This window comes from Calothrix sp. NIES-2100, from assembly GCF_963875285.1.
GTDB lineage: Bacteria > Cyanobacteriota > Cyanobacteriia > Cyanobacteriales > Nostocaceae > Aulosira.
The window spans coordinates 5,915,217-6,145,902 of the sequence record NZ_CAWNLA010000001.1 but is presented as its reverse complement, the minus strand read 5'-3'; the positions used below and the strand labels follow the sequence as shown (position 1 = coordinate 6,145,902).

General features: G+C 41.2%; 183 protein-coding genes, 3 tRNA genes, 1 other RNA gene and 4 pseudogenes (2 of these 191 only partly in view). 76 read left to right on the top strand and 115 right to left on the bottom strand.

Features of this window, described 5'->3' with window-relative positions; translation table 11 throughout:
• From AACU32_RS24950 to AACU32_RS24915, 8 genes are all read right to left on the bottom strand, one after another.
• Window positions 1-764, bottom strand: the 5' portion of a protein-coding gene (locus AACU32_RS24950) for a glycosyltransferase family 2 protein (RefSeq protein ID WP_096603882.1). It extends 199 nt beyond the left edge of the window; only the first 764 of its 963 coding nucleotides appear in the window; its start codon is at window positions 762-764; its stop codon lies beyond the left edge, outside the window.
• Window positions 765-799: 35 nt separating this feature from the next.
• On the bottom strand, window positions 800-1,699 hold the full coding sequence (locus AACU32_RS24945; protein ID WP_096603881.1) for a glycosyltransferase: 900 nt from the start codon (window positions 1,697-1,699) through the stop codon (window positions 800-802).
• A gap of 78 nt (window positions 1,700-1,777) precedes the next feature.
• Window positions 1,778-2,851, bottom strand: coding sequence for a glycosyltransferase family 4 protein (locus tag AACU32_RS24940; RefSeq protein ID WP_339378252.1), 1,074 nt, complete (start codon window positions 2,849-2,851; stop codon window positions 1,778-1,780).
• A 457-nt stretch (window positions 2,852-3,308) separates the two neighbouring features.
• The gene (locus AACU32_RS24935) at window positions 3,309-4,544 is read right to left on the bottom strand and encodes a polysaccharide pyruvyl transferase family protein (RefSeq protein ID WP_096603878.1); all 1,236 of its coding nucleotides are present in this window, start codon (window positions 4,542-4,544) and stop codon (window positions 3,309-3,311) included.
• Between the two features lie 45 nt (window positions 4,545-4,589).
• Window positions 4,590-6,062 carry a Coenzyme F420 hydrogenase/dehydrogenase, beta subunit C-terminal domain gene (locus tag AACU32_RS24930; RefSeq protein WP_096603877.1) on the bottom strand — a complete coding sequence of 491 codons (1,473 nt, stop codon included), beginning with the start codon at window positions 6,060-6,062 and terminating at the stop codon, window positions 4,590-4,592.
• 67 nt (window positions 6,063-6,129) lie between these two features.
• On the bottom strand, window positions 6,130-7,662 hold the full coding sequence (locus tag AACU32_RS24925; RefSeq protein WP_096603876.1) for a lipopolysaccharide biosynthesis protein: 1,533 nt from the start codon (window positions 7,660-7,662) through the stop codon (window positions 6,130-6,132).
• A 203-nt stretch (window positions 7,663-7,865) separates the two neighbouring features.
• Window positions 7,866-8,147 carry a hypothetical protein gene (locus AACU32_RS24920; RefSeq protein WP_096603875.1) on the bottom strand — a complete coding sequence of 94 codons (282 nt, stop codon included), beginning with the start codon at window positions 8,145-8,147 and terminating at the stop codon, window positions 7,866-7,868.
• Window positions 8,148-8,292: 145 nt separating this feature from the next.
• On the bottom strand, window positions 8,293-9,231 hold the full coding sequence (locus AACU32_RS24915; protein WP_096603874.1) for an NAD-dependent epimerase/dehydratase family protein: 939 nt from the start codon (window positions 9,229-9,231) through the stop codon (window positions 8,293-8,295).
• Window positions 9,232-9,408: 177 nt separating this feature from the next.
• On the opposite strand from AACU32_RS24915, the gene AACU32_RS24910 reads away from it, so the two are divergent.
• Window positions 9,409-9,570 (top strand): hypothetical protein, encoded by a 162-nt coding sequence (locus tag AACU32_RS24910; protein WP_339378251.1) that lies wholly within the window; start codon window positions 9,409-9,411, stop codon window positions 9,568-9,570.
• Window positions 9,571-9,762: 192 nt separating this feature from the next.
• Here the strand turns inward: AACU32_RS24910 and AACU32_RS24905 are convergent, their stop codons facing one another.
• The 6 genes from AACU32_RS24905 to murA form a co-directional block, all read right to left on the bottom strand.
• The gene (locus tag AACU32_RS24905; protein ID WP_096603873.1) at window positions 9,763-10,563 is read right to left on the bottom strand and encodes a WecB/TagA/CpsF family glycosyltransferase; all 801 of its coding nucleotides are present in this window, start codon (window positions 10,561-10,563) and stop codon (window positions 9,763-9,765) included.
• An 869-nt stretch (window positions 10,564-11,432) separates the two neighbouring features.
• Window positions 11,433-11,705, bottom strand: coding sequence for a hypothetical protein (locus tag AACU32_RS24900; protein ID WP_096608164.1), 273 nt, complete (start codon window positions 11,703-11,705; stop codon window positions 11,433-11,435).
• A 676-nt stretch (window positions 11,706-12,381) separates the two neighbouring features.
• A tRNA-Leu gene (locus AACU32_RS24895) sits at window positions 12,382-12,465 on the bottom strand.
• A 103-nt stretch (window positions 12,466-12,568) separates the two neighbouring features.
• Window positions 12,569-13,663, bottom strand: coding sequence for an alpha-hydroxy acid oxidase (locus AACU32_RS24890; RefSeq protein WP_339378250.1), 1,095 nt, complete (start codon window positions 13,661-13,663; stop codon window positions 12,569-12,571).
• A 273-nt stretch (window positions 13,664-13,936) separates the two neighbouring features.
• Window positions 13,937-14,809: a M48 family metallopeptidase gene (locus tag AACU32_RS24885; RefSeq protein WP_096603871.1), complete on the bottom strand. Its 873-nt coding sequence runs from the start codon at window positions 14,807-14,809 to the stop codon at window positions 13,937-13,939.
• Window positions 14,810-14,920: 111 nt separating this feature from the next.
• On the bottom strand, window positions 14,921-16,300 hold the full coding sequence (murA, locus tag AACU32_RS24880; RefSeq protein WP_096603870.1) for a UDP-N-acetylglucosamine 1-carboxyvinyltransferase: 1,380 nt from the start codon (window positions 16,298-16,300) through the stop codon (window positions 14,921-14,923).
• 308 nt (window positions 16,301-16,608) lie between these two features.
• On the opposite strand from murA, the gene AACU32_RS24875 reads away from it, so the two are divergent.
• Window positions 16,609-16,690, top strand: a tRNA-Leu gene (locus AACU32_RS24875).
• Window positions 16,691-16,767: 77 nt separating this feature from the next.
• On the top strand, window positions 16,768-17,550 hold the full coding sequence (locus tag AACU32_RS24870; RefSeq protein ID WP_096603869.1) for a TrmH family RNA methyltransferase: 783 nt from the start codon (window positions 16,768-16,770) through the stop codon (window positions 17,548-17,550).
• 3 nt (window positions 17,551-17,553) lie between these two features.
• Here AACU32_RS24870 and AACU32_RS24865 read toward each other — a convergent pair whose 3' ends face one another.
• From AACU32_RS24865 to AACU32_RS24855, 3 genes are all read right to left on the bottom strand, one after another.
• On the bottom strand, window positions 17,554-17,799 hold the full coding sequence (locus tag AACU32_RS24865; RefSeq protein WP_096603868.1) for a hypothetical protein: 246 nt from the start codon (window positions 17,797-17,799) through the stop codon (window positions 17,554-17,556).
• Window positions 17,800-18,128: 329 nt separating this feature from the next.
• Window positions 18,129-18,716 (bottom strand): acyl-CoA thioesterase, encoded by a 588-nt coding sequence (locus AACU32_RS24860; protein WP_339378249.1) that lies wholly within the window; start codon window positions 18,714-18,716, stop codon window positions 18,129-18,131.
• Window positions 18,667-18,924: a hypothetical protein gene (locus tag AACU32_RS24855; RefSeq protein ID WP_096603866.1), complete on the bottom strand. Its 258-nt coding sequence runs from the start codon at window positions 18,922-18,924 to the stop codon at window positions 18,667-18,669. Before AACU32_RS24855 ends, AACU32_RS24860 begins: the two co-directional genes overlap by 50 nt.
• A 607-nt stretch (window positions 18,925-19,531) precedes the next feature.
• Here AACU32_RS24855 and AACU32_RS24850 point away from each other — a divergent pair.
• Window positions 19,532-19,846, top strand: a complete 315-nt coding sequence (locus AACU32_RS24850; protein WP_096603865.1) for an S-layer protein — start codon at window positions 19,532-19,534, stop codon at window positions 19,844-19,846.
• Between the two features lie 98 nt (window positions 19,847-19,944).
• Here the strand turns inward: AACU32_RS24850 and AACU32_RS24845 are convergent, their stop codons facing one another.
• Window positions 19,945-21,297, bottom strand: a complete 1,353-nt coding sequence (locus AACU32_RS24845; protein ID WP_096603864.1) for a tetratricopeptide repeat protein — start codon at window positions 21,295-21,297, stop codon at window positions 19,945-19,947.
• Between the two features lie 2,529 nt (window positions 21,298-23,826).
• Here AACU32_RS24845 and AACU32_RS24840 point away from each other — a divergent pair.
• The 8 genes from AACU32_RS24840 (at window position 23,827) to AACU32_RS24805 (ending at window position 32,697) form a co-directional block, all read left to right on the top strand.
• Complete coding sequence (locus AACU32_RS24840) at window positions 23,827-24,051, top strand: hypothetical protein (protein WP_339378248.1); 225 nt, start codon at window positions 23,827-23,829, stop codon at window positions 24,049-24,051.
• A gap of 166 nt (window positions 24,052-24,217) precedes the next feature.
• Window positions 24,218-24,529 carry a hypothetical protein gene (locus AACU32_RS24835; protein WP_096603862.1) on the top strand — a complete coding sequence of 104 codons (312 nt, stop codon included), beginning with the start codon at window positions 24,218-24,220 and terminating at the stop codon, window positions 24,527-24,529.
• Window positions 24,530-24,646: 117 nt separating this feature from the next.
• Window positions 24,647-24,907, top strand: coding sequence for a hypothetical protein (locus tag AACU32_RS24830; protein WP_096603861.1), 261 nt, complete (start codon window positions 24,647-24,649; stop codon window positions 24,905-24,907).
• Window positions 24,908-25,097: 190 nt separating this feature from the next.
• Window positions 25,098-27,248, top strand: coding sequence for a peptidase domain-containing ABC transporter (locus AACU32_RS24825; RefSeq protein ID WP_096603860.1), 2,151 nt, complete (start codon window positions 25,098-25,100; stop codon window positions 27,246-27,248).
• Between the two features lie 18 nt (window positions 27,249-27,266).
• Complete coding sequence (locus tag AACU32_RS24820; RefSeq protein WP_096603859.1) at window positions 27,267-28,679, top strand: HlyD family secretion protein; 1,413 nt, start codon at window positions 27,267-27,269, stop codon at window positions 28,677-28,679.
• Between the two features lie 425 nt (window positions 28,680-29,104).
• Window positions 29,105-29,764, top strand: a complete 660-nt coding sequence (locus AACU32_RS24815) for a hypothetical protein (protein ID WP_096603857.1) — start codon at window positions 29,105-29,107, stop codon at window positions 29,762-29,764.
• Between the two features lie 293 nt (window positions 29,765-30,057).
• Entirely contained in the window at window positions 30,058-30,732 is a 675-nt protein-coding gene (locus AACU32_RS24810; protein WP_096603856.1) for a response regulator transcription factor, read from the top strand.
• Between the two features lie 90 nt (window positions 30,733-30,822).
• Window positions 30,823-32,697 (top strand): CHASE2 domain-containing protein, encoded by a 1,875-nt coding sequence (locus AACU32_RS24805; protein ID WP_096603855.1) that lies wholly within the window; start codon window positions 30,823-30,825, stop codon window positions 32,695-32,697.
• Window positions 32,698-34,005: 1,308 nt separating this feature from the next.
• Here the strand turns inward: AACU32_RS24805 and AACU32_RS24800 are convergent.
• On the bottom strand, window positions 34,006-35,070 hold the full coding sequence (locus tag AACU32_RS24800) for a potassium channel family protein (RefSeq protein WP_339378247.1): 1,065 nt from the start codon (window positions 35,068-35,070) through the stop codon (window positions 34,006-34,008).
• Between the two features lie 295 nt (window positions 35,071-35,365).
• Between AACU32_RS24800 and AACU32_RS24795 the strand changes: the two genes are divergently transcribed.
• The 3 genes from AACU32_RS24795 (at window position 35,366) to AACU32_RS24785 (ending at window position 38,792) form a co-directional block, all read left to right on the top strand.
• Complete coding sequence (locus AACU32_RS24795; protein ID WP_096603853.1) at window positions 35,366-36,649, top strand: aspartate aminotransferase family protein; 1,284 nt, start codon at window positions 35,366-35,368, stop codon at window positions 36,647-36,649.
• A gap of 218 nt (window positions 36,650-36,867) precedes the next feature.
• Entirely contained in the window at window positions 36,868-37,575 is a 708-nt protein-coding gene (locus AACU32_RS24790; RefSeq protein ID WP_096603852.1) for an ROK family protein, read from the top strand.
• Window positions 37,576-37,778: 203 nt separating this feature from the next.
• Window positions 37,779-38,792 (top strand): SDR family oxidoreductase, encoded by a 1,014-nt coding sequence (locus AACU32_RS24785; RefSeq protein WP_096603851.1) that lies wholly within the window; start codon window positions 37,779-37,781, stop codon window positions 38,790-38,792.
• A gap of 415 nt (window positions 38,793-39,207) precedes the next feature.
• Here AACU32_RS24785 and AACU32_RS24780 read toward each other — a convergent pair whose 3' ends face one another.
• On the bottom strand, window positions 39,208-40,266 hold the full coding sequence (locus AACU32_RS24780; protein WP_096603850.1) for a restriction endonuclease subunit S: 1,059 nt from the start codon (window positions 40,264-40,266) through the stop codon (window positions 39,208-39,210).
• Window positions 40,267-40,622: 356 nt separating this feature from the next.
• Here AACU32_RS24780 and AACU32_RS24775 point away from each other — a divergent pair, with 356 nt between their 5' ends.
• Window positions 40,623-41,930, top strand: coding sequence for an NF041680 family putative transposase (locus tag AACU32_RS24775; RefSeq protein WP_096597113.1), 1,308 nt, complete (start codon window positions 40,623-40,625; stop codon window positions 41,928-41,930).
• A gap of 418 nt (window positions 41,931-42,348) precedes the next feature.
• Here the strand turns inward: AACU32_RS24775 and AACU32_RS24770 are convergent.
• Together AACU32_RS24770 and AACU32_RS24765 are read right to left on the bottom strand one after the other, a co-directional pair.
• Window positions 42,349-42,422 (bottom strand) — tRNA-Val (locus tag AACU32_RS24770).
• A gap of 54 nt (window positions 42,423-42,476) precedes the next feature.
• On the bottom strand, window positions 42,477-43,970 hold the full coding sequence (locus AACU32_RS24765) for a hypothetical protein (RefSeq protein WP_096603849.1): 1,494 nt from the start codon (window positions 43,968-43,970) through the stop codon (window positions 42,477-42,479).
• Between the two features lie 220 nt (window positions 43,971-44,190).
• Between AACU32_RS24765 and AACU32_RS24760 the strand changes: the two genes are divergently transcribed.
• The gene (locus AACU32_RS24760) at window positions 44,191-44,967 is read left to right on the top strand and encodes an SDR family NAD(P)-dependent oxidoreductase (RefSeq protein ID WP_096603848.1); all 777 of its coding nucleotides are present in this window, start codon (window positions 44,191-44,193) and stop codon (window positions 44,965-44,967) included.
• A gap of 414 nt (window positions 44,968-45,381) precedes the next feature.
• On the opposite strand, the gene AACU32_RS24755 is transcribed toward AACU32_RS24760, so the two are convergent.
• The 7 genes from AACU32_RS24755 to AACU32_RS24725 all read right to left on the bottom strand — a co-directional run bounded on the left by AACU32_RS24755 (window position 45,382) and on the right by AACU32_RS24725 (window position 52,999).
• Window positions 45,382-46,161: a photosystem II S4 domain protein gene (locus AACU32_RS24755; RefSeq protein ID WP_096603847.1), complete on the bottom strand. Its 780-nt coding sequence runs from the start codon at window positions 46,159-46,161 to the stop codon at window positions 45,382-45,384.
• Between the two features lie 245 nt (window positions 46,162-46,406).
• Window positions 46,407-46,904, bottom strand: coding sequence for a hypothetical protein (locus AACU32_RS24750; protein ID WP_096603846.1), 498 nt, complete (start codon window positions 46,902-46,904; stop codon window positions 46,407-46,409).
• A 238-nt stretch (window positions 46,905-47,142) separates the two neighbouring features.
• Entirely contained in the window at window positions 47,143-47,520 is a 378-nt protein-coding gene (locus AACU32_RS24745) for a hypothetical protein (RefSeq protein WP_096603845.1), read from the bottom strand.
• A gap of 222 nt (window positions 47,521-47,742) precedes the next feature.
• Window positions 47,743-50,073: a TolC family protein gene (locus AACU32_RS24740; RefSeq protein WP_096603844.1), complete on the bottom strand. Its 2,331-nt coding sequence runs from the start codon at window positions 50,071-50,073 to the stop codon at window positions 47,743-47,745.
• Between the two features lie 103 nt (window positions 50,074-50,176).
• Window positions 50,177-51,739, bottom strand: coding sequence for a circadian clock protein KaiC (gene kaiC / locus AACU32_RS24735; RefSeq protein ID WP_096603843.1), 1,563 nt, complete (start codon window positions 51,737-51,739; stop codon window positions 50,177-50,179).
• Between the two features lie 256 nt (window positions 51,740-51,995).
• Complete coding sequence (gene kaiB, locus AACU32_RS24730; protein ID WP_096608162.1) at window positions 51,996-52,310, bottom strand: circadian clock protein KaiB; 315 nt, start codon at window positions 52,308-52,310, stop codon at window positions 51,996-51,998.
• A 104-nt stretch (window positions 52,311-52,414) separates the two neighbouring features.
• Window positions 52,415-52,999: a KaiA family protein gene (locus AACU32_RS24725; RefSeq protein WP_339378246.1), complete on the bottom strand. Its 585-nt coding sequence runs from the start codon at window positions 52,997-52,999 to the stop codon at window positions 52,415-52,417.
• 854 nt (window positions 53,000-53,853) lie between these two features.
• On the opposite strand from AACU32_RS24725, the gene AACU32_RS24720 reads away from it, so the two are divergent.
• The gene (locus tag AACU32_RS24720; RefSeq protein WP_096603842.1) at window positions 53,854-57,237 is read left to right on the top strand and encodes an ATP-binding protein; all 3,384 of its coding nucleotides are present in this window, start codon (window positions 53,854-53,856) and stop codon (window positions 57,235-57,237) included.
• 64 nt (window positions 57,238-57,301) lie between these two features.
• On the opposite strand, the gene AACU32_RS24715 is transcribed toward AACU32_RS24720, so the two are convergent.
• Both AACU32_RS24715 and AACU32_RS24710 read right to left on the bottom strand, forming a co-directional pair.
• A complete protein-coding gene (locus AACU32_RS24715; RefSeq protein ID WP_339378245.1) occupies window positions 57,302-57,463 on the bottom strand; it encodes a hypothetical protein in 162 nt (53 codons plus the stop codon).
• 42 nt (window positions 57,464-57,505) lie between these two features.
• Window positions 57,506-57,646 (bottom strand): ribbon-helix-helix protein, CopG family, encoded by a 141-nt coding sequence (locus tag AACU32_RS24710; RefSeq protein ID WP_096608160.1) that lies wholly within the window; start codon window positions 57,644-57,646, stop codon window positions 57,506-57,508.
• A gap of 51 nt (window positions 57,647-57,697) precedes the next feature.
• Here AACU32_RS24710 and AACU32_RS24705 point away from each other — a divergent pair, with 51 nt between their 5' ends.
• Window positions 57,698-58,885 carry an RNA-guided endonuclease InsQ/TnpB family protein gene (locus tag AACU32_RS24705; RefSeq protein ID WP_096603841.1) on the top strand — a complete coding sequence of 396 codons (1,188 nt, stop codon included), beginning with the start codon at window positions 57,698-57,700 and terminating at the stop codon, window positions 58,883-58,885.
• On the opposite strand, the gene AACU32_RS24700 is transcribed toward AACU32_RS24705, so the two are convergent.
• Together AACU32_RS24700 and AACU32_RS24695 are read right to left on the bottom strand one after the other, a co-directional pair.
• Complete coding sequence (locus AACU32_RS24700; RefSeq protein ID WP_096603840.1) at window positions 58,863-60,731, bottom strand: ArnT family glycosyltransferase; 1,869 nt, start codon at window positions 60,729-60,731, stop codon at window positions 58,863-58,865. The genes AACU32_RS24705 and AACU32_RS24700 overlap by 23 nt on opposite strands.
• 378 nt (window positions 60,732-61,109) lie before the next feature.
• Window positions 61,110-61,739: a hypothetical protein gene (locus tag AACU32_RS24695; protein WP_096603839.1), complete on the bottom strand. Its 630-nt coding sequence runs from the start codon at window positions 61,737-61,739 to the stop codon at window positions 61,110-61,112.
• Between the two features lie 614 nt (window positions 61,740-62,353).
• On the opposite strand from AACU32_RS24695, the gene AACU32_RS24690 reads away from it, so the two are divergent.
• A complete protein-coding gene (locus AACU32_RS24690) occupies window positions 62,354-62,686 on the top strand; it encodes a DUF565 domain-containing protein (RefSeq protein WP_096603838.1) in 333 nt (110 codons plus the stop codon).
• 59 nt (window positions 62,687-62,745) lie between these two features.
• On the top strand, window positions 62,746-63,795 hold the full coding sequence (locus tag AACU32_RS24685; protein WP_096603837.1) for a glycerate kinase: 1,050 nt from the start codon (window positions 62,746-62,748) through the stop codon (window positions 63,793-63,795).
• 103 nt (window positions 63,796-63,898) lie between these two features.
• Here the strand turns inward: AACU32_RS24685 and AACU32_RS24680 are convergent, their stop codons facing one another.
• Window positions 63,899-65,356, bottom strand: a complete 1,458-nt coding sequence (locus AACU32_RS24680) for a protein adenylyltransferase SelO (RefSeq protein ID WP_096603836.1) — start codon at window positions 65,354-65,356, stop codon at window positions 63,899-63,901.
• Window positions 65,357-65,732: 376 nt separating this feature from the next.
• On the bottom strand, window positions 65,733-66,311 hold the full coding sequence (gene rimJ, locus AACU32_RS24675; protein WP_096603835.1) for a ribosomal protein S5-alanine N-acetyltransferase: 579 nt from the start codon (window positions 66,309-66,311) through the stop codon (window positions 65,733-65,735).
• Window positions 66,312-66,512: 201 nt separating this feature from the next.
• Here rimJ and AACU32_RS24670 point away from each other — a divergent pair, with 201 nt between their 5' ends.
• The gene (locus AACU32_RS24670) at window positions 66,513-66,722 is read left to right on the top strand and encodes a hypothetical protein (RefSeq protein ID WP_339378244.1); all 210 of its coding nucleotides are present in this window, start codon (window positions 66,513-66,515) and stop codon (window positions 66,720-66,722) included.
• 13 nt (window positions 66,723-66,735) lie between these two features.
• Entirely contained in the window at window positions 66,736-67,749 is a 1,014-nt protein-coding gene (gene bioB, locus AACU32_RS24665; protein ID WP_096603833.1) for a biotin synthase BioB, read from the top strand.
• Between the two features lie 249 nt (window positions 67,750-67,998).
• On the opposite strand, the gene petL is transcribed toward bioB, so the two are convergent.
• Window positions 67,999-68,094, bottom strand: coding sequence for a cytochrome b6-f complex subunit PetL (petL, locus tag AACU32_RS24660; protein ID WP_096603832.1), 96 nt, complete (start codon window positions 68,092-68,094; stop codon window positions 67,999-68,001).
• 167 nt (window positions 68,095-68,261) lie between these two features.
• Between petL and aroB the strand changes: the two genes are divergently transcribed.
• Together aroB and AACU32_RS24650 are read left to right on the top strand one after the other, a co-directional pair.
• Complete coding sequence (aroB, locus tag AACU32_RS24655) at window positions 68,262-69,353, top strand: 3-dehydroquinate synthase (protein WP_096603831.1); 1,092 nt, start codon at window positions 68,262-68,264, stop codon at window positions 69,351-69,353.
• Window positions 69,354-69,377: 24 nt separating this feature from the next.
• The gene (locus AACU32_RS24650; RefSeq protein WP_096603830.1) at window positions 69,378-69,950 is read left to right on the top strand and encodes a Uma2 family endonuclease; all 573 of its coding nucleotides are present in this window, start codon (window positions 69,378-69,380) and stop codon (window positions 69,948-69,950) included.
• A gap of 289 nt (window positions 69,951-70,239) precedes the next feature.
• Here the strand turns inward: AACU32_RS24650 and AACU32_RS24645 are convergent, their stop codons facing one another.
• A complete protein-coding gene (locus AACU32_RS24645) occupies window positions 70,240-70,749 on the bottom strand; it encodes an NUDIX hydrolase (RefSeq protein ID WP_096603829.1) in 510 nt (169 codons plus the stop codon).
• 32 nt (window positions 70,750-70,781) lie between these two features.
• Here AACU32_RS24645 and AACU32_RS24640 point away from each other — a divergent pair, with 32 nt between their 5' ends.
• Window positions 70,782-71,036, top strand: coding sequence for a hypothetical protein (locus tag AACU32_RS24640; RefSeq protein ID WP_339378243.1), 255 nt, complete (start codon window positions 70,782-70,784; stop codon window positions 71,034-71,036).
• A gap of 25 nt (window positions 71,037-71,061) precedes the next feature.
• Here the strand turns inward: AACU32_RS24640 and AACU32_RS24635 are convergent, their stop codons facing one another.
• The 5 genes from AACU32_RS24635 to AACU32_RS24615 all read right to left on the bottom strand — a co-directional run bounded on the left by AACU32_RS24635 (window position 71,062) and on the right by AACU32_RS24615 (window position 76,262).
• Entirely contained in the window at window positions 71,062-72,264 is a 1,203-nt protein-coding gene (locus AACU32_RS24635) for an FtsW/RodA/SpoVE family cell cycle protein (protein ID WP_096603827.1), read from the bottom strand.
• 281 nt (window positions 72,265-72,545) lie between these two features.
• The gene (locus AACU32_RS24630; RefSeq protein WP_096603826.1) at window positions 72,546-73,562 is read right to left on the bottom strand and encodes a glycosyltransferase; all 1,017 of its coding nucleotides are present in this window, start codon (window positions 73,560-73,562) and stop codon (window positions 72,546-72,548) included.
• 506 nt (window positions 73,563-74,068) lie between these two features.
• Window positions 74,069-74,677, bottom strand: a complete 609-nt coding sequence (locus tag AACU32_RS24625; RefSeq protein ID WP_096603825.1) for an FHA domain-containing protein — start codon at window positions 74,675-74,677, stop codon at window positions 74,069-74,071.
• Window positions 74,678-74,680: 3 nt separating this feature from the next.
• Window positions 74,681-75,352 carry a hypothetical protein gene (locus AACU32_RS24620; RefSeq protein ID WP_096603824.1) on the bottom strand — a complete coding sequence of 224 codons (672 nt, stop codon included), beginning with the start codon at window positions 75,350-75,352 and terminating at the stop codon, window positions 74,681-74,683.
• 7 nt (window positions 75,353-75,359) lie between these two features.
• Entirely contained in the window at window positions 75,360-76,262 is a 903-nt protein-coding gene (locus AACU32_RS24615; RefSeq protein WP_096603823.1) for a hypothetical protein, read from the bottom strand.
• Window positions 76,263-76,518: 256 nt separating this feature from the next.
• Here AACU32_RS24615 and AACU32_RS24610 point away from each other — a divergent pair, with 256 nt between their 5' ends.
• Complete coding sequence (locus AACU32_RS24610; RefSeq protein ID WP_096603822.1) at window positions 76,519-77,709, top strand: glycosyltransferase family 4 protein; 1,191 nt, start codon at window positions 76,519-76,521, stop codon at window positions 77,707-77,709.
• Here AACU32_RS24610 and AACU32_RS24605 read toward each other — a convergent pair.
• Window positions 77,670-78,860 (bottom strand): glycosyltransferase, encoded by a 1,191-nt coding sequence (locus tag AACU32_RS24605; RefSeq protein ID WP_096608159.1) that lies wholly within the window; start codon window positions 78,858-78,860, stop codon window positions 77,670-77,672. The two genes, AACU32_RS24610 and AACU32_RS24605, sit on opposite strands and share 40 nt — an antisense overlap.
• A gap of 191 nt (window positions 78,861-79,051) precedes the next feature.
• Between AACU32_RS24605 and AACU32_RS24600 the strand changes: the two genes are divergently transcribed.
• Window positions 79,052-79,261 (top strand): hypothetical protein, encoded by a 210-nt coding sequence (locus tag AACU32_RS24600; protein WP_096603821.1) that lies wholly within the window; start codon window positions 79,052-79,054, stop codon window positions 79,259-79,261.
• 82 nt (window positions 79,262-79,343) lie between these two features.
• On the top strand, window positions 79,344-79,640 hold the full coding sequence (locus tag AACU32_RS24595) for a PIN domain-containing protein (protein WP_339378242.1): 297 nt from the start codon (window positions 79,344-79,346) through the stop codon (window positions 79,638-79,640).
• Between the two features lie 42 nt (window positions 79,641-79,682).
• Here AACU32_RS24595 and AACU32_RS24590 read toward each other — a convergent pair whose 3' ends face one another.
• The 3 genes from AACU32_RS24590 to AACU32_RS24580 form a co-directional block, all read right to left on the bottom strand.
• Window positions 79,683-79,805 (bottom strand): hypothetical protein, encoded by a 123-nt coding sequence (locus AACU32_RS24590; RefSeq protein ID WP_339378241.1) that lies wholly within the window; start codon window positions 79,803-79,805, stop codon window positions 79,683-79,685.
• Between the two features lie 17 nt (window positions 79,806-79,822).
• Window positions 79,823-79,987: a hypothetical protein gene (locus AACU32_RS24585; RefSeq protein ID WP_339378240.1), complete on the bottom strand. Its 165-nt coding sequence runs from the start codon at window positions 79,985-79,987 to the stop codon at window positions 79,823-79,825.
• A 76-nt stretch (window positions 79,988-80,063) separates the two neighbouring features.
• The gene (locus AACU32_RS24580; protein WP_096603820.1) at window positions 80,064-82,394 is read right to left on the bottom strand and encodes a WD40 repeat domain-containing protein; all 2,331 of its coding nucleotides are present in this window, start codon (window positions 82,392-82,394) and stop codon (window positions 80,064-80,066) included.
• Between AACU32_RS24580 and AACU32_RS24575 the strand changes: the two genes are divergently transcribed.
• The 3 genes from AACU32_RS24575 to AACU32_RS24565 all read left to right on the top strand — a co-directional run bounded on the left by AACU32_RS24575 (window position 82,306) and on the right by AACU32_RS24565 (window position 83,660).
• On the top strand, window positions 82,306-82,740 hold the full coding sequence (locus tag AACU32_RS24575) for an AAA-like domain-containing protein (protein ID WP_339378705.1): 435 nt from the start codon (window positions 82,306-82,308) through the stop codon (window positions 82,738-82,740). The two genes, AACU32_RS24580 and AACU32_RS24575, sit on opposite strands and share 89 nt — an antisense overlap.
• Window positions 82,730-83,296: a hypothetical protein gene (locus AACU32_RS24570; protein ID WP_096603819.1), complete on the top strand. Its 567-nt coding sequence runs from the start codon at window positions 82,730-82,732 to the stop codon at window positions 83,294-83,296. Before AACU32_RS24575 ends, AACU32_RS24570 begins: the two co-directional genes overlap by 11 nt.
• A 187-nt stretch (window positions 83,297-83,483) precedes the next feature.
• Complete coding sequence (locus AACU32_RS24565) at window positions 83,484-83,660, top strand: hypothetical protein (protein WP_339378239.1); 177 nt, start codon at window positions 83,484-83,486, stop codon at window positions 83,658-83,660.
• Window positions 83,661-83,903: 243 nt separating this feature from the next.
• Here AACU32_RS24565 and AACU32_RS24560 read toward each other — a convergent pair whose 3' ends face one another.
• From AACU32_RS24560 to AACU32_RS24545, 5 genes and pseudogenes are all read right to left on the bottom strand, one after another.
• Entirely contained in the window at window positions 83,904-84,110 is a 207-nt protein-coding gene (locus AACU32_RS24560) for a phycobilisome linker polypeptide (protein ID WP_045870451.1), read from the bottom strand.
• Between the two features lie 240 nt (window positions 84,111-84,350).
• Window positions 84,351-84,839: an allophycocyanin subunit beta gene (apcB, locus tag AACU32_RS24555; protein WP_096603818.1), complete on the bottom strand. Its 489-nt coding sequence runs from the start codon at window positions 84,837-84,839 to the stop codon at window positions 84,351-84,353.
• Window positions 84,840-84,905: 66 nt separating this feature from the next.
• Window positions 84,906-85,391: an allophycocyanin subunit alpha gene (gene apcA, locus AACU32_RS24550; RefSeq protein WP_096603817.1), complete on the bottom strand. Its 486-nt coding sequence runs from the start codon at window positions 85,389-85,391 to the stop codon at window positions 84,906-84,908.
• Window positions 85,392-85,872: 481 nt separating this feature from the next.
• Window positions 85,873-86,370, bottom strand: a pseudogene (locus tag AACU32_RS40795) (phycobilisome rod-core linker polypeptide); the annotation flags it as partial.
• A 45-nt stretch (window positions 86,371-86,415) separates the two neighbouring features.
• Window positions 86,416-89,115: pseudogene (locus AACU32_RS24545) on the bottom strand (phycobilisome rod-core linker polypeptide); the annotation flags it as partial.
• A gap of 527 nt (window positions 89,116-89,642) precedes the next feature.
• Here AACU32_RS24545 and AACU32_RS24540 point away from each other — a divergent pair.
• The 3 genes from AACU32_RS24540 to AACU32_RS24530 all read left to right on the top strand — a co-directional run bounded on the left by AACU32_RS24540 (window position 89,643) and on the right by AACU32_RS24530 (window position 91,355).
• Complete coding sequence (locus AACU32_RS24540) at window positions 89,643-90,173, top strand: hypothetical protein (protein WP_096603813.1); 531 nt, start codon at window positions 89,643-89,645, stop codon at window positions 90,171-90,173.
• Window positions 90,174-90,429: 256 nt separating this feature from the next.
• Complete coding sequence (locus AACU32_RS24535) at window positions 90,430-90,912, top strand: type II toxin-antitoxin system HicB family antitoxin (protein ID WP_096603812.1); 483 nt, start codon at window positions 90,430-90,432, stop codon at window positions 90,910-90,912.
• A gap of 59 nt (window positions 90,913-90,971) precedes the next feature.
• On the top strand, window positions 90,972-91,355 hold the full coding sequence (locus tag AACU32_RS24530; RefSeq protein ID WP_339378238.1) for a type II toxin-antitoxin system VapC family toxin: 384 nt from the start codon (window positions 90,972-90,974) through the stop codon (window positions 91,353-91,355).
• Window positions 91,356-91,407: 52 nt separating this feature from the next.
• Here the strand turns inward: AACU32_RS24530 and AACU32_RS24525 are convergent, their stop codons facing one another.
• From AACU32_RS24525 to AACU32_RS24515, 3 genes are read right to left on the bottom strand one after another with little or no spacing between them, the layout of a single operon-like run.
• The gene (locus AACU32_RS24525) at window positions 91,408-93,234 is read right to left on the bottom strand and encodes a protein kinase domain-containing protein (protein WP_096603810.1); all 1,827 of its coding nucleotides are present in this window, start codon (window positions 93,232-93,234) and stop codon (window positions 91,408-91,410) included.
• A 6-nt stretch (window positions 93,235-93,240) separates the two neighbouring features.
• Window positions 93,241-94,029 carry a PP2C family serine/threonine-protein phosphatase gene (locus tag AACU32_RS24520; RefSeq protein WP_096603809.1) on the bottom strand — a complete coding sequence of 263 codons (789 nt, stop codon included), beginning with the start codon at window positions 94,027-94,029 and terminating at the stop codon, window positions 93,241-93,243.
• A gap of 16 nt (window positions 94,030-94,045) precedes the next feature.
• Window positions 94,046-94,702: a vWA domain-containing protein gene (locus AACU32_RS24515; RefSeq protein WP_096603808.1), complete on the bottom strand. Its 657-nt coding sequence runs from the start codon at window positions 94,700-94,702 to the stop codon at window positions 94,046-94,048.
• A gap of 170 nt (window positions 94,703-94,872) precedes the next feature.
• Here AACU32_RS24515 and AACU32_RS24510 point away from each other — a divergent pair.
• The 10 genes and pseudogenes from AACU32_RS24510 to AACU32_RS24465 all read left to right on the top strand — a co-directional run.
• Window positions 94,873-95,159 (top strand): annotated as a pseudogene (locus AACU32_RS24510) (SAM-dependent methyltransferase); the annotation flags it as partial.
• A 184-nt stretch (window positions 95,160-95,343) separates the two neighbouring features.
• Window positions 95,344-95,994, top strand: a complete 651-nt coding sequence (locus AACU32_RS24505; RefSeq protein ID WP_096603807.1) for a PEP-CTERM sorting domain-containing protein — start codon at window positions 95,344-95,346, stop codon at window positions 95,992-95,994.
• 596 nt (window positions 95,995-96,590) lie between these two features.
• Window positions 96,591-97,028, top strand: coding sequence for an ATP synthase subunit I (locus tag AACU32_RS24500; protein ID WP_096603806.1), 438 nt, complete (start codon window positions 96,591-96,593; stop codon window positions 97,026-97,028).
• Window positions 97,029-97,088: 60 nt separating this feature from the next.
• Window positions 97,089-97,853 (top strand): F0F1 ATP synthase subunit A, encoded by a 765-nt coding sequence (gene atpB / locus AACU32_RS24495; protein ID WP_339378237.1) that lies wholly within the window; start codon window positions 97,089-97,091, stop codon window positions 97,851-97,853.
• A gap of 151 nt (window positions 97,854-98,004) precedes the next feature.
• The gene (gene atpE, locus AACU32_RS24490) at window positions 98,005-98,250 is read left to right on the top strand and encodes an ATP synthase F0 subunit C (protein ID WP_015112744.1); all 246 of its coding nucleotides are present in this window, start codon (window positions 98,005-98,007) and stop codon (window positions 98,248-98,250) included.
• A gap of 178 nt (window positions 98,251-98,428) precedes the next feature.
• On the top strand, window positions 98,429-98,860 hold the full coding sequence (locus tag AACU32_RS24485) for a F0F1 ATP synthase subunit B' (protein ID WP_096603805.1): 432 nt from the start codon (window positions 98,429-98,431) through the stop codon (window positions 98,858-98,860).
• Between the two features lie 190 nt (window positions 98,861-99,050).
• Complete coding sequence (locus AACU32_RS24480; RefSeq protein ID WP_096603804.1) at window positions 99,051-99,608, top strand: F0F1 ATP synthase subunit B; 558 nt, start codon at window positions 99,051-99,053, stop codon at window positions 99,606-99,608.
• On the top strand, window positions 99,608-100,156 hold the full coding sequence (gene atpH / locus AACU32_RS24475) for an ATP synthase F1 subunit delta (protein WP_096603803.1): 549 nt from the start codon (window positions 99,608-99,610) through the stop codon (window positions 100,154-100,156). The genes AACU32_RS24480 and atpH overlap by 1 nt, the downstream gene beginning before the upstream one ends.
• A gap of 73 nt (window positions 100,157-100,229) precedes the next feature.
• Window positions 100,230-101,750 carry a F0F1 ATP synthase subunit alpha gene (atpA, locus tag AACU32_RS24470; protein ID WP_096603802.1) on the top strand — a complete coding sequence of 507 codons (1,521 nt, stop codon included), beginning with the start codon at window positions 100,230-100,232 and terminating at the stop codon, window positions 101,748-101,750.
• A gap of 89 nt (window positions 101,751-101,839) precedes the next feature.
• Complete coding sequence (locus AACU32_RS24465) at window positions 101,840-102,787, top strand: F0F1 ATP synthase subunit gamma (protein WP_096603801.1); 948 nt, start codon at window positions 101,840-101,842, stop codon at window positions 102,785-102,787.
• 110 nt (window positions 102,788-102,897) lie between these two features.
• Here AACU32_RS24465 and AACU32_RS24460 read toward each other — a convergent pair whose 3' ends face one another.
• Entirely contained in the window at window positions 102,898-103,164 is a 267-nt protein-coding gene (locus tag AACU32_RS24460; protein WP_096603800.1) for a Txe/YoeB family addiction module toxin, read from the bottom strand.
• Window positions 103,157-103,411 (bottom strand): type II toxin-antitoxin system Phd/YefM family antitoxin, encoded by a 255-nt coding sequence (locus tag AACU32_RS24455; protein WP_096603799.1) that lies wholly within the window; start codon window positions 103,409-103,411, stop codon window positions 103,157-103,159. The genes AACU32_RS24460 and AACU32_RS24455 overlap by 8 nt, the downstream gene beginning before the upstream one ends.
• 170 nt (window positions 103,412-103,581) lie before the next feature.
• Here AACU32_RS24455 and ssrA point away from each other — a divergent pair.
• Window positions 103,582-103,970: a transfer-messenger RNA gene (gene ssrA / locus AACU32_RS24450) on the top strand.
• Between the two features lie 54 nt (window positions 103,971-104,024).
• Window positions 104,025-105,023, top strand: coding sequence for a hypothetical protein (locus AACU32_RS24445; protein ID WP_096603798.1), 999 nt, complete (start codon window positions 104,025-104,027; stop codon window positions 105,021-105,023).
• Window positions 105,024-105,434: 411 nt separating this feature from the next.
• Here the strand turns inward: AACU32_RS24445 and AACU32_RS24440 are convergent.
• Window positions 105,435-106,118, bottom strand: a pseudogene (locus AACU32_RS24440) (Uma2 family endonuclease).
• An 83-nt stretch (window positions 106,119-106,201) separates the two neighbouring features.
• Between AACU32_RS24440 and argS the strand changes: the two are divergent.
• The 3 genes from argS (at window position 106,202) to holB (ending at window position 110,023) form a co-directional block, all read left to right on the top strand.
• Window positions 106,202-107,968, top strand: a complete 1,767-nt coding sequence (gene argS, locus AACU32_RS24435) for an arginine--tRNA ligase (RefSeq protein WP_096603797.1) — start codon at window positions 106,202-106,204, stop codon at window positions 107,966-107,968.
• A 349-nt stretch (window positions 107,969-108,317) separates the two neighbouring features.
• Window positions 108,318-108,950, top strand: coding sequence for a dTMP kinase (gene tmk / locus AACU32_RS24430; RefSeq protein WP_096603796.1), 633 nt, complete (start codon window positions 108,318-108,320; stop codon window positions 108,948-108,950).
• A 110-nt stretch (window positions 108,951-109,060) separates the two neighbouring features.
• Entirely contained in the window at window positions 109,061-110,023 is a 963-nt protein-coding gene (gene holB, locus AACU32_RS24425) for a DNA polymerase III subunit delta' (RefSeq protein WP_096603795.1), read from the top strand.
• A 62-nt stretch (window positions 110,024-110,085) separates the two neighbouring features.
• Here holB and AACU32_RS24420 read toward each other — a convergent pair whose 3' ends face one another.
• Window positions 110,086-110,973, bottom strand: coding sequence for a WecB/TagA/CpsF family glycosyltransferase (locus AACU32_RS24420; protein ID WP_096603794.1), 888 nt, complete (start codon window positions 110,971-110,973; stop codon window positions 110,086-110,088).
• 629 nt (window positions 110,974-111,602) lie between these two features.
• Here AACU32_RS24420 and AACU32_RS24415 point away from each other — a divergent pair.
• Window positions 111,603-111,902: a hypothetical protein gene (locus AACU32_RS24415; protein WP_339378236.1), complete on the top strand. Its 300-nt coding sequence runs from the start codon at window positions 111,603-111,605 to the stop codon at window positions 111,900-111,902.
• Here AACU32_RS24415 and AACU32_RS24410 read toward each other — a convergent pair.
• Complete coding sequence (locus AACU32_RS24410; protein WP_096603793.1) at window positions 111,899-112,576, bottom strand: response regulator; 678 nt, start codon at window positions 112,574-112,576, stop codon at window positions 111,899-111,901. The genes AACU32_RS24415 and AACU32_RS24410 overlap by 4 nt on opposite strands.
• On the bottom strand, window positions 112,569-113,963 hold the full coding sequence (locus tag AACU32_RS24405) for a sensor histidine kinase (protein ID WP_339378234.1): 1,395 nt from the start codon (window positions 113,961-113,963) through the stop codon (window positions 112,569-112,571). The genes AACU32_RS24410 and AACU32_RS24405 overlap by 8 nt, the downstream gene beginning before the upstream one ends.
• Window positions 113,964-114,618: 655 nt before the next feature.
• Between AACU32_RS24405 and AACU32_RS24400 the strand changes: the two genes are divergently transcribed.
• Window positions 114,619-114,759, top strand: a complete 141-nt coding sequence (locus AACU32_RS24400; protein ID WP_339378233.1) for a hypothetical protein — start codon at window positions 114,619-114,621, stop codon at window positions 114,757-114,759.
• A gap of 899 nt (window positions 114,760-115,658) precedes the next feature.
• Here the strand turns inward: AACU32_RS24400 and AACU32_RS24395 are convergent.
• The 9 genes from AACU32_RS24395 to AACU32_RS24355 all read right to left on the bottom strand — a co-directional run bounded on the left by AACU32_RS24395 (window position 115,659) and on the right by AACU32_RS24355 (window position 128,910).
• Window positions 115,659-117,776, bottom strand: a complete 2,118-nt coding sequence (locus AACU32_RS24395; RefSeq protein WP_096603791.1) for a hypothetical protein — start codon at window positions 117,774-117,776, stop codon at window positions 115,659-115,661.
• 109 nt (window positions 117,777-117,885) lie between these two features.
• Window positions 117,886-118,920 (bottom strand): glycosyltransferase, encoded by a 1,035-nt coding sequence (locus tag AACU32_RS24390; protein WP_096603790.1) that lies wholly within the window; start codon window positions 118,918-118,920, stop codon window positions 117,886-117,888.
• A gap of 211 nt (window positions 118,921-119,131) precedes the next feature.
• Entirely contained in the window at window positions 119,132-120,151 is a 1,020-nt protein-coding gene (locus AACU32_RS24385) for a glycosyltransferase family 2 protein (protein WP_096603789.1), read from the bottom strand.
• Complete coding sequence (locus AACU32_RS24380; protein ID WP_096603788.1) at window positions 120,148-121,440, bottom strand: oligosaccharide flippase family protein; 1,293 nt, start codon at window positions 121,438-121,440, stop codon at window positions 120,148-120,150. Before AACU32_RS24380 ends, AACU32_RS24385 begins: the two co-directional genes overlap by 4 nt.
• A 2-nt stretch (window positions 121,441-121,442) precedes the next feature.
• Window positions 121,443-123,269, bottom strand: coding sequence for a hypothetical protein (locus AACU32_RS24375; RefSeq protein ID WP_096603787.1), 1,827 nt, complete (start codon window positions 123,267-123,269; stop codon window positions 121,443-121,445).
• 24 nt (window positions 123,270-123,293) lie between these two features.
• A complete protein-coding gene (locus AACU32_RS24370; RefSeq protein ID WP_096603786.1) occupies window positions 123,294-124,325 on the bottom strand; it encodes a glycosyltransferase family 4 protein in 1,032 nt (343 codons plus the stop codon).
• Window positions 124,322-125,584 (bottom strand): O-antigen ligase family protein, encoded by a 1,263-nt coding sequence (locus AACU32_RS24365; RefSeq protein ID WP_096603785.1) that lies wholly within the window; start codon window positions 125,582-125,584, stop codon window positions 124,322-124,324. The genes AACU32_RS24370 and AACU32_RS24365 overlap by 4 nt, the downstream gene beginning before the upstream one ends.
• Window positions 125,585-125,667: 83 nt before the next feature.
• Entirely contained in the window at window positions 125,668-127,080 is a 1,413-nt protein-coding gene (locus tag AACU32_RS24360; protein ID WP_096603784.1) for a GumC family protein, read from the bottom strand.
• A 309-nt stretch (window positions 127,081-127,389) separates the two neighbouring features.
• Window positions 127,390-128,910, bottom strand: a complete 1,521-nt coding sequence (locus AACU32_RS24355) for a phenylacetate--CoA ligase family protein (RefSeq protein ID WP_096603783.1) — start codon at window positions 128,908-128,910, stop codon at window positions 127,390-127,392.
• Window positions 128,911-129,104: 194 nt separating this feature from the next.
• Here AACU32_RS24355 and AACU32_RS24350 point away from each other — a divergent pair, with 194 nt between their 5' ends.
• Window positions 129,105-129,536, top strand: coding sequence for a hypothetical protein (locus AACU32_RS24350; protein ID WP_096603782.1), 432 nt, complete (start codon window positions 129,105-129,107; stop codon window positions 129,534-129,536).
• Between the two features lie 317 nt (window positions 129,537-129,853).
• Window positions 129,854-130,816, top strand: coding sequence for a protochlorophyllide reductase (locus tag AACU32_RS24345; RefSeq protein WP_096603781.1), 963 nt, complete (start codon window positions 129,854-129,856; stop codon window positions 130,814-130,816).
• Window positions 130,817-130,826: 10 nt separating this feature from the next.
• On the opposite strand, the gene AACU32_RS24340 is transcribed toward AACU32_RS24345, so the two are convergent.
• Window positions 130,827-130,964 (bottom strand): hypothetical protein, encoded by a 138-nt coding sequence (locus AACU32_RS24340; RefSeq protein WP_339378232.1) that lies wholly within the window; start codon window positions 130,962-130,964, stop codon window positions 130,827-130,829.
• Between AACU32_RS24340 and AACU32_RS24335 the strand changes: the two genes are divergently transcribed.
• Window positions 130,953-133,004, top strand: coding sequence for a potassium channel family protein (locus AACU32_RS24335; protein WP_096603780.1), 2,052 nt, complete (start codon window positions 130,953-130,955; stop codon window positions 133,002-133,004). The genes AACU32_RS24340 and AACU32_RS24335 overlap by 12 nt on opposite strands.
• Here the strand turns inward: AACU32_RS24335 and rppB are convergent.
• A complete protein-coding gene (rppB, locus tag AACU32_RS24330) occupies window positions 132,981-134,396 on the bottom strand; it encodes a two-component system sensor histidine kinase RppB (RefSeq protein ID WP_096603779.1) in 1,416 nt (471 codons plus the stop codon). The genes AACU32_RS24335 and rppB overlap by 24 nt on opposite strands.
• Window positions 134,397-134,598: 202 nt before the next feature.
• Between rppB and AACU32_RS24325 the strand changes: the two genes are divergently transcribed.
• Window positions 134,599-135,138, top strand: coding sequence for a cold shock domain-containing protein (locus AACU32_RS24325; RefSeq protein WP_096603778.1), 540 nt, complete (start codon window positions 134,599-134,601; stop codon window positions 135,136-135,138).
• Window positions 135,139-135,173: 35 nt separating this feature from the next.
• On the opposite strand, the gene rppA is transcribed toward AACU32_RS24325, so the two are convergent.
• Window positions 135,174-135,884: a two-component system response regulator RppA gene (gene rppA / locus AACU32_RS24320; RefSeq protein ID WP_096603777.1), complete on the bottom strand. Its 711-nt coding sequence runs from the start codon at window positions 135,882-135,884 to the stop codon at window positions 135,174-135,176.
• Window positions 135,885-136,059: 175 nt separating this feature from the next.
• Here rppA and AACU32_RS24315 point away from each other — a divergent pair, with 175 nt between their 5' ends.
• On the top strand, window positions 136,060-136,551 hold the full coding sequence (locus AACU32_RS24315; protein WP_339378230.1) for a hypothetical protein: 492 nt from the start codon (window positions 136,060-136,062) through the stop codon (window positions 136,549-136,551).
• Complete coding sequence (locus tag AACU32_RS24310) at window positions 136,518-137,402, top strand: GNAT family N-acetyltransferase (protein ID WP_339378229.1); 885 nt, start codon at window positions 136,518-136,520, stop codon at window positions 137,400-137,402. The genes AACU32_RS24315 and AACU32_RS24310 overlap by 34 nt, the downstream gene beginning before the upstream one ends.
• 205 nt (window positions 137,403-137,607) lie before the next feature.
• Here AACU32_RS24310 and AACU32_RS24305 read toward each other — a convergent pair whose 3' ends face one another.
• The 3 genes from AACU32_RS24305 to AACU32_RS24295 form a co-directional block, all read right to left on the bottom strand.
• On the bottom strand, window positions 137,608-138,093 hold the full coding sequence (locus AACU32_RS24305; protein ID WP_096603775.1) for a hypothetical protein: 486 nt from the start codon (window positions 138,091-138,093) through the stop codon (window positions 137,608-137,610).
• A 21-nt stretch (window positions 138,094-138,114) separates the two neighbouring features.
• On the bottom strand, window positions 138,115-141,189 hold the full coding sequence (locus AACU32_RS24300; RefSeq protein WP_096603774.1) for an efflux RND transporter permease subunit: 3,075 nt from the start codon (window positions 141,187-141,189) through the stop codon (window positions 138,115-138,117).
• Between the two features lie 162 nt (window positions 141,190-141,351).
• Window positions 141,352-143,007, bottom strand: coding sequence for an efflux RND transporter periplasmic adaptor subunit (locus AACU32_RS24295; protein WP_096608156.1), 1,656 nt, complete (start codon window positions 143,005-143,007; stop codon window positions 141,352-141,354).
• 347 nt (window positions 143,008-143,354) lie between these two features.
• On the opposite strand from AACU32_RS24295, the gene AACU32_RS24290 reads away from it, so the two are divergent.
• The gene (locus AACU32_RS24290; protein WP_096603773.1) at window positions 143,355-145,064 is read left to right on the top strand and encodes a patatin-like phospholipase family protein; all 1,710 of its coding nucleotides are present in this window, start codon (window positions 143,355-143,357) and stop codon (window positions 145,062-145,064) included.
• Between the two features lie 225 nt (window positions 145,065-145,289).
• Here the strand turns inward: AACU32_RS24290 and AACU32_RS24285 are convergent, their stop codons facing one another.
• Both AACU32_RS24285 and AACU32_RS24280 read right to left on the bottom strand, forming a co-directional pair.
• The gene (locus tag AACU32_RS24285; protein WP_096608155.1) at window positions 145,290-146,009 is read right to left on the bottom strand and encodes a DUF305 domain-containing protein; all 720 of its coding nucleotides are present in this window, start codon (window positions 146,007-146,009) and stop codon (window positions 145,290-145,292) included.
• A gap of 271 nt (window positions 146,010-146,280) precedes the next feature.
• Window positions 146,281-146,688 carry a hypothetical protein gene (locus AACU32_RS24280; protein ID WP_096603772.1) on the bottom strand — a complete coding sequence of 136 codons (408 nt, stop codon included), beginning with the start codon at window positions 146,686-146,688 and terminating at the stop codon, window positions 146,281-146,283.
• A gap of 423 nt (window positions 146,689-147,111) precedes the next feature.
• Between AACU32_RS24280 and AACU32_RS24275 the strand changes: the two genes are divergently transcribed.
• Window positions 147,112-148,164 carry an Mrp/NBP35 family ATP-binding protein gene (locus tag AACU32_RS24275; RefSeq protein ID WP_096603771.1) on the top strand — a complete coding sequence of 351 codons (1,053 nt, stop codon included), beginning with the start codon at window positions 147,112-147,114 and terminating at the stop codon, window positions 148,162-148,164.
• Window positions 148,165-148,421: 257 nt separating this feature from the next.
• The gene (locus AACU32_RS24270; RefSeq protein ID WP_339378228.1) at window positions 148,422-149,783 is read left to right on the top strand and encodes an MFS transporter; all 1,362 of its coding nucleotides are present in this window, start codon (window positions 148,422-148,424) and stop codon (window positions 149,781-149,783) included.
• 59 nt (window positions 149,784-149,842) lie between these two features.
• On the opposite strand, the gene AACU32_RS24265 is transcribed toward AACU32_RS24270, so the two are convergent.
• The 5 genes from AACU32_RS24265 to kdpA form a co-directional block, all read right to left on the bottom strand.
• Window positions 149,843-150,310, bottom strand: a complete 468-nt coding sequence (locus AACU32_RS24265) for a phosphate-starvation-inducible PsiE family protein (protein ID WP_096608154.1) — start codon at window positions 150,308-150,310, stop codon at window positions 149,843-149,845.
• A gap of 440 nt (window positions 150,311-150,750) precedes the next feature.
• Window positions 150,751-151,353 (bottom strand): K(+)-transporting ATPase subunit C, encoded by a 603-nt coding sequence (gene kdpC / locus AACU32_RS24260; RefSeq protein ID WP_096603769.1) that lies wholly within the window; start codon window positions 151,351-151,353, stop codon window positions 150,751-150,753.
• A 52-nt stretch (window positions 151,354-151,405) separates the two neighbouring features.
• On the bottom strand, window positions 151,406-151,660 hold the full coding sequence (locus tag AACU32_RS24255; protein WP_339378227.1) for a potassium-transporting ATPase subunit F: 255 nt from the start codon (window positions 151,658-151,660) through the stop codon (window positions 151,406-151,408).
• 52 nt (window positions 151,661-151,712) lie between these two features.
• Window positions 151,713-153,818 (bottom strand): potassium-transporting ATPase subunit KdpB, encoded by a 2,106-nt coding sequence (kdpB, locus tag AACU32_RS24250; protein ID WP_096603767.1) that lies wholly within the window; start codon window positions 153,816-153,818, stop codon window positions 151,713-151,715.
• Window positions 153,819-153,973: 155 nt separating this feature from the next.
• Window positions 153,974-155,674 carry a potassium-transporting ATPase subunit KdpA gene (gene kdpA / locus AACU32_RS24245; RefSeq protein WP_096603766.1) on the bottom strand — a complete coding sequence of 567 codons (1,701 nt, stop codon included), beginning with the start codon at window positions 155,672-155,674 and terminating at the stop codon, window positions 153,974-153,976.
• A gap of 1,110 nt (window positions 155,675-156,784) precedes the next feature.
• On the opposite strand from kdpA, the gene AACU32_RS24240 reads away from it, so the two are divergent.
• The gene (locus AACU32_RS24240; RefSeq protein ID WP_096603765.1) at window positions 156,785-161,203 is read left to right on the top strand and encodes a DUF4347 domain-containing protein; all 4,419 of its coding nucleotides are present in this window, start codon (window positions 156,785-156,787) and stop codon (window positions 161,201-161,203) included.
• A gap of 177 nt (window positions 161,204-161,380) precedes the next feature.
• On the opposite strand, the gene priA is transcribed toward AACU32_RS24240, so the two are convergent.
• A complete protein-coding gene (gene priA / locus AACU32_RS24235) occupies window positions 161,381-163,972 on the bottom strand; it encodes a primosomal protein N' (protein ID WP_096603764.1) in 2,592 nt (863 codons plus the stop codon).
• 1,061 nt (window positions 163,973-165,033) lie between these two features.
• Here priA and AACU32_RS24230 point away from each other — a divergent pair.
• Window positions 165,034-166,167: an RpoD/SigA family RNA polymerase sigma factor gene (locus AACU32_RS24230; RefSeq protein WP_096603763.1), complete on the top strand. Its 1,134-nt coding sequence runs from the start codon at window positions 165,034-165,036 to the stop codon at window positions 166,165-166,167.
• A 293-nt stretch (window positions 166,168-166,460) separates the two neighbouring features.
• Here the strand turns inward: AACU32_RS24230 and AACU32_RS24225 are convergent, their stop codons facing one another.
• A complete protein-coding gene (locus AACU32_RS24225; protein ID WP_096603762.1) occupies window positions 166,461-166,967 on the bottom strand; it encodes an SET domain-containing protein in 507 nt (168 codons plus the stop codon).
• Window positions 166,968-167,161: 194 nt separating this feature from the next.
• Window positions 167,162-168,082: an EamA family transporter gene (locus AACU32_RS24220; protein WP_096608153.1), complete on the bottom strand. Its 921-nt coding sequence runs from the start codon at window positions 168,080-168,082 to the stop codon at window positions 167,162-167,164.
• Between the two features lie 613 nt (window positions 168,083-168,695).
• Between AACU32_RS24220 and AACU32_RS24215 the strand changes: the two genes are divergently transcribed.
• The 3 genes from AACU32_RS24215 (at window position 168,696) to AACU32_RS24205 (ending at window position 171,233) form a co-directional block, all read left to right on the top strand.
• Window positions 168,696-169,187: a GNAT family N-acetyltransferase gene (locus AACU32_RS24215; RefSeq protein ID WP_096603761.1), complete on the top strand. Its 492-nt coding sequence runs from the start codon at window positions 168,696-168,698 to the stop codon at window positions 169,185-169,187.
• A 489-nt stretch (window positions 169,188-169,676) separates the two neighbouring features.
• Window positions 169,677-170,012: a cytochrome c6 PetJ gene (gene petJ, locus AACU32_RS24210; protein ID WP_096603760.1), complete on the top strand. Its 336-nt coding sequence runs from the start codon at window positions 169,677-169,679 to the stop codon at window positions 170,010-170,012.
• Between the two features lie 303 nt (window positions 170,013-170,315).
• Window positions 170,316-171,233 (top strand): tetratricopeptide repeat protein, encoded by a 918-nt coding sequence (locus AACU32_RS24205; RefSeq protein WP_096603759.1) that lies wholly within the window; start codon window positions 170,316-170,318, stop codon window positions 171,231-171,233.
• A 66-nt stretch (window positions 171,234-171,299) separates the two neighbouring features.
• Here the strand turns inward: AACU32_RS24205 and AACU32_RS24200 are convergent, their stop codons facing one another.
• Window positions 171,300-171,980 (bottom strand): cytochrome P460 family protein, encoded by a 681-nt coding sequence (locus tag AACU32_RS24200; RefSeq protein WP_339378226.1) that lies wholly within the window; start codon window positions 171,978-171,980, stop codon window positions 171,300-171,302.
• Between the two features lie 408 nt (window positions 171,981-172,388).
• Here AACU32_RS24200 and AACU32_RS24195 point away from each other — a divergent pair, with 408 nt between their 5' ends.
• From AACU32_RS24195 to AACU32_RS24170, 6 genes are all read left to right on the top strand, one after another.
• A complete protein-coding gene (locus AACU32_RS24195) occupies window positions 172,389-172,814 on the top strand; it encodes a QcrA and Rieske domain-containing protein (protein WP_096603757.1) in 426 nt (141 codons plus the stop codon).
• A gap of 31 nt (window positions 172,815-172,845) precedes the next feature.
• The gene (locus AACU32_RS24190) at window positions 172,846-173,997 is read left to right on the top strand and encodes an anhydro-N-acetylmuramic acid kinase (RefSeq protein ID WP_096603756.1); all 1,152 of its coding nucleotides are present in this window, start codon (window positions 172,846-172,848) and stop codon (window positions 173,995-173,997) included.
• A 170-nt stretch (window positions 173,998-174,167) separates the two neighbouring features.
• On the top strand, window positions 174,168-174,614 hold the full coding sequence (locus AACU32_RS24185; protein WP_096603755.1) for a hypothetical protein: 447 nt from the start codon (window positions 174,168-174,170) through the stop codon (window positions 174,612-174,614).
• Between the two features lie 265 nt (window positions 174,615-174,879).
• Window positions 174,880-179,325: a non-ribosomal peptide synthetase gene (locus AACU32_RS24180; protein WP_096603754.1), complete on the top strand. Its 4,446-nt coding sequence runs from the start codon at window positions 174,880-174,882 to the stop codon at window positions 179,323-179,325.
• Window positions 179,326-179,614: 289 nt separating this feature from the next.
• On the top strand, window positions 179,615-180,574 hold the full coding sequence (locus tag AACU32_RS24175) for a hypothetical protein (RefSeq protein WP_096603753.1): 960 nt from the start codon (window positions 179,615-179,617) through the stop codon (window positions 180,572-180,574).
• A gap of 13 nt (window positions 180,575-180,587) precedes the next feature.
• Window positions 180,588-181,010 carry a hypothetical protein gene (locus tag AACU32_RS24170; RefSeq protein ID WP_096603752.1) on the top strand — a complete coding sequence of 141 codons (423 nt, stop codon included), beginning with the start codon at window positions 180,588-180,590 and terminating at the stop codon, window positions 181,008-181,010.
• 230 nt (window positions 181,011-181,240) lie between these two features.
• On the opposite strand, the gene AACU32_RS24165 is transcribed toward AACU32_RS24170, so the two are convergent.
• The 4 genes from AACU32_RS24165 to AACU32_RS24155 form a co-directional block, all read right to left on the bottom strand.
• The gene (locus AACU32_RS24165) at window positions 181,241-181,459 is read right to left on the bottom strand and encodes a hypothetical protein (RefSeq protein ID WP_339378225.1); all 219 of its coding nucleotides are present in this window, start codon (window positions 181,457-181,459) and stop codon (window positions 181,241-181,243) included.
• Window positions 181,404-181,577 (bottom strand): hypothetical protein, encoded by a 174-nt coding sequence (locus AACU32_RS40790; protein ID WP_445223234.1) that lies wholly within the window; start codon window positions 181,575-181,577, stop codon window positions 181,404-181,406. The genes AACU32_RS24165 and AACU32_RS40790 overlap by 56 nt, the downstream gene beginning before the upstream one ends.
• 249 nt (window positions 181,578-181,826) lie before the next feature.
• Window positions 181,827-183,248, bottom strand: coding sequence for a tetratricopeptide repeat protein (locus AACU32_RS24160; protein WP_096603750.1), 1,422 nt, complete (start codon window positions 183,246-183,248; stop codon window positions 181,827-181,829).
• A 473-nt stretch (window positions 183,249-183,721) separates the two neighbouring features.
• On the bottom strand, window positions 183,722-185,011 hold the full coding sequence (locus AACU32_RS24155) for a Glu/Leu/Phe/Val family dehydrogenase (protein ID WP_096603749.1): 1,290 nt from the start codon (window positions 185,009-185,011) through the stop codon (window positions 183,722-183,724).
• 473 nt (window positions 185,012-185,484) lie between these two features.
• Here AACU32_RS24155 and AACU32_RS24150 point away from each other — a divergent pair, with 473 nt between their 5' ends.
• Entirely contained in the window at window positions 185,485-186,849 is a 1,365-nt protein-coding gene (locus AACU32_RS24150) for a cytochrome P450 (RefSeq protein WP_096603748.1), read from the top strand.
• Window positions 186,850-186,856: 7 nt separating this feature from the next.
• On the opposite strand, the gene AACU32_RS24145 is transcribed toward AACU32_RS24150, so the two are convergent.
• The 3 genes from AACU32_RS24145 to AACU32_RS24135 all read right to left on the bottom strand — a co-directional run bounded on the left by AACU32_RS24145 (window position 186,857) and on the right by AACU32_RS24135 (window position 190,620).
• Window positions 186,857-188,347 (bottom strand): carotenoid oxygenase family protein, encoded by a 1,491-nt coding sequence (locus AACU32_RS24145; RefSeq protein ID WP_096603747.1) that lies wholly within the window; start codon window positions 188,345-188,347, stop codon window positions 186,857-186,859.
• Window positions 188,348-188,494: 147 nt separating this feature from the next.
• A complete protein-coding gene (locus tag AACU32_RS24140) occupies window positions 188,495-189,919 on the bottom strand; it encodes a folate/biopterin family MFS transporter (protein WP_096603746.1) in 1,425 nt (474 codons plus the stop codon).
• A 158-nt stretch (window positions 189,920-190,077) separates the two neighbouring features.
• Window positions 190,078-190,620, bottom strand: a complete 543-nt coding sequence (locus AACU32_RS24135; protein ID WP_096603745.1) for a PadR family transcriptional regulator — start codon at window positions 190,618-190,620, stop codon at window positions 190,078-190,080.
• A gap of 133 nt (window positions 190,621-190,753) precedes the next feature.
• Between AACU32_RS24135 and AACU32_RS24130 the strand changes: the two genes are divergently transcribed.
• Entirely contained in the window at window positions 190,754-191,146 is a 393-nt protein-coding gene (locus AACU32_RS24130) for a monooxygenase family protein (RefSeq protein WP_096603744.1), read from the top strand.
• A gap of 74 nt (window positions 191,147-191,220) precedes the next feature.
• Here the strand turns inward: AACU32_RS24130 and AACU32_RS24125 are convergent, their stop codons facing one another.
• The 6 genes from AACU32_RS24125 to AACU32_RS24100 all read right to left on the bottom strand — a co-directional run bounded on the left by AACU32_RS24125 (window position 191,221) and on the right by AACU32_RS24100 (window position 198,331).
• Window positions 191,221-191,676, bottom strand: coding sequence for an ATP-binding protein (locus AACU32_RS24125; RefSeq protein WP_096603743.1), 456 nt, complete (start codon window positions 191,674-191,676; stop codon window positions 191,221-191,223).
• A gap of 68 nt (window positions 191,677-191,744) precedes the next feature.
• Window positions 191,745-193,229, bottom strand: coding sequence for a PP2C family protein-serine/threonine phosphatase (locus tag AACU32_RS24120; protein WP_096603742.1), 1,485 nt, complete (start codon window positions 193,227-193,229; stop codon window positions 191,745-191,747).
• A gap of 200 nt (window positions 193,230-193,429) precedes the next feature.
• Complete coding sequence (locus tag AACU32_RS24115) at window positions 193,430-193,753, bottom strand: anti-sigma factor antagonist (protein WP_096603741.1); 324 nt, start codon at window positions 193,751-193,753, stop codon at window positions 193,430-193,432.
• Between the two features lie 77 nt (window positions 193,754-193,830).
• A complete protein-coding gene (glgX, locus tag AACU32_RS24110) occupies window positions 193,831-195,945 on the bottom strand; it encodes a glycogen debranching protein GlgX (RefSeq protein WP_096603740.1) in 2,115 nt (704 codons plus the stop codon).
• 131 nt (window positions 195,946-196,076) lie between these two features.
• Window positions 196,077-196,484, bottom strand: a complete 408-nt coding sequence (locus AACU32_RS24105) for an STAS domain-containing protein (RefSeq protein WP_096603739.1) — start codon at window positions 196,482-196,484, stop codon at window positions 196,077-196,079.
• A gap of 20 nt (window positions 196,485-196,504) precedes the next feature.
• The gene (locus AACU32_RS24100; protein ID WP_096603738.1) at window positions 196,505-198,331 is read right to left on the bottom strand and encodes an AGE family epimerase/isomerase; all 1,827 of its coding nucleotides are present in this window, start codon (window positions 198,329-198,331) and stop codon (window positions 196,505-196,507) included.
• A 542-nt stretch (window positions 198,332-198,873) separates the two neighbouring features.
• Here AACU32_RS24100 and AACU32_RS24095 point away from each other — a divergent pair.
• Window positions 198,874-200,061 (top strand): low temperature requirement protein A, encoded by a 1,188-nt coding sequence (locus AACU32_RS24095; protein ID WP_096603737.1) that lies wholly within the window; start codon window positions 198,874-198,876, stop codon window positions 200,059-200,061.
• A gap of 235 nt (window positions 200,062-200,296) precedes the next feature.
• On the opposite strand, the gene AACU32_RS24090 is transcribed toward AACU32_RS24095, so the two are convergent.
• From AACU32_RS24090 to AACU32_RS24070, 5 genes are all read right to left on the bottom strand, one after another.
• Complete coding sequence (locus AACU32_RS24090; protein WP_096603736.1) at window positions 200,297-200,929, bottom strand: DJ-1/PfpI family protein; 633 nt, start codon at window positions 200,927-200,929, stop codon at window positions 200,297-200,299.
• 84 nt (window positions 200,930-201,013) lie between these two features.
• A complete protein-coding gene (locus tag AACU32_RS24085; protein ID WP_096603735.1) occupies window positions 201,014-201,412 on the bottom strand; it encodes a nuclear transport factor 2 family protein in 399 nt (132 codons plus the stop codon).
• Window positions 201,413-201,758: 346 nt separating this feature from the next.
• A complete protein-coding gene (locus AACU32_RS24080; RefSeq protein ID WP_096603734.1) occupies window positions 201,759-202,187 on the bottom strand; it encodes a nuclear transport factor 2 family protein in 429 nt (142 codons plus the stop codon).
• A gap of 129 nt (window positions 202,188-202,316) precedes the next feature.
• Window positions 202,317-205,943 carry a nuclear transport factor 2 family protein gene (locus AACU32_RS24075; RefSeq protein ID WP_339378224.1) on the bottom strand — a complete coding sequence of 1,209 codons (3,627 nt, stop codon included), beginning with the start codon at window positions 205,941-205,943 and terminating at the stop codon, window positions 202,317-202,319.
• Between the two features lies 1 nt (window position 205,944).
• Window positions 205,945-207,501, bottom strand: coding sequence for an EthD domain-containing protein (locus AACU32_RS24070; RefSeq protein ID WP_096603733.1), 1,557 nt, complete (start codon window positions 207,499-207,501; stop codon window positions 205,945-205,947).
• Between AACU32_RS24070 and AACU32_RS24065 the strand changes: the two genes are divergently transcribed.
• On the top strand, window positions 207,500-207,667 hold the full coding sequence (locus tag AACU32_RS24065) for a hypothetical protein (protein WP_339378223.1): 168 nt from the start codon (window positions 207,500-207,502) through the stop codon (window positions 207,665-207,667). The two genes, AACU32_RS24070 and AACU32_RS24065, sit on opposite strands and share 2 nt — an antisense overlap.
• A 463-nt stretch (window positions 207,668-208,130) precedes the next feature.
• Here AACU32_RS24065 and AACU32_RS24060 read toward each other — a convergent pair whose 3' ends face one another.
• The 11 genes from AACU32_RS24060 to AACU32_RS24020 all read right to left on the bottom strand — a co-directional run.
• Window positions 208,131-208,469 carry a carboxymuconolactone decarboxylase family protein gene (locus AACU32_RS24060; protein WP_096603731.1) on the bottom strand — a complete coding sequence of 113 codons (339 nt, stop codon included), beginning with the start codon at window positions 208,467-208,469 and terminating at the stop codon, window positions 208,131-208,133.
• Between the two features lie 858 nt (window positions 208,470-209,327).
• Window positions 209,328-211,184: an iron uptake porin gene (locus tag AACU32_RS24055; RefSeq protein WP_339378222.1), complete on the bottom strand. Its 1,857-nt coding sequence runs from the start codon at window positions 211,182-211,184 to the stop codon at window positions 209,328-209,330.
• Between the two features lie 503 nt (window positions 211,185-211,687).
• Window positions 211,688-214,627: a nuclear transport factor 2 family protein gene (locus AACU32_RS24050; protein WP_096603730.1), complete on the bottom strand. Its 2,940-nt coding sequence runs from the start codon at window positions 214,625-214,627 to the stop codon at window positions 211,688-211,690.
• A 316-nt stretch (window positions 214,628-214,943) separates the two neighbouring features.
• On the bottom strand, window positions 214,944-218,798 hold the full coding sequence (locus tag AACU32_RS24045; RefSeq protein WP_096603729.1) for a multicopper oxidase domain-containing protein: 3,855 nt from the start codon (window positions 218,796-218,798) through the stop codon (window positions 214,944-214,946).
• 421 nt (window positions 218,799-219,219) lie between these two features.
• Window positions 219,220-220,860, bottom strand: coding sequence for a DUF4114 domain-containing protein (locus tag AACU32_RS24040; protein ID WP_096603728.1), 1,641 nt, complete (start codon window positions 220,858-220,860; stop codon window positions 219,220-219,222).
• 773 nt (window positions 220,861-221,633) lie between these two features.
• A complete protein-coding gene (locus tag AACU32_RS24035; RefSeq protein WP_096603727.1) occupies window positions 221,634-225,203 on the bottom strand; it encodes a CHAT domain-containing protein in 3,570 nt (1,189 codons plus the stop codon).
• Between the two features lie 367 nt (window positions 225,204-225,570).
• Window positions 225,571-225,747: a CHAT domain-containing protein gene (locus AACU32_RS40785; protein ID WP_445223190.1), complete on the bottom strand. Its 177-nt coding sequence runs from the start codon at window positions 225,745-225,747 to the stop codon at window positions 225,571-225,573.
• Window positions 225,748-225,861: 114 nt separating this feature from the next.
• Window positions 225,862-226,002, bottom strand: a complete 141-nt coding sequence (locus tag AACU32_RS40780) for a CHAT domain-containing protein (RefSeq protein ID WP_445223233.1) — start codon at window positions 226,000-226,002, stop codon at window positions 225,862-225,864.
• A 169-nt stretch (window positions 226,003-226,171) separates the two neighbouring features.
• On the bottom strand, window positions 226,172-228,424 hold the full coding sequence (locus tag AACU32_RS24030; protein ID WP_096603725.1) for a CHASE2 domain-containing protein: 2,253 nt from the start codon (window positions 228,422-228,424) through the stop codon (window positions 226,172-226,174).
• 423 nt (window positions 228,425-228,847) lie between these two features.
• Entirely contained in the window at window positions 228,848-229,642 is a 795-nt protein-coding gene (locus AACU32_RS24025; protein ID WP_096603724.1) for a DUF928 domain-containing protein, read from the bottom strand.
• Window positions 229,643-229,932: 290 nt separating this feature from the next.
• Window positions 229,933-230,686 carry the 3' portion of a beta-ketoacyl-ACP synthase gene (locus tag AACU32_RS24020; RefSeq protein WP_096608150.1) on the bottom strand. 464 nt of this gene lie beyond the right edge of the window, so the window shows 754 of its 1,218 coding nt (coding positions 465-1,218); its start codon lies off the right edge, out of view; it ends in the stop codon at window positions 229,933-229,935.

Sequence of the window (230,686 nt, the reverse complement as noted above, 5' to 3'; positions counted from 1 at the left end):
TGTTTTACCCAAATAGCTGTATATATATATTTTCTAGCTCTTTGATATTGCTTGTCTTTTCTTAAAGTTGCTGCATTACTGCCGTGTATTTTCTGAAGGGTTAATTTATCATCCAACATAAAACCTTTGCTTAGTGCTACTGCCATAAATTTGACATAGTGATCGCTACTTGAAACTATCTTTGGAGACGGCATAGGGAGAATTTTTTCCAAAACGGTTCGTTTGAAGCATAAACCCGAACAAGGGGGTATATGGGGAGGAATTTTACCTAAATTAATCAATGTGCGGAAATCACATTCACGAGTTACGTAATTTGGTGTATTTGTCCCCAATAAATTGTTATTTTTTTCGTCAATTAGTTGAATATTATGAAAACACCAACCGATTTCTGCTGAAGATTTGAATATATTGACTACTTTTTCTACTTTATCTTTTAAAAAGATATCATCTGAATCTAAAAAACAAATAATTTCACCTCTGCTTTTTGCAAAGCCTGCATTATAGTTTGAATGCTGTCCCCCATTATCTTTAAAGATAGTAATTATTCGCTCACCATACTGATCAATTATTTCTCTTGATTTGTCTGTAGAACCGTCATCAACGACAATCACCTCAATATTTTGATATGTCTGATTTAATGCACTATCTATTGCTTGGGCGACAAAGCGGTCGTAATTATAGTTACCTATAATTATGCTAACTAAAGGATTATCGTTAAGCATTGGTACTTCCTGAAAATTGGCAATTTCTTTAGTGATAACCATGATTATTTTTAATAATGTAAGTTAATTAATTTTTCCTATCCTCTGTCTGAACTCCCACCCAGATAAAGCCGAACTTTTTCTAATGCTGCTATATATCTGACCAAATACAATACTGAAATACACTGAATTTTCTGATATATGCTGTGACATTTTTCATGTTTCCAAGCCAGATATACAGTTCTAAAAGGCGGTTTAAAACTATCTAATATATCTGCTGCTATTTCCATTCTTGATGGTTTTTGAATCATCAGGCGATCAACTTTACCACCAGTTAAGCGAGTCACACGTTTGCGAAGTTGAGAAAAAGAATGTCTAGCAGGGTGAGCAACATAAGCATCATTAGCATATATTTGCTTGTATCCAGCCGCAAAAACACGCTCACCCCATTCGCGATCGCCACCTGATTTGAGTTGATGATTGAAACTGCCAATACTATCAATTACATGCTTGAATGTAAAAAGATTTGCAGTTACACCATAGTGTCTATCTTCTACATTGAGATCTTGATTAAAAGGTAGTGCGAAAGTTTCGTAAAGCTCTACTGGGGTTGGTTGTTCTGGATTTTGGAAAAAAAAGTCTATTCGTCCAGCCACTAATCCACAATTAGGTGTACTGAGCAGACTTTTTACTCCATTTTCAATCCAATCTGAGGCGGGTATACAATCTGAATCTGTAAAAGCTAAAATTTCCCCTTTAGCTAGTGAAATACCTTTGTTGCGGGCTGCGTAGGAACCTGTTTTTACTTCTTCAGTAAAGACAGCTTGATTAAATTTTTCTACAATACTTTTAGTATCTTCATCAGAAGCATTATCAACAACAATAACTTCATACATATTATGTGGATAAGTTTGGTTTTCTAAAGCTTGCAGGCAAAGCTTTAATCGCTCAGAATCATTAAATACTGGAATAATTATCGAAACAAAAGATAGTGTCATAAAGCTCTACCGTTAATCATGCTCTATTTCAAAAATATTTACTTAGTGCATACAGACTAAAAGATTAGTTGATATTACTTAATAATTTAGATAATGTTCATAAACATTAAGTGTTAACTTGGCAACATAATTCCAATTCCATTGACTCGCTAACTTATAATTACAATTGCCCATGTTAGATAAAACACTTCGTTGATGAACTACAGAATTCAAAGCTTTTAACAAACCTTCCTCACTATCTGGATCGTATAAAAAGCCTCCTTGATCATTTAAAACTTCACCGATATAGCCTTTATCTGGGGCAATGCAGGCTTTGCCAAATGACATAGCTAAAATCAAAGCACCTGATGTCAGAAATTCACGATAGGGTAATGCAACTAGATCACAAGCATTCATATATACCTGAACCTCCTCATTCTTGACAAATCCAGATATAAATTTAATATTTTTGTTATCTTCTGCTTCTTTGCTAAGTTGAGCCGCCATAACTTCATCGCAGGGTTTACCAGCAATTAACAGACATACGTCATCGTACTTTAGTTTCTGAAATGCTTCTATGAGTTTCAATACACCTTTGTAAGGATGAATTAATCCAAAAAATAATAATATTAAACTTGAATTGGGAATATTTAACTGCTTTCTTGCTTCTACCTGGCTGATACTATTTTCGTAAATATCAATGTAATTACCATGCGGTATAATAAAAATTTTATGATCTTTCCGTAAATAGAATGTTTTCATAACCTCATGTTTAGCTGATTCACTATGAACTATAAGTCCATGTGCGATTCTAGACACTAAAATAGAACCAAGTTTGTCTAGTATTAAGTGCTGATTTCTGTGATTTTTAAGATTATGAACAGTCCAAATAACTTTAACGTTTGTTAACCTTAAAATTAGTAACTGAATAGTAAATAAAATTAGTTTCAATAAAGACTTAAAAAAGCTAACTTTTCGTAAAAAGAAATGGTCTAGCCAATGTATGTGCAAGATATTGGCTTTTTTTTGTTTAATTGTGGATAATAAATTTAAAGTACTACAACTAGTAGGTTCTATGTTAACACCCAAGGAAATCAATTTTTCCGTCAATTGTGTTTGATAGGGATTCTCCTGAGTGTACCAAGGTGCAAATACTACTGTTAAGCTAGTCATTTTGTTCTGGGATGTTGCGAAATTCATCATTCTAATAAACTATTTCTATATTTTTCAATTCGATGCATTATTTATAATTGTAGAAACATTTTTTAGAAGCTGCTGGCAAAGGTAGGAAAGAAATTTTCTGTGTATATATAGTTTGTAAAAAAATCACAATTTCTACCAAAATTGGAAAACCACGAAAATCAAAATTACTGCCCATGCCTAGATAACTAGATGTAGCCGATAGAAAAGAAACCCTATCCGAAAAAGCTTCTAATATTTTAATTTTCCTGCTCTTACCTGACAACATTGGATACCATAAATGTCTCCTAATAATATAAATTATCCAGATAAGCAACATAATCTAGAAACATTTAATTTGTGATTTGTTGAAAAGTACCTTGATAAGCACTGACCAAAATATATATTTCATAAATATACGTTGCTAAACTGGATTGTTGTCTAAGTTTTCTTACATTTGATTTAAGATCATAGAAATCATTTCAAAGTTACTTTCTGAGTCTTTCTTAACTCTTGGCAATACCTCTTTGAGTTGATCGGCTATTTCTTGTCGGCAGTTCCAGGCATTACAGATAGCAGTATAGGTTTTATCAGGGTCAAGAAACTTATCAATCGGGATGAGCAAACCTCTATGAAGAGACTCAGTTCCCAATAGGTTGGTCATAATTCCTTCTGCCTTGATAGAATACCCAACTGCAACAGTGCAGATACCACTGGAGAGTCCGGCAATAGCAGCGTGCATACGCTCAGCAATCACCATGTCACAGGCACCAATCAGCCCTTTGAACTCCGCAGCAGAGTGATCTGCTCCAGCCAAATGAACGCGCGGATCGAAATCAAAGCTTCTGAGGAGGTGTGTTGCGGCAATCCGATCATCGTTACTTGCATAAGTCTCCTGCACATGGGGAATAATCAGAACTTGGGCATTGAGTTCATCAAGAATTGTTTTGATTACTTGTTGCCAAGCCTTTATATGTGTTTCGTAATCGCAACCAGAATACTTACTTATCCCCTGACTCACTGCGACAGCAATAACTGGGCGGTCTTTTTTAATGCAGTAAGAACTCAGCATATTAGCCACCTGCTGAGGCGGAGGTGGAGCCAGCAAGAAAGCAGGGTCGGCAGTAAGCTTGACCAAATCTGTCGAAAGGCCTAGTTTTTGAATTAAGTATTTGTATGAAATCTCCTCCCGAACCGTAATCAGCTTTGAGCGGCGGGCAACGTTTACAAAAGCCTGGGCTTCTTCATCGGTTTTGAATGGCCCGATGGATTGAGCCAAAAACACTACGGGTAAATTCGCTTCTAATGCTAATTGCAGTGGTTGGAGATGTCTGTGGAGAGAGCCATAATCAGAGCTAAAAACATCGCCGCCAGAAGCAATCACAACTGATGCTTCACGCATTGCTTTCATAGAAGGTGTTTCTTGAGGTTCAATAGTCTTAGAAAATGGGAGCTTGGCACGCCATCGTTGAAGACGACTACGCAAAGAAGAATTAAAAAAAGGCGTACGTTCAATTAATTTGGTGTCATACTGATGCAGTCGAATTTCATCATAATCAGGCGTTCTTGTCAAAATACTAATTGGGAGATGAGGAGAACGCTGACGCAACTGCTCCACTGTGGGTACAACTAATGCTTCTACTCCGCGATTGCGTAAACCTGTAATCCCTGTAATCAATACGTTCACTGTTCAACTCCTATTAAAACTAAATAAATTTTCACGACTAATACTTCATATACGCGATGCAAGTAACTCCCACCCCATATCTTGAAATCGACGCTTAAGATATTTCTTAATACGCGATAACCCTTTTTTCCATAAAGGTGGTTGGTAAAGAGAATCATAAGTTTTAACAAGCGGCTCCATCATTTTTTTGAAAACATCAAAACTGTTCATTTGTATAGATTTATAGAATGCAATATGACTCTCATTTGCCATCAGCATTCTCAGTGTATAAATCTTTTTGAGTCTCTCGTTAAGATGCTTAGCCCCTGCTTTAACTCGCTTATTTGGTCGCCACTGCTTTGCTTTATCTTTCAAATATAAACGGTAGGCTAGACCCTCACGCCGATGACGTAAACCACTATCCTGGGATTTAGCTACAGCATCTGCATTAATATAATCTAAATGTAGCCGTCCAGCGTTTATCCCATTCTCAATTAGATGTTTGATAACTGGATTACGTACAACAACAACATTAGTTCCCTGGCTATCTTTGACATAATCAGGAAGCCAAGCATCTCCAACTGTCACATCGGCAGTTTCCGCAACTACATCATCGCAATAATCACATGCTTCATATTTAAAGAAGCCATGTCCCCAAAGATAACCAAAGAATTCAAAATTTGATTTAGTTATGCTAACTTCCTGATGATTCTGAGATCCTTTAACCTCAACACCATATTTATTAGCATCCTGTCCAGGTATTTTTTTGCGAAAGTCAATAGATTGAAGTTTTCCCGGTGCAATTCCACATTGCCAAGCAAACATTTCCGCAAAGCGAGTGCTTTTCAGATGTCCGCATACAAGACCAATACAGAAATGAATGCGATCGCTAATTACTTGATCTTTTTTTGCCAGCAAGCGAACTGCTTTAATAAAGCATGGAACTCCCACTATTGCATATCTTCCTGGTCGGTTCCGTACAATGCTCAGTACTTCTGACATTTCAACTGGATAGTAACGTGACTTTGCACCTGCACGGATTTGCTCAACCGATTCGGAAATTCTAAAACTAAACAACTTAGAATCCGTTTCTGAGGGTTTTTGCTCATGCACATGAATGACGGCATCAATCAATCCATGATTGAATAGTTCAGTGACAATCCATGTACCCATTCCCCCAGAACTACCGTATTTACGAAAATTCTTTTCTGTAACATATCCAGCATAAGTTGCTAGATGATAACCAATTCGACTATGATGCTGACATTTTTGACCAAAAAGCTCTTTCCCTATCTCATCTTCATTAGGAGCAGTATCAGAAAAAGGACATACATCTAGTATGGCTAAATTTTCATTTTTCTGTTCAGTTGATTGTTCCAGTGATGCACAAAAACGACCGTATTGATCTAATTTTACGGTGATGGGTGAATCGGAAAGTGATGCACATGCACCGCAGCCAATACAATACCCACCATCAACTACAGTCTGAAATAGTTTAGAGATATCATTGGGTTGTTCTTCATTGAATGTTGTATTCATACTGAAAATTTTGTAAGTTAGTACTCGGACAAATTCTTAACTTCCACCAAACCCAATCATTAGAGCTTTATTTTTGTATATCTTTCCTTTTTCGTTTAAGGATAAGAGGAATTAAGTCCTTAAAATCTTGAAGTGCCTTCCTTCCTGCTGGAAAAGCCGCAAGTATTAATAAAGTTATTCCTAGGTTGATGACAAATGCGATCGCAAGACCAATTGCAGGATGGGGAAAATCAATATACCGACGAACGGCAATCATAACTACAAAGGCGCATAATGAAGCAAAGGTAGAAGGAGCCATTGTGCGGTAAATGTCTTTGGTGCTCACTGAACCAGCACGTCCCACAAACCAAAACAGTAATGGGGTACGAATCAGAAGTCCGGATATAGAATAAGATGCAGCTACTCCCTTTGCGCCCCAAGGTAACCCAGCAATAATCGAAATTATTGATAAAGTACTACCAATTGCCCCCCATTGCACCATATGATTAGTACGATTTTGGGTAATAAAAATCCATCCCGCAGTATTTGCTACAGGTTGAGTAAAAGCTGCAATCCCTAAAATAGAAAATATACGACCGACTTCCGCCCATTGATCGCCTAAAAGTACCCATACTAACCAGTCAGATGTGGCAATCATGAACGCAACGAGTGGTGTTGTGAGCATACTTATTTTTTCCAGAACTCGCAGATATGTCTGTCGATACCGTTCTGGAGAATCTGTCAATCTGCTCAAGGTGGGTACAGCTACAGCCGCAATGGGTGAGTTAATTTGATTGAGTGGCAATAGTAATAACTGGTAGGCTTTGGCATATACACCTAATTGCTGAGCACCCCAAACTCTCCCAATTAGTACGTTATCTAGATTGCGGGAAAAGTAGTTCATGATACTGAAACTTGTGAGGTTACGGCCAAAGGCTAGCATGGAGCGAGTATCTGATTTTCGACTAGGAAAACCTGGACGCCAACTACAAACCATCCAAAGTCCCACAGTACCAACCAATCCTGTAACCAAAGGCATAATTACCAAGGCCCAGTAACTCAATCCATACCAAGCAGCAACAATCGCCGCAGCCAGACCAATCCCCATTGAGAGAAGATCGTTAATAACTAGGGCTTTAAAATCCATCTGGCGATTGAGCAACGCAGAGTGTTGAACGCCCAAACTGCCAATGATAAACCCAGTTGCTAGGGCTATACTAATCCAAATTAAACGGGGTTCATGATAAAATCCAGCAATTACTGGTGCGATCGCCATAGTGACGATCGCGGTTAATACACCTAATCCTACGTTAATCCAAAATAGATTACTAACTTGTTGGTGATTAATCTCCTCCTTTTGGACTGTAGCCATTGACAATCCCAAATCCTTAAACAGGACTACAAACCCAGTCACCGCAGTCACCATACCAATTAAGCCATAATCTTGCGGTGTTAGTAGTCGAGCTAACACTGTATTAGATACCAAATTCAAGCTGAACTTGAAGATTTGGGCCATCATGGTAAACGCACCACCCCTAACAGACCGACCTTTGAGATCGGCTTTGAGATGATCGGTACGGAAGTACTTTATATTCTTTTCACTGGGAGAAAGATTTTTCATGTATCTCGACTAAATTAAAAATTATCCCAAGTTGCCAAAGTCAGTTTTGTTTGGAATTAAGGTCTCGACTATATTGATTTCCAGGTAAACAATATGAGCCAACACAATTGTTTGTACTTGCTTGCTGCCGTCGTATATAAGCTTACAAGCTGAACTCAGGATTTTCCTAAATGTGTGTACCAACTTCATAGTTACTTCATAAGTTATGAAGGGGTTTTTACACAATTATGACATTTTCTGTAAATATATTTAAAGTCATGATAAGTTTTGAAAAAGGGGTCAGCGGCGCGATCGCCAGCAATTTCTCTCTTCACAGCTTCAAGATCATCCTTAATAGAGTAGTCATCAGCTATCTCTAGCCTTGAATATGAGGCTAAAACACTAGCCAGTGTTTCACACAGATAGTTTGCACACTCGTAGCTCTTAATCATGACTGACCACAAAGGTTGTAATGTTCCCGCTACATCTGGTATAATTAAATGCATTTATTGATGTTTTTCACTCATCTCAAAACCTCCAAGACGTTGAATGCTGAGAGGAAAACGGACAAGGCGTTGCTTTTTAGTCTGGTTTAGCCTCCGCTTTCCAGCGCCCGAATAAAATTCGAGAGTCAATGACGACGGCTATGTTCTATGAATATTCCATCAGTAATGATTCAACTAAAAGACGGATACCAGATGCAACTGACCATTGAGGTTTAAAATCTAACAGCGAGATTAATTTTGTGATATCGGCCTGAGAATCTTGAATATCTCCAGGTCTAGAAGCCTTCAAGTGAATTTTTGAGTTTGACTGATGACAGCAGTTTTGCAAAATATCCACAAGCTCAAGCAACGAAGTTCTTTGACCGGTACCAACATTGCAACTGAGACATAAACCTTGGGGAAGAGCAATAGTTAGAGCTTTGGTAAAAGCGACGGCTACATCTTTGACGTAGATGAAATCTCTTGTTTGCGATCCATCCCCATAAATTGTGATGGGAAGACCATTTTGGATTGCTGTACTAAAGATAGAAATCACACCAGAGTAAGATGAATTGGGATCTTGGCGAGGCCCAAATACATTGAACAGTCTTAGTGCAATAAAAGATATCCCGAGATTTTCCGCAAATAAATTAGCATATTGTTCGCTAACTAATTTCTGCAATCCATAAGGAGAAATTGGGGCTGTTGGTTGTTCTTCTTTGATCGGTAACTGGGTTTTATTTCCATATACAGCTGCTGAGCTAGCAAATACTAGTCGAGGTATGTTTAAGGTTTGACACAGTAACAGCACTGCAATCATTGCTGTCACATTGTTGTGATGAGACTCTAGCGGTTGGTTCCACGATTGGGTAACAGATGGGGTTGCTGCTAAATGGGCAATTCCATCGATTGGCTGCGGAAAATCTTCTGGTTGGCAGTCTAGTATGTTTTTGAGCAATAATTTCAGATGAGGATGCTCAGGCAGGTTTTTTAAACTACCTGTACTCAGGTTGTCAACTATAGTAACATTGTGACCTGCTGTTAACAGTTGTTCGGTGAGATGAGAGCCTATAAAACCCGCGCCTCCAGTAACAAGAAAATGCATAACTAAACTTTAATTTGTAAGTAGAGGCTGAATCTTCACAGAAGATAAATGCTCTATATCTAATCTATTTACCTTTAACCAAGTATGCATAGATATAGGCAGTCTCTGTCTTATTATAGACTTCACCAGTGTTTTATTCTCCTCTTAACAGACTGCGTAATATCCTCACAAAAGACCATGCCAACTACAGTTTGTATTGCCAAAATTGCTAGATTTTTTTCTAGCTTTTATGGTAACCAGATGTCATCTGCATGTAGAAGGGCATTGCTCAACGATAGAAAACCCACCCTAACAACAATCCTCATATTCCAATTAGACTTGTTAGCAAAAATCATTTAATGTCTACGCTATGCCCCAAGTACAATCTGTTTGTGTATTTCCAAAAGCCTTGCCACTACACTACTGCTTAACAGTCCCATCTACTTGAATGATGAGTATTGATTACTCATTGATTTAGCTACTTTGAAACTTTTAGGATCTGTGCTTGCAAAATAAAAATACTACCTTGGATAGTTGCGCAAACATGATTCTTCATTCTCCAGATCCGTCAACGAAGGCTTCTGCAACACCACGGCTTGATGACAGTATTTGTTTAGTCGCCAGCCACATAAACGGTGGAATCGTTGTCATATAGCGTCCCCACAGTCGCCGTGGTTCTTGAATCCAGCGATAAAGCCATTCAAATCCTAATTCTCTAACTATACGAGGCGCTCGTTTGTGAATTCCGGCGTAAACTGGGAAAACTCCACCGAGTCCAATCATGACAGCTTGAATTTTTCCTTTATGCTGGGCCATCCATTTTTCTTGTTTGGGACATCCTAGAGATACAAATACTAAACCAGCACCACTAGCATTAATTTTCTTGCTCAAAGCTGCGTCTTCAGTTTCGGTTAGGGGGCGAAAAGGTAAGGGTTCCATCGCCGCTATTTTGAGTTTGGGAAATTCCCTCTCTAGTCTTTTTCGCATTCTCGAGAGAATTTCTGTTTGCGAACCGAGGAAGTAAACACTTAAGTTTTGTTTTTGAGCTAGCTTACATAATGCTTGTAAGATATCCATCCCCGCTACGCGATCTTGGGAACGCGCACCCATCAACCGCATCATCCACACTAGAGGCATACCGTCAGGAGTAACGACATCTGCATTTTTTACTACACTAGCAAACTCTGGATTCCAATGAGCTTCCATGAGCATGTGTACATTGGCTACGCATACTGTTTTACTCTCGCGGACAATCCCCCAATTTATGATCGTTTGCATCTGCTCTTCAAATCGTAAGGCAGTAATGGGAAAATCCAGAACTTCTTGTGTCGGTAACATCGCTATCTCTCGCATAAATTCCTCCTAGTGTCAAAGACAAAAATTATCAACATCAACTAGTACATTTCCAACTGTGAATCAATTAGGTGGTACTATTGCTGATTTTCTTCCTTAGCTTATGGCATGGTCTGGCTCATACACATGGAGATGCAATAGCTCTATCAGTAAATTCTGGTAACCCTGGTATTTTGTAAATATATACCACCGTATATAAGCTTACACGCTGTCATAAGGATTTTCCTAAATAAAAAAATAAACTTCATACTTACTTCATAATTAATTTACCGTATATTCATGGGAAGATTACATTTTTTGTAAAGTTGCTTTACTCGCTATATTTTTAAATAGTTATTTGGTTATCGAATGACCTTTGGAGCAGACCATCAAGTGTTTTTTGATGAATATATAAAGATGGTCAAGCAAAATTATTTATAACAAAAAAACGAAAAATGGTTAAATAATGGTTAATAAGTATGCTGCTGGCTAAATATTTAATGAATAGTATTCAGTCTGATTACTTACTGATGATTTCTCCAGATTGAGCCACTTCTGGTTGGCTAAAATGTAATCAGGATAAAATTAAGTTATCTAACATTAAAATACAGATATATATCTACATGTAACCATCTGTAGTAATAAAAAAATATATATAATAAATGACTATGTTCGCCATTTGAATTTTTGCTGAATCAAACGTCTCAAAGGCTTATCTAACAAGCTTTTTTGCTGATTGGGCGGAAGACTAAAAACTAATTTACTACTGTTTTTTAACTAAAAAGTTAGCTTTAATAAGCCCTAATATTAATTGACATCTATCTTAATGATGATTTGAAGAATACCTCATTACAATTTATATGTTTTCCCGATTAGTTAATAATATTTTTTTATATAAAAAAACTTTGATTTTTACTAGTATAATTAGTAATTTTTGCCAATAAAAAAATTTGTTTTTGTGTTTTCAAAAACATAAAAAAGGAGAAGATAAACTTATCTTCTCCCTGGCGATTATTTTTAATATCGTCTGCTTTTTTCTCTTCCTTGAGCCTTTGGCGCAACATCTGTCTTTGTTTTTTAAGTTGCCTTTTTCTGGCTGAACCACCTTTACCTTTATCATTTCTTCCTTCTCGTCGGGGAGATTCCCATCTCTTTAATCTCATAATCTTTCCTTTAATCATTAATGACTATTATATATTATAGATATCTTGATTAACAAATTTGAATGGATCATCTAGGGTATGGTATGAACACTTTAAGCATAAATACATAGGCAGGTAATAGTAAATTATACTTTTATCCATACGTATGAATTATGTACTCGGTATATATTGCTACTATTTTTCATTTCCAGCCATATTAACTTGAGTTCGACGAGTGCTGTATTGATTTGCCTTCAGCCCCTCTATTAATAAGTCAGGGATTTTGTGAAAGTTATTCAAAATTAGCCGACCTAATTTATTTGACGCTCAACGAGTATTGATTTTTTAATGTGACGAAATTTCCCATGACGCTTAGATTGAAATATGCTAACGGCGGGATTTTAGGCTAATGGGGGGTATTAACCCCTATATGTGAGATGCATATTTGTAGTAATCGGAGTCAGGTTGAGGTTCATCGAACTGAGGTAATACGAATATTGAGGTTTGCAGTTTTAGAATTGGATAGAGTTTGGTAATGTATGCAAGTAATAGACGCGTTTTCTAATTAATAGTTTCCGTTTCTTTAAAAAAAATATTTATCAACAGTTGAGTAGTTGATATCTTTAGCTTCTATGTCTGATCTAGTCACATAGCAAGCAGATAATTTAAGAATATTGTTAACTTATTTGTTTTACAGTGGGCAGGAGGAGAATCGAACTCCTATGACCGCAAGGTCGCCACATTTTGAGTGTGGTGCGTCTACCAGTTTCGCCACCCGCCCTTGGATGGAACTTTCCTATTATAGTCTATTGATGTGGTTGTGACAAGTACTAATAATTATTGAGAGATGAGGGAAACCAGCGCTAGGGATTGGAAGAAAGACCCTAACCCTGGGGAGGGGTAATTAAAGAAGGATCAATATCCTGTAGCGTTTGACAGCCACTTAAGGCCATAGCTAGGCTTAACTCATGTTCTAGCAGGGAGAGGATATGAGATACACCACCAATTCCTGCTACAGCTAGTCCCCATAAGATTGGGCGACCGATGAGTACAGCTTTTGCGCCTAATGCTAAGCCTTTGAGAATATCTGTACCCCGGCGAATACCTCCATCTAACAGCACTTCAGCTCTACTATCTACAGCAGCGACAATCTCTGCTAAAGCGTCTAAAGATGCGATCGCCCCATCTAATTGTCTGCCACCATGATTAGATACCACAATTGCTTTAACTCCACACTCCACTGCACGCACAGCATCATCCCCACGCAATATACCTTTTATTACTAAAGGTAGAGGACAAATTGATTGCAACCATGCTAAATCTTTCCATGTTAAGGCTGGGTTGAGTTGCTGGGCAAAGTAAGTAAATAAGCCAGATTCCCCTGGGGCATGGGGAATATCTAAGTCGGAGACAGTTGCAAGATTGGCTGCGTGTAAACCTAGAGGTAAGGAAAATTCGTTTCGGCGATCGCGTTCTCTTTGTCCCAGTACCGGCGCATCTACCGTTAGACATAATGCTTTGTAACCTGCGGTATAAGCTCTTTCGACTAAGGCGCGAGTTAAACTCTTATCTTTATGAATATAAAGCTGGAACCATTGCAGAGCATTGGGAAAATTTTGCCGCACAGCTGCGACTTCTTCAATAGTTTTAGTGGCTAAGGTACTCAAAATCATCCCGACACCTGCTGAAGCCGCAGCTGTGGCTGTGGCGATTTCGCCATCTGGATGAGCCAGACATTGAAAAGCCATTGGTGCTATTAGTAAAGGTAGTTCTAGCGGTTGTCCTAATATAGATGTAGTTAAGTTGCGATCGCTCACATCTACTAACATTCGCGGTCGAAGTTTAATCCGCTCAAATGCAGCGCGGTTATCTCGTAATGTGATTTCATCCCACGCACCGCTACTGTAGTAATCCAGCGCCATCTGCGACAGGTGTTGTTTTGCTAGCTGTTCGTATTCAAAGAGGTTTATCGGTTGCAAGTGATTGTCGCCTAAGTGTGAAATATTTTTAGGATCTCACGCAAAGGCGCATTCGGCAAAGCCGTTCCCGTTCGCGCAGCGTCTCCGTCAGGAGAAGGGTAGACGCAAAGAAGAGTGAAAAGCTGTATTTTCTTCTATTGACTGTTGACTTAGGCATCTGCGGGTTAATAGTGTCCCAACCAGACGGGTTTCGACTCCGCTCAACCCTCAGTGGTCGAGAGTTGAGCGGAGTCGAAACTAGATTTACTGGTACTTTATTTTCATGCAAGTCCCTTACCAGTTACGCCATCCACCTTTAGATGTAACTTCTTTAGACTCAAGCCCGTGATTATGCAATAAATTTTGATATTCTTTACTACTTGCCCAACGGTCAATTTCTCTGGCACGGAGTACTGGTACGGGATGAGTTAATTGGGCGGTGCGGGCGACTTTTACCATTTCACCTAGTTCTGTCTTACTAATATCATCGTAGGCGCGAGCTTGAGCCACAAAGGCATCAAGGTTGAGTTGGGGTGCTAAGTTGGGGGAACCACCTGCTAGTTTCATTAAAACTGACATGACTACTTTGGGATTTTGGGTAGCTAGCAAGGCGGCGCGATCGCAGGTAAACTCAGCACAGCGTACCCATTCTAAAAGCTGTGTCTGGATTACTTGGGCGATCGCCGCTCCCACGTTCGGCAGGATTGCTGCTGCTAATATTAATAAATTTACAGGAGTTAGGTAAACGCTGTGGTCACATTTGAGGTGTCCTAACTCATGGGCAATTACTGCCTGAATTTCCTCTGGTGTGAGCATATCAATTAAAGAGGTATGCAGTACCACAAAAGGCTGCTGACCCCGCATAGCAAAGGTGTAGGCGTTAGGGGCTGGGTGTTGCCTAATGTACAATTGGGGAGGCTCTATATCTAATACTTTGCAAGCTTCTAATAACAGTTGGTGTAAATCTGGTAGTTGTTTTTCACCCACGAGAACGCTAGAGGCAATATTTTCCACATAGAAAATCTGCTCTGCCATTGGCCCGAGCCAATTCCGCACCATCATATCCAAACCTGGTATCTGCTTGAGAGCTTTAGTAGCTTCCAAGTCTAATGGATGACGAAAGGAGTCAGCTTTTAAACCAATCAGCGGCGTTTTTAATAATGACATGGTGTAACGAGCTTGAAAATAATCGCAATATGGAACGCTGCTAATTAGATCAACAGCCTCCCTAAAGCTAGTATAACGATTAAGTAAGGGTGGGCATTGCCCACCTACCTACTATGTCGTTATGGATGCGGGAGAGTTGCTAGGGCTGGGGGTCAGTTCTCCATCTGTGGATGGTTCATTGACGCGGACGATTTTCGCGCCCAATTGCTGCAACTTCAGATCCAGTTGATCGTAGCCGCGATCGAGGTGGTGCAATCCCTGAATTGTCGTTGTGCCTTCTGCTGCCAAACCAGCTAAGACTAGGGCTGCGGATGCCCGCAGATCTGTGCCTAATACTGGTGCGCCTGATAACATCGGCACTCCCCGGACAAAGGCTGTGTTGCCTTTGACGCGAATATCTGCCCCTAAGCGATTTAACTCAGAAGCATGACGTAAGCGATTTTCAAACACAGATTCGTTAATCAAGCTGTCGCCTTCTGCCAAAGTCAGCAAAGCCATAAATGGCGCTTGCATATCTGTGGGAAAGCCGGGATGGGGTAGGGTTTCGATATCGGTAGCTTTGAGGCTGGCGGCTGGTAGGATACGTAAGATATCAGACGCTTCCTCAATGATGGTCACGCCAATGTCACGTAATTTGGCAATTACTGGAATTAAATGATCTGCACACACTCGAGAAAGAGTCAGTTCTGAGCGTGTAATTGCGCCAGCGACTAAAAAGGTTCCAGCTTCAATGCGATCGGGTATGATGCTGTATTCTACTGAATGCAACTTGGGAACCCCAACGATTGTAATCGTACTAGAACCAGCACCTTGAATTTTGGCTCCCATCGCGTTACAGAAATTTGCCAGATCGACTACTTCCGGTTCGCGTGCGGCATTTTCGATGATCGTTTCGCCATCAGCTAGGGTAGCAGCCATCATCAATGTTTCTGTTGCTCCCACACTGGGAGTGTCCAGATAAATTCTGGCTCCTTTTAATCTGCCATTGCTTCCAGGAACATAGGCATTACAAATGCCATGCTCTATCTGGACTTCGGCTCCCATCGCTTGCAGTCCTCGGACATGCAAATCAACCGGTCTAGCACCAATTGCACAACCTCCTGGTAATGGCATCTGAGCTACTCCCAGACGTGCCAAAATTGGGCCAATGGCAAAAAAACTTGCCCGCAGTTGGGTAACTAATTCGTAGGGAGCTTTAGATGTGCTAATTTCTCTGGCATTGATGTCTAAAGTATCACCATTTCTGCTTAAGTTAACACCCAAAGCTGATAAAACCTGACCCATTCGTTCCACATCCGCTAATAAGGGGACATTACGAATGCGACAGTCGCCTGAACATAGCAAGGTTCCAGCCATGATTACCAATGCTGAATTTTTAGCCCCGCTAATTTTTACATGACCTCGCAAAGGATGCCCTCCCCAAATTTGCAAGACTGAGGAGTCTGCTTCAAGAGAGGATTTGGCATCTGGTAAGCTGCTAGAAGGAATAATAAGCCTACCTCCAGAATAAATACGTCAATTTTAAAGGGTTGAAGTTGGTTTTGATTCTACAGTAAAGATTTGATTTGTCTACATTTTGTACCTGGATCTGGGATAAATAAAAGGTGGTTTTCGGTTGATGCTAAAGGCTGAAAGATAATAGGGGTAAGCTTTATAGGAATTTAAAAATTCTTCAGACAACAAAAACTTAAAATTCTTTCCTTGGCAAAACTCTATACTCGGTAAAAACTGGACACATGACTTGACAAATATTGATAAATGAGCAATAATTGGAAATTGTCAATAATAAATAAGTGCCAGCGGAACTGGCGGAATTGGCAGACGCGCTAGATTCAGGTTCTAGTGCCGCAAGGCTTCCGGGTTCAAGTCCCGGGTTCCGCATCAAAAAAGCGAAAAGATGAAAGATAAAGGATGAAAGAAAAAACTTTATCCTTCATCCTTCATACTTCATCTTTCCCATGTTGACAAGTTTACAAAATTCCTTAGTCAAGCAAATTCGCAAATTGCACTCCGCGAAGGAGCGACACAAGCAGCAATTATTTTTATTAGAAGGGACACATCTGTTAGAGGAAGCTTGTGCGGTCAATTATCCCTTAGTGGCGGTGTGTTGTACACCAGAATGGCAAACAGCCCATCCTGTACTTTGGGAAGAAGCTTGTAGTCGATGCGATCGCGCGGAAATTGTGAGTGCAGAAATTTTAGAGGCGATCGCAACTACAGTACAACCAGATGGTGTAGTCGCCACAGCTTTAAAGAGCGATCGCGCCTCTCAATTACCTCTGACTGGTATTTTACTAGCAGTGGAAACTTTGCAAGATCCCGGCAATCTCGGTACGATTATTCGCACAGCAGCAGCTGCGGGAGCCTCAGGTCTGTGGCTGAGTGGGGATAGTGTAGATTTAGATAACCCCAAAGTTTTACGTGCTTCTGCTGGACAGTGGTTTCGTCTAGCAATGGCCGTGACAGAGAATTTAAAAGCGACAATTCAAACAAGTCAGCAAGGGGGTATGCAAGTCATCGCCACCTTACCCAGCGCGACTTTAACTTACTGGGAAGTAGACTGGCGCAAACCCAGCTTAATTTTATTGGGAAATGAAGGTGCTGGTTTATCAGCAGAAATCGCCGCAATGGCAGATCAGCAAGTAAAAATTCCTCTAAGTCCCGGCGTAGAGTCTTTGAATGTGGCGATCGCCGCAGCTTTAATGTTATACGAAGCCCAACGGCAAAAAATTCAGCAATAAAGATTATTTTTGGCGTTGGGCTAAGTATTGCTCAATATCTGCCACTGCATCTTCAAAGGCTGCTATATCAATAGATGCTAAATCGTCCTCTTCTTGAGCTAGTTGAGCATCACTGACACTTCCATCATCGAATCCTGGCTTGGCTTGATCCTCAGGACGTTTTTCTTGTAAGATATTTTCTAATTCGTCCAAGGCTGCTTGAAACTCTTGAGCGGCGGTTTGGCGTTCTTCTTGCTGATGTTGCTCCATAATCTTAACCTGGAAATCTGAATTTACTAGCATCATCTTGAGTGTGGTTACTACAGCTTAATCTTTAGCATATTTCACATTATTGTCTAGACTATCAGGAATAATTTTCCTCACCTGTATCAAATTTACATATTTATGCGTCGGTTGTCATTGGGCATTGGGCACTTGTACTGAGCGAAGTCGTTCGCGGAGCGTCTCGTTCGCGCAGCGTCTCCCCTTGGGAGAAGAGAAGTATTGGGCATTTGTCTTCATTATCTCCCGACACTCCCGACACTCCCTTGTCCCCCTTGCCCCCTCATCTCCCTATTCTCCATTTCCAGATCATTAAATTAGCTCTGATATTGAAGACTGAAATCCTCACTAAGAGTTTGCTGAAATTTCTCTAACATTAGCTTGGGAATTGGTCGTGGACGCATTGTTTTCGCATCCACCCACACCCACAGCGCTTCGGCTGTGACTAACAAATCCTCTTGGTCTTGTTTACGGATTTCGTATTTTCGGAAAGCGCGAGTACCCCGTATTTCCCTCAACCAGGTGGTGACTTCTAAAGTATCACCTGCAACTGCTGGACGCAGATAATCAATTTCCACCCGCCGCATGACAAATACACCGCCTGATTTTTGGTAGACATCTAAGTTTAGGCCCAAGTGTTCTGAATGTTCAATAGCTGCTTGTTCTAAATAGTTTTGGTAGACGGCGTTGTTCACATGTCCGAGAGCATCCATCTCGTAGTGTCGAACCCTGAGTAGAGTTTTGAATATTTGCATGGTTGAGACAAATTTGAGATTTTCGTTACAGCGTCTTGGGAAGAAGCTAAACCATTTTAAACCCAAGTTGAAACCAAAGTAGGCGATCGCTTGTTTGCTTTCAACCTGATTGGTCTTTCTGCGGTTGACTGGGTGTACACCACTGAGCAATTAATTCAATTTTTGCCTGCTGCATCAATTTCTGAACTTGCGACTGATTGCAACCATAGGTAGATGTTAACAATTGCTCAGCTTGTTTTTTGGCTTCATCAGCAGAAACACCAAAAGTCATGATTTCTTCTTCTTGGTGACCTGTAAGACTCTCAATTGGAATCATGCAAACATAGTGTGGTTGATTAGATCTGATTTGTTGCACCATTTTTTCTCTCCTTACCTCATAAATCAGTATTAGCCCATGTTTAATATAGTTATCATCTAGTTTCAGAGCAATATTCCTGAAAATTCTCCATATTGCAGAGCTTGCTATAGGTAAGTCAGTCCTGCGTTAAGAATTTTTTCAAATACGCGATCATTCGTCTTATTAATAGTTATCTATGAGAAAATATATTGAGTTAAAAAATATCTTTTGGAAATTTAGGCAGCGATCGCCCGAAGGGAAAGTATTGCTTAATTTAAATATTGATTAGCTATTCAAGCCTAGTGAGTATATTCAAGCAAATACTCTCCAAAATCAAATTTTCGTGAATTAGTACAGACTAAATTAATCGAGTCTGCTACATCAGATATAAAAATTGGAGGTTATCAAATGGCTTTTCGCAATAATACATTCACCAATATATGGCAAAAAATTCAACAGGATTCAGTTAGTTGGGGATCTATCACATTATGGATCGGCGGGTTGCTTGTCGTGATCATCACACTAACAATGTTTGCTAACATTTTAGATTAGCTATCAGACTAGAATTTGATTTTTGAAATAAATCTAGTTAGGGCTATACCTAAGATATGTATACTGTGGTGGATTAATGAAAAACAAAATTCTGGCATTAGTGTTATTACTAACCAATATTGGTTTAGTTAATCCAGCAAAGGCTCAAGAGTCTATTAATAGTGAACCTGCTAAATCCAATCAAGTGATTAATGCTTGCATTCAGAATCAAGCAGAGACTTTAGCAAACCCCTTTACCGATGTGCCATCAGATCATTGGGCTTTTAAAGCAGTGATGACTATGCACTATTGCGGAGCGTTTCGTCAAGCTACACCACCTGCTTTATTTCAGCAACTAAAACCAACTGAAAATCCACCACAACCGCCAGAAAAACAGCAGTTTCAACAATAGATAATATTTCATTGTTTGTAATGAGGAATAAAGTTCTCATTACAAATTTATTCACCCTAATCTGGTTGGATTAGTGGAGCCTGAGTCAGGGCTATAGCTTAAAATTTCGCACCTAATTTGTGTAGATATTGCCACATTTGTTGTGCTTGTATTTCGTCTCCTAAAGATTTATAAATTTTGTATGCTTGATAGCAATAGTAAATTGCTTCTTGATAACGGTTTAATTTTTTCAGAGTCGCGCTGAGAGTAAGTGATATTTGCGCTTCTTCACAATTGTTTTTTCTTTCTTGAGCTAGCATGAGGGCATGTTGTAAAAATTCCCTTGATTCAGAGAATTGACCTTCACCGTAATATATAACCCCAATATTAAATAGCAATTGTTGTTGACTGTGTTTAACTCCAATATCCTGGACAATTTCTAAAGACTGTTTATAGTATGCTAAAGCATGATCATTTCTCCCTAATTGTTGGTATGTAGCGCCTATTCTAGCAAGTGCAGATGCTTCACCTAATTGATTTCCTGTTCGGCGGCTAATACCTAAAGATTCTATATTGTATTCAATTGCTTGCTCAAGCAAATTTGTTTGGCTACACACATCACTTAAGCCTTGCAAAATTGCACTGCGGACTCTTTGCTCACCAATCTTAGAGGAAATCTCTAGGGCTGTTGTTAAAAAATCCATTGCTTTTTCATACTCACCAATCCCTCTATGTGCTTGGCCGAGAATGTGAAGACTAATCATCACCAGGTTTTGATTTTCAATTTCTCTGGCGAGCAAGAGTGATTGATTACAAGAAATAATTGCTTTTTGCCACTGCTGTAACTGAAGATAAATACCTCCAAGATTAACGAGTGAGTCTCCTGTAAATTTAATATCTTCCATTTGTTGAGCAATTAGGAGAGCCTTTTGTTCATACTCAAGTGCTTTTTGATAATTTCCTAGACACTGGTAAACATTTGCCAACGATCCTAAAGCACTTTTTTCACAGCTAAGCTCATTTAATTCGCAACTAATTACCAACTGATTTTGGAAGTATTCAATTGCTTTTTGATACTGTCCGAGATTTTGATAATTAGTTCCTAATCCCCATATAGCTGCTATTTGTAATACTCTATTACCTGTGTTGTAAGTAATATTTAGCAGTTGGTTAAAATATTTAATTGAATCATGATATTGACTGAGTTGAATATAACAATTGCCTAGGTTGTATAAAGCAACTTCCTGCCAATCTGCCGCATTTATTTGCTGAGATAAAGCAAGTAACAGCTTATGGTATTGTAAAGCTTGCGAAAACTCAAATAATTTTTCGTATGTAGCTGCTAGCTGGCTCAAGCAAGTAAGTTCTTCTTGCTGATTTTGGCTTTGTCGGCTAATCGACAATTTCTCCAAATAATAAGTAAGTTTTCGCTGGAGAATGTTTGTGAGATTTTGTTCATTTTCCTCTATCATGTTAAGTATTACAGTATATTAACTACTTTAAACATGACTGTATTGTGATGCAGCCAAGATGATTTACAGTAATACCTAGCATTTTCTAGGTATATTGTCATGTGTTAATTCAGTAAAGATTTTGTTTTGCTAGGTACAAGCAAACTATTCTAGCTGGAAAATAGGGGATTGCGGATTGGGCTGAGGCTTCCTTCGGCTACGCTCAGAGCAAGTCGCTCAGCCTAACAAGCATGGATCATAGGGGAAATGACACGCTTGTTAAGTCAAAAGTCTGGTGTTGCTCTTTGTGACTAGGAAGCAGGCAGTACAATCGATGCTTAGAAGACATCAGACAGCAATATATAGTACATCTGAAAGTGGTAGCAAGTTATTAAAGATTCAATGAAGTTAGTATTAGTGCTGGGAAGTGAAAAGTCATAAGAATTTTATTATTGGCTTTGGCAGTATTTTCTATGCTATGTACTTGACGTGCCCGTTGTACTAATTAAATCATAGTAGAATCTAGGGAAGATTGTTGTGCCCTAATGATAATCTGTTCATCATCCTGCGGGTGACGCTGCTTCACTAAGTTGCAATCTGCTGTATATTAGACATCTACATAAATTAATGTTGCGGATGAAACTTCAGCAAGCTTGGGTAGATGATGTAAAAGTTACTTTTCAGGGGCAACAATTAGAGTGCGATCGCTTCTTCAAACTTCGCGTGCAAGTTGTTAATAGTCAATAAGCTAATGGGCGCTAAAAAAGCATAACTACTAATAAGGGCTGTTAACTGTTAACTGTTGACTGTCAACGGTCAACTGTCAACAGCCCTCACGATGGATTGTGCAACTTAAAAGCAGAATAGCTTAGTCCAGAGTCCAGAGTAATTAACCTTGACCCTTGACAGCCTCAACTATAAATTAAAATACACTTGCGTAATTTCTGATTTTTTATATCAGATATAACTTCTTTAAATTGCACTTCAATCAATAGATTTGTGTGAATTTTAACTATTTGGCACTTTGGCAACTAGCCACAAGATTCACTTGATATATTGCAGAGATTACCAAGATGTTTACATTAATATACTGAAGACGGGCGCTCACCCGTCTTTTTTGCTTTTTTACTATTTGGCATTTTGGCAACTTGTGAAAATTTAGCCATGCTATTTTCATAAAGCTTGCCAGGAGGAAACCGGGTTAAAAGATAAAATAATGAGCAAATAACGGTTATTTTTATTTGTCGCCTTAATCATCCTGACAACCTATTTAATTAACTGTGTAATTTTTTCAGAGTCCAAGGTGTATTACCTCTTTCAAGCTATCTCGGCGGGATCATACCCGTCTTTTATTTTGCTTTAAATTTGTTTGAAATTAGTTTTTTCTCCAGCTGGACAATCATCGGATAATTTCTCTTATCTAGCCCCTAGCCCCGTTCGCCTGAGCGTAAAGCCTGAGCGTAGCCAAAGCCTATTCCTAGTCTCTATTTAAATTTTGATTTATACCAATTTAATGTGAAGTTGCACATATCTTGATCCCCCTAAATCCCCCTTCCCAAGGGGGACTTTGATAGATGTTTTCTGGTTCCCCCCTTAATAAGGGGGGCTAGGGGGGATCGAATTCTATGCAGCCTCATAAAAAATTGGTATTAGGTATTATCAGCTGTTCCAGGATTTGAACACATCCTAGAGGAAGATGCCTAACTAAAAAATAAAGAGTAAATTGTATCGGGATGTTGTTATGCACTGGATTTATAAGAGGTCTGGTAACCAGCCAAACCTTTTTTTTATTTGCACATTAAGAATACTGCTCAATGAAGAGAACCCGAAGGGTAACAAGTCGCGTGGCGGTCTCAACAGTTCAGATGTATCCATGCAGATCTAAAACCTGGGGTTTGTTGTTGAACAACTGCGCAATCGATCAAAAGCGATCGCGTCCATATCTCCTTATTATATTACTGATGTTCGAGGATAGGGTTTCATCACCGGGCTAGAATTGCTAGCTGATGTTGTCAAAGTTGCGATCGCAATCCTAAGTGAATGGAGTTAATATCAGGTCTTTATAAGGCTCGCACGTTAAGTTAACACAGGTGAACACTGCTAAACCCCGACTGCACGGATCTATTTACCAGCGAAGCAATGATTAATCAAAGCCGGAAATGACCTCTTTGCGTCACACCATACCATGATTCATTTGTACAGTGCCTAAGTCATATTTTATATATTTTTTTGAGAAAATCAGTACATAGAGCATTTTAGACTGCATAAATTATGTCTAATTTTTTAAAGTTAGCAAAAAATTTAGACAATTTTTTGCTAAGATTTAGTAAAGTTAATGTACCATTTATATGTAGTTTTCAGTAATGTCACTTACGTAATACAGAAACGATATTTTCTAAAATTGGTAATTAAGTTTGCAGTAAATGTAAATGACTACCTGAGGTGATTGGATATATCTTGTTAATCAAGCGAGGAGTTGAGCAGCTAATAACAAGCAATCAACTACTAGCGACAAGTAATTTCAACAATTCTCATTCAGGAGTCAATATCATGCAAGTTAACGAAAATAACCAATTATTCACCGAAGTATCTGCTGAAGAATCTGCGATTGTTAGCGGTGGAGATTCTATAGTATCTCAATTCAGCCCATCTCAAACCATCTGGGCACTTGGTGCAGCTGCATATACACAATTGACAACTGGCAATGCAGTTCTTGCTGCTTCAGTACTGAACACTCAATGGAACAGAGCTTTTAGCAGCCTCATCACATTCTAATAGTCGAGTGTAACTCTACCTAATCTTGAAGTTAGTAGTTAGGTAGCTTCTCATGGGGCATTGCCTAAACAATTTTGGAATATTACCGAAGTTTTTAGTTTTCACCTGAAAAGCTTCCACTACACCTAGATACTGGAACATTGAATCTGTTCCAGTATTTAGCTCCATGATTCGTCCTTTTAACCCGATTGTGAAAATATCCATAACTGAGCATAAGAAAAAAATGTCATCCATTGAGGAAAACTTTCTGTTTACAGAGGTAACACCTAATGAGTGTGCTCTTATTTCTGGTGGAACAAGCCAGGAAACACAATTTAACCTGAGCAATGGTAATTCTGCTTTGATTGGGGTAAACCTATCGCAATTTATATTTGCTCTTGGAGCTTATCAGTTTACACTTTTGCTGACTGGTAACAGAGAACTTGCCAATTCAGTGCTGATAAATCAATGGAATAGGGCGTTTTTTAGCTACTTCTAATTTATTCAAATATTAAACTAATAATCAGGGTTAATTCATCGGTTACAATCAAGATTTTATCTGAGAAAAAGATATTTTTTTCAGATTTTTGTAATTATTAATTTAGTAAATAGCTGAATGCACAATGCCACAGAAAAAATACTTTTATTTACCGAATTGACTCCCGAAGAAGCTGTAACTGTTATCGGCGGTAAACGCACTAATTTTAACATGGACAACTATATATTAATGCTAGGATATGGTGTTGTCTTCCGCAGCTATGGACTAATATCAAACGAAATTCAGTTTGCCTGGGACTGGACGTTTGGTTTTGGAGAAAGTTCTCGCAAAAGAAGACAGAAATTCTGTTGGGCTATATACAATCTGTCCAGAGAATAATCTTTACCTAGTCTTATGTATTTTTCGGAAGTCAGGTTTGCATAATTATGCAATTACTGTTTCCTTTTCAGGTAATAAAGTTGGCAGACATCATTAATGCTTAAGCTATCGATTTGTTTTATATTTAACGCTGAATAGTTTAGAAATTGACATCAAAAATCTGGGAAATCAAGACTCGCATCTTAACCTTATGAAATACCCTCACGTTGCACAACATAGTGAAGAAGATTGCGGTGCTGCTTGTCTCGCATCAATTGCTAAACATTACGGGCGTAATTTCACCCTCAATCACATCCGGGAAGCTGTCGGTACTGGACAATTTGGTACAACTTTACTAGGGCTGAAGCGGGGTGCAGAAACCCTAGGTTTTAATGCTCGTCCAGTCAAAACTTCGCCTGAACTGTTAGATCGAATGAATGAAGCGCCTCTACCAGCAATCATTCACTGGAAAGGACATCACTGGGTTGTTTTATATGGTAAAAAAGGCAAAAAATGTATAGTTTCCGATCCTGCTGTAGGTGTGCGTTATCTGTCTAAAACAGATTTAGCAGAGGGTTGGACGGATTGGTTAATGCTGCTACTGGAGCCAGATCCAGTGCGGTTTAGTTCTCTTGAGAGCGATCGCATCGGTGGTTTTTGGCGTTTTTTTGAGCGTGTCTGGATTTTTCGCAGCATTCTGGCGCAAGCGTTACCCCTTAACCTGCTTTTGGGATTGCTATCTTTAGCTTCGCCGTTTCTGTTACAAATTCTGACGGATGATGTACTGATTCGCGGTGATACCAAGCTGCTGACTACTATGGCGATCGCTGTGGTAGTGATGAATGTTATTTCCAGTAGCCTTTCTTGGGTACAGTCTAACTTAATCGCTCACTTTGCCCAACGCCTACAATTAGGATTAGTTCTAGAATTTGCTAAGCAAATTTTACAGTTACCTCTTGCTTATTATGAAGCCCGGCGTAGTGGCGAAATTGTCAGCAGGTTGCGAGATATCGACCAAATTAATCAGTTAGTTTCTCAAGTTGTTGTTACTCTTCCTAGTAAATTTTTTATTGCCATCATTTCTTTGGGTTTGATGGTATTTTATAGCTGGAAACTAACTGTAGTAGCTATATTCATATCTGTAGTTATGACCCTATCTACAGTGGTGTTTCAGCCTAGTTTACAACAAAAAACTCGCAATGTTTTAGTAACAGAAGCAGAAGCTCAAGGAGTTTTAGTAGAAGTATTTAAAGGCGCTTTAACTCTGAAAACTACTACCGCCTCAACACATTTTTGGGATGAGTTCCAAAGTAGATTTGGCAAAATTTCTACATTGAGTTTAGGGACAATTCAAATTGGGATTATCAATAATACATTCTCTACTTTAGTATCTGGTATTGGTAGTGTTGCTTTGCTATGGTTTGGGGGTAATTTAGTGATCAATCCCGATGAAAACTTGAGTATCGGGCAATTGTTAGCATTTAACTCGATGAATGGTAATTTTATAGGTTTAATTAGTACTGTCATCACTTTTGTAGACGAATTTACACGCGCCAAAACTGCTACGCAACGGCTCACTGAAGTGATAGATGCTACTCCAGAAAATCAGGGTGACGGGAAAAAGCCTTTCGCAAACATTCCTGAAGGTGTTGATATTGTTTGTAGTAAAGTCAATTTTCATTACGCTGGTCGGGTTGACTTATTAGAAGACTTTTCTTTAACAATTCCTGGTGGTAAAGTCATCGCTATCATTGGTAAATCTGGTTGTGGTAAAAGTACTTTAGCTAAACTTATCGCTGGGTTATATCCACTACAATCTGGGAATATTCGGATTGGACTTTATAATCTAGAAGACTTGTCTCTTGATTGTCTGCGTCAACAGGTAGTTTTAGTTCCTCAAGATGCTCATTTTTGGAGTCGTTCGATTATTGAAAACTTTCGCTTAGGCGCACCTTTTGTGACATTTGAGCAGATTGTCAGAGCTTGTCAAATTGCTGATGCTGATGAGTTTATCAGTAAATTACCTGACAAATATCAAACTATTTTGGGTGAATTTGGCGCAAATATTTCCGGCGGACAACGTCAACGATTAGCAATAGCACGGGCTATTGTTACAGATCCACCAGTGCTAATTTTAGATGAATCTACAGGGGGACTTGATCCTGTAAGTGAAGCGCAAGTTTTAGAGCGATTGTTTCAGCATCGTCAAGGTAAAACTACAATTTTAATTACTCACCGTCCCCGGGTAGTTAATCGTGCTGATTGGGTTGTTTTATTAGACCAAGGAAAGTTGAAAATTCAAGGTAATTTAGCAGATTTGCGTTCTCAAACTGGCGAACATTTAGACTTTTTAAATCCTTAATTATTGCTGGAATTAAATATGCTCTACACCCATAACCAAAAAATTCTCCCATCAGTTCAAAGTGACGAGTTTCTTCCTCCCGTTAGTGTTTGGACATCCTTAACTGGAATATTTTTGGTTGGGAGTGTTGGTGCTGGGCTGACTCTCTCGTCATGGATTAAATATAATGTCACCGTCAAAGCTCCTGCTAGTGTACGTCCTACAGGAGAAATTCGCTTAGCACAACCGAAAATAGAAGGAACTATTAAACGGATTTTAGTTGCAGAAAATCAGGTTGTAAAGCAGGGAGACGTAATTGCTTATCTTGATGATGAACAAATACAGATTAAAAAGAGTCAACTGCAAGAAAATATTCAACAAAATAAGTTACAAATAATTCAAATTGATGCTCAAATCAGAAGTTTAGATAGCCAAATTGAAGCTGAAGGTAGGGTAAGTCAAGGAACAGTAGCTTCCGCTCAATCAGATTTATTACGTAATCAAAGAGAATATCAAGAACGCCAAATTACTACTCTCAGTGAATTGCAAGCAGCAGAAGCAAACCTACAAAAATCCTATGCGGATTTACAAAAAGCCCAAGCTGATTTAGACTTTGCCAAGTTAGATCGCGATCGCTATCAACAATTGTCAGATATCGGCGCTGTCGGGCGGCGTGAATTTGAGCAGAAAAAACTACTAGTCGATCAGACAACAGCCAATCTTGAGGCGGTAAAAAAAGCTGTAGATATTGCCAAAACTAAAGTTCAATCAGCTAAAGTCGCGGTTAATCCCACTAATGCAACTGTAGAAATAGCCCAAAAACGTATTGCGCAAGAAACTGCTAGAGGCGAAGCCAACATCGCTACTTTGAACAAGGAAAAACAAGCGCTAATTCAACGGCGAGTAGAAATTCAAACCCAACTTATCCAATCACAAACAGACCTCGAGCAGGTTGTCAATCAACTGCAAGATACTGTAATTAGAGCAACTAGCGATGGAATTATTCTCAAGCTTAATTTACGTAATCCCGGTCAAGTTGTGCGTGCTAGTGATGCGATCGCAGAAATTGCTCCTAATAATACTCCTGTAGTTATTAAGGCGATGATTTCCCCTCAGGATATTAAAAATGTGGCAGTTGGTCAAGAAGTACAATTGCGAATTGATGCTTGCCCTTATCCTGATTATGGCACTCTCAAAGGTGTTGTCAAGGCTATTTCTCCTGATGTCATTACATCTCAAAATAATAGTAACGGCTCAGTCACATCTAGTTCTCAAAATCCGGCTATGAGTTACTTTGAAGCGACTATTCAACCAGAAAGCTTTGTATTTGGACATAATAATCATCAGTGTCATATCCAATCAGGTATGGATGCGAAAGCTGATATTATTTCTAAGCAAGAAACCGCCTTACAATTTATGCTGAGAAAGGCTAGATTAATCACTGATTTATAAGTAGCATTTAACGCATTTTTTAAGTGTAACAGTGTAAATAATTAAAGGTTTGTAGTATTCGATCCGCGTCTTGCAGAGAGGAGTCCGAAAATAAGGACTGAATTCCTTACTACGAGATGAATTACCAGATTTTTACATTGCAAAACACATAGTTCGATGCAATTAGCGACTTAGTTAGCAGAATGTTTTTTAGATAAAAAATATATAATTTATGTTTTATTCCCATTTGTTATTTAATCAGCAATTTTTTACAATTAGCATAACGTATGCTGGCAAGTATTTGATTCACTTTAAACAATTTGTAGCAGATAAATATGCTGTTGGCTGCTTAATTTTTTTATCTGGACATAGTAAAATAATTAACATCAAACCTGACTGTGAGACTGCTATTGTGTACGCAAATTATAATTTTCATAGGCATTTTCATGACCATCCTCTGGTTTTTGATGTCTGAATTGAGAATTCGCCAAGCATTACAATGGTGGGCTAATAAGCAATCGCTCAAACGATTCTTAGAAGCTGAAAAAATTCGGGATGATTTATTACAGGAATCTTTTACTATCCGGCGCACTTTAGATATGTTAACAGTGGATAATTTAGATTTATCCGTTAACAAAATTAAAGAATGTGTGGGAAAAATTGATAATTTTCATCAATCTTTAGTGGAATTAAGCGATCGCCTATTTCCCTGGCACCTTGAGTATAGCTTACCGTTAGCCATTGAGTGCTTATTAGAGTCAAGACTGCTCGCCAATTCTCATTTATCTTTGCATATCGATATGCCAGTTATCTGGGAACGTCAGCCAGTGGAACGCAATTTGATGATTTTAAGTATTTTAGATGATTTACTCACAATAGCTTTGCCGGCAGTTTTGACACCCATCTCAATTTCAATTTGCTTAAAACAACGCAGAAATATATGTTATTTAATGGTAAAAATTAATTATCCTGATGTCTCGACAATGGATTTGTGTACTAATCTCCGAGAATTAAAATATTTGTGTGATAGTTTTTACTTTTTAACTTCAGGTAAATGTGTTTATCGTAGTAAACAACTCGGAGTAGCTTGGTATTTTTACTGGTAAATACTGGTAAATAATATATCAACATATTTCCTGATATTTCCCAGAGCATTGCTATTTGATTTGTAAACTTATTCGTAGAGATTCTGAACAAGCAACAGATACTCAGAAACAAGGCGGGTACAGGCATAAGTCATTTTTGAAAAATCACAACTTATTCCTATAAATAACCTGGATGATGAAGATAGGTAAGATATCCTGTCTGTATAACTAATACAGTTATAATATAAGCAGTTTTGTCTACGGTGATAAAAAAACATTTAATACTTACGCAGCCCCAAAGCAGGGTGTTCATTATGAAACAACTTTTAGTAGAGAAGCAATTGCTAAGTATTCTAGTAATTGATGACCATGAATCAGTTCTAGGTGGAACAGTCGATGTGCTGCAAAAAAAATATCCTGGTGCTGAATTCTTCACTGCGATCAATGCTAAGAATGCACTCGATCAGATGATGTCCCAGCCGGATCTTGTGGTGATGGATCTTTCGATTCCAGAACAATCTGGAGTGATAGCACGTCCTGATACAGGTCTACAACTACTGCGGAATCTGATGAAATGTTATCCTAATCTTAACATTGTTGTTCAAAGTGCCCATGTCAGAACTTTGGTGCGGATGAGACCAGAAATTGATGTGCATAAAGGAGGCTTTACAGTTGCAGATAAAAGCCTATCTACCCAGGAAATGTTAACTAGAGTTGATTGGGCTTTACAGGGTTTAACTCATACCAAAGACATCAAAGGTATTCATTCTGGATTAGAGGTAAAACCCGAGTGGCTAACAGTGCTGACTTTAGCATTTGAAGAAGGATTACAAGATAAGACAATTGCTGAAAAAATGTCTATATCTGAACGGATGGTGCGTCATTACTGGAGTAAACTACAAGACGCTTTAGATATTTACCCGGAAGATGGGAAAAATATCCGCATTCAAACGGAAATGAAGGCTAGGTACGAAGGACTAATTGATTAATTTTCACTTGTTATTAATCATTAAACTTGGTTATTTATTGATTAATTACCAGTGATTTTAATAGAAAACTAAAGACTAGCAAACCCGCTTATGCTACCTAGACTTTGGAAAAAAATTGCCGCAGAAATTGCTATTTGGCGTGTCGGTTTCCTACCAGGAATGGTAATGCTTTGTGTGGTGATGATTGCACGTCTGGCTGGTTCAATGCAATCTTTAGAATGGTTAGTTTTTGATAGTTTTCTGCGTCTGCGGTGGGCTGAACCACAAGATGAACGAATTCTGATTGTGGGAATTCAGGAAGATGATATTCGTCGTGTCGGTTATCCCATACCAGATGGTGAAATGGCGCTACTGCTGAATACTTTACAAACTTACAATCCTAGAGTTATTGGTCTTGATATTGTTAGAGATATACCAGTTAAACCTGGTCATTTTCAACTAGTAAACATATTTAAGAATAGCAAAAATTTAATTGGCATAGACAAAGTATTACCAGATACAATTGATCCACCACCAGACTTACCCCATGAACAAGTTGGTTTTGTCGATCAAATCCCCGATGCTGATGGGAAATTGAGACGCAGTTTACTAGGAACAGCGACACCTCAAGGATACGAATTTGCTTTGTCTGTCAAGTTGGCAGAAATTTATTTAGCCGATCAAGGGATTAAATTAGAACGCGATCGCCATACTATCAAATTTGGTAATACTCAACTACCGCGCGTCTTCAGGAACTCTGGGGGATATGTGCGAACAGATACAGGCGGGTTGCAAGTGTTACTGAATTTTCGCAGTGGTTCAGAACGATTTAGAATGATTAGTCTCAGCGATATTAAAGCCGGGAAATTTCAGCCTGAGTGGATACGCGATCGCATCGTGATTATTGGGATGACTGCTCCTAGTACTAAAGACTTTACCACTACTTCCGCTATTCCATCAGCCCAATTTGCACCCCCAGGCCAAGTTTATGGAGTAGAAATTCATGCTCATGCTGTTAGTCAAATTATTAGTGCAGTTCTAAATTCTCGTCCACTTTTAAATACTTGGGGTGAGCAATGGGAATATATCTGGATTATCGCTTGGGGTTTTTTAGGAATTGCTAACGCGAGGCTGACTAAATCTCCTTTGATAAATTTGCTAGCTATTAATATTACTAACTTGCTTCTCATAATAGTTAGTTATTTATTCATAATTTGGGGTTGGTGGATTCCCATCACACCAGCAATAATCGTTTACAATTTAAATTCTCTAGGACTCATAGCTTTATATCAATATGAACAAGCTTTGCGTGCGGGAATTAATGCTCGCCAAGCCGTGATTGAACGTACCTTTGAGACAATTCACAATGGACCTCTACAAACTCTGGCTAAAGTTTTAAAACTGGTGAGAGATCGGGAATTAGCCACAGACGAATTGCTACCAGAAATTCACAGAGAACTGGAAAAATTGAATCACGATATCCGGGGAATTCATGAATTTTTGCAACGAGAACCGATAAATCAAGATAATAGTTTATATCTAGGTCAAGGATTAGTAATTAACTTACAAGACCCTATACATGAAATTCTCTATCAAGTTTACAGCTATACCTTAGAGCGAGACCTTCCCTGTTTTAGAAACCTGAAAGTCAAAATCCGTACATTTGACCCTATAGATGATCGGTACTTGAGTATTGAACAAAAACGAGGCCTATGTCGGTTTCTAGAAGAAGCCTTATGTAATGTTGGCAAACATGCAATTGGAGTCACCCGTCTGCAAGTTACCTGCTCTTCATTGAAAGGTTGGTACACTCTGAGTATTGTAGATGATGGATTGCCAATCGATTCATATAAAGAAGGCAGAGGAACACAACAATTGAAAAATTTAGCTCGAGAATTCAAAGGTCAATTTCGACGGGTGTCCGTGGCTCCAAGGGGAACTCTTTGTGAGCTATCTTGTCCGATCGCCAAATTTTGGTTACATTAATTAATCAAAAATTTATACCTGATGATAGATGTCAGGCAAAAATTAAGCGGCGTATATATATACATGTTATGATTTAAACATAAATCGATTTTATGGGGTTTAGCGCTTTATTTAGCTAGATAGATTCAGCTACTGACCCACACTTATCTATAATGTGGAGTCAAACAATTTTATATTTTTGATGACCGGATTTTAAATTGAATCCATTCATTCATGTTGGATTGGTTATTTGCGATTTTAAATTGTGAAGAATATCATCCGAAATCTAAAATTCGGTAATTTTAGGTGCTTGAATTTGTTCCACAAATAAATTTAGTTGTTCTCAGATATTTTGAGATTTTAAATATCTAAAATTTGCTAAATAAGCTTCGGTTAAGAAAAGTTCTGTGTTGAGGTGGGATGGGGTAGCACCATCTTTCTTCTTGATACTTTAAGGCTACTATTTTCATGCAGTTTAAAATCTGTGTGTTTTTCTACATGCCCTGATTACAAATACAGGGGGGTTTCAACTAACCGTTGGAATTGATAATTGTCGGGTGCAATACCACACGTAAGTAAATACAGTTCAGATCTCCTACATTCACCGATCAATAGTGCTGATACCAATTTTTTATGAAGCTGCATAGAATTCGATCCCCCCTAGCCCCCCTTAATAAGGGGGGAACTGGAAAAACAGCTATTAAAGTCCCCCTTGGAAAGGGGGATTTAGGGGGAGCGAGATATGTGCAACTTCCCATTGAATTGGTATGAGGGGATATTGCAGTTATGAATATTGTTAACTGAATTGTATTCATACATAATTTGTCAATATTTTGCCCGTCTGATAAAAGAGGCAGGAGAATTATGTTTTACATAAAGTGCGTTTTGCACACATTTTTTAATATGCAGCTTTTGACAACTTTTTTTTTGAGCCTAATATTAGGCTTAACTCTGGCTACACTATCTGCATACCAATCACCGCCAGATCAACAACCCCCTAGTGGTTATTCAGACTCATCAGGTGTGAGATAAGTAGGCTGACAGAATTAATTACACAATGTCATTGCGAATGGAGCGTCAGCGGAATGAAGCAATCACAGGGGTTGGGATTGCTTCACTTCGTTCGCAATGACTGTAAACATTTTTGTCCGGCTACTTAAGGCATTTGGGGATGGGGGAGTGTGGGGAGTGTGGGGAGTGTGGGGACAAGGAGAACAAGGAGAGAAGTCTGAGCGCCGGCGTCCGGCGATCAGAACTTCTCCCAAGGGGAGACGCTGCGCGAACGGAGGGACAAGGGAGATAAATGACAACTGACAACTGACCAATAGATTAGCTTTTTTTCGGTTTACGCAATTTTTGGGAAACGATGGGGCCGAGAACTTGGTTAAGGCTACGCAATTGTTCCGCTGTACCCATGCAGATTAGGGTATCTCCTGGCATTAATACAGTGTCACCAGTTGGGCCGCCAATTAAGTTACCATCGGTGCGACGAATTGCTAGAACTAACGCCCCTGTTTGCGATCGCAATTTGGCTTTTTGTAGGCTTTGTCCCACAAAAGGACAAAAAGCTGCTTCTAGAAGAAATTCTTCCATGTACAATTGGCGGTCTGAACCGGAAAGGATACCATCAACAAAATCCAAGATTTGCGGTCTAAGGGCTGCTGCTGCCATGCGCTTACCACCGGTAATATAAGGAGAAATGACAGCATCTGCGCCACCGCGTTGTAATTTTTGTAAAGCTTCTTCTGTACTGGCTCTGGCGATCGCTCTAATTCCTGGATTCAGTGTTTTTGCTGATAAAACTGTATATAAATTTTCTGCGTCAGATGGCAGTGCCGCGACAATACAAATCGCCCGCTCTATACCTACTCTCAAAAGCGATTCATCTAGTGTGGCATCACCTTGGTATACTATATAACCTTCAACTTGCGCTCTTTGCACAGATTCCAGCTCGGAATCAATCACGACGAAAGATACACCTTCTGCCCGAAATTCTTTAGCTATTTGGCGTCCCGTCCGACTAAATCCACAAATAATGTAATGTCCTGATAAGGATTCCATTAAACGCCTCTGTTGCCTGAGTCGAATTCCTTCTTGAAAGTAGCCTTCAATTACTGCTTGTGTAAATCTATTGACAATGTAACCGATATTGATTACACCCATCAAAATTAAGGCAATGGTAAATAATCTGCCGCGACTGCCGAGGGGATGTGTCTCGCCATATCCCACAGTAGCCAAGGTAATTACCGTCATGTAAGCGGCATCTTCCCATGACCAACCCTCCACCAGACAGTACCATAAAGTCCCAAGCAAGAAAACAAAGCCGAGAGCGATCGCCCCTGCCATCAACTCCTTTTGGATACGTTGATATTTTTGCTCAGGCATTAAATACACAATTGTTTCACCTCTGCGACTGGGAATAAAAATAATATTTGCAGGTTAATTGTCAAAAAACCTGGGAATTACCCACTTTACAAATTTATTATCTTGTGCATTCACAAAAAAAACATCGTCTAAAAAGTGTCGAAAAATCAAGGTTAAATGGCTGAAATCTATACTTCATATTTGGGTGTTCTTGTCAATATTTCAGTCCGAAAATGTTAGTTGCAGAAAATAGTCGAAATTTTTGAGAAATTTCTACGACACTAGTAGATAACTATACGATCAAATATTTTCTAAAGGAGCGGTAGTGAGCAGACAAACTTTAGTTGAAGCAGCCACCAACCCCCCGCAGTCAGATTCTTTAGCATCTAGCCCCTTTGATGCCAACAGCTTCGATGAAGCGGTGATGTCTACCTATGCCCGGTTTCCCCTAGCCTTAGAACGGGGCGCAGGATGCCGGGTTTGGGATACAGATGGGCGGGAATATCTGGACTTTGTGGCGGGAATTGCCACTTGTACCTTGGGACATGCCCACCCAGCGATGGTAGAAGCAGTCACACGCCAAATCCAAAAGCTGCATCATGTCTCTAATTTGTACTACATTCGCGAACAGGGTGAATTGGCAAAATGGCTGATTCAACATTCCTGTGCCGATCGCGTCTTTTTCTGTAACTCGGGTGCGGAAGCTAACGAAGCAGCAATTAAACTAGCGCGGAAATACGCCCATACTGTCTTAGAAATTGAACGACCAATTATTTTAACTGCCAATGCTAGTTTTCACGGGCGGACTTTAGCAACAATTACCGCTACTGGGCAACCAAAGTATCAAAAATACTTTGATCCCTTGGTTCCGGGGTTTCATTATGTGCCTTACAACGATATTGGGGCAGTAGAAGCGGCGATTAGCGAACTAGATGAAGGCGATTATCGGGTAGCAGCAATATTATTAGAACCTTTACAAGGAGAAGGCGGGGTGCGTCCAGGCGATCGCGCCTACTTCCAAAAACTGCGGCAAATTTGTGATGAAACTGGCGTTTTGCTGATTTTCGACGAAGTGCAAGTGGGGATGGGACGTAGCGGTAAGTTATGGGGTTACGAAAATCTCGGCGTTGAACCGGATATTTTCACCAGTGCTAAAGGACTGGGTGGTGGTATCCCTATCGGTGCCATGATGAGTAAGAAATTCTGTGATGTCTTCCAACCCGGAGAACACGCCAGCACCTTTGGTGGTAATCCCTTTGCTTGTGGAGTAGCCCTGAGTGTTTGTCAGACATTAGAAACAGAAAATATCTTGCAGAATGTCCAACAGCGAGGTGAACAACTGCGCGAGGGACTAAGAGCGATCGCGTCCAAACATCCTCATCTCATCGCCGATGTGCGGGGATGGGGTTTAATCAACGGACTCGAATTGCAAGCCGATATCCAGCTAACCGCCGCTGATATCGTTAAAGTTGCGATCGCCGAAGGTGTATTACTTGTACCCGCAGGGCCAAAAGTCCTCCGGTTTGTACCACCACTAATTGTCACAGAAGCAGAAGTTAATACAGCCTTGCAAGCCGTCGAAAAAGCATTAGCGACTCTCGCAGTTTAGGGCATTGGGCATTGGGCATGGGGCATTGGGCATGGGGCATTGAGAATTATTTATTTCTCCGCGTCACCGCGTCTCCCAGTCTTATTGTCCCTCCTACCTTGCCCCTCTACCCCCCTACCCCTCATGGCATTTGTGAAAACTATCCAAACATCTCTACCCGAAGGAGAGACAGCGGAGCATAATAACCAAGTAGCACAAATTAGCCAGGAGAAAAAGCAATGGTAGAAGATAATGGCTCAATTCGCACTCTATCAGTTGATATTGGTGGTAGCGGGGTCAAAGCTTTGGTATTAGATATTACAGGTCAACCTGTAACGGAAAGGGCACGGTTAGAGACACCCCAACCGGCGAAACCAGAAACGGTGATTAATGCGATCGCAGTTTTAGCAGCCGGTCAAGGTGAATTTCATCGTGTTTCCGTTGGTTTTCCTGGTGTCGTGCGGTATGGAGTGACGGAAACGGCGGTAAATTTAGATCGGGATTGGATTGGTTTTGATTTACAAACAGCCTTATCAAAACAGTTAAACAAACCTGTACGAGTAATAAATGATGCAGATATGCAAGGGCTGGGAGCGATCGCCGGCAAAGGTTTGGAATTAGTGATCACCTTGGGTACAGGATTTGGTTCGGCTTTATTTATCGATGGTAAACTAGTCCCGAATATGGAAATGGGTCATCATCAGTTTCGCAAAGGTGAGACTTACGAAGAACAGCTAGGGCGGGCGGCTTTAGAAAAAATTGGTGATAAAAAATGGAATCGGCGCTTATCCAAGGCGATCGCATCTTTACAACATCTATTCAATTATGATTGCCTTTACATCGGCGGCGGTGAAGCTGTCCGCGTAAATCTTCAGCTACCCTTAAATGTGAAACTCATTCCTAATATTACTGGTTTATTAGGCGGCATCGCTTTGTGGCGAAATTAGTCATTAGTCATTAGTCATTAGTCATTTGTCATTGGTCATTTGTCTACCTTGTCCCCCTTGTCCCCCTTGTCCCCTCATACCCCCTGCCCTCCTGCCCCCTGCCCCCTTCCCCCCTTCCCCCAATCCGGCGTAAGTCTAGCGAGAGATGTACTAAGCACAAATCGCGCCTATTCATGGAAGGGAAGCATTAAGAATAATTAACCATGCAATTAAAACCAATTGGTCAGCAGGTGGTAGCTATCGTTGGGGCTTCCAGTGGAATTGGGCGTGATACAGCCGTGAAGTTTGCCGAACGAGGTGCTAAGGTGGTAGTTGCTGCTCGTAGCGAATCGGGACTGATGTCTTTGGTGGATGAGATTCGTAATTTGGGCGGTGAAGCGATTTATGTGATTGCAGACGTGAGTGATTTTCAGCAAGTAAAGGCGATCGCCGATCAAACTGTAGCAGAATATGGACGCATCGATACTTGGGTTCATGCTGCGGCTACAGGTATGATTGCTCCTTTTGAGAAAATTACACCAGAAGAGTTTGCCAGAGTTGTTGATGTTACCTTGATGGGACAGGTATATGGGGCAATGGCAGCTCTACCTTATCTCAAACAAGTGGGACGGGGCGCATTAATTCATATTTCTTCAATGGAAGGTAGGCGGAGTATACCTTTACAAAGCCCCTATTCTGCTGCTAAACACGGTTTAGAAGGGTTCCTCGATGCTTTACGTGTGGAATTAGAATACGAAAAATGGCCTATCAGTGTGACATCTATCTTACCTGCGACAATCAACACACCTTTCTACAATAAAGTTGGCTCTAAATTGGGGGTGAAACCTACAGGAGTACCGCCATATTATCAACCGAGTTTGGTTAGTGATGCCATTCTCTACGCGGCTGAACATCCCACCCGTGATTTTGTGGTTGGGGATGTGGGCAAAATCTTAGATTTACTGCAACGGGTTTCTCCATCCTTAGCTGATTCTCTGTTATTAGCGATCGCTTTTCAAGGACAGCGTACTAATGAACCAAAATCAGCAGATGCGCCCAACAATGTTTTTGCGCCAATTGAAGGCTATGACAAAGTTGAGGGAGATTTTAGAAATTTGTCTATACCCAGTTTCTTAGAAAATTTGGATAAAAATCCGCCATTGAAATGGGGCGCTTTAGCTGTTGCAGCATTGGGTATTGCTACAGCTTTAGGTATCTGGGGTAAAAATGAAATTTAAAATAATACCAATTTGAAAAAAGAATGCGACAGATGGTAGGGGCACGGCAGTGCCGTGCCCTCTAGAATAAATTGATGTGTCGCAAACATTATTTGAATTGGTATTATTTTTGATTAGTGCTATATAGCATTAATTTTGCGCAGTTTGTAGTCAGGATTTTACCCACATTTCTCACAAGCAGTAGGGGCGGGTTCACAGATTACGATCTCCTAAACCCCCACCTAGGAAATCTTAGCTTGATCATTTTTTATTAAAAAAGCGATCGCATTTTGATGGGTAGAAAATAGTCGGGATATTACGCTAAAGGACTTCCAAATAAAAAAATATTCCAATTATTAACTTACCAAACCCGCAACTCGTAGGGGCGGGGTCACCCCGCCCCTACAATTTGGCATAATTTATTTTTTGGAGTTCCCTAACTTGCTAACACCTGCTTTGCTGCGACTTCCATCAGCTTCCCGCTGCTGTCTCGCCCTTGTTTCAATTTGGTTTCTAGGATATCGCACAGGGACATCAGGCGATCGCACTTCTCTACAATCCGTTTTTGTTCAGCAAGTGGTGGTAAAGGAACTACTAAGGAAAGAAGATGATTAGTGTGCATAGATGGTATGTGCGCCCTCCCAGAAGCTTTTAGTAATTCACCTTTAACGAAATCACTACCAATTAATTTTTCAATGTAATCTCTATTCATGGGAGGGATTTCAGTTACTTTACAAATAGCTACATTAAATGCTCCTTCTACATTCCGTGAAAGCTTACCAATATGTCGGTAAGCAGCCATAGCAATTTCACCTTTATATACATACTTAAGCTGCTTGGCAATTGGGACATATACAGCCTCTTTATCAGTTTTGAAGTCCGTAATTTGAATAAAACGAACATATCCTTCTCTTGGCTCTCGTATGAACTCATGCTTTGGGGGATTATGTCCTCGATAACAATCAATAACTTCACCAAATCTACACCATATCCATCCACTAGGTAATTTAATCAGTTCGTTGTATTTATCGATTTGTGATAGGAGTTTAGACTGATGTATTTTACCTTCATTATCTAGTTTTGCTCTCTCATCTCTAATTTTTTGTAGCAAAATAGAAGCTGGTTCATCATTTGGATCTTGACGCACAAGTTTACCCTGCACTGCCAATTGCAAAATCGCCTGACGCAGTTTAGGAATAGTTTCAGGAATGCTGTATAGTAAGTCAAAATTATTGCAAATGCGCTGCCAGTGTTGGCGGAAGTCGTCGGGATTTTGGGATGAGAGGAGTTGAGCGATCGCACTCTCATTCATCCTCAAAATGCTCTCTTGCCTTTGCTGCTGGCGTTTTTCGATTTCGTCGCAGGTTGAGAGGAGGCGATCGCACTTTTCTACAATGCGTTTTTGTTCTTCTAGAGGTGCTAGTGGAAAAACCATATTATTGACAACCCCTGCATTAATATTTGGTGCTTTTCTCAAACTAGCAGCAAAATTCATCCACAAAGGTCTAATTAATTTGATATATAAGTGTAAATATTTAGCTGGAGTTTAGACTAAAAGCGATATGAGAGAACGCAAACCAAATGGAATTAGAGGTTAAAAATATTATCTTGTCAGTCTCAAAGCATCGGCGACCTTGAACAATTTTTGTGTAGTATGCTTGCCGAGAAAATAATACAATAATGATAATCATGAAAATGGTGGGAGAGAAACGAGCGACGCTCGTTTCTCTCCCACCCCCCTTATTCGATTATCATTATCAGATAATGAGCAACAAAAAGGGGTGTCTGATTGAATACAGTCCCCCTTTTGGTAGAAGGTGAGAAAAGAACTACCATTACTCACCTGCCAACATGAAAAATGCCAGACTTGAAGAGTTTCGTCAAGTAGCTTACAAATATTTAGGTAGAGCCAAAGATGCGACCTTTGAATTAACAGATGCGATATTGCTAACCCGCAATGTTTATTCCTTAGCAGATTTATCCTTATCACCAGTATTTAGACGCAAGTGGCCAAGCATCTATGAAGCCTTACAAGATAGCAGACCACAGAGACAGAAATTGATGCAGCTATATATCAAACATATCCCAGCAGAGGAACGACCATTGTTAGCAGGAGATCATACAAACTGGTCACGCCCAGATGCAGTAACGTTACAAGAGAGGACTTATGAGCATAGTGGCGCATCCATAGCAGGAAATAAACCGATTACCATTGGTCAAGGATATAGCACAATTGCCTGGATACCTGAAAAATCAGGTAGTTGGGCACTACCTTTGAGACATGAACGGATCACAAGTGGGGAAAGTCCAATCTCAAAAGCGATTTGGCAACTAAAACAGGTGTGTAAATATTTACCTGTTAGACCGATTTCAGTTTGGGATAGTGAATATGGGTGTGCGCCTTTTGTCTTAAAAACTGCCAGTATTCCCGCAGATATTTTGGTACGATTGCGCTCAAATCTTTGTTTATGGGGTCAGCCTGAAGCTTATTCGGGTAAGGGACGTCCCAAGAAACACGGGTCTAAATTCAAACTTAATGAACCCACAACATGGAGTGATGCAGAATCTGTTTTAGAATTGGATGATCCGAAACTACAACGGGTAAGGATTAGCCTTTGGAAGAATTTACATTTCCGTAAGGCGGCGGCGCGTCCGATGTTACTCATCAGGGTTGAACGTCTCGACACACAAGGCAATGAACGAGTGTCCAAACCTTTGTGGTTAGCTTGGGTTGGAGAAGAAATGCCACCACTAGAGGAAGTTTGGTGTCTTTACTTGCGTCGCTTTACCATTGACCATTGGTATCGCTTTTTAAAGCAACGTCTACATTGGACAGTGCCACAGTTGAGCACTCCCAAGCAAAGTGAAAGATGGAGTGACCTCATGCCTGTGATGACTTGGGAATTGTGGTTAGCCCGTGATATCGTGACTGACAATCCTCTACCTTGGCAGAAGTCTCAGGGGAATTTGACCCCTGGAAGAGTTGCTCAAGCTATGGGTGGAGTTTTCGCCACCATTGGTACTCCAGCCCTTCCACCCAAACCTCGCGGAAAGTCCCCTGGTTGGGAACCCGGAAAAAAGCGTCACCGTAAAAACCGATGCCCGATTGTTAAAAAAACCGTAACACGACCACGTAAAGAGCCATCAGTTGCGGTTTAATACTAAAGATTATTCATAATTTCGCTAAGTCTGTGATTAACTCAGCCCTGCTGGGTCGTTTTGCATAGCTTAGTCTAAACTCCAGTTAACAGCAGGCGCAGTATAATTCTAGACTTAATTTTTATCTGCTGTTAAGTATGAAACTAGTATTTTGCTATTAAGCAACCACCCAAGCTAATATATTCATAATCATTGGCTTTGAAAAATACAGCTAGTAAGTAGGTCAACATTGAAAAACGTAAAATAGAGTCTATGCGATTACTTCTCTACGAGACGCTACGCGAACGCTACACTCCGTTCCGCTCGTAATGACATTTTAAGTTTAATTATGTTGAGTTACTTATCTGGCAACGACAGCAATTAGTCACAACGACACTAAGCTGTCACCGCGATAACAAATAATCTCTCACTGTACAAATGGACGTAACTGGATTCGAACCAGTGACCTCTACGATGTCAACGTAGCGCTCTAACCAACTGAGCTATACGTCCTTAACCCACGATTAGCAATATTAGCATACCTATTTACGATAAGCAAGCATTTTACTATCGCAGTCTTTTCTGCGCAGATATTAGCAGTTTTTGCGCTTCGGCGTAGGCAGTAGTCCCGGCTTTGATAGTTTTGAGCCGATTAATAACGCCTTGGATTTTACCTTTTAGCTGCTGAGGATCGGCCGGAGGAGAAGCAATCAAACTTTGGATTTGCTCATTCGCCGCTTCCAGAGAAGCTTGTGCTTCACTTTCGGCTTTCCGTCGAGTTTCGATAATGCCTAAATTAGTTTGATACTCAGCTAGTAATTTTTGTGCGGCGACATAGCCCGGTTCTTCAACGCGAATGTTTTCTAGCTGATCGATTGACTTGCGCCATAATTTTTCAATTTGCTCCCATTTCACTACAGGATGGGGTGGATTTTGTGATGCTTTGGCGGCGGCTATAGCAAATTGCTTTGCTGCTTCTATATATGTATCGCTACGCGGATCGACCACTGTTTTCAGTTTTACTTGATAACCCGCTAGTAATCTTTGTGCTTCTAAATAGCGAGGATTTTCTGTGGGGATTTGGTTGAGGCGCTTAATCGCCTGTTCCCAGAGTTCTGATGCGGCTTTGGGTTGTGTAGCTTGAATTTTTTCGGCTTCTAAATCAAATTCTTGTGCAGCTGCAATAAATGTACCGATACGTGCATTATCAAAATCTCGTTGATAAGCTTTGAGTTTAGCTTGTGCAGTTTCGCCAGCAAATGTGGAGTCGGGGATTTGTTCTAATTGATCTATAGCTGCTTGCCAAGATGCGATCGCTAATTCTTTATCCTTAATACTGATAGCTTGTTCATACTGCTGGCGTGCTACATTTAGCAGCTGTTCTCCTTTAACCAGGGGTGTCAAAGCATTCTTATCTTGGAAAGCTACAGCCTCTATCCGCGCCACTCGCTGACGCGCTGTTTCAAACTCATCTACAGTAAACTTCCAAGTGCAACCAAAAAAATTACAATAAGCCTGTGGATAGTAGCCTAAAAACCAAACTGGCAAATTATCCAGATTTTTTTGCGCCTCTTTAGCTTTCTGGGAACCTTGCTCAATATCAGCAGGACTGGTAGCTTGATTAATTAACTGATCTGCTTGCTCGAGATTTTTAATTGCCTCACGATAGTGATGATCCATATTGATATAGCTAGGCAACAATAAGATAGGAACAGTTTTAGCAACAGGCCAGCGAATCATCGGATAAGGCAAATTTATTACCCATAGCATCCCTGCTGAACCGCCTAAAAGTATAGTTGCCCATTTTATTTTGCTAAAAATACCAGGCGGCTTATTAGCTTTTGCAGCTTGTTTCAGTACCTTCTCGCTAAATTGTGGATATATATCGATAACGCTATCCCGCAATTCATCTAACTTAGCCGGAGAACCTTTTTCTAAGCATAGTTGTTCTAATCGCTTAATCACTATCTCCTGTTCAATTTTGCTTACCTGATCCTTACCACTACATTTTTGAACTTCCCCAAGCAAAATTTGCAAGGCTCTTTTATTTAACCGATACATAGACCTAAGATGTAACTTATAATCCTAGTATTCCCACATGGCGCTCAAAAATTACTAGTCCATAGTCCATAGTCAAAGGACTAATAGATATAAACTCTTAACTAATGACCAATGACTAATGACCATTGACCAATTTGGCATATAACTCTAGATGGTTAAAAATATTAATTACCATTGTTAATATCTATAAGCCAATCTAATTTTTATTAAAATACCCAGAATGTCAACTGCTTTAATTACAGGTGCCTCTAGTGGTATTGGTAAAGCCTTTGCCCAACAACTAGCAGCACGCAATACAAATCTTGTTTTAGTTGCGCGTTCACAAGAAAAACTGTATCAACTAACAAAAGAACTACAAGAAAATTTCCATATTGACATAGAAATTATAGTTAAAGACCTGACAGAACCTCATGCGGCTCAAACTGTTTTTGATACTATCCAAGCCAAGGGATTAACTATTGATTTATTAATTAATAATGCAGGGTTTGGTGATTATGGAGATTTTGCTAGTTCTGATGGAGACAAGCAAGTCAAGATAGTGCAATTAAATATTTTGGCTTTAGTAGATTTAACTCACAAATTTTTACCTTTAATGCGGCAACGTCAATCGGGAAGCATTATAAATGTGTCTTCAATTACCGCATTTCAACCGATGCCATATCTTTCTGTTTATGCTGCCAGCAAAGCTTTTATTGTCAGCTTTAGTCAGGCATTATGGGCAGAAAATCGTGCCTATGGTATTCGTGTTCTCGTTACCTGTCCAGGCCCCATAGAAACTAACTTTTTTACTCAAGCTAATTTTCCTCCAAGTTTGGCAGGAAGCACAGAGCAAATGTTTACTAGTGAAGAAGTGGTACAACAATCGCTGAAAGCTTTGGATAATTGGCAGCCAGCCGTTGTCATTGGCGATGTGAAAACTCAAATTAGAACTATATTAGCCAGAATAGTTCCACGAAAAATTTTGTTGAATATGTTAGCCAGAAGTTTTAAATCGTAATTCGTAATTCGTCATTTGTCATTTGTCATTTGTCATTTGTCAGTATACAAAATTGCAATCTAAATTGTAATACTGAAACCCGGTAGGGGCAGAGTCTCCCCCATACGTGTCAACTTAACATGAAACCCTTGCCAAAGCTTGATTTTGAATTAAATCGCTTAACATCAAGATCCGCGTTACCCCACCCCAGTTTTGTCTAAAGCCAAAACGTCCCCTCAGAGTTTACGGGGAGGGGATTAAGGGGTGGGGTGAAAGACTTGTGGGATAAGCGTTTTAACTTAAGTTGACACCAATGAGTCTCCCCGCCCCCACTTCTCTGGAAATTACATCACCGAACGCGGATTAGTATCAGGATTTGCGTCAAATCCATAAAAAATAATTACGAATGACAAATGACCAATGACCAATGACTATTTACACATACCTAGTTAATTGCACCCGATAACGGTCTTTTTTAGTAACAGCAACTTCTCCAACTTCTAAACGTCCCTTACCGCGAATGGCGATTAAATCACCTGTTTTCACTTGAGAACTAGCTTGAGAAACTTCCTTCCAGTTAACGCGGACATCACCGGAGTCGATTAAATCAACCATTTTGCTGCGGGACATCCCAAAACCAGCGGAGGCGATCGCATCTAACCGTAAGGAAGCCTCAACAGTAGTCATTTCTTTTTTCTTCGGTTCGCGAACCTTTAACTCACTCGCATCAATTCGCTGGGTTTTCACCGGAACCGATCGCACTTGTTTGAGGCTCATCTCTAAAAATTCTGTCAACTCTGGTGCGACAATTACCTGTGCGCCTCGTTCACCCAGCACAATAATATCCCCGGTTTTTTCCCGAACAATTCCTGTCCCCAACATTGCACCTAAAAAGTCGCGGTGCGTCGCAGTATCAAACAAGAAATTACCAGCAATTTCTAATGCAACCAAAGCAACTTGGGATTGATCTAAAGGAATTTCAGCGCGGGCGATCGCTAGTCTTTGGCGTTCGGCTTGCGGATATCCACCCCAAGCCAGCAATTGCACCTCTGTTAATCGACTAAATACCCGTTGAATTTCTGCTAATTCTGGGGGCGACAGAAAATCTGTCAAAACCACTTCCCAGGTTTTGATTGCTTGTTCAGCCTGATCGATTACACGAGCTACACTATCTCGATTTTCAACGCTTTTTAAAAGTTCTTCTCTGGGCAACATTCTCAAAAATTACGAGTTTTGAGTATTAAGTCAATAATTACTCATGACCACTGTTTGATTCTAGCGCCATCTGAAGTATGTAGAGCCGTAGCGGCTGATCCGCGTTTAGATCTTTGGGGACTTACAAAAAATAAATTACCCATATTCCGTAGTGCGAGCCGAAAAGCTCGATGAATGAACATTAGCGAGCGTCTCGCTCGCACTACAAATTTTGCTGGTATTTAAAAAATTGGATGTCCCTTGATTTAACTATCTGCGTAACCTTGAATATTTTCTGGCTCAAACTGACGTAAAATTCGAGTTGCTTGTCGAGTCAGAGTTTCAGAACCCTGAACTACTATGAGATATTTACCTGCATCCAAGCGGTTGCGATAGGGTAAAGCATCACCACCGCCCGCAATCAAACCAACACCGCCACCAACAACTACACTACCCATAAAGCCACTGACAGCACCCAGTATTCCGCCGACAATGTGATTACCAACTTCTCCAGCCCAAGCAAAGGTATCCAAACCAGTGATCGCGCTGAAAGTGAAACCAGCAAAAAAGCCAAATGGTATCAACCAGAATGCCATGAGCCGGACTTGCTTTTTGGCTTGCTCTTTGGGGTCAATCAAGCCAAACTCATCTGCTGTTTTATATCCCTTACCAAGGATAGTACTTTTGATGGATTCTTTTTCTAAAGCTAAGTAAGCAGATTCAACTTGGATGCGGTCTGGTAATACAGCAACGAGGTAATTCATTGATTTAAGAAAAGTGCTCTTGAAAAAGTTTGCCTTTATTAACAGCGTACCAGTGCTGGGGATCTGGGGAGCAGAGGGGACAAGGGAGATGTGGTTCGACTGTGCGGTAGTTGAGTTTCGACTTCGCTCAACTACCGCGTAGTCGAAACTCACCAACCGGGAGATCGGAGAGACGCGGGGAAATGACAAATGACCATTGACAAATGACCATTGACAAATGACAAATGACTACTACCGATCACTTGAGCGCATCCAACGGCTCGCAAAAATTGTTCACGCCTTGTTTGAGAACATAGAGCAAAACTGGTACTGCCAAAATTTTCGGAAATGTCGGCATTGTATAAAGGTATTCCATCATCCTTTGAACTGAGCTATTGAGTAATTCATCCCGAAATTCTTGTTCACAAATCACAGCACGCCATTTTCTCGCCAAAGCATCTAACCACTCGGAATTTGCTCTTTCGGGTTCCTGTCCCGCCTTAATCGCGAGGGTCATGGCCGCATCTTCTAAATCTCCCTCACAATCCTCAATTAAGTCCAGTACTTCCATTGCTGTAGAATTATCTGTGAGTAGAGAGCGAAACTGTGCAATTTCTTGTGATGTCACTATAGTCATAAATTTTTTTATCAGCTGAGTAATTAAATACTCAGCTATGTTATTCCAATTTTGATTGATTATTCATCATCAGCCTTGCCAGAGAGAGCCTGGACAAGGGAGACGAGGGAGCAGCGGACACAGGGACAAGGAGGACTAATGACCAATGACCAATGACCAATGACCAATGACCAATGACCAATGACCAATGACCAATGACCCTTGACAATTGACCCTTGACTCTTAACGAAATGCTCTTAAGGTAACAGAGCGTTGTAACTGAGCCAAGGCGCGGTTGTAATCCAAAATCGCCCTGACGCGATTACCTTCAGCTCTTGTCAAATCATTTTCAGAGTTAATGACATCGGTTTGAGTACCTACACCTGCTTGGAAACGCAAACGCGCTAAACGTAACGCTTCTCTAGCTTGTTCTAAAGCTGTATTGGCGGTTTGAACATTTTCTAAATTAGCTTGCTGGTTAGAAAAGGCCTGTTCTACCTGAAATCGGATTTGGTTGCGTTGTTCGGCAAAGTTAGTTTCGGCGATCGCAATATTCGCTCTTGCTTGAGCTGCTCTTGCTCTAGCTGCTCCCCCATCAAACAAGTTCAGAGTTGCCCTCACTCCTACCGAATAACCATCGGCAACGCTGAGGTTATCATTAAACTGATCAAACAATTGGTAGCTCGCAACCAAACTCACCTGTGGGCCCAGAGCCGCCAGTGCTTGCCGTCTTTGTTGTTCGCCGATGTTCCGTTGTGCCAACAGTTGTTCTAAATCCGGACGGTTTTGGAAAGCTAGGATAATACTTTGTTCCAATGTTTTGTCCCAAAGACCAGCTAATTTCACAGGGTCTGCCGCACTAATATTCACCGATTGTGCCAAACTCAACCGAGTTGCTAACTGACGACGGGCGATTTGCTGCTGGGAAACAGCATTAGTTAAATCTTGTTGTGAGTTTGCTAAATTAACCTGAGAGCGCAGCACATCAAATCTGGTACCTACCCCAGCACGTTCTAAAGCTTCTGCATCCCGCAAACTAGCCTGAGCATTCGTTACAGCTGACTGGGCAATACGTACTTGTTCATCAGCTTGTTGCAGATTGTAGTAGTCGGTAGAGACATTCAACCGGATTTCCTCAGACTGATTCTCTACAGCCAATTGATTAAAACGTACCTGTTCTTCAGCTTGTCTAATGCTCGCCGACCTGCTACCAGAAGTATAGATATCATAGCTGATTTGTGCTTGAGTATTAAAATTCGTAGTTGCAGGAGCAGAGGGAATTGGTTGACGGAATGCAGGAGGTATGGCTTCTTGTTGCTGCTCTTGTAATTTCACCTGATAGGTATCTGAAACAGTGCGCTGACGAGTGATATCACTACTAATCCCAACAGTGGGAAATAGAGCAGCCTGTGCTTCACGTAGAGCGGCTTGACTACGCTCTAGTTCCAATTGAGACACCTGTAACTGCCGATTGTTACGCCTTGCTAACTCCAAAGCTTGCGCTAAAGTAATTGGCTGATTACTTTGAAGGGTTACTTCTTCTGGTTTGGTCGGATATTGCAAGGGATTAGGGTTGGGAATCACGTTCTCAGGAACCTGCACAGTACCAGGTGCTGGCGTTGTGTTTGCTGGTGCAGTCAACGTTGGTACAGTACCAGTTGGTGCTGGAGTTGTGGTTGCTGGTGTTGTTAACGTTGGTACAGTACCAGGTGCCGGCGTTGTGGTTGCTGGTGTCGTCAACGTTGGCACAGTACCAGGTGCTGGCGTTACTGTTGCTGGTGTCGTCAATGTTGGCACAGTAGCAGGTGCTGGCGTTACTGTTGCTGGTGTCGTCTGAGTATTACTCTGAGCTATCAGATCCCTAGCAGTCATTGTTTGTGAGCAACCAGCCCCAGAGTTCAGCTGTAAATACGCCTGGGAAACAGTTTTGTCTGTTAAGTTTTGCTGTGAGCAATTGGGAATTAAAAGCTGGTTCGCCGTTCCTGGATTCCTAGTTGCAACTAGTGAAACTGTTTGCAATTGAGTCTGTGGATTTTTCTTTGGGTTTGTTGGCTGCTGTGCAGAAGACACAAGCAAATTGTTGTTCTGGACAGCAGAGAGTTTTGAGTTAGAAGTAGGAATGACTATATTCTCTAATTGCTGCCCAGAAGTAGCTGAGTTATTCTGTTTTTGGTTATAGTCAGCAAAACTGCTAAAATCTGGCTTTTGGGCAGCATGAGTAGTAGATGACAAACTATAAAATCTACTTTGATTTACCCTAAGTATTTGTGCTTTTATCGAATTATCATTTCCGCTCCCAATGATTGGGATACTATGATGACTTAAAGGTTTTGCATTCGGCAAAGTCCCATTAGTAAAAGGTACTAGGCTGGGAATCTTCCGCTTTGCAGTGTACATCTGTGTATTAATGGCATCCGCAAGTAAGGTTTGACCATAATTAGCAGTCACAACACTACCAGAAGTTGCCATCTGTACTTTACTTACTTTGACAGTACCAGCCCAAGCCGGTTGGGTTGTTAGTACTGCTACTGTCACACCGGGCAAAAAACTATGAAATAATTGCTGTCCTTTCACCGCGTCCCCTCACACAAAATCAATCTAGCGGCAGAAAACTTTTCTTCACCACAGAATATAGTACGACAATAAATTAAGAAGAGAATATAGTACGATACCAAATTTAGGAATCGGAACTCTGTTTATCTTCAAAACGTTTGACTATCCGAGAAAGTTCCGCCTTTTCATCGATACTCACGCGCGTAGGCGAACCACTAATAATTCTTTCATAATGCCGGAAAGAATCTTGAATTTCTGGGCCGTCGGCGGTAATGTTATACTCGCGGATACCCTTATCATGCCAAGAACCCCGCATTTTGAAGACATTAATTGCCCGCGACATTTCTCCCCGAATTTCTACATACTGCAACATCAGTATTGTGTCAGTAATCGTAGAAATATGAGAGTCAGTAATAGAATGCGACCCCATAAATTGGTCAGTTGTGTTGGTAAAAAACCCTGTAATTTCTTCTTGCTTGGCGTAACCTGTAACGCCAATTACAAATTGCCGGAATGCGTTATTACTTACGCCTCTGGCTAACGCTGAAAGTGAGTCAATTGCAATCCTAGCTGGCTTAAACAGAGCAATTTCTGACTTAATAATTTGCAGGTGGTCTTCTAAACCAGTCGATTCGGGGTAGGTACAGATGATTTTGAGCAACCCTTGATGTTCTAATTCTTCAAAATTAATTCCCCATGAAGAAGCATTTCGCGACAGTTGGGCGCGAGATTCTTCATAGGCAAACAATATTGCCTGTTCCCCATTCAAGCAGCCGTCTTGGATAAATTTGCTGACTAATAAAGTTTTACCAGTACCTGTGGCTCCTGTCGCTAAAATGATCGAATCTTTAAAGAAACCACCACCACACATTTCATCAAGGGTTTTGACTCCAGACGAGACTCTGACATTAGAAGACCTTTGAGTCAAGCGCATTGCTCCTAATGGGAAAATATTGACTCCTTCATTGGTAATTGTAAAAGGATACTCACCTTTCATATGTGTCGTACCGCGCAGCTTGAGAATTTCAATGGTGCGGCGGCGGCGTTCTCCTTCTAAAACGTTGCGAACTATTACCACATTATCGGAAACAAATTCTTCCACGCCAAAAGAGGCCACAGGCCCATATTCTTCGCTACGTTCGGTAGTAATTACAGTGGTTACACTCAGCAGTTTGAGTCTTGCTACCAGGCGAAAAATCTCTCGCCGCACTACTCCCATTGCTTCATACTGCTGAAATACCGCTGTAATCGAGTCAATAGAAACTCTTCTAGCCTTGTATTTGCGAATGGCGTATTGCAACCGTTCAATCAAGGCCGAAAGGTCAAAGTTACCTACGATATCTTGACCCTCAGGATCGGGTGAAGCATCGAGAATAAACAGTTTGCCTTCGTCAATTAGACGTTGCAGATTCCACCCAAAAATATGGGCATTCTTAATGATATCGCTTGGTGATTCTTCAAAGGTAACAAATACCCCTGCCTCATCAAAGTAGGTGATCCCGTTATAGAGAAACTGTAGTGATAATAAAGTTTTGCCTGTTCCTGATGTACCGCTAACTAAGGTAGTTCTACCAATTGGTAAACCGCCATGACTAATATCGTCAAAGCCCTCGATCATTGTGCGGATTTTATCTACACCCCCAATTAACGGTGTTTTGCTTTGCTCTGCTTGGTCTTTTTCAATCATTGCTTGCTAAAAAAGGGGTATTTAACTCAGGTTTTATATTACTAATGTTTGGAGTAGGTCATGCAATTTTACGCTTAAATCTTTAATTAAAGGAGTATGAAGTGTCAAGCATAAAGAATGAAGTCAAAACTTTGGTATCTGCTTCGCCTCTCTTAGACAAAAAAATCTGAAAAAATCTGATTTTTCCAAATTTACAGCTGTTTTTTGGAAAAAACATGTGACTTCATCCTTTATACTTCATACTGAGCGCCTTTTTTTACTCTTCCCAGCTTTCTTCGTTCATTTCTTCATAAAGCAAATCCAATCCAATCAACACTCTTTCTCTGTCTGACAGGTCACCAATAATTTTGCGCACTGGCGGAGGCAAAATTTTCGATAATGTCGGTGTAGCTAATATTTTATCCTCTTCTGCTAGTTGGGGGCTTTTCAGAACATCAATTACTTTCAAAGCATAAACACCTTGAAACTCTTGGTCTAAGATGTCTTTTAGCGTTTTTAATGCCCGTACTGAGTTAGGTGTGTTCCCAGCTACATAAAGCTTGAGAACATAAGTTTTTCTTGCTTTAGTCATAAAGGTACAGGCTAGACTTGAGAAGAGAAATATAGGATAGGTTTGCGCATTGGTAACAATTAATGGCAAATGCTTTTGCCAAGTTGAACTTCGATACATTTACTTTATTTATATATCGAACACCTATAAGTTTCACACAGGTGAGCCAGAATATCTATTAATGTTAGACGGTAATCGAGTAGTGCTTCGTCACTTCTTCCTTCTAATCTCAGATGTTTGGCAAATTCGTCAATTATCTCCATGTGAATTTCAATGATTTGTGGCACAGGAATATTAGCACAAAACACTTCATTGATAAATTTATCAATTTTAGCTTTTAAGGTTTTTTCTGTAGTAAAGTAGTTTATTAGTATTTCTCGGTAATCAGATTTAATTTGGCGCAATAAATCTTCCCTGTCGTCTCCATCCATCTGCTGAAAAAGATCCTGGTGTTTTTGCTGATCAGATGCCAATAAATAGCAATCTTTTCTAGGAGAGATTTCTTTGAAGTTGGTTATCAACCAATTCATTAGATAATTGATATTATTAGCATCAATTGCAGCCAAGAGTAGAAGAGAAAAGTGCTTAATCTTGGCTTTCTTAATCCAGATACTCATCCACCTAGTCAAGCTTTCTGGAATGGCTAAGTTAGATTGATTATATAAATTTTTTTTAAAATTTGCTGGGAAAATAAAGATTGGTAATAACATTTGTGGTTTATAAATCTTCAAAAAACGCTGTGACCAAGTTTAGCGGGCAGATTCAACTGGGGATACAGTTCCCGGCTCAGTTGAGTTTTTAGGCAACAGAATGAATCCACATGTTGAGCATAGTTTGTGTCAGCCCAAGCGCTAAACACTCAAAACTTAATGCAGCTAGTAAGCCATCGGAGGAATGTAAGTTTTTGAGGCGTTGGTCATGGAGGGCGCTGTACTTAGTTGATATGCATATCTACCTCAATATGGGTTTGATTATTTCGCTCCTTGATAAGATACTTAAACGAACTTAAAAGATCGTCGCATTCTAAATCATTATAATTCCTCAAGGTTCTAAAGCGAATTTTTAGAGCCATAATTGTTTTTAGCTATTGCTATCGAGGAGGATTTTCAATACCAGGATGGTAGCCAAGAGTTCATTGCATTCAGCTATGCTCTATGTGAGTCAGCCGCTGTCGAGGCGGTTCACCTCTGTTTTAGACTGCCGAACCCTATGGGGATAAGGTAGCTAGGCGATCGCGCAGAGAAACGTGGGATGGAAATCAGATAATGGTATTTCTTGCCACACTTGCCGCTAGAAATACATTTTTTTTCTTTTGGTAAGCTCTAAATCCACCCTATTACCACAAGATGCCACCCAAAGGTAAAAATTTTGATAAAATTTACCTTCTACCCTTGATCTGTGCCCAGAGCATAGCTGCCTTGCTTGTGAATAGCGTTGAAATTGTAACGAGAATTCTTTATATAAAGTCTTCTTAAAGGATATTGCTTCAGGCATGAGCGCCATCGGCACTAACGGTGATGCTCTCTCTGGAGGCTTTCACAGGAAGAATGACCCCCGAAGCCTTATGTCAATGCTACAGTACCCGCTTTATGACTTTATAGCAAACGTACCTATCTGCGTAGAAACAAGTACTCTGGCAATGGTGCTGGAGATTTTTGAGCAAGAGCAGTGCGATCGCCTGGTGGTGGTAAATCAACAGCAATGTCCAGTGGGATTGCTGCACTCCGCCCGGTTAACACAAATATTGCTGGCTGCAGTGGGTGGCGATCGCTTGCATTTACAGCAGCCATTGTCAATTTTTAATTCAGCGCTCATTGAGCCAATCCAAACCATACCAGCTGCTGAACGTGTGGAACAATTTGGCTTGTTTTTGCGTTATCAACCAACTCAAATCAACCATAATAATTTAGATTGGGCGCTCATTGATCCTGAAGGCAAATTTTTGGGTTTGCTAGATAGTTCTAGGTTGTTGAGATTATTAGCTAGAGAGAAAGTGGCAATTTCTGAATTGTCTGTGGGCAGTTTTGCCGAATATGCAGAGGCAAGCCACCGAACAGATGTGATGATAGCAACGAACGAAAAAGCACAGACACCATTACAGCGCTCAGCATTATTCTCTCAGCCACTTATACAATTATTGGAACGACTGCCCTGGCCTTTGATGTTACAAACTAGTAGTGGCGAGGTAGTAGCACAAAATCCCGCTTGGTGGCAGCAGCTGGGAGCATTGAAAGATCCAGAAGCAGTCAGGCAACAAGTGGAGAGAATATTTGCTGCCAGTCTGGCCAAACAGCCAGAATATGCTGCACATAAAGGTTACAAAATTCAAAACCAGGTAACGGAAAATGGATATAACGCCCCAGAGCCACCTACACCCCTGAAATTTTATCCCCCAGACAATTCGCGATCGCCACAGTCAAAAGGTTTGTCCGGCCGCTTGGAAGCAAACAACTTACAGGATCAGCATACCACAACAACTACATCTAGCCAATGTTTTTGGGATAGCCTTTTAGGTACTTGTACTTGTATTGTGGAAGTGCAAAATGGTCAAGAGCGAGTCTGGCAGTTTGCCAAAATTCCCCTGGATAGTACAGAGTTAAGAGTCTTGGGTGTTGAGTCGGACTTGTCTATTGGGAATCAAGACTCGGGAATTGGCAATAACGATCTGTGGCTAGTGTTAGCGACTGATGTGACTGAGCAACAACAGCTTTGTAAAGAACTGGCAGCGAAGAATGCTGATCTGATTCAATTAAATCGGTTAAAAGATGAGTTTTTAGCTTGTATTAGTCACGAACTTAAAACCCCTTTGACTGCGGTGTTAGGGTTATCCCGGTTGCTGGTAGATCGGCAGTTGGGAGAATTAAACGAGCGTCAAGCCCGTTATGCTGGGCTGATTCATCAAAGCGGTCGGCACTTGATGAGTGTAGTCAACGATATCTTGGATTTAACCAGGATGGAGACAGGGCAGATGGATTTGACTCTCGCCCCAGTAAATATTAGTGCAGTGTGCGATCGCGCTTTATCAGAAGCCAAAGCTTTGCACACACAAACGACTAAAAGCAAATCACCCAGCCCATCTCAAGTAGAACGCGCCAGCAATCATCGATTTACGATCGTCATTGAACCGGGCTTAGAGCAGATGGTAGCCGATGAATTACGTCTGCGGCAAATGCTGATACACCTGTTTTCCAATGCCTTTAAGTTTACGGAAGTCTCTGGAGAAATTGGTTTGCGGGTGAGTCACTGGGAAGGCTGGATTGCTTTTACAGTCTGGGATACAGGTATTGGTATTCCTGAACATCAACAACACTTAATCTTCCAAAAATTTCAACAACTGGAAAATCCCTTGACTCGGCAATTTGAAGGAACTGGTTTGGGGCTAGTGTTAACTAGGGCTTTAGCAAGACTACACGGTGGGGATGTCAGCTTCTTGTCTCGCGAAGGTAAAGGTAGTCAATTTACACTGCTTTTACCACCTAGTCCACCCAAAACAGGTTTTACTGATTCCGAGGAAGGAATTACAGACGATGGCGAGACAGTAAACACCAGTACCAGGAGTATTTCCCCATCAGCACGTCAGCTTGTCAACAGAGGAACACAGCATCATACCACATCCTCCCAAAGGTTGATTTTAATAGTTGAGGCAGTAGCTAGATATATTGAAGACTTAACTGAGCAACTCAAAGCTTTAGGTTATCGAGTAGTAATTGCGCGTTCCGGAACAGAAGCAGTAGAAAAAGCTCGTCGCTTGCAGCCAAAAGCTGTATTCTTAAATCCGCTCCTACCTCTATTGTCAGGTTGGGATGTGCTGACTTTACTGAAATCCGATGCTGTAACTCGCCATATTCCCTTAATTGTGACAGCGACGGGAGCCGAAAAGGAGCAGGCATTTGCCAATCGAGCTGATGGTTTCTTGAGCTTACCAGTACAGTCTCAGGCATTAGCACCACTATTAGAAAGTTTATGTGCTACACCAAAAATTCCCCAATCACAATTAGACAGTAATGAAATTTCTGTCACCAATACCCCTCTGCGAATTTTGAGATTAGTAAATCCTGAGTTGGAATCAGTTAATCCCCAAACTTCATTGCGAGAACACCGAGTTATCGAAGTCGATGATCTAGATCAGGCAGATCTTTTAGCTCGAGTTTGGCAATTCGATGTAGTTTTGCTAGATGTGGAAAGCCCGGTAGCACAAAATTACCTACATCAACTCAGTCAACACCCGCGATTGGCGGCGCTACCGCTAGTGACTTGCGATGTCGTAACTACCCTAGCAGCTTCCCAAATACCAGGGCTATCTGTATTTCCTTGCTTACAACCATTGGGCAAAGACAACAGCAGTACCAGCAAAACAAATGCTTTATTGTCAGTGCTGCAAATTGCCGCTGGTATATCTTGTCCACCAAATATTTTAGTGGTGGATGTAACCAAGCTCAGAGATTTGCCACAGGGAAGACGCAAGCAAATCAAGGGCGATCGCCCAGATAAAAACTCCTCAATGAGTAAAGAAACTGCTGAACGCGGATCTGAGTGGTTCCAAGCTTTAATTCAGTACTTGCAAACAGCAGGTTTGAAAGCCGCGATGAGTAATTGTTGGACAGAAGTACTACAACAAATTCGCCACCAAAGCGTTGACTTGTTACTAATTTGCTTAGGAGAATCTTCTATTCCTAAAGAATTGCTCAAAGCATTAAAAGCATTGGCAGATTTACCGTTCAATTTGCCGCCAATTTTAATACTCGATCAACGATTAGATCGTTCTGGTGCGATCGCCCGGACTCAAATTCCCCAGTCGGTAATTGAAAAACCGAAAAAAAATGGCTTAGAAACCATAGAAACTATAGTAAATGAAATTTCCGCCCACATTTTACCGCGCTCGATTTCAATGGAAGACTTATTAAACGAAGTTAATCAAGCTTTGACTGTCAATCGTCAACATCGATGAGAACAAGGGGACAGTGAGTGGTTCGGCTTGGCGGTAGTTGAATCTCGACACTTCTGTGAGCTTCTCAGTGCATCGCTTGGCGGTAGTTGAATCTCACCAACCGGGACTGGAGAGTGGAGTTCCAACCCTCATTAATGAAGTTCCAAGCCTCATTCACGGAGTTCAAAGACTCATAGCCCACCACCAGCCCCATACCCAATAACAACTGACAACTGACAACTGACAACTGACTATTGACCGAAAATAATGGGATACAAGCCCCGTCCTTCTAGGACGGCTTTTTATTAATTTTTAGTTTCCTCACCAATTCTCTAAGTACATCGGATTTCGTTCTTTTGGTTGTTTGGCAGTATTCCTCAAGATGCGCCAACTCTTCTTCTGTTAGCCGGAAAAACACACTTTTATTCATCGCTTTGTATGTCATTACGATATACAATAATAACAGATTTCCGTAAAATCAATGAAAGCAAGATATCAGTATCGCTTCTACCCAACAGACCAACAGCAACAGCTTTTAGCTCAGTTGTTTGGTTGTGTCCGTGTGGTGTGGAATGATGCGTTGGCTATCTGCAAACAGTCCGAGAAGCTACCAAGTAACAGCGACTTGCAAAAGTTAGTGATTACTCAAGCTAAAAAGACATTGGAGCGTTCATGGTTGTCTGATGTTTCCAATATCCCGTTACAGCAATCTGTTGCTGATTTAGGAGTTGCCTATAAAAACTTTTTTGACTCCCTCAAGGGTAAGCGCAAAGGTAAAAAAGTCAGTAGCCCTAAATTTAAAAAGAAAACAGGGAGACAATCAGCAAGATTTAGGATTGGTGGATTCTCAATCAAAGGAGATGAAGTATATCTAGCCAAAATTGGTAATGTTAAGCCTCTAAAGTCAAGGCAGTTACCATCTGCACCAAGTAGCGTAACTGTTATTAAAGATACTGCTCACCGCTATTTTCTCAGTTTTGTTGTAGAGGTTGAGTCTATTCGTATTGATGCAAAAAACCAAAGCATTGGTATTGATTTAGGAATTAAAACCTTTGCGGTTATGAGCAATGGTGAGAAAGCAATCAGTCCTGATTACTTAAAGAAAGACCGCAAGATTCGGAAACTACAACGCAAGCTAGCAAGGCAACAAAAAGGCTCTAAACGCCGTGAAGTTACGAGAATTAGGGTTGCTAAACGACACAATCAAATTGCAGATACCCGCAAAGATTTTCTGCATAAGTTATCAACCAAAGTAGTCATTGAGAACCAAGCTATTGTTTTGGAAGATTTGAATATGTCGGGAATGGTTAAAAATCGCAAGCTAGCAAGAGTGATTAGCTTGCAAGGCTGGCGAGAATTCCGGGTATTTTGTGAAGCTAAATCTGAAAAGCTTAGTCGAGATTTCAGAGTAATTAACAGATGGGAACCCACTAGTCAAACTTGTTCTTGTTGTGGGTATCGATGGGGCAAGATTGATTTGTCTGTTCGCTCAGTGTTGTGTTTGAACTGCAATACTGAACACGACAGAGATGAGAATGCGTCCCGAAATATAGAAATGGTCGGCATGGGGCATCGGCACGACCTTAAACGGGCGGGGAGCGACTGTCAGACTACTCCGGTAGCAAGTTGCTGTGAACCGTCAAGAATCACCGACGTAGAACGTCGGTGAGTATGTCAATATTCGACGATATATCTAATTTTTGATTTTTGATTTTCTTCACAGGAACTCGCGTGAGATAATAAGCTCCCTTGCTGCTGAGGTGCTGATACTCATCGGGTTGTAAGTCCATTGCTACAAATCTGTCTTGTTCAGCTAGCAGTAGAACAGAAGCAGCTTTGACTGATTTGGTAGTCTGCTGGTGAATATAATCTACAACTTCTGGGGAAGATGATAAGTACTTGACGTGCTGATGGCTGTAAAACACTACACTAGGTTTTTTAAAGCCCAGCATGACTACTTCTTCATTTGGTTGTTTGATTTTACTGACAAGTACAGACAATTCCCGTAAAGGTAGCTGACGCTGCTGATCCATGACTAACAAAGCAGGCATCAAAACTACAATAAAAAAGGCGATAAATCCCAGTAAATTGGCATTAATAATCCATTGCCAACGGCGAGTGAGAATAAAAGCGGCAATAAAAATCGCTGTCAGCAGCCAAATTAAACCACCCAGCACTGGTAAACCTAACTCTTGAATGGAGTTATATAAATTGGGTGCAGCGGGATCGTAGCCGACTAATTTAGTTACTTGCCACAGTCCTACTGCGATCGCTGATAAAAATACTACATTGACCCAGGCACTCCAGACAAATGATGCAGGGGCTGGGGAACGCTTCTGTTGTGTATCTGGGATGAAGTCACTCCATAATAGGGCTACCATAATGGCTGCGGCTGGCATTAATGGCAATACATAGCTGGGAAGTTTGGTGACAGCTATTGTAAAAAAGCCAAAAACGCCAAGAAACCAGATACAAGCAAATAAACCCAATTGCTGAGAACGTTCTTGAGAGAGCCAGTGCGATCGCTGCCAAAATTTCAGTCTGAGCATGGCAGCTGGCAGATAGACTGAGTATGGAGCAAAGCCTAACAGGACTACGAGAAAGTAAAAATACCAAGGTGCTGAGTGACCGTTAACTACTTCTGTAAAACGTTCTATGTTGTGATAACCAAAAAAAGCATTAATATAAGTCCAGCCATTGCGCCAAATTACTAGCGCATACCAGGGAACTGATAATAATAAAATAATTAACATCCCTAGCAGAACATGCATTTCCCGCCATACTTCTCTTAGCTTTCCTTGATAGAGGACAAATGCACCAATAATGATCCCCGGTAGGACAATGCCTACAGGCCCTTTGGTTAAAATTGCTCCAGCTATGAGTACATAACAGGCTAAGTACCATTTATTTGGTAATTTGGAATTGGCTAAGGGCTGGGAATTCCCGGCGTATCCCAGAAAAAAGCACAGCAAGGCTGATGCTATGCACCCAGTCAGCAGCATATCCGAGACACCAATTCGTCCCCAAGCGATCATTTCTGGGGTTAGCGCCATGATAGTTGCTGCTACACCAGCTGTTAAGTAACGGCGCACAGGACGTGAAACTTGTTCTAATTCATCCTGCCTAGCTAATGACCAATGTACTGTGTAAAAGGCTAAACCAATCACGCCCATCGCTGCTAAGACTGACGGAATGCGCGCTCCCCACTCATTTACACCCATAATCGCATAGGCGATCGCTTGACACCAGTAAATTAAAGCAGGCTTATCAAAGCGAGTCTCACCATCAAAAAAGGGGGTGATCCAATCCCCGGTAATCAACATTTGTCGGGAAGCTTCCGCAAACAGTGGTTCTGTTTCATCCACCAAGCCAATGTTGCCTAAATTCCAACCATAAGCTATCCAACCAATTACAATCAACCACAGAACTGATACAGTCACAGCAAGGGCTGGACGCTGTAGTATATTCTTAAACCACTGGTCAACAGTTTGGGGAAAGCTCACTTTCATCTTCATTACTTATCTGTCAATGGTTAATAGCCTACAGTCTTTAGTCGTTGGCTAGTCATATTTTGTTCTTTAATTATCAGAAATATTGCGAAAACCCCAAAGTTAATCCTGGACTGACTCTGAGCCTCTGGCTATCACATTACAAGATTAATTTTGATGGGCTGCGAGATTGCCGGTATCTAACCCCTCGCAACCCCAAAGAAATTATCTGCTCAACGACTATAATCTTCACTATTCGTAAGTAAGTCGGTGGAAATAAACCCAACTATGTTAAGAAACGTAAATATGTTTGAAATCCTTACCAATGACAAATGACCAAGGACAAATGACAGCCTGAGCCAGTTATCTTTAATTTCGCCGACCTACTTAATTACGAATTAGTCATTATTCTTGAGTCAGTATCAGTTGCCATTCTTGCTTTTGGGAATCCCATTTAGGTAGAGATGTTTCCCCAACTACATAAGGGCCCCAGTAGCGACGAGAACCATCTTGGGCAAAAGCTACTACAATATCTCCCTTCTCTAGTTTTAAGTTACCGTTCGGTAAAGATAGCAGCATTCCCTTTTCACTCCCTTCTTGGGGAGCGAAATCCCAATGTGCGGGAATCTCATGCTGGGTTTTGTTCGCCGAATTACCCCCCGACTGTCGCGCTAGTAGGGCTAGTCGCACAGGCTGATTGGTTTGATTACTCATGCGCAAAGTTCCTTGAGCTTTGGCATTTGCAATTGAGTCTTGACTATATGCTAAGCGAGGAGTATCCTTACTTGTGCTATATTCTACTTGTGTACTTGCGGTAGTTACTGGATTGGAAACATTTGTAGAGCTAAATGTTTTATCAGCAACAGATGAAGTTTGATTAGTTATACCCTGAGTCCTTTCATTGGGCTGTGATGAAGCTGAATCTGGATCTGTAGTCTCAAAAGAAACACTCATGCCCAAGCACCCCACCAGTAACCCTAACAGTCCTAAAGAACAGGTTAGAACAGCAGCGTTACGATACACTGACGTTTTCATTTTGATAGTTATTAGAAATAAGTATTTGTCTAGGCTTGACCAAATGGTAGCCTATTCTTGGAAGTGGCAAGTACAGGAACTGCCTACTGTAGAGTCTCCTGAAACCAAGTCATGCTATGTATCATAAATAGCATTTTCAGGAAACATACTAGCAACAAGAATTACCTTAATTCTCGCTCACAAAATCAGGTAGAAACCTGATGAATCAAGGCACTATTTTCCCACAAATGTGAAATACAACTAACAATATGATACATAAGTAGCAAATTTATTCGTAGAAGCACAAAGAGCTATTTTGATTTTAGAAGTAGCGATCGCAACAAAGAATATGGCGGCAAACCCTCAGATTTATCTGGGGGATGAACTTCATTTTTCTTAATATTTCCCACTTCATCTTCTAAGATAACTCTTCTGGTTGAGGGGTGATACCTCACAAACAAAAATTTTTTGCAAAGCTGCCTTTTCTGGGAGATGAGGCAATGTATAAAATGTGATCAACACTGAAAAACCGATAGATATTTAAACTATTACTCAAACAAGCTTATGCTAAAACCGATATCCTCAAAAAGAGGAATATTTCATGATTTCTTGACTTTTCGATTGTAGTCCCAATCATGCAAAACACCAGGCTGAATAACTTGCTTGAAACCATTGCTAGCCGCTTGAGTCAATGGTTTCTCAACCCTTGGCGGCGGTTGTCGCTACTGATAATGAGTTTTTTGTTTGGTACTTTTCTGGGAACAGCAATTTCCACTACAGCTGGACAGAAAGCGGAATTGGACATTGTTGTCGCCGCATTTTTAGTATTTTTCACAGAAATTACTAGCAGAATATTCTACAGCCGTAGTTTTTTATCCAAGCGATCGCTCCTTTTAGAATCGCTAAATATTCTCAAAGTTGGTTTCACCTACAGTCTGTTTATTGAAGCCTTGAAGCTGGGTTCGTAGGTTGTCATTTGTCATGAGTCATTTGTCATTTGTCATTTGTCATTGGTAGGGGGAAGAGAATGGATTTATGGCTGGGTGAAATTTTAATCGCGGGTAAAGCTTCGGAAACTTGGCGACAAAAAGCTAAAGCAGCAGCTTTAGCAGATAATTTGCGGGCGCAAGCTTTTGGGATCACAGCCGAAAACGTGAATGAAGTTATCCAAATGCGATCGCAATTACTCGAGTCTATCCTGCCAGCTTTTAGGGAATTTTGCCAAACAACCCTGCAAGCACAACCCCAACAGATGTTAACTGTTCTCTGGGATTTGTGGCTACCTTTAGCAATCAAGATAGCATCACTACGGCAAAAATTGGCATATCCCTTAATTCAGGGAATTTTAGGAGTACAGGGAACGGGTAAAACCACCATGTCTAAAGCGCTGACTTTGATTCTTCAACAGCTAGGATACCGTACCCTAAATTTATCATTGGATGACCTATACAAAACCTATAGCGATCGCCTACTTTTAACACAACAAGACCCCCGCTTAATTTGGCGAGGTCCACCAGGAACCCACGATATTGATTTAGGCTTAAATTTACTCGACCAGATTCACCAGTCCCAAAGTCCGGTAATTGTTCCTCGGTTTGATAAATCAGCTTACAACGGTGCAGGCGATCGCACTACCCCAGAAATTGTCACAGATGTAGATATTTTGCTATTTGAAGGTTGGTTTGTGGGAGTAAGACCAATTGCTCCCCAAGCTTTTGATAACGCACCACCACCCATTCTCACCGAAGAAGACCGCTCATTTGCCCGTGATATGAATCATCAGTTACAGAACTATCTACCCCTGTGGCAGCGCTTGGATAGTTTAATAGTTTTATATCCCACCGATTACCGCAGTTCTTTAACATGGCGCAAACAAGCAGAACAGCAGATGATCGCAGCAGGTAAACCAGGAATGTCTGATGCAAAAATAGAGCAATTTGTCAAATACTTTTGGCGATCGCTACACCCAGAGTTATTTATTAAACCATTGATCGCGTCTCCCCAATTAGTTGATTTGGTAATTGAGATTAATTGCGATCGCAGTTTGGGAAAAACTTACACCAATTCCCGCAGTTAAATCAATAGCATCAAGAAACTGGAAGGGAGATGAGGGAGACGCGGCGATAAGGTTACACGGAGAATCACAACTGACAACTGACAACCGACAACTGACAAATTACCTAATTCCCCGATTGAATTTTATCAATTAATTCATAAAATGGCTGCCAATTATCTGACTGCGCAATTGGTTCCCAAACTGATTCAATCACAGGTCTTAATAAAGCTGTTTTCGGATTGTAACGATGCAGATTTTGGGCAATTGTATCCATTTGTTCAGGGGCAAAATTATTTAAAGTTTTATGGTACAAAATACACCAATTATCAAAAATTGCTGATGCTCCTGTAGCTGGAACAATCTCGCAATCATGCAAAACAAACGCCGGATCATCTCGCCAATTAGCTGCAAAGGTACGCGCCATTTCTGAGAAAAATTGGTGATAACCAACTTGGCTATCTTGTAAAAATTCAAGTGTTAGGGGAAAAAGCTCATCAAGTTCCGGCGCTAGTAACTGATCAAAGCCTAACTTCTTTAACATCAAAGAGCGGTATTCAGCGCGATAATATTCATCAAAACTAGCTAATCCATACTCCATGTCACTTTTATCTATGATTGCTTTTAAAGGTTCCTGGAGCATGTCTAAATTTAATTTACAAATTCCTGCCTGATGGCTGTAACAATAGCGTCTATAATAATCAAAATACGCAGCAGTAAAATAGGGATCGTAAGTCGGAATAAACGCATAAGGGCCGTAGTCAAAACTCTCGCCAGTAATTGACATATTGTCAGTATTTAACACTGCATGACAAAAGCCTGCTGCCATCCACTGAGCTACAAGTTCTGCTATTCTTTGCACTAATTCTGCATAAAACAGCGCATATTTATCTGATTCTGTAATTAAATGCTGATAATATTGCTCAATTACATGGTCTAATAACTTTTGACTTAAATCAGGACGGCGTAAATAGTGTAAGCGCTCAAAAGTACCAAAGCGAATATGAGAATTGCTCATTCTCACCATTACAGATGAGCGAGTTGGTGAAGGTTCATCACCCCGCCATAGAGATAAACCTGTTTCAATCATAGTCAAACAACGGGAGGTGCGTACACCCAGGTATTGCAAAGCTTCCGCAGCCAGAACTTCTCGAACTCCACCTTTGAGTGTCAGCATCCCATCACCACCACGGGAGTAGGGAGTTTTACCAGAACCTTTTGTGCCAAAATCGTACAATTCGCCATCAATACCGCGCACTTGTCCGTAAAGAAAACCTCTTCCGTCACCCAAACCAGAATTATATTCCCCAAATTGGTAGCCATGATAACGTAAGGCTAACAAAGGTTTACGCTCTTGAAATTTACCAAAGGCGTTAATGAAATCTTCATCGGTGACTGCTTGAGGATTTAATCCTAAACGCGGTAGCAGTGAGTCGTTGCGCCAGCGCAGGATATGTTGCGGAAATTCTGCTGCTGCTACTTCGTCGTAGTAGTCATCGCCTAAAGATTCTAAGGCTGGTTCGTATTGGAGAGTAAGAAAAGGATTGCGAGAATTTGTTTGGTTGGGAGTTTCAGCCAGAGTCATTACAAGTAAAGCTTGATTTATTCTTCTCTTAATACTACCTCTGGCATTAATCGTTCATGCAAAAGTTTTGATGAGTTCGTAGTCAGCACTTCACCCGCATTTCTTACAAGCAGTAGGGGCGGGTTCACAGATATAATCCAATCATTCTCGACTATCTTGCTTAACCCACCCCTACCAACTGACCGATACTGAAAGAAAAAAGTGGGGAATTAGATATTGCTATCCTATTCCCCCTTCACCTGGTGTTGCTGAAGCAACTTGGTATGAACACTAATTACTATGACAGTCAATTGTGGCGTTGCTGTGTATTCTGTATGGATTTACCATGAAATTTTCTGTTTGCTATAACCAGTAGCGAAACACTCTCCAACACGATTTAGCTAAGAGTTGGTTGTTGCCAGTTAGGATTAGTGAGACTAGTCAGAATATGATCTTGCCATTGCCCATTAATTAATAAATAGTCCCTAGCATATCCTTCAACAACAAAGCCAAGCCTTTTAAGCACATTACCACTACGTTGATTGTGCGGCATGTAATTTGCCATGATCCGGTGCATATTTAATTCTGTAAACACATAATCAGTAGCTGCTTTCAGCGCTTCTGTCATATAGCCTTTACCTTGTTCAGCTTCTGCCAGACTATAACCCACATAGCAGAAATGAGCAGCACCACGCACAAAATTACTGAAATTGATAGTGCCAATAATTTTAGTCAGGCTTGTTTTCGGATAAATAAATAATTTTAAGGAATGATTATTGATAAATTCTAGTAAATTACCTTCAACCTGATATTGCCAATATTGTTCTGTAAAGAAATCCTCAGCCCACAGTGGGTAAAATGGAGTCAAATAATTTTTATTTTCACTAAAATATTTGAGAATTTGGGGAATATCCTCTTGGATACCGATTCTTAATAAAAGGCGATCGCTCGTTATCAATGGCAGTTCTGATTTCATAAAATAGATGATTAACTCAATTTTTTACCAAAAAATTTGGGATATTTTAAGCTTTCTGCTGCCTATTACATGTAAAGGGTCAGATAAATGTAATGTAGTTGACAGAAATTTAATGAGCATCGCTCACAATTGATAAATTTAGCAGCAGTCAGCCAAGCTGTACGATCCGACTTGAGGAATTTCTACCCAAAGGTTAGCACTGTGGTTGTTTGGGAGATAACTTTGTTTACAGGTAATCTACTGGAAAACCAAAATCTTGATAAGCTGAGTTTTAATATCTATAAGCAAATGGATGGAAAAGCGATCGCCAATCAAGCACAATCAGCAGCGTTACAGAAGTGCGATCGCTTTGCCAAATGCGGTATCTTGGGATATTCAACAAAAAGACAGCTCTTGGTAAATCCAGTCTGAAGAAGGATAAGTGATGTCAGTGGGAAGAATACGCTACGATTGGCAAGAAGCAGAAATTCAGGCGATATACAATACGCCAGTGCTAGAGCTGATTTATCAAGCTGCTAGCGTGCATCGCCAATTTCATAACTCAAAACAAATTCAAGTTTGTAAGCTAATTTCCATTAAAACTGGGGGTTGTCCAGAAGATTGTAACTATTGCGCCCAATCTTCTCGCTACAAAACAGAAGTCAAACCCGAAGCGCTTTTAGAAAAAGACACAGTAGTTAGCATAGCTCAAAAAGCCAAACAGACAGGTGTCAGCCGCATTTGCATGGGTGCTGCTTGGCGGGAAGTGCGGGACAATTCCCAATTTGAGACAGTGCTAGATATGGTGAAAGATGTCACCGCAATGGGTTTAGAAGTCTGCTGTACTTTGGGGATGCTAACCGCAGATCAAGCAAAACGACTCGAATCAGCGGGACTTTACGCTTATAACCATAACTTAGATACATCACGGGAGCATTACAGCACTATTATTACCACCCGGACGTATGACGATCGCCTAAATACTATCGAAAATGTGCGTCAAACCAATGTTACCGTATGTTCTGGCGGGATTCTCGGCTTAGGTGAAACCCCTGAAGATAGAGTATCCATGTTACATACTCTCGCCAATCTCAGCCCCCATCCCGAATCTGTACCGATTAACATTCTCTCCCAAGTTCCAGGTACACCCCTAGAAAATCAGCCAGATGTCCCCATTTGGGATGTAGTGCGAACGATCGCTACAGCCAGAATTATTATGCCAGCCTCCGATGTCCGTCTTAGCGCTGGTAGGGCGAGACTTTCTCAAGTTGAACAAGCCTTATGCTTTATGGCGGGAGCAAATTCTATCTTCTCCAGCGACGACAACAAAATGCTAACTGTGACAACACCCTGTCCAGATTACGATGCTGACAAAGAAATGTTGAACTTACTTGGCTTAGAAATGCGTCCCCCAACCAAACGAGAAGCGAAAGTAACAACACCTGCCATTGTCGGATAATTAAAAACAAATTATGCCAAATTGTAGGGGCGGGGTTACCCCGCCCCTACGAGTTGTGCGCTTGGTAAGTTAACGATTGGGATGTTTTTTATTTGCAAGTCCCTAACAGAACCAAGCAGATACAGCAGATTGCCAGTTGCTGAAGTATAGATTATATCGTTGATTGTAGGGGCACTGGCACTGCCATGCCCCGAAGCGCATACCTCATTTACCTGAAATCTGCTGTAAATTACGAATTAGTAATTACGATTACAGAATTTTAGCAGCACGCAGACCGAACAATAGACCGCTAGCAATGCCAATAAACAAAGCCAAGAAACCGATATAAGCTACAACTGCAAACATTTACCTTTCTCCACAATACTTCATTAAATCTATTGAATCATTACTTCACGGTCAATGGTCATTTGTCATTTGTCATTTGTCATTTGTCAGAAGGAACAGTCAACCGTCCCCTCATCCCCCAGATTGCGATAGAATACAGCCCACGGGCGTGTTTTTAGGGCTGGGCAATGACTTCTATAATTAACGTGAATTTACCACAGCAATGTTATGAGATTGCGATCGCACCTGGAAGCTTAGAACAACTGGGTGAGAAAATGAGCAGTTTGCAACTAGGTAAAAAGGTACTGCTGGTTTCTAATCCGACGATTTTTAAACATTATGGCGAAAAAGCGATCGCATCTTTGCAAGCCGCAGGATTTGCAGTGGCTAGTTGTATATTGCCACCAGGCGAACGCTACAAAAACCTTAACTCTATCCAAAAAATTTACGATGCAGCCTTAGAAAACCGCTTAGAACGTTCCGCCACCATTGTGGCTTTGGGTGGTGGTGTTATTGGTGATATGGCTGGTTTTGCGGCTGCAACTTGGCTACGGGGTATTCATGTTGTGCAAGTTCCCACCACATTGTTAGCAATGGTAGATTCAGCGATTGGTGGGAAAACAGGTGTCAACCATCCCCAAGGTAAAAACTTGATTGGCGCATTTCATCAGCCACGACTGGTATTAATTGATCCACAAGTCTTAAAAACCCTTCCCATGCGGGAATTTCGCGCCGGAATGGCAGAGGTAATTAAATACGGCGTAATTTGGGATGCAGAATTATTTGCTCAAATGGAAGCGAGTAAACACCTCAATCAACTCCGCTACATCAAACCGGAATTGATAGAAAGCATATTAATTAAATCTTGTCAAGCTAAGGCTGATGTTGTCAGTAAAGATGAGAAAGAAGCTGGATTACGGGCGATTCTGAATTATGGGCACACCATCGGTCATGCGATAGAAAGCTTAACAGGTTACCGTGTAGTTAATCATGGTGAAGCTGTGGGAATTGGGATGGTAGCCGCCGGACAAATTGCGCTAGAACTGGGAATGTGGCAACAGGAAGATACAGAACGGCAAAACGCTTTAATTACAAAAGCCGGTTTACCGACTCAGTTACCATCAGGGCTAGATATTGAAGCCATTATTGACGCACTGCAATTAGATAAAAAAGTCAAAGCAGGTAAAGTCAGATTTGTTTTACCAACACAGATGGGTGTAGTGACAGTCACCGATGAAGTTCCCGCAGATATCATTCGCCAAGTTTTGCAAAAAATGTAAATAATCTCAAATCTCCAATCCAAAATGGTCAAACTTGAAGCTAACAATCAACTGACCTTACAAGAGTTCTTAAATCTTCCTCCAGGTGAGGGAGATATCACCTACGAACTTGTTGATGGCCAAGCCATTCCGAAAATGTCACCAAAGTTTTTTCACTCCAAGCTTACCCACGCCTTTCTGAATTTAATTGAACAATGCTGTGAGGAAAGAGGAATAGTTTGTCCAGAATGGGCTGTAGCATTAACCCGTCGAGGAAAAGATTGGGTTCCAACACCAGATATTTTGTATATCTCTAATGAACGATTACCCGCAGATTGGAACGAAGATGAAGCTTGTCCTGTTCCTCCAGATTTGGTAATTGAGATTATTTCACCTGGGCAAACTTTCGGACAAATGATATCTAAAGCCAAAGATTATTTAGATGCTCAAGTATTGCGGGTGTGGGTTGTAGATAGTAAAGCTAGAAGCATCACGGTTTTTTATCCAGATGCACCACCAAAGACTTTTATGGGAGATGAATTAATCACAGATTCCTTATTTGAGGGATGGGAATTTACCGTTGAGCAATTGTTTCAAAAAGCGAAAATTCCCGTATAAAAATGGTTGCGGTAGGGTTGGGTTAAGCTAGATATTCGTCAATGATTGAATCATATCTGTGAAGGCATCCCTACGACCTCTGGACAAACAGAAAGCTTAAGGTGAAAACTCGTTAAGTGTTTTGCAGGGGTGAAGGGAAGAAGTTAGAACAACTAGAAAGTTTAATGGATGCAGCGATCGCATGAGTTCTTTAGATGAATTTCAAGAGCAGCCTTTCGTAAATCAACCAAAGCGATCGCCTATATCAATCCTATCATCAAAAGTGCGTAGGCGTAGCCCGTCGTAGACATCACACCTGCTTAGATTCAAACAGCAATCTTTGAGCATCTAAAACAATACGCCGCATATCCTCTCGATTACCAGCTTGATACTGTAAGATAAACTCGTTAACATCAATAATACTTCTGCCTAAACTTTCGTGGATGTAGTCACTGGTAACAATCTCCTCAACAAATCCAGTCATCACTACCAAGTAGGTTAATTGCTGTGGTTCGCTACCGTAATAGTCAGACTGGATCACTTTTACAAGTTTCAATTCACCCAAACTAACGCCAACTTCCTCCATGACTTCGCGTCTGGCGGTTGCTTCACAGGTAAATTCTCCTATCTGCACATGACCCCCCGGAAGGTCGATACCACGGTCAAGGAGAGCGCAGACAATTAAGCCATCCTGGGTGAAAGGTACAACCAAAACACTGGTGATTTTCTCAAATGCAGGTAAAAAGGTATTGCCCAAATCGACAAAGTTGACCTTCTCTCCTGCTTGAATGATAGTATGCAGGCGATCGCTTTCACTCATTTTGTGAAATATCAAGTATGGAAGACGAAGCTTTGAGCTTGGAACATGAAGCTTCAAGCTTGGAACATGAAACTTCGAGCTTGGAAGACGAAACTTCAAGCTTGGAACATGAAACTTCGACCTTGGAAGACGAAACTTCGAGCTTGGAAGACGAAACTTCAAGCTTGGAAGACGAAGCTTCGAGCTTGGAACATGAAACTTCGAGCTTGGAACATGAAACTTCGAGCTTGGAAGACGAAACTTCGAGCTTGGAAGACGAAACTTCAAGCTTGGAAGACGAAGCTTGAAATATGAGATGGTTAAGATTGAAAATTAAACTTTAGTTTTCTTGAAAATTCGGCGCTGACGCTGAAGTTCCCGCCCAGTTGTGCGCAATGGGACTACTTCTGCTTCACTACTCTCTCGTGCTACGCGAATCAGTAACGCAGATCCTACTAAACTAGCAATCATCGAATTACCACCGTAACTAAACATGGGTAAAGGTAAGCCAGTAGTGGGTAAAGCACCTGTAGCAACGCCGATATGAAGTAATGATTGTCCCACCATCACAATAGTTACACCAATCGCTACCAATCGAGATACTGGATTTTTAGTTTTTAGCGCCACCATTAATCCCATAGAGGCAAATAAAGCTAACAATAACAGCAAAACCATACTGCCAACAAAGCCAAATTCTTCAGCGAACACGGCAAAAATAAAATCGGTATCCTGAATTGGTAGATAAAACAGCTTTTGTTGGGAAAGTCCAAACCCCGAACCCCAAGTTTGACCAGAACCGACTGCTAGCAAGCTTTGCACTAGTTGGTAGCCATCGCCTGTCGCATCAGCCCAAGGATTGAGGAACGACATCACCCGCTTGCGCTGGTACTCTTTGATGCTGATACTCAATAAAGCCAACAAAACGCCACCAACTGCTGTTCCTCCCAGGTACTTGAAAGGTATTCCGGCTGATAAAGCTATTAGCCAGATAGTTGTACCGCAGAGTGCTGTTGTACTCAAGTTAGGCTGAGCAATAATTCCCAAAAGTACAAGACCAAAAATTCCCAACCAAGTGAAGCGAATCCGCCAACTGAGTTTTTCCCACTGACCAAATACTCGCGCACTTTGTAGTACCAAAAAGGGTTTAATTAGTTCTGACGGTTGAATGGGAATTGGCCCTAGCGCTATCCAGCGTGCTGCATCAAAAGCCTTTTTTCCCATTCCTGGTACAAGGGTCATGAAAATTAAGACTAAAAAAAATATCAAAAACCAATGAGCTATCCCCACAATTTTCTTTAAAGGGAGATGCACAATAATATTGAATAAAATTAACGAAACAAAAACCCAAATAAGTTGGCGCTTAAAGTAATACAGTCCATCATTCTGACGTGCAGCGGCAACAGTATAAGACGCTGAAAACAGTACAATTAAACCGACACACAGCCAAATCAATGTTAACCAGCGCAACAGCCGCGCTTCTAAAGCCCAGCTAGAGACAGTATTATCAAAAATGGGTATCAGGCGGCTGAGATTCACAATGGGTACAGGTGTAAGAACTTTTAGATTTTAGATTTGAGATTTTAGATTTGGGAAGGGGGCGATTAGGCGATCGCATTATTTTAGATGTATCTTACACAAGAAATTTTTATTTCCGACTTCCCTAGGATAGATTTAATGAAATGGGGGAGCAGGGGAGCAGGGGGGACAAGGAGAGAAGTCTGAGCGCCGGCTTCCGGCGATCAGACTTCGGGAGGACAAGGAGGACAAGGGGGACAAATGCCCAATGCCCAATGCCCGATGCCCAATGCCCCATGACATTATTTAATTTGCTCAATTTGATGCACTGCCTGCACTGCACCGTTAATATAAAAAGGCATATGTACGCGGGTTGCTGATTTTGCTTGTTCTAGTAGTCTTTTAACAATTCCGTATATGCTTAGTAGCTGTTTGTCAAACCTTGCATCTTGATTTTCCACCCAATAAGCTTTGTAAGCTCTTGTTTCTTGGCGATCGTATAGTCGTTCTAAAGGTAGCGCTACTAAAGGTACACCAACCGCAGCACATTCGTAAACTGTGTTGTAACCCGCGCCGCCAATGACGACATCTGCTGCTGCTAGACATTCAATTCCGGGATGGTGAGATACCCACAACTCTTGTGGACATTCTTCGGGACAAGTTGCTGCTAAAATTCTGACTGCACAATTAGGGAAATTTTGCTGTAGCCACAGGGTTAATTGTCCAAATAAACTCAACTCTGATGTTTTACCTGATGCACAAACGAGGATAGTTTTTACAGTTTGACTTACTTTGAGGATACGCGATCGCGTGGTGTCTCTATCGAGTAACTCCCAACAGTTGCGAATTAACCAGGGTGCTGTATGCTCTATTTTAGGCAAATCACAAAATGGTAAATCGCTCCCTTCACCAGGGACAATGACTTTATCAAAGTTTTCCACCACAAAAGACCGTAATTTTTTGGCTGCTACATAGCGTGATTTAATATCCCGATGAATCAAAATCCGGGGGATATGATCCAAATTGGGTAAGATATCTGCTAATTCACCACCTAATCCTCTGGGGAAGGTATCGATAATGAGACAATCGTATTGATGGTTGCACAATATTTCACGTACATACAAACAAGTTTCCGAAAAATTTGCTTTTTCAGGAATTAAGTAAACCAAACAACCATCATGATTTACAGAGTTGCAATATGGACTATTAGTAATAATTTTAACTTTTCTTTGAGTTGCGGCTATTCTTCCCAAAGATAAAGCACGAGTCAGATGGCCCCAACCGCCACCCAAGGCGTAAATCAGCCAATTCTCAGTCAAGATTCAGTCACCTTGCTCTAACTAAAAATGAAAATATAAAATTATCGGCGTTGCATAAATGGGATATTAATTTAAGTTTTTCCGCAGGGCGAAAGATTGATTCTACCCCATGCTGCAAGAAACTTCTTCGATGGAATAGAAACGCTTACCCTTAGGAAAGACTTCGTCAAACAGCAAAAGCGTCTTTGAACCTATACGTAGACAAGCAGTTTCTTGTCTCTACGTGAAACAAAATTCATCCTATCAATCAGCAACGCGACATTCTCGTTCTACTTCACAAAATTTTGGTTACAGATATAGCCTCAAAAGTCAATTCAAGCCTATTATGTATGTCCCCTTATTACTCAAATAGGTATACATTTTCATAGCTAAAAACTATAATCCATCGCTTCTGTATTGACGACATTCAATAATTAAGTGCAGATAAATACAGATAAATACAGATAAATACAGATAAATGGCATATTCAATACTTATGCCCAATGCCCAATGACTATTGACAACTCTCAACTTGCTCCCATATCACTTTCAAAATCAGTATCTCTTTCATCCTCTAAACTCACAGCATCTGCTTCTGTAAAATCTACATTACCAGTGTCGGGATCGTAGGAATAGCGATCGCGCTCATCATAATAATCACTGCCCCATCCTGAGCGATAATGACCATAGTCAGAGTAATAGGCGTAGTCATTTTCGTAGGTTTGCTCACAATAGGGACAGCCTGTCCTATCAGTGCGCCCACAGCGTCGCTTAAACAAGAAGCCTACCATGCGATCGCACTCCCCGGCTGTGGCTGTAAAGTTTACCACAATTTGACAACTGCCAATGGTGATGCGATCGCCATTTTGCAAACTACCACCAGTTCCCTGTACACCATTAATTTTGATACCAGTGCTAGTATTTTGGTCAGTAATCATTAATTCTTGATTTTGCCAATCAATTAAAGCATGGTAATCTGCAATTAGATCATCTGCGATCGCTATTCTTGAAACTCGTTGCTCATTGATTTGTTGTGGCATTTGTGAAAATAATCGCCCAATCGCTACAGGAGTTTCTAATAATGGTTCTCGCTGTTCTTCTGTATTGGGATCTAACCAATGAAGTTGAACTTGCAAAGTTTATTTTCCTCCTGTTAAATTTACAGCATAAGCAAGACCAGCCTGCTGTTCGCGAGTGAGAACATCAAAGCCAAAGCAGGTAAATGCAATCGGTGATAACTGTGATTTTGTAGAAAAAATAGTTTTTGTCGGTGTTTTTCTTAAAGAAATTTTTCCCTCTTTAACTTTCACCTGGTAAACAGACTTATTATCTGGTGTTGCTATCTCAAAACCATCTTTTGTAGCCTGAATCCGGTAAACTTCTTTTTTGGCAGCATCTTCTAAAGTATAACCACCGTTATTCTGTGTCCTAAAAATATATAAATCTTGGCTTTGGTTAGCATCTTTCAGCTTCCATTCACCGTTTTCATTGACTACATAACCCAAGACTTTTTCCGCAGCATTTTTAATTTTAATTTTTCCTGATTTATCTGCTTTAATTCTCGCTAACTCCTGATTTTTACCATCTACTAATTTAGCTCCATCTGCTTCTTGCTTCAAAGCAAATAATTCAGTTCCACCCTCAGTCTTAAATTGAATTTTACCTTGAGTAGCAGCTACATTCGTAGCTACTGGCGTAGTTTGAGAATTGCTAGGATTAGATACCTCATTTCCCGATTTACCACTACTACAGCTAATCATGGTAGTGATTAAAAATAATGCCATCAAACTTCTAAAAATTACTAATTTCATTTTTTTATTATTTAGAAAGTACTTTTGCTAAATTTAAAGCTTTATAAAGGCTGAGAAACATCATCGTAATTGTCTTATATATTTCTTCGCCATCATCTGCTACCTGGGGAGCAATTCTCACACCCAGATGCAGAGACTTTTCTGTAACCTTGACATCTCGCATATAAGCTAAGCTAGGTAGCTTTACCGCATTGCTGACATCATTTTGCAATATTTTAATTGCTCCATAACGGCGTTGGGGATAGTTTAAACTTAAAACTACGTCTAACCCCAAATGATTATTTTTCGTTTTATACTTACTTTTACCACTTCTACCACGTTTCCAACCATATTGGGTTTTATAACCCTCAGTAGCAGTTAATAAAAAGCGGGTTTTATCCAAAAACTGTCCTTTTAATCTCAACCATTCATTTTGATATTTATCTATTTTCCAATCGCGCTTAGTTGGATGCGGGATAGTTTCTGCTATATTTTTTTTAATTTTTGTTTGTTCAAAAGATACTTGAATTTCAATCTCACTAGCTTCATCCATATCTCTCGCTAGCATTTCCACAATTCTGTGGGTTGCTTCATAGCGATAATTGATAATATTCAATTTTCGCAGACTGAATTTTTTAAATAATTCATAAATTATCCCAATACTCAAAACAATAATTCCTAAAAACAACGCCAGTATTACTAAAGATACGATGGTGAACTTTTCCATTAAAAACAACAAAACGAACCCAAGTACAACTGAGCCAATTATCCCGTAAAAATAGTGAAGCGCTCGTTTTGCGTATTTACTTTGCTGTAACTCCGCCAGTCGATCTATTTCGGCTATTTCCTGCAAATCCGAAATGACTGTACTAATTTTTGCTTTCGCTGTATAAATCTGATTTGTTCGTAATTTGAGAAAATTAATCAGCATTTTATTAAAATCCCATGCAATTAAAAAAATAAATATTGATTTGCTGGCGCACAAACTTTGGAAAAATTTTGATTAACTTTCAACTCAAATATAAAACTCTTTCCTCTGTGTCTCTGTGCCCTCTGTGCCTCTGCGGTTCATTACTCCAAATCACCTTTCGCAACTAAAATTAATTAATATATATTAGCAATGTATACAATTTTGCCGTCAGTATACCAAACAGAAAATTACGTGTCAACGAAATTTAGATACATTCATGAGCAAATCCAAAATCGCTTATATTGCCTTTGATACTGTTCCCGCGCCGAAGGGTGCAGCAATTCATATTGAAGCTTTTTCTATTGCTTTAGCAGCAGCATTTGATCATATCCAGTTAATAACAGTTTCGCCGACAGCAACAGGTATAAATTCCCAGGAAATTTATCCGCAAGTTATCCAAACAACATTACCAGCCATAGGTGATACTTTAATTCACAGAGTTTTATATTTTCGGCGTTTACTCATGACATGGTTGCAAGGAAAGCGATTTGAAGTCATACAAATACGTTCAATTTACGAAGGTTTTTCCATAGCCCGCAATAAACAGAGATATTGCGATCGCCTAATTTTTGAAGTGAACGGTTTACCTTCAATCGAGTTAAAATATCGCTATCCTGCCGTAGCTGAAGATAGAGAACTACTGCATAAATTGCACTCTCAAGAACAAATTTGTCTAGCTGCAGCCGATTTAATTATCACCCCCAGCAGTATCACCAGCCAATATTTGCAAAATCGCGGGGTACCTGCAAATAAAATTCGCGTCATTCCCAACGGCGTAGATTTAAATATCTTTACAAATGACAAGGGACAAATCACAAATGACAAATTCCAAATGATATATTTTGGTACACTTTCACCTTGGCAAGGTGTAAACCTGGCAGTAGAAGCATTAGCATTGATAAACCGAGAATTTCCCGCCGCTTTGAAAGTTATCGGACAAACCAGAGACTATCAAATTAAAGCATTAAAACAGTTAGCGCAAAAGTTGGGAGTAGCAGATAAATTAACTATTCTCCCAGCAATGTCACAAACACGATTGGTAGAACATATTCACACCAGTGATGTAATTTTGGCACCTTTGATGCCAAGCGATCGCAATTTAGTTCAAGGTTGTTGTCCCCTAAAGATTTTAGAAGGAATGGCGACAGGAATACCTGTAATTGCTAGCGATTTAGCAGTAGTCAGGGAATTAGGAGAAGACGGAGTACATTTTTTATTAGTCAAACCAGGTTCAGCAAAGTCGATTAAGGATGTTGTATTACGCTGGCAAAATGACCAAGAACGAGCAACACAACTGGCTGTAAATGCCCGTCAACGGATTGAAGACTATTATACTTGGCAACGTGCCGGTGAAGCTTTGATTAATGCTTATACAGAATTGGGAATTAAACGGGCGATTAAAGTTTGAAGTTGCAACTTTTCCTGAGCTAAGGAATAATCAGTTAAAATGCGATCGCGTGCAGCTTGGCTAATGTGATTTTTTTCTTCGGTTGTCATCGCCAAACATTCCAGCACCGCCTCACCCAGCTTGTGCAAATGAGAACGAGGTAGCAACAAGCCATTTTTACCATGTGTAATCACCTCCGGAATCCCACCCGCATCACTGGCGATACAACAACAACCACAAGCCATTGCCTCTAATAAAGCATTTGGCATACCTTCCCACAGTGAAGGCTGGAGATAAACATCACACAGCCGCAAATGTTCAGCAACAGTTTCCGGGTTAGGCAAATGTCCTGTAATAATTATCCTCTGGGCATTTTCTGGCTGATGCGTTTTGTATAATTGCAGCACAGATTCCTGAGAAGCCCTTACCTCACCAATAATTAATAGACAAGCAGCACGCACTTGACGAACTTTTGTTAAAGCATTCAGCAAAAACTGCTGTCCTTTTTTTTCCCGCAATTCCCCACAAAATCCCAACACCACCTCATCTGGAGTAATTCCTAGCAACTGTTTACTCATTGCTCCCCTCCTCGCTTGCGGAGAGGGGTTGGGGGTGGGGTTCTGCGGAGAAAATATTTCCGTATCAACTACATTCTTCAACACCAACACATCATCCCGCCCAGCGAGTAGCTGAATTTTCCGAGACATATCAGCACTTACCGCCGTAATCACCTTGGCGTGTTGTAGCGTCCATTGTAAACGGGCAAAATCTCCCGGTGGAAACATTTCGCGGTCAATATCATTACCACGGGCGCTAACTGTGCTTGCTAATCCTTGAAGTGCTGCAAACCAAGTAGCTAAAAAACCACTCGGAAACAAGTAATGACCCCATACAGCATCATAAGCATGAGACGAGTGTAACCAATCCAGAACATTTAATGTATGGGGCATCGTCATATCCCAATGCCGGTATAACCCTATGCGATAAACCCGAATATTTGCCTCTCCCGCTTCCGGTGGTAAAACTTCACCTGGCTGTAAATAACGACTCCAAGTCACAACATCAACTTCCATACCCAGTTGCGATAGAGTCCCCACCAACCTCGTTGCACTCCTAGCCAAACCACCCAAATCTGGCGCAAATCTTTCTGTAATGAAAAGCAGACGTGTCATAACTGTGCGTTCGCTCATTTTCCCCTTTTGAGAAGTAATGATATCTTGCAGAATGGGAGCAAAGTTTAACATCGCGATCGCACTTCCCCAACACAACCAAAAGGTGTAGCCGTAAGGCTTGTCGTTAGACATCGCTTTGGGACTTTGGATATACTGAAAATAGAAAGAACTAGCCAAGACAAATTGAATGCATGACAAATCGTGAAGAATTGATCCAGGAACTCGAACAAGCTCCTGATGATATAGTCCAGTCAGTACTAGATTTTGTTCGTAGGGTAAAAGCAATACGCAAAACTCATCCTCTCGCAAAATTTGCAGGTATTTTAAGTGATGTCGAAGCCCAAGAATTAAAACGGGCGATCGCAATAGAATGTCGGCAGGTGGATGTGAATGAGTGGTGAGATTGCTCTGGATACCTCTGTAGCGGTGCGTTTTTTGAATGGGGACACGGCGATCGTTTCACGAGTGCTAGCATTACCATAGGTGGTTCTACTTACCGTAGTAGCGGGGGAGTTACTTTTTGGCGCGGAAAACTCTACTCGTCCATTCCAAAATTTACCTCGTTATCTGGAGTTTATTGAGGCTTGTGTAGTTCTACCATTAAGTCGAGAAACAGCAGCAGTCTATGCTAAAACCCGACTGGCTTTGAAACGGAAGGGACGACCAATTCCAATGAATGATGTTTGGATTGCGTCACAATGTTTAGAGCAGGGCTGGATATTAGTGACAGATGATACAGACTTTGATTATGTTGATGGCTTGATGTTAGAGCGTTGGTAGTTCAATCTAGGAATTTATAGCTTAATCCCATTCCAACCCAAACTAAACGCGATCGCACTTCATCCCATCAACAATAAATGCGATCGCATTCCTCAGAACTACCAAAAGGCGATCGCACTTCCCCAAAATCACCAAAGCGATCGCACTTTCCCACAAACCCAACAAATGCGATCACACTTTCCCTACATCACAAATGCGATCGCATTCTCTCCACTACAATCAAAAGGCGATCGCACTTCCCCAACATTACAAAGGCGATCGCACATCTCCAAAACTAAACGCGATCGCACTTCTCCAATATCACAAAGGCGATCGCACTTCTCTAAACTACCAAAAGGCGATCGCACTTCCCCTACATCACAAATGCGTAGCCGTAAGGCTTGTCGTCAGACACCGCTCGCTAAAGACACTAAGTATTGCGTCCTATCTTTTTACTTGACAAACTCTAAGTCTCTCTCTCGTTTCTGGATGGTTGACCAAATAATCTTGCAGCCAATTGCAACCCCGTGCAAGCAAATCATCTAACCCACCAACTTGCCATGCATTTATGCTACCGTCACTAAATACTGTTAATACACGCTTACCATCAGAGCTAAAAGCGGCGTGGCTGACTTTTTTATTATACTCTTTAAGATCGGCAAGCAAATTACCTTTCGTGTCCCATACCTTCGCCGTGTAGTCCGATGATTCAGTAAGTATGCGCTTACCATCAGGGCTAAAAACGGCGCTTGTGACTCTTTGCTGATGTCCCTTCAAGTCAGCGATTAAATTACCTGTCCTATCCCACATTTTGGCAGTACCATCATCTGAAGCAGTAAGAATATGCTGTCCATCGGGGCTAAAAGCGGCACTAATGACAAATTTCTGGTGTCCTTTGAGGTTGGTTTGCAAATTGCCTTTTGTGTCCCATATCTTAGCGGTGTTGTCAAATGACGTAGTGACAATCCATTGTCCATCAGGACTAAAGGTGATACTTGTCACCCTGTCGTCATGACCTTGAAAGTTAGTGAGCAAATTACCTTTCACACCCCACACCTTAACGCTACCATCATTTGATGCGGTGACTATGCGCTGTCCATCGGGGCTAAAAACAGCCTCTGTGACCTCTCCTCCATGCAATAGATTAATCAGGAAATTGCCTTTAACATCCCATACCTTGGGGGTATCATCCCAAGAAGTTGTAAGTATCAGCTTTCCATCAGGACTAAATACTGTACTGCTGAGTTCACCCTTGTGCGCTTGAAAGTTAGCGAGCAAATTACCTTTCACATCCCACACCTTAACGCTACCATCATATGTTTCAGTGATGATACGTTCTCCATTAAGGCTAAATGCTGCACTGCCAATCCGGTCTTTATGCCCTTTGAAATCAGTAAGCAAATTACCTTTTATATCCCATACTGCTTTACCATCATATTCTCCAATGAAGATAAGTTTTCTATCAGGGCTAAAATTTGCACTTGTAACTTCGTTCTTATGTCCTTTGAGGTCAGCGAATAAATTACCTTTCGCGTCCCACACTTTAGCAGTACCATCAGATGAAGCAGTGACAATACGTTGTCCATCAGGGCTAAAATTTGCACTGTAAAGCGTACCCTGATGCCCTTTAAATTGCGCCCGTTCTTGTATATTATCAACAATGGTTTGTAAAGCCAGGATAGGACTAGCAGCAGGATATTTTTCTAAAGGTCGTCCATCATTCACCAATTCTTTCAACCTTTGTCCTGTATCTATTGCTACTAGTAAAGCATCTATTTCTTGATGTTGTTTTTCAAATTGCCCTAAAGCTATATTTGCCGTTCGTTCTAACCTTGTACCTTCGTGTGCCTCCTGTGCTTGTTTAATTCCATTACTTGCAAATATTCCAGCAATAATTGCTCCAATTACGGACACAGCTAAAATGCTTCCACCAATGCGAATCTGTCGCTTGATTTTTCTCTCTACGTCTGTCAAACGCTGATTCGCTTTCCTCTCCTCTTCTAAAATAACTTCGGTATTCTTTTGCGATTCCAGCAAACGCTGATTATTTCTCTTCTCTTCCTCTAAAATAATTTCGGTATTTGTTTGCGCTTCTAATAAACGTTGATTAACTTTTTCTTCTTCCTGTCGCGCTTCTAATAAACGTTGACTAGCTTGTTTTTCTTCCTCTAAAGCTATTTCCGCTTGCTGTCTAGCTTGGAGTAAAGATTCGTTAACTTCTTCCTGCGCCTTTAATTTACGCTGTATTGACTTTTTATCTAATTCCCGACTAGCATCTAAAAACTTATAATCATCATTACTTAATCTTTTTCCCTCAGCCCAAATAAGTGCTTCTTCTAAAGCTTTCCCTCGCAATAAACGCGACTCATCTTGATAATTACTTTCTATCCATGCATTAAAACTTTCAGCATAGGTTCGGAGTTTTTCTAATTCTTTCCCTACCCACTCTAAATTAAAAACAAACTGATAAATCAAATTATAAACTTTTAACTGATTATTCTCTTCTACTACCAATCCGGTTAAACGTAATTGGATTTTTTCTGGACTTTCATCAATGACAATCACACCGTATTCTAAAATTTGTTGATATAAACCCAACAAACTACCAGCAAATCTATCATCAATCACAATCCTTTCCTGTATCGTTTTTAAATGCTGCGGTTTATCTAATGATTCCCAATTATTAATTATTTTTTCTCTGACTACTTTCCCTACCCAATCTAAAGCGCTAGGTTCTGGGGTATCATTACCAACTACACCACCATTACCAACCAACTATCTAGAATATCCAGAAGGACTGCTAGGACTAACTTCCAGCTTTTATGTCGAACGTCCCCCTATGGAAAAGTACTGTTTTGAGGAAATTCGCAAACCCGGTTCCTTGATTTGTATTAAAGCTCCCCAGAAAATGGGTAAATCTTCCCTACTAGCGCGGATTATTCAACAAGCGAAAAATCAAGGCGACGCAACGGTAGTAATAAACTTTGAGCTAGGGGAAAAGCAATTTTTCAGCAACTTAAGTACATTTTTACGCTGGGTTTGCGATCGCATTATTTCAGAATTGTCCAAAGAGAATCAAGCTTTAGGAACAGAACTGCTAAATAAACTAGATGCACATTAGTCCCAAAGTAGATGCAAGAAACAGCCAAAACCTCAATCTAACCGAATTATCCACATCAAGTGGCATCTACGCACAGCCTAGCACTGAAGATATTGCAGCAGCATCACAATGGAAAGAATTCTCTCCAGATGAAGGTAAATCCTCTATTCTCATGCCAAATGGGGACATCTCAGAGATGACACCAGATAAAAGCGAGATGCATGAGGGCATTGAGTCTACAAAAATGTATCTGAGTATTCATGCAACAGATGTGTATATGGTTAGCTATGCTGACTTTAAAAATGATGTGACTCAGATTCCCGCAAGTGAATTATTAAATTTCGCTCTACAAGGAATGTTAGAGGATGGGAAAAAATTACTCAGTCAGCAAAATATTAATCTAGGTGCATATCCTGGTAAAGAAATTCAGATGTGGGATGAAAAAGAAGGAATGACTTTGACGGGGAGAATTTTTATTGTTAACCAACGCATGTATATCCTCTTAGTTGGCAGTGATAAAAATCCTCAAGTCAGTGATATCAGAAAGTTTTTTGACTCTTTCCAGTTGATGCAATAGCGCGGGAAAGGGCACTGCACTGCTGTGCCCCTACGATATATGTGGTTTTAAAAACCATGCATATTTAGTATTTCCTGGCGTAACTCCTAGCGGCTATAAATTCGGGAGTGCGATCGCTAATCAGCACCTTCAAATCAACTTTCCCAGCTTCTGCCCATTCCACATCTTGTTGCTTTAGCGATCAATAATGCGATCGCACTCCCATCAGCAGGGCTGTTTCATTCGTAATGGTAAGGATTTTGTCAACAGCATGGGCGATAAATTTAAGTTAAGGAAGTTGGTGAGCGAAAAATTACCATCTCAACCAATAAATTTGAGTGCGATCGCCATAAACAATGTAGAATTTGATTTTTTAATCACCTGACTTTTTTACCTGAGACGCTTGTAAATTAGCGTCTTTGAGGGAACGAAACAGCCCTACTCCCATCAGAGAGCAAACGGGAATGAGGAAACAAGGGAAGGGAGATGAGGGGACAAGGGACACAAGGGAGATAAGCAACAAATAATCAATGCCCAATGCCCAATGCCCCATGCCCAATAACAAAAAAGAGGTCGATTGAGACCTCTTTGCAACTCCCTACAATAATCTTCGCTATATAGATAGTAATTACAGCAACCCAGTATTAGTACCTTGCTTACCAGTGGCCAATTCGACCTTAACGATTTTGCCACCCATTTTCATGATGCGTTGCTGTTCGCGGAACCAGTTCTCGAAGGGAACTAACTTAGTGAAGTAGGTATTTTGCAGTTCGCGTTGGGTGCGAATCCGGGTTTGACTGGGTACACAAGCAGTAACTTTAAACAACCGGGCCATCTTAGATTCTCCTGTAGTAATTGTGAAAACTTTTTTATTTGAAACAAAAGCGGAGTGTTTTTTTAAGGCAATTCTTTAATTAATCACTGCAAAGGCTGGAAATCAAGCATCAATACTAGACCGCTAACACTCATCTTAATTGATTATTTCACAAGGTAAGCGATAGAACGCTCTAGCACTCACAATTGATTTCCAGTCCTTAATTAAGGCGCACCTAAATTATTAAGTGCAAACTAACTCTTAGCTTAAGCCAGAGGAGATATAGTCTAGGTAAACACCCATTTCTTTACCAGCATCAGAACCTACCAAGCTAGCGGTTACTTCTTTGATAGCGCTGATAGCTTGTACGGTAGAGCTTACGGGTACACCCAAGGAGTTGTAGGTTTCCTTCAAGCCATTGAGTACGCGCTCATCTAGGATGGAAGGATCGCCAGCTAACATAGCGTAGGTAGCATAGCGCAAGTAGTAGTCTAAATCGCGGATACAAGCAGCATAGCGACGGGTGGTGTACATGTTACCGCCGGGACGGGTAACGTCAGAGTACAACAAGGATTTTGCTACAGCTTCTTTAACGATAGCAGCAGCATTAGCGCTGATGGTGCCAGCAGCACGTACACGCAGGTCGCCACTGGAGAAGTAGCCTTTGAGTTTGTCTAAAGCAGAAGAGTCGAGATATTTACCTTGAACGTCTGCGGAGTTAATGACAGCGGTAATTGCGTCTTGAGCCATTATTGTTAATTCCTTTTTTCCAACCGTATTACAATACTTCGGTCTAAGCAGCTAATTAGCTTTAACCTAGGAGAGGGCACCGACTACGTAGTCGAAGTAAGAACCAGCTTCAGCAGCGTCTTCACCAGACAACAAGGAAGCAGCAGCACTCTTTAGACCACGAACACCTTCAGTAATACCTTCAATAGGAGTACCCAAGGACTTGTACATTTCACGCGCACCAATCACACCGATTTCTTCGATGGGGGTAACGTCGCCAGCTACGATTCCGTAGGTAACTAGACGCAGGTAGTAATCCAAGTCGCGTAAGCAAGTAGCAGTCAATTCTTGACCGTAAGCATTGCCACCAGGAGATACAACATCAGGACGCTTTTGGAATACTTGTTCGCCAGCTGTTTTAACCAGACGCTCACGGTTTTCGGTCAAAATTTGAGCAATCCGCAGACGACGCTCACCACTGCTAACAAAGGTCTTGATCCGATCTAACTCACCAGGGCTGAGGTAGCGGGCTTCTGCATCAGCATTCACGATGGACTTCGTGACGATACTCATTAATGGATTCCTCCAACTACTAATGAAACCAGAATTTGATTAAACTGGTGCGACTTTAAATTTGGATGACGGTAGCTGTGTTTTTTGTTTTTCTTCAGACATAGCACTTGACAACATGCCATAACTAGTGTCTTAAAAATTGCTTGATTTAATATCAAGTAAACAAGCTTTGAAAAATTAGCTACCTTCCGCAAATCATTTTCCGGCATTATGTTGAGCATTTATGACTGCTCTTAACACTTTGTAATATTTGTTTTCAGATTTACTTCTATTTTGACAATCTGAAGGTAATGTTACGAAAGGTTACGCCTCTGCCGTCAAACTAATTTGTAGGTGCAATCAGTAGGGGCTTTTATCCCACACTGATTGCAACCACCAAATCTGAGATTTTAGTGATTGTTAGTTCCCTTGTAATCACGAATTACGTATACACCCTCTGGGTGGCTGCCCAAAGGGTATAACGAATTAGTAATTATTTGCTCAAGGATGAAAAGCGTGGGTAAGGTACCACATCTTCACCAAAGTAGCGGGCATACTCTGGACTATCGACAATTGCCTCAACAACGCCTCTTAGACCACGATTTGCCAACAGCTTGTTGTAGTCGCTGATTTCGCCTTGAGATTCCGGTGCGCGTCCCAAAAGGTGACGGCAAAGGAATTCAATCACTTTGGCGCTGGGATAAGGTGTATAGAAGCGATCGCAATAGATTTGCGAACTGGCGAGTTCACATACAAACTCACGCACGGAGATTTCTCCAGTTTGCAGTTTGCCTTCAAGTTCGCTTAAGCGGTAATTAGCAGGTATTTCACCGCTATATACATCTAAAACCTGAGAGTAAATGGCATTAATGACCAATTGTGTTTCTGCTTGGTTTGTACCTTCACTCCGGCGATAAATGCGTGCAGGCTTGCAACGGTTGCTAGCTACACTAACTTCACCAAATTGTCCCTGAACACTGTTGGAAGAACGACCCAGGTCAGCATAAGAATTGCCTCCGTTTGATGATGAGGCTCCCACCGTCAGGCGTGCTTGTACTGTCTTAAAGCTAGGTACTACCACATCATCATTCTGCTTGGTCAGCTGATTGTACAGCTTTTCAGTATTCGGGAAGTTAGCCGCAGGTAGGGTGGGGAAGCGACGATAAGGAACTGTATCCTCACCGAACACCTCGCCATACTCCGCACTGTTCACCAAAGCACCAATAAAGGCCTTAATCCCTTGAGTAGCCAAAATCTGGTTATACTTGCGGATTTCTGCCTGATTTAAAGGTGCGCGTCCTAGGAAGTGCTTAGTTCCTAGTTCAATCACCTTGGTGTTGGGGTAAGGTGTGTAGAACTCTTTGATGTAAAGGTTCGAGTAACCCAAACCTTCAATGAATTCCTTAACACTAATTTCCCCGTTACTTAGTTTGCTTTCTAAAACGGAAAATTCGTTTTTCGCAATATAAGGTGCAACATCGCGTTCAAAAATCTGACGATAAGCAGCACCGATCAAAGTTTGCACAGCAGCTTTGTCGCTGATATTTGCCACCTGTTTGAAGATTTTTGTTTGTTCCCGTTGCTTGCTGACACCTTGGTTAATGCGGAATTGAATATCTGGGGCTGTCCGCGTGTCGGTAACTGTACCCAAGGTTACAAACAGTGGTGTTTCTTGCTTCTGGACTTTACCACCTACATCTTCGCGAATACTGCCAACTCGCAGTTGTCGCAACGACACACCAGCTGGAGTTAGATAGCGTTCGTAAGGAACTGTATCCTCACCAAATGCCTCACTGTATTCCACGCTGTTGATAATCGCGTCCACCACAGCATAAAAACCCTGTTTAGCGGCAATGTCAAAATATTTGTTAATTTCTTGACGACCGTAGGTAGGACGACCTAATAAGCGGCGGTGGATGTATTCGATCGCTTTACAAACATACAGCGATGTCCAGTAAGTTTTGCGGAATAAATCCGACTTAGCCAAAGCACGAACAAATTCCCGCACGGAAAGTTGTCCATTTTCCAGCTTGATTTCTTGGACTTTAAGGCGCTGACCTTCGTAGACATCACGACCGAAAACTTGCAGGTATATAGCTTTAATTACTGCTTGGGTAGAGCTTTCGGAGAACTTAATACTTGCACCTTTAGCAGCTTTTTTGCCAATTGTGCCTGGAAGTTGATCCAACCGGAATACCTTAGGCCCAAGGCTACCAGGAAACTCACCTCTTGCTCCTGGATTGCTCACCTGGCTATTAATACCAGGCCCTTGGTGAATTAAGATCCGCTTGGTATCCTTGCCAAATGGAGCCGGACTGCTGCTAGGATTGCGAGTTTCTTTCGGGAAGATTGCTCCAAACTGGATTTCTAAGGGGTCGTTACCAGAACCGTAAGGATGCTGATCTGGTAATGGGCGATCATAAGCCGCAAATGTCGTAATAAACTGAGGTACTTTGCGGAAAGGCGCACTGTAGTTAAACAGGTCTTGCTGTGGCCCCCAGTTGCGACATTCTTGTGCTTCTTGACCCAGACCGCGCAGGTAGGGTACTGTCTCTTCACCGAAGTAGTCGCTGTATTCTTGTGAATCCACCAAAGCATCAACTAAAGCTGGTAGACCACCACTAGAAATAATTGCGAAGTATTTTTGTACTTCTTCACGGCTACTTGGTCCCCGTCCCAAAATATGACGGAAAGCCAGTTCAATCACTCGGCTGTTAATAAAAGGCTGGTAAAACTGTTTTTGGTAAAGAGGAGATTTGGCTAGACGACGGACAAACTCTTTAACTGAGATGTCGTTGTTCTTCACCTTAGATTCTAGGTCAGAGATTGACAAGCTGTAAGCACGGGTAATATCGCGCTCAAAGATTTGTCGATATGCAGCTTTGATTACCTCATTTTTTTCCGATGCTGATAACCCAGGCTTCATGACAAACTTAGGCCGACGTTCTGCCGCTTCAAAGTAAATTTGCGGCAGTTGTAACCCTTGCTGGTCACTAGAAGGACGTTGGCGCACCTTATTGGAAGGTGTTGCTGCTTTAAATTCTGTCAGCAACACATCCATGTATTGCGACACAATCTCTGTAGCCTTAGCATCTTGGCGGAAAAACGAAAGTGAAGCTGCTTTGATTTCTTGTAAAGCCACAATTGTTGCTTCAGCAGAACAAGCATTTTCAATAATTTCCCGCAAACCCCGTGTATTCACAGCAATGATACTGGGGTCGCCTGCCACGATCGCATAGGTAGCATAGCGCAAGAACCAGGACAAGTCCCGCAGGCTCTTGGCCATGTTGCTTGGGCCATAACGAGCAACGTTGATCGGTCTAAAACCTGGAGGTGTTGGACCACTGGGGGAACTGTTAAAGATAGAGCGTAAATTTTCTAGAAACCCACCCCGACTTTCAACGTAGGTCACAGTTCCTAGTTTCATGCCCTCTTGAACATTCCCACTAGCAGCAGTAGCCAGTGCCAACTCTGGTTCTCTTGGCTTTTCTAAAAAAGCCATTGGCGAACCACCCACAAAAATGCGGTTGGCAGCCCGAGATACAATAATCTCGGAATTTTCCGTGAGCGTCTGGGCAATTTCTAGACGCTTTGCACCAGATGCAAAATAGCTTGCCAGTTCATTTAGTTCACCAGAACCCAAAAAGCGGTCTTGCTGCTCCGCTTGGGTAATTGTCGCTACTGCTAGGGTTTGATATAGTTGCGGACGCGCAACCGAGCTTCCACCACTTGCCTTAACACTCATCGGATTTGTAAAACTCCCATCATAATCATTTATGTGTTAAGTCTGGGTCGCTTTGAGGCTTGACACATCGGTGGTCATGCCTTAAGAGTACCGCCTTCAAAACTGCCAGTAAATTAACCCAGTCAGCTTTTAGATTAGAACGTTTTGAGGCTTACCTGTTCATTTATTAAGAAGTATGTAGAATCTGACGCATTAAAGACGCTAAATTGCCGAGCCAACACTCTTGCGTATCTGAGATTAAGACTAAGTTTTGTATCTATTTATGACCAAAACTCACAGTGGGCATTGGGCACTTGTAATGAGCGAAGTCGTTCGCGGAGCCTCTCGAAGAGAAGTATTGGGCATTGGGCATTGATTATTTCTTCCTTGTCCCCCTTGTCCCTCTCATCCCCCTCATCCCCCTCATCCCCCTCATCCCCCTGTCCTCCTTCTTTTTCATGCATGGTAGGAAAATGGGCAGAAAACTGTTTACTGAGGTTTTGTGAGTTATAATGTCATTATAAATACATAATTTACACAAAAATACTATGATTGTGAGTAAAAAGTTTTACTTCAATTTTTTTGTGGCTTTATCCACCTTGACTGTAAGTTTGTCCCTAGCTCCCGCCAATGCCTTACCAGGACAAAATATAACTAGCGTCGTCAATTGGGCTAAGACCAGAGCGACGTTACCAGCCATAAAATATAACAGCGAATCGCATGGTTATGACGGCACAAAAGGTAAATTGTATTTTTATGCGGATGTAACTTCCCAGAACGGGACAGTAACAAAAGAGGGAATCACAGTCAGTGGTGAATCTAGTCTCAAATTCACTCAGAAAAATAGTAAAGCAGTCAAATTAATTCAAAATATTTATAATTCCAACATTGCTAACGATTATCAAAAGTCTCGCAATGTGATTAAGATTGGTCGAGACCAATTTTCTCGTGGTCAAAAGTATGCCTACATCACTGCTGAGGTACAAGGTGGCTCTGCATTTCAAATTATTTCCTTAAGCAGTCTGCAAGAGGCAATAAATAATGCGAAATTTTGTCAAACTAATCAATGCGATATCTAGCACTACTATTTTGAATGGTGAACTGATTTTTACAAGTAGAGAACAGCTAAGGAAAAAAACCAGTAGGGTGCGTTATGGCAACGCTTAACGCACCGAAAACTATGATGCCCTGCGGCTAATCCTGATTCTCTCAAGCTGCCCAATCCTTGCATAGCCTTAACACAACAGCAGTTTGGCTCTATAAAGCAGGTTAGCATTTATAAATCATCCTGATGCCCAGTTATAATCAATATAAAACTCGAAGGTTATAAATAGCATGAATTTAGTTGTAAAAACTTCTCCTAACAATACTCAGCCTAAGTTAACTTATGATGTCTTAATTGAAACCCAGCCAGATGGGATAGTTAAAGCGACATTATTAGGTTTACCAGACTGTCAAGGTTTAGGAAGCACAGAAACAGAAGCAATAGAAAAACTCACTCAAAGTTTGCAAACTCGGTTAGAAACAGCCAAGATAGTAAGTTTAGAAATTGAAGCGCCTCAATCAGAACATCCTTGGTTGAAATTTGCGGGAATGCACAAGGATAATCCTCTTTTTGATGAAGTACTTGCTTACATAGAACAAGAACGAGGTAAACTTGATTTACAAATCGAGGAACATAATACAAAATTTATCAATGAAATTAATAATGAGCTTGAAAAAATGGGAGTTACCGAGGCGGATGAGATCATGAAGCTGTTTTATTTGGTGCAGCGTAACCAATCCATCCAAACAAATGATCCGGAGAATAATTTCTAGTGGCTAAGCTATATATTTTAGATACGGATCATATCTCACTGTTACAAAATGGAAATGCAATGGTAACAAAGCGTATCAGCCAAAATAAACCTGAAAGTTTAGCTGTAACGGTGATTACATTGGAGGAGAAAATCAAAGGATGGCTGAATAAAATCAACAATAGCAATAATGAACCTTTTAAACCTAACAGTCAATTGTTATGGGCTTATAAAGGTTTATCAGATGAAATAGAGTTTTTTAAGAGTATTCAATTATTGGCTTTTGATAATCGTGCTTACGAAATGTATCAATCTTTAGTTCTTCAAAAACTTAAACGTATAGGTACACAGGATTTACGTATTGCAGCGATCGCAAAATCTGTAAATGGAATTTTAGTCACCCGCAACTGGAGAGATTTTGAAAATGTTCCTGGGTTAATGCTAGAAGATTGGACAATAACTTAAACAGATTAAAAATAGATATATTAATTTATAGAGTATTTGAGTTTAAATATTATTAATTATGCTCTTTAAGAATTTCCTTAGCTTTTTCGTTTCCTAATAATGCTGCGCTTCGTAAATCTTCCATTCCTTGATAATGATTACCATTTATAATATGGATAGCACCCCGTAAAAAGTAGGCTTCGTCATTATAGGAATTTATCTTAACGGCTTCGTTACAGTCATTTATTGCGTTGCTATAATCTTTTAATTGAAAACGGGCTGAACAACGATTAACATAGTCTTTATCAAGGTTGGGATTGATCAAACTTTCCCTAACTAGAATTTTGTGTATATTTCCGAACCCTGGGCGACTAATCGACAGTAAGACTCTAGTATTTACATCTCCTTGTATCAAATTAGCTACATTTGTCGCACTCATGTTTGATGTCGATATGCCATCTACTTGCAATATTTGATCACCTACTTCAAGACTTTTCGATGCTGCTGGAGATTCTTTAATGATCTCAGTAATTGTTGGTATTTTAGTTTTTTCATCAATTTTAAATGAAATACCTATACCGTTTATATATTCTTCAATTTGGCTGTTAGCTATTTCATTCAATTCAGATGGAGTCAATTTCTGATTGACATTAGTGAAGTATTGTATACTTACCATTATCAGTAGTAGGAAAAAATAAATACCACTAAACCACAATCTTACTTTCTGTACCTTTGTCAAATTCTGTGGAGAGTAATTTGGAATTGGTTGTGGTGTGGAAGTTGCTTTTTGTGTGCAGTGTCCCTGAAAGCTAGGAATTTGCTCTCCGGTTGTCAGATTATCTAGGGAGGCGTTTGGAATTGGATTTGCTGTGGGAATTGCTTTACCTGGAAATATATCAATACCAAGTTTTGTAGAGCGATCGCACCAATAGCATTTACCATAAGTTTGACTATAGTAATGGCTGTCTATCCTCCCACATAAATTTAGCTCATTACTAGCTACCTTTAACGCCTCTAACCACTCTCTAGCTGTTGGGCGTAAATGAGGATTTTGATGACCATCATTAAAACATTTGAGAAAACATCGCTGAACTTCTGGATGAACAATCTCAAGGGGAATGGTTCTCTCTACAGGTTGTAATAAACTATTTGGTGCATGAAGCCATAAACCACGACGGATAAGTTCATTCATTTCTGGAGTATCCCCCGCACCTATCCACTTTCCCGCAAAAGGAGTTTGACCACCAAACAATAATTGATAGATAATTACTGCTAACCGAAAGCGATCGTGTACTTCCGTTTGATCAATACTATAAAAATCTTTATCAATCAGTTCTGGTGGTGTATACTCTGGTGAACCAACTGGACAACGATAAATCTTGCCATTTTTCGGATTACGAATCTGAAAAGAATCAGTATCAATAATTGAAGGTAAAGCCCGATTATTGACAAGAATATTTTGCGGTTTAATATCACCCAATACATAGCCATTAGCGTGAAGTGAGGCAATAATTGAGGCAATATTCTGTGCTGTTATGTGCAGAAAACGCCAATCAACCTCAAGTTTCTTTCTCTTACGAAGCTGGGGATTATATACATCAAGGAGTTCTTTTGCATCGTTAATTTCTGGCATCAAAAAGCCCACACAATCACCCTGAGCATTTTTCAACGACGACTTAGGCCAAGCAAAAGAAATATGATTGAGGTGGAAATTTGGCTCTGTGGGTGGGTGCGATATCATCACGGCTAATTTTTGCACCCGTTCAGGTGTTGGCGAGTGGTAAATTTTTGCTAAGTAACCGTGGTTAGTTCGCCAAACCTTACCTTCACCACTATCAGCTATTGGTTCACCCAAGAGAGCAATTGATTCACTCGTACTACCACAGATGAGAAACGTCATGGAAATTTACTCTCTTTCCCAAAGGCACAAAAGCAAAGTTTTATCATCGTCAGTGCGAGAATTTAGCCGTTCAGAGTTGAGGAAATCATCCACATATTGATAGTCTTCTTTTGGATTAGTAGTTTCCTGTAAGTATTCCTTTAAAGCTTTAAAGAAAGGTGGGAATGGTTTCCAGTCATTCAAGTGAATAGCCACTTTTTCTAAACCATCAGTAGAAGCACAAATAAACTCTTGTTCTCCTGACAGAACATCCACCTGCATTTCATTTACTGCATTTGCTGAAGTGACAAAAGTCGTTTCGTTAGCAAACTCACCTTTATCTGGCTGAAACAACAGTTGATATTCTGAATCTTGGGGACGGACTACAATAAATCCATCCCCAATTTGCATAGCTGCAAGCCTGTGAGGAGTAGAAACAAAAACCAACAATGTACAGGCTAAATCATTAATAGAATAATTTTCTTTCTCTGCGTGGTTGCGTAATTCTGTAATAACTTGGTTCAGAATTTTAGCAAATAAATTCTTAGCCTCTGGTTTGGACAGTGGTTGAAAAAAACTTTGCTCTAATTTTTCTTGCTTCTCAGGATATTCGTTAATCTCAGAAAAGCATTCAAGTACCTTTTTTACAGCTAACTCAGAACCAATATGAGCATATTTAGCGCTACCTGCACCATCAGCAACCACGCCTACAATCACATCATTGAAAATGTCATAATTTCCGCAGTCTTGACAAGGTATTTTCTGTTCTTGATGACTCGTTCCCGTTGCATAACGGGCAATTGCTTTCCAAACCACAACAAATCCTCAAAATCTAGCTGGTAATTTGACCCCATCCCACAGGCGGTAAAGCTACAGCCTCGCCTACTTTGCTACTAGAAACCCGTTTCATAGAAGTAGAAAGCCAAACAAATAAAGAGCGAAAATCTAACCCATTTAGCATCACTGGTGAACGTTGAGGGGGAGCAATTTGTCTGAGTTTGGTTATATCCGCACCTTGGACACCAACAGTAAAAAACAACAGTCTACGACTTTCTTCTGCTTCTCTTACCCTTTGCGCTGCACCTTCCCAATAATCTGTTGGCGCACCATCGGTAATTAAAAATACCCAAGGGCGATAGTAGAGAATACCGTTATCTTTGTAAGTTTGTTTCCGGTTTTCCAGCAAATCCAAAGCGTACTCTATCGCCTCACCCATCGGTGTCACACCCTCTGCTTCTAGCTTGGGCGGTATAAATTGGTCTATAGTTACAAAATCTTGCGTCAGTCGCACTGGGGCAAAGGTAACAATAGCAACTTCCACACTCAGAGATGCTTGAGTATCTCTTAATACATCTTCCTTAAAAGTTGCCAACCCTCGATTTAATTCCTGGATAGGCTGACCTGACATAGAGCCAGAGGTATCAAGTAAAAGAATTACTGGGCAACGATTTTCTGGGTTTTCCACAAATTCAGGCAGTCCTACTGGCATCCGCTGCTCCTGATTGAGTAAATTAAGCTACTAAATACTTAAATCTAATTTTATTAGCTAATAGATACTTAAACAGGAGTGTTTTTACTGAAACACTTTTCCTACTGAAAATATATGAGCTGATGCCGATCGCAATTATCTGTGTACTGAGGTGTCCCACATTTGATAAACGCTTGATTGAGTTATTAAACCCAGAAGTTACCCATTACGAATTTTTTCTTGGTCGTCCCGCGATCGCTCTAGCTGACTGGTCAGATGATAACGCCCTATTAGCCGCAATTCCCGAACGTAATCCTTGTATGGATGGACAATTCAATGTATTTTTAACTACGATTACCAAATTTTCAATTTGTCAGCATAGGAGTTTGAGTTTCTACAACAGTGCGATACTAAATTAACAGTCGCAAAGATATTGGCTGATGTGCAGATGAACTTGGATGTAGTGAGAAAACTTTAGCAGCAACAGCTAATTTTGCTGAAACCGACTTAATTCAATGGCACTAACTGTTGTATTTTGATTACAATCTGGACGTTTCAACCAATCCGGATTTTTTTTTGCCCAAAAACATATATTTAATTGAAATTTACAAAACCTTGCGAAAACATAAAGATTTTATCAAAGCAACTTTTTTTGCTTACGTATGACAGTAAGTCAAGATACATTAGCAAAAGACTCGATTGCGAGCTTATACTTAAGTAGTCAACCTTTGAACATCTCAGAGAATTTGCGGATGAAATTAACTAAACATGTCAGCATTGCTGCTGCTAGTCTTGTCTTAAGTGTTGCTGCTATTAGTGCTAAACCTGCACAAGCAGCCAGTGTAGTATTCGACCAGCAAGTTGGTCAAGAATACAAATACAAGATAAATCTTGATAATGCCAATGCTGCTGATAACAAGGAAACATTAAGAGATAAGTCATCGTGGACTGTGTCCGGAATGAAGGGTGTGACAAAAGTGTTTACTGACCTGAATTACTTATTAGCTTTAATCAGCTCAGACCAAGATTCTGTTCAGTTGACTCTAAAACAATCAGTGACGGATAAAGTAGGCACTTCACCTTCATTCTTGGAATTTTCTATATTTAGTCCTTTTGCCCCAAATAGTGTAGATTGGAGTCTGACACGCTTAAACCCCAAAGGCAGTAAGCCTAGCCAAACTGGATTTTATGGTGAAGTCATAGGACCTGTAGAAGATGTCCCTGAACCCATGACAGTTGGTGGTTCCTTGCTAGCTGTAGGCTTGGGCGCATGGATGAAGCGTAAGAAAGCAGAATCTGCTCAAAACGCTTAATTAATCAAGCATTACCACTGTTAAATAGTTAGTTAACGGGGTGCAAAAACCACTGTGACCATACAACTAACCTTATGCCCCCAGAGATTGCCTGTGATTCTCTCTGAGGGCATTTATATTGGTCTCGTCAAGGGATTTTCAATATCAGGAAGCATACTGTTTCGGATCTGGTAGTATGGGTGTATCGCCTATCCGCTGAATTTAGCTAACTTGAAAATTAAATTTCTCATCATAGTAGAGATAGTAGAGGGCGATCGCTGACAAAATGATGGAAACTTTGAAGTTAGAGTAGCTAAAGATCTGCATCAACTTTACTAGCATCTACTCACCACACACGCTACAAATGGGGGTTTTAAAGATTCATCCTGATGAAATTACCGAATAGCAACTTACCCCAGGATCAGGGAAAACTCTGAATAGACCGTTACCTTGCATTTAGGAGCTTTCTCTATCTCTTCATCTCGCCAACTGGGGAAGTTTCTGTTTGCTGAAAAGAAGTTAATTGTTTTTTTCTAAAGTATTGTTACCACATCGTGATATGATTCAGCTGACTGGATGTGCAGTCATCATCCTTAGCTGTACTGGTTTCGAGTCCCGTGAGCTTGTCAGACGAATCAAATGCATCGACTCCAACAACGCAAAATGCTCAATCTGGTTCTGAGGACGAAGAACGAGTAAACTCTATGGAGGAGTTCTATCAACTCTACCAGAAGTTGTTGGTAATCACACTTGTGTTGACAGGGATAATTTTTTTCTCTGTGTGGATTTTTTATTCCCTAAACATTGCTCTCAATTATTTGATTGGGGCGTGTACAGGTGTGGTTTACTTAAAAATGCTGGCCAAAGACGTTGAGCGACTCGGTGGTGAGAAAACGCGTCTGAGTAAAAGTCGTTTGGCTCTATTTGTTGGGTTGATTATATTGGCAACTCAATGGCATGAGCTAAAGATTTTGCCCATATTCTTGGGATTTCTAACTTACAAAGCCACGCTCCTCGTCTACACCGTGCAAACTGCGTTTCTTCCTGATTCTTAACAAGTCAGGCTCACAAAGATAATACTCCCATCCTCGCTCGTTGGGGAAAATGCTTGAAGAATGCAAATGCTTAGTGTCTTAAACGCCTTTAATTCATTTCCCCTCGCCTCATTAGAAGTAGGTCATCATTTCTACTGGCAATTGGGCAATCTAAAAATTCATGGGCAGGTTTTTCTCACCTCATGGTTTGTGATTGGCTTGCTAGTAATAGCTTCACTAGCTGCTACTCGCAATGCCCAAAGAATTCCTCGCGGCATCCAAAACTTAATGGAATATGCCCTAGAATTTATTCGGGATCTAGCAAAAAACCAACTTGGTGAGAAAGAGTACCGCCCTTGGGTGCCATTCCTAGGCACATTATTCTTGTTTATCTTCGTATCGAACTGGTCGGGCGCGCTCATACCCTGGAAACTAATCAAGTTGCCATCTGGTGAATTAGCAGCTCCCACCAATGACATCAATACGACTGTAGCATTGGCATTGCTGACCTCTTTAGCGTACTTTTACGCGGGTTTTAGCAAGCGGGGTTTGGGCTACTTTAAAAAGTATATTGAGCCAACGCCTGTTCTGTTGCCGATCGCGATCCTAGAAGATTTCACCAAGCCCCTCTCCCTAAGCTTCCGTCTATTCGGAAATATATTGGCGGATGAATTGGTTGTAGCGGTGCTGGTTCTGCTTGTTCCTCTATTTATACCTCTGCCTGTCATGGCTTTAGGTTTATTTACCAGTGCCATTCAAGCCCTGGTATTTGCTACCCTGGCCGGGGCATATATTCACGAGGCCTTAGAGGGACATGGTGGAGAAGAGCATGAGGAGCATCATTAACGCTTCTCAGTAGATAGCACAGTTCCGACGAGCCTAGATGCTCAAAACATCGCCCAGCGCGATTTGTAAGAACTTGGTGCAGCGTGGAAACCACGTCTTAACTAGTTAACCTACTTTTGTTAGTTCTGTACTTCAAGCAAGGAAAATCATCATGGATCCATTAGTTTCTGCTGCTTCAGTTCTGGCTGCTGCTCTAGCAATTGGTTTGGCTGCAATTGGCCCTGGTATCGGTCAAGGTAATGCCGCAGGTCAAGCAGTAGAAGGTATCGCCCGTCAACCCGAAGCAGAAGGCAAAATTCGGGGTACTCTACTGTTAACCTTGGCGTTCATGGAATCCCTAACCATTTACGGTCTGGTAATCGCTTTGGTGTTGCTATTTGCTAACCCCTTTGCTTAAGACCTAAAAGTTTTATGATTGTAGAGACGTGAATCTTCACATCTCTACAATTAAAATCTTTTGGGTATGGAATCGTTCTGATGTAAGTTACCCTTGTTGGCTAAGGGTTCCTAAAATTTAAACGGTTGGATGATTTTGCTAGCCATGAAAACTGCTACTCCAACCCAAGAGGAGAGAAATGTTTGATTTCGATGCTACTTTGCCCTTTATGGCATTGCAGTTCCTGTTGTTAGCAGCTTTGTTGAATGTAATTTTCTATAAGCCACTGACCAAGGTGCTGGACGATCGCGATAATTACATCCGAACGAATACCCTTGATGCCAAAGAACGCTTGGCGAAAGCCGAACGCTTAACCCAGGAATATGAGCAGCAACTAGCAGACGCTCGCAGGCAGTCGCAAGCGACCATAGAAGCAGCTCAGTTGGACGCTAAGAAAATTACTGCTCAAAAAATCGCTCTTGCGCAACAGGAAGCTCAACAAGAGAGAGAACGCGCTGCTATTGAAATAGAGCAACAAAAACAACAAGCTTTTAGCGAGTTAGAACAACAAGTTGATGCTCTAAGCAGACAGATTCTAGAAAAACTATTAGGGCCGAATTTCGCTAGATAAGCGAAAGTATAGGTTCTGTGAAAGCATACGCGCAGATGGGGACTTTTCCCAAAGCGCTTAATTAAGTGTCAAAAAAGGCACTTTTTTCCTTCGGGAAGTTAAGCAACTTGATTTCCTTTAAGGAAGTTAAGCAACTTGATTTCCCTTGGGGAAAATACAACGTATTAGCAAGCGAGCAGCGCACTTGTAGATGGGTAACATGGGCACATTCTTATTACTTGCCACAGAACACTCTGAATTAGCAGAAGGCGCAGCTGAAGGTGGTTTCGGTCTAAACCTAGATCTGTTTGAAACCAATCTCATTAACCTAGCGATTCTGGTTGGCATATTATTCTACTTCGGACGTAAAGTTTTAAGCAATATCCTGAACGAGCGACGGTCAAATATTGAAACCGCAGTTCGGGAAGCAGAAAAGCGCCAAAAAGAGGCACAAATTGCTTTATCTCAGGCGCAAGATCAGTTAACTCAGGCTCAGGCAGAAGCGCAACGCATCCGCAAAGCTGCTGAAGAAAGCGCCCAAGCTGCAAAAGAAGCTCTGTTGGCAAAAGCAGCGCAAGACGTAGAACGCTTGCAACAAACAGCAGCAGCAGATTTGAACACAGAAAGAGAGCGAGCGCTGGCCGAACTGCGACAACGGGTAGCCGCATTGGCATTGCAAAAAGTCGAATCAGAACTGCGGACTGGGATTGCTGACGATGTGCAACAAACAATCATTGACCGCAGCATCGCGCAGGTGGGAGGACGCTGATGAAAAGTAATATAGAAACAGCCGAAATCGCCCAGCCTTACGCACAGGCTTTGATGTCAATCGCCCAATCCCAGAATCTGGCAGAACAGTTTGGTGAAGATGCGCGTGCATTGCTGAATTTGTTGAAAAATTCAGCACCACTGCAAAACTTAATTGACAACCCGTTTATTCAGGCAGAACGGAAAAAAGCGGTGCTCACTCAAATACTGGGTGATGGAGCAAATCCCTACTTACGCAGATTTTTTCTGTTGCTGATAGACAAACGGCGGCTTTTCTTCTTGGAAGCGATTTTACAGCAGTATTTAGTGTTGTTGCGCCAGCTGAATCAAACCGTATTAGCGGAAGTGACTTCAGCCATTCCCCTCACAGAAGCTCAACAACAAGCTGTAATAGATAAGGTTCTTGCCATAACTAATGCTCACCAAGTAGAACTGGAAACCAAAATCGACCGCGACTTAATTGGTGGTTTGATCATTAAAGTAGGATCGCAGGTAATTGACGCTAGTTTACGGGGTCAGTTGCGCCGCCTTTCTTTGCGCTTAACTTAAGCAGTTCATAGAAATTCAATAGTTTCGGTGAACCGATTACTCTGTTCCGTCTCCCAAGAAAAAAGTTAGACACATGAGCATTTCAATCAGACCTGACGAAATTAGTAGCATTATTCAACAGCAAATCGAGCAATACGACCAAGAGGTCAAAGTTGCTAACGTCGGTACCGTACTGCAAGTCGGTGACGGTATTGCCCGGATCTATGGTCTGGAAAAGGCTATGGCTGGGGAGCTATTAGAATTTGAAGACGGCACAGTTGGCATCGCCCAGAACTTGGAAGAAGACAACGTGGGTGCGGTGTTAATGGGTGAAGGTCGGGAAATTCAAGAAGGTAGCTCTGTAACTGCTACTGGTAGAATTGCCCAAGTACCCGTAGGGGAAGCTTTGGTGGGACGAGTTGTCGATGCATTAGGTCGTCCCATTGATGGTAAGGGAGATATCAAGTCTTCAGAAAGCCGTTTGATTGAATCTCCAGCTCCTGGTATTATTGCTCGTCGGTCTGTACACGAACCGATGCAAACCGGGATTACAGCTATTGACTCGATGATTCCCATCGGTCGGGGTCAGCGGGAATTGATCATTGGCGATCGCCAAACTGGTAAAACAGCGATCGCCATTGACACCATCATCAACCAAAAAGGTGAAGATGTAGTTTGTGTCTACGTTGCTATTGGTCAAAAAGCTTCTACCGTAGCTAACGTTGTCCAAACACTGCAAGACAAAGGTGCAATGGACTACACCGTAGTCGTCGCCGCTAACGCCAGTGACCCTGCAACTCTACAATTCCTCGCTCCCTATACCGGAGCCACCATTGCTGAGTACTTCATGTACAAAGGCAAAGCTACTCTAGTAATTTACGACGACCTTTCCAAGCAAGCCCAAGCTTATCGGCAAATGTCCTTGCTGCTACGTCGTCCACCCGGACGGGAAGCGTACCCCGGAGACGTATTCTACATTCACTCTCGCTTGTTAGAAAGAGCAGCGAAGCTGAGTGATGAATTGGGTAAAGGTAGCATGACCGCTCTACCCATCATCGAAACCCAAGCAGGTGACGTATCAGCATACATCCCCACCAACGTAATTTCCATTACCGACGGTCAGATCTTCTTGTCGTCTGACTTGTTTAACGCTGGTATTCGTCCGGCGGTAAACCCTGGTATTTCCGTATCCCGTGTAGGTTCTGCGGCGCAAACCAAGGCAATGAAAAAAGTTGCCGGTAAGATTAAATTGGAACTAGCCCAATTTGACGACCTGCAAGCCTTCGCGCAATTTGCTTCTGACTTAGATAAAGCCACCCAAGACCAGTTGGCAAGAGGTCAACGCTTACGGGAACTACTGAAGCAGCCCCAAAATGATCCACTCTCCGTATATGAGCAAGTAGCAATTCTCTACGCGGGTATCAACGGTTATTTAGATGATATCCCTGTAGAAAAAGTTACCAGCTTCACCAAAGGTATACGCGATTACTTAAAGACAGGCAACGCTCAGTACGCTGAAGCAGTGAAATCTTCCAAAGCACTGGGTGACTCTGAAGAAGCTGCTTTGAAGGAAGCGCTAACCGAATTCAAAAAGACCTTCAAGGCGACAGTGTAATTAGTCATTGGTCATTGGTCAGTAGTCATTAGCAATTGACAACTGACAACTGACCACTGACAACTGACAACTGACAACCATCAAAGAATATGCCTAATCTTAAAGCAATACGCGATCGCATTCAGTCGGTCAAAAACACCAAAAAAATCACAGAAGCCATGCGGCTAGTAGCGGCGGCGAGAGTACGTCGGGCGCAAGAGCAAGTATTAGCAACCCGTCCTTTTGCGGATAAACTAGCGCAAGTTTTATACGGTCTGCAAACCCGTCTGCGGTTTGAAGAAGCCAACTTACCTCTGCTGAAAAAGCGCGAAGTGAAAACAGTAGGGCTGTTGGTCATAGCAGGCGATCGCGGTTTGTGTGGCGGTTACAATACTAACGTCATTCGTCGCGCCGAAAATCGTGCCAAGGAACTCCAAGCCGAAGGTAAGGATTACAAATTTGTCTTGGTAGGTCGGAAGTCAATCCAATACTTCCAACGCCGCAACCAACCAATCGATGCTACTTACAGCGGCTTAGAACAAATTCCCACCGCAGCCGAAGCTAACAAAATTGCTGACGAGTTGTTGTCTTTGTTCTTGTCGGAAAGTGTAGACCGGATTGAGTTAGTCTACACCAAATTTGTCTCTTTGGTTAGCTCTCGTCCGGTTGTACAAACCCTGCTTCCTTTAGATGCTCAAGGTTTAGAAGCAGCAGATGACGAAATTTTCCGCTTGACAACCCGTGGTGGACAATTTCAAGTAGAACGGCAAAAAGTGACTACTCAAGTCCGTCCTTTGTCCCGTGACATGATTTTTGAGCAAGATCCAGTCCAAATTCTGGATTCTCTATTGCCTTTATATCTAAGTAACCAGCTATTACGGGCACTGCAAGAATCAGCAGCTAGTGAACTAGCAGCACGGATGACTGCGATGAACAACGCCAGCGACAACGCCGGTGAATTGATCAGAACCCTATCCTTGTCTTACAACAAAGCTCGACAAGCTGCAATTACCCAAGAACTTCTAGAAGTTGTGGGTGGTGCTGAAGCATTAACTTAGAACTCAATTGGTAACTATCACTAATAGCTAATTGCTGGTAACTTTAAAACTAGCGATTAGCTATTTTTGGTTTTGAGGATGTTTTAACTTTTTACTTTTGCCTTGTTCGCTCAATCAGAATAGTGATATCGACAAGCAATAATCGTTAAATACTCATCATCAACCGCATAAACTAACCGATTAGTATCATCAATTCGCCGCGACCAAAAGCCAGCTAGATTCTCCCTCAGTACTTCTGGTCTTCCGATTCCCTCAAACGGTAGTCGGATTGTGGCTTCGATCAGTTTATTAATTCGTTTTAACGTTTTCTTGTCTTGCTCTTGCCAGTATAAATAATCCTTCCAAGCCTCATCTGTCCATGCTAGCTTTCTAGTCATCCAACAAATTTCGCTCCACCACTTTCCCCTGTTTGAATTGAGCAATAGAACGCTCTAAATGGGCAGCATTAGCGGGAGACTTGAGTAAATGAACAGTCTCCAGCAAACTATTAAATAACTCTAGCGACATCACTACCGCATCCTCCGCATCCCGTCTAGTGATGATGGTATAGTCGGCATCTTCTACCACTCGGTCTAAAACAGCCTTGAGGTTATTTCTCGCTTCGCTAAAAGACACAACTTTCATTTAATTGATTATTGTACTGTTTATTGTACAAGTATAGCGATTCAAAATATATTCAGCAATCCCAAGCAACTACGAAATCAACATGTGAACTTAGCCGCAGTTTAATATTTTTTTGTCATCACCTGACACATTTCCCTAATAGCAGACTATAATACATATATCACAAGCATGGGGCTTTAACGGTTTCGACAGGTTGGCGAACGCTGCTCTGTGATTCAGGTCGAGAGTGAGTCTCCTCTCGCAAATCAAAGGCTCAAAACAAAAGTAAATGCGAATAACATCGTAAAATTTGCTCGTCGGGAAGCTCTAGTAGCTGCCTAAACGCCTCTTATAGGTTCGAGCGTCTTTAGTCCGACTCCGTTAAGGGCTAGAGACCAACCCCAACGGATGCTCTAGCAAGTGTTCTCTGGTTGGCTTGCTAGCTAAGACTTAATCAGAGCATCCTACGTTCGGGATAATGAACGATTCCCGCCTTGAGGATTAGATAGGCTAAACCTGTGAATGAGTGGAGGGTTAATACCCAATTTGGACATGGGTTCAACTCCCATAAGCTCCATATTTATATAAACTCCATATCCACCTGATAATTTGATATCAAGGTGGATATTTTTTTATGGGTAATTCCGAAGTAATTGTTGTTTGTCAAAATCCGGCTTGTGGTAAAGAATTTCGTAAACTTAAAGCTGAGTTTAACAGAAGTGAACGATTAGGAAGGCCACATTTCTATTCTAAATCATGTTACGGCAAGTTTAAAGGATTAATTAATTTCAAAGATAAAATTAATAGAAATACGTCCTATTTAAGAGAAATAATTAGGCGAGATGATTTTTCGCCCTTTCGATATCATCTAAAAGTGATGAAAAAGTCTGCGAAACACAGAAATCAAGATTGCTGTGTAACATTAACCGAACTAAAGCTTTTATGGGAACAACAAAATGGTACTTGTCCTTATACAGGTTGGAATTTAATTCTTTTACCTTGCACTACTGATTATGAAAATACGCTTTTAACTATTAACAGAGCCAGTGTAGATCGTATAGATTCAACTCAAGGCTACACTTTAGACAACATTCAATTTGTGGCTGTAATTGCTAACTTTGCTAAAAATGCTTTTACTGAAGAAGAATTAATCAATTTTTGTTATGATGTCGCTCGCTATAAAAAATCGTATGTAGATAACTTGAATACCTTAATCAATCCCAATAGCGAGAATACTAAACATTTATTGTTAGGAAATCGCCGAGATGAATATTCACCGTTTCGTCAGCATCTCATATCGGCAAGAAAACGGGTAAAAAGTAAAGGCAGGGAATGTACTATCACGCTAGAATATTTAAAAGAATTATGGGAACAGCAGGGTGGAAAATGTCCCTATACTGGCTGGGAATTAGACAATCCAAAAACTACAGAGGATTGGAATGGTCGTCAGCTACATCCAAAAACTGCAAGCTTAGATAGGATAAATACTGCACTTGGTTATGTTCCGGGAAATGTCCAGTTTGTTTGTGTAATTGCTAACTTCGCCAAGCGAGATTTTCCAGAAGAACAACTTTTAGAATTCTGTCAAGCTGTCGTTAAATATCGGTTGACAAAGCAACAATGTTATTCTTGATAAGCAATAAATAAGCCTAAAAATTGAATTTAGTAGAGATAAATCATGCGATCGCACTTACTCGCTTTGCTTGTAAAGCTAGAATTAGCGAGAATTTTACCTGCTGGACAATATTTGTAGTCATAAGTAAAGATTTGGTAAATCAAAAATTCCAGAAATTGTATGGAAAAAAGTTTAAATAAGTGTTCGCTTATTATTTTGACACATGCGAAATCTATGTTGTAGGGAATAATTACTGAATTCAGCGATATAGCAATTAAGTAAAAAAATTAGATTAAATTATTAATTTGAGTAAAAATACTGGTTTTGCTCGAGTAATAAGTCAAATTCTTGAATAGAACAATAAGGAAAATATTAAATTAAAAGAGCTTTCTAATGTACTACAGAAATGCGATCGCACTTTCCTATTCCCTAAATATTCTCTGCGTTAATTCCTAAATCCCGTAGCTTTTGCGGCAGTCTATCAGCGCGTTCTCTTTCTTGTTGCACTAATTCCTCGGGTGTAAGTAATTTCCGTCCTTTTTGGTCGTACCAATATAACCATTCTCGCGTCCGTCCCAAGTAAGTACCGCGTTCTCGCCCTATTGCTAAAGCAATTTCTGGCATCCACACCCGTGAGCCTGGTTGTAAAATATAGTTGCCCTCAACTAAGCGATAAACTTCTAAAGGTTCTCGTTTGCGGCGATATCTGCGACTAAGTACGTAAATGGCGTAATACAAAATTCCTAGTTGGGCGTAATCAATTTTTTTCTGTTTGTACTCGCCACCAGAGGTTTTGGAGACGACTTCTAGAGCTAAGATAGGAACAGTACCCACCGCCTCTTCCCACCGTACATAACTTAAGCGCCTCTCTTCTTCTACAAAGCGTTTTAATCCTAAGCTGAGAAATCCATCTGGTACTAATGGCGGTTGTCATGGTGCATAATAAATGCCCAGATCCACACCAAAATACCAGTCAGTACGGTCATTCCATGCTAAAGCTAAAATCGCTGCTAATAAATTAGGGATGAGGTTTTGCAGTTCGTTATCCACTGGGGTGTCATCAGAGTCGGTTGTACTGTACCATGACAGTCTTGGGTGAGTAATGGTAACCATATTTTATGGTTAAAATAATCAAGCTCCTGAGAGTATCCACCTCTTAACAGTCAGATTACGCCTGTCACAGATAAAATTTATATATGAACGCTACACAAGAAAAACTAAAACATCAATTTGCACAGGCCTTGGTGGCTGCTTTTGGCGATGAGTATGCTGGAGTAGATCCGATTTTGGTGACTGCTAGCAATCCTAAGTTTGGTGATTATCAGGCGAATGTGGCTTTATCCCTGAGTAAAAAGCTAGGAAAGCAACCAAGACAAATTGCAGCGGCGATCGCGGATAAACTAGATGTATCAGAAATCTGCGAAGCACCAGAGATTGCTGGGCCTGGGTTTATCAATCTGAAGCTCAAACCCACATACCTGGAAGTACAATTAAATGCGATTCAGTCAGATTCTCGATTAGGTGTACCCACAGCGAAAACACCACAGCGAGAAATTGTCGATTTTTCCAGTCCCAATATTGCTAAGGAAATGCACGTTGGGCATCTGCGCTCAACTATTATTGGTGATAGTATTGCCCGGATTTTGGAATTTCTCGGACATGATGTCTTGCGGTTAAACCATGTGGGTGATTGGGGTACTCAATTTGGGATGTTAATCGCCTACCTGCGGGAAGTTTCCCCAGAAGCTCTAACTACTGCTAATGCTTTAAATATTGGTGATTTAGTCAGTTTTTACCGCCAAGCCAAACAGCGGTTTGATGCAGATGAAGTATTTCAAGAAACAGCAAGACAAGAAGTTGTCAGATTACAAGCAGGTGCGGAAGATACAATCCATGCTTGGAAACTGCTATGCGAACAATCAAGACAAGAGTTTCAAATAATTTATGACTTGCTGGATATCAAGGTAACAGAACGGGGCGAATCTTTCTACAACCCCTTACTACCAGGAATTGTGGCAGATTTAGAAGCATCTGGGCTACTGGTGGAAAATCAAGGGGCGAAATGTGTATTTGTAGAAGGATTTACTAACAGAGAAGGTGAACCGCTACCTTTGATTGTGCAAAAAACAGATGGTGGTTATAATTACGCGACAACAGATTTAGCCGCTTTACGCTACCGGATTCAACAAGATGAAGCCAAGCGGATAATTTATGTAACAGATGCTGGACAATCAAACCACTTTGCCCAATTTTTTAAGGTAGCACGCAAGGCCGGATGGATTCCCGATGATGTGGAATTGGTTCATGTACCTTTTGGCTTGGTTTTAGGGGAAGATGGTAAGAGGTACAGAACTCGTTCCACAGATGCAGAACGGTTGCGGGATTTGTTAGATAAAGCAGTTTCTCGTGCGCGTGCAGACTTAGAAGTTAGACTAAAAAAAGAAGAGCGCGAAGAAACAGAAGAATTCATTAATAAAGTTGCTGAGGTAGTTGGTATCAGCGCAGTTAAATATGCTGATTTAAGCCAAAACCGCACTAGTAACTATATTTTCAGCTACGACAAAATGCTGGATCTCAAAGGTAATACTGCACCTTATATGCTGTATGCTTATGCACGGATTCAGGGAATTAGCCGCAAGGGTGATATTAACTTTGAGGAGTTGGGAGAAAATACCAAAGTTCTGTTGGAACATGAAACAGAATTAGCACTGGCAAAATATTTACTGCAACTTGATGAGGTTATTAGTACTGTAGAGCAAGACTTAATGCCGAATCGGTTATGTGAATATTTGTATGAACTGAGTAAGAAGTTTAATCAGTTTTATGACAAAGATCACGGTGTTCCGATACTAATTGCTGAGGAACCTCTGCGGACATCTCGCTTAGTTCTGTGTGATTTAACAGCTAGAACCCTCAAGTTAGGTTTATCGCTGTTAGGAATTCAGGTATTAGAACGAATGTAGAAGTTTAGCTGGACTTTATTCAAACCAAAGAACGCAACTCTTTTGATTAGGAAAAACTTTTTTCTATTTTACTAAGTAGTTTTGTGAAAATGGCTAAAGTCTAGTATGGTGCGTTAAGCGTTTCGATAACGCACCAATAAATATGGTGAATATCGGCTAATTCTCACTCTCTCAAAGTCCCAAATTTTTATATAGCCGTAACACACCCTTGTATATTTAGAGAAGTGGTAGGGGCGGGGTCTCCCCCACCCTATGAGTACATTGAGGGTGGGGACTTCCGCGTACTGTTAAAAAGCGATCGCTAGCTGGTAGCGTAATAAAACATCAGCAAAAAAAGTTTATTCACAGCATGGGTGGCAAATTAATTGTATTTGAAGGGGTGGAAGGCTGCGGTAAGACCAGCCAAATGCAGCTTTGTCAAGAGTGGTTGCAAAGTCTTGGTGTTCCGGTAGTACTCACGCGGGAACCGGGGGGAACAGAATTAGGCTTAGATTTGCGCCGCTTGTTGCTAGAAAAGGCAGATAATAAACCGATCGCAGAGGTGACAGAATTATTATTATATGCTGCTGACAGAGCGCAACATGTAGAACAAGAACTGAAACCGAATTTAGCACAAGGCAAATATATTTTATGCGATCGCTATATTGAATCTACCATTGCCTACCAAGGTTTTGGTCGGCTTTTGAATATGAGTTTAATTGACCAGCTAAATTATATTGCTACTGGGGGTTTACAAAGTGACCTGACTATCTGGTTAGATGTCGATGTCGAAGTGGGACTGGCGCGCAAACGTGGTTCTGAAGCAGCCTTAGACAGAATTGAACAAGAAACAATCGCCTTTCATCAGCGAGTACAGCAAGGATACGCACAGTTAGCCGCAGCTTATCCAGAAAGAATTATACCCATAGATGGGAGTTTGAGCGCATTGGAGGTACATCAAATCATTCAAGGAATTTTGCGCGATCGCTTATCTTGGGAATAGGGCATAGGGCATGGGGGACAAGGGAGAATATAAAAAAGCTTCCCTCTCCTCCCAATGACAAATCACAAATCACAAATGACCAATGACCAATGACCAATGACCAATGACCAATGACTAATCCATTTACACCACTTCTAGGACAACAACAAGCTATAGAATTATTGACTCAGGCGGTGAAACAAAACCGCTTAGCACCAGCCTATTTATTTGTTGGGGCGGATGGGGTGGGACGGAGTTTAGCCGCGCGGTGCTTTATTGAGTTGCTATTTTCTAGTTCTGTAGAGACAAAATTAATTACGTCTTTACATAATCGATTGCTTCAAGGTAACCACCCAGATGTATTGTGGGTAGAGCCGACTTACCAATACCAAGGACAACTACTGACAGCAAAAGAAGCAGCAGAAAAAGGTGTGAAGCGTAAAGCACCGCCTGTAATTAGGTTAGAGCAAATTCGGCAAATTACTGAGTTTCTCGGACGGACACCTTTGGAAGCCTCGAGAAATGTGGTAGTGCTAGAACAAGCTGAAACAATGGCCGAAGCAGCAGCCAACGCTTTGCTGAAAACCTTGGAAGAACCAGGACAGGCGACATTGATTTTAATTGCACCCTCCCTTGATTCTGTGTTACCGACATTAGTATCACGCTGTCAACGCATTCCGTTTTATCGTTTAGATGGAGAGTCTTTAGCTGCGGTACTGACTCAAACTGGACATCAAGAGGTTTTGCAAAATCAAGCATTGTTGAGTATAGCTGCTGGTAGCCCAGGAAGTGCGATCGCATCTTACCAACAACTCACAGCTATCCCCCCTGAGCTACTAGAAAATCTGACAAAAGCACCTTCATCCTATCGTCAGGCTCTGGATTTAGCTAAAAAAATTGATAAAGATTTAGATACAGAAGCACAGCTATGGTTAGTTGATTATCTTCAGCATATATATTGGTATAACTGGTATAAAAAAGAGTTTATTAAACAATTAGAAAAAGCGCGTACATCTCTACTTTGCTACGCCCAACCACGTTTAGTTTGGGAATGCACTTTATTATCTTTGTATCAAAAAGTCAATAGTCAATAGTCAGTTGTCAGTTGTCAGTTGTCGATTGTCTCCCCTGCTCCCTCATCTCCATGCCCCATGCCCTACTTCCCACTCTGTTCTTCGCTAGGTGTCATTTGATAAAAATGAAGTTTTTGTTGCAGAATTAACCATAAAAAAGGTAAGTCTTCAATTAAATATCTTTTCCATAATCTCTGGGGTTCACATAACATTCTATATAACCATTCTAACCCTAATTTACTAATAAATTCTGGCGCTCTCTTGAGATTACCCGCTTCAAAATCAATCGTAGCTCCTATGGCAAAAAATATCTTGATATTGGGTAGTTGTTCTTTATATTTATAAATCCATTTTTCTTGTTTAGGCGCACCTAATCCTACTGCTAATACTGTTGCTCCTGAATTATTAATTAATTCAACGATATTTTTGCACTCTTGTTCGTTTTTTTCAAATCCAAAAGATGGTGAATGTGAACCGACAATAATATTCCGGCGAACTTTAGCATTAATTTTCTCTTGAGCCTTTGCTGCTACACCTTTAGCTGCTCCCAGGAGAAAGATTTTAATTTGTTCGTTTTTTTTGTGGAAAGTATAAAAGGCTGGAAATAAATCAGAACCAGATATTTTTTCTTTAATGGGATTTCCCAAAAATTTAGAAGCATAAATCAATATTTGACTATCACATAACCTATAGTCGGCACTACTATATACCTGCAAAAATTCTCGGTCATTTTGCAATTTCATTACATGATCAACATTTGGTGTAAAAACAATACCTTGCTGAAAAGTTTGTAAAAATTCATGTTTAAATAAATTATCTATCTCAATATTTAGCAAGCTCACTTTTTTTGTAAATCTTTGGTATTTAGAACTAGCATACTGTCTCAATAATCTAATTATTAACAGCTTTATTTGCCGATAATAAAATACCTTTTCAAGACGAGGATTCAGATAATTAATTAAGTTTGCCATATACTTTTAAGCCCATTATTGAAAATATCAAGACTTTGAGCATATGTGCTTTACATGCTCATGCATAAACAAAACAAGCAACTTGAAATGACCGGAAATTTTGTCTATCGGTCTTTGTAAAGTGTCCTCTTCTCACATCAATAGGAAATACTATCGAATGGCTATTTAGGCTCTGATGCATACAGCATCCTTATAGGCCAATAAAATTATCCATCTAGCTATCCGCTTGACTGTAGCGGGCAGATAGCTCAAGCTTCACAATAGACAAATGATAAATTAGTAGCCTATTTGATCAATTTTGATGAGTATGTAGTCAGCACAAAGCGTGCTGTAAAGCGCAGGAATAAAGTTCTGACGAAGAGCTGATTGTCCCCATAGAACTAATGAGATGAACCAGTAAATAAAAAAATCTTGCATTCTAGTGATTAACTAGGGTGCAAGTATATACAAAATTCTTCAGTTATAGCTTCTGAGCGTTACTCCAGGCTGATTCTTTGTCAACTAAAGAGTGCCATTCTCTGAAACTAAGAGGGTAATGATCTAAGCTAGAGAATTCTTAGGCAACTCAAACGTCTTGCGATCGCCATCATCTCTAGGTGTATAATCCTCTGAATAATTTGATCGTGTTCATGGAAAGACCTCGCATTATGGTCATTGGTACCAACGTAACTACGGTACAGCGTGTCAGCCGCTACTGTCTGAAAAAGGGTTTAGAAGTATTTCCTTACTACGGTATTCCGATAAATGACGAGGTGAGTTTGTTCGATCCCCATATCTTGGTGCTATGTCAACCGATACCTAATGAATTGATGTCCTCGATAGCGCAACTCTGTATTTCGTGGTCAGAACAAACCATTGATGGATATCTAACATTGGTTAGTTCTCCAACAGAATTGTCTATACCTTTGCAAGAGGTTCTGCAAATTTAAATTAATCCTTCTCGGATAGCGATCGCAGCTGCTTGGACGCGATCGTCAACGCTGAGTTTGTTGAGAATCATGCGTACATAGGATTTCACAGTTCCGAGTGAAAGGTATAGCTGATCGGCAATCCCTTGATTTGAATATCCGTTAGCAATCAATTTTAAAATTTCTCGTTCACGATTACTCAGAACTGGCTGTTGCATACTTTCAGAAATAGACGCTTTATGAGCAACTACCACAGGCCTAAGCATTCGAGAAACTTTTTCTGCTATTTTTGGGTCTAAATAAGCACCACCTTGGAGGATCAATTGAATAACTGCTATCAGTTGCTCCCATTCAATGGTTTTCAAACAGTAACCATCTGCACCAGCTGCAAGCATCCCCATCACTTGGGTGTCATTGTCAAATGCACTCAAGGCGAGAATGCGAATGGTAGAGCGATCGCTTTTGATCTGCTGTGTGGCTGTGATCCCGTCCATGACGGGCATATCAATGTCCATTAAAATTACATCTGGCAAAAGTTGTGCAGCTAGTTCCACAGCCTGTGCGCCGTCGGTTGCTTCGCCGACGACATCAAAGCCAGGTTCAAGGATAAATTGGCCTTTCATCCCTCGGCGTACCAAAGCATGATCGTCAACCAATAGTATCCGCAAGTTTTTTTGCTCGTTACTTTCAGGCATAATTCCTTGTCCTACATTCCCAATCCTGTAAATAATGGAACCTAGCCTTATCTGTATTAACTGGTAGGGTAAACCAAAAGGTACTACCCAATCCTTGGGAACTATCAACGCCGATTGTGCCACCGTGAGCCTCAATAATTTGGCGACATAAATAAAGGCCAAGCCCAGATTTACCACGTCGGCCTCGTCCTTGGATAAAACGCTGGAAAAGTTGTTCTTTTTCCTGTGGCGCAATCCCTATACCTTGATCGCACACAGAAACTTTTACTTGGTTGTCTTTGAAGCTTGCAACCTCAATTAATATTTGCTTATTAGGCTCACTGACGCGCACAGCATTATCTAACAGGTTTTGTAAAACCCGTCGCATCTCTAACTCATCACCATATATGGTTGGTAGCGATCGCCCAATTTTATAATCTAAACAGCATTTAGACTCAGAAATAGCTTGAACTTGGGCAATTACTTTGACAAATAGCTGTTCCCAATTGAGAGGCTGATAGTTCAAACTGACTCTATTACCTGCTTCATAGCGAGAGATATCTAAAAGAACTTCCACAAGCTCGAGCAGCTCCTCGTTAGCTTGGTAGTATTCTGCCAATACTTCCCTCCATGTGTCACTAACCGAACCAAAAGCTCCTTTGAGCATACTCTCTAGGGTATTACGAGTAGCCAACAAAGGGGTGCGGATGTCGTGGGATAGGGCGCAGATTAGCTCCTCAAGATTGTGATTGCGTGCCTTTATGGATGTCTGACGGCGGTGAATATCACTTACCATTCCATCGAGAATTTCCGCCAAGTAACCGATTTTGTCGGCCACAGAATAACCAATTTTGACTTCCATGTTCCCTTTACGCCACAGCTTGCTTACCGCTGTTAATTTGTGCAAAGGGACTTGAACGCGTCGATACAGAAGTTGCAGGTGAAACCCTACTACTAACAACATCATTACTGCGATCAAGATATTGAGGAAAATGTTGAGGTGGTATAAATCATTGACTAACTTTGCGCGATCGCTCAACAGTTTTTGCTGTTGTGGAATCAAGGTATTAATCTGAGTCCGCAAAGAATCAACTAAATCCCTGGATGTATGACTATACTGGCTGCGAACATGGGCCACCTCTTGTTGACTTAACTCGTTTTGCCACTGGTTATAAATATATTTAATGTGATCTAGTTGCTGGCGTTGCTTGGGGTTATCTTCTAGGAGATTGTAGAGGCGATTGAGGCGGCGATCCCACAATCCACGATCCGGTTGTTCACCCTCAACTATGCGACTTTCTATATCGATCGCTGCGTTGAGCAGATCATATTCTTCACGCTCTACCAACAAAGTATGATTTAAGCTCTCAGATGCTTGATGATAGAAATATCCAAGCCAGAGGTTCATGCCATGTTGTCCTAATATCAACAACACCAGCAAGACCAAACTTGTGTAAAGAGGTCTGAATAAATAACCTTTGTGAGTTGATGGAGTCATTAACCCCAATAAATTAATAGCTAGCACCCTAACAGATCCTTAAGCTCACATCAGCAATATCAAAAAATCGGTTGGTATTTTAGTTCATCTGAAATTTTGCACCATTCTCAACAGTATGAATGGCACAAACACATTAAACCATCTTCCCTTTAGCATAGCTGCCTTGTTTTTTAGGAGTTAAGTAGCTTGGCGATTGAATATAACTATATATAATCAGGTTAGAGGGTAAGGGAAAAAGGGAACAACCTTTACCCTTTAACTTTTCCCCTTCGCCCCTAATCCCCACGAAGTGGAGTTCCTGAGTTACCCCGAAAAAACTTGGCATAGTTTGGTTTAATCACACCAACTTACTTAATCTAAGCCTGTTCTCATTTCCAGCTTCTGCTTGCACCAGATTTTTGCTAAGAGATTGGCTGTCATACACATTCGTAGTTACGAAAATCGGACATAATCCAGGTTTACAGATTTAAATCCGTTGCCGAATAAATAATCTTGCACTTTCTTTTGTGTTTAACACTCACAAGTCAAAAGTCAATAGTCTAGGATAACTCTTGAATTTTGACTCTTGAGAGGCGATCGCACGCCACTTGCTTTAAGCCGGGAAACCCTGACAACGCAGTGGAAAGAGCAAATCGCGATCGCTAAAAGATTTAGCTCCTCTGGACGACACTCACAAATAGATATGCAAACTAGATGTGTTTTGTAGTTATAGAGGAATATTCACTGCTGCATATTAGACTTAACAATTCTGAGGAGGAAGCAAGTATATGCTTAATAGCTTGATTACTTCCTGGGATAAGTAGTTGCAAAATTAGTTTTGCGCCAATGTGCCGGCTCAACCATATCACACCAATAAATATGTTTTAGGGTTTTTGTTAAATAGATTACAGTATTTTTTTGAACTCTATTGTCAGAAGTATATCATTATTAAAGTTTTTTAAACAGCATATTCTGGCAAATTTTCCATAATATTACCAAATAATTAATTTACACTTGATTATTGGTAAGTTGCTGTGCTACCAAAAACACTTTTTGTTACAGCAATCCGATATTAGATCTAAGTTATAACGGCTACAAATATTGTAGATAATTGTTTTTAGCCTCTATCAATTATCATAAATTAATTTAATTATAGCTAAATTTCCATTAGGAAAAATTTATTTTTTTGTCTAAAATAATATTACAGTAGTTTCTTATATACCAGATAAACACTGAGCATTTGAGAAAAAATCCGCTCAACTTGAAGGTTAATCACTTGGTGTCTATATTTAGATGTACTAATGATTTTTAATTAACTTGTGGGCTGAGCAATATGCTGTCTAATTCAATATGTATGCTTGACATACAGACAGTTTGCTGTAACTGTACCACGCACTTGGGCTACAAAAATATTCCCAAAGATATAAAGGTTGATACATTTAGGCAAGCAGCGCTTAGGCTTTGCTCAGCGACCGGAAGCAGAGGAAGTGATTTGTATGAGTAATTTCGTGAATTGATATTACCCGACATACCGCACCCTCTGGTGACGGCGGGATTTTGGGATAAGTGAGGGGTCTTACCCCTAATTCGCCAGCAGTATCCTATTGTGGGTGGGGAGGATGTCAATTAAGGAGTACCATAATAAATTCCTCTGCCATTAGTACCGAGGAAGACAAGTCCAAATTGCTGCTGACTAGCTTCCATGACATTCGGGTCATTACCTATCGGCTGCTGCGGATCGCTAATAGTTGTCCATGTTTTGGCATTATCTAGAGAACGGAATACTCCCTCACCCAGACCTGCAATTTTGCCATACAAATACAGTGCAGGAATTGTGCTTCCTGGTTGTGGCTTCCCAAAAGCAAATAAATAAGCTCTCTCCACTAGAGGAATCTTGGTGAAAGTCTTCCCAGCATCAGTTGAGCGATGCAGTCCGTTCCAATTGAGGCTAACCCAGACCTCACCGTTAACTCCGGGAACGGTTTTGAGCATAGACCAACGTTCAATGGCTAGCGATGAGTTAACAACGCTAAAGGATGCACCCCCATTACTACTGCGGTAAACTTTGCCATTACTGTAGTAGTAAAATACATTACTGACTTTGTCTGCTGCTAGTGGTTGACCCCAGTACCAAGGCCCTTGAGGGCCATAGGGCAATCCTGATACTTTACTCCAAGAAGCGCCGTTGTTGGTCGTGCGGAGTGGCTGACCCTGACTGGTAACCACCACAAACAAATTTGGGTTAGTGGGTGATATAGCTACACGTAGGGGTATTGTATTTTGGGGAAATGAGGAAAACTTCTTCCATGTCTGTCCGCCATCTGTGGAAGTTGCTCCATTATAGGTATTGTTCCATCGATTGCCGCCAACACGCACCAGGCGTAAAGGATTGCTTTCGCTGTAAGCAATACTGTATGTGTCTTGAAAGCGCAGACCATTTGTGCCACCCAACTGTGTACAAGGGTAGGTATTTAGTTTGTTGTGTTTAAACCCGTCTACATCAGCTAATCCGCTGAACAACATTGATCCAATCTTAGGGGAGACTAGGGCAAAGCTAACCACTTCCTCATGTCCGTTTTCGTAGTTAGACCATACAGGAGAGTCAGTGTCAATCTTTTCTGTTTGCCATGTTCCATACCAGTCTGTTAACCAGACCCTACCAGGAGTTTTGGGGTCAAATTCAATATCTGAGGCGGCTGAAGCGAAATACCAGTCAGGCCACCAAGGTACTTGAGAGTTCAAAACCCGCTTTTTTTGCAACCATGAGCTTCCACCATCAATAGATTTAAAAATCTTATAAGTTTCACTATTTCGCGCCTGATAATCCACACTTAAAATTTGATCGGGATTGTTGGGATTGACAGCGATCGCACTAAACTTAGTTTGAGCATTAGCAGGTGTGATATTAGTCCAACTTCCATTTGTATATTTAGCTACGCCTGAATTATGTGTTGCATACAGTGTCCCGTTGCTAGCCAGAGCTATTCTATTGACTTTTGCGGGACTGCCTGCTAATTTTCGCCAGGTTACACCTGTATCATTAGATGCATATATTCCATCACCGTAGGCATTGGCGTACAGCAGACCAGACACTGTTTTGTGAAAAACGATGTTTGAGATGCCAATATTTGTTTGAGGTGTTCCCCCAAAGGAAGTAACTTTCGCCCATTTTTTGCCACCATCAGCTGACTTCCATAGACCATTTGTGCGGGAACCGAAGAAGATAATATTGGAATTAAAAGGATTAACCGCCAGTCTTTCGCTAGCCCAGCGTTGTTCTTCGTTACCACCCATAGGTAAGTCGATAGGAAGCTTAGTCCAGGTATTCCCCTTATTGGTGGACTTAAAGATTGTACCTAAGCCTGCTCCAGTGTTAGTGTATTTACCCGCAGCAATATAGACAACATTTGGGTTTTGTGGATCAAGTGCGAGGGCTTCGCCTCCATAGTAGTGGCTTTGAGCCAGAGGAAAGTGATCTGTTAAGGGTATCCATTTCTTATCTACAGAATTCCAACGGTAAAAGCCACCGACATCAGTTCTGATATAGACAAGATTCGGCTGTAGTGGGTGGGGATAAACACCTGTAACATAGCCGCCGCCGCCGATCGCCACATTCTGCCATTTATAGCTGGATGTCACACTACAACTAGGTTGAGCAGGTGTAATTGCGATCGTAGTAGTCAGAACTATTAAGCCGATACTACTAGCACCGATCAAGGGAATGGAGAATGTGCGATCGCTCATAGCCAATAGCCTAGATTTTGGAACACATTTAAAACTTACACGATGAAATTAAAGTCACAGGAAAATTACGCAACAATTGCTACTTTGAGGGTGATTTTATTGATAAAAATTAACTTGCTTGGTCTTGCAAAATGCGGCGTTTTTGGTTAGCCCCTGTATTTTTTAAAGCCACAGCTTCTAGAGAACTGTAAAGAGAATAAGGTAATAGCCAAACCGAATAGGCTGCGGCTAAAGTCAAAAGCGTGCGACTCGGATCTTCCAAAAGAATACGCCAGTTGGTTGTTATAGCTGTATGCATCAGTTTTACAGCTAGTGAACCATCTTGTAAACTGACTGCCCTGCGCGCAGAATACCGCAGATGGTAGGCTCTAGCTAGAGTTCCATATTCACTAATCAATTCTGGAGCGTATGAACGAGCTTTCTCAATTACCTTTGCTAAAGACTCTAACTGTTTGAGCAAGTTGGCTGAAAGTCCACCAGAATTCACTCGGTATAAAGTTAGAGCTTCAGGTATACCTTCTATTTGCCAATTAGTTTTAACAGCAATTCGCAGCCAACATTCTACATCTGTAGCATCAGAATTAGGATGGCGCAATCGCTCATCAAAATAAAAATCTTCGACAGTACCATGAATATTATCTTGGTATTTAATAGCATCAAAAACTTCCCGACGAATGATTGCTGCTGAACCATTGCTAATGGGATTTCGGCAGATAATCAAGGCTGGAGTAATCCCTGTAAGTTTTGGCATTTGATAAATACCTAAGGGTTCTCCAGTTTCATTAATAAAAGCAGAACGACTAAAACTAACTCCTACATTTGGCGAATTTTCCAGATGGTTAACGTGTTTTTCAACCTTTTCAGGTAACCAAATATCATCAGCATCGAGGAAAGTTAAATAATCTCCTTGAGCATGACGAATACCGGTGTTTCTTGCTCCTGGTAGTCCCCGATTTTTCTGGCGAATAATTCTAATTCTTGAGTCTGTAAATTGCTGACATATTTCTATACTTTTATCAGGAGATTCATCATCAATAATTAAAATTTCTAGATTTTTATAAGTCTGATTAAGTGCTGCTTGGACTGTAGCAGCTACATATTTCTCGGCTTTATAAACTGGGATAATGATTGAAACTTTTTTCATGTTAGTTGTCATTTGTCATTTGTCATTCTTACAAAGTTCTGATCGGAGGAAACCTCCGCTCAGACTTTGCGCTTTGTCATTTGTAAGAGGAGCAGGGAACAGGGCAGAATTTTCAATTCTTTGTCTCCCTTGTCCCCTCTCCTCCTCTGCGTCTGGTGCGGTTCCTATCTTGGAGGCTAGGAACCAGTCTGATCGGTCTGAACTACCTAACTCAAAGCTGGTCTTGGAGAATACGGCTTTTTTGGCGATAACCTGTAGTTTTTAAAGCAAATTTCTCAATCAAACTGTAAAGAGACTGGGGAAACAGCCAAAGCAAATAAGCCGCAGCCAAGGTCAAAATTGTCGGGCGGGGAATTTTTAGCAGAATCCGCCAGTTACTGACTAAAGCTTGATTGATTAGCTGCACAGCCATTGAACCAGCTTGCAGACGAACTGCATTGCGAGCTAAATACTGAAATTGATAAGCTCTAGCTAAAGATTGCCATTGATTAACTAATTCTGGGGCGTAGAATTGGGTTTTTTGCATTACTTTTTCCCAATAATCTAACTGTTTGAGTAAGTTAGCAGAAAGTCCACCGGAATTTACTCGATACAATGTTAGAGCTTCGGGAATACCTTCTATTTGCCAGTTAGTTTGAATAGAAATCCGAATCCAACATTCTATATCTTCTGATTGGCGGAATTGTTCGTCAAAATAAAAATCCTCTACAGTACTGTGCAGATTGTCAAAAAATTTAATCTCCTGAAAAACTTCTTTTCTAACAACAGCGGCTGAACCGTTACCCACAGGATTAGTGCAAAATAAATGAGGTGTAGTTATTCCTTGAAGCTTAGGCATTTGATAACTACCTAAAGGCTTTCCGGCTTCATCGATAAAAGCAGAACGACTAAAACTCACACCTACTTTTGGCGCATTTTCTAGATGAGTAATATGTTTTTCTAGTTTCTCAGGTAGCCAGATGTCATCTCCATCTAAAAAAGCTAAATATTCGCCTTGAGCATGACGAATACCCGTATTTCTAGCGCCAGCTAGCCCTCGGTTTTCTTGGCGAATAATTCTGATTCTCGAGTCTGTAAATTGCTGACAAATTTTTAGACTGCGATCGCGTGAAGCATCATCAATAATCAGAATCTCAAAATTGTCATAGGTTTGCGCTAGAACAGATTCCACTGTGGAGGCTATATAATTCTCAACTCCATACACGGGAATGATTACAGAAACTTTTTTCATTTTGCAACTACCTCATGTTTGTTAGGCTGTTGTTTCAGCACAAATAAGGTGACCACAAATGTATAGATGGGGAGAGCGATCGCATGAGCGACTAAAACTGCGATCGCCAGTCCTAAGATATTCCACTGCACACCTATGAATAAGGCTGTAGCAAAAATAGCTGTGAAAACCAAATTCCACCGCAAGTCCCAGTGGGGTTTATCTAATGTCCATAAACTTTGAGAAGCTGCATTAGCAAAAGGACGGGGGATGGCTGACAGACAAATTAAAATCAAAATTGGGATAGCTGCTAGCCATTTTTTGCCAAAAACAATTGGTACGTAAACAGGTGCTAGTGTCGATTGCAACAGAACTAAGGGAATAATGATGAATGCAATTGTTTTTAAACTCTTGAGATAATTATGCTTAAATTTTTCTGGGTCTGACTTGAAACTGCAAAAATGGGGGAATAAGGCTGTATCTATAGCATTAATTATGCTTAAACTAATTCCCAATCCGGCATTAAAGGCAAAATAATATATCCCTAAAGCTTCAACTCCTAAAAATCGCCCAGCAATTAGGTAATCTAAATTATTTCGCAAAGTTGCTAAAATTTCAACACCTAAAATACTTTTACTAAAATGAACTATTTCTTGCCACTTAGTAAAAGTAACTGCTTTGCTGGGTCGCCATTTGTGATTGCTATAATAAATAAATACCCAAATTGGCGCTATGAAGACTTTAGGCAAAACCATTGCCCACATTCCCCAGCCTGAAAATGCCAAAATGATGGCGAGAATATTATCTACGCAAGTAGTAAATCCCCCGGCAAATGCCATCACATGCATTTTATTTTCTCTTTGAATAAGTGATGCTTGTATTAGTCCAAAGGGAATTATTAAATATACGAAAGCAATTACACAAATTGGCAGAATAACTTGGTTATCTTTATATATCCAAGCTACAGGAAAAGCAACAAGACATTGAATCAAAAACAATGCGCCACAGACTAACCAATTTAACCAATATGCAGTTTGGCTCAATTCTTGGATATCTTTTTGATCGGCTTGAACTAACTTAGCCCAAATGCCATTACTAGTAAAAACTCTGATAAATTCATTGGTGGTTAAGACTATGGCTGCTAAACCATAGTCATAAGGATTTAGCAACCGGGCGACAACAACAGTTGTAATTAGACGAAACACCCGGTTAATAATTTCTGCTGAACCCAACCAGCTAAGATTACGAATTAGCTGGTTGGTGGAGAATTTGTGTTTGAGAGTATGGGCGAAATTTGCAACTTTTGTCACCACTATTTCGCCTCCCGACGGACAGCCCAATAATTGAGCATGGTGGCGACACGGAAGAAATCATAGGGATCTTCAGCCCATTGATCGAGGGATTTTTGCCAAGGATTACTACCCCATAAATCTGTCATTAGTTGGCGATCGCTTGTCGAGGTGGTTTCCCACATATCTCGGATTATGGCGCTATGGCGAATATACCAGCCTAATTCCGGCCAAGAACCATCTGTAGCTGGGCCTTTATTTTGAAATTTCGGAATTAACCCTAAGCGTCGTCGGAACCAATCTCTGGTAAAAATCATCAGTTTTTCCACACTAGAAACACCAGGTTTCCAGCCATAGTTAGCATCGACAATGGAATTTCCACAAATTCGGGAGACGACTTCTCCCCAGACGACGGCGTTTAATTTCCACTTGGGGGGAATGCGACTGTAGCAATCGGCGATCGCTTTATCTGCTAAGAAGGCATCGTAAGGTAAAATACGAAACATTACAGGCCCAGATAAAGCAGGGCCGTAACATACAGGACGCACTCGTTTATCTTCAGCACGGAGGCGATCGCGATCATTTCCTAGCTGTATGGGAACTCCAGCAAACCACTCCTGTTGGCGCTCTTCCATCAACTTGGCAAACATCGAAGGTCGAGAATCAGGATAAAATTTTCTGAAGCCTTCTTCCCGTTGAGATTTGAGGCGAGCTAAAGGTAGCTTACGCCCAAACATCCCATAATCTGAGTAATCGAGATTGTATCCTTTAAAGAAATCATCAATTAAGCAGGCGCTAAGTACTGTGTTAGTTCCTAATTTACGAATTTCTTCCCTAGTTCCTAAAAAGTGGTTATCTTCCAAAGACCACATCGCCCCCGAAATCTTCACACCAGGACGCATCCAGCGAGGATAATAATCATCATCCCTCGCAAAGCCAACATATTTAGCGCCCGCTGTTTGACATAACTGTTTAGCGATCGCCGCTTCTTGGTTAAAAACATCGTAGAGATTAAACCCGATGACAGAAGTAGGATCGGCGGCGGTAAATAGCACTACCCGTGAATCTAACCCACCACTGGTATAGCTAACAACCGGACTTAATCGCGGTAAGGTGCGGATATAGACGCTGTGACGTACTGCTTGCTCTAGGGCATCAGCAGCTTCGGGTAAACTCGTATACAACTCCTCTTGAAAAGGCTGCCAATATTCCCGACAATGGTAAGTCTTTTGTGCTAAGTTCCATACTGAGTGAGTAGCTGCACCAGCATATTTGATTTCTTGGTAATAGGTATGGGGAGGAGTGGCTTTCCATTGCCAAAGAAACTCCGCCATCGAAGCAGGATCTAGACTAACTGTAACTGCTGGATCATCAGCGATCGCTTCGGGAAATGAGGAAATTACACAACCCTCGATAGTTTGGGGTTGATATAAAAATAAAGGATAAAAACCAAAGTGATCGGAGAATAAATGAATCTGTTTCTCTCTTGGATCATAGATTAGGAGTGCAGCTGAGCCGTTATGGCGTTCCACAGCACTGACTCCCCCAGAGAGATATTGATCTAGTATGAGCCGATTACTTAAACCACCGCTATATTGATTTAGCTTTTCTGCTCTTTGCCATTCTGATTCATCCCACGCTACTCGTCCAGATGTCATCACCCGGACACCAGTAGCGCTGTGAAATGCTGGTGCAAATAAGCCGGGTTCATCTTGACTTACCCAAGCGATCGCTAAATCTGGCTCGACAATAATCTCTCTATACTCATCTGGAAAAAAGGTGAGACGTTCAGCGGCGGCGGCGATCCGTTCACTATTACTATCACCTATAGTTACGTATAATCCTGCCATAATTCTTTTTCTAGCTCCCTCAAATTACTTGCTTATTTCCACTAATTTTTTTTCTTGATTCCGCCCATCAAGGTAGGTAATCTCTGAAAGTAAAGTTTTCCACTTACTCAAATACTCTTTCCATGCATCCTTGACTGACTCTCTACCGTTCTTACCCCAGGTTTCTAACTGCGTCTGGGGTAGAGTAATCAAAGATGCGATCGCTTGAGCGAGTTTTTCGGGGTTATCTGGCGGAACTAAAAGCCCACAATCTGTCATTTGCTCGACTAAACCGTCTACTTGAGAAGCAATTACTGGTTTCGCTGCGGCTTTAGCTTCGCGAAAAACATTACCCCAAGGTTCCCAACGAGAGGGAATGACGACAACATCGCAAGTTTGCAAAAAAGCCGGAACGTCATCAATTCGTCCCACAAATTTCACGTTATCTAAACCTTGAGCTAATTGCTTGAGTTCTGACTCATCCGGGCCTTCCCCGCCAATGTAAAGTTGAATTGGTACGTCAGGAATTAATTTGATTGCTTGTAGTAAGACATCAAATCCTTTCTGCACACAAAATCTGCCATACGCACCTAAAATTAGAGGACGATCAATCAGTTTTGGGGTAACAGTCAAGAAATTATCCAGCAATGGACACTGTTGAATTACTGTTAATTTCTGGGGAGAAACTAGCTGTTTTTCCAGCATCCATTGACCTTGGGCTTGAGAAACGGCTACTACTTGATTACTCACACCATAAGATAGTTTAAGTAGCAACTCAAATCGTTTTCGGGAAGGAACTGTTTGAGTGAAGCCTTCAGAGTAATTATGCTCGTGAATCAGGATTTTAGAAGTTTGACTGTAAGCTAACAACTGGGGAAGCTGCGACCAAGTACATGCATAGTGAATAACAATCAAATCAGGCTTCCAGGTTTTGACTACACTAGGAGCTTCTGTCATCGGTAAGACGAGAAAATCCCACTGATTTAACTCTCTTGAAGCTATAGAAGTGTGCAAACAAGAGCGAACACCGCCAATTTTTTTATCACCAACAATATGTAATACTTTAGGTTTATTCATAATTTTAGGCTGAAAAATTTCTGTTCTTGTAAAGCAATACCAAATATTACTAAACCAGGCCAATAGATGTATGTTAAAGTTTCAATTCGTTCACCAAAAGTATATAAAAAAATCACTAAAAGCATACTTAAACAGATTTTAGCAAGCTGATATTTGTGAGCTTTATAAACTAAAGCAATAAAACTCCAGACTAAAGGACATACTAATGCAATGTATCCCACCATTCCTTTTTCAAAGAGTAGACTGAACCAAGTGTGATGAGTACCAATGGGCATAAATGCTGTAATAGCAGGCCCGGTTGTCTCTACAATTCCGTGACCCCATATCGGTGCTTCTCCCCAACGCTCTAAAGCTATCCGTCCCAAAATTTCTCGCACCCGTGAAGAACTCGCTCGCGCTTTGAGAAATTGTTCTTTAAATGTTTGGAAATAATTGATTAATTGGGTAGCAACAATCCCTGCTATAAAACTTGCTATTCCTGTGAAAATTTGGACTTCAGCTTTGTAAAAATTGACTAAAAACCAAGTGATTAAGGGAACAGTTACCAAACATAGCATTCCTAATCGCGAGAATGAATTGACGATTAAAGCTATGGAAGCGATCGCACCAATTAATCGCCATTTTTTGTTTGTTTCTTGACAGGCGAGAATGAAATGTATATTCGCTACCATTCCCAACGCCGGTGCCCAAGGTGCAAATAATTTTAGACGAGTTTGCTGGGTTTCTGCTTCAAAACCATAAAGACCAACAGTGTAATAAGCTATATCATTTCCGCCAATGGCTTTGAGGGGAGAAATATATAAATTATGGGGAAAGTGTAAGGTATATAAAAGGTAGCAAATGGGGAGGATAATTAAACTTTGTAAGCCGAGAATACAAACTGCTCGGTAAATTATTTGTGGTCGGATATTTAGACAACCTATTAGGGGGAATAAAGCTAAATAAGCCCAGGTTCTCGCCCAATTAATTGTGGTAGTAATTATTTTTCCTAAACCTAAATCAAAGTCTAGATGCGCCATAATTACTGTAATTTCCATGACTAACATGGAAATTATCCATACCCAGATAGTCAAGGATATATTGACTTTCTCTTCATCTTGTGTGTCTGTTTGTTGACGACAAATTTTTATGATTAGGTAGAAACTTAACAACCAAGCAATTAGAGATACATAAATGTAGTAGGCTCCCAGAAAATATAAAACATAGGTTCCGATTATAGAGTACCAAACTATTTTTTCTTCTAAATTTTGCGGTTTCATTCACCTAAAGTTATGTTATGAAAATCAATTTTTTTTAACGAACCGCCAATTACGCAGAAGGCGCAGAGAGAAGAACGAAATTTTTAACTATCAGAAGTTTTGCGTTTACTAAGGCGTAACCAAAGTAATACAAAACCAGTAGTTGTCAACAGGGAAGCCACACTCGCTCCTAAATAAACAAATGCTTTCTTCGGCTCACTAGGACTGGTAGGTAAGCTAGGTTCTGAGAGAATTTGAATAAATGGGTAAGAACCAAAAGCATTTGATTTACCAATATCTAATCTAGTTAAAGTTGAGGAAAAGACGGCTTCTGCAACTTGCATATCCCGTTTTAATGCATCTAAATTAGATTCTTTCTGTGCAAGAGTTTTCAACCTAGCCTCAAGCTGGGTAATTTGCTGATCGATTGTTTGTGCTTGAGATGCAAATCCTTTTTGATCTGCTTGAACTTTCACTAATTCTTGGAAGAGACTTTGGCGAGGATCAGTACCATAGTTATTGCTACTCAGGTTTAAAGCCTTAAGACTAGCTAGACTAACTGGTCTTCCTAAAATTGATTGACTGCGTGCTAATAAGGCCTGTTGAGCAGCTTCTAGCTTGGCTTTTTCTGCAATTACTGTGGGATGGGTAGGGAAAAATTTAGATTCTAAAACTACCAAAGCCGCACTAGAGTCGCTATAGTTTTTTAAATTCTGTTGAAATATCTGGTCTGTTTGCAGAGCAAAAGCATCTGTAGCTTGTGATGCAGATGATTTTAAATTAGTTGATAATTGTTGGAGACGAGTATTGGCTTGTTGTTGTTGAGATAATATGTCGGCTTTTTGTCTCCTGAGTTGTTCAATATTGATTGTTAGTTCTTTAATTTGCTCGTCAGAGTTCAAACCGGAACTAGCTTTGTAATTAGAAAGACGTTGTTGAGCTGCTTGCAATTTTTTCTGGGAAGCATTGAGAGAATTTTGAAAACCTACATCTTTTTTCACCGCTTCTTGAATTCTTAATTCATTAAGTTTCGCTTCCAGTGCTGCGTAAAAAGCGTAGGATTTATTCTGCGCTGCTTCTGGAGTTGTTCCTTTAAACTCAACCTGCATGATTGTGGTGTTATCTAATACTTTAATCCTGGGTTCACCAAACTCTTCTGGTGACATATTGAGTTGAGCAGATGCAGCTTCGAGTACAGATTCGCTTTCAGCAATGAATTTATAATTCTCCCTAGGGTCTTGATTAGAACTAGAAGCATAGGGAGATGAATTTTCGTAAGAAGCTTGACCAATGCCTGGTAAATTAACATTAGCGTTGGAAGTTGCCCCTGGTAAATTAATCGCCGATTTACTGGTATAAGTTGGTGGCGTAAATTTTAAATATAAAAAAGCTGACAGCCAAAAAACTAAATTGGTAGTTACCCCTAAAAGCAAGAAAGATTGCCAATGTCCTTTTTTTGCTGCTGATCTGCCTAACTTACCAGAGTATCCGGTGGAGATTTCTATCCAATTAGTCATGAACAATCCTCTAAAATTCAGAAAATGATGGCATTCCAGAGGCTAAACGGCATTATGCAATAACTGTAGATCCGCTTATTGCCTGAAAATACTTGTATACATAGGTTTTGGTTACATATACTTTTGAATTTACCAGTCTTGTTAAATTTTGCTACAAGATCTGCGATCGCCAACACTATCTGATGGCTATGCTCATTTTTCACAGAGATAGTATCCTGGGTAATAAATCCGACTATCCACCTGGCTATCCAGATGGATAAAATAATTTGTCATTTGTCAACAGTCAACAGTCAACAGTAATTTCATCCTTCACTTGCGGGTATAACGATGCTTGACGCCAATGGGGAAATATTCTGGATCGCCTGTGGGTGCTAATGTAACCTGTGGCGTTTGATATTCTTGGGGAACGTAGTTAGCAAACTCGCTGTTGAGACGTAAAAGTTGGGAGAGAATGGAAGATGCGATCGCATCTCTTTTCTCAACGCTTGCTTCTACTCCCGGTGCTAACTCTACAACTATAGATAAGAAGCGGTTTTTGTCTGCGTCTTCTTTCACTTGCAAGACAAATTTACCTGTTACCCATTCGGGAATTGGCGATCGCTCTAATCCAACTGTGACATTTTCGGGGTAGATATTTGCGCCAAAGTAAGAAACTGTAAAGTTAGAACGTCCGAAGATATAAACAAAAGGTAGGGCGCGAATTCCTCTAGCTGGCTCTTTAGCAACGCAGAGATGTTCATCCTGGAGTGGATCAAATCCCCATTCTCTTAAGAACTGGAGCATGGCATCATAACTAATAATCCCGCCGGTATCTAAAATGTTATAACGCACCAAAGGAATTCCGTTGTTTCCCGAAAACAGCAATGAGCCATCCTGGGCTTCAAAAAACCGACTGATGGGGTCAAATTGTACCAGTGTTGGTAGACGAGATTCACCAAATAAAGCTTTGGCTGCATCTGGCTGTTGGGCTAAAAAACGCCGAATGCAGATACTCAAGGGGGTTTCATTACCTAATACACCTGCATCAGCAGTTCCGTAAAGTGATGCAAAGTCATAGCAGGGATTTGACGCACCTATCCTTTGGGCAACCAAACTCCGCCATTCTTCACTGAATACTTCTCCCGCCATCACTAACTTAATATGATATTGCTGCCATTGCACACCGCGAGCAATACCTGTATCAATCACATCTTTGAGAAACGGTGGATATCCCAATAATACAACTTGGTCAAATCCTGAGCCGAGTTCCTGGACAACCCGGAAGATTTCTTCTTTATTATTTCCCGGAGTAATGACAGTTACAGGGTAACCTTTGCTAGCCAGATAGCGACAGCAATTAGTGGTAAACATTCCCCCTACCCATGTACCCAAGGTGAAGCAAATCACGGCTAAGGTGCGTCTGGTATCTGCATAAAAACTGTCGTGAAAAATCTGCTCAAAGCGGGTGGCGATTTGCAGTTCATCGGCGAAGAAACGCGGCCAAAATGTCGGTTTACCTGTGGAACCGGAAGAAGCGGCGATCATGTCGCATTCTGATAACTGCCCATTGCAGCACAAATCAGCGAGAGGATAACGGGAGATATAATTATCTTTGGCGATCGCGGGTAAATTTTGAAAATCCGCTAAACTCTGGATCGTCGCCGGATCGATTCCCTGTTCTCTGAGAAAAGCTTGATAAGCTGGGACATGAGCAACTACATCCTGAAATAAAGCCAAAACTGCTGATTCCGTTGGTGTTTCTAGATGCTGTTGTAGTAAGGTGTCTAGGGGTGTAGACACAAAATCCCCAAATGCTGTAATTGCTCGTTGCTGTTGTGATGTGCTGTTCATGATGCTTTTTCCCAGAAAAGGCGCCGAGTCCCTAGTCCCTTTGGGGCGAATCTTTTTTTGCGAATTTGCATAATCATCTATCTAGGGGGTGATAGATAGATATAATACGACCTCCTAGAGTTGATATCCCCCCTGCCTACCAGGGGTTTTTTGGTCTTTTCTAGCAAAGGTGCTACCAAAAAGGCAATGTAGCCATGAAGCTCAACAAAACAAGATTATCCACCGAGCAACATCGAATCAAGCACTCAACATTAATATTTTTATTTCTATCTTTTACTACTGGTACTTTATTGATCGCTTGGCAAAAAGACATTCAATGGTCAATGATTTCCGCCGCCATTTCTGGGTTGATTCTCCTACCCTTTGCAGGTCTTTCAATAGCATATATTTTTGATACATTGTCCTCATCTGACACCATATCAAGTTCTTCCGGTTCAGACGGCAGCATTTTCGATTTGATTATGCTGGTATTTTACTTAGGTTTATTTTTGATGGGTTATATGATAGCTTTTCGGTTCATGTTTACCAGTGAGTACAATTGGCGCAAAGCTGGAATATATTTTCTCTCAATGATATTGGGAACAGGATTGGGTATAAGCTTGGGCTTTGTTTTAAATAAGTATTAGATAGTTTACCAGCTTTTATAGCATTTCCTAATCACATGAGGTACAAACATCATAGCCCCCTCCTCGCTTGCGGGGAGGGGGTTGGGGGTGGGGTGACTGTACCTCACTAAAGAGAGAAACGCTATATCCTCATTTCTGCCAGACAATTAGGGCTATCTCAAAAAATATCTATACAACGCATAAAAGCCTCTCTATGTAAAGAGTCTAGCTTTTCGCTGCAAAAATAACAATCTGTTTCATTAGATATAGCATTTGTGAATAGAAGTCATGAGGCATGAGATTCTAGATAAAGTCTACATAAATGGAGGTTAAACACAATGGCACAGAATGGGAAGCCAACAGTTATCATCACAGGTGCATCTTCCGGGGTGGGTTTATACACTGCGAAGGCAATGGCTAACAAGGGATGGCACGTAGTGATGGCCTGTCGGGATTTAGCGAAAGCGGAAACAGCTGCCCAATCTGTAGGAATACCTAAGGATAGCTATACTGTCATACATATCGATTTAGGTTCCTTGGACAGTGTTCGACAGTTTGTGAATAACTTTCGAGCCAGTGGCAAAAGCCTAGATGCTTTACTGTGCAATGCGGCAATTTATATGCCCTTAATTAAAGAGCCGTTACGTAGTCCAGAAGGTTACGAGTTGACGATGACTACTAATCATCTCGGTCATTTCTTACTGTGCAACCTGCTGCTTGAGGATTTGAAGAAGTCAACCTATGGCGATCGCCGTCTCGTCATTTTAGGAACTGTAACACACAACCCCGATGAACTCGGTGGAAAGATTCCGCCACGTCCTGATTTAGGCAATCTCGAAGGCTTTGCAGACGGATTTAAAGAGCCAATCTCGATGATTGACGGTAAGAAATTTGAACCTGTCAAAGCTTACAAAGATAGCAAAGTCTGCAATGTGTTAACCATGCGGGAACTACATCGGCGTTATCACGATGTCACTGGTATTGCCTTCACTTCTCTGTATCCAGGTTGTGTGGCAGAAACTCCACTATTCCGTAACCACTATCCGCTGTTCCAGAAAATTTTCCCCTTGTTCCAGAAGTATATAACTGGGGGATATGTATCTCAGGAATTATCTGGGGAACGAGTTGCATCAGTCATAGCCGATCCTGAGTATAAGCAATCTGGTGCTTATTGGAGTTGGGGAAATCGTCAAAAGAAAGACCGTAAATCCTTTGTGCAAAAAGTCTCTCCCCAAGCCCGCGATGATGAAAAAGCGGAAAAGCTGTGGGATTTAAGCGCCAAGTTGGTAGGAATTGCATAATCAAGAGTCGTTATAAAAACGCCGATCGCGGGTTTTGTCTCCTGCGATCGCACTTACCATCAGTCAGGCGATCGCTAAGATATAATCCTAGTAAAAATATCCTGTTAGCAGTAGTAAATGCTGCCATCAGCCAAAAGTGGACACTCATGGCACCAGCAATCAAGCAAAAACCCCAGACCTTTTCTTAGTATGTGGACTCCAAAGTTTAGGGCAACATTGTGTGACCGTCCTCAAGGAGTATGATGTTAAAGTTAGCGCCATTGATGATGTACAGCCCAAACATTGGGAAGTCCCAGAAGTACCAAACTTACTAGAAAGGTTAATTATCGGAGACTGTCGCCAACCAAGTGTTTTAGAGCAGGCAGGTATCCGCCAGTGTCGGTCAATACTTTTAGTTACCCGAAATGAACGGATGAATATCGAAGCTGCTTTTGCAGCCAGGCGGATTAATCCCCAAGTTCGCTTGATTGTACGTTCTGATAAACAAAATTTTAATCAACTTTTATCCGAAAATCTCGGTAATTTTGTTGCTTTTGAGCCTACCCATCTCTCGGCTCATGCTTTTGCTCTTACCGCCCTCGATTCTGAAGCTATCGGCTATTTTACCTTAGAAGGGCAACTTTTACAAGTAATTGAGCATCAGGTAAAACCAAAGGATAGCTGGTGTATTGGCAAAGCAGTACATAGACTCAATCTGACAACTCGCCGCATTTTGAGTCATACACCTGCTTTATCTCACCCGCCCAGAGAATTGTTTGAATGGAACCCAGAAATAGAAGTGCAGGTGGGAGACACAATAGTTTATATTGATGTTGCATATGAGCTAGCTTTATCTGCGGAAGATACAAAGAAATATCACCGTCAACAATGGCAGTGGCAACAATTTCTCCAAAGCATCACACCCAAGAATATCTGGGAGAAAATCGGGCAATTTTGGCAATCTTACTACCAAAGCCAAAATCAAATTCGGCGAATTGCCACAATCTATGCAATTACCGTCATCGCCCTGTGGTTGGTGGGAATCGTCCTTTATCGCTTGTATTATCCGCAAATTACCTGGCAAGAGGCTTTTTATGCCACAGCAATTTTGCTCTTGGGAGGATACGGTGATTTATTTGGGGGTGTTGAGTTTACATCCCAAGCAGCACCTTCAGATCATATGCCGTGGTGGTTGAGGTTATTCAGCCTCGGATTGACGTTAACAGGACAAGCTTTTGTCGGAGTTTTGTATGCTTTGCTAACTGATGCTCTTGTTACTTCCAGATTTCATTTTTTCAATTCCCATCCTCCCATCCCCCAACGCAACCATGTAGTGTTGATTGGCTTAAATCAGCTAGGAGGGAAGGTAGCTGCAATTTTGCAAGATCTTAACCAGCCGTTAGTTGCGATCGCAACTACCAATCTCGACCAACCAGCCCTAGCTGACATACCATTAATTGTTGGTAATCCTATTGAAGTATTGCCTCAGGCGAATGTCTCCCAAGCCAAAAGCATCGTATTACTTGGCGACGATAACATGGAAAATCTGGAGATAGCGCTGATGGCTCATGCTATGAACCCCGCCACGCGCTTAATTATCCGTGCGCAAGATCGCCATTTTAGTGACAATATCGCCCCTTTATTTCCCTATGCTCAAGTTCTCTGTGGCGCGGCTTTATCAGCAGAAGTTTTTGCTTGTGCTGCCTTTGGGGAAAATGTTCTCAGCTTATTTCGCTTGAACGAGCAAATAGTCATGGTGACAGAATACAACATTGAAGCGGGCGATACCCTCAACGGCTTGCTGCTATCGGAAATCGCTCATGGCTATAGTGTTGTGCCGATTTTTTACCAGAAATATCGCCAAGAAAATTACTCTATCATGCTTTGGAATGATGTTAAACTCCAAACAGGCGATCGCTTAATTGTTTTAGCCACCAGCCGTGGTTTGCAGCGAATTGAATGGGGTGAAATGCTCCCTCGCCTGTGGCAAGTGCAGATTGAAACAGCTTTGACTAAAAATGCGCTGGCTGATGGTGCAGAAGAAATAGCCATGATTACAGGATGTAGTTTCACTACTGCTAGGCAATGGATGGATCATTTACCGGGAATATTGCCCACACCACTATATAAATATCAAGCCCAGTCTCTTGTGCGCGAGCTAAGAAAAGTACAAGTTTTGGCAAGTTTAATTTTTATTGATAGAGCGTAACAGGCGATACAGCCTTTTCAATGGGTAAATAGAGCCAAAACTATCGATTGAGAGGACATCAAAGGGTAAATCCACAGTAAAAGTACTACCTTTACTTAGTTCACTTTTTACTGTTAAGCCACCGTGGTGTGCTTGAACAATTGCTTGGGCGATCGCTAATCCTAACCCAGAACCACCAGTGCTGCGAGAGCGATCGCTATTCACGCGATAAAAGCGATCAAAAATCCGCGTTAGTTCTGCTTGGGGAATACCAATGCCTGTATCTTGCACCTGAATCACGGCATAATAATCATTGCGGTTTACGTCAACCGTTACCTTTCCGCCGGGTGGGGTGTATTGAATGGCATTGACAATTAAGTTAGAAAACAAACGATAAAGCTGATCTTGATTGGCGATAACATTTAGAGGATGGGAAACCCGAATTGAAGATGTGAGTGTAATCTCAGATGCGATCGCTAAAGCGGCAAATTCCTCGATTAAGTCGTTAATAATATCATCCAAACAGCAAATTTCCCGTTGCATTGGTACTGATTGACGATCCAGGCGAGTTAATAACAGTAAATCTGTCACCAAAGTTGTGAGTCGCTGATTTTGACGTTGGGTAGTGCGGAGAATTTCCTGCGCTTCTGTTTCATCCAGGTGAGATAACATCAGCGCTGATTCTACGGTTGCTTGAGTTGCAGCTAAAGGTGTGCGTAATTCATGTGCTGCATCGGCTGTAAATTGTTGAATTTGTCGATATGAGCGATAAATTGGTTGCATTGCTAATCCTGCTAACCACCAACTAGCAACACCAACCAGAAGCATGAGGATGGGTAATCCAAATATTAAAGTGAGTTTTACAGCAGTCAGATAACTCTGAAAATCCGCAATACTTCGCCCTACTTGAATGTAACCCCAATCGCGATTGTCTTGGGTGTGCAGCACAAAAGAAATTTGATGATAAGAATTGCCTTTACTGTCTTTTAGAGTTTGCCAAAGTTCCTTATTTAAAGCTCTCGGTAACTCTTCTGGATGACTACCTGCTATAGCAATTAAGCGTCCTGAATTATTGAAAAAACGTACATAGTAATTGCTGTGATTGATGGCGCTTAAAATATGGCGTTTGGGATTTGATTTTTCTTGAATGCAACTTTGTCCAACTACACAAATATTAGGTAAAAGCTGATCTATTACTGGTTCTAATTTACCAGGTTGATGTAATTTTAATTCAATAGTATCATGTAAAGTTCCCGCCACAGATTCCAGTTCTCTATCTAATGTCATCCAATAAGCATGAGAGATTGCTCTGTAGATACCAAATCCGCAAATGCTTAAAATGAAAGCCGTAACAAGCGCATACCATAGCGCCAAGCGCAGGCGGGTTTCCTGAAATAGTTCATTTTGGTTCATAAAATATCAATTAAGAAATACACGTAGGTAGGGCTATGCCACACAAAACCCTGATCTGTAAGTATCCGAGTGCGATCGCAAATCATATGAATCAACGAGTTTACTTGCCATTGGATTGCTTGTTTTTTGGATTAGGTTGATGTTGTCATTTTGCCTTTGTCTGGGAACACTATAAAACAGGCAGATAATATGAGGGTATTTCATGACACCTGTTTTTCACAAAGGTAAATTAACAACATGGAAAGATGATCAGGGTTTCGGCTTCATAAAACCTGCTCATGGCAATAAAGAAATTTTTATTCATATCAGTGCATTGAAGGGAACGGCTCGCCGTCCGAAAGTCGGGGATACGATTATTTACCGGCTAACAACTGAAGCAAATGGAAAATTTAGCGCTACCAATGCATCGATTGAAGGAGTTTCATCTCAAACTTTGCCGAAGAAGCAAAATGTCAAAAAACGCAGGTTAGTGCCAAAATTTATCGGCATTGGGGTTATGGTTATGATTGCGATTCTCGCGCAAGAATTTAATCCTAGCCGTTCTCCTTCTCTAATTAAATTTGTCACTAAACCAGGATGCAACATCAAAGGTAACATCTCTATAAATACGGGAGCTAAGGTTTACCACGTTCCAGGAGCAGAAGATTATGAATCAACAGTAATTGATCCAGCAGGCGGAGAAAAATGGTTTTGCACTGAGTCAGAAGCGATCGCAAATGGTTGGCGTAAAGCACCGAGGTAAAGCACACAGCCACAATTCATACCCCCCTATGTTTCTTAAAAATGGCGAGTATCAACGGTAAGATTCAGACGATATCCCGTACCATGTAAAGTTTCAATTATGTTCTCGCAGCCGCTATTAGCTAGTTTGCGACGCAGCAAACGCATTTGCGCTGCTACCACATTACTCACTGGTTCGGCGCTGACTTCCCAAAGCTGATTACGAATTTGTTCTGTGGTGACAATTTGGTTGGGGTGCTTCATAAAATATTCTAGTAGCTGAAATTCTTTATTGGTGAGAGGAATTTCCTGTTTGTTTCCCGTAGCATTATGACTAACAACCAAATTGTTACCATAATCGAGAGTTAGGTTGCCAACAGTTAATTCCTGTGGCTGAAATTGGGGCGATCGCCTCTGTAATGCCCGCAATCTGGCTAATAATTCCGCCATGCCAAATGGCTTGACTAAATAATCATCTGCGCCCGCATCCAGCCCAGCCACTTTATCTTCCATGCTATCTTTAGCTGTTAACATTAACACAGGTAGAGGATTTTTATGATGGCGTAGGCGTTTGCATAATTCTAAACCAGATATTCCTGGAATCATCCAATCAAAAATAGCTAGTGTATATTGCGTCCAACTATTTTCTAAATATGCCCATGCATCATCACCATCTATTACCCAATCTACTAAATATTTGTGTTGGGTAAGAGTTCGCTTAATAGCACCACCTAAATCTTGCTCATCTTCTACTAGTAGTACTCGCATATGTTGATTGTTGATGGTTGACTGTTGACTAATACCGTTTTACTTTAAGGTTGATATATTTAGGCAAGCTGGGGAAGTTGCGGGAGTAATTTGTATCAATAATTTCGTGAAGCGGCGTTTGGTACGCGCACACTGAAGTTCAAAATTTGAATGCTGAAGCCGTTACCACTGAAAGATGAACCCGGAAGTTAATTCCGGGTACGCGAAACACGGAAACGTCAACCCGGAAGTTGATTCTGGGTACGCGAAACACGGAAACGTCAACCCGGAAGTTGATTCCGGGAACCCTGAAGTTGATTCCGGGTACGCGAAACACGGAAACGTCAACCCGGAAGTTGATTCCGGGAACCCGGAAGTTGATTCTGGGTACGCGAAACACGGAAACGTCAACCCGGAAGTTGATTCCGGGAACCCTGAAGTTGATTCCGGGTACGCGAAACACGGAAACGTCAACCCGGAAGTTGATTCCGGGAACCCTGAAGTTGATTCCGGGTACGCGAAACCGGAAAACGTCAAAGCCGAAAAAAACCTGATAAACGGAAAAATTGTCTGCAAAGCAATTAATCTCGATTTTCTAACTCTTGCGGTAAAATGCGCAAAGTTGCGAACACAAGACTTAAAAGCTTTTTCATCATGGACAAAGTATCTGCACAACAATCTTCGGTGATGCTGCGTGCGGGACGACCCGAAGACGCACTCCCCTGTGGCACCATTTTATATGAAGCCTTCCGTGATATTGCGGAACAACATAGCTTCACACCCGACTTTCCTTCTGCGGAGTTTGCGGCTGATATGTTGAGCGAACTGTTGGCGCACCCGACGGTTTATGCTGTCGTGGCTGAAACTGAGGATGGGCGGATCATCGGCAGCAATTTTTTGTGGGAAGGCGACACGATCGCCGGAATCGGCCCCACTACGGTAGACCCCGCCGCGCAAAATAGATCGGTTGGTCGTCGCCTGATGGAACATGTTTTACAGCGGGTACAGGAAAAACGTTATGCTGGTGTGCGGCTGGTTCAGGCGGCGCATAACAGCCGCTCTCTTGCTCTGTACACCAAACTCGGCTTCGATTTGCGTGAGCCACTGGCGAACCTTCAAGGACAGCCATTCAGCTTGGCAATACCTGGCCGCACCGTTCGTCCAGCGACTGAGGCCGACTTTACGGTGTGTAATCAACTCTGCTATCGCATTCATGGTCATGACCGGGCGGGCGAACTCAAGGATGCTGTGGAACGGGGTACAGCTACCCTTGTCCAGTGTGATGGGCGCGTATCGGGCTATACCACCGAAATTGGCTTCTTCGGTCACGCTGTTGGCGAGAATAATGAGGATCTAAAGGCGCTGATAGGCGCGGCTCCAGCCTTCTATGGGTCGGGCTTTTATGTTCCCATGCGCAACGCCGACTTGTTTCGTTGGTGTTTAAAGCATGGCTTACGTGTTATCCAGACCGAAACGTTGATGAGTCTCGGCCTGTATAACGAACCGACAGGGGCTTTTTTACCATCTGTTCTGTATTAATAGCAGTATCAACCGCGCCGCAAAACTTCAAATAATCTGAGTTCGCTGCTAGCCAGCTAACATTTAATGTAAGTTCGTAATTGCACCAAACTATGTACTTTACGTCAATAGCCTTTAAACGCTTACCAATAACAAATAACAAATGACAAATGACAAATGACAAATGACAAATGACAAATGACATATTTTCAATGCACCGCCCTACTTAGCGATTAAAATTAAAACGCCCATCTACTTTTTTACCTTTAATGTCTGCATTAATTTTCACCTGATACTGACCAGTTAAATTTTCTTTTAATAAACCTGTATAATGCTTGTCTTTAGCATCATAAGTAAAAGGAACTGTCTTTTGTTTTCCATCAGGTAACTGTACTTGAGCCGTTACTTTGCCATCAGGTATGGCTTCGTGATTGTCGCCATTTTGTAAATATAAATCCATGTGAGTTGTATTCGCTTCTTTCTCGGGGACAAACTCTAAATGGTAAGCGCCTGTCTCGACAACTTGACCGCCATGAGTTTTACCATGCTTCCCTTCTGTTTTAGCAACAGGCGCAGCTGAAGGCTGAGTATTAGTGCTAGATGCAGTTGGATTTTTTTCTGTATTAGCTGTAGGTTGATTGTTACTACAAGCTGCCAAGAAAATTAAACCAATACTTGCGAGAATCAACAAGCTAGATTTGAATGAATTCATAGATTTAATCCTCAATTAAATTCATGATTTTTGTAACAAAATCTTGCCAAACTTAGCATATAAAGCAGGTATAACTACCAGTGTTAAAGCTGTGGAGGTAACCAAACCGCCCAACACTACAATTGATAAAGGTTGTAATATTTCTTTCCCAGGTCCGCTGTCAACTATTAAGGGTGCTAATCCTAAAGCTGAAGTAAAGGCTGTCATCAAAATAGCGTTTAATCTTTCCATTGAACCTTTAATTAATACTTCCTTTAAAGGCATTCCTTGCGCAAATTTGGTGTTGTAATTATCTACTAGTAATAAACCATTGCGCGTTGCAACTCCAAATAAGGTGACAAAGCCAACTAAAGAGGCAATAGAGATAATACCGCCAGAAAAAGCTACTGAAAATACTCCTCCGACTAATGCCAAAGGTAAGTTAATCATAATCATGGCGGTGGAAGGAAGAGATTTAACAGAAATGTACATGATAACTGTAATGGCAACAAAAGCGATAGCACTGGAAATTAAGATATTTTGCGTGGCTCGTTCTTGCGCCTCAAATTGACCTGCATACTGGATATAGTAACCAGAGGGCGGATGTATCTGTTGATTAACTTTTTCTTGAATTTCATTGACAATCGAGCGTAAATCTCTACCGCTAGTATTAGCAGATACGACAATCAACCGCGAGACATTCTCTCTATTAATCGTATTTGCCCCTGTGCCATTTTCAATTGCGGCAACTTGGGCTAAGGGAATCTTTTGTCCGTTAGGAGTATCAACCAATAAGTTGCGAATTGTATCTAAATTTTGTCGTGCATCTGGCTTTAACCAGACAACCAAATCGAAAGTTTGTTGTTTATCTAAGATTTGCGAAACTACTTTACCATTGAGAGCAGTTTCCATAATTTGGGAAATTTTGCCGACGGTTAAACCATAGCGAGAAGCATCTGTACGGTTAAATTTAATTTGTATTTGTTCGATGGGTACTTGAGGTTCAAGTTGTAAATCGACAATACCATTTACAGTTTTCATAACCTCATTTACCTGACTTCCAAGGGTGCGGAGTTCTGCTAAATCCGAACCGAAAATTTTAACTGCGATCGCACTTCTTACTCCAGATAATACCTCATCCATCCGGTGAGAGATAAAACCACCAATATTTGGCGCAACTCCTGGTAATTTAGCAAATTCTTGGCGCAGCTTTTTAATTGTCCCCGCTCTATCTTTGATAGCTTCGCGGCTCAATTCAATATCCAAATGTGCCAAATTCACCCCAGCTGCATCCCCATCACCAGGCGCACGTCCCGAACGCAACTGTACATAAGGAAATCGCCCATCGCCTTTGAGTGCTTGCTGAATTGTTTCACCAGCCGCATTTGTAGCTTCTAAAGATACACCGGGATAGAGAGTGATGGTATTTACCAAAGTTTGCTCCTGAAACTCAGGTAAAAACACTCTGCCGAAACTAGGCGCGATCGCACTAGCAGCGACTACACTAGCAGTAGCCAAAACTAAAATAATTACCGAACGCCGCAGCGAAAATGTCAACAGTGGATAATACAGCCGCTTAAAAAATCTCGCCACCCAAGGTTCGGTTTCTGGCAAGTGACCGTAAGGTAATAAAATTGCACATAAAGCCGGAGTTATCGTCAAGGCTGTGATAGTCGAAGCAATCACTGCTGCCATGTAGCCTAACCCCATTGGGATAAAAATGCTACCTTCTACCCCAGATAATGCAAACACAGGAGCAAAGACAACAATAGTAATTATTGTCGCTCCAAATACCGAATCTCTTACTTCTTGACAACCGTCAAATACTACATCTAACACAGGTCGAGGATTGGGAGAATATTTATTTTCTCGCAGATTGCGGTAGACATTTTCGGCATCGATAATTGCATCATCAACCGCCGAACCAATGGCAATACCTAACCCTCCCAAAGTCATTGTATTTAAACCTTGTCCTAACCAATTTAAAAGCAATATTCCTAGTAACAAAGATAAGGGAAGTACACTTAAACAGATGATGAGGTTACGCCAATTCATCAAAAAGGGAATGAGAATAAAAGCAACAATAATACTGCCTTCTATTAAAGCTTCTCGAAGATTTTCAATCGAGGAATCTATATAATTTTTTTGACGAAATGTGGGAGTGACTTTGATATCTGGAGGTAAGCCCACTTTAATTTCGGCGATCGCCTGTTCTATCGCCTGGGTAACCGTGGGTGTATCGGCTTGCGGCTGTTTATTAATCATGACGATGACTGCCTTTTTACCGTTAAAACTGCCATCACCCCTTTTAATAGCCGCCCCAATTTGCACATCAGCAACATCAGATATTTTTACTGGCGTACCATTCCGGGCAGTAATCGCTGATTGCTGTAAGTCTGCGAGCGATTCAATTCTGCCAATACCCCGAATTAGTTTTTCGCGATCAGGCGTAATCAAATAGCCACCAGAAGCATTAATATTAGCCGCAGCCGTTGCTTCTTCTACATCGGACAAAGTAACATTAAAAGCTTTTAATTTCTCTGGATCAACTAATACTTGATATTGGCGAATATCCCCACCGTAAGCTACAACCTGACTCACACCCGGAACAGCCAAAAGCCGATTTGTCACTTGCCAATCAACAATCCGCCGCACTTCCATTAAAGCAGTAGTTTCCGCAGTAAAAGCATATTGCAATACAGTACCAATCGGGGAACTAGTAGGAGAAATTTGCGGCGTTTCTACCCCGGCTGGTAGTTTACTTTGTGCTTGTTGTAATCGCTCAGTTACCAACTGGCGAGCTTGATAAATATCACTTCCCCAATTAAAAATGACTGTGACAACAGAAATCCCCGCAGCTGAAGATGAACGTACTGCTGTCACCCCAGGAGTACCATTAATTGCACTTTCAATCGGTAAAGTTACCAAAGATTCCAATTCTTCCGGCGCGAGTCCTGGCGCTTCAGTTTGAATTTCCACTTGCGGTGGTGCAAAACTAGGAAAAACATCCAAAGGCATTTGGATAATTGTGCGAAATATCCAAATCATCAGGATAATTGCACTCAGAACCACTAGCCAACGACGAGCGATCGCCCACTTAATTATCGCACTAAGCATCGTTATACAATTTTAGATTTGAGATTAAAAATCCTGCTCACCACATAGTTCCTAACAGTCAACCGTCAACCGTCAACAGTCAACCGTCAACCGTCAACCGTCAACAGTCAACCGTCAACCGTCAACCGTCAACCGTCAACCGTCAACCGTCATCACCATTATTTATCTCAACTTCGTATCAATCGTGATTTCTGAATCCTGATTTGCTACGTGATGGTTATCAACCCATTGAGGCGATACATCTGCTGGCGCTGTAGTTAATGGATATTGATGTTTGCTGCGACGACTAGCCCAGAACACACCACCCATAAAAGCTACACCGAAAAGTGCAACTCCTCCCCCAATTCCAACCCACAAAGGAAGTGAAGAATTAACATTTTTCTCCCCTGCTTGCGCACTGAGCGAAGTCGTTCGCGGAGCGTCTCGGAGAGAAGTGCCACTCCCCCGCAGGGATTGTGCGTAAAGTTCCGGAGCGCGTTGTGTAACTATTAAATCACCTTCAAATAAACCTGTCTTTACCTCCACCATATCGCCAGAAGTTTCACCCAAAGTAACTTCCACCGGCTGGTAAGCGTTACCATTTTGCAGATAAACCTGTTTCTTACCGTTTGCATCCACTACCGCCGCACTGGGGATAGCTAAAATAGCTGATGATGTTTGCGCTGTTAAAACTTCCAGTTCCGCAAACATTCCCGGTTTGAGCAATCCGCCAGAGTTCTCCAGTTCGGCTTGTACTGGTACAACTCGCGTTTCCCCTTCCACTACAGAGCCAATCCGGGTAATTATTCCTGTAAAAATACGGTTAGATACAGCAGCAACTTTAACATTTACCCGTTGACCAGTTCTAACTTTATTTAAATCTTTTTCATAAATATTCGCTGTGGCAAAAACCCGGCTGTCATTGACAATGGTCATCAATTTACCGCCTGTATCCTCAAATGATTGACCGAGAGTAACTTCGCGATCGCTAACCTTACCAGTAATAGGCGATACCACCGTCACTAATCCTTGAGCATTGGCGCGGGTTCCCAATTGCGAAAGCCGAGTTTGATAAGTGGTATAACTAAGTTTAATCCGCGATTTTGCCACTTCAACTGCGGAAGTCGAACGTTTTAGCTGATTTTCTGCCTCAATCACTTCCCGGCGACTGCTAGCTTTAGTGAGTTCCGCCTTAGCTTGAGCTAATTGGGTTTGAGATTCCAGGGCGGTGCGTTGGGGTAAAGCACCAGCATTGACTAACTGTTGATCTTTGTTGTACTTTTCTTGAGCAAATGCAACTTGAGTCTGCGCCTGGGCAATTTCAGCAGCGGCTATTTCTTGATAGCGATCGCGGTTTTGCTGCGCTAATTTTAAATCAGCTAAAGCTTGTTGTAAATCTGCCTGACCTTCTGCGAGCTTTTCTTGGGAATTAACCCGCAATTCTACCAAATCAGGACTAGATACCACAGCTACTGCTTGACCTTTTTTCACTGTAGCACCCGGTTCCACCAACAACTCCACCACTTTCGCCTTAGCAATTGGGGTATTTACCTCTACTTTTTGGCTGGGTAAAGTTTCAATCTGTCCCGTGGTTTTTATACCAACAGCTAGCGGCTGGCGTTTAACTGCTTCGACTTTAATTCCTAACCGTTTAGCTGTTTGCGCATCAACTTGAATAGCTGTGGTAGCTGAATTAGCTTCAGTTCCTCCTTGAAATTCATTACCATGTCCGCCGTGGGCTAAAACTACTGCGGAATTTGCCAACATAAGCAGGCTCAGTAGTGCGCCAGAAATAGAGTAAATTGTTGTAGGTGCTTGGGAACGCAGAGAGTTGGACATCGCTATCAGGAATTCTTTATTTATGGACAGCGTAAACAAAGCTATAATTCCCAGTCTTTCATCTGGAAATGAAATTGGGATGAAATCAAGCACTGACAAACTCTGATGATTTAGAGCCTAAAGTCAAAAATGAATCCCGTAAATTCGCTGTACTTATGTTAAGCAATATTTAATACAAGTTATCTTGAATTTAGAATAATGCTAATTTGCGTAATCTAGCCCTTTTTATGGCAGATTGCGGAATTAGGGGGCTTTTTGCTGATGTTATTGACTAAATGATGCAAGCGATCGCCCTTAAGGTAAGGATTGCGCAAACTAGATAAACTCAATTTATTAGTAAAAATTCCATGACTCACACTTCTGAGAAATCAAATTTACCTCAAAATATTGGACTAGCATTGTCAGGCGGCGGTTATCGGGCTGCGGTATTTCATTTAGGACTATTGTCTTATTTAAATCGGGTCGATTTATTGAAGCAAGTCAAAATGATATCTACCGTATCTGGAGGAACATTTACAGGAGCAAAATATACTTTATCTTTAGTAGAAGGAAAATCTTTTCAGGAATTTTATCAAGAATATTATAGTTTTTTGAAAAATACCAAACTCGTAGAATTAGCTTTAAAAAAACTAAATACAAGAAAATCGACTACACCATCATTAAGAACCGATTTAATTACTGCTAGTGCCGAAGTTTACGCAGAAACTTTTCTGCAAGATTCTCATGGCAGAGCCTATCGCTTTGGGGATATTATCAACGCTAATATTCCTTTAAAAGAAGTCATCTTTAACGCCACAGAATTTCGCAGTGGATTAGCTTTTCGGTTTCAGCGTAGTACCAACTCCAACGCCAAAATTGGTAATGGTCATATATCAATTAATGAATCTGATGCCGCAGACATCAGAATTGCCGATATTGTAGCAGCGTCTTCCTGTTTTCCTGGTGGCTTTGAACCTTTGGCTTTTCCAGGAGATTTTAATTGGTCAAAAGAGACCGCTTTCCAGAATGTCCAAAAAACAGTATCTAATAGAATTACCCAATCAGATACTAACCAAGAATTTGTAGATGAAAATATACTAATACCAGATAAAGAACTAGCAAGAGAATATAGCCAAGTGCCATTATTAGATGATGAACAAACTCAAGATATTGCTTTGATGGATGGAGGAATTTATGACAACCAAGGAATTGAAAGTTTGTGGTTAGCTAATAAACGCAATAATTTTGTACTAGATTTATTTATTATCTCTGACGTTGATCAAAGACCTGGTGATTTTTATTCTTTTCCCAAAGCGATAAAAGTTAGTCAACTGACTTTAGAAGCAATTGATTGGTTGTCAAACATAATAATTTTATTCTGTATATTTACATTAGTAACAACAGGTTATGAATCAATTAAAGACTATATCAGCGGTGAATTTATTTGGCTAGATTTTTTCTTATATGTTATACCCATTTTACTAGCGACTATAACCGCTTTTATTCTCTTATGGGGGCGAAATATTATTAAAAACCGAATTTTACCGCTAATACCTCAAGTTGGTATACTTGCTTGGAACGATTTAAAAAAATTAACAGTTAACCAAGTAGTTAATGGTATTTATTTACGTTTAAGCTCTTTACAAGCGATGGCTGGTTCAGTATTCATGAACCGTATTCGCCAAATGGGTTTTACTTTTATTTATCAACAATATAATAAAGCCGAAGATAAAGATAATAACCCAGCTAAACAAAAAATCATTGCTAATCTAATTTACAAATTAAGAACTGGTAGTAAACCAACTAAATTACCAGGAGTCCAACCAGCATCACCGGAAATTCTCAAAGTCATTGATGCTGCTGCAAATATGCCAACTACTCTTTGGTTTACTGAAGATAACCAATTAGATAATTTGATTATTGCTGGTCAAGTCAATATTTGCTACAACTTAATGGTTTATATTACTCGCAATTATAAAAATAACCCTAGTTCATATCCTGATGATGTTAAGATTCTTTGGGATGCCTTAGTAATAGATTGGGATAAGTTCTCTTCTCATCCTCAAATATTGTCTTAGCTCGACTTTATCCATTTTTACGAAAACGAAAACCAGACGCTAAAACCTTGGCGGGACGGTAGTTTTAGTTTTTGAACAAAATCGCAGATTAGTGATATGGAAAAAGTATTTGCCAAAAAACCAGGATTTTTGCAAGCTCAGGAAAGCCGAGTTCTTAATTTTGGATAAAGTCGAGCTTAAGTGGTTATACCAATTCGTAATTGGTAATTCCTAATTCGAGGTGATTTACTTGTTATACCAAGCTGTTCGCCACTGTTTCATTTGGTTAATTTCAGTATCTTGTGCTTTGATAATTGCTTGAGCTAAGTTCTTAATTTCAGAACGCTGGGATTTTTGCAAAGCATCTTTGGCCATTGTCACAGCTGCTTCATGATGGGGAATCATGGCGTTAATAAAGCGTAGGTCAAATTCTGCATCAGCAGCACCTAAGTCCATGTTCATCATCATGGCTTGCATTTGCTCAGATGACATCTCTATCATCTGACCCTTTTGAGCATCATAAGCCATTGGTTTATCTCCCGCTTTCGGATACCAAGCTGTGCGCCAGCTTTTCATCTGGCTAATTTCTTGGTTCTGGGCTTTGATAATTTCGCCTGATAGGTTTTTAATTTCCGGGCGTTTTGATTTTTGCTGTGCTTCCTTAGCCATGAGGATTGCTCCCTGATGGTGGGGAATCATCGCATCAATGAAGCGTAAATCATAGTTAGCATCAGCTGGGCCTAAATCCATCGCCATGCTGTGGTTCATACCACTGTGATCCATTCCACCATGCTGCTTGCTCTGTTGTTTATCGCTAGTATCGCGGGTAGTAATGTATGGTACTGGTGTTTGGGTTCTGGTGCGGTAAGTAGTTGTAGAACAGGCTGTTAACAGACTACTGGACAAAGAAGCGATCGCTACAAAAGTAAATACCAAAAAGTTGTGTTTCCGAGTAGGGAGTTGCATAAGGATGATTTCCATAGAATCCTGATTTCATTAAGCAATCTCTAGTTGAGTGGAGAGTCAAGCTTTTTGGTAATTTATTTTTTTCTTGGGTAAAACAATTACCCAGATAATCGCTCTATACGTGACTACTGCCCTTCAATACATAGTTTGACAGCCCGAAATGAAATTAGGATGAAATCTCCGCTTTGTGCTTGTGCTTCAGTCCTGGATTATTCAGCACGCTTTTTGCTGACTACTAACTCATCAAAATTTTTGTGCTAATACCTAACTCCTAATCCTTAACCCTTAGCCCCCAGTCCACAGTACCTACTTCGCTCTTAGGCTGGTAATCAGCACAATTATTTGCGTCTTTAGTCAACGCTATTGATGGCTGCACAGCACATTTTAGATAATGATTTCTGGCAAAATAACGGCATTTTATACAAGGTAAGTTAGCACAATCATTCATTGGTTCAGTAAGCTGACGATCAGATAATAACTTCAATTTTCTCGTGGCAATTATTAATATTCCACCCCAAAAAACCACAAAAGCTAAAAAAGTTCCTGACTGGGCGATAAATGTATCACTGAGTATTAGATTATCAATTTTTGCAGGTTGAGTTTGAACTTCGTTAGAGGTGGTTGGGTTAGAAGATACATCTAGTACTTGATAGTTTTGCCATATTTCTCTAGGTTGCATATAAATTGTTCTCGGTTATATTTTTATATTTGTTCAGCAAATATTTTGTATTGGCTAATACGGGAAATGACCTTTGTCATATTTCACTAATTAAGCGAAAATTATTATTAATTGAGAAAATGTGATTAATACACATTCGTCGCTTAAGCATAAATCCCAACTTAGAGAGAAGCCGATTTTAATATTTAGCTGAGTAGATTAACTCAAAAACCTAATTATAGATATAACAAATAAAAAATTATTTTCACTCTTCCAATAGGGTTGTCTATCAAGCTTGAGTGTATACCAGAAGCAATAAATCTCTTTTACGCATGGCTGCAATCATTTACCAGCTATTGTATAAAATTCACATAAAAAGAATTATGATCCACACATCAGTTGAACTGGCGCAATTTTTGAGAAAAATATTTTCTGGAGTTCTTCATGTCAAATCACCAACCACCTTTCCACGATTCAGAAGACAAGGTAGAATTAGATACTGTCACTTCAAACCGCAAACAAGAAGTTATTCAAATCCTCAAGCAAGTTATCGAACCGACACTGAAAAACAACATTGTTAGCTTGGGGATGGTGCGAAATCTGCGTATTGTTGATAACTACATTTATTTACGCCTTTACATCGGTTCTCATCAGCAGCAATTACAAGCGGAGATTCAAACAGCGCTTTCGCCTCTGACTTGGTGCAAAAAAACTTACATTCAACTTTGCACTATCCCTGGAGTCAAAACTACACTTGCAGTTTCTAGCGGTAAAGGAGGGGTCGGTAAATCTACAATTTCAGTTAATCTAGCAGTTGCGCTGGTGTTAGCTGGTGCAAAAGTTGGATTGTTGGATGCTGATATTTACGGGCCTAACGTTCCCCAAATGCTGTCCCTGGGAAAATCTGAAGTTCAGGCGATCGCTACTCCCAATGGTCAAAGATTTTTACCTTTAGTAGCTCATGGTATCAAAGTTATGTCGGTGGGTTTGTTGGCAGAACCAGACCATCCTTTAGCATGGCGCGGCCCGGTTTTACACAAAATTATCACCCAATTTATTCAAGAAGTAGAGTGGGGAGAACTAGATTATCTGCTAATTGACTTACCTCCTGGTACGGGAGATGCGCAAATCACTATTGTGCAAGAAAGTCCTATTTGTGGGGTGATTTTGGTAACTACTCCCCAAGAGGTTGCGATCGCTGATGTCCGTCGTAGTATCTATATGTTCCGCCAAGTGGGCGTTCCCGTTCTCGGTATCATCGAGAATATGAGCTATTTCATCAATAATGATGGCACGCAAACCCCAATTTTTGGTAGTGGTGGCGGTCAGAAATTAGCCGCAGAACTTCAAGCACCGCTATTGGGACAAGTTCCCATTGATCCGAGTATTTGTACCGCAGGTGATACGGGAAAACCTGTAACACTTGCTGCACATACAACAGCGAGTCAGGTATTGATGGAAATTGCTGTGGCTTTAAAAGCTACTTTTTCTCAATGAGTGAGGTTTCACCAACTTTTATCACTTTCAGTATAGAAAAATAGTTAGTAAAACTTGAGATTTTGGTGATGTATCCTATATAATACTACGGTATATCTACCAAATTAACGTATTTATAATGGCATAATCTTTAACTAAAGGCAGTTATTGCTTATGTCAGTTTTTTTTATCGCCAAATACTAAGTATTCTAAATTTAAGTTTTTCTAAATTTAAGTAAAGCTAAAATTATTCATTAATTTACAAGCTCGATCAAGCTTTGACAGGAATTGTGCTGACAAACAGGGTTGTATCTATTTTCAAAAAAGGAAAACTGATGGCGCAAATTAATCAAGCAAATTCTCTTAAACACAAACTAAAGTTTGGTTTTTTCCAGATTCCGCCTGCACTTAAATCTGCCAATGTTTGTTGTTTTGTAATTGGAGAAAGTGTATCTTTTTTTGGCTCCTGGATGACTCAATTTGCTTTAGTATGGATGGTTTATCAACTCACTAACTCAGCCATTTTAGTTGGTATAGCTGGATTTACAAATCAAGCTACAGGCTTGGTTCTTACACCCTTAGTAGGAGTATTATTAGATCGTTGGAACCTACGATATGTTTTACTAACTACTCAGTTTGTTTCTATTGTGTTATCTGGTACTTTAACTTATTTAAGTATTACTGGTGACATCAACTTTATTTGGATTATCATCATCGGTATACTGCAAGGAATTGTTAAAGCTTTCGATTTACCAGCACGCCTAGTAGCTATTCCTCGGATTGTGGATAATAAAGCAGATACTTATAGTGCAATTTCCATTCATTCATTCTTAATTAATACAGCTAAATTTATCAGCCCTATGGTTGGTGGCTTTTTACTTGCTAAAGTTGGAGCCGCTTCCTGTTTTTTGGTAGATAGTGTGAGTTATTTTCCATTTATCTCGGCAATTTTAACTGTTCGCATTAAGTCATTTCCCAACAAAGACTCGTCTGGTAAATCTCAAATTTGGAAAAATTTAAAGGAAGGTTTTGTTTATACCTATGAATTTTTACCAATCAAATATGTGTTAATGTTGCAAGTTGTTATTTGTTTTATGGTAATGACTTATGTTAATTTGATGCCCATTTTTACAGCCGATGTCTTAAAAGGTAATGCCGAAACTATGGGATATATTATGACGGCTTCGGCATTTGGTTCTATAGTAGCGGGACTTTTCTTAATACTACGGAAAAAAGTTACTGGTTTAGAGAAGGTAATTGCTAATTCTACTATGATTCTTGGTCTTAGCTTGGTAATTTTTTCGCGTTCAGCCAGTTTAGAAGCTTGTCTATTTTTAATTTTTATTGTGGGGATGACTAATACCTTGAGCTTGATTGCTATTAGCAATTTTATTCAATTAATCCTCGTTGATGAAAATAAACGCGGTAGAGTCACAAGTATATTCACAACAGGTTTTTTGGGGATACTACCTTTCGGTAATTTATTTTTTGGGGGATTAGCTGGTCAAATTGGAGTAGCAAATGCTTTATTATTTGGTGGTGTTTGTTGTTCTATTGGCGCTTTTTACTTTGCCAAAAAGCTACCGGAAATGAAAAAGATAATATGTCCTATTTATAAGCAAACTGGGCTGATATCCTAATCAAAATCATCAGCAATACAACCCCTAAATAAATTTAGGGGGAATATAATTTTAAATTTTTAAATGTGTTCTGTAGTTTCTGGATGAGCAATTCTTGAGTGTTCAAACAATCGGGACATACGTGGTAAAGCCACAAAAATTCCTGCTAAAACTAGTAAAAATACAGCAATACCCAAAATTTGATCGCGGGGAATTTCCAGTACACCACGTAAAATCACCTCTCTTAAAGCAGAAACAATAGTAATTTCTACTGCTGCTACTACGGATATACTCTGTGCTTGTAGATAGTCAATTAAGAGGCGGAATAGCTCTACTAAAATCAAAATGAAGAGGATATCTGATGTTACTTGTCTTAAATCTAGTGGACGCAAAAATGAAGAGAACATATCTACTAAGCGGATGAGCATCACACAGAACAAACCCAAGCAGAGGAAAACAATAATGAAGTCTTGAAAAAATTCCAGATGACGGACAATTTTATCTCGCTGGAAATAATTATTTAAATCTGCTAACATCTGTTTGAGCATGGGATTTCCGAAAACTCTTAATTGTCGATACCCATAATCATAGGCGCTTAACAATTTAGCGTTGGTAAACATATATTCATGTGCCACCTATACAAATGACACAAAAAGCACATATTATTTTAGTGTGCGTTACAGCATTGCTATAACGCACACTAAAATTTAAGGTTTACTTGTTAGTATTCATCTTGTTAGGTGGTATGTATTGTTTCGCTTATTAAACTTTTGCGACTCGTAAATTCAACTTTTGCGACTTATAAATCAGGTTTTTAACCCACCTAACTTAATCGCTTGTTTTGTTGGCGTCCCTTCAAAGTCACTTTGATGGTAGTGTATCAGCGTTGCGAAGAATAAGGAAAAGGGGAAAAGGCTGATGCTTGCGTTCCCTTCCCCTTTCCCCTTGCTGAAAGCGTATTAAACCAGTCTGTCGAACTCACTTGAATTTATTGGTTTTGCTCACGGTTAATTTCTTGCAAATCAAGCGCGTAATTCAATCGCAGAATATTTACTCCAGGCTCGCCAAAAATCCATAAAAATCTGCCATCAGTATATTTATTGATTAAAGGTAATATCTCATCTTCTTTAATACTACGGGCACGCGCTACCCTCTCTAACTGTTCTCTAGCTGTTTTCAAGGAAATATGTGGATCTAAACCAGAGCCAGATGTATAAATTAAATCGGCTGTGGGTTGAATACTTTCTTCTTGAAATTGATTAGCGTCCTCCACAATCCGCTTGAGTAATTCTGGATTACTGGGAGCAAGATTACTACCGCCAGATATACCCGTTGGCTTAGCTTTTTTACCTTGGCTATATCTGACTGTACTGGGACGACCATGAAAATATTTATCTGATGTAAATACTTGACCAATTAAAGCTGAACCAATAGGTTTTGCATTTATATTCTGCATGATACTACCGTTAGCTTGCGCGGGGAACAAGCCTTGACCCACTACTAAAATGAAGAGAGGATATATGATTGCTGTTAGTAACCAAAGTACCAGAGTGACACGAATAGCTCTGATGATTTCGCGAATAATAGACATACAATTTATGCGTTCGTTTTCCGGATTAAATTTTGAATAAGGGTGAGAATTTTTAGAAGCGTTCTGGCTGAAAAACGACGACAAACAGGTAAATAACAATTGCGATTGTGACAAAGCCTAAGATGCCAATTGCCCAAGCAGAGCGCCGTTCTAACATGTCATCAGAGGCGGCATAAACTACAGGAGCAATTGCCAAATTTAAGCACAGCACAATAAAAATTGCTAGGGGCAATCGTTGTTTTTGCCTTTGTGACCAAATAAATGATAATATCTGTACTAGCTCCAAATTATCAACTTCTTTTTTCATTTTTTGCTTTATGCTGTGCATCCTTAGCGTTTAGTGGTAAATTCTCAATTGTTCAGGTCAATCCCGCCAGAGTTATCAGCATATCTATTAATTTAATAGCGATAAACGGCAAAATTATTCCACCTAAACCATATATCAAGATATTGCGTTGCAGTAGTTTATTCGCTGTTAAGGGTTGAAAATGGACACCCTTTAAAGCTAAAGGAATTAAGGCAGGGATAATCAAAGCGTTGTAGATCAAAGCTGATAGTACTGCCGTATTCGTACTAGTCAATTTCATAATATTCAGGCTTTGCAAGTTAGCAGAGGCAAATATTACGGGAATAATTGCAAAGTACTTGGCGATATCATTAGCTAAGGAAAATGTTGTTAAAGCTCCACGGGTAATCAGCAATTGTTTGCCAATACTGACAATATCAATCAGCTTGGTGGGATCGGAATCTAAATCTACCATGTTAGCTGCTTCTTTGGTTGCCTGAGTACCAGTATTCATGGCTACACTAATATTCGCCTGTGCTAAAGCTGGCGCATCGTTAGTTCCATCGCCTGTCATGGCTACCAGTTTGCCTTGATTCTGTTCTTGTTGAATCACAGCAATTTTATCTTCTGGTGAGGCTTCGGCGATGAAGTCATCAACTCCGGCTTCTTTGGCAATGACAGCAGCGGTCATGTGGTTGTCTCCAGTTAGCATCATGGTATTGACTCCCATCCGGCGTAACTGATCGAACCGTTCGCGAATGCCAGGTTTAACTATATCTTTGAGATAAATTACACCGTAGATTTCCCGATCTAAGCAAACGGCTAAAGGTGTACCTCCTTGTTGGGAAACTCGTTCGTAGACAATATCAAGTTCTGGGGTTTCACGCCCGTTACGAGAACGGACAAACCCTTTAATTGCGCCAACTGCGCCCTTGCGTACCTCTCGTCCACCTGGTAGATTTGTACCACTCATCCGGGTTGTGGCAGAAAATTCCACTCCTTGGGCGTGGTTAGGATCAAAGTCTACTCTCGCGCCGAATCTTTCTGCCAGACGGAGAATCGATTTACCTTCAGGCGTATCATCAAATACACTAGCTATCCAAGCTACATTGGCGATTTCTTCCATTGAGTGGCCGTTGATCGGGATAAAATCTTCTGCCAAGCGGTTACCAAGGGTAATTGTACCTGTCTTGTCTAAAATCAGAGTATTAACATCTCCACAAGCTTCAACTGCTCGTCCGGAAGTAGCAATGACGTTCAATTGGGCGACGCGATCCATACCAGCAATGCCAATGGCACTGAGCAAACTACCAATTGTGGTGGGGATCAGTGCGACTAATAGGGCGATCAAAATGGAAACGCTGATGGGAGTTTTTACAGTGTAGGCAAATGCAGGCAGAGTGGCGACTACAAATAAAAACACTAAGCTCAGAGCTGCTAGTAAAACTGTTAAGGCAATTTCATTGGGTGTTTTGCTGCGTTCTTTGCCTTCTACCAAGGCAATCATGCGATCAATAAAGCCTTTACCGGAGTCGGCGGTGATGCGGATAATCAATTCATCGGAGATAATCCGCGTACCACCAGTGACAGAACTGGCAACATCCGAGCCTGATTCCTTGAGTACTGGTGCAGATTCCCCAGTAATCGCCGATTCATCAACAGAAGCTACACCCATGATCACTTCCCCATCTGCGGGAATAAAATCACCTGCTACCACGTAGACTGTATCACCTTGTTTGAGGCTAGTAGATGATACTTCAGTAATTGCACCATCAGCAGCGAGTTTTTTAGCGATCGTCTCTATTTTCGTTGAGCGTAAGGCTTCGGCTTGGGCTTTACCTCGTCCTTCAGCTACAGCTTCGGCAAAATTGGCAAACCAAACAGTAAAGAACAAAATTCCTGTTAACAAGCCATTGAACAATTGGGCGTTCGGTTGCTCAACTGGGCCAAACAGGTTGGGATCAATTGTGACTGCCAAGGTAATTAATGTACCAATCCATACCAAAAACATCACTGGGTTTTTGATTGCCTTTCCGGGACTTAGCTTAATAAAAGCGTCCCCAATTGCGCGTAAGTATATGCTTCTAGTACGTGCTTTCGCTTTTTTACCTGCTTGACGGCGATCGCGATGACGAGAACGTGGGGGTTTAGTTTTGGAGGTAGTTGCAACTGGATTCATAGATTTGGTGAGTGAGAGGTGGGGCGGGGGAGGGGGCAGCACTTCGACTACGCTCAGTGACCAGGGGGCAGGGGGCAGGGGAGAGTATTTTCTACCTTGTCTTCCTCATCCCCGCGTCACCGCGTCCCCGTGTCTCCTAAATCTCCGTAATTCTTCTAACTGCCAGAGGCTAGTTTAAAACCTTCTGCTATGGGGCCTAAAGCTAAAACGGGGAAAAAGGTTAGCACAGCCAAAATTAGGGTAACCCCGGCTGTAACACTAGTAAATAGCAGAGAATCGGTTTTTAATGTACCAGGAGTTTCGGGAACTGTTTGTTTACCAGACATACTATCAGCTAGTAGCAGGATGGCAATAATTGGGATGTAGCGTCCTGCTAATAAGGGGAATAAGCAACTCAAATTCCACCATAAGGCTGTAGGTGCTGGTTGGGAATTGGCTAAACCAGCCAAGCCGGAACCGTTGTTAGCAGCGGCTGAAGCATATTCATAAACTACCTGGGAAATGCCGTGAAAACCTGGGTTGGAAATTCCCGATAAGGAAATTGGGTAGGCTAAGGCGATCGCACTGGGAATTAATACGGCAATTGGATGTATCAGTAATACTATACTGGCGAGGATAATTTCCCGTTTTTCAATTTTGCGTCCTAAAAATTCTGGGGTACGCCCTACCATTAACCCAGTCAGGAAGACGGTGAGAATTACGTAAATCAATAGATAAGCTATTCCCGTTCCCTGTCCTCCCCAGATAATCTGGAGAAATAAGTTAAATAAACTAGAAAATAATCCTTGCGGCATTAAGGAATCGTGCATTCCGTTGACAGCGCCACACATGGTGGCGGTAGTCATCACCGCCCATAGTGCTGTTTGCGCCCAGCCAAAGCGAACTTCTTTACCTTCTAAATTAGGATGTTCTATTCCCAAGGTGCCATTAACGAGGGGATTCCCTTGGAGTTCAGCGGTTGCTGTTACCCCAACTAAGATGACAAAAATGATAAACACCATCCAGAAAAGCAGCCAAGCTTGTTTGATATTATTGGAAAATACACCATAGGTGTAAATCATAGCTGCCGGAATCGAAATCATGGCGATCATTTCGATTAAATTAGTGCCACCATTGGGGTTTTCAAAGGGATGAGCGGAGTTAACGCCAAAAAAGCCGCCGCCGTTCTCGCCTAGCATTTTAATCATCTCAAAGGATGCTACTGGGCCTCTAGCTATATACTGTGTCGCTCCTTCTAAGGTTTTCACCACTAAAGTATCACCCAATGTTTGGGGTACACCTAATATTAGTAAGGCGATCGCGCCAATTACCGATATGGGTAATAATATGCGTGTAATGGCACGGGTAAGATCGACATAAAAGTTTCCCAACTTTCTCCCAGTCAATCCCCGGATAAAGGCAATTCCTACCGTCAAACCAGTCGCAGCAGAGGTGAACATCACAAAACCTAAAGCCGCTACCTGACTAAAATAGCTTAATGTATTCTCCCCTGAGTAGTGTTGTTGATCGGTGTTGGTCACAAAGGAAATGGTGGTATGCAACACTGTATCCCAAGTAGGTGCTACTAAGCCATTGGGATTCCAAGGCAAAAACCTCTGAAAAAATATCAGTAAATACACTACAATGCCCATGACGAGGTTGCTGTACAGTATCGCTCTGGCATACTGCCAACCTGTCATATTATCTTTCCGTCTGACACCCGCTAGGGCGTAGATGCTTCGCTCTAGCGGATTCATGACAGAATCAAGCAGTGTTCTTTCTCCTTGGAAGACATCTGCTATGTATCTTCCGAACACAGAAGTAATTGCTATGACCATACACAGCGTTAACCCAATTTGTAAAAAACCTTGTCCCATGTATTTCGCACTCAATTAAAGTTAAGTTCTAGACAGATAATTATGGCAACTGACACATCAGATGCCTAGTCATGTTTCATCTAAACTCGTTTCATAAAGCTAGATTTACTAATTTTATTTGTTACTATTTGCACAATGATTATTGATTTTTTTAGCAACAACGCTGAGATTTTCCTTTGGCTCATTTATCTCTGTCCTATCTACTATTTGTTTATACAATACATTTTCTGATGCTGCTACTTTAATATATTCATCTATACAGCGGCTTGTGACATTTTTATTACACAATCCCCAGCTTGTAAAGTATAAGCAGACACAGTTTTAGCTAGCTAACTCTGACGAAAACTGAAGTTTGGAAGAAATTATATTGCATATTTACATTTTTGGCGAAAATATTTACTCGCTTGATTTGTGATTTGTCAGTTGTTTTCATTTGGTTTAATACCTTCCTTGTCAGCGATGGGGATTCTTACCGCTAACTATTAACTAGTCAGGGTTTTGCGCCATGCTGTTTCCATAACACTGATATCAATTCTCCAAATGGTGATTTTGGATTATTTAGTTTAATTGACTAATGAAGGATAGAGAAGTAAAACAACTTTATTTTGGTAATTTAATCTAGCAATCCTAAATCATTTATGAACAATAAGATCCCCGACTTCTTAAAGAAGTCGGGGATCTGAGAGCTTACTGTTATCGCCAGGATAAAAATTTTAGTTGATTTTCATAAATATTAAGATTTTCTGAAGAATTTAGGCGATCGCAACTTGATTACCCAGAGGCTCCTTGTACCAGAATTAGCAGCCAATGAAACTACTGTAATTAGTTCCTCTGTCTTCCTCAAAAACACATTTTTTATTATAAGTACAAATACGGTAGTACCAGTAGTTTTAATTTCGTAGATTGATAAAGAAGAAACCTAAAGATTCTAAAACAAGCATTCTATATAGAGTGTACTGAGTTAGATAACTATTAAGTTTTTTTGATTCATTACGCTCTCATTGGGCAATGAAAGTTAATGGCGAAGGATTGGCTGACTGCTGAGTGTTGTCTTCCCAATACCAATTTCCGTATCTAAACTCAGAATTTTATTTACTCAAACAAATCATCATGAAATTACTCGAAAAGAACGCTGACAGAGCCAATACTTATTTTTCGGATGTATTACAACTAACAACTAAAGAAATTGTATTTATAGATACAACAGTTTTAGGGTATAAAAGCCTGATAGCTGGGATAAAACCTGGCTTGCAAGTCGTTATTCTTGATCCTACAAGAGATGGTATAACCCAAATTACAGAGTCCTTGGCAGTAGGTAAATTTAAATCAGTTCACATTGTCTCCCACGGGAGTGAAGGTAGCTTACAACTGGGGACAATCCAACTGAGTGCTGAGAATTTAGAATTTTATGGGCAGCAGTTGCATCAGTGGGCAAATGCTTTAACCGATAATGCTGATATCCTGCTTTATGGCTGTGATGTGGCTAATAAAGGAGGTACAAAATTTGTATACCAGATTAGTCGCCTGACAGGAGCAAATGTTGCCGCTTCCACCCATAAAATTGGTAATGCAGCTTTAGGCGGTAATTGGGATTTAGATTTTAGCACCGGGAAAATTGAAGCCACCCTAGCATTTGGGGCGGAAGTAATGCAAGCTTACAACTCGGTTTTAGCTAAGACTGGTGACGTAATTATTAACGAATTTTCCCAAGGTAGTGATGGTGGGAAAGAATGGATTGAACTTTTAGTTGTTTCCGATAACCTCAATCTCCAAAATCACAGATTAGTTAATGGCGATGACACACTAGATATCACTTTGTCTGGTGATGGTTTTAAAGCATTAAAAGCCGGAACTGTAATCGTGCTATATAACGGCATTGATGTTGATGGTACTATTACTGAAGACTTAACTTACAGTCCGGCAACTGGAGATTATGTAGTACAAATATCATCTCTAAATAGTACCGGACAATTTGCAGTTCTTAATACAAAAGGTTGGGGTAGCACAACAGGTGATTTTAATGATGCAAGTACTACAAATCTACCTAAGCTACTGAATGATAGTGGTACTACTATATATAGCTTTCCACGAACTCCCACCCCCAACAGCGGCAAATATAGTGCTTATACTCGAAATTCAGCGGTGGGTGCTACCAATACTAATAACTGGTCACTTGATGCTGCTTCTACAAGCGCTACACCAGGTTTAGCTAATGGTGGAGACAATACAACCTGGGTTAACATTTTGCGTCGGAATGTTAAAGTTGTCAACACCCCATCTGTGATTATTAATAATCCTTCACCTGATGCTGGTGAGCGATTTGGTTTCTCAGTGGCATCTAATGGCGCTAACATTTTGATTGGCGCACCGAAAGCCAATGGCAATCGTGGAGAAGCTTACCGACTAGATACTAATGGTGTACTCCAGCAAACGTTTACAAATCCAGCGAATGCTACAGGCGATTTATTTGGTTTCTCAGCTGCTACCAACGGTACAGATTACATCATTGGCGCTTCCAATTTTGGCACTCAAGATGTTGGAAGAGCATACAGATTTAACGCCACTAGTGTACTGCAACAAACTTTCGATAATTCAGTTAATAATGATGACAGCGAATTTGGCAGTGCTGTAGCAATCCTGAGTGATGGGAAGGTTGTGATTGGCGCACCGGAAAAGGGTAAAAGTACTGCCACCGATAATGCTGGCGAGGTACGTATATTTGATAATAGTGGAGCAATTAAGCAGATTGTTAATCCGAATACAGGGTTTATTCAAGATGCACGATTTGGCTTTGCAGTCGCAGCTGCTAACAACGACATTCTTATAGGTGCACCAGGATTTGGTACTCTTCCTGCAAATTTTGGGACTGGACGTGCTTATAAGTATGATACCGCAGGTAATCTGCTACAGACATTTACCAACCCAAACCCATCATTGCTAGATTTCTTTGGTTTGGCAGTGAAATCTAATAGTGATGGTACACGTTTTTTGATTGGCGCTCCCGGCGAAGATATGGCTGGTACTGATGCTGGGGCTGTATACCTATACGATACCACTACCCCAACCCCGACACTGTTGAAAACCTTTATTAATCCGGATACCAGCAATTTGGGTTTTGGTTCTTCAATGGCATTTTTCGGCAACGATATTCTTATTGGTGCAGCTGGTACTTTTACGGTGAGTGGGACTACCTTCACTCCAGTTCCCGGTCGTGGTGCAGTTTATCTGTACGATGGAGATGGGGCATTACCCACTTATAAACTCGAAAAAATCTTTACTAATCCAGGCACAGGTGATGATGCTTTTGGGGGAGCTATTACTGCCATTGGTAGCAATAAGATTGCTATCAGCGCTCCTTATTATGATGCTGGTAGTAATACTGATGCTGGGATTGCCTATATCTATGATCTCAACGATACACCTAGCAACACGGTTAACGGCACAAATGCCAATAACACATTTGTAGCTACCAGTAAAACAGATTTTTTTGATGGCAAAGATGGCGCAGATCGGGTTATTGCTAGTGTTGCCAATTTACAGCAAGATGACACGATCGCTGGTGGAGATGGAATAGATACCTTTGTTCTCAATGGTGGCACTAGCGCAGACACAGTTAGCATTTATTTGAGTAATCCCAGCAATCAAATTCAAGGCATTTCTGGATTGCTGGTTGCAGAATTCGAGAACTTTGATTTGAGGAGTTTTGCAGGCACAATTAACTCAATAGGTGGCACTGGTAATGACTATATTTTGGGTGGAGTTGGTGCAGACAGCCTCAGTGGCGGTGATGGTAACGATCGCTTCAATGGTGGTGATGGTAATGACAGTCTCTATGGTGGTGCGGGAAACGATATTCTCGATGGTGGTCTCGGTGATGATAGGATGGAAGGTGGTGATGGTAATGATATCTACTATGTTGATAGTGAAAATGACATCATTTTTGAAGAAACTACAGGCGGTAAGGATACTGTCTATGCTGCAATTAACTACATCCTAGTAGAGACAAATTTAGAGAATCTGATCCTGACTGGAAATACTGAAATCAACGGTGTAGGGAACGAACTCAACAATAGCATCAAAGGAAATATTGCCAACAACTTTCTGAGCGGTGGTGCAGGGAACGATATTCTCAATGGTGGTCTCGGCGATGATAGGATGGAAGGTGGTGATGGTAATGATGCCTACTACGTAGATAGTGAAAATGACATCATCGTTGAAAACATTAGCCAGGGTACGGATACTGTCTACGCCACATTTGACTATAACCTAGTAGAGACAAATTTAGAGAATCTGATCCTAACTGGAAATACTGCGATCGCTGCTATCGGCAACGAACTCAACAATAGCATCAGAGGAAATATTGCCAACAACTCTCTGAGCGGTGGTGCAGGGAACGATATTCTCAATGGTGGTCTCGGCGATGATAGAATGGAAGGTGGTGATGATAATGATGCTTACTACGTAGATAGTGAAAATGACATCATTGTTGAAGAAACTACAGGCGGTAGGGATACTGTCTACGCTGCAATTGACTATACCCTAGTAGAGACAAATTTAGAGAATCTCACCCTCACTGGAAGTACTGCGATCGCAGCTACCGGCAACGAATTTAACAATATCATCAGCGGGAATAGTGCCGACAACTTCCTAGATGGCATGGAAGGCGATAACTTACTTTATGGTAATGCCGGGAACGACAATCTCACAAGTGGTGCAGGTAATGATCGTCTGTATGGTGGGAATGGTAACGATACTCTTATCGCTGCTGCTGGTAACGATATTCTCGATGGTGGTATCGGCAATGATAGCATGGTTGGTGGTGATGGTAATGATGTCTACTATGTTGATAGTGAAGATGACAGCATCGTTGAAAACTCAACTGGGGGTACGGATACTGTCTACGCCGCAATTACCTACACCCTAGTAGATACAAATTTAGAGCATCTTACCCTTACTGGTGATGCTGAAATCAACGGTACGGGCAACGAACTCAACAATAATATCAAAGGAAATAGTGCCAACAACTCTTTAAATGGCGGAGAAGGCGATAATTTACTCTACGGCTTCGGCGGGAACGACAGTCTCGAAAGTGGTACAGGTAAGGATCGTTTGTATGGTGGTGATGGTGACGATAGCCTAATCGGTGGTGCTGGTAATGATTACCTTGTAGGTGGTGGTGGTAACGATCAATTCGTTTACGCTACCAACTCTTCTTTTGATAGCGGTACTATTGGAGTTGACACTATTACTGATTTTACTGTGAGTAGTGACAAAATTGTTCTAGACAACAATACATTCACTCTACTCACAAATATTGCCAGTGAATTTACAAGAGTCGCAACTGATGCTGCTGCGGCTACTAGCAGTGGCATTATTGTTTACAATTATGTCAATGGGAGATTGTTTTATAACGCAAATGGCGCAGATACTGGCTTTGGTTCAGGCGATCAATTTGCTAATCTCTCCAAGAATTTATTACTCTCAGCAACGGATTTTATCATCACCAGTGGTGAGAATATTCCAGGCTAGTTAATATCACTCTGGTTAAGGCCGGGGAAACCCCGCCCCTACAATTTGGGATAATTTATTTTTTGGAGTTCACTTAGTAGTTCATCACATTAATTTTGATGGGCTATAAGATCCCCGACTTCTCAAAGAAGTCGGGGATCTTATCTGTAACAACCCTGCCCATAGCAGTTGTTATCATTACATGATGTTTAAGGGATCTACATCTATTGTTAAGCTAACAGATTGCGGACAGAGCGATCGCACATCTTCCCAATCTGGTAAATTCGGTAAATCATCAGGGGCGAATTTAATTAATATCTGCCAGCGATAACGATTAGCTACTCGTAAAATACTCGCTGGTGCTGGCCCTAAAATCTCGAATCTTTCTTCTGTACCTAATGCTGTAGCGATGATTTGCGCAGTATTCTGTACTTGAATTGGATCTAAACTGCTCAAGCGTAATAAAATTAACCTGCCGTAGGGAGGATAATTAAGTGCTTGTCTTTGTTCTATTTCAGCAGTGGAAAAAGAATAATAATCATGGCTTTTTACTGCTTCAATTACTTGATGTTCTGTGTTATAAGTTTGTATAATTACCCTACCAGGATCTTCGCCTCTACCTGCACGACCGGCTACCTGGGTTAAGGTTTGAAATGCTCGTTCGCTGGCGCGATAGTCACTAAGATGCAACAATCCGTCAGCCGCAACAACACCAACAAGTGTCACCTGGGGTAAGTCTAAACCTTTGGTGAGCATTTGCGTACCTACTAATAGATGTGCTTCCCCGTTAGCAAATTGGGTGAGCAGGATGCGGTGTGAGCCTTTGTTGCGGGTGGTGTCGCTATCAAAACGAATGTATTTCAGTTCGGGAAACTGGCGCGATAATTCTTGAGCGACGCGCTGAGTACCGCTACCGAAGAATTTTAGGTAAGGAGAAGCGCAGTCAGGGCAAAATTTGGGATGCGATCGCCCATAATTACAGTAATGACAACGCAACAGTTCGGGCGCGCCGTCTTCGGTGTGGTGATAGGCTAAAGATACATCACAGTGGGGACACTCTAGTACATAGCCACAACTACGGCAAGATACAAAAGTACTGTGTCCCCGGCGATGGATAAATAAAATTCCCTGTTGTTGTCTTTCTTGCAATTGTTGCAAAGCTGTTTGTAGGGATCTACTAAAGATAGAGCGATTTCCTTCCTGCAACTCGCGTCGCATATCTACTATTTCTACTGGTGGTAAAGGGCGTGAGTTGATGCGTTCAGGGAGGGAGAGGTAGTAGGAGGACACGGAGACATGGGGACGGGGGGACGCGGGGAAAGAAGATTTCTCCGCGTCTTCTTGAACCGCAGCTTGATGAAAATTCACCCAACTTTCCAAGGAAGGTGTCGCTGAACCCAAGACTAAGGGACAATTTTCAATTTCGGCTCGCCATTGCGCAACGGTGCGCGCATGGTATGTGGGAATGGGGGAATCTTGCTTAAAACTGCTGTCGTGTTCTTCATCTAAGATAATTAAACCCAAGTTGGGTAGGGGCGCAAAAATGGCGCTGCGTGTGCCAATTACTACCTGGGGTTCGCCTGTGAGCATTTGCCGCCAGGTGTCGTATCGTTCGCCGTCCGAGAGAGCGCTATGATAGACGCTAACTTTGTTACCGAATCTAGCACGGAAGCGATCGGTTAGCTGGGGTGTCAGTCCAATTTCGGGGACTAAGACTAGGGCGGATTTACCTTGATTTAATAAAGGTGCGATCGCTTGTAAGTAAACCTCGGTTTTCCCCGAACCTGTGACTCCATGCAACAAAACTTGAGCATATCCATTTAATGATTGTATTCTGGCTAAGGCATGAGATTGATCGGGGGTTAATGATTTAGGGCGATCGCTTGTGACAAGAGGCCCTTGTTCTGTTCGCAATACTTCCCGTTCTTCAATCACGATGTAGCCTTTATTTGCCAACGTCTTCAAGACAGAGGTACTAGTATGGCAAATCTGCAATAATTCACTGTGCCATAATTCACCACCACGTTTTCGCAATACTTCAATAATTTCTCGTTGGCGTGGAGTTAAATCAGTGTCAATTGTGCCGATCAGGGTAACTGCTTTCTGTAATTTTGGTCGAGTCAATCTTGGTGGTTCTAAGTAACTTTCTACCAAACCAAATCGCCTTAATTCCCGCACTCCCCGATGAGCGGATTTGATTTTTTGTTGGAGGTAAATAAAACTGTAATCTCCTAACGGTTGAGCTTGCAAAAGTTGGAGAATTTGCTGTGCTGAGTCACTCAGGAATGCAGCAGATGGAGAAATTTGCTGATTTAGTACATAATTACTCTCTTGCTCTTTTTTTCCACTTTGCTTTCCTAGGGAAGTTAAGCGAATACGACGCTGCGATCGCCCCAACAACCCTGGTGGTAAAGCCACCCGGATCGCTTGAATTAGCGGTGTATAGTAATATGACGATACTTTATTTAATAATTCCCAATAACCACTAGGAAAAAAACCCACACTCACGACATCTTCGACATCGCGGATTTTTTCTATTGGTATATCAGTATTTGGCTGTGCTAATAACCGAATGGCAATCCCTCCCAATTGTTGCGTACCAAAGGGTACAGTTAAAATATCCCCTGGTTTAATTTCTAACTGGGCATTTAAGCGATAGGTAAATAGCCCCAAGTTTCCTGGACAGTCTACCAATACTTCAACCCAGCGATTCATATTTGTTTGTGATTTATATGACTCTCCCGGTTCATGAACTACCAAATGGGATAAATTTACGCCATCAATATACATATGTGCTGATTTAATAGATAGATTTTCTAGTGCTAGTGTCTGGTGTGTCAACGAGCAAATTTTTTTTGTTGGCTCTAACTTTTTGCTCTTGATTGCATAAACTGTAAATCGTAATACTTTTATCCCTCATAATACTTGATAAGTTTCCTCTTATATCATCCACATCACCAAATTCAACTCAACTATACATGCATTAAATATTGGATACCCACCATACACAACAAAAGCATTTCCTCCACTATCTTCAAAACAGTTGCTATATCTACTATCTAGAGGATAAGCTTTTACCCCTATTGATAGATATTCAATTGTTTATGTATATGAGATGCTTTTATACAAACAAACAATTTATTTCCGAATTTTAAATTGCTAATTTTGTGTCATTCATGAAACTTAATCAAACCTCATAAACTCAGCAGTAAGCTGACGATTTTTGACCGAACAAAGGATGAAGGATGAAAGATGAAGTGAGAATTTGTACTAGTCGCCGTGGTCACTGAGCAAGGCGCAAGTGTGGGCGAAAAAATCAACAGTGAGCGAAGCCGAACTGTTGAGCCTCTCGCCAGCCGAAGGATCAAGTTTTTTTCCTCAATTCCAACAACCATCCTTTAATGGGTGGAGTAATTTCATCCTTCATCCTTGATAATTCAGCCTTCAGTTGACATCAATCCCAAGCAATAAAGTCTAAAAAACTTGGGAAAATTAAATAAAAATTTAAGATTTTGGGATGTCTAGCTGCAAATATTATCTGAGTTAAGGTTGAGAAAGTTTGAGTGCATTTGACATATTTAGCAATCAAGAAAAGAATGAGGAATATAGAGGTTGGGGAGCTGAAGAGATATTTGGTGGGTGCATAGGCCAGTATTGTTATGAGATTTATCTAGCAGGAACTAAGGAATGACAGCTAGACATTGATTTTAACTTCTAATGAGAAATTAGCATAAACTTTTGTTTTGCTACCGGACGTGTGCATTTCTCCCTTAGGGAAACTACCAAGCCTCAAGCAAGCAGCTGTCACTGAATTATGTACCAAACAAAGCAACAATCCCTAAAGGAAAGTTATGAATATTGCTGAATTGGGAACACTGGAAATACTAGAGAGTGCTGCTGAAAATGAAGAACAATCATTTGATAGTTTAGAAGCAGTGGCAGATGACGATTCTTCAATTCCAGAAACACTGGAGTCGGAGGAACGTGATGGCGATGAGATGGCAGCAGCCCGTCCTTCGGGATACAATAAAACCGAGCATGATGATGCTGTAGGCGCGTTTTTTAAAGAAATGGCGCGTTATCCCTTGCTAAAACCTGATGAAGAGGTGGAATTAGCACGGAGAGTCAGATTTTTAGAAGAAGTAAGGAACATACAAGAGTCTTTACACACTAGCTTAGGGCAACAACCGACTAAAGTCCAAATAGCTGCCGAGCTAGAAATGACGGAAAAACAGCTAGAAAGTCGCTTATATCAAGGTCGCGTGGCGAAACGCAAAATGATTCGCTCGAACCTCAGGTTAGTAGTATCGATTGCTAAACGATATCTCAATCGCGGAGTGCCTTTTCTAGATTTAATCCAAGAAGGCGCAATGGGTTTAAATCGCGCTACAGAAAAATTCGATCCAGATAAAGGATATAAATTTTCGACATACGCTTATTGGTGGATTAGACAAGCAATTACAAGAGCGATCGCTAATGATGCGCGTACTATCCGCTTACCAATCCATATTGTTGAAAAACTTAACAAACTAAAAAAAGCGCAACGCGAACTCAAACAAAAACTGTCTCGCAATCCTTCCGAAGCAGAAATGGCAGAAGCTTTGGAAATGAATGTACAACAATTACGCCAATTGCAGCAACTCAGGCGACAAGCGCTGTCTTTAAATCACCGTGTTGGTAAAGAAGAAGACACGGAATTAATGGATTTACTAGAAGACGAAGATAACCTGTCTCCAGAAGCAAAAATGAACGAACACATGATGCGTCAGGAGATTTGGGAAGTGTTGGGAGATGTTTTAACTCCAAGAGAAAAAGACGTAATTTCTTTACGTTATGGGTTGACAACTAGCGAACCTTGTACTTTAGAAGAAGTCGGTAATATGTTCAATCTATCCCGCGAACGAGTCCGACAAATTCAAAGTAAAGCCATGCGCAAATTGCGGCGTCCCCACATTGCAAAACGATTGAAAGGGTGGTTGATTTAAATAGCCTAAAGTCAATCAGCAATCAGAGGTATTTTCTCATTGAGGGATTACCGTAAAATCTGATTGCTGTATGGCTGTTAAGTAGCTTAACGTAAATAAATATAATATGTTTTGTCATTGCGTTCGCGTTGGCGCAGCCTCTCCGACAGGAGAAGCTATACCGTCCCTTGCGCGTCTCCGCTAGGAGAAGGCTTTACGCAATGACATCTTACATTTAATTATGTTGACCTACTTATCCATTTGGTGGGTGCGATCGCCTCTACCCTACCCTAGGTAAATTATTCCCAAATATTTTATCCTAATTTTCCTTTAAAACCATATTTGCTTTGGGTTTTGAGATAACCTCCAATGTACTCACCATAGCGATCGCGCAACATTTTTTCTCTAAATTTAAATCCTAATGTTTTTCCTCGACAAGATTGAGATCCGCACAAGCACCGTTGGACAGCAATTGATTCATATTCTGTGGTTTCGTAGTCCCAAGTAATTTCCTCACCTGCTTCGATATTGCGCAAAGCAACGAAGTCATATCCGCCAAACTGATTGTTTCTTACTCCAGTATTTGGATCACAAGAATGGTTAATGACGACAGCAGGCTCATCTAGATTGACATACAAATTAAAATCCATCTGAAACGAATATATTGTACGTTCGGGAACTTCTTCAATAGGGATACCCACCACGACGGTTTCCCCTTGGGTGATTTTTTTTGTAGCAAATACTCCTCGTCCTTTTGCTGTTTGCTGAATCGTGATCTGAGAATTGAGCTTTGAAGCTGAAATTGTCTCTATTTTGTTCATAGATAAAGCACCACCGTATTTAAATTTATTGCGATTTCACAGTTTTCAAATAGGCATAGGAAAATTTCACTTTACTAGGTATTTTTTTGTAAAGTGAGTGTTTATATTGATTTGTCATCATTGGTTTGGACTGATGCTACATCTCAGAAATAGCATTTATACATGCCCTTTGCTATAAAGTCGGCACAGTAAAATTAGCTGTCATTTCCCGAAACTAAAGAAATAACAGTGCGTTCACTGATCTCTACCTCAACTTCAGCCTCTGGCTCAATCTTCTGAGGACTTTGACTGACAAGCAGAGCAACTAAAACAAGAATTCCGCCGATTACACCGCGTATTCCTAACTGCTCTCCCAGTAGCCAAAACGAGAAAATTGTCGCAAACAATGGCTCAAGTGTAAAAAGTAAAGCAGCTTCCTCAGCCGAAACCCATCGCTGTGCTAATGTCTGAAGCCAGATGACAGCAGCAGTCGCCATTAGCCCTAGGTAGATAATTGCTCCCCAGTGCTGGCGAATCTCCTCAAATTGGTTAAGGATTTGCGTGTTACTCCAGAGTACCCCTAGGGCCGCAATGAACAAAAGTTGAACACTGGTAAGGGTTAAAGTGGGGTGACGGGGCGCAACTCTATCTAGAAAAATTACGTAGCCTGCATAAACAAATGCATCAAAGAACATCAATACATCACCAATTCCTAGTTCTCCCCCTTCCCAAAACATTACACCAATACCACTCACAGCCAGCCCAGCAGCCAGGAAAGTTTTCAACAGTACTTGCTGACCGCTCAACCATCCCAGCAGTGGTACAATAAGTGCGTTCAAACTGCCAATGAATGCTGCCCGGTTTGCTGGTATGGTCTTAAGTGCAATTGTTTCGATACCTAAAAAAAAGAACAGCAAAAGCCCTAGGACTATACCATCACGAAATAAAAGTCCGTTGAGCTTACGTAAGTTTAGGCTCAAAACTCCTGCTGCAATGACAAAGCGTGTTGCAATCAATGTGCTGGGCGAAAGAGTGGTGACTATTTCTTTTATTAAAGGAAAAGTTGTAGCTGCAATTATGTTAATAAAAATAAGTAGTATTATCCCTTTAACACGTAATGAATTTTCAGTTGGCATGAGTGTTGGCATAATTTGATGATAATTTAAATCGAGGCAGCACCTCAATTAATGTTGACTGGGTTTAAAGTCCAGCAATTATGATACTACGGTTTACTGCTAATAAAAGATTTAAGGTTCTATTGAGTTAGCTACAAAAAAGGAATTTTATCAACTCTCTTACCCTAAAATGGTTCAATTAATTTATAAAATAGTGTAAATTAATGACTAGAAAATATCAGACTTTTTGCTTTTTTCTTTAATTATCCTCTTAGGTAATTACCAAGCATAAAATGTCCAGAAAATGTCCAGCCGCCGTACTTCGCTTTTTATGCGAACCGCAGAAAAATTCAAATTTTCCCAAAATACAGCCGATTGCAACGCAAGTGAGGTACAGATCATAGTCATGGCACAAAATTGTTTTGCCCCTACCTGTTTACTTCATTTACCTGAAATAAGCCGTATATAGCGTTTCTCTGTCAAGTGAGGTATAGTCACCCCACCCCCAACCCCCTCCCCGCAAGCGAGGAGGGGGCTATGATGTACTTCATGTGATTAGGAAATGCTATAGAACTCATTAGGCATTTTCTTTTTTAGTTCTCTCTGACAAACCAACATTTCTCCAAATAGATTAATGACTTCACATAAAAATTTAATTTTGCGTTTTGCTGAACCAACCGATTGTAGCGTGTTGTTTGACTTAATTCAGCAACTAGCAGAGTATGAGAAACTATCTCATGCAGTAACTGGAAATATTATAGCTTTAAAAGAGCATCTGTTTGGCTCTCCCAGATATGTTGAGGCAATATTAGCCGAGTATGGAGGGCAATCTGTAGGTTTTGCCCTATTTTTTCATAATTATTCCACTTTTTTGACAAAGCCCGGTATTTATCTAGAAGATTTATTTGTGTTACCTGCATATCGCCGTCAAGGTATTGGTAAGGCTCTGTTATCTAAATTAGCTCAAATAGCTGTTGAGCGTAATTGTGGGCGGTTAGAGTGGAGTGTTTTAGATTGGAATGAGTCTGCCCAAGAATTCTACCGCAGTATGGGAGCATCTATTTTAGATGAATGGCGAATTTGTCGTGTTACAGAAGAGGCGCTGACACAATTGGCAAATAGATAAATGGGCATGGGGCATTGGGCATCCCTACCCTTCTCCTGACGGAGACGCGCAAGGGACGGGTTCTGCTTCGCAGTACGGCTTCTCTTCGAGACGCTTCGCGCTAAGCGAAGCTATGCCGAAGGCTTTACGCTCAGGGCGAGTGGGCATTGGGCATTGGGCATTGGGCATTGAGAATTATTTATTTCTCCGCGTCACCGCGTCTCCCAGTCTTATTGTCCCTACTACCTTGTCCCCCTTTCCCCCTCATCCCCGCCACCGGATTGTCTTCAAGATTTCTTAATAATCAAGTGTTCGGTTTTACAAAAAGTTACATTTTCTTGACAGTGCTAACAAGCTATGAATCCTATTTAAGCAAAAAGCCCCAAACCTTAGTGTATGCGGTCATTCGAGCGAAGTTTGACAGCCTGTCTTTTGACGAAGGTGAACGCCTCAACTGACAATTATAGAAGATATACACCGATTACGTCTTTGTATCAGAGAGAACAAGAGATGAGAAAGATTATTTCAGTATTACTGTTGGGCATTACCATCTTCACTTTTGCCTTCAGTAGTCCAGCATTAGCAGCAGATGCGGTTAATGGTGGCAAATTATTTGCAGCCAATTGTGCTTCTTGTCATGCAGGGGGCAAGAATTTGGTTCAAGCCAATAAAACTCTGAAAAAGGACGCTTTGGAAAAGTTTGGCATGTACTCAGCAGAAGCGATTATTGCCCAAGTAACAAAGGGTAAAAATGCAATGCCTGCTTTTAGTGGTCGATTAAAGCCTAATCAAATTGAAGATGTAGCAGCCTATGTTCTCGGCCAAGCTGATAAGGACTGGAAATAAAAGCTGATATTGACTCAACCTAGTATTTCGCTACAAGAGTTTTGATAATTTCGTAGTCAGCACTTTACCCGCATTTCTCACAAAAAGTAGGGGCGGGTTCACAGATATGCTTTCGTAATTTACGACTATCTGGCTTAACCCGCCCCTACGGCACAAGACACGGAGAAGAAAAAATCTCGTGAGAAATCCGGGTTTAGTGCTGCTAAAGAAAATACTGAAGTGCTGACTATGAACAAAAATTTATTGGTTGCCCTGTCAGATTTAATTACAAAGCGCGTAATTATTTAGTCAAATATCTTGCTTATGAGTTATTTCTGGCGATTATTTCTCAGTGCGATCGCAGCTTTGACTCTGACTTTTTGGACGCAAGCTGCTGATGCTTCACCGTTGGCTAACTCCCAGACTACTGCTAGTGAATTTTTGCAGTTGGGTGTAAATAAAATTATACAAAGCAATTATTCAGAAGCGATCGCGGATTTTAATCAGGCAATTGAACTTCAAAGCGACTTTGCTCAAGCTTATAGCGATCGCTGTGTTGCATATCTCCAACTACAACAATACCATCAAGCGATCGCAGATTGTACACTAGCAATCAATTTATCACCCGAAAACCCCCAGGCGTATCTACATCGGGGATTAGCAAACTACAGACAAAAAGATTATCCCGCAGCCATAGCCGATTATCAGCGAGCGATCGCACTTAAACCTGATGAATTTCGAGCTTACTATAATCTTGCTCTCGCCTATGCAGCAACAGGCAATTATTCAGAGGCAATAGCTGATTATAATTTAGCCCTGAGCCAAATTCCCGCCTCAGCAAATTTACTCCTTGCAGATATCTACAATGACAGAGGTTTAGCCCAGTTAGAGTTGCAAAACTTTGAAGGCGCTATGGCTGATTTTACTCTGGCAATTCATCTTGATGCCGACGATGACAGAGCTTACTTTAACCGGGGTTGTGCTTGTGGCAGAAAAGGAGATAACTTTGGTGCATTGCGTGATTTTTCCCAAGTCATCCGCCTCAATCCCAGTCATGGAATGGCTTATGTTAATCGCGGCGTAGCTCGCTATCAACTAGGTTACTATCAAGGAGCGATCGCCGACTTACAAAAAGCATCAAATTTCTTTGGAAATCAGGGAGAGAAGCTGGCTTATCAAAAAGCCTTAGATCTACTCAGTACGATGCAAAAACAAATACTAGCTATTTCGGAATTTGCTTAAGCAAAATCAGAGATGAGGGGACAAGCAGGACAAATGATAAATGACAACTAACAACTGACCAATTCTCTATTCCTGGCGAAACACATAATCTTCAGACTGACCTGCTAGTTTTAGGTGACAAGCTGCACAAGCATTGGTCTTTCCTGGCGCACCATTTGGCAAGTATGTTTGATCGGGTCGATAACCAATGTACTCCCACTCGCCGGTGCGATTTTCCAGATAATCAGCCCCAAAGCCTTTTTCCTTACGATGTACATAAATTGCCGTTAGAGTTTCTCGAATGTATTGCCCTTTTTCATCTTTAACGACGTTACCGTCTGGGTCTTGTTTAGCTCTATAAATTTCCATGACGAATACACTACCGTAAGGAAAAAGCTGTCCTGGCTTGACAGCAGCAGCTATCTCGTTACCACAGATTACACGCACCTGCTTATTGTCCGGTCGGTCAACGACATATATTAACTTGAAAGCATTTTGATAGTTTTTTGGGAATCCCACCCGGTCTATTCGCGGAGCAGGGCCAGGGACAGATGTACTCGACAAAGTTGGTGGTAGAGGTGCGGAAGTTTTGGAATCTGGGGCTTGAAGTAAGCGCGGAATCGCTGAACAAGTTGGTAACGCCTGAGCTAGAGATAGAGAAGTAGATGGCGAAATAGTAATTGAAAGTGCTTCAGCTAAAATAAAGCTGACAATAAAAGTACTCAATAGTACTAGTAGCTTTATAGTGCGCTTACGTAGCTGCTTCATATTGAATATATACTTCATATAAAAGTGTCAGTTAATTTTTTTTATTTGATTTAATCCTTATTAGGCAATCAATAGCGATTGATATAATATAATATCCGTACTGTTAATAGAGTGTAGTTAATTAAAGTTTTATTACTCTTTCAATATGTAATCTTTATTAAAAATAGTTGTGAAATATAAAACAAATGCTACTAATATATACTAAAAGTTTCAGCAATTTTTCGTAGCTCAAGTATGATCGTCATACCAATTCTATGTGAGTCTATGTGAGGCTGCACATTAAAGCTGCAAGCCTCGAAGCCTGAGGCTATCAATACAAAGCCTGCTCTGGCAGGCTAATTATATGCATCTTCATATCGAATTCGTATAAGTAAATTCATCACAGCAAAACTGAGGGTCAACTGAAGTATGAAACGTCGTCATTTTATCCATTGGGTAGGTTTAAGTTGGTTAGCAACTTCACTACCTGTAGTAATTGCTGCCTGTCTTAAACAGACGAGGGCATCAACATCTTCAGTAGCTAGCGATTGGCAAACAGTTGGTACTACCGCAAAATTAGATGAAACTGGTCAATTGCTGGTGGAAAACTCACCTATTGGTTCTGTCTTAATAATTGGTACATCTGAAAGTGAAAATTTAATAGCTGTTGACCCAACTTGTACTCATAAAGGATGCACAGTAACATGGACATCTGAAGCACAAAAATTCACTTGTCCCTGTCATCGCGCAGAATTTGCAGTTGATGGTCAGGTACAAAAAGGCCCAGCCAAAAAACCACTAAAAACTTATATTGCCAAAATTGAAGGTAATTCAGTACTAGTGAAGTCAAGCTAGATGGTCATGTGATTAATCACACAACTTATTTATGACTACAGTTATCGGTTTAATTAGCGGCACATCTGTAGATGGTATAGACGCTGCTTTAGTTGAGATTACTGGGCACGAATTAGATCTGAAAGTTGAGTTAGTCAAAGGGGAAACATTTCCTTACCCCACAGATCTCAGAGAAAAAATATTAGCAGTCTGCGCCGGAAAAGCCATCTCAATGGCAGAATTGGCAGAACTAGATGATGCGATCGCTTTTGTTTTTGCTCAAGCTGCCCAAAATATTCAAATTGGTCATCAGCCAGCTACTTTGATTGGCTCCCACGGTCAAACAGTTTACCATCGACCGCCCAAAGGAGCAGGAGAGGAAGGGAAAAACTTAGGTTACACGTTGCAACTTGGACGTGGGGCGTTGATTGCCCATTTAACCAAAATCACAACTGTGAGTAACTTTCGTGTCGCTGATATCGCTATTGGTGGACATGGTGCGCCTCTTGTTCCGCGAGTTGATGCTTATTTACTCAGTCATCCCCAAGAAGCACGTTGTATACAAAATATCGGTGGCATTGGTAATGTTGCTTATATACCTCCGCGCCGTGACAATTGGCTAGAAAAAATGCTCGGCTGGGATACTGGCCCAGGAAATAGCCTATTAGATCTAACTGTAGAGTATTTGACAAATGGTGCTAAAAATTACGATGAAAACGGTCAGTGGGCAGCAAGCGGTACTCCCTGTCAGCCGTTAGTAGAACAATGGTTAAACCAAGATTACTTTCAACTACCACCACCTAAATCAACTGGGAGAGAGTTATTTGGTGTAACTTATCTACAACAGTGTTTAGAAGATGCCCAAGCATACCAACTCAGTCCCGCAGATATACTGGCAACACTAACAGAACTCACCGCTGCGGCGATTGTTCATAGTTACCGTACCTTTTTGCCCCAACTGCCCGATCGCGTACTGTTATGTGGTGGTGGTAGCCGCAATCTTTATTTAAAACAGCGTTTGCAGTCACTATTAGCATCAGTACCAGTTTTAACTACAGATGAAGTTGGTTTAAGTGCAGATTCTAAAGAAGCGATCGCCTTTGCAGTGTTAGCCTATTGGCGACAATTAGGTATCCCTGGAAACCTACCTAGCGCTACTGGCGCACCTCAAGAAGTGCTTTTAGGAGAAGTTCATTCTGCCTAAGAGGGCATTGGGCATGGGGTATTGGGCATTGATTACATGAAAATGCGGACATTTGTAGGGGCGGGGTTTCCCCGCCCAGGTTTCCCCACCCATAACCGCCTGACATTTTTGCGTTTCAAATATATCTTTGTGTCGTAGCGGTACTCGATCACGACAAGGAACAGAACAAGGTGGCTCACACTTTTTTAATGCAACCCGGACGTTGGACATTACAAGGAAGCTGGCTGGAACGCAATAGTATGCCGATAAATGTTAAGGGTATGATCCTGGTGGCTTGGAATCGAGATAACTGGTTTACGATGGCGACAAAGCTCATATTTCCAGGTAGCGATCGCTCAGAGATTTCTTTGCAGTATAAGGGGCGTTTAGATAATGGAGAGCGCCAATATACCTTTTTACTGCAACATAATCTTTTGGGACAAGTAGAAGGCGAAGGTTTGATTGGTCTATCAACGATAGTACAGCGTTACTGGGCACTAAACGATCGCCAACGTCGCAGCGGGTTTGAAACCCTGCATCAGTTATCAGAGGATTCCTACTACTTAAATAGCGCGATTCTAGCTGGTCATTTTTTAAACAGTACAATCGAAGCTAGCCTTGAGCGCCAGCCACAATAGGATGTTTTGTCAACAGTCAACCGTCAACCGTCAACCGTCAACAATCCTCTCATTTCCCTGAAGGCGCAGTAAAAATACTGGGGTTAAATTCACCTGTAGCAAAAAATTGGTAGTTATACTGACGATTTTCTGATAATTGATTTTTATAGTGTGCCTAGGCAATTTTTGGGAAAATTTCCCAACTTATTGCTTTTTGCACGATAATTTATCAATTTCAATAGGATTGCTATAGATTCTGTGGATTCCCCTGAGGAAAGTTGTCATCATGAAAACAGTTGATGAGTTGTTGTTAGAGCTGCGGTGTCTGAACGTGAAGCTCTGGACAGAGGGCAACAGGCTACGCTATAGAGAGACTAATGAAACTCTCCCTCCTGCCCTGCTAGCTCAACTGCGACAGCAAGAAGCAGAAATCATCGCCATCCTCAAGCAAGCTGATAATTCTTCTGAATGTGCATTAGAAAATACCACATCTTTTTGTTCCCTGACTTATGGTCAGCAAGCTTTGTGGTTTCTTTACCAAATAGCACCGGAAAGCGTTGCTCACAATATTTTTCTGCTAGCGCGGATTGACTCGGAGTTAGATTTAGCAGCATGGCGACGAGCATGGCAACAAATCGTTGATCGCCATACTATTCTCCGCACTACTTATACCATTCGCAATGGTCAACCAATTCAACAGATCCACTCTCATCAAGAAGTTGACATCGAGGTAATAGATGTTGCTGTGGAGAGTGAAGAAGATTTAAAAACGCAAATTTATCAACAAACAGATCGTCCTTTCGATTTAGAATCTGGCCCAGTGTTGCGGGTAAAACTATTTAGCAAGACAACGCTAGGATACATTCAATTAATTTTAATGCACCACATCGCTGGGGATATGTGGTCTTTAGAACTGCTACTCGAAGAACTCCAGATTTTGTACGCTGCGGAAATTCAAACTCAATCTTCAATTCCCATCCGCGTCCCTTTCCCTAAATACCAATATACAGACTACGTGCGCTGGCAAAACGATATGCTAGCAAATGCCCAGGAAAAACTTTGGACATACTGGCATAATCAACTAGCTGGTGAATTACCGAGTTTAAATTTGCCGAGCGATCGCCCTCATCCCAAGAGACAATCCTATCGAGGGGATAGCGCTGTCTTCAAATTAGATGCTCAATTGATTCAAGACCTCAAGGATCTAGCAAAAAATCAAAGAGCTTCCCTGTATATAATTATGCTGGCAGCTTTTTTTGCACTAGTTTACCGCTATACGGGTCAAGAAGAAATTATTTTAGGAACTACAATGGCGGGTAGATCCGGGAAAAAACAATTTGATAAAGTTATTGGTGACTTTACTAACACAACTGTCTTACGGAGTTATTTGGCTCTTAACCCAACCTTTAGACAATTGCTGACTCAGTTACGCCCCATAGTAATTGGCGCGCTCAAGCATCAAGAGGCTCCTTTTTCATTGTTAGTCGAACAATTAAAAGTTGAGCGCGATCGCAGTCGTTCTCCCTTGGTTTCTGCTTGCTTTACCTGGCATAAATATCGCTGTCAGACTGGGGATAATGCGGACAAAAAGGCGATAAAAGTCGAAATTTTGCCAGATTTGGGAACTCAACGGGGAGCAGTATTTGACATTAATTTAAAGATTATGGAAGCAGGTAATGGCTTTCACATTGCTTGGGAATATAGTACAGACTTGTTTGATGCTGGGGCGATCGCCCAGATGCAAAGTCATTACGAAAATTTACTAGGGGAAATTGTCGCCAACCCAGAACAAAGGCTTGGGGAATTACCTCTGTTAACAGCCAGCGAAAAACATCAATTATTAGTTGAGTGGAACAACACCCGCAGCGAATATCCTCAAGATATATGCATCCATGAGTTATTTGCACAGCAGGTAGAACTGACACCAAATGCAGTGGCTTTGGTATTTGCAGACCAACAACTTACTTATCAACAATTAAATCAAAAAGCTAATCAGCTAGCCCACTACTTGCAATCTCTCGGTGTGGGAATAGAGATGCTGGTGGGTATTTGTGTAGAACCGTCGCTGTTAAGAATTATCGCCCTTTTGGGGATTCTGAAAGCTGGTGGTGTTTATGTGCCGATAGATTCCAGCTTAGAAGAAACTTCAGTATCAGTACTGCTGACGCAAAGTCATTTACTGAAAACTTTACCTGCACATCAAGCACATTTAATTTGCCTAGATACACAGGCAGAAATGATTGCGCAATACAGCCAGGAAAACCCCTCACCCCTAATTACATCGACAAACTTGGCTTATGTCATGTATAAATCTGGTGCTAGCGGTCAAGCCAAAGGTGTGAGCATTATTCATCGCAGTGTGGTGCATTTAGTTAAAGGTAACAACTATGCCAACTTCACCACAGCAGAAGTTTTTCTTCAGTTAGCTGCGATGAATTTTGATGGAGCCACCCTAGAAATTTGGGGTAGTTTACTTAATGGTGGACGTTTAGTCATTATACCTTCTGTGACACCTTCCACTTCCGAGTTAGCCCAAGCAATTCGCCAACATCAAGTAACTATTTTGTGGCTGAGGGCAGAATTATTTCACTTGATGGTAGATGAAAAACTGGCAGACTTAAAACAGTTAAAACAACTATTGGTTACAGAATCATTATCTGTTCCCCATGTCAAGAAACTGAGACAAGCAGCCCCAGAATTAAAGCTGATCAATGTTTATAGTTCAACCGAAAATACAACGGTTACTTGCTGTTACCAAGTCACAGATATATCTCATATTGATACTAATATTCCTATCGGTCGCCCCATTGCCAATACCCAAGTTTATCTACTAGATGCCCATTTACAACCATTACCAGTGGGCATACCCGGAGAAATTTACATTGCTGGCGATGGACTAGCAAGGGGTTACTTCAAAAATCCAGAGTTAACAGCAGCAGCTTTTATTTCCTATGTATTGAGTTCTCAAAGAAAAACCCGCCTGTACAAAACAGGCGATCGCGCCCGCTATTTAGCAGATGGTAACATTGAGTTGATTGGACGCATTGACCAGCAACAGAAAACTCGGGGTTACCAGATTCAGGGAGAAGAGATTAAAACTGTAGTTAGTCCGTTTGTTTCTCCTCGGACACCTACAGAAGCTGTGATTGCTGATATAATTGCCAGCATCCTCGGTGTAGAAGAGATTGGTATTCACGATAATTTCTTTGCTTTAGGTGGACATTCCCTACTGGCGACACAAGTGATTTTCCGCTTGCGCCAAGCTTATCAGTTAGAACTACCTTGGCGTTGTCTGTTTGAAGCGCCGACAGTAGCTGAACTCGACAAGTTGATTGCTAGCTACCGCCAAGCAGATTTAGGGCAAACATTACCAGAAATCGCGCCGATTTCCCTAAATGAATCACAGTTTCCTCTGTCTTTTGCCCAAGCCAGACTTTGGTTACTCGATCAGTTAGTCGGCAGAAATGCTACCTACAACATGCCTTTGGCAATGCGGATTTTTGGTAATTTGGATATCAATGCCCTAGAACGCAGCATTCACGAAATTGTCCAACGTCACGCCAGCTTGCGGACTAACTTTCAGGTAGTCCAAGGTTTAACAGTACAGGTGATTCATCCAAATCCGACTTTTAGCTTACATATTGTCAACTTGCAGAATTCACCAGAAAAAGAAACCGAAGTACAGCAACTAGTCAAAATTGAAACTCATATTCCCTTTGACTTAGCTCTTGATTCCCTCATCCGCGCCAGATTGTTTCAATTATCTCCAGAAGAATATGTATTTGTACTGACTATACATCATATTGTCTGTGATGCTTGGTCAATAGAAATTCTGCTGCAAGAATTGTCTAGCTTGTATCCAGCCTTTTGTACAGCCCAGGCTTCTGGTGCGTCTGCTATGGGCACACCATTACCAGAGTTACCCATTCAGTACGTAGACTATACCCTTTGGCAGTGGCAGTTATTAACAACGCCAATATTACAACGACAACTCAACTATTGGAATCGGCAGTTAGCAGGTGTTAAACCATTGCTGCAACTACCTACAGACAAACCGCGACAATTGCTGCATAAATTCAAGGGTAGCAGCTTGCAGTCGGAGATTAATCCGCAACTAAAGCAGGAATTAAAAACCCTGAGTCAAGCATCAGGAGTGACAATGTTTATGATCTTACTTACAGCATTTGTCACTTTACTATATCGCTACAGCGATCGCCAAGATATTTTAATTGGTTCTGCGATCGCCAATCGCCACCAGAATACTAAATACCTCATTGGCTTGTTTGCCAATATTCTGGTGTTGCGGATAAATATTCAAGAAAATCTCAGTTTTAATGAACTGCTAACTCACGTCAAGGAAGTTGTCTTAGCAGCCCAAACCCATCAAGATGTTCCCTTTGAACAACTGGTGAAAACTTTGCTTCCATCCCAGTCACTCAAGCAGAGTCCATTAGTGCAAGTCCTCTTCAATTTAGAACCTGCGCCGAGCAAGTGGGAACTACCTGGGCTGACTGTCACTCCCATGAATACAGAATCAACAGCAGCGAAATTTGATTTAACATTATCAATCGTCGAAACAACAACCGGACTCAAAGCCACCTGGGAATACAACAGCGATTTATTTCAGCGTCAAACCATCGCCCGCATGAGTGAGAACTTTCACAGCTTACTAACAATTATGGCGATAGCACCGCAGCAGATTGTCGGGGAAATTCCCTTGATAGCAGATTAGTAATTCACAATTCGTAATTACTGAAAGATTTTTGACTCATAGCGATTCACGAAAAGCATAATACACAAGACTTATACCGTTTAACTTTATTATGATACAAATACGTTAGTCGGCAACAATGCCCATTGGTGTCAACTTAACGTGAAACCCCGATTCCATCTAGCTCCCATGCTCTGCGTGGGAGCGAAAATCATCAGGCTCTGCCTCGGAATACGCATTTCCATCTCTAAGCTGGAAACGAGATAGAGAAATGTTTTGAGCTTTTTACCGTTCCCTTTATTTGATAAATATGAGAGTCTTTGCTCGCCAACTAAGATGTCCAGGTAAATTTTTGCTCATAGCTTTTACTATTAGCATCACTCTCAGCGGTTGCACAACTGAAAAAAGAGCAATGCTGCGAGTAACTGCTGAAAAGTTTCGTGATCAAGCTGTTGATGCCATCACCTCAGTGAAGCAAATTTATCAACTTAATGATATACCTATAGATCCTCAAATATCGCGTGATTTTGTAATTGATCAATTACTCACAGATCGCCGTATTAATTACGGCGATCCTCTGGTATTAGATAAAATTATTACCGGAGAAAATCAATCAAATAACCAGCCATCAGATTTTGATCGAGAACTCAATGCTTTGCAAGCAGAATATGAAACTGCTGTAGAAATTTTCAATAATTTAGAAGACATTAACTACGGAAGTACCAAAATAGTTTCTCAAACTGCTGTACCTGCACGATGTTTAACAGTCAGGATGCTATTATTAGCTAAACAAATTCAGGAAAAACCACCAAAACCAAACAATCCGCAACGGGTGCTTATAGCTTTAAAGCTACAGCAGCTTCGTAGGCAGTATAATAATCCTAATCTATCTCCAGCACTACCACCAGCAGAGATTAGGAGTCAAGTTGCTGAACAAATAGATGAATGGCTGAAAGTTAATGCTAATGAAAAACAAATTATCAATGAATCTATCTCTAAGCTTTTACTAGTAGCCGACACTGGGAGAAAACTCTCACAACTTATTGATGAATACCCTAATCTAAGTTTTGAAGTTATTGCTAATAGAGTTATTAAAATTTTGGGAGTAGCTGCTAATTTAACGGGAAAAGATTATAATTCAACTATTGGGAAAATTAAAAGCTTAGAACAGGCACTTAATCAAGATAAAACTTTAAAAATTTTCATGAGAGAAATATCTTTAAAAGAAAGCAACCCACAACAAACAGAATCGCAACTATGTCAAATATAAAGATTGATTAAATATGAGTGATAGAGAGCAAGATAATTTTGATATATCTGATAATGATCAGATTTTAGACAAATTACAAGAAATTGTTTCGCGTTTACAATCAGTTAATAATCATCAAATAGATTTACCACAACTGAATAAGACAGAGGAAGATTTACAGAATCTTCTCCCTCAAATTCAGTTTGCCCTAGTAAATGCACAAGAAGAGAAACTTTGGGAACAAGTAAACAAATTGCGTCAAGCAGCACGAGAATGTCAGGATACTCTTAATAGCATCAGAGCGGCAATTTTTCGCAAAACTATCATTAATATTAATCCAGCAAATCTCACAGAAATGCAGAAAATATTACAGGAAATTAAAACTGCATCCGACAATCAGCAAAAGATAGATTATATTGTTTACCTACTACGCTTTATGCGTAAGTTAGTCTTTTAACTGGGCTATCAACTATTATCGCCCTTTGAAAGCGATCGCATTCTTGCTGAACATGGGGAAAGTGCGATCGCCAGAATTAAACTCCTAATTTATACTGAACGGTGGCGATTGAGAATACGTTATACCAATTTAATGTGAAGTTGCACATATCCTGATCCCCCATTATCTCCCGATCCTCGGGGGACTTTGATAAATGTTTTCTGGTTCCCCCTTATTAAGGCAGGGCTGTTTCATCCCACAAGGGATAAGAGTTTGTCAATATCATGAGAAATAAATCTTTGGGCTTGGGCTTGTACAGTTCCTTTGATACTTTTACCATCAATTCCAAACCACTCAGATGTATCCACTTGAACGTAATTCTGCGCCCACTGATTGAAGATTTTGGACAGAATATCAAAGTCTACTCCTATTAATATTCGCGCCCATCGTCGAGTAGGAGGGCACACCATGTTTTTGAATTCCGAATTGATCAATCAATACACGACGATGGCGTTTGACAAAGTCCCCCCATGCACGATAGCCTACGTACCCGCTCATTGTTCCCATAATCACAAACAGCAATACCATCCACAGTTGATGTCTTTGCCCATCTTTGACTCGAAAATCTTTTACTTGCCGTAGTTGTTCAATCAGAGAAGCACCCATTATTTTCATCCCCTCGACGCTTGTCATTTTACATCTTTTAGGGAATGAAACAGCCCTGCTTCCCAAGGGGGCTTAAGAGTTCCAGGGGGGTTAGGGGGGATCTGGGTTTCAGGGTTCAGTGCGTCAGCGTTGTTCAGATCCCCGACTTCTTTAAGAGGGGATCTAGGGGAGCTAATCTATGACTAAGCTTTGAAAAAGTTCATGTTCTCGAATTCCGTCAAAATCATGGTCTGTTTTGACAAGTTGGCGGATGTTTTCGGGATCGAGTTTGATTGCTTGTTGTAGTTTTTCTGTTGCCAGAATGACATTGTTTTGCAATGCATAACAACAGGCTTGATTGTACCAGTAATAAGGGTCTTCAGGGTTGATGATAATTGCTTGCTCGTAAATAGCCAAAGCCTCTTCATATTGTTGTAAATTCATCAAAGAGATACCTTTGTAATTCCAAGCTTTGGTATGATTTGCATTGAGTTGAATAACTCGATCGTAAGCAGCGATCGCTTCTTCATAACGTTCTAAATCTTGGAGAACCATTCCTTTATCAAACCAAATTTCTGGTTGATCGAATTTGATTTCTAGTGCTTTGTCGTAAGCAGCCAGCGCCTCTATGTATCTCTGCAATGAATAGAGTGAATAACCACGCAAATACCAAGCGTCATTGTTATCTGGTTGGATTTGAATAGTTTGATCGTAAGCTGCGATCGCTTCTTCATGTTTGTGCAAATAATTCAGCGCATAGCCTCGTCCGTACCATGCGTCAGCATTTTTTGGTTGATTTTTGATAATTTTATCATAACAGGCGATCGCTTGCTCATATTTTTTGGCATCAATTAGTTGAGCAGCTTGCTTTTGCAATAGTTTATTTTTGTCTCTAAATATCCATAAAAGCAAAACTAATCCGAAAACTAAATACCGGGAATATTCTCTAAATATTTCACTAGCTACTAGAGTTAAATATGTCGGTATATGCAAAAAATCACTAATTGTATCGGCTAGATTCCATAAAAATAGATTGAAAGGTCGGACAAACCATAATAAACCAATTAGTACCCAAACTCCATATTTAGCAATTTTGTTAAATTGCTGTTGAATTGCTTGTGGTAACCAAGGTTCAATAATACCATAACCATCCAGACCAGGAATCGGTAATAAATTAATCAATACCACATAGATATTCAGAGAAATTACATAAGCTAATGCAGCTATCAAATAGAAGAAACTTGAATCTCGATTTACTATATATACGTAATCTCCAGCCGAGATTAAAAGTAGTGATAGTAAACAAGCTAGAATTATATCAGCGATTGGGCCTGCTGCTGAAACAGCACTTTGCCAGAAACGATTGCGCAATCGATTATGGTTGATGTAAACTGCACCTCCAGGTAGAGCAATACCACCAATTAAAAGAAAAAATATTGGCATCACCAGACTCAAATTTTGGTCAGAATATTTGAGTGGATTTAAGGTCAAATATCCCTTATCTTTGACAGAAGTATCTCCACCCCAATATGCGACTATTGCATGACCAAACTCATGTAAACATAAAGATAGCATCCAACCAAAACAGATAAAAAGCGCAACTAGCCACATCATAAAATTCAATAAAAAACCTGATCTATTTTCTCACTTTTTGACTTCTGTCTGACTGAGAATAATTAATTACTATTTGGTTATAAATCTGACTTTTCACGGTATCTGGAAAACCTCTCTGATAAATCTCTCTTCTACAATGTAAGCAAAAAATAATTTATATCATGTCCGGTTAAACACAAAGCAATTGCGAACGAAGTGAAGCAATCGCATAATCCTTGTGATTGCTACTCTTCTCTACGAGACGCTACGCGAACGAGAAGCCGCTCCGCGTCTACGCTTCACTTCGTTGCGCTCGCAATGACATATCGTAAGTAATTTGGCGGACATGATATTAATCAGGTGATTGGTAACTAATTTAGCGATCGCCAAAAAAAAGAGGCAGATAAATCATCCACCTCTAAAATTAGATTAGTAACCTAAGTTACCAGTTATTTGGCGATCGCAAATGACCAATGACCAATGACAAATGACAATTAAGGATAAAGACCGCGATCGCTCAATGCTTGCGCAACTCTACCCACGCCTAGGGTGTAAGCTGCTAAACGCATTGTCATCTGCCTTTTCTTCGATTGTTCTATCACTTGACGGTAAGCTTGCACCATCAAATGTTCCATTTCGCGATTAACTCTTTCTTCATCCCAGAACAGATAAGAAAGTCCTTGTACCCATTCCAAATAACTAACCACAACACCACCAGCATTCGCCAAAATATCTGGTAGCACTATTACACCCCGCGCCTCTAGTGCTTGGTTGGCTTCTAAAGTTACTGGCCCGTTGGCTGCTTCTGCAACAATATGCGCTTGTATCTGATTCACATTTTCTTCAGTGATTTGGTTTTCCAAAGCTGCGGGAATTAAGACATCGCAAGGTAAAGTGAGTAAATCTGCGTTGCTAATTGGTACTGTTTGCGGGAAACCAACAACACTGCGGTGATTTTTAGCAGCGTAGGCTTTTAAAGCGGGAATATCCAAACCAGTTTCCGAATATATACCGCCACTACTGTTAGACACAGCTATAATAATTGCTCCTTCTTGGTGTAGCAATTCAGCTGCTGCCATACCCACATTACCAAAACCCTGAATGGCTACTCGCACACCCACCAGAGATTTACCTTGATCCGCCAAAGCTTCCCGGACAATAATCATCGTCCCGCGCCCGGTAGCCATTTCCCGTCCCCTGGAACCACCAATTGAAATTGGTTTACCAGTTACCACCCCTGGTACAGCATGGCCAACATTCATTGAATAAGTGTCCATCATCCACGCCATCTCACGGGCGGAAGTACCTACATCTGGTGCGGGAATATCTACAGATGGGCCGATATCTTTAATTAATTCGCTGGTGTAACGTCGGGTAATCCGTTCTAATTCACTAACGCTGTAATGCTTTGGATCTATAGCAATACCACCCTTAGCACCACCGTAAGGAATTCCCAACAATGCACATTTCCAAGTCATCAGCATTGCTAAAGCAGAGACTTCCCGCAGTGTCACAGCTGGATGGTAACGAGTTCCACCTTTATAAGGGCCTAAGATATCAGAGTGTTGTACCCTGTGTCCGGCAAATACCCGTATTTCTCCATTATCCAGTCTTACCGGAATGGAAACTGTAACAACTTTCCGTGGGTGGCTGAGAATTTCTAAAATTCCTTGATCTAATTTTAATTCTTTAGCTGCCGCTTCTAGGTAGCTACAAGCTTGATCGAATGGACAAATATGCGCTGGAGTGGCAGGTTCCAGCGGCAGTACAGGTGTTGCAACCATAAAATTTTCTCCTAATCGCGGTATCTTTACGAACCGGAAATATATATATGGCTAGCTTATCCTTTTTTTAAAAGAAAGTTAGGTTTTTTGTAGTTTTTGTTACAATTTTATTTGAGTTTTATGCATGTAGGCTAGGTAAGAAGAATTTTCCAGCTTTTGTTGTGGATGCGATCGTCTTACACCTACGCTTAAGCAAACTACGTCTAGCGTCTCCGATAGAACAAAGCATTGCCCTGAAAAAGTAAAATTTCTTCTTCTGTGTGCGTTCTGGAGCGTTCTGTGCGGTTCAAAAGGAATTTATCTAACCTGATTAGGCTCAGATAACACAGAGATAAGAGATTACAGAAGAATTGCACGAGAATTTTTATCCACCTTGAAAGGGCTAGTAGGGCATAGCCTACTCTAGAAGAATTCAGAATTTTGGCAAATGCTTTAGGATCAAAAAGCTGCTTTCAATCTGTAAGGTTTAATGCATGAAAACCACTGTTACTGAGGTTAAACATCCTCTTCCTTTACCTCCTGGCAACTTCGGTTTACCATTAATTGGCGAAACAATTAGTTTTTTACGCGATCCAGACTTTACTGATAAGCGGTATCAAAGATATGGATCAATCTTCAAAACTCATCTGTTTGGCAGTCCCACAGTAATAATGATCGGAGCTGATGCTAATCGTTTTTTATTAACTAACGAAAACCAATATTTTTCAATCAGCTGGCCGGATAGCACTAGAACTTTACTAGGCCCCGCATCCCTTGCAGTACAGACGGGTGGTACACATCAGAAGCGGCGTAAGCTACTATCACAAGCCTTTCAACCTAGGGCGCTGGCGGGATATGTGGGCAAAATGGAGGAAATAACCCAGGCTTATTTGCATAAATGGGAAGATATGGGTCAATTGACCTGGTATCCGGAATTAAGAAAGTATACTTTTGATGTTGCCTGTAAATTGCTGATTGGCACAGATGCAGCGGCTGATAGCCATTTTGCTGAGTTGTTTGAGGAATGGTGCGGGGGTTTATTTACTATTCCTGTAAGGTTACCCTGGACTAAGTTTGGTCGGGCGTTGCGTTGTCGTCAGCAGCTACTACTGAAAATTGAAGAAATCATTCTTCAACGTCAACAACAACCTGATTCCTCTGAAGATGCTTTGGGACTGCTTTTGCAAGCACGGGATGAAGAAGGTAATAGCTTGAGCTTGCCAGAGCTTAAAGACCAAGTGCTACTATTATTATTTGCTGGCCATGAGACATTGACTTCTGCGATCGCTTCTCTATGTTTGTTATTAGCCCAGAATCCAGCAGTTTTAGCCCAAGCCCGTGCAGAACAACAGCAATTGGCTCTTGAGGAACCGCTAACGATGGCGCATCTACAACAGATGCACTATCTAGACCAAGTACTCAAGGAAGTACTACGAGTTATTCCCCCAGTCGGTGGAGGTTTCCGCCAAGTGATTCAATCATGTGAGTTTAATGGCTGGCGTATTCCTCAAGGCTGGTCGGTTCTCTACCAAATTGGAAAAACACATCAAGATACTAGTATTTATACTGAAGTACAAGAATTTAATCCACAGCGATTTGCACCAGAACAGGCAGAGGATAAAGCAAAACCATTTAGCTATGTGCCATTTGGTGGGGGAGTGCGGGAATGCCTGGGTAAGGAGTTTGCCAAACTGGAAATGAAGCTATTCGCCGCACTTTTAATTCGTGGGTATAATTGGGAACCACTAGCAGAACAAAATCTAGATTTGGTAATGGTTCCCACACCTAAACCGCGTGATGGTTTCAAGGTAAGTTTTCGCTCTCTGAAGACAGAAGAAAAAGTATATAGTGCTATTTGAATTAAGCCTATACAAACACTTCAGAAGTGAAACTTCCATGCAGACCGTAGGGAATATGATGCTTAAGATGCAAACGTGCGATCGCACCTTTATTTAAATCTCTAGCATCCAAAATTACCACATCTGAGCGATGATGAGCTGCATCATAGACCAAAGCCAGCAACCAGCCGTCATCTTCCCTTTCCGAACCAGGACGAGGAACGAAAATTGGCTCACCCATAAACCCACGGGGTGCTGCACTCCAAAGTTGTTTTTCTCCCGAATCTAAATCAATTTTCAAAATTGCTTGCAAGGGAGCATTACCGGTCTCTGCATGAGCTGCACCTATATATAGATAACGATATTGGTGTCCGACGTTAGCCGGATTGATAGAAGGAAACTCACAACAACGGCTTTCAAGTAACTTGCGTTCCACCGTCCCATTTTGGAGTTGCAGCTTAAACCTCCAGAGTTGTCCTGGTGCATTCGCCTCAAAATTCACTTGGCGAAAATCGCTTTGGGGTTCCACTTCTGCTAAGGCATCGTAGCATATAGAGTCAATGACAATTTTATCCCCCACTTCAAAAGCATTGACGTGATGAAAGACAAAACCTGATTGAGTTTCTAAGATTTTGATATCTTCTTTCCCACGGGGGTTACGAGGAATAACAATAACCCGCGTTGGTTGATGCGGATTAAATTTAATACATTCCCCAGCCGCCCGGATTCCCAAAGCCATAGGTAGGGGATTGAAACTGACAGGATTTTGAAAAAAGATGCAGTAATTAGCAGTAATGACAAAGTCATGAATAAAACAGAAACCAGGCACACTATAGGCGTGTTTTCTGATAATTTCACCTGCTGGATTTAGTTCAAAAATGGTAATTTTAGTAGACAATCCTGGCTGAATGGAAAAGTTAACCAAGCAAGGTGCGCCATTATCTTGTTGACAACTAGGGTCTAACCGAGGATGGGCACTAAAAGCCTCACCTGTTGACAACACACCATTAAAATATTCCCTTCCCAAGGTTTCTAAGGTATGTGGGTCTAGGCGGTGGGGTTCAGCAGCTTCCCAAAGTGCCAACAATTTACTACCCCAATAGATGACATTGGTATTAGCAAGAGTTTTAAATTTGAAGTCGAAAATATTAGCTAACCAACCACCAGGTTTTTGCGTACCAAACACACCGCGATAAAGAATTTTTCCGGCTTTTTGTTCTGCAATATAGTCTTCAGTACGCACATAGCGATTGCGGAAATGGGCACGACCATTGACAAAGCTAATGCGGCTAATCATCCCATCGCCATCAAAGGGGTGATGAATACGTTGACCATTAATATCTAATAAACCAGGGCCATTTCTAAATAATGTACCTTGCAGTTCTCCGGGAATTTGTCCTTCTATATCATCAATCCAATAATCAAATTCTTGATATAGAGATTCATATCCTCCCTGCCAATCAATACGATTGTAAGATGTTTCTAAAATTGCGCTTTCTGAAATTTTTGAACTTTGCATATCCTAATATATCCTCTTGTTATCTTGCGCAAAGACATCAAGGAAATATCGATGTAGTAAGAGCTTCAGCCCTTTGAAAAGAAAGCACTTTAGTAATTACTACGAAATCAATGAAATTTCCTTGTCTTTGGGCAAAATAATTGTTTATTAACGACTTTGAATTTGGGTTTTTGTAGCTTCTACTTCAGATATCGACTCAGGCACAAATTTCTCATTTGTTGGGACTGGTTGCAATGATGAAATCTGATTTTGCGCTTCTGCGGCTGGTAGCCAGCTAAGAAATGGCAATGGTAAAAGTGTGCTGAGGTTAGTAATTACCACTAGTAGCCACAGCATTTCAAAGTTAGTTTCGGTGATTCCCAACCAATGCATCATAATTGCCCCAAATTCATAGGAAACCATTCCTGCTAGGTTATTTACCGACATTAATAAAGCAAAGAATGTCGCTTCGACTCCTGGAGGGGAAATTCTGGCTGCTAATACCAATACTGGCATAAAGGCAATTTGACCCATGACGGTGAGAATCAGGCTGTCACCCAAACTAAACCAGTGGTCATCTATACCTAAAGCCCGGTTGGTGTGAGTGACTAATAGCAGCATCGTCATTCCTAAAGCTGCGGAAATAAATGTACTCCAACCAAAGATAATCCGAAAAGGTAGGGTTTTAAGGAACCGTTGGAAAATCCAAATGCCAACTAAAGAAGCAATATTTGTTACTAAGCGTACCCGTCCCAAAAATTCTGGTGCAAAGTGCAATTCATTGGTAGTGAAAAAGAAAAACGCTGCGTCAGCAGTTGGGGTAGCTTGCCAAATGAAGATAAATGCTGTTGGTAGCCAGATTGCTTTCTGGGTAATGGCTTTACGCAGTTGTCCCAGTTGATGCTTGATGCTGAAAACGTGGTTTTGCTCGGGATTTTGAGGATTTTGATTAACAGGAGACTCGGCAATTAACCAAGCTACAGATGAAACTAACAGCGGAAATATGGCGGTAATCCCAAATACAGTGTGTGTAGAGAAATGTTCTAGGAGCCAACCGCTTAAATAAGCTGTCAGTAAACCACCAACTGCGGAAGCACCCCAGCAAATAGATTGTAGTGAACCTGCATCTGCTTGGGATTCTCGTCTAGCGCGTTCAACTACTAAAGAGTCAACGATCACATCACTAACTGCAACCGAGAGTGAGCTTAAGGCGATCGCTAAGGTCGCTGCCCAGGTAGTATGAACTATTGTTGCCAGACTCACCCAGGAAATTGTCCCCAATATTCCCGATAAAATTAGATATGGTCGTCGGCGATAGCCAAATATGGGCAAGCCATCAGAGATAAAGCCAAATACTGGCTTGATAATCCAAGGTAAGGCGACTACACCCAATAGCGCCGATACCTGAGTCGGACTCAGCAGCAGTTCATCTTTCAGGAAAAAGCTGACAGCTAAACGCGCCAACCCTAAGATACCTTGGACAAAGTAGACGGTAAGAATGGCGATTAACTCGGCACTTGGTTCATGACCGAAGAAAATTTTTGCTTTTACTGAGTCTTTGACCTTGGACAAGCCAGAGGAGTGAATCAGCATTTGGTGAATATTTTTTAAGTTTTATCTACTTTTCTATCATATCTATTTCTGTTAGGAGGGGGTAAAAAGCTGGGCGATCGCTTTTGGCTGAATTTCTGGTTATTAGTCATTGGTCAGTTGTCCTCCTTGTTCCCCAGTCCCCCTCTGCCTTTCTTCAGTCAATTCAGCAACGGCATGATCTCGCCACACCAAGCCAACCAGCCTGTTTCATAGTGAATTCCCCGCAACAAGGTCATGTACTGAAACTTTAAGGTTTCAGACAATGCTTGCGGATTGTGGAAGTATTGGCTTTGAATTTCTTGATAAATCGCTAATCGCTGCTGATGTTGCTGACGATGGGTTTCTAGTTTTGCTACCAGCATCTTGGACGAAACCAGATGACCAGCATAGAGTTTCACAATTAAATCATCTTTGATTGGTGCCATTTCCTCTGGCTCAGCAATCCACTGACACAACTGCTGTTTACCCAATGCTGTCACCGCATAAATTCGTTTGTCGGGTCGATTCTCTTGTTGCACAGCTTCGGCTTGTAACCATTCTTTTTCTTCTAAGCGGTTGAGTTCTCGGTAAATCTGTTGAAAACTGGCGCTCCAGAAAAAACCAACTGACCCTTCTACGGAAGGGTTGAATCGCTTGGCCAGGTCATAACCGCTACTGGGGGCGCTGACCAAAACCGACACAATGGCATAGGTAAGAGACATGGGCTATGAGTTGACATATTCAATTAATTGAATATACAATAAATTTTATATTCAATTAATTGAATAATACTATTGTTGAGTATGTAGCTCAAAGAGAGCAACATCACAAAGCAGTCTTAAGAGGACAAATGCAATGATGTATTCCGTTTACCAAATTGATCTACCGGAACATCCGCAGGCGGTTGTTTTTGTTAACGGCTTTTTAGCACGCAATCGTTTGGGATTTTTCTGGATGTGGAAAAATCTCAATCGGATCAAGAACGCAACTACCAAGGCCCCAGGCTGTGTGCAAGTGAAGGCTGGTATTTGTGGAGCCAACGAAGTGATTATGCTGAGTTACTGGCACTCAGAACATGACTTGAAACAGTTCTTCCGAGGTGAACCACATCGACAGATGATGCAGTTTGTCAGAAAAAATCCCAATGCTCTGTGTTTGTATAACGAGACATATCATCCTTTGCACAGCGGGAAGTACAGCCATGAACCGCAGGGTATGGCAATGCTTTATGCGAGTTTAGCAAGATAAAATAGTTATCAAGCGATCGCGTCCCGGTATGAGATGTCAGCGCAAAAAGAGCGATGGGATATTTTTTATTCGCATTATTTAGCAGTGGAACTTGGTACAGTTCCAGTAGCCGTAGAAGGAATTCGATTCACAACAAATATATTGCGATTCTTGTTGTTTGCTCTTTCATAAGTAAACTTGTCAACACCTTGAATAGTTAGGTAAACACCTAGTCCCCCAATCTTACGCTGCTCCATAGGCAAATCCATATCGTCTGGAAAGGCTTGCTTTGTGGGGTCGTAGAATTCGCCTGTGTCTTCCAGGGTAATTGTTAAAGAATCGTCTGTCAGTGTAGTTTGACAAACTACCGTACCCTCCCGGCCAGCTTCTTCATAACCATGTACTATGATATTAGTAGCAATTTCGTCTACTGCCAGCCGGAGTCTATAAGAAGTCTTTTTGTCTAAGTCTGCTGCTGCTGCTGCTGCCATGACGTATTTGGCAATATCGCTCAAAGAGTCGAGCGTCCCATCGACCGTTAAAGGTTCCATAAACTATCTCATTGATACGAGTAATAATTTTTACTAAATTAAGTAAGAGAAATTATTTAATTTCTCCTTCATTGACTATTCTCCAATCGCTGCACAGCCAGCATGGTAATATCATCAAATTGAGGAGCGTTATCCATGTAGGCAAACAAGTTAGTCTTGATCCACTCTAAAAGTTGGCTAGCTGAAGCTGGCGGCGGTTGAAACAGGGAGACAAGCTTCTCACTAGTGAACAACTTGCTATCTGGCGCACGGGCTTCTGTGACACCATCTGTATAACCAATCAAGATGTCTCCAGGAGCAAGTTGCACCTGCTGAACCTTGAATTTCATATGAGGCATCATTCCTACTGCTGGACCGGTAGGTTTGAGAGTTGCCTTCACTCCTTGAGAATCAATGACAAACAATGGTTCGTGTCCACCATTGACGTAGCTGACTATGCCCGTCTTCGGATCTAAGACTCCAAAGAAAAGCGTCGCAAACATGCTCATCTGAGCGTGCTGCTGAGCAATATAGTTATTGATCAGTGCTACAGCTTTGAGAGCTTCAGCTTGCTCCAGGTTACTGGTTCCATGCAGATCTGTCAAACCATTTAATACCTCCTCATCACCTAGAATCGTGACACTACACAAATTAGTCTGTCCAGAGAAAACCCGAATCAGACTGCGGAATAAAGCCATAAATAGTGCTGCGCCTACACCCTTGTCGCACACATCTGCAATTACTAGCCCTACATACCCCCCAGGAAGCATGAAAGAGTCATAGAAATCGCCTGCTACTTGGCGTGCGGGATAAAAGCAAGCCGCGATTTCCCAATCAGCAAGTTGTGGTAAATCTTCTGGCAGAAAATCTCGCTGAATCTGTCTACCCTTTTCTAATTCATAGTCAAGTGCTTTGGAATAAGCTTCGATCTCTTGTTTGGCTTGATCCAAAAAGTGGTAAGATTCATCTAATTTGGCATATAATTCCGCATTTTCTAGGACTAAGGCGATTTCATTAGCGGTTTTTTGCATTAAGTTTGCTATGTCCCAGCTAAAGCGATTAGGCTGGCAATGTAGTAGAGTCAGGATGCCTAGCAAGCTTTCGTCTTTGAGAATCGGCACAGCTAATGCTGAACGCACAGTGTAAGGCTGATTAGGCAGTTGTAACCAGCGATCGTCTTCAATCGTATCGCTAATCAATCCAATTTCCCGGTGACGGTTCACCCAACCAGCTAGACCTTTGTCTAAAACACTACCAATTAACCGAGAGCGAGTATCTTGTGCTGTAGTTTTTTGGGTAAGAATACTATCAGTAACGACTCCCTCGCTATCAAGCAAAAATAAACTGCCTGTTTCTGCCCCGGTGAGTTTGCAACAGACTTGTAATGCTTCCTCTAAGGTAATTTTTAGCATTTCCTCCTGTTCAGGAGAACGTGCCATTGCCACTACTTTTGCTAGTAGTTCTCTTTGAGCCTCAAAAGCAGCTTGTGCTGTTCTTAGTGCTGCGACTTCTTGGCGCAACGACTCCAATTCTTCGTAATATTGATCTTCTCTCAATGGTTTATGGGTATCCATACATTTTTTATAGCGGTAGATAATAGGAGCCGTTCTGCGCTTCCCAAGAGTCACCTTGGCGGTGAGGATTTTTAAGTAAGGAAAATAAAGATGTTTCCCATTATACTAAATTTTCTGGCTCTGCATATAGGAAAAGCTAAAGGCTAAAATTGTTTAGCCTTTATACTTGAAATTTATTCCTAATTCTCGATTGCTAATATTTAGGCAACTTCGTAGGTATCCTGTACGATCACGCTTTGGTCGAAACCAGTTTTTTGCAGGGTGTCTATAACCTGTTCTTGTCCACCGACTACATAAATATCAGCATCAGCGCCCATCTTCTGTTTAGCGAAAATCAGGACGCGCAATCCAGCACTGGCGATATAGTCCAGTCCTTGGATCAACAACACCAGACGCTTAACTCCGGCTTTGGCAGCATTTTCCACTTCTACGCGAAAAATGGGGGCGGAACTGGCATCTAGTTCGCCAGTTAAGGTAATTTTAGCGGTATCGCCTATCACTTCGAGAGTTGCACTAAAAGCCATAATTTTCTTCTCCGTTTTGTTGAGGTTTTGGTTTTTGATTGGTCTTTCGCCATTTGTAGGTGACGAAACACAAAGATTTATTTGCCTACGAGAATAACTACTGAGCGATCGCCTAGTAAAATTCCCTGTTGATTTCCTAGTTCAGGTTCCTTACCAGGTTCCCAACTAGCTTCTGCTCCGTTAGCACCAGTATTCGCGAACACATGCCACTTCATACCCGCTGGTGGTTGGGGAATTTCAAACCACTGAGCTTCCCAGTGCATGTTCATAGCAACGTAAATATAGTTATCGTTGAGGGTGCCACCTTTAGCATGTTTACCACAAAGCATAAAGGCTAGGGTACGGCTAGAGTCTGACCAGTCTGCATTCCAAGCTTTAGTCCCATGCCAGGTAATATCAGCATAGCCACTACCTACGTAGTCGCGATTTTGAAAGTGCCATTTGTTTCTAAGTACAGGGTGAGCTTTGCGGAAAGCGACGCAGTGTTTGGCAAAGTTGAATAGGTCGGCGTTTGATTCTAAAAGATCCCAATTCAACCAGTTCAGCTCGTTATCGTGACAGTAGGTGTTGTTGTTACCGTTTTGAGAGCGTCCGACTTCATCGCCCATGAGAATCATGGGTACGCCTTGGCTGACTAGCAACATGGCGATCGCATTTTTCATCTGCCGTTGACGCAAGGCATTAATCCCTGGATCGTCTGTCCAGCCTTCTGCGCCACAGTTCCAACTATCGTTGTCATTGGTACCGTCGTTATTGTTTTCCCCGTTAGCTTCATTATGCTTGCCGTTATAGGAAACTAAGTCAGCTAGGGTAAAACCATCATGGGCGGTGATGAAATTAATCGAAGTTGCTGGGGCGCGTCCTGCCCAAGCATACAGATCTGGTGAACCTTGTAGCCGTTGCGCCATATCTCCGACTCGCCCCTCGCCTTTGAGGAACTTGCGAATGCCATCGCGGTACTTACCATTCCACTCCGCCCAGCGACCAAAAGCTGGGAAAGAGCCTACTTGGTACAAACCGCCAGCATCCCAAGCTTCGGCAATCAATTTACATCTAGCCAGAATCGGGTCAAAAGCCAATGTTTCCAACAAAGGCGGATTTGCTAGGGGTGCGCCCCAAGGGTCACGTCCGAGAATTGATGCCAAGTCAAAGCGGAAGCCGTCGATGTGATACTCTGATGCCCAGTAACGCAGACAGTCGAGTACAATATTGCGCACAATCGGATTATTACAATTGAGGGTGTTACCACAACCACTAAAGTTGTAATAGTAACCCTCTGGGGTCAACATATAATATGTCTTATTGTCAATACCCCGGAAGGAAATCACTGGGCCGTTCTCATTACCTTCAGCGGTATGGTTGAAGACCACATCTAAAATGACTTCAATTCCATTAGCATGGAGGTCTTTCACCAATGCCTTCAACTCATCGACCTGCATCCCAAACTTACCTGTGGCTGCATATCCTGCCTTGGGTGCAAAGAAACCAACGGTACTGTATCCCCAGTAGTTGAGTAACGTTTCACCTGTTTGGGGATTGGGACGAGAATTTTCAAACTCATCAAACTCATATACAGGCATGAGTTCGATGCAGTTTACACCCAACTCTTTCAAATATGGGATTTTCTCCCGAATCGCCGCAAAGGTTCCCGGATGCTTGGTTCCAGAGGAAGGATGGCGGGTAAAGCTGCGGACATGCATTTCGTAAATAATCAAGTCTTCTGGAGGAAGTTCCAGAGGCCGCTCCGATTCCCAGTCAAAGTCATCGAAGGCAATGCGGGCGCGATGATGGTAGATATCACTCCAATCTGGTGTGACTCCCCAAACATCCCGGCCGCCAATGATTTTGGCATAGGGGTCTAAGAGAATTTTGCTCTTGTCAAACCAGTGGCCGGCCTTGGGATCGAAGGGGCCATCCATGCGATAGCCATATTCGATTTCTTCGTAATCCAAGTCAAACACCACCATGCAAAAAACATTCCCAATCCGAAACTCTTCCGGAACAGGAATTTCTGCTAACGGTTCGGGCTGATGTTTCTTAAACAGCACTAAAGAACAGGATGTGGCGTGACTGGAAAAGATGGAAAAGTTTACCCCGCCTGGAACAAGTGTGGCTCCAAAAGGGAAAGGTTTACCCCGACGTAGCTTAAAATCGCCGTAGGTATGGGTGGGATTAACGTCGATGCGCTCCATTGTTCTTTGGTAGTGAGTGGAATGGCACTAAGATAAGCCGACGAGGTGACACAGGGACACGGGGAAAATTCATCCAAAAATTTTTCTATATCCCCGCGTCCGTTCCTGTTTGCGTCAGTCCTCTGTCTTGATTAAGCAGGTAGAGGATGAACCTTTACATTGAGAGCTTCTAAGCCAGATTCTATGGTGTCGCTAATACTGAAGAAGTTAATAAACCCAGTAATCGACATCGTATCTTGAATCTCAGGTGCAACTCCTACCAGTACCATCTGTCCATCTTGCTCAGTAAACTTCCGATGTAGCAAGAGCAATGTGCGTAACCCTGCACTGGACATATAAGGAACTTTGGTTAAATCCAGCAGCAATTTACTCTTTGGTGCAACCAAAGGTAAAACTTCAGCTTGAATTTCTGGTGCAGTTTTGCCATCGACATCGCCATCTAGTTCCACTACAGTAACTTCTTCATGTACTGCTGGAGCAGTATCGCCTTCCGCTGTGCTGATTGCAGTTACTTGGATTTTGTTGATGATGATCTCCATAATTAATTACTTCCAGCAAACTAGGCGGTAGGGACAATTTGAACTTTGACTTTGACTTGAGCTTTGGTGTCTGGTAGTTTCACCGTTAAGCCATTAGAGTCAAAATCGGTGTATGGTTGGTCGTCGATCCAGACTTGACCAATCTTAATGCTACCAGGAGGCAGAATATCTGGCTGCACCCGCAGGATGTTGTCCTTGAATGCACCTGGTTGGGGTTTAAAGTATAGATCTAGTGGTTGCTTGGTAATCAGTAAGTTGGTGTAGACTACTGATAAATAACAAAGTTCTGTTGAGTGGTAGGCACTCATAGAGTGAGAGCCTTTGAAGCGTTCGTTACCCAACAGGTAAGGCAAGCCATTAGCTAAAACGTTGAAGTAAACCGCACCGTCATCATGATCCAAGAAGAAAGCATTGTAGAACGCTGCTGCTTCATTGGCTTGACGTTTGTATTCTGGCTTATTCAAAATACCGTGGAGGATAAAATAGGCGAGAATGGCTTGTTCTTGTTGCCACCAAGCTTTGCGATCGTGCCAAACAAAGCTATGCTGTTCTTCACCTTCAGCCACAACACGTTCAACTACGTCGTACCAGCCGCCTCTTTGTTGGTCGCTACCAACTTTGGGCATCAGGTGAGCGATTTTTTCAGCTAGTTGTACATATTCGTCTTTAGGCTTGAGGGAATTCATCCGCATCAAGTTCCAAGCAATTTTCAAGTTGTGACCAACAACGGCGCGGTTTTGTTGCCAACCCCATTCTTGGTCTTTGCTCCAGTCTTCAAAGAATTTCTCTTGGACAAAGGGGCTGTTGTCGTAGTCTGGGAAATATTTGGCGATCGTGTCAAAGGTATATTCTAGGAAGTCGGCGTATTTTTTCTCGCCTGTTGCTAACCACAAATTGATGAGGTAGGCGGGTGCATGGTCACCTACAGAGTTCCAGTTTTTGCGGGCGCGGTTCCGACCTAGAGACTCAGCACGCGGATCGAGGGTATAGGGGTCAATGTGGGAAAAATAGCCGCCGCCTTCTTTATCAAGGAAGAATTTATCGAACAGATCGACGGTCATTTCTGCATCTTTGAGAATGCGGGGATCGCCTGTAATCCGGTAGGTTTGAATTGGACCTGCTAAGGCGTAAATCTGTTCGTAGGCGGGGATAGCGTCGTAGTCGTCACTAAACTCGGAGGTGAGTAGCTTTTGTTCCCGACGACCTGTGACTTTAACCCCATGATACCAATAGATGAGGTTTTCATCAGGATCGTAGAAGCGCATGTGTTCGCGCAGGTATTCTGTTCCTCTTTCTGCTGCTTCGAGGAAGCGGTCTTCACCTGTTAACAAAAACGCTGAAGCGAAGCCATAGACGAGACGAGAAATGGTATCAGTTTCTTGTAAAAAGTCGTCGCGCTTTTTACCACCGGCTAAGTGTAGGTAAGTGCGGTACTCGTGGTAATCTATTTCGCGATCGGGATAGTTGAACTGCCATTTGAGGTAACTATCAGCAATCGAACGGATCTGCTTGATCCACCAGTCTGGTTCTTCGTGGCGATAAACACCTGGTTTATCGTTAGGGAAGACTAAGGACTTGACATCAAATTTGTGTCCATCTCCCTGGGGATAAAAAATACCGTAGGCAAATACGTGCTGACCAGGTACTAGCAGTTGTTCGATTTGACCAGTGCAATCTCGATAAGGCTCTTCCAGGTTTTGCGCGATTCTGGCATAAACAGTAGGGGTGAGGTATGCTCTGTATTCGCGCTCATCGGAGGTTTTAATGCCAAAGGATTTATCGCTGGAGTTAAAGTCGGTGACGTAACCAGTAATCGTGTCTGAGATCGAGAAGTTTAGTTTGTTCATCTTTGTTGTACAGAAATAAAAGGATAGATATTGTTGGACTTACGCCAGTATCCTGTGAAACTCTGATGCTTTTGCGTCCTCCGTGTCGTTGGCGCTTGTTTTTTCCTACTTTTGTGTAACTCTTGTATTGTTGCGAAATCTAAACCTTGACTTATGTAACCTATTTAATTTAATTTCGCAGATTTGTTACTAATTGAAGCGTCGGAGTAATTGTTTGTAATAGTGCTTGAATTTATAAATATCCCGCACTACTATCGGCAAGCATCGCTGTTTCTCTTGCTTTTAGCACTGTAGCTGTCTCGACGCTGACAATATCAAGATGAATTCCAGAAACTGTTTTGGCCCAGAACAAGAGACATTCTAACTGCTTTTTGGTAGCTTGTGTAGCAAAAACCTTAGAGAGTCTCGTAAAAGTGCTGAAAGCGGCGTATTTGCAGAAATCTACATAATCTATCAGTCAGAATTTGGATAAATTATGCAACCCAGATGTGAAACGAACCTCGTAAAATAGTGTTCCATGAGTAGTTGATATTACCGTTCTGATGAACAAAAAATTATGGCAACCGCCAAGATTACGTATTGGCGAAGATAGTGGCGAAGAAAGACGTGCTACCTGGCTAGAGCTTTTTTACGATTTGATATTTGTGGTAGCGATCGCCGAATTGGCTCACAATCTCAGTAAAGATGTTTCTTTACTAGGTGTTCTCGGCTATGTTGCTCTTTTTATCCCCATTTGGTCTTGTTGGCTAGGTGCTACTTTTTACGCTAATTTGTTTGATACTGACGATTTAGGCGATCGCTTATTAACCCTTGTGCAAATGATGATGATTGCTGCTTTAGCAATAAATGTGCATCATGGTCTGGGTAAATCTTCTGTTGGTTTTGCAATTGCTTATATCGGTGCTCGCAGTATTCTCATTGTTCAATTTCTCATTGCCAGATATCATGTTCCTGTAGCCCGTCCTTTACTCAATCGCTATATTTGGGGTTTTGGTCTTGGTGCTGGTTGTTGGTTATTATCCCTATTTGTTCCAGTTCCTTGGCGTTTTGCTCTGTGGGCGCTGGGGCTATTTATAGACTTGATCACTCCCTTAGGAACTGGTCATTTAGCTACTCAGATTACCCCAGATATCTCTCACATGCCAGAGCGACTTGGACTTTTTACCATGATAGTTTTAGGTGAGTCTGTCGCCGCTGTCGTTAAAGGTGTAGTTGAAAAGGAGTGGAATGTCTCATCGATCATCACCGCCTTAATGGGGATGAGCATTGCTTTTAGCTTCTGGTGGCTTTACTTCGATAGCATCGATGGTTCGCCATTAGAGACGATGAAGGCAGGTAAAATAACTATCTTTATCACTTGGGTTTATTCTCACCTCCTTCTAGCTATTGGTTTGGCGGCTACAGGGGTAGGCGTTGAGCATGTGATTTTCACCAGTACAAAGAATGTCCTCCCAGAAAAAGACCGTTGGCTACTTTGTGGTGCTGTTACGCTTTGCTTGCTGGTTTTAGCTTTGATTAACTTAACAACTTGTATTTTGGAGAAATACCGCAAAGGTAGAATTTTAAGCACTTATCGTCTAGGAGCAGCGGGATTTGTTTTAGTCCTAGCTATTGCCGGGATAAATTTATCTCCTATATTTTTAACTACACTGGTTGCTATTGCTTGTGTGGTTACAGTTGCCCTAGATTTATTGAGCAGGAGCCGAGAGCAAATAATTTCTCAGGAGTAGATGGACTGAAGAAAGGATAAAGGATGAAGGATGAAGTGAGAATTCTTACAAGCTGTCGTGATCACTGAGCAAGGCGCAAGTGTGAGCAAAGAAATCAACCCTTCTGGTGCGTCGGCTGCGCCAACGACTACGCTCAGGATTGAAGCTGAGCGTAGTCGAAGCTTCAAGTTTTCCCTTTCTGGAGTGTCCCATCGCTTAATGAATCATGTAATTACATACTTCATACTTCATCCTTCTAGGCTTGAGCCAATTCTGGATTCCGAGAGCTAGTTTTCTCAATTTCTTTAACAAACTCTTCCATGAATTGGTCTACAATTCCTGGATGCTTACCTGTAATCAGATTGCCATCTATGACTAAATCAACAGTCATATCGTTTTCATAAACAACGTCGGCTCCGGCGTTTTCTACATCACAAATAATGTTATGGGCACAGGTAACTTTGCGATCTTTAATTAAATCTGGATCGGCACAGAAAAGCCACAAACTATGGCAAATTGTCCCTAATTTCACATTATCTGTTGCCATTGCTTTCCGCAGAAAAGCAACTGCTGGAGCTTGATTTTTTTGACCTTTCTTGACATTTACTTGATATCTCAGCCGATCCATTGCATAGGCTCCAATGCAAATTATGCCTTTATAATCAGCTGGGTCAATATCGTTAACTTCTGTGGTCACAGTGACATGAAATTCTATTTGGTCATTTTCCGGATTAGACCCGAAGTGCAGTTCTTTATTGCCCCACAGATGAGAAATGTACTCAACTTCGTAGCCTTGTTCCGGGAAATACTCATTGAAGCGACGAAATTCAGTGGCATCAAAATGTTCTTCAATCAGTACACCGATTTTTCCTTTTGATTCAGCTGCCATCTTAGACTCCTGACTAAAATTATTGATGTTATGGTCGCGACATTTTTATCAATTTATGCAGATAAAAATTTCCCACCTTTGTTCTCAAGCAAATACTGGGGATATATCCATGTAAATCCGCATTTCTTTCACCAAATCTCCCTGCATCAAGAATATATTACAGCAGGGAAGGGTAAACATTTTCTGGTCTTGACGGCGGACATAACTCACTTCTAGTTCAACCACAATGGTTTCCCCAATCTCCAACATACTTATAATGTTGTGTTTGATGGATTGGAAATTTTGTAAAAAACTAGCGGAGGATTGTTTGATTCCCTGTTTACCGAATACTACAGGAAAATTACCAAACTTGTATGCCACATCATCAGTACATAGCTCGAGAGATTTTTCGATATTCATCTCATCGCTAGCAGCTAAAATCTTCCTGACAATTGCTGCTCGGACACCTGGAAACCTTTCTAATGTTGAGCCTGTAGATGTCATATCTTTCTGCGATCGCCCTTATCCAGATGATAATTTATTTGTACATAGATTACCAATTCTCTGTAACAATGAGCTTAATATAATTCCATCAATCTTTGCATCTTTGCGTGAGTTATATCAAGCAATATTAAGCTCAACATTATAGAGAAAAGACCTCACCCCCAGCCCTTTTCCTACCAGGAGAGGGGAGCAAAAAGCTAATTTTCTCTTACTCCAGACTCTCCTAGAAGGAGAGGGAGGTTGGGTGGGTGAGGTCTGTTGTCTGATTTCCTAACGCACCCAATAAATTGGGTATTTTTGTTAATTATCAGTGCCTAAGTCTTATCGGCAACATTTACTTCCCAATTTAGCGATATGTTCTGGGACTATGCTTTTTGGGGATTTTTTCATCGATCCAAAGTTCTGATTGGTCTGGGTAGACTCGCCATTCCCGAACCTTGTTGTTGTCATCAAATTTTAAGATATCTGTGCAAGGGAATGTCACAGGCTTGCGATCGCTCCGTCGCACATATTTAGCTTCCATTTGGATGATCACTACTCCTGGTAGATCCCATGTACCCCGGAAGGTGAAGGGTAACTGGGGTTCAGCTATGGAATACAACCATTTTAAATAGTTAGCGATCGCTTGCCATCCTCTACCTTCTTGGGAAGAACCTACTTTAAATAGAACATCATCCGTGAAGAAAGTTTTAAAGTAATCCCAATTAAACTCTCCTCCGGCTTGCTCCATGTCCATTACTAGCGCTATTTTATCAATCTTGACAGCTGTAGTCATTTTTTTCTCCTGTTCTGCCCAAAAAATACTGAGAGTTTATCTGAAGTACATCGATGAAAAATTGGGGATTGGAGTGAAATTTTTCTTTCATTTCGCAGCTAATTTTTCTCCCTCCCCAACTTTTAAAAGCTATATAGCTTGTCTTTTTAGGGACTCCATCCACAGTTCTGATTGGTCTGGATATACCCGCCATTCATAAATTTTGTTGTTTTCATCAAATTTGAGAATGTCGGTACAGGGGAAGGAAATTGGCTTACCATCAACACGACGAACGTATTTAGCATCCATTTCGATGATTACTACTCCTGGTAAATCCCATGTACCTCGGAAATCAAAAGGTAATTGGGGTTCAGCTATCGAGTAGAACCAAGTTAGATAGTCAGCAATTACTCGCCAACCCCGACCTTCTTCGGACGCACCAACTCTGAACACCACATCGTCTACAAAGTAAGTCTGGAATTTCTCCCAATCAAATGATCCCCCAGCTGTTTCCATGTCTATACAGAGGGCGATTTTGTCAACTGGGGCGATCGGCCATTTTGGACCAGCAAGAGACCATTTTGGAGCGTAACCTTGCTTGATTCTTTCCTGAGCTTCGGGATGTTCAGCAAAATGCTTTCTCATAGTCCCAGGAGGTATTATTTGCTTTCCTTGGCTGACTGTGAGTATGGAAGCTGATTTGGGAACAGAAATCTTGGGATCGAAGACAGGATTAACATCCATAAAGATCCGCAGTTCACTAAACTTATCGCCCTCGACGCGGAAAATATCACAACAAGGAAGCGAAATCATCGAGCCATCTTTACGCCAATAAAGCACATCCATTTCGACGAATACTACATCGCCGATTTCCCAGATCATTTTAATTTCGTGGTAAACAGCGTCGATTTTACTAAAGAAGGCATCTGCTGATTTGCGGATAGATTCTTTATCTAAAGCCACATCGAAGTTACCAAATTGGTACACTGGTGTGTCTGTAAAGAAAGTAACGAAACCTGCTGAATCAAATGCTTCGCCTCTGGAAAATAAGCGCTTCACTAAGTCTGTATTACTTCCAGGAAATTTACTTTGCATTGAGTTTCTCCCGTTTGTCGCTTCTACTTTGTTGTTTTGTGTTTCTCGCTGTTCCGCAACGTCTTTGGCGCTGAGTACAGCTTGCTTAACTGCGTTGAGAAGTTTTTCTTCAACTTTTGGAACCATGTTTCGACCTTCTTCATTTACAGGTTCCCAGTTCAGCACGTAGCTAATAGTTAGAGGGGCATTAGGCTCTTTTGGTCGGACAACTGTGTTAACTATTTTGCCCTTGAACAGCGGATTATCTACTAAATTATGTGTGATTGAGCCTATTTTTTCGTCAATAGTGATTCTTTCTTTGACCACCATTCCCAGGGCATTCATTTGGCGCAGCATACCATCGTGGTATCTCTCCAAAATCTTCGGGGCTTGAGCTTCAGGATTATAGCGTGATGTATTTTCAATCTTGTCTTTGACTACATCCCAAACATTTTCCCAAGCAGCATTTACAGGAATACTAAATGTAAAATGTAGCCCTGTATTACCTGATTTTTGACCATTTGTACCTTGGGTAAAACCGCTTGCTCCTAGGATGTTATTGGTAACTTTCCCATCTGGAAAAATGAAGGAGTTGAGGTTGGCTTGATTATATTCCTCCATTGCTTCTTGGAAGCGAGTTTTGACCTTGCGGGTAACTTGGTTAAATTCCAATTGTTCCCCATTAGGCCCTTTGCAATAAAACAAAGACCAGCCTTCCATTGGGTCTTTGCTCCAGTCTACTTCCGGTTCTCCCGCTGCTATAGCCTCTGGCTCATTCCAAAATTTGAAAGAATTGTACCTGAGAGCAACTGCTCTTCTTTCGGCTTCAGATTTGACATTAATAATGCGGTTACAAACCACATTTGTCATGCCTCTTCTGTGACATTCTTCTTCCAACCTTTTGGCGAATTCATTTAAGTCAACGCCTTCTTTGACGTTGAAAGAAATATGCATTGCATTGACATGACCAATATGAGAAGGAAGACTTTTCATTGAACTATATGGAGCATTAGCTTTGCCTGCTTCTCTCACATAAATTAGTTCAACTACAGTATTGCCAAAAGAAATAAATTTGACATCTAAAGCGTCTTGTTTGCCACTTCTCAAATGGGGAATATCAGCTTTCTCTAGGTCAATTCCCTGAGCCAGTGCATCCAGTTCTTCTTTTTGAAAAAGAGTATTTTGGATGACATCACCAACTAACTCGCTTTCACCAACAACTATTTTCCCTCCTAATACTTCTGTATAAAACTCGAGGGATTTAGCCATGTCATGAATTGTCACACCAACGTGCTGCACACCTTGCAACAAATGTCCCAATCCAGAACTAGTAATTTGCTGGTTGTTTTGCAGAGCAGTTTGACCATTTTGAGTCAAAACTTTGCCGTTTGTGTAATCAGTCTGACCATTAATCATCAGTGAAACTATAGAATTCTGGATTTGATTAGCAGCTCCGATTTTTGTAATCAAATCGGCAACCTTAGCACTTCTCTGACCGGCGAGAGTCATCTGACTGTTATATACAAAGGTATAAGCCGACCTTTCGGAAAATGGTTGGATTTGTTTGATATATTTAGCTGCATCTTGCACTGCTGCGGCATAATCGCCAGAGGCAAAAAACTTTTCCCTAGCCAACGGATTCAAGAAAGCAATTTCATAAGCGGCTTGATATTGCTTTGCTGGTGGTTCGTAATGACTTACCCCCGCTGCATCTGGTCGGGAATTATCGACTTCTTCAAATAAATGCAAGCGCAATTTGAGTACAGCATCGCTATTGCTGACTTTGGGCGCAAAAGTGTCAGTTAGATAGCGGCGAAAAGCTTCTGTACTCACGCCATCCGCTTTTTTGATCAGAACGTGGAATTTGATAGCTCCGACTTCACCGTTGGGATCGCCTGCGGGGATACGGTCTATATAAGTTATAGAATTGCCGGGGCTGCTATTGTAGCCTATGGCTTTACGAAACAGGTTGTGTTCGTCATCCATGAGAATGGCTGACGCTTTAAACCATGTCTGACGGTCTGCTTCACTTTCAAAGGTTAATTCTGCAATACCATCAAAGTTATCGTCAATGTCCCAGCTATAATCTAAACCGGGAATTTCTGGCCACAAGCCCCCTTGGTTATGAGCTACATGAAACTGCCAGTATTGATATTGACCAGGTAGTCTGGCACAGACTGGACCATGAACATCTTTCCAGTAATTATCAAAAAGCTGTAGGGAAATAGCGTCTCGTTTCCAGAGGAGGACGTAGAAGGCAACTTTTCCTTTGTGATCCCGTGCTGCATAATCAGCTTGGTTTGATTCTTTGGTTGCTGAAAGCATTGCTGCTGTCCTTGGTATGCTATTTAAATTGTCAAAAATCTGGTTCAGGGTGCCGAAACAAGCCGCGACTTTATTAAAGCCCGCATAAACGCATAGGAACAGCAGCAGCTCTTCAATTTCCTCGCGGGTGGCTCCCTGCTTGAGAGCCATATCTATATGGGCCGCGAAAGGGTTGCCAGGACCTCTATGATCCTGATTGACAACATCAACAGCGATGGTAATCAGAGCCTTAGTTTTTTGGTCAATTAGTGGCAAACCCCAGGCTTCACCTGCTACCCGAGTGACAAAGTCACCAAACTTGGGATTGATTTGTTTTAAACTCTCTTGAAGTTCAAGGTCATCTAGGACGGCATTTTTATATGCTCTTTCCTGTTTCATTTTAAGCGGTGGTGATCAAGGTCAGGAGTTCATTAGGAGCAAAAACATCGCGGTAGAAGGTCAGCTGTTCTGTTTTCAAATAGCAGGCACCACGGTGACCACGTCTTACCCATGTGACATTACCTTTGGCCAGAGTTTCGTTGGTTTCATCATCTACACACTTCCATTCAAAGTATGTATGTTCACCATAAAACATAACGATGGGCCAGCACATGGTAACGCCTGGTTGAGCAATTAATGCCCACCAATGTTTTTCTCTTTCTTTTTGTTGTTCTAAGCCTTGGTATGGACCATCTTGACAAAAATAAACTAGATCGTCGCGATATTCTCCAGTTAAGATATCGCCTCTTCCTTGTCTCAATGCTTCACAATGAGTCGGCCACCAATCTCTGTTTTCGCGTTCAATTTGTTCCAAGGTGTAATAAGAATTGATTTCTGGCAATCTTGGTTCTTTCATTGCCACAATTCTTTCTGCATCCTCAATTAGCTTTTTAGCTACGTAGGGGGTAACAAGTCCAGGACGAGAATAGTCAGCTGACAATCCTTGATAATAATTGGTGCGCTTCTTCGCGGGTTTTTGCTGGGTCTGAGTTGCTTGAGCAGAAGTGTAACCGTTGGTTTGGGTGCTGTAAAGATTGTAGTTGACCATGATAGATGTTATATCCTCCTGAAGTTGATTAACTGCGCCGATATCTGTGATCAGTTGGGCGACTGAAGAACTGCGTTGACCAGCTAAAGTCATCTGACTGTTATATACAAAGGTATAAGCTGATCTTTCGGGGAATGGTTGGATTTGTTTGATATATTTAGCTGCATCTTGCACTGCGGCAGCATAATCGCCAGAAGCAAAAAACTTTTCCCTTTCCAAATGATTTGCAAAAGCGATTTCATAAGCGGCTTGATATTGCTTTGCTGGTGGTTCGTAATGACTTACCCCCGCTGCATCTGGTCGGGAATTATCGACTTCTTCAAATAAATGCAAGCGCAATTTGAGTACAGCATCGCTATTGCTGACTTTGGGCGCAAAAGTGTCAGTTAGATAGCGGCGAAAAGCTTCTGTACTCACGCCATCCGCTTTTTTGATCAGAACGTGGAATTTGATAGCTCCGACTTCACCGTTGGGATCGCCTGTGGGGATACGGTCTATATAAGTTATGGAATTGCCGGGGCTGCTATTGTAGCCTATAGCTTTGCGAAACAGGTTGTGTTCGTCATCCATGAGAATGGCTGACGCTTTAAACCATGTCTGACGGTCTGCTTCACTTTCAAAGGTTAATTCTGCAATACCATCAAAGTTATCGTCAATGTCCCATTTGTAATCTAAACCGGGAATTTCTGGCCACAAACCTCCTTCATTATGAGCCACATGAAACTGCCAATATTGATACTGACCAGGTAGTCTGGCACAAACCGGACCATGTACGTCTCTCCAGTAGTCATCAAAAATCTCTAAGGAAATTCCTTGTCGTTTCCACAGGAGGACGTAGAAGGCTACTTTTCCTTTCTGATCCCGTGCTGAATAGTCAACCTTTACCGCCTTATTGATGGTTGAAACCATGCTTGCTGTCCTTTGTCCTCATTATGGTTGTTCTCTCTTGATCTCAGTCTCTAGTTATGTCACTTTGGGTAAAAAAGAAAGCTTAACTTTAGGTTTAGGGAAAATTAAGGTTTTTGATGGCATTACCTCAGGCTTTGTAGACGGTGAGGCAAAAATGAGTCTGTAAAACCAAATTCTCACAATAGCTATTAGCCATCTTGAATATCAAGAGATAAACATTTCTCCTGTGATCCTTAATTTCTCAGGCCGCAAGTGAGTGATTTTTAACAGTTCTACCTTGTGACTTTACATTTGCTGTTCAAAGTCTGGATACTTTATCAGCTAAGTCATCAGGCGCAATCTTTGTTGTGCGGGATCTCTCTAGTCCTGACCATCCAAAAATGCGTTCTAATTGCTGCGGTTTTCTTCTTGCTTCCTCTTGGAAGCGTCGCTGCTACCTAGTCCACAAGCAAAAACGAGCAATCTGTCCGCAGTAGTGCAAATTAATCGCCCTCAATATATTAAGGATCAATGTCTATATAGGTGAGATCAAGAGGATGACTTTTGAATCTCTCTATATATCCATGTCTTAGGTACTTTCTTGGGCTACATTTCGGTATTTACTGATTTCGGAAAATCTCCAATATGTTTTACTTCAGGATTTCGTTGAGCGTCCCAAAGCAACCAGCCACTTTATTGAAGCCTGCGTAAACACAGAGGAACAATAATAATTCTTCAATTTCCTCGCGAGTTGCTCCCTGCTGGAGAGCCATATTGACATGCGCTCCAAACGGGTTACCTGGGCCTACTTGGTCTTGATTCACTACGTCAATGGCGATCGTGATCAGAGCCTTGGTTTTTTGGTCAATTAGCGGCAAGCCCCAAGCTTCACCTGCAACCCTAGTTACAAAGTCACCAAATTTAGGATTGATTTGTATTAAAGCTTTTTGAAGTTCTTTGTCATCCAAAACCGCATTTTCGTATTTCATTACCCGACTTTTCCCTAATTTTCTAAGTAGTGGTTATGAACTGTGTCAACTATAACTTCTTATCAGGGATAAATTAAGTGTTTGTGCAGCAAATTTAAAGATTTATGCAGCAAAACTTAATTATTGCTCGATAGTTATAAAACGAATATTGCAGATATGCAAGTCTAGAGCGATCGCCAGATTTGTCATCCTTCACCTAAAATTGATGTGTAGGATAGCAAAAATATATGTGTCAGTCTCACTAATGTTTGTTGCCATTTGGCTAAGTTCATCAAACTTTGTGGGATGTGTGACAACTGTCAGCTTCTAGCCGTGCGAATCAACACGATTCCAGGGCTTTTAACTGGGGTTCGTCGGTAGAGCCTGGATAAAATCTCCTGGATGCCGGAGAACTTCGGGCTATTATGTATTATGAGCCGAAGTTCGGATTTCGCGCTTCATGCTGCGAATATCGGCAATGTTATTGGTCAATACTATCTAGGAGACAGCTACCTACACCATAAATCTATTTAATCCCCGCACCCGTCCAGGGTAGGTGTTTAACTCTTGCCAATAACTTAGTATCCAAGGTACTTAGCCGTGGTTTGGCTAGGGTTTCAGTTTTGACTGAAAACCCGATTGGAAGTCGGGGGTTGCTGACGATTGTCTCAGTTACATTTTACTGATGGTGAGCTTGACTTTGGATTAAAGTGTTTCAGCCCCGATGTAAAATGCGGGGCTGACCGGCTTGCCGCTTGATTAAGTGTACGTCTTACTAGATATTGGCATGACTCTATTTTTTAATCACCCTGAATTTAATAACTTTTTACATCTGGTCTACGAAAAATCCCAGAAAAGCTTGCAGTTACAGGAACAGCGCTAAAAATTGAAGTTGGTTCTGACACCACCAATGATAATATCTTCATTGCTATTATCTTGGTTAGGCGATGTAATCCATATCAGAGAGGGACTAATTGAGACTTGCTCAGAAAGCTGATGTCGATAATAAGCTTCGATATGCAATGAGGTATCATTTTTGAATTCTGGATGGGGCAGATTGGTTCTTAAACCTGTCAAAGTAGGCTCCATACCGACAATTAACCCCCCCTGATTTCCTTTTCTAAATAAATCAGGAAAGGCAGCTTGCACTGAGTAAGTCCATATATCAGCATCACCTTTACCGATGAGTCTAGCTTTAATCAGGTTAGCCCAACCACCGACTAGCACTTTCGGAGCAATAGCAACGTAGCCACCAACCTGATAAGCATTAGTAGTAACCGCAGATGCTTCGTTAAATAAAACACCAGCATCATCAAAGCGGTTTGCCAGAGCAGAACCAACAAAACCATTGCCGCGAAAAGTTTGACCATTATTAAAGCCAAAATTACCTGGACTAAAGTAGCCGTGTTGGTATAAAAGTTGCAAGAATAAATTAGGATTGGGATTATAGTGAACCTGGGCAGCAGCAACGTAGTCTCCATTAAACCAACCACCAGCTTGGGATTGGTCGGCAAAGGTTCCTAAGTAAGTCAAAGTTAATACTGTCGAGTCTACAATTTTATAACTAGCTGAAACACCAGATCCAGCCCCGACTAAATAGATGGGGGGTGCTTCAGCAAAGGCACTGGTAGGGCCTTGACCCAGCCGATAGTAAGGAACATATTGTGATAGTAAAAATGGGCTAAAACGATAGCGATTAGCCGCAACTATGTCTATCAATAACTTGTCGCCAACGGGAAATTGATACTCCAAACCAATGAGGCGGGCGAAGTTGCCAGTGTCTCCGGAACCAGTAGCATCGCTAGAACCTTCCCTTGTAGAACCAACATCTCTGCCATTGTTGGTACTGGCTAAATCGGGAAACTGAGTGTTGGTTACACCAATCGCAGTCAGCAATAAATCTCGACCTGTGAAACTACTGAGGAAGCCCAAGAATAGATTGTATTGGATATTAGCTTTAGGATCGCCATCGCCGGAAAAATACGCATTAGTTTGCACTCTTAAATTAGCAAACAGTTTGGTGGTTGTAGAGAACTGATTTGCTTCTAATTCCGTAGTGCGTGCTTCTAAGGCATCTACACGACCGCGTAGGGTTGCTAATTCAGCAGCGAACTCTTCTTGTAAGCGTTTTAAAGTTTCTAGATCTTTTTTAGTAACTAGCTCTTGAGTAGCTGAGCCAATTAGTTCATTAACCCGGTCTAAACAGGCATTTAAACCTGCGGCAAATTCATAACGACTTAAAGCGCGATCGCCACGGAAGGTACCATTAGGATAACCAGCAATACAGCCATAGCGCTCAACTAACGATTGTATAGCTTGAAAGGCCCAGTCTGTTGGCTGCACGTCCTGCAACTGAGAAATGTTGGTGACTTGAGCCATTGGATCGTTTTCTGACTCATCTTCGTTAGATGTCTCGAAAAGGCTAGAATCCGCTGATGGTGGGGAATTTAACTCACGAGAGGTTTGAGCAATGATTGTCTGATGATTTTGCTCTTGAAAGGGCGTTTTGCTAGAATTAACAGTTGTCGGTAGGGATGGGAAAAATAACAATTGGTCTATTCCTTGCCCATCTGATGTCTTTTGCTCTGTAACGGACTGTTCGCCATCTGTTTTCACTTCTTGAGCGAATACCTGGATGGAAGTAGGTAGTATTTGGTAAACCAGGATGGCTGAGATTGCCAGCAGTATCTGCCTGTAAACAGAACGATGGTTGCCCAGGAATTTCAAATTTCTCATGAATTTTCAGTATTTGGGTCAGGCGATCAACATAGTTATGTTATACTTTACACCTTTGAGATTCAAATTTTTTGCACAAGAAATTTTGAAAGCGGCCTTCACCTGAAAATACTGGAAAAAATCCGGGAGAGGGAGAGGATGTTTTAAAAGTCTTTTTGTTGGTAGCAAAAAGTTTTAGATTTCCCATTATCCCCCTTAACAAGGAGCTGGGATGTTTAGTTCCCTCAAAGGCTCATAATGTCAAGGGTTATGTTTCGCAATCACGCTCTCACTTCTATACCAAAAAAACATCGCCAATGATATTGACAAATTACCCCTGATAATAGATGGAAACAGCCCAGCTTCAAAAAAGGCGCTAGGGGAGGGGTGATCAATAGATGCTGAAAATCACAGCGAACCATTTTTCAAACAACCTCTCAAGCCAATGTAAAACCATCAAAATTTTTGGGGATTTTGATGGTTTTACCGCCGTTTAATTACAAATTACGAATTAGTAATTCTTGCTAACCTACGTAATCAATGAAACTATTCTGTGTAATGCTAGTTGCTGTAATACCCGTCAGCACAGATAACAGCTCATTATTACTTGTCAGACGAATTTCGGTGTTGGCTGCATTTTGGCTAATAGTAAGACTACCAAACTGGATTCCATCTACTAGACCTAATACATCTGTTCCCACTTGAAAATCTTGAATTACATCATGATTGTCAGTGTTAAGATCATTGAAAGATTTGACAATGAAGATATCTGCATCATCTAATCCTGTAATTGTATCGCCACCACCTGTGAGATAGTCAACACCTAAACCGCCATTGAGTACATCTCTGCCGTCACCACCAGTTAAAGAATCATTACCTTGATCCCCCTGCAAAAAGTCATTGCCATTATCACCAGATAACTTATCGTTACCTGCTAATCCGAACATCCGATCATTTCCCTCTTTTCCGCTAAAGGTATCATCGCCTGTAGTACCGAGGATTAAATCATCTTTATCAGTAGTGATATTTTCGACATATCCAGTAGCACCTCGGAGATTTGAGTCTCGGAATCCAGCATCGTCAATAATTTTGCGCTCCTGGATTTTCCATTCTCCATTTACCTTTACCCACTTATCTTCCTGCACAGCTAGGGCGACAAATTCCAGATCGGTCTTTGAACTGAAAACCATGAGGTAAGACCGAGCAGTTGCAGTGGTAGCACTAGTAGGTTCAATGACGATGTTGCTAGTAACATGTCGCCTTCCTGGTTCACGTCTATTTGGTTGGGTGACTGGATCGTATGGCGCTAACAAGAATTCATGCACCTGTTGAATAGCTGCTTTACCTTGCACCTGTCCATCAAGGTTGGCGAGAATGGCATCATCGGCGTATGCAGCTACTGCTGTGGGGATATCTTGTTCATCAAGGGCTATATCATACTTGGCCATCAGTTTCATGATCGCCAGTTCATCAGTGGGAGTAAAAGTTTGATAGTTGTTATTGCTACCACCACCGTTATCGCCACCATCTTCAAAAACGAAGTCACTGGCACTCAATTCGTCGAAGATCACGCCTTTAACATTTGCTAGGGATATTTCTTTGTCGCCCATAGTAGCGATAATACTGGTGCTTTGCAGATCGCCAAAGGCGGGCAGTAGCCTTAAATCATCAAAGGAGATGTCAAGACCGCTAATACCAATTTTGTCAACACCTATTTCAAAGTCCGCGATCGTGTTTCGAGTGTCTTCTAATTTTGGCAAACCACCTTGAATTACTTGTGCAAATGGCGGTTGGAGTTGGTAATTGTTTTGCCTGTCTTCGGGAACTGTAGCAGGTATTGAACCATTGACGATCCAGAACTGGTCTTTGCCGGCGTTACCATAGAGAACATTGTTACCGCCTTCGCTGATGAACAGTCGATCGTCATCTAGTCCGCCATGCAGTTCGTCATTGCTACCTGCGATGAGGTCATCATTGCCCTTACCGCCATCAAGACGGTTACCACCTTCACCTCGAGATGCATCGAGGATGTCATTGCCATCTTCACCGAAGGCGCGATCGCTCTTATTGACATAAATTTCATCGTTTCCCTTGCCGCCATAGATCCGATTTCCGCCGTCACCACTGGAAGCATCAAGGAGATCGTCTCCATCTTTGCCAAAAGCGCGATCGTCTTTAGTGAGGTAGATTTCATCATTTCCCTTTGTACCGTAGATCCGATTACGGCTCTCATTGGGTTGATCGAATATCTGATTGTCACCACCAAGGAATGCAATATGGTTAGACGATACAGCTCCTTGAGGTGTTAATGGTGAAGGTGTAGGAACTGGTGGTGGTGGTTCCTTGAGGATTGTGACTGCTAGCGCATCTACCGGCGTACTGCCAACGTTGGCGATGGAATATTTATTGTCTGGTGCAATATAAACAAATTCATCTTTCTTTGCAACTTTAACTTCATCCCCGATTTTGAGCGATAGTTCTCCTTCTTTGACATAGAAAACTTGCTGTTTATCACTCTCAATTTGTGTGGGAAAATTACTAGCATTACCTTGAGGATTCAGGGTAAATTCATTGTATTTTAAGTCGCCACCAGTTTCTTCAGGAGTTAAAAGCGAAGTGTACTGGATGCCAAAATCTCCTTGAAAAGTCGGGCGAACCGGAAATGGAATTTTATCATCATCACCGTCACCACCAATTTGCCAAATCTTAAACTGATCGAGTTCGCCATTAGCTTGCGCCTGGTTTTTCAACTCGACAACTCTGTTTACTAAATCTTGATCCGGATTCTTTGGCAGGACTGCTACATAATCCAAAGAATCAGCCGGTGGTTTATAGTCTGGTAGTGGTAATACGAAATATGGTGCGCCACCAACCCGGATACCGATTTCCACCAATCTTTTAAATTGCTCTGGTGGGGGGGGTAGTGGTGTTGGTAGGGGGTTATTTCTGTCCCCTGGTGGTACAGTTTCAGATACATAGGTGAAGAATTGTTCTAATCCTCCAGGAGCAGTGATGGAAAAGGTTCTTGCTCCCTTATTTGCCCCGACTACCGCATCTGTGGAATCCTTGTTTCCATATACGTGGCTGAGTAATTTCGGCCCGTAGATGAGCATTCCCGCAGGTACACCAGCGAGAGTATATTTTGGCTCAGATGGGAATGGACTCTGGGGATTTGTAGAAGCTTTGTTACCAAGTCCAAAGGTGAGATTTCCTTGTATTCCATACCAAGCTTCGTTTTCCCAAGTGTGGTAGTGTAATGGCGGTCCGCCTCCCACAGGTAGGAAGAAATCAAAAGCGTTGAAAGTTCCTCCTGTTTCGCGAGTACTGGCTAAGTTTGTGTACAAGTCGCTAGAAGCATACCAAGTTTTACGCTCGTCACTGTTCTGGGGGACTATGTTGTAGTCTGTAATCAAATGGGTCTTGTCACCAGGATTACCAGGGGTAATATTAGTACCATGAGACATTTACGTAAATCTCCTGTATTAGTTGTGAGGTTGATTAGCTCTATTCGTAATTCGTAATTCGTAATTCGTAATTCGTAATTCGTAATTCGTAATTCGTAATTCGTAATATTGTTTCAGTTCAAATAACCGTCATTGTGACCGTAGGGAAGCAATCCCAAAAACGATGCGATCGCTTCCTTTCAATTCTTTTCAAAAGCAATGACGTATTCAGGATCATTTGCCGGACATCATAGTAGTTCATAATTCGTCATTACCTTTTTGCCAGGGGTGCAGACATTTCAATCAATGGTTGATTGCTGCACCCACTGTATTATATTTAAGCAAACACAAAATTGTTATTTGTATTCAAGGCATTTGCCTGAATACCGCGTAAAATTGCCAGTTTTTGATTGTCAAAGCTAATTAATGCGTCATTTCCTTCTTGAGTGAAGCTGAGATCGTTAACGGATGATGCACCTATACCTGCAATACCAATTTTATCTTCGCCGAACCCAAAGTCTGTGATGATGTTAGCTGCATTTGGTATGTCTCCATCAGCAATCCAGAATTGGTCAATTCCTTTACCACCAGTGATTTTGTTGTTACCACCAGTGACGACAAAGAATCGGTCATTCCCATCACCACCAAAGAGGTAATCATTACTACCAAGGTAGAAATCGTCATTGCCATCTCCCCCATAGAGACGGTTTTTACCACCACCAAGGGAAGCATCAAGTATATCATCGCCTTCGCCACCAAATAGGCGATCGCCTGTACTCGCGAAAAGTTCATCTCCATCCCTTCCACCGAAGATGCGATTTTTACCAACACCGACTGTGGCATCTACTATATCTTCACCTTTACCTGCAAAGACAACTTGGTGATCGCCATCAAATTTACCTTGAGGATCGGCTGCATCGAATATATCATTCCCCGCATTACCAAAGATTGGTTGCGCAGGAGAAGGTGGTGGCGGAGGAGTAGCAGCAACACTCAAAAATTCTGGTTCATTTTTGTCCTTGAGGTGAATTAAGTCATAATTGCCGTCTTGTTGACGAGCAAACAAAACTGGTTCACCCCGGTGATCGGGAATATCAGCGAAGGTGCCGGCAAGTTCTTTAATGTTACCATCAGGAGTAAATTCTTTTTCCAAACGCATTTCTGGCGCATCATTAGATTCCATGTGATCTCCACCAGAATCCATCTGATGTCCATGTCCTCCGCCAAGATAGGTGTAGACTTTCAGCTGCTTGTGTCCATCAGGGACTTGATCTACAGCTAATGTAGTAATGTTGGCATTATTAGTTTGGACAGGAGAATCATTAGGAATGTCAGGTCTTTGGAGTACATAGCCAGATGTGACTTCAACCTCTCCTGTATAAGATTCTCCATAAGGTTGAAAAGTCTTGGTCAACAGTGCAGTCTCATGTGATGTCTCACGAGGATCTAGAGGATTTGCTTGACTAGGATTTTCTTGACTCTTACGTATCTGACCATCAATTAATGCGCCACTGTAAACTTCTACTAATCCTTTGCCACCACGTCCCTGACCAACAATGATATCGTCAAAGTTATCTCCGTTTGCATCCCCTACTGCCAGGTTGATTTTACCCTGGAACTCTTCGTGGTGAAATGGGTCAAGTCGGCTGATTAGCTGATAATCTTTACCACTGTAAACTTCAATCAGTGGTTTGACTCCACCACCGATACCAACAACTATATCGGCGTAGCCATCACCATTGATGTCACCAGATGCTACTGATGCTATTTGCTCTGGGGTTACGTTGATATCTTTAAAGACATTAAATTTTGTAATTAGTAGGTTTGGATCTCCACCACCAAATACCTTTTTACCTCCTTCCTGTTGATCAATTAATGTCTTGCCATCAAATACTTTAACTGTAAATTGCTCTCCTGGGTTTTCCAAGGAATGTTGTATTGTGATGATATCAGTAATGTTATCAGTAACGTTTTGGTTGTCAAAGTCCTGCTTATAACTAACATCTGCAATGGCAACATCTATTCCTTTATTGAAATCTGCTCCATAGGCACTGAGGTTGATGCTTTGTTGAGTATTGTTAGCCCTGATTAACTCTACATATCCCTGAGAATTATTGTTTGCTGACAAACCTAGCCAAGTATCTTTTGTATTGAGAATTACCCTGACAACGGCCATCATTCCGGCATCTTCATGGAAAAGAATGTGGCAATGGTTCACATAGCTACCAGGGAAGTCTTTAAACTCCATCAGCATTTTGATTTCTGATGGCACACCGTTAGGTTTTGCTGTACCGTAGGGGTTTTCTGGCGTAGGTGGCTTAGCGGGGTCGTAAGTAGGGGGGAGCATAATAGTATCACTTAAGACACCCTCTAAGTAATTTTGTTTGATGTCTTTGACGGGGATACCATTGATTTCTAGGACAGTGAAATCATTCTGGTGAATGTGGAATGGATGCCATTCTGTAAAGGGAATATCTGCCTGTCCCAGATTGGGATTACTGACTCCAGATGCATTAACTACGTCCCAAATTTCTGTTGTGCCTAACATTGGCATGGTGAGTGGAACCATGCTCTTACCTGGGGTAGTAGAAAAGTACTCCCCGTTAATCTGATAAGTTCCCTCGAATGAGTTTACCTTGGTAAGATCCGGATAATTACCTTCTAGGATGGCGTTACCTAGGTTCGCAGACCAAATAAATGTCCGCTCCCGATCGTAATCACCGTTGTTTGCGGCTTGGACAAGTTCGTCAATCTGCTGACTTTGTTCTGTTAGAGTGTCATAGACTTGGGGAAAATCACCAGTAGGAACTTTTTCACCAGTCACTTTAATGGTTGCTAAAACTTGAGATCCCCAAATTAAGTGACCATCATCAAATCCTTTATGACCTTTAATTAAGGTTGGGGCTTTATCACCCAATAATTCTTCGGTGCCATTAGAGAGGAAATAATAAGTACCTGGCTCTTCAAACCAATGTTGAATAGATAATCGCGATCCAGGAGATAGGATTGGCAATTCTGTGACCTCTCGTCTGGTATCCTCTACTATCCCAGAAGCATCACCATCAATGCCTGCCAAAATCACTTTCTGCGGAGTTAGTTTGTCACCATCATCTTTCACCAATTGCAAAATATGAGGTGAGTTGATGCTCATATTAGCGAATGAAAACAAGTCCCATTCACCAGTTTTCAGCTCCATCGTTGGGTTGTATTGCCCATTGACGGTGTGAATCACATTTTCTACAGGTTCTCCTAACTTATCTCCGCCATATATAGACCGAAATTGTTGCTGATTGCCTAAAGGTTGGGTGGGGTCATAGGAGACAGGTTTGGCGTTATAACCTAGATAAAGGGCATCTGATAGTTCATAAACATTTTGCCCTCCCGTCTTGTCTAATACTTGTAGAGGTGTACCCGCAGGAATTGGTATATTGGGATCTTGATTGAGAGGATCGCCTGCTTTTCCTGTTCTTAGTTGTTGCTGGATGCCAAAAGTATTAATCGCCATGAAATACATGGGACGTTTTGTCACATCCCACTTTTGCAAATCTGGCAGATCGTTTGGGGGGTTAACCAGCAACAGACCACCCAATCCTGAGCCTACTTGTTCATTCGTTACTCCGTGCAGATGGGGATGATACCAGTCGAGTCCGATGAAATGATTGTCGGGAATCTTAATATCTACAGGCTTAGTTTCTCCAGATTCCAATACAGAAAGCACATTATCTCCATGTCCCATCGCTGAGACATGGAGTCCGTGGGTATGTAGATTAGTGACTTGGGCAGGATTTTTTAAATTGTTTGTGAGGTTGATATTTAAGGTATCCCCAGGTTCGGTAATCAGTAGTGGTCCGGGAATTGTACCGTTATAGCCTCTTAGCTGTTCATAGGGAGTTGCTTTACCGTTGAGCCAGGAAATTTTACCATCTCCTGATTTGAGAATTCCTAACCCAGGAATTTCTACTTGCCCTAAATCTTCCATCTTTAGGGTCGCTGTTAATTCTTTTTCTGGCCCCCAACTAGAAAAGTAATTGCCAGGGATACCTTTCTGCCAATCTTGATAGGGATCTTTATAAGGAATTACTATGTCAGGATGGGGTAAAACCTTTAAATAACCTTCTGTCCCGTAGCCTTGGCTCCAAGATTGAAAGTTATCTTTACCAATAATATAAGCATTATCTAATATAGAAGGCATGATCCGACATACTCCTAAGAAAATTATTCGAGATGATTTAGAAAGTAACTCTTAAGAGGCAAGCAGATTTAGCATAAATCTTTCCATAGCAGCATAAATCATTGCTTAAAGATCCTCTAACAATAGTTAATAATCTTTGCAAAAGCAGCAATCAATCGTTAACTATCCAACATTATATTCAATGCTCTAACATCTGGGTAAAGCTTTCATCTCCTTAACCTTGTAGAGGTCTTCAACACCTTTCGGTCTAATACTATCAATTTAATTAGCAGCTACTTGATGCTAACAGAAATTAATATTTTAAAACAGCCCCAAAATCGAAATAAATAAGGAAAAACCTGCTTTGGTAAAGGTTGAGCCTATTTCGTGAGATGAGCGGTATAACTAAGTACTGAAGACCCAATAAATTCTTAACCACTGGTTAAACAGTAGGGGAAAAATTAATGTTAATGATGACATCGTTATAGTCCAGATCGCCGCCACCAGTTAAATCCTCAAACCCGAAGGTGTTATTTGCCAATAAACGCATATGGTCAACATTATCAGAATTGACTCCCAAGTATGGAAAGTAAACTTGAGGATTATTGTTGGGGTTGGTATCTGTCAGTTGCGACAAGCTGCCATTGATCACGATCATGGGAGCTAAAATTGAACCGGCTGTAATGGTAGCTTTGCCCTTTTGTACACCTTGATTGGGAGTAGCAAGTTTAACGACCTCACCTGTGAGTTGGTCTTTGACGAGATTGTTGAGTGCTGCTTGCAGATAATTTGCCGTACTGGCATTAGCTGGATCAACACTACCAATTAAACCGTCAGCCTTATCAACTTTATAGAAATAGACTTCATTATTGTATGCTGCTTCCCGGAACACGGAGAAATCAGCATTGACAGTTCCTGATATACTAGTTAAATCAATTAATTCAGCAGGGTTACCACCTTGGAGATTGGTGCCAAGTTGGACTGACTCTTCAGTCAAAGAGAAACTCAACACCATTTTATCTTGACCCCAAGCCAAATTAAATTGATTATTGCCCAGGTCATTCACTTTGAATTGATCTGAGTTACCATTACCAAACTTCGAGCCTAAGGTCACTTGACTTAGAGGGATGCGACCTCTAATCGCACCATCCGTAGTGCCATTTTCCACGAAATAGAACACCAAGCGATCGCCGCCTACTTTCTCAACGATTCGCGAAATATCAATGGTGTTAAAGCCGTTTGGTGAATTTGTAATTGATGAAAATAAACTCAAAGATTGTTTTAGGGCTGCTTGAATGTAAGCATCTCCATCGGCAGGGGTGAAGGATTTACCTGTAGTATCAATAATTGTACCCTTGTTATCTTTGACTACAAAGAAACCGACTTCGTTAACTGAATTAGATTTGTTACTAATGAGTTTGGCTTTCAGTTTAATTTTGGTATTGATTGAAGCCGATAAGGTGAAAATATTATCGCTGTCTACTAGTAGCTTTTTAATGTTCTGCGAATTACCCCCATTTAAAATATCATCAATTTTAGTATTTTTAATAATAGCTAGGTCTTTACCATTAGCACTAACTAAAGCATCATTTCCCTGCTGTTTAAAAGTCAGATCAGCAATGTTAGTGATGCCCTCTAATTCCACTTTCAAGCTATCTGCTGTAGGATTAAAATCCTCAATGATATTGGGTGCATCTAAATATTCCTCATTAGCAATCCAGAACAGATCGTTACCTAAACCTCCTGTTAAAGTACTACCACCAAGACCTGCATAAATGGTGTCATTACCAGCCTCCGCAAAAACTTGATCTTTGAGGTGAGGAAAAATTAGATCGTCGTCATCACCGCCATAGAGGATATTCATCTCCCCAATGGACTGTATGGTGTCCTTGCCCGATCCGCCTTTAGCTGTATCGTTCGTATAGGCGAAGATCTCGTCATCGCCTTCATTACCTTCTAGGATATTATTCCCTTGTCCACTTGTACCATCAAGGATATCGTTTCCTTCTAAACCTCTGAGAGTATCGCCACTTGTCGTTGCCAGTAATTCATCAATCCCAGAAGTACCATTAATAATTGCCATTGTTTTTCTGAATTAATTAGATATTCAACGTAGTGTTGTAGATTATATACGATTCAAACAGCAATACCACTTAGGTAAGTGTGAGACAAATCAGCTATAACCAAAAAATAGCTGTAATATCAAATACTAAATATCCAAATACTAATATATGAGCTAAAGACCACTTATGAGCGGTGATTTATAAAGTAAATCTTAAGTTTTTCTTGGATATTTAACCTGTAATATATGTAACGCTATATTAATTTTTTTAACTAGATTCACGAATCTTTACTTAGTGGCTATTTTTGCTGGCGACATAATTTAATGAAGGATTTACCAGTGTGCATTTGCTGAAACCATCTTAGATACTTCTTAACTTATTTATACTTAATTATTAAACACTATCTGCGTCATAGGCGATCGCATAGTTTAATTTTATTATCTGGAAACTTATTGAATTATTTAGTTCTAAATGCTACTTTAAATAAATTCAAATACTGATGGTGCTGACTCTCTGATATATCTAGAGGATGAGTGTCAGTTAATTTAAGTAGTCTGGCTACCGATGGCCAGTAAGTAACAGATATAGATAAATGTCTTGAAAATAGGGCATGGGGCATTGATTTTCATGCCCTCCTTGTGGGCGTTCGTCGTACCTCTACGGGGAAGCAAGCTAAGCGGAGTGTCTTTGACAGGAAAAGGCACGCCTGTGAGTTTCTTTGTGCTAACGCACTTGTGAGAGGTTATTTTTCATCCACACTTAGGCTTTTCGCTCCCCTGTGTTCACTTCCACCTCAATTCCATTCACCTTGGAGAGTGAAAGCTGCCCAGAAATAGGGTGAATTATAATTGCGATCGCGCCACATTTCTATCTGTGCAGCCCGGAGTGCCGCAGCAGGTTTTAAGTTATTTTGCAACATTTTGCTATAAAACTTCTTCATTAGTTCCGAAGTTGCTTGATCGTCCACACTCCACAAACTAACTACAACTCTGGGGCTACCTGCATACATAAACCCTCTTGTCAAGCCTATTAATCCCTCTCCCTTGACTTCCTCACCTAACCCAGTTTCACAAGCACTGAGTACCACTAGTTCGGCGGGTAGTTTGAGGTTAAAAATATCATGTAACCGTAAAAAGCCATTTTGCGGTTTACCAGCTTGATCAAACAGCGATAGCACTACACCTGATAACTCTGGATGTTGACTGTTAAGGATGCCATGCGTAGCAAAATGTAATATTCGATACTGACTTAACTGTGGATCGGTAGCCAAAGCACGGTTAGCAGTAAAGTCAAAGGCTTGTTTGCGCTGTTTTTCTGGTACTAGCGAAAGAATTGTTTCAGCTTCTTGGCGGGTGAATGGTAACCGGTCAAAGCTGATGTTTGCTTCTCTTGCAGACCTGTCTAATTGTTGCAAATCCAGGTTCTGAATGCTGTTTTGCGGATTCGGTGTGCCACCTGTAACCCGCTCATCCTTGGGGGAAAAGATGGGATCAGCGATCGCAGCTAATGCTTTCGGTGCAATTTTGCGTCCGGCGGTTTCTTGGCGGATAACAGCCAGTGTCGTGGCTGAGGGCAGAGAAATGATTTCGTGTTTGACTGCTAATGGCTCATAGGAGCTATTTTTGGAGCCTGGTGTATTCAGAGCCGCAAAGGGGATATACTGCAAAGCTCCATCAGCAACGATGATTAAGCGTCGCTGTCCTAATTGCTGGGCTACTGGTTGCAGTATCAATTGCGACAGGAGACTGGCGGCTGTAACTGGGTTAGTTTTTTCAATTGGTGAGACTAAAACCCTGCGGAACTTTTTGACAGCAGCTTCAATGTCTGCGCGTTTGGGTAGTTCGTAGCTAGTAATGCTGTTTTTAGTCACAGCCCAGAGGTAGCTGCGTTGTTCTCCTAGGGCATACTCTAGTAGTAAAGTGTTGTCGTCTAATACTGAGGACTGAATTTGTTTGAGTGACAGGGGTTGGGGTTGTGTCAAAGCTGCATAACGGGGGCTGGCGGCTCTGATTTTAGCTTGCAGTTGTCGATACTGTTCCAGAAGTGCTGCGGTTTGCTTTTCGAGTTCTTGCAATTGGGTTGTGGTGCGTTCGCTCGTAGATAGTTTCAACCAGCGTTTTTCTTGCGCATCCAGCTGTTGTTGCAAGCTGCGTTCGGTTTCTAGTAACGTCGGATCTATACCTTGACGAATATCTGCATGAGCTTCGGTGAGCAAATCCAAAAGACTGCGGGCGCGGGCGCGTTCGCTGGTTTGTAGGGCTAGGGCATTGTAACCTTGAGATGGTTGCTGTTTGTGCAACTGCATCAACAGGTCAATGTAAAATTCATAATATTTCTGGACTGAGGCAAAGTAAGAAGTCCGTAAGTCTTGGCTGGTGACTCTGGTGCGGATATCTTCAACAATTTTAATGGTTGATTCAATTTGACTGCGAGCCGCTTCTAGATTATTGCGATCGCGTTCACTAACTGCGATATTATACAAAGTTTCCGCTTGCCCAGTGCGATCGCCCAATTGCCGCAACAGTTTAAGTTCTTGATTGTAATTCACAATTGCTTGCTGGTGCTGTTTTAAGGAATTGTAGGCTTTGCCTATATTACGTAGAGTATTAGCTTCACCAAGAGGAACACCTAATGCACGAAATTTAGAGTTTGCTTGGGTGGAAAAATCTAAGGATTTTTGATAATCTTTGGATGCTAAGTACACTCTACCCAATAAACCCAGAGCAGAAGCTTCACTTAAAGGGCTTTGTTGTTTTCTCGCCAATGTTAACGCTTGGTTAGCAGTATCTAATGCTTTGGGATAATCCTTTAATGACTCATAAGCGCGAATCATACCTGTGAGTGTGCTGAATTCTTGGAATAATCCCCCTTGTTCGCGCCACAATGTTAGAGCCTGATTGTAATATTCCAAAGCTTTTTCCGGCTTTTGTGCTGTGCGATAAACGTTACCTATATTATCCAGGATTTGGGCTATTTGAGAGCGATCGCCTACAGTCTGGAATTTATCTAGCGCCTGTTTATAAGTATCAATACTTAACTGATAATTACCCAATGACTGATACAATTTAGCGATATAAATGAGTGTAGCTGCTTCTCCTGGTAGATCGTTGATCTGACGCTGGATAGTGATGGCTTGATTATAAAAGTCGAGAGCTTGTTGATAATTGCCAAATGAGGCGTAAATCCCCGCAATATTGTTGAGTGTGAAGGCTTCCCTTGACCGATTTTTTTGCGTACGCTGAAGAGGTAACGCTTGGTTTAATGCGTCCAGCGACTTCTGCTGTTGTCCTAATTCGTTATAAACAAAGCTGATTTGTGTCAATACTTCCGCTTCTGCATTGGCGTTGCCAGCTTGTTGAAAGAGCGATCGCGCTCCTTTAAAATATTCCAATGCCTTTTGATAATCGTTAGCAACCACATGAGTTACGGCTATACTCATATAAGTTAGGGCTTGTTTGCCAAAGTCTGGTTTTGGTAATTGTTTTTGTAGTTCCAGTACTTGGCTTAAGGTTTCCCTGGCTTTTTGATTATCACCCAATGAGCTATACAAAGTAGCGATGAGTGTTAAAGTATCAACTTGTCCGGCTATATTCTTTGTTGTACGCTGGATATCTAATGCTTGATTGAAAGCTGCTAAAGCCTTTTGCGATTCACCTAATTGGGTGTAAACTTGACCAATTGTTTCCAGAGTATCAGCTTGCCCATCTAGATCGCGACTAGCTCGTTGAATCTCTAGAGCTTGATTGTAAGCATCTAATGCCTTCTTTGTCTCACCCGAACTAAAATAAATTCTGCCAATCCCAATTAACGCACGCGCAGCAAAAGAGGATTGTTTCGCCTTTTGAAATATAGATAGGGCTTGATTGTAATATTCTAAAGCTTTGGGCTTTTCTCCCAAATTAAAATATGCCCCAGCAATAGACTGAAGTATGACAGCTTCTCCTAAACTATCTTTGAGTTCCCGCCTGATAGATAGTGCAGAGTTGTAATATTCCAGAGCTTTTGAGTTTTCGCCTTGGATATAATAGAGTGTGCCGATACTTAAAAGCGTAGTAGCTTCCTGAGTGCGATCATCAATCTCCCGCCAAATTTTTAACGCTTCCAAATATTTCGCCAAAGCCTGCTGTCGAGAAGTGGGTGTTCCCTGTTGTAAGAGTTGATCTGCTGCTTCTAATAGTTGCTTTCCTTGTGCGTAGGCTTTTTGTTGAGCAGGGCTAAGATTTTGGGGAGTAGTTGTTAGTTTTTGAGCTATTTCTACATTTATTGCCTTTGCTGTCATCCCTACAGATTCAGACAATAAAATCATGCTAACAAAGACAACAAAAGTCCGATAGCTAAAAATTGATCTGAGTCGCCTTTGCATGAATTTTTGTTTCCTTTTTTTGCGTTATTAAGCTATTTGTGAGTAACAATCACATTGATTATCGATTTGGTCAATATCAGGAATCAGGTTTAATCTGATTATGCAACTTAAAATCACCTTAGATCATTGCCACTCTCTTTGGAGAGTAAAAGCAGCCCAGTGATAGGGTGAATTACAATACTTTTCGGTTAAGGGAAAAAAGGGGAATGGGAAAGGGGAAAGAAAAAACCTTTAACTCTTACCCTTTAACCTTTTCCCCAAAACACATTTTGAGTTCAAAATGCTATCCCTTGTAGTATTGGGGTGAATTATAATTGCGATCGCGCCACATTTTTATCTGTGCAGTCTGTAGCGCCACAGCAGACTTTCAGTCATTTTGCAACATTTTGCTATAAAACTTCTTCATCAACTCTGCGGTAGCGCGATCGCCCACACTCCACAAACTGACTACAAATCTGGGGCAAACCGCATATATAAACCCTCTTGTCAAGCCTATTAATCTTTCGCCTTTAACCTTTTCAAGGTGGGTAAAAATTTTGCTCAAAAAATCTCTTTTTAATCTCTTATCTCTATGTCCTCTGTGTATCTGTGGTTAAATAAATTACTATTTTAACCGCAGAGTCCGCAGAGAGCGCAGAGAAAAAACGGATTTTACGAGTCACCTTGAAAGGGGTAATGTTTCGCCTTTAACCTTTTCACCTCTAGCAGTTTCACAAGCGTTGAGTACCACTAGTTCTGCTGGCAGTTTAAGGTTAAAAGTATCATGCATACATAATATCTTTTGACTGAAGCAAAGTATGAGGTGCGTAAGTCTGAGCTGGTAACTTTGGTGCGGATATTTTTAAGAATTGCAATTGCTGCTTTTATTTGGGTGCTGGCAGATTCTCATTGATTGCGATCGCTTTCACTGAGAATAATTCTATATATAGCCACAACACTGGAAAGCAGCAATGCCCAATGCGCATTAACTATTGAGTCTGCAATTCAGATTCACGCATTGTATCAAGAATAGCAGCCACCTTTGGAGGAACAGCTGTAAATCGAATCAGAAAATGATGTGCTTCCTCAGTAGATTTTTTCAAGACTTTGGCATAGAGATCGCCCTCTCCCGGAGGAATGTCTGGTGCATTCAATAATTTTATCTTGAGATTACTTAAAGGTTCTAATGAATGCTCCGATCGCAATTGTCCACCATTGTCTGAGAGACAAATAAGCTGACCTTGGAATATTGTACCTGTTGCATCTTTACCTTCCAAAATGGTAAATTCTAGGGGAATTTCCTGCTTTAGATGCAACATATGCTCCTCAGATTGGGGCAAGTAAAGATTATATTTACCCTCAATACCACCAATATCGTAGATAGTAATAGGTGCTTTAATTCCCTTCGGTTGTACCCGTAATTCTCCATCAATTCTCAGACCAATGTTAGCATCTTTCAAAGTGTCTTCAGAAATTAAAATCTGACCCCCCACTGTATAAGATTCAATGCGGGATGTGAGATTAACATGACTACCAACAACTGAATATTTAGCGCGTGTTTGCGAGCCGACATTTCCAGCTACAACCTCACCTGTATTAATCCCAATCCCCATTTCCAGGATTGGTAAATTCATTTGCTGATTATGCTCATTTACCGGCTTCATAGCCAATTGCATCGCGATAGCACAAGCGATCGCTCTTTGAGAATCATCTTCGCGACTTACAGGCGCACCAAACATCACAAAGATGCCATCACCAATAAATTCATTAATCGTACCATTGTACTTATTAATCACATCCGCCATCGCTCCCAAATAAACATTGAGAATTGCTACCACTTGTTCTGGTGCTAATCTTTCTGATACGGCGGAAAACCCTCTTAAATCTGACATCAGGACAGTGACTTTTCTCCTTTCTCCTCCTAGCTTTAGCCCAGAAGGAGTTTCGAGTAAATTGGCTACTACTTCATTTGTCACGTAGCGACCAAAGGTGCGGCGCATTTCGGCAGCACTGCGGGCGATATACTGAGTGACAGCGATCGCAGATCCTGCTAAAGCCAACAGTGGTGGTACTACAGGAATCCACCAAGCAAAAAGAAACGCCAGGTAACTTCCACCAAGCAAAAAGCCAGCGACAATAAAGACACTACCAGTACCATTGGCCATGAAAGGCACATGTCTTTTTTCAGTACTACTGTGTCTTTGTTGCCAACACAAAGTAGCACCAAAGATTGACCAGAATAAAATCCATAACCATTCTAGCTGTTCCGGCAAAGTTTTGATTTCTGGTCGTCCCTGCAAAGCTGAACTCAATATTTGACTAATCAAATTGGCATGAATTACTACACCAGCCATGCGTTCGGGAGACGCGAACAAATTACTGCTATATGGTGTATAAAATAAATCTTTTAAGCTCTCGGCTGTAGAACCAATTAAAACAATTTTGTCTTGCATCAAGTTTGCGGGAACGCGCTTCTCCAAAACATCACTTATGGATACTTTTGGGAAATGCTTCATTGTTCCGCGATAGTTCAAAAGTACTTGATAACTACCTGCATCAGCCCCCATGTAACCCCCATCATTGGCTTCAAAAATGGGGAAAACACCCTTACCAAGTTGTAAAAAGTTTGGGTTTTTTGCTGATGCTTTGGGAGTAATTCCCTCAGTTTTTAAGTACAACAATGCCAGTTTTAACCCAAAGCCTTCCAGAGAGGTTTCATCCTCTAAACCCACATACAGCAAACCTCGCCGGATTTTACCATCACCGTCTAAAGGTAAGTCATTTGCTCCCACTTGTTGGCGCTGCTTCAGTTCTGGAGCTGGGTTGACTTGAAAACTATCAGCTGTATGAGATACCTTTTGTACTCCAATCAAGTTGGGTGTAGTTGCAAATATTTTAATCAGCTTTTCATGACCGGGATTTATCGGTAAATTTCGATACAGGTCTAGGCCGATTGCTCTAGGTTGTTGCTGCTTGATATTATCTAACACTTTAGCCATTACAGCATCAGATATTGGCCACTGACCGAGCTTGTTAATGTCTGGTTCATTGATCTCAACTATGACAATGCGTTCATCAACAGGTTCTTGTGGACGGAAAATAAAAAACTGATCTAACGCTGCTAACTCTAATAATTGTAGCCATCCAGTAAACCGCAACGCAATCACAATAGCCGTTACATTGGGCACTGCTAGCAAAACGCCCCGCCATTGCCATATTAGCTGTTTCAGCTTTGCCCGCATACTATTTAATCCTGAGTTCTGAGTACCTACCCCAGTCTCTTTTAGTTTATGTACTTAAATAACAATAGTCATAAAACTGGTGAACACTATTTTGCATCAAAAAAAACCTAGAGTCAGCAGTTGTTGTATTTTATGTCTTTTTTCTTTGCAAAGCTTATTACAATTCACAATCAGTAATGCTTTGTCAAGACAGTCTCCATGAATATCACTGTTCTACTTATTCTCGTAATGCAAAATAAAAACCGGGCTGCAAGATCCCCGACACAAAGAAGTCGGGAATTTCACACCTCACAACCCTTGATCGCTTAGGGAATTCCCAGTAAAAAAATATTTGATTGTGATTGTTGACAGTTGACGGTTCACAGTTAACAGTCAACTGTCAACAACTTTCAGCTCCCTTATGCCATAAACCACTAGTTTTGACTATGATTGTTTGTTTGTGCAACAGTCAATTATTGGGTCTGATGTAAACTCACTCAAACCAACTGATTGCAGGAATTTTCTCCAATCAACTGTGACTTTGAAATTATTTGGTTCAGTACAACGTAGCTCAACTAGGCTGGCTAGTGCTTCATGCCAAATTCCCGCTTCTGCATACAGCGCTGGACGTTTCCGTAAGTTTGCTTGTTCTAGAGCTTTTGATAAATTTGCTTCAGGTTGTGTGCGTTCAATCCATCCTTCTATCTCCGGACTTTTCTTAAAATCTGAGTCATCACAAATTAATGTCAAATACCAGTGGTAACGCTTACCTACTTTTAAAGGAGAGCTACTCGCTGGGAGAGTAAATTTCATAATTCCTGGAGTAGTTGGCAGAGTCAAAGTTGTTTCATAAACTACATCATCATTTGCATCACTCTGATCTACCTCATAGATGATAAACTCAGCTGTTTTTACTGTATTTTGGGGCACATGCCAGAAAAAGCTGGGACGTTCTGAAAAAGTCAGCCCTAGTTTCTCTTTCGGTAGTAAGGGGGTTAATAACTGATTTTTTTGGACACAAAAAGAGTCGCCACGGGTAGCACCTCCAGCACTGGCTGGTGGTAATCCTCGCTTTGGTGGGTTAAATACTTGACTCATTAGCTGTGGTTGCTGTTGAGTCAGGGCTGCTGGGTCAACCTGGGCTTGTGCTTGTGTTGGTAGACTAGGTATAGTAGCCAGTTCTAAAAATATCGGTAGAGAAAATGCTACTAAACTTATAGACTGTTTGATCCACTTCATGCTTAAATCTCCTCTCAACTAGTTAAGTAACCATAGAATTGCTTGTCGATCGACTACAATTGTGCCAGCAATCAACTCAGGCAATAAATAGACTATAAAAGTACTGCATTATTGGGAAGCTAAAATATAAGATGACCTGGAGACAGGTTTTACCTGTGATATCAGTCGAAAATATATTGGTATTGTTCCCGTTAACTAGTACACCAGTGTGAAACTCAAGGTAATTCAGGTTGAATAAATTAGGGAGAGCAAAATGCCCTCCCTACCAGGAATTTAGCTTTTAGATGCGCTCAGATCTGATGATTTTCTTCATAAAGTTCTTTACCCAGAGCTATAACTGTATTTTGCCCACCAAAACCAAAACTGAAACACAGCACACACTGAATATGATGTTGACGGGCTACAGTCACTAAATTCAAGTCAAACTCTGGTTGCTGTAATCCTACGCATGGTGGCAAAATTTGCTGTTGCAAAGCTAGTAAGGAAAAGGCTACACCTAAAGCTCCCGATGCGCCTAAAGTATGTCCTGTGGCTCCTTTGGTGGAACTGACTGCAATTTTTTGGGGAAACAAACGCTCAATCGCCATGCTCTCTATCCGGTCGTTTAGCTGTGTTGCTGTACCATGAGCATGAATATAATCAATATCCCCTGCTGTGAGATAACTGCGCTCTAAGCATTGCTTGATTGATGCGATCGCACTCTTACCCTCTGGATCGGGAGCATTTGGATGATATGCGTCGTTAAGTAAGCCAAAACCCAGAACTTCACCATAAATCTTGGCTTGTCGCTGCTTGGCTAACTCTGCTGATTCCAGAACAAATACCGCTGCGCCTTCACCTAAAACCAAGCCTTCACGATGCAAATCAAAAGGATAAGCCCCTGTTTTCGCCAAAGCACCCATCTGCTGAAATCCAGCCAAAGTTAAGGGTGTAATCGGTGCTTCCACTGCGCCGGCGATCGCGCGTTGATATTGTCCAGTTTGCAATAAACTCGTAGCTTGGGCGATCGCCCAAATCCCAGTAGCACAGGCTGTCATTGGTGCT

Bases quoted from the DNA above. Each gene is read 5' to 3' on its own strand.
- AACU32_RS24365 (WP_096603785.1), bottom strand. From the start codon at position 125,584: ATGAAACCGCAAAATTTAGAAGAAAAAATAGTTTGGTACTCTATAATC.
- AACU32_RS24810 (WP_096603856.1), top strand. From the start codon at position 30,058: ATGAAACAACTTTTAGTAGAGAAGCAATTGCTAAGTATTCTAGTAATT.
- AACU32_RS24945 (WP_096603881.1), bottom strand. From the start codon at position 1,699: ATGACACTATCTTTTGTTTCGATAATTATTCCAGTATTTAATGATTCT.
- AACU32_RS24275 (WP_096603771.1), top strand. From the start codon at position 147,112: ATGTCAAATCACCAACCACCTTTCCACGATTCAGAAGACAAGGTAGAA.
- AACU32_RS24530 (WP_339378238.1), top strand. From the start codon at position 90,972: ATGGTAACAAAGCGTATCAGCCAAAATAAACCTGAAAGTTTAGCTGTA.
- atpE (WP_015112744.1), top strand. From the start codon at position 98,005: ATGGATCCATTAGTTTCTGCTGCTTCAGTTCTGGCTGCTGCTCTAGCA.
- AACU32_RS24805 (WP_096603855.1), top strand. From the start codon at position 30,823: ATGCTACCTAGACTTTGGAAAAAAATTGCCGCAGAAATTGCTATTTGG.
- AACU32_RS24160 (WP_096603750.1), bottom strand. From the start codon at position 183,248: ATGATGTGGCTAGTTGCGCTTTTTATCTGTTTTGGTTGGATGCTATCT.
- AACU32_RS24725 (WP_339378246.1), bottom strand. From the start codon at position 52,999: ATGTTATTACCAATCTTTATTTTCCCAGCAAATTTTAAAAAAAATTTA.
- AACU32_RS24920 (WP_096603875.1), bottom strand. From the start codon at position 8,147: ATGCATTTAATTATACCAGATGTAGCGGGAACATTACAACCTTTGTGG.
- AACU32_RS24240 (WP_096603765.1), top strand. From the start codon at position 156,785: ATGAAATTACTCGAAAAGAACGCTGACAGAGCCAATACTTATTTTTCG.
- AACU32_RS24140 (WP_096603746.1), bottom strand. From the start codon at position 189,919: ATGCTGATTCACTCCTCTGGCTTGTCCAAGGTCAAAGACTCAGTAAAA.
- AACU32_RS24395 (WP_096603791.1), bottom strand. From the start codon at position 117,776: ATGAGCGATCGCACATTCTCCATTCCCTTGATCGGTGCTAGTAGTATC.
- AACU32_RS24060 (WP_096603731.1), bottom strand. From the start codon at position 208,469: ATGAAATACGAAAATGCGGTTTTGGATGACAAAGAACTTCAAAAAGCT.
- AACU32_RS24230 (WP_096603763.1), top strand. From the start codon at position 165,034: ATGAATATTGCTGAATTGGGAACACTGGAAATACTAGAGAGTGCTGCT.
- AACU32_RS24095 (WP_096603737.1), top strand. From the start codon at position 198,874: ATGAACAAAAAATTATGGCAACCGCCAAGATTACGTATTGGCGAAGAT.
- AACU32_RS24910 (WP_339378251.1), top strand. From the start codon at position 9,409: ATGCCAACTACAGTTTGTATTGCCAAAATTGCTAGATTTTTTTCTAGC.
- petL (WP_096603832.1), bottom strand. From the start codon at position 68,094: ATGTTTGCAGTTGTAGCTTATATCGGTTTCTTGGCTTTGTTTATTGGC.
- AACU32_RS24220 (WP_096608153.1), bottom strand. From the start codon at position 168,082: ATGCCAACTGAAAATTCATTACGTGTTAAAGGGATAATACTACTTATT.
- AACU32_RS24025 (WP_096603724.1), bottom strand. From the start codon at position 229,642: ATGAAGTGGATCAAACAGTCTATAAGTTTAGTAGCATTTTCTCTACCG.
- AACU32_RS24105 (WP_096603739.1), bottom strand. From the start codon at position 196,484: ATGGAGATCATCATCAACAAAATCCAAGTAACTGCAATCAGCACAGCG.
- glgX (WP_096603740.1), bottom strand. From the start codon at position 195,945: ATGGAGCGCATCGACGTTAATCCCACCCATACCTACGGCGATTTTAAG.
- AACU32_RS24080 (WP_096603734.1), bottom strand. From the start codon at position 202,187: ATGACTACAGCTGTCAAGATTGATAAAATAGCGCTAGTAATGGACATG.
- AACU32_RS24355 (WP_096603783.1), bottom strand. From the start codon at position 128,910: ATGAACAGCACATCACAACAGCAACGAGCAATTACAGCATTTGGGGAT.
- AACU32_RS24785 (WP_096603851.1), top strand. From the start codon at position 37,779: ATGCAATTAAAACCAATTGGTCAGCAGGTGGTAGCTATCGTTGGGGCT.
- AACU32_RS24755 (WP_096603847.1), bottom strand. From the start codon at position 46,161: ATGTTGCCCAGAGAAGAACTTTTAAAAAGCGTTGAAAATCGAGATAGT.
- rimJ (WP_096603835.1), bottom strand. From the start codon at position 66,311: ATGAAATCAGAACTGCCATTGATAACGAGCGATCGCCTTTTATTAAGA.
- argS (WP_096603797.1), top strand. From the start codon at position 106,202: ATGAACGCTACACAAGAAAAACTAAAACATCAATTTGCACAGGCCTTG.
- AACU32_RS24745 (WP_096603845.1), bottom strand. From the start codon at position 47,520: ATGACTATAGTGACATCACAAGAAATTGCACAGTTTCGCTCTCTACTC.
- kaiB (WP_096608162.1), bottom strand. From the start codon at position 52,310: ATGACTAAAGCAAGAAAAACTTATGTTCTCAAGCTTTATGTAGCTGGG.
- AACU32_RS24905 (WP_096603873.1), bottom strand. From the start codon at position 10,563: ATGCGAGAGATAGCGATGTTACCGACACAAGAAGTTCTGGATTTTCCC.
- atpH (WP_096603803.1), top strand. From the start codon at position 99,608: ATGAAAAGTAATATAGAAACAGCCGAAATCGCCCAGCCTTACGCACAG.
- AACU32_RS24090 (WP_096603736.1), bottom strand. From the start codon at position 200,929: ATGGCAGCTGAATCAAAAGGAAAAATCGGTGTACTGATTGAAGAACAT.
- AACU32_RS24710 (WP_096608160.1), bottom strand. From the start codon at position 57,646: ATGAATAAAAGTGTGTTTTTCCGGCTAACAGAAGAAGAGTTGGCGCAT.
- AACU32_RS24505 (WP_096603807.1), top strand. From the start codon at position 95,344: ATGACAGTAAGTCAAGATACATTAGCAAAAGACTCGATTGCGAGCTTA.
- holB (WP_096603795.1), top strand. From the start codon at position 109,061: ATGACTAATCCATTTACACCACTTCTAGGACAACAACAAGCTATAGAA.
- AACU32_RS24390 (WP_096603790.1), bottom strand. From the start codon at position 118,920: ATGAAAAAAGTTTCAATCATTATCCCAGTTTATAAAGCCGAGAAATAT.
- AACU32_RS24075 (WP_339378224.1), bottom strand. From the start codon at position 205,943: ATGAAACAGGAAAGAGCATATAAAAATGCCGTCCTAGATGACCTTGAA.
- AACU32_RS24405 (WP_339378234.1), bottom strand. From the start codon at position 113,963: ATGAACCTCTGGCTTGGATATTTCTATCATCAAGCATCTGAGAGCTTA.
- rppB (WP_096603779.1), bottom strand. From the start codon at position 134,396: ATGAACCAAAATGAACTATTTCAGGAAACCCGCCTGCGCTTGGCGCTA.
- AACU32_RS24850 (WP_096603865.1), top strand. From the start codon at position 19,532: ATGAAAAACAAAATTCTGGCATTAGTGTTATTACTAACCAATATTGGT.
- AACU32_RS24615 (WP_096603823.1), bottom strand. From the start codon at position 76,262: ATGCTGATTAATTTTCTCAAATTACGAACAAATCAGATTTATACAGCG.
- AACU32_RS24190 (WP_096603756.1), top strand. From the start codon at position 172,846: ATGACTACAGTTATCGGTTTAATTAGCGGCACATCTGTAGATGGTATA.
- AACU32_RS24525 (WP_096603810.1), bottom strand. From the start codon at position 93,234: ATGACGTTTCTCATCTGTGGTAGTACGAGTGAATCAATTGCTCTCTTG.
- AACU32_RS24070 (WP_096603733.1), bottom strand. From the start codon at position 207,501: ATGGTTTCAACCATCAATAAGGCGGTAAAGGTTGACTATTCAGCACGG.
- kdpA (WP_096603766.1), bottom strand. From the start codon at position 155,674: ATGGGACAAGGTTTTTTACAAATTGGGTTAACGCTGTGTATGGTCATA.
- AACU32_RS24280 (WP_096603772.1), bottom strand. From the start codon at position 146,688: ATGCAACCTAGAGAAATATGGCAAAACTATCAAGTACTAGATGTATCT.
- AACU32_RS24300 (WP_096603774.1), bottom strand. From the start codon at position 141,189: ATGCTTAGTGCGATAATTAAGTGGGCGATCGCTCGTCGTTGGCTAGTG.
- AACU32_RS24515 (WP_096603808.1), bottom strand. From the start codon at position 94,702: ATGCCAGTAGGACTGCCTGAATTTGTGGAAAACCCAGAAAATCGTTGC.
- AACU32_RS24600 (WP_096603821.1), top strand. From the start codon at position 79,052: ATGACAAATCGTGAAGAATTGATCCAGGAACTCGAACAAGCTCCTGAT.
- AACU32_RS24870 (WP_096603869.1), top strand. From the start codon at position 16,768: ATGTTGACAAGTTTACAAAATTCCTTAGTCAAGCAAATTCGCAAATTG.
- AACU32_RS24225 (WP_096603762.1), bottom strand. From the start codon at position 166,967: ATGAACAAAATAGAGACAATTTCAGCTTCAAAGCTCAATTCTCAGATC.
- AACU32_RS24385 (WP_096603789.1), bottom strand. From the start codon at position 120,151: ATGAAAAAAGTTTCTGTAATCATTCCCGTGTATGGAGTTGAGAATTAT.
- AACU32_RS24345 (WP_096603781.1), top strand. From the start codon at position 129,854: ATGGCACAGAATGGGAAGCCAACAGTTATCATCACAGGTGCATCTTCC.
- kdpB (WP_096603767.1), bottom strand. From the start codon at position 153,818: ATGAATCCAGTTGCAACTACCTCCAAAACTAAACCCCCACGTTCTCGT.
- AACU32_RS24570 (WP_096603819.1), top strand. From the start codon at position 82,730: ATGCACATTAGTCCCAAAGTAGATGCAAGAAACAGCCAAAACCTCAAT.
- AACU32_RS24645 (WP_096603829.1), bottom strand. From the start codon at position 70,749: ATGAGTGAAAGCGATCGCCTGCATACTATCATTCAAGCAGGAGAGAAG.
- AACU32_RS24170 (WP_096603752.1), top strand. From the start codon at position 180,588: ATGAGTGATAGAGAGCAAGATAATTTTGATATATCTGATAATGATCAG.
- AACU32_RS24455 (WP_096603799.1), bottom strand. From the start codon at position 103,411: ATGAAAGTTGTGTCTTTTAGCGAAGCGAGAAATAACCTCAAGGCTGTT.
- AACU32_RS24765 (WP_096603849.1), bottom strand. From the start codon at position 43,970: ATGTATCGGTTAAATAAAAGAGCCTTGCAAATTTTGCTTGGGGAAGTT.
- AACU32_RS24885 (WP_096603871.1), bottom strand. From the start codon at position 14,809: ATGTCATTATTAAAAACGCCGCTGATTGGTTTAAAAGCTGACTCCTTT.
- AACU32_RS40790 (WP_445223234.1), bottom strand. From the start codon at position 181,577: ATGGTATTGCTGTTTGTGATTATGGGAACAATGAGCGGGTACGTAGGC.
- AACU32_RS24830 (WP_096603861.1), top strand. From the start codon at position 24,647: ATGCACAATGCCACAGAAAAAATACTTTTATTTACCGAATTGACTCCC.
- AACU32_RS24350 (WP_096603782.1), top strand. From the start codon at position 129,105: ATGAAGCTCAACAAAACAAGATTATCCACCGAGCAACATCGAATCAAG.
- AACU32_RS24820 (WP_096603859.1), top strand. From the start codon at position 27,267: ATGCTCTACACCCATAACCAAAAAATTCTCCCATCAGTTCAAAGTGAC.
- AACU32_RS24700 (WP_096603840.1), bottom strand. From the start codon at position 60,731: ATGAAGATGAAAGTGAGCTTTCCCCAAACTGTTGACCAGTGGTTTAAG.
- AACU32_RS24855 (WP_096603866.1), bottom strand. From the start codon at position 18,924: ATGGTGCAACAAATCAGATCTAATCAACCACACTATGTTTGCATGATT.
- AACU32_RS24195 (WP_096603757.1), top strand. From the start codon at position 172,389: ATGAAACGTCGTCATTTTATCCATTGGGTAGGTTTAAGTTGGTTAGCA.
- AACU32_RS24200 (WP_339378226.1), bottom strand. From the start codon at position 171,980: ATGAAGCAGCTACGTAAGCGCACTATAAAGCTACTAGTACTATTGAGT.
- AACU32_RS24445 (WP_096603798.1), top strand. From the start codon at position 104,025: ATGGGTAATTCCGAAGTAATTGTTGTTTGTCAAAATCCGGCTTGTGGT.
- AACU32_RS24680 (WP_096603836.1), bottom strand. From the start codon at position 65,356: ATGACTCTGGCTGAAACTCCCAACCAAACAAATTCTCGCAATCCTTTT.
- AACU32_RS24340 (WP_339378232.1), bottom strand. From the start codon at position 130,964: ATGAGTGTCCACTTTTGGCTGATGGCAGCATTTACTACTGCTAACAGG.
- AACU32_RS24940 (WP_339378252.1), bottom strand. From the start codon at position 2,851: ATGACTAGCTTAACAGTAGTATTTGCACCTTGGTACACTCAGGAGAAT.
- AACU32_RS24180 (WP_096603754.1), top strand. From the start codon at position 174,880: ATGAAAACAGTTGATGAGTTGTTGTTAGAGCTGCGGTGTCTGAACGTG.
- AACU32_RS24420 (WP_096603794.1), bottom strand. From the start codon at position 110,973: ATGGCAAACTTAATTAATTATCTGAATCCTCGTCTTGAAAAGGTATTT.
- AACU32_RS24650 (WP_096603830.1), top strand. From the start codon at position 69,378: ATGGTCAAACTTGAAGCTAACAATCAACTGACCTTACAAGAGTTCTTA.
- atpB (WP_339378237.1), top strand. From the start codon at position 97,089: ATGCAAATGCTTAGTGTCTTAAACGCCTTTAATTCATTTCCCCTCGCC.
- AACU32_RS24030 (WP_096603725.1), bottom strand. From the start codon at position 228,424: ATGCGGGCAAAGCTGAAACAGCTAATATGGCAATGGCGGGGCGTTTTG.
- AACU32_RS24485 (WP_096603805.1), top strand. From the start codon at position 98,429: ATGTTTGATTTCGATGCTACTTTGCCCTTTATGGCATTGCAGTTCCTG.
- atpA (WP_096603802.1), top strand. From the start codon at position 100,230: ATGAGCATTTCAATCAGACCTGACGAAATTAGTAGCATTATTCAACAG.
- AACU32_RS24150 (WP_096603748.1), top strand. From the start codon at position 185,485: ATGAAAACCACTGTTACTGAGGTTAAACATCCTCTTCCTTTACCTCCT.
- AACU32_RS24120 (WP_096603742.1), bottom strand. From the start codon at position 193,229: ATGGATACCCATAAACCATTGAGAGAAGATCAATATTACGAAGAATTG.
- AACU32_RS24780 (WP_096603850.1), bottom strand. From the start codon at position 40,266: ATGAATTTTGCTGCTAGTTTGAGAAAAGCACCAAATATTAATGCAGGG.
- AACU32_RS24375 (WP_096603787.1), bottom strand. From the start codon at position 123,269: ATGGCAGGATTATACGTAACTATAGGTGATAGTAATAGTGAACGGATC.
- AACU32_RS24145 (WP_096603747.1), bottom strand. From the start codon at position 188,347: ATGCAAAGTTCAAAAATTTCAGAAAGCGCAATTTTAGAAACATCTTAC.
- AACU32_RS24130 (WP_096603744.1), top strand. From the start codon at position 190,754: ATGATGTATTCCGTTTACCAAATTGATCTACCGGAACATCCGCAGGCG.
- AACU32_RS24720 (WP_096603842.1), top strand. From the start codon at position 53,854: ATGTCAATGCTACAGTACCCGCTTTATGACTTTATAGCAAACGTACCT.
- petJ (WP_096603760.1), top strand. From the start codon at position 169,677: ATGAGAAAGATTATTTCAGTATTACTGTTGGGCATTACCATCTTCACT.
- apcA (WP_096603817.1), bottom strand. From the start codon at position 85,391: ATGAGTATCGTCACGAAGTCCATCGTGAATGCTGATGCAGAAGCCCGC.
- AACU32_RS24290 (WP_096603773.1), top strand. From the start codon at position 143,355: ATGACTCACACTTCTGAGAAATCAAATTTACCTCAAAATATTGGACTA.
- AACU32_RS24825 (WP_096603860.1), top strand. From the start codon at position 25,098: ATGAAATACCCTCACGTTGCACAACATAGTGAAGAAGATTGCGGTGCT.
- AACU32_RS24480 (WP_096603804.1), top strand. From the start codon at position 99,051: ATGGGTAACATGGGCACATTCTTATTACTTGCCACAGAACACTCTGAA.
- AACU32_RS24460 (WP_096603800.1), bottom strand. From the start codon at position 103,164: ATGACTAGAAAGCTAGCATGGACAGATGAGGCTTGGAAGGATTATTTA.
- AACU32_RS24540 (WP_096603813.1), top strand. From the start codon at position 89,643: ATGATTGTGAGTAAAAAGTTTTACTTCAATTTTTTTGTGGCTTTATCC.
- AACU32_RS24415 (WP_339378236.1), top strand. From the start codon at position 111,603: ATGGAAAGACCTCGCATTATGGTCATTGGTACCAACGTAACTACGGTA.
- AACU32_RS24685 (WP_096603837.1), top strand. From the start codon at position 62,746: ATGGATTTATGGCTGGGTGAAATTTTAATCGCGGGTAAAGCTTCGGAA.
- priA (WP_096603764.1), bottom strand. From the start codon at position 163,972: ATGTATATTGATGGCGTAAATTTATCCCATTTGGTAGTTCATGAACCG.
- AACU32_RS24215 (WP_096603761.1), top strand. From the start codon at position 168,696: ATGACTTCACATAAAAATTTAATTTTGCGTTTTGCTGAACCAACCGAT.
- AACU32_RS24065 (WP_339378223.1), top strand. From the start codon at position 207,500: ATGCTTGCTGTCCTTTGTCCTCATTATGGTTGTTCTCTCTTGATCTCA.
- AACU32_RS24620 (WP_096603824.1), bottom strand. From the start codon at position 75,352: ATGAAATTAGTAATTTTTAGAAGTTTGATGGCATTATTTTTAATCACT.
- AACU32_RS24295 (WP_096608156.1), bottom strand. From the start codon at position 143,007: ATGTCCAACTCTCTGCGTTCCCAAGCACCTACAACAATTTACTCTATT.
- AACU32_RS24790 (WP_096603852.1), top strand. From the start codon at position 36,868: ATGGTAGAAGATAATGGCTCAATTCGCACTCTATCAGTTGATATTGGT.
- AACU32_RS24610 (WP_096603822.1), top strand. From the start codon at position 76,519: ATGAGCAAATCCAAAATCGCTTATATTGCCTTTGATACTGTTCCCGCG.
- rppA (WP_096603777.1), bottom strand. From the start codon at position 135,884: ATGCGAGTACTACTAGTAGAAGATGAGCAAGATTTAGGTGGTGCTATT.
- AACU32_RS24055 (WP_339378222.1), bottom strand. From the start codon at position 211,184: ATGAGAAATTTGAAATTCCTGGGCAACCATCGTTCTGTTTACAGGCAG.
- AACU32_RS24535 (WP_096603812.1), top strand. From the start codon at position 90,430: ATGAATTTAGTTGTAAAAACTTCTCCTAACAATACTCAGCCTAAGTTA.
- AACU32_RS24930 (WP_096603877.1), bottom strand. From the start codon at position 6,062: ATGAATACAACATTCAATGAAGAACAACCCAATGATATCTCTAAACTA.
- AACU32_RS24310 (WP_339378229.1), top strand. From the start codon at position 136,518: ATGGACAAAGTATCTGCACAACAATCTTCGGTGATGCTGCGTGCGGGA.
- AACU32_RS24040 (WP_096603728.1), bottom strand. From the start codon at position 220,860: ATGGCAATTATTAATGGTACTTCTGGGATTGATGAATTACTGGCAACG.
- AACU32_RS24925 (WP_096603876.1), bottom strand. From the start codon at position 7,662: ATGAAAAATCTTTCTCCCAGTGAAAAGAATATAAAGTACTTCCGTACC.
- AACU32_RS24135 (WP_096603745.1), bottom strand. From the start codon at position 190,620: ATGTCTCTTACCTATGCCATTGTGTCGGTTTTGGTCAGCGCCCCCAGT.
- AACU32_RS24125 (WP_096603743.1), bottom strand. From the start codon at position 191,676: ATGGAACCTTTAACGGTCGATGGGACGCTCGACTCTTTGAGCGATATT.
- AACU32_RS24695 (WP_096603839.1), bottom strand. From the start codon at position 61,739: ATGAAAACGTCAGTGTATCGTAACGCTGCTGTTCTAACCTGTTCTTTA.
- AACU32_RS24915 (WP_096603874.1), bottom strand. From the start codon at position 9,231: ATGCATTTTCTTGTTACTGGAGGCGCGGGTTTTATAGGCTCTCATCTC.
- AACU32_RS24085 (WP_096603735.1), bottom strand. From the start codon at position 201,412: ATGACATCTACAGGCTCAACATTAGAAAGGTTTCCAGGTGTCCGAGCA.
- AACU32_RS24285 (WP_096608155.1), bottom strand. From the start codon at position 146,009: ATGCAACTCCCTACTCGGAAACACAACTTTTTGGTATTTACTTTTGTA.
- AACU32_RS24815 (WP_096603857.1), top strand. From the start codon at position 29,105: ATGACCATCCTCTGGTTTTTGATGTCTGAATTGAGAATTCGCCAAGCA.
- AACU32_RS24560 (WP_045870451.1), bottom strand. From the start codon at position 84,110: ATGGCCCGGTTGTTTAAAGTTACTGCTTGTGTACCCAGTCAAACCCGG.
- AACU32_RS24410 (WP_096603793.1), bottom strand. From the start codon at position 112,576: ATGCCTGAAAGTAACGAGCAAAAAAACTTGCGGATACTATTGGTTGAC.
- AACU32_RS24045 (WP_096603729.1), bottom strand. From the start codon at position 218,798: ATGCCTTCTATATTAGATAATGCTTATATTATTGGTAAAGATAACTTT.
- AACU32_RS24175 (WP_096603753.1), top strand. From the start codon at position 179,615: ATGAGAGTCTTTGCTCGCCAACTAAGATGTCCAGGTAAATTTTTGCTC.
- AACU32_RS24305 (WP_096603775.1), bottom strand. From the start codon at position 138,093: ATGAATTCATTCAAATCTAGCTTGTTGATTCTCGCAAGTATTGGTTTA.
- AACU32_RS24840 (WP_339378248.1), top strand. From the start codon at position 23,827: ATGCAAGTTAACGAAAATAACCAATTATTCACCGAAGTATCTGCTGAA.
- AACU32_RS24165 (WP_339378225.1), bottom strand. From the start codon at position 181,459: ATGGTGTGCCCTCCTACTCGACGATGGGCGCGAATATTAATAGGAGTA.
- AACU32_RS24775 (WP_096597113.1), top strand. From the start codon at position 40,623: ATGAAAAATGCCAGACTTGAAGAGTTTCGTCAAGTAGCTTACAAATAT.
- AACU32_RS24835 (WP_096603862.1), top strand. From the start codon at position 24,218: ATGATTCGTCCTTTTAACCCGATTGTGAAAATATCCATAACTGAGCAT.
- AACU32_RS24325 (WP_096603778.1), top strand. From the start codon at position 134,599: ATGACACCTGTTTTTCACAAAGGTAAATTAACAACATGGAAAGATGAT.
- AACU32_RS24865 (WP_096603868.1), bottom strand. From the start codon at position 17,799: ATGGAGCAACATCAGCAAGAAGAACGCCAAACCGCCGCTCAAGAGTTT.
- AACU32_RS24900 (WP_096608164.1), bottom strand. From the start codon at position 11,705: ATGAGATTAAAGAGATGGGAATCTCCCCGACGAGAAGGAAGAAATGAT.
- AACU32_RS24050 (WP_096603730.1), bottom strand. From the start codon at position 214,627: ATGTCTCATGGTACTAATATTACCCCTGGTAATCCTGGTGACAAGACC.
- AACU32_RS24760 (WP_096603848.1), top strand. From the start codon at position 44,191: ATGTCAACTGCTTTAATTACAGGTGCCTCTAGTGGTATTGGTAAAGCC.
- bioB (WP_096603833.1), top strand. From the start codon at position 66,736: ATGTCAGTGGGAAGAATACGCTACGATTGGCAAGAAGCAGAAATTCAG.
- AACU32_RS24845 (WP_096603864.1), bottom strand. From the start codon at position 21,297: ATGATAGAGGAAAATGAACAAAATCTCACAAACATTCTCCAGCGAAAA.
- AACU32_RS24255 (WP_339378227.1), bottom strand. From the start codon at position 151,660: ATGAAAAAAGAAGTTGATAATTTGGAGCTAGTACAGATATTATCATTT.
- AACU32_RS24565 (WP_339378239.1), top strand. From the start codon at position 83,484: ATGCGATCGCACTCCCATCAGCAGGGCTGTTTCATTCGTAATGGTAAG.
- AACU32_RS24705 (WP_096603841.1), top strand. From the start codon at position 57,698: ATGAAAGCAAGATATCAGTATCGCTTCTACCCAACAGACCAACAGCAA.
- AACU32_RS24690 (WP_096603838.1), top strand. From the start codon at position 62,354: ATGCAAAACACCAGGCTGAATAACTTGCTTGAAACCATTGCTAGCCGC.
- AACU32_RS24370 (WP_096603786.1), bottom strand. From the start codon at position 124,325: ATGAATAAACCTAAAGTATTACATATTGTTGGTGATAAAAAAATTGGC.
- AACU32_RS24115 (WP_096603741.1), bottom strand. From the start codon at position 193,753: ATGGCTTTTAGTGCAACTCTCGAAGTGATAGGCGATACCGCTAAAATT.
- AACU32_RS24035 (WP_096603727.1), bottom strand. From the start codon at position 225,203: ATGCAAAGGCGACTCAGATCAATTTTTAGCTATCGGACTTTTGTTGTC.
- kaiC (WP_096603843.1), bottom strand. From the start codon at position 51,739: ATGATTGAAAAAGACCAAGCAGAGCAAAGCAAAACACCGTTAATTGGG.
- AACU32_RS24465 (WP_096603801.1), top strand. From the start codon at position 101,840: ATGCCTAATCTTAAAGCAATACGCGATCGCATTCAGTCGGTCAAAAAC.
- AACU32_RS24605 (WP_096608159.1), bottom strand. From the start codon at position 78,860: ATGACACGTCTGCTTTTCATTACAGAAAGATTTGCGCCAGATTTGGGT.
- aroB (WP_096603831.1), top strand. From the start codon at position 68,262: ATGACTTCTATAATTAACGTGAATTTACCACAGCAATGTTATGAGATT.
- kdpC (WP_096603769.1), bottom strand. From the start codon at position 151,353: ATGTCTATTATTCGCGAAATCATCAGAGCTATTCGTGTCACTCTGGTA.
- AACU32_RS24100 (WP_096603738.1), bottom strand. From the start codon at position 198,331: ATGAACAAACTAAACTTCTCGATCTCAGACACGATTACTGGTTACGTC.
- AACU32_RS24315 (WP_339378230.1), top strand. From the start codon at position 136,060: ATGAACCCGGAAGTTAATTCCGGGTACGCGAAACACGGAAACGTCAAC.
- AACU32_RS24360 (WP_096603784.1), bottom strand. From the start codon at position 127,080: ATGACTAATTGGATAGAAATCTCCACCGGATACTCTGGTAAGTTAGGC.
- AACU32_RS24265 (WP_096608154.1), bottom strand. From the start codon at position 150,310: ATGCTCAAACAGATGTTAGCAGATTTAAATAATTATTTCCAGCGAGAT.
- AACU32_RS24750 (WP_096603846.1), bottom strand. From the start codon at position 46,904: ATGAATTACCTCGTTGCTGTATTACCAGACCGCATCCAAGTTGAATCT.
- AACU32_RS24155 (WP_096603749.1), bottom strand. From the start codon at position 185,011: ATGGTTGCAACACCTGTACTGCCGCTGGAACCTGCCACTCCAGCGCAT.
- apcB (WP_096603818.1), bottom strand. From the start codon at position 84,839: ATGGCTCAAGACGCAATTACCGCTGTCATTAACTCCGCAGACGTTCAA.
- tmk (WP_096603796.1), top strand. From the start codon at position 108,318: ATGGGTGGCAAATTAATTGTATTTGAAGGGGTGGAAGGCTGCGGTAAG.
- AACU32_RS24205 (WP_096603759.1), top strand. From the start codon at position 170,316: ATGAGTTATTTCTGGCGATTATTTCTCAGTGCGATCGCAGCTTTGACT.